We start from the raw sequence: 230,686 nt of genomic DNA on the forward strand, positions 1-230,686 counted from the left end.
GCGAGATGTTCAACCAGCGGGGCCGGCGGCCATACGCCTCGTTGAACTTCATCACCGCCCACGACGGTTTCACCCTCAACGACCTGGTCTCGTACAACGACAAGCACAACGAAGCCAACGACGAGGACAATCAGGACGGCAGCAACAACAACCTGTCCTGGAACCACGGCGTCGAAGGCCCGACTGACGATCCCGAGATCAATGAACTGCGTCAGCGCCAGATGCGTAATTTCTTCGCCACGTTGCTGCTGTCCCAGGGCACACCGATGCTGGTGGCCGGCGACGAATTCGCCCGCACCCAGGAAGGCAACAACAACGCCTATTGCCAGGACAGCGAGATCGGTTGGGTCAACTGGGACCTGAGCGAGGACGGCAAGGCGCTGCTCAAGTTCGTCAAACGCCTGATCAAGCTGCGCCTGGCCTACCCGATCCTGCGCCGCGGGCGTTTTCTGGTGGGCAATTACAACGAAGACATCGGAGTCAAGGACGTCACCTGGCTGGCGCCGGATGGCAGCGAGATGACCATCGAACAATGGGAAGAAGCCCATGGCCGCTGTCTGGGCATGCTGCTTGACGGCCGCGCCCAGGAAACCGGGATCCGCCGCAAGGGCGGCGACGCGACCCTGCTGCTGGTGGTCAACGCTCACCATGACGTGGTCAACTTCCTGCTCCCGGAAGTACCCGATGGCAGTTTCTGGACCTGCATGATCGACACCAACCAACCCTCCATTCGCGGTCAGGAACGCTTCGAGTTCGGCCACGAGTACTCGGTCACCGGGCGTTCGCTGCTGCTGTTCGAATTGCAGCGTGAGGACGACGAGTGAAATGGACCTCCAGGGTTTTCTGCATCGCCAGTCGCCGGACTACGCTGACACTCAAGCGCTAGGCCGGTGCCTGCGGGCGCTGGTGGAGGCGGGTCTCGATCAGCTGCCTCTGCCCGGCAGTGGCCGGACCCTGGAGCGGTTTCAGGCGCTGGCCGAGGTCGGCGGGCATGATCTGGGGTTGTGCAAGTTGTACGAGGGCCACACCGATGCGCTGGCGATCATCCAGCAACTCGGTGGTTCGCCAACACCGGGCAGTACGTGGGGCATGTGGGCCGCCGAACCGCCCCAGGCGCGGGTACACGTCAGCTCACACGGCCGCTCGGTTGTACTGAACGGACGCAAGGCCTGGTGTTCGGGGGCGGCGGTGTTGACCCACGGCTTGCTGACGGCCTGGGACGAGCAGGATCGGCAGCAACTGGTGGCGGTGGCGCTGGATCAACCCGGCGTGACCCTCACCGATCAAGGCTGGCACGCCGTCGGCATGGGCGCGACCGGCAGCGTCGACGTGCTGTTCGACGGCGCCCAGGCGCACGTCATCGGCGATCCCGGCAACTACCTGCAACGCCCCGGCTTCTGGCAAGGCGGGATCGGCATTGCCGCTTGTTGGTACGGTGCCGCCCGGGGCATTGCCGAACGTCTGCGCAGTCACTGCGCCCACCGCGAAGAACCCCATGCCCTCGCCCACCTCGGGGCCGTCGACAGCGCATTGCAGGCCGCTGCCGAGGTGCTGCGCGGCAGTGCCCTGAGCATCGACGCCGCACCCCTGGACGACGCCGAACTGCTGGCCCGTCGCGTGCGGGCGGTGGTCGAACACAGTGCCGAGCAGGTCATCCGGCATGTCGGACACGCCCTGGGTGCCGGCCCCTATTGCAAGGATCGCCAATTCGCCCGGCTAATCGCCGACCTGCCGGTGTTCCTGCGTCAAAGCCACGCCGAACGAGACCTTGCCGCGCTGGGACGACAGGTCATCAACGGAACATGGAGCTTATGAAAACCAATCCAATCGTCGGCCAGGGTACGCCCCTGCACCTGTGGCAAACGTCCAGCCACCTGGCGCAGCTACCGGTGATCGACATCCTGACGCTGGTACCGCAAGGGTCCCGGGCCGTCATCGTCGCCCCCCATCCGGACGATGAAGTGCTGGGTTGTGGCGGCTTCCTGCAACTGCTGGCCGCGGCGAATCGTGCGCTGCAGTTGATCTCGGTCACCGATGGCAGCGCCAGCCACCCGGGGTCCGAGCGCTGGCCGGTGGAACGGCTGAGCGCGGTCCGCCCGCAGGAGTCCGCCGAAGCCCTGCGCCGCCTCGGCCTGCCGCTGCACAGTCTGAAATGGTTGCGCGGCGGGTTCGCCGACAGTCGGGTAGCGGCGCGAGAAGCCGAGTTGAGCGCGTTCATCGAACGCCACCTGTGCCCCAACGATGTGGTGTTTACCACCTGGCGTGAAGACGGTCATTGCGACCACGAGGCCGTGGGTCGTGCCAGCGCTGAGGCGGCCCGACGCGTCGGGGCAACCCTGCACGAACTGCCCGTCTGGACCTGGCATTGGGCAACCCCCGATGACAGTGGCGTGCCCTGGCACCGGGCGCGGAAAGTCTTGCTCACGCCGCATCAGGTGGCGCGCAAGCGGCATGCCGTGCACGCCTTCGCCAGCCAGTTGGAAGGCGACCCGCACATCGGCTTGCCGCCGGTCCTGGCCCCCTATGTGCTGGATCGATTGCTGCAACCGTTCGAAGTGGTGTTTCTATGAGCGTCGAGGATCGCTACTTCGACGGCTTGTTTGCGGGTAATGACGATCCCTGGGCGTTCCGTGATCGTTGGTACGAACAGCGCAAACGTGCCATCACCCTGGCCGCGCTGCCCCGGCCACGTTATCGCGCCATTTTTGAGCCGGGGTGCGCCAATGGGGAACTGAGTGCCGACCTGGCCACCCGCTGCGACCGCCTGTTGTGTTGCGACACCGCAGCCGCCGCGGTGACACTGGCCCGCACGCGTCTGAGCCTGTTCGAGCATGCCGAAGTCCGTCAGAGCCGCTTGCCAGGCGATTGGCCGAACGAACAGTTCGACCTGATCGTGCTCAGCGAAGTTGGCTACTACCTGGACGCCGCAGACCTCAAGCACCTGATCGAGCGCGCCGCACAATCGCTGACCGCCGACGGCCAACTCCTGGCCTGTCACTGGCGCCCGCCGATCGATGGCTGCCCGCTCAATGCCCGACACGTCCATGACCTGCTCCACGAGCATTTGCACTTGCCGCGCCTGGTCCTGCATCAGGAGGCCGATTTCCTGTTGGAACTGTGGAGCCGCGAACCCCGTTCGGTAGCGGCTCTGGAAGGCTTGCGATGAGTGATGCCTGATCCGACGTAAAGATCAAAAGATCGCAGGCTTCGCCAGCTCCTACATTGACCGTGGTGATTGCAGATATTTGGGCATTCCCGGCGCCTCGTAGGAGCTGCCGCAGGCTGCGATCTTTTGATCTTCAGCACGTATTGCGCGATACCTGGCGAGAAAAATGATTCACCAACGGATCAGGAAGATAAAAACGTACCAGATGGGACATCGACGCGACGTATCGCCTGTCATGAGCAATACTCTGCTTTCGGCAATCCAGGATTTGGAGCGCTGCACATTGCAACCAGACAAGGATGTAGCCCCGATGAAACCTGTTTCCATCAATGAAAGCAGCCAGCCCGCACAGATCTGGAACAGCGCCCCTCAGCTGGACACCATCCCCGTCATCAACACCGAAACCCTGGTTCCCGCCGGCGCGCGTGCCGTGGTGATCGCGGCACATCCCGGCGATGAAGTCGTGACCTGCGGCGGCTTGCTGCAGTTGCTCAGCGCCCTGGGACATCCCCTGCAATTGATTTCGATGAGCGGCGGTAGCGCCAGCCATCCGGGGTCGCAGCAATGGTCGGAGAAACGCTTGAGTGTGTTTCGCCCCCAGGAAAGCGTCGAAGCCTTGCGCCGGCTGGGGCTACCGATGCACAGCCTGAAGTGGATTCGCGGCGGCTTCACCGACAACGCCCTGGCCGGACGGGAGCTTCAATTGACTCAATTCATCGCCCGTTACTTGCGGCCCGGTGATGTGGTGTTCAGCACCTGGGGCGAGGACGGCAATGATGACCATGGGGCGGTTGGCCGGGCCAGTGCCAAGGCTGCCGCGATGGTCGGTGCGACATTTCATGAAGTACCGCTGCGGGCCTGGCACAGGCCTACCCGCGATCGCGCAATGATTCCCTGGCACCGCGCGCGCAAGATCCGTCTCGACACCTGGACCGTCGCGCGCAAAAGCCACGCCACTCATGCTTACGCCAGCCAGCTCGACGGTGAACCGGCCATCGGCCTCGCCCCGCTGCTGCCTCGCGTACTGCTGGAGCGGATTCGCTTGCCCTATGAAATCGTCTTCGTCTAACCCAACCCCAATCCAACTGTGGGAGCGAGCTTGCTCGCGAAGGCGGCGGTACATTCAATATTGATGTGCCTGACAGACCGCATTCGCGAGCAAGCTCGCTCCTACAGGATTTGGCGCTTACCACAATCCATCTGTACTCCGGTGATCCCTGTAGGAGCTGGCTTGCCAGCGAAGGGGCCCTTGAAGCCTTGCATCGCCCATGACGACGCCTTCGCTACGGTGCGGCGATCCGACAAGCCGGCTCCTACAGGTGTACGCGTACGGCGTAGGAGCTGCCGCAGGCTGCGATCTTTTATCGATTTACGGCATGAAATTGATTCCGCGACGAATCCCGCTGAACTGCCCGCCCCCGCATCAGTCGCATGCATAAGCAGCCCTGAATCAGAGGAGTGAACGTGAGCAGCGATTTCAAGCCGCAGGCCGTCGAATCCACGCCGTTGGACACGCCACCGGTGGTTCATCGGCTGAGAATACTCACCGTCAACACCCACAAAGGTTTTACCGCGCTCAACCGACGCTTCATTCTCCCGGAACTGCGCGAAGCGGTGCGCAGCACCTCGGCGGACCTGGTATTCCTGCAGGAAGTCGTCGGCGAACACGGGCGTCATTCCTCTCGGTTCAACAATTGGCCGCAAACCTCGCAACACGAGTTCCTGGCCGACAGCATGTGGAGCGACTTCGCCTACGGCCGTAATGCGGTCTACCCCGACGGCCACCACGGCAATGCCCTGCTGTCGAAATACCCGATCCGCGAATACCGCAACCTCGACGTCTCGATCACCGGCCCCGAACGCCGCGGCCTGCTGCATTGTGTGCTGGATGTGCCGGGGCACGCCGAGGTCCACGCGATTTGCGTGCACCTGAGCCTGCTGGAAAGTCATCGCCAGTTGCAGCTCCAACTATTGTGCCAGCTGCTCGAATCCCTGCCTGACGAGGCCCCTGTCATCATCGCCGGCGACTTCAACGACTGGCAGCTCCAGGGCAATGCTGCCCTCGTGCGCCGCGACTACCTGCATGAAGCCTTCGAACGCCATCATGGCCGGCCTGCGAAAACATATCCGGCGCGGTTCCCGCTGCTGCGCCTGGACCGGATTTACCTGCGCAACGCCAGCAGTCATGACCCGCGGATATTGGGCACCAGGCCGTGGACACACCTGTCGGATCACTTGCCGTTGGCGGTCGAAGTACACCTCTGAAGCCCCGCATTTAGCTGGCCTACCTGTTATTTGTGACAGTAGTCGCACTGTCAATCCAGGGCAGCATCACGCCGTTCACCGCTGGCCAGCGTGCAACCTTGAGCAACGCCGGGGTGATCGACCTGAGCAGCGGCAATACCCGCACCAGCGACACCTTGACGGTTCAGGGCAATTACGCGGGCAACGGTGGTCAGTTATTTTTACAAAGTGTGCTGGGTGACGACAATTCCGCGAGCGACAAACTGGTGATCAACGACGGGACATTGACGGGCAATACCCTGATTTCCGTCACTAATCTTGGCGGCGCAGGAGCCCTGACCCGTCAGAACGGCATCCAGTTGGTGCAGGCCCAGGGCACGGCCATCAGCACCAACGATGCCTTCGCACTCAAGAGCGCGGTTTCGGCCGGCGCTTTCGACTACCGCCTGTTCAAAGGGGGCATTACCGCCGGGACTGAAAACAGTTGGTTCCTGCGTTCGGCCGTTGTCGCGCCAGCGGTGACCACCCTTCCCAACCCTGATCCGGGCTTGCCGCCGATTACGGTTCCGGTGGTTGCCACACTGGTAGCGGCTCCCGCCCCGTTCGGTGGCCCCGAGCTGCCAGCGTTGCCAGCCGCTGTGCCAGGTACCGCGCCGATTGCCCTTTACCGTCCGGAAGTCCCGACCTGGTCCGTGCTGCCGCCGGCTGCCGCACAATTGAGCCTGGCGGCTTTAGGCACATTCCATGATCGCCAGGATGACGGTATTTCACAGGTGTCGTTCGACTCCGACAGCGCCTGGACCGGACGCCTCGGGGCGCGGCTCAAGGGTCGCTACTCAGTCGGCGGCCAGCCACTGGAACCTTACCTGCGCGCCAACCTGTGGCACACCTTCTCCGGCACCGACAGGGTCACGTTTGACCACGCCGATCAAATCGAGACGCAGCAGAAATCCACACAGGCTGACGTCGGCGTCGGGCTGATCCTCAGCCTGGCCCCGTCGGTCAGCGTCTATGCCAGTGCCGATTACAGCAGCAACATCGACAGCACCCAGCAGCGTGCCATGTCTGGCAATGCGGGTCTCAGGGTTAGCTGGTAGCGTTGCGCCGGGTTTACAGTTCGCGCTTTTTTGACGATCTGACGAACAAACAAGAGGTTAGAGAAGCGCCATAATTCAGTCACTTATAGCCCCTAAAAATACCAGTACCACTCATCGGCCAATTTCTTGACGCAATGTCAAGGGTCTTCTTAGCTACACCTTACTACCCCCGGAACCATACCAGGGGCAAGCCTTCAGGCACCCGCGACAACGGGCGGCCAGAGGTTTGCCCAACCCATTCGGTCGCCCCTCATTCGGGGTAGGAGAGAGACGCCAAAGCGAGATAAGGCATGCTATTGCAAGGAAGACCGCCATGAAAAAGTCACTCAGCCCACAAGAGATCAAATTCACGTTTTGCACGGTCTCGAGTTCTCTCCTGCTGTGCTCGGCCATGGGGGTCCACGCCTCGCCCGAGGATGAAAAAACCGCCTGGTATGACCAGGAGGTCCAGAGGCTGACCTTGCCCCCCCTCGCTGCAGCCGATGCTGGCCGCTTCAATGCCAATCCTGACTTGCGCAGTTCCCACCTCACCGTTGAAGACGCCGCGCCGTTGGCCTGGGATCAGCTTTACGGGCAGGCATCGCGGCAGGCACAAACCGACTATCTGGCCCAGGGCTATTCCATCCCGGACGCCAACACCCTCAAAGGCCCGGCGATCCTCACCCTGCAAAATGGCAGTGGCCATACCCAGCGGGTCGGACTGATCGGCGGCACGAGTCAGTTCCAGGGCAATAGCAACGGCTTGCTGACCAGTCGCGCCCTTGCCGACCCCCACACCGAAACCCTCAACCTGCAAGGCGAGAGCCTCGGCGCCTATTGGAGCCTGACCGGCCCCCAAGGCTGGCACGTGGACTTGAGCGCCAGTGGCGGCCGGGTCAGCGGTTACAGCCGTGACGGCCAGGGCGCCCGGCAAGCGGCCGAAGGCAGCGCGGTGACGCTGTCGGTGGAAGGTGGTTTCCCGATCGGCCTGAGCGAAAACTGGGTGGTTGAACCCCAGGCGCAATTGATCAATCAACGGATCACCCTGGACACCCCGAACCAGGACTCAAGAGATCCGTCGTCCAGCGACCTGACGTCGTGGAGCGGTCGGGTCGGGGCAAAGTTGAAAGGCAGTTACGACATCAATGGCCTGCCCGTCGAACCTTACGTGCGGACCAACTTGTGGCACACGGTGTACACCGGCAATACGCTGACGCTTGATCAAGTCGACAAGATCAGCAGCAGCCGCTATTCATCGTCCGTCGAAGTGGGGTTGGGTCTGGTGGCCAGAGTGACGCCTGCGGTGAGCCTGTACGTCAGCGCCGATTACAGCAGTGATGTGGATGACAATGATTTGAATGGGTTGATTGGGAGTCTTGGGGTGCGGATGCGGTGGTGATAGTTGATTTCAAGAAGTGTGTTGCCTGGTCTGGCCCTGTGGCGAGGGGGCTTGTCGGGACGCCGCATCGCCCCGTTGGGTCGCGAAGCGGCCCCAAAAAAGGGGACTGCTGCGCAGTCCAACGGGGCGATGCGGCGTTCCGACAAGCCCCCTCACCACAGGGTGTTAGATCAACCTTCCGGGCGCAACATCAACACCGCCAACGGCGGCAGATTCAACACCAGCGACAGCGCCTGCCCATGGCTTGGCTCATCCTCGGTAAATGCCCCGCCGCTATTGCCATAGTTGGAGCCGGCATAAGTCGCCGAATCGCTGTTGATCACCTCGGTCCAGCGCCCGGCAAACGGCACGCCAATGCGATAAGCCTCGCGCGGCACCGGCGTGAAGTTGGCCACTACCAGCACCGGCCGCCCGTCCTTGCTCCAGCGCATGAACGCGTAGACGCTGTTGACCGCGTCATCACCGATCAACCACTGGAAACCCTGCGGCGCGTCGTCCTGCTCGTGCAGTGCCGGCTCTTCGCGGTACAGCCGATTGAGATCGCCGACCAGTTTCTGCACGCCCTTGTGTTCCGAATACTGCAGCAGGTACCAATCGAGTTGCTGGTCGTGGTTCCACTCCCGCCACTGGCCGAACTCGCAGCCCATGAACAGCAGCTTCTTGCCCGGATGCCCCCACATGAAACTCAGGTACGCCCGCAAGTTGGCGAATTTCTGCCAGCGATCGCCCGGCATCTTGTCGATCAGCGAATGCTTGCCGTGCACCACTTCATCGTGGGAGATCGGCAGGATGAAGCGCTCGGACCACGCATACACCAGGCCGAAACTCAGTTCGTTGTGGTGATGGGCGCGGTACACCGGATCCTGCTGGATGTAATGCAGCGAATCGTGCATCCAGCCCATGTTCCACTTGTAGTCAAAGCCCAGGCCACCCTGTTGCGTGCTCTGACTGACACCGGGCCACGCGGTGGACTCTTCGGCGATCACCAGTGCGCCGGGGGCTTCGAGGTCCACCACATCATTGAGATGACGCAGGAAGTCGATGGCTTCGAGGTTCTCCCGGCCGCCATGCCGGTTCGGTACCCACTCGCCGGCCTTGCGCGAGTAGTCGCGATACAGCATTGAGGCCACGGCATCGACCCGCAGGCCATCGACGTGGAAATGCTTGAGCCAGTGCAGCGCCGACGCCAACATATAGCCGTGCACTTCGGTGCGGCCCAGATTGTAGATCAGCGTGTCCCAATCCTGGTGGAAGCCTTCCTGCGGATTGCCGTATTCGTACAGCGCGGTGCCGTCGAACTGTGCCAGGCCGTGGGTATCGGTAGGAAAATGCGCCGGCACCCAATCGAGGATCACGCCGATTTCAGCCTGGTGACAGGCGTTGACGAAGGCCGCGAAATCGTCCGGCGATCCATAGCGGGCACTCGGGGCGAATTGCGAGAGCAATTGATAACCCCATGAACCGCCGAACGGATGTTCCATGATCGGCATCAATTCGATGTGGGTAAAGCCCAGTTCCTTGACGTACGGAATCAAGCGCTCGGCCATTTCATGCCAGGTGTACTGGCGGGCTACTTCTCCCAGGTCATCCAGCTCGCACTGCCAGGACCCGACATGCAGTTCGTAGATCGACAGCGGCGCGCTCGGCCGATGACGGTCGCCGCGCGACAGCATCCAATCCTGGTCCTGCCAGTCGACGTTCAGCGGTGAAGCGACTTTCGACGCGGTGTCCGGCGGCAGCGAGGTGGCCAGGGCCATCGGGTCGGCCTTGAGTGGCAGAATGCCGTGGCTGCCGAGGATTTCGTATTTGTAGGCCTCCCCCGCCTGCATGCGCGGGATGAAAACTTCCCAGACGCCGGTGGGATGGCGCAGACGCATGGGATGGCGGCGACCGTCCCAGTTGTTGAAGTCACCGACCACCGACACCCGCCGGGCGTTCGGTGCCCATACGGCAAAGCGCACGCCGTCGACACCGTCGACTGTCTTCAGTTGCGCACCGAGGCAAGCACTGAGATCGCGATGGTTGCCCTCGGCGAACAGGTACAAGTCCATCTCGCCGAGCAACGGGCCAAAGCTGTAAGGGTCTTCGGACAGTTGTTCGCCACCGGCCCAGCGGGTGCGCAGCAGATAAGGCTGGCTCCTGTCGAAGTGCCCGACGAACAGCCCCGGTGTCTGGGTCGGTTCAAGGTTGCCGAGCTCCTCCCCGGAATCCTTGGCCACTACCTGTACGCTCAAGGCGTCCGGCAGATAGGCCCGAATGAATTGCCCGCCGGCGCCATCGCCGTGGGGGCCGAGAATTGCAAAAGGGTCCTGATGCTCGGCACGTACCAGAGCATCGATATCCCGTGCCTTGGGCAGCAACGCTTCTTTAGCGTGACCCTGATCCCTGTTCGAGAAACTCATGACTACTCTCCATCAAAATCGGAAAAGGGTTTAAGCCCACTCAATAGCCCATACAAACCGTGCAGTGGCACGGGCAACCATGTGGGGCGATTTTCAGCCTCGTACGCCACCTCATAAGCCGCCTTCTCCAGACCGAACAACGCCAGCGCGGCGTCCTCGCCTTCCGGATCTTGCCACGCATGAGCAAGACTAGCTGCAGCCAGCCGATAAGCGTCGATAAATGCTTGTCGTGCTTCACTTAAATAGCGTTCGGCGACGCGCTGGCGAGCGGCCTGGGCCAGGTCGGTGTTGTCGACGTTGTGCACGTTGATCGTCATCGCGGCAGCGTAGTCGAAGGAACGCAACACTCCACTCACATCTTTATAAGGACTGTGCTTGCCACGTCGTTCGTGCAGCGGCCGCGCCGGCTCGCCTTCGAAGTCGATCAGGTAGGCGTCACCCTTGATCACCAGCACTTGCCCGAGATGCAAGTCGCCATGGACGCGGATCCGCAGGCCACCGGCGGCCTTTTTGCCCAATTCCTGGACGTGGCTGAGGACGGCTTTTTTGTTGTCCAGTAAACGGCTGACCAGGGTTTTGTCCGCTGAGTTCAGTTCGCCTTGATGTTGCTTGAGCAACTTGAAGGCGTTTTCCAGCTGCGCCGCCACATCCTTGGCCGAGGCCAGCGCCTCTTTCTGGGTGGTGACGTGCGGCGCGAAGTCCGGGTTGTCGGTCGGTGCCGCCAGCACCTGGTGCATTTCCCCCAGACGCTGGCCGAGCATGCCGGCGAAGTCCCTCAGCTCGCCGAGAGCGTTGTAGTGCTGTTCCTGCTCGGACATGGCGTCGGCCAGTTCATCGCGCAATGCCCGTTCCAGGTTGTTCTGGGTCCATTCCCAGGCATCCCCCTGATTGCTCAGGTACCCCTGGGCAATCATCAACAGATTGTCCTCGCCCGCCGCATCGCGGCGAATCACCGAGCCCAGCAGCGGCGAAATATTGGCGAAGCCGGCCTCGGTCAGGTACGCGCTCATTTCCAGTTCCGGGTGCACGCCCGAGGCGACTTTACGGATCAGCTTGAGCACCATGCTGCTGCCGACCACCACCGAGCTGTTGGACTGCTCGGCGGACAGGTAACGCACCTCCGGCTCAGCCGCGAGCCCCAGCTTGTCCAGTTCGTCGGTGGCTTCGAACCGGATCTCGCCGCCATCCGACGGCAACAGGGTGTTGTTCTGCATGCCCTGCACCACCGTGCGGATGAAGTTTTCCAGGGCGAACGCATCGGTGATCAAGCCGACCTGCGGCCCGCGTCGCACCCGCGACAGCGCCAGTTGCTGCGGCAAGGCGGGGCCGACCTGATCATCGGCAATGAAGCCGAACGGCAATTGGTAACGGCTGGTCTGGCCGCCGCTGGTGACTTCGATTTCACTGAGCAGCACCGGATGCTGCGCGTCGCCGAAGCGCACGCCATAGGCCAGGTGGACCTTGTCGATGGCCGCGTCCTTGCCCGCGAACCAGCGGCGGTTTTGCAACCAGTTGGGCAAGATGCCCTGCTCCAGCGTGCCGCGTGACGGCGCTTCGAGCAGTTCTTCCATGCGTTTCTTCAATACCAGGGTCGTGAAGTCCGGAAGGCTTTGCGCCGGTTCTACGTGCCAACTGGGCATTTGATTCTCCGCTGCGAGTCCAAACCAGTAAAAACCGTATGGCGCCAGGGTCAGCAGGAAATTCAACTGGCCGATCGGCGGGAAGGCGTTACCGCCCAGCATCTCCACCGGCACCATGCCAGCGTAGGCGGACAGGTCCAGCTCCGCCGCTTGCGCACTGCGCGAGACGTTGGCGACGCACAGGATGATTTCGTACTTGCCGTCCGGCCCGCTGTATTCACGGGTATACGCGAGGATCCGGCGGTTGCTCGGTGAGAGCATTTTCAGGGTGCCGCGCCCGAAGGCCTTGGACTGCTTGCGCACGGCGAGCATGCGCCGCGTCCAGTTCAACAGCGAGTGCGGGTCGCCGGCCTGGGTTTCGACGTTGACCGACAGGTAGCCGTATTGCGGGTCCATGATCGGTGGCAGCACCAGGCTCGCCGGGTCGGCGCGGGAGAAACCGCCGTTACGGTCGATCGACCATTGCATCGGCGTGCGCACACCGTCGCGGTCGCCGAGGTAGATGTTATCGCCCATGCCGATTTCATCGCCGTAATACAGGGTCGGCGTGCCGGGCATCGACAGCAGCAGGCTGTTGAGCAACTCCACGCGGCGGCGGTCGCGCTCCATCAACGGCGCCAGGCGGCGGCGGATGCCCAGGTTGATCCGCGCCCGCCGGTCGGCCGCGTAGTAATTCCACAGGTAGTCGCGCTCCTTGTCGGTGACCATTTCCAGCGTCAGCTCATCATGGTTGCGCAGGAAAATCGCCCACTGGCAGTTGGCCGGAATTTCCGGGGTCTGGCGCAGGATGTCAGTGATCGGGAAACGGTCTTCCTGGGCCAGCGCCATGTACATGCGCGGCATCAACGGGAAGTGGAACGCCATGTGGCACTCATCGCCATTCAGGCCTTTGGCGTCGGTGTCGCCGAAGTACAGCTGGGTATCTTCCGGCCATTGGTTGGCCTCGGCCAGGAGCATGCGGTCCGGGTAGTTGGCGTCGATTTCGGCACGGATCTGCTTGAGGACGTCGTGGGTCTCGGGCAGGTTTTCGTTGTTGGTGCCGTCACGTTCGATCAGGTACGGAATCGCATCCAGACGCAAGCCATCGATACCCATGTCCAGCCAGTAGCGCATCACCGACAACACGGCTTTCATGACTTGCGGGTTGTCGAAGTTCAGGTCCGGCTGGTGCGAATAGAAGCGGTGCCAGAAATACTGGCCGGCCACCGGATCCCAGGTCCAGTTGGACTTCTCGGTGTCGAGAAAGATGATGCGGGTGCCGTCGTATTTGTGATCGTCATCGGACCAGACGTAGAAATCCCGTGCCGCCGAACCTTTCTTGGCCTTGCGTGCGCGCTGGAACCAGGCGTGCTGATCCGAGGTGTGGTTGATGACCAGCTCGGTAATCACCCGCAGGCCGCGTTTGTGGGCCTCGGAAATGAAACGCTTGGCATCGGCCATGGTGCCGTAATCGGAATGCACGCCACGGTATTCGGCGATGTCGTAGCCGTCGTCGCGCCGTGGCGATGGGTAGAAGGGCAACAGCCAGACGGTATTGACGCCGAGGTCGGCAATGTAATCGAGTTTGGCGATAAGACCGGGAAAGTCGCCGATCCCGTCATTGTTGGAGTCGAAAAACGATTTGACGTGAACCTGGTAGATCACCGCGTCCTTGTACCAGAGCGGGTCCTTGATAAAGGTGGCTGCCTTGGGTTTCTTCGCCATTTGAAACTCCTGTTGAATTCAATAAAGCCACTTAGGCGCAACACCCCCACATCCCTCAAATCTGGCGAACCCTCTGTAGGAGCTGCCGCAGGCTGCGATCTTTTGATCTTGTTTTTCGACGGCAAGATCAAAAGATCGCAGCCTGCGGCAGCTCCTACAGAGGGTTATTCACCCGCCACAAAAAATGTGTTCGTCACGGGGACGCGGGTTTATTCAAGAGACGGTAAATCGCCAGATGCCGAACGGCAGATGCGCCGGGTCGATTCGCATGAACTGGTACTTGCCGTGCCAGGTCCAGCGATGGCCGCTCATCAGGTCTTCGCCCTGGCTGCTGGCGTCGTCGGGTAATCCCATCTCCCACAGCGGTAATTCGAAGTTCGCTTCCTGGACGTTGTGCGGATCCAGGCTGACCGCCACCAGAATGAAATTGCTGCCGTCGGCACTGCGCTTGCCGAAGTACAGGATGTTGTCATTCCAGGCGTTGTAGACCTTCAGCCCCAGGTGCGTCTGCAGGGCCGGGTTCTGCCGGCGAATCCGGTTGAGCTGGGCGATCTCGGCAATGATATTGCCCGGTGCGGTGAAGTCCCGCGGGCGGATTTCATACTTCTCGGAATTGAGGTATTCCTCCTTGCCCGGCACGGGTGCCGCTTCACAGAGTTCGAACCCTGAATACATGCCCCACAGACCGGAGCCCATGGTCGCCAGTGCCGCGCGAATCAGAAAACCGGCGCGCCCGCTTTCATGCAGGAACGCCGGGTTGATGTCCGGTGTGTTGACAAAGAAGTTCGGCCGGTAGCACTCGCGCCACGGCGACTCGTTCAGTTCGGTGAAATAGGTCGCCAGCTCGGCCTTGGTGTTACGCCAGGTGAAGTAGGTGTAGCTCTGGGTGTAACCGACCTTGCCCAGTCGCGCCATCATCGCCGGGGTGGTAAAGGCCTCGGCGAGGAAGATCACTTCCGGGTGCAACGCTCGCACATCGGCGATCAGCCATTGCCAGAATGGCAACGGCTTGGTGTGGGGGTTATCGACGCGAAAAATCTTCACGCCCTCCTCGACCCATCCGACCACGATGTCGCGCAAAGCCAACCAGAGACTGGGAATCGCATCGGTGGCGTAGAAGTCGACGTTGACAATATCCTGGTATTTCTTCGGCGGGTTTTCGGCATATTTGATCGTGCCGTCCGGCCGCCAGTTGAACCAGCCCGGGTGCTGTTGGAGCCACGGATGGTCCTGGGAACACTGGATGGCGAAATCGAGGGCGATTTCCAGCCCATGCTCGGCCGCAGCCGCGACCAGCCGGCGGAAGTCTTCGCGGGTGCCCAGTTCCGAGTGAATCGCCTCATGCCCGCCCTCTTCGCTGCCGATGGCATAGGGGCTGCCGGGATCGTTCGGCCCGGCGGTCAGGGAGTTGTTGGGGCCTTTGCGGTAACTGCGGCCGATCGGGTGGATCGGCGGAAAATACAGCACGTCGAAGCCCATGTCCTGGATCATCGGCAGCCGGGAGTGCACATCGTTGAAGGTGCCGTGGCGGGCAGGGTCATCGGTGATCGAGCGTGGAAACAATTCATACCAACTGGCGAACTGCGCCAGTTGTCGCTCGACGTCCAGCGGATACTCGGGGCTGAGACTCAGATAGGCGCGGTGATCGGCCTGGGCCATCAACTCGGCACTACGCTGGTGCATGAACAACGCGACCTGCTCGGTTTCGAGCAGCCCGGACAATTCATGGTGCAGTGCCGCCAGGTCTTCGCTCAACTGACCTTCCGCACGCTCCGCGGCTTGCTGGACCTGATTGCGGCCTTCCTGCAACTCGAGACTGACGGGCACGCCCGCCAGGTGCTTTTTCTCCAGCTCGTAGCGGAAGCTGGCGAACTGATCGATCCAGGCTTCGATACAAAAGACGTAACGGCCCTGCTCCACCACATGGAACTGGCCCCGCCAGCCATTATTGCCCAGGCTGGCCATGACCTCGGTCTGCCAGATCTCGTCGCCATCGGCGCGCCAGCGCACCCGTACGGCCAGTTGATCGTGGCCATCGGCAAACACTTTACTGGTCACCACCACGTCCTGCCCCGCCACGGCTTTGACGGCAAACTGCCCGCCATCGAGGGTCGGCATGGTGTTTTCGATCGCGATGCGCGGCAGCAGCAAAGCCTGCGACAGCGGCATATGCGGGTTGTAGTTGAGCTCTGTCGGTTTTTCAGCAGTCATCGAGCATCTCTCCTTTACGCCCCATGGACGCTCTTGTGCTTGGTCGCCATTCGCGCAAGGCCGTCGGCCCCGGAATGAACTCACTTAGGTTCCGAGCGACAGGCGCGGGTAAAAGTTCACGGGGATTTGCCTGAGTCTTCGAGGGAATCAATTCCGTTATGCGACGGTCAACCTACTTAAGCACGTCCTACGCCATGTGCCACAAGGAGGCTGCAAAGATGGTTATTCCCGTCCCGGCTAAAACACCCGACCCGAACATCGATAACCCCACCATACCGCCAACCGAACCGCAACCGGTGCCTGAAGAAGAGCCGCCGGGCACGACCCCGCCGCCGCGGGAAGATCCACCGGAGACAATGCCGCCGGTGATCGTCAATCCATGAACAAAGATCCAATGTAGGAGCTGCCGAAGGCTGCGATCTTTTGATCTGGATCTTGATCTTCAACGATGTCTGGCGCGACAAAGATCAAGATCAAAAGATCGCAGCCTTCGGCAGCTCCTACAGGTGATTGTGATCCTTCTCGAAGAGCTTAACGATTTTCGGCATCACCCCCAGAACCAGCAAGGCCAGCAACGTGCTGAGCACCGCCGTTGCCTCGCGCCCCAACCCGGCTGAAACGCCGATGGCCGCGGTCATCCACAAGCCGGCGGCGGTGGTCAGGCCTTTGACGTGGCCTTCGTCGCCCTCCTGGTTCTTCAGGATGGTCCCGGCCCCGAGAAAACCGATCCCGGCGATCACGCCCTGGACCACCCGGCTCATCGCGTCGGCCTGGGAGCCGGACATCTGCGGCACCAACACAAACAGCGCCGCCCCCAGCGCCACCAGCATGTGGGTGCGCACCCCGGCGGCCTTGCCCTTTTGTTCGCGTTCAAAACCGAGAATCCCGCCCAACAGCGCGGCCATCAACATGCGCACGGTGATGCGTGTCAGCTGGGATGCGTCCGTGATGTCGGCGAACTCCGCTTGCAGTGTCACCCAAACCTCATGCCACCAGGCGTTCATGCGCAGTCCTTGTAATGATTGAGTTGCTCGATAGAGGATGGACCGCGGCGACCATTAATCGGTTGCACAGAACGATGTCCGTCCATGACGTCCTAACAGTTTAGAACCCGCCGAAAAAAGGACACCCAACATGACGGTACGCATCGAAAACCAGACCTGCTTCTTTACAACCGAGAACGGCGAAGAAATTCGGCTGTGTCCCGACGTCACCATCATTACTGACCCTGTCAAGGCCATGTCCGCGGTGGACATCAATGGTCAGCACATCTACATCACCGAGGCAGAAGCCGATGCATTGACCGTAGCAGGTGCCGTGGACGGTCGCAGGCATTTGAAGGCCACCGACAGTGATTCGGTGATTTGACCGATTCGCATCAACAACGCCTCCCGGCGCCTGCTACAGGCGTCGGCATCGCGCTGTTTCCGATGCTTAACGTTGTCGCAGGCAGCGGGTTCCAGCCCATCTGATCCGCTTTTTATTGCAATATCTGAGTCTGTTATGCAAACAGATCGCCGCGCATAGTGCTCACGCCTGATGGAGGCTGATGAGCGACAGACCATGAGCGATAGAATCCCCGTCCGAACCCTGGAAAGCGCACCCCTGGTACAAAGCTACGAGGTACAAAGCTACGAGCCTTCGCGTCCACAGATGAAGGCCAAGTCCAGCGACAACCTGATCCACACCCGCAGCTTCACCGGCCTGTTCCGCACATTGCGCATGAGCGGCGCCGGGTTTCTGTTCTTGCTGTTTTTCGGCACCGTGTGGTTGAACTGGGGCGGTCGCCAGGCGGTGCTCTGGGATCTTTCCGAAAGCAAATTCCACATCTTCGGCGCGACCTTCTGGCCGCAGGATTTCATCCTGCTCTCGGCACTGCTGATCATCGCCGCGTTCGGCCTATTTGCGATCACCGTGTTCGCCGGACGTGTCTGGTGCGGCTACACCTGCCCCCAGAGCTCCTGGACGTGGATCTTCATGTGGTGCGAGAAGATCACCGAGGGCGAACGCAACCAGCGCATCAAGCTGCAAGCCGCGCCCTGGGGCCTGAACAAACTGATCCGGCGCTCGATCAAGCACACCTTGTGGCTGGCCATCAGCCTGCTGACCGGCCTGACCTTTGTCGGCTACTTCACGCCGATCCGGCCGCTGGCCGAAGAATTGCTGACCTTGCAAATGGGCGGCGTCAGCCTGTTCTGGGTGGTGTTTTTCACCGGCGCCACTTACATCAACGCCGGCTGGCTGCGTGAGGCGGTGTGCATGCACATGTGCCCGTATGCCCGGTTCCAGAGCGTGATGTTCGACAAAGACACCCTGACCATTTCCTATGACGTCGCCCGTGGCGAACACCGGGGCCCGCGCAAACGCGATGTGGCACCGGCTGCGGTCGGACTCGGCGATTGCATCGACTGCCAACTCTGCGTGCAGGTCTGCCCCACCGGCATCGACATCCGCGACGGTTTGCAGATGGAGTGCATCGGTTGCGCCGCGTGCATCGACGCCTGCGATTCGATCATGGACAAGATGGGCTATGCCCGGGGGCTGATCAGCTATACCTCGGAGCATGAGTTGCAGGGTGGCAAGACCCGGCTGCTGCGGCCACGGCTGATCGGTTATACCGCGGTGCTGCTGGTGATGATCGGCGCCCTCGCCCTGGCGCTGGTGGAACGGCCGATGGTCTCGCTGGATGTGAGCAAGGACCGGGGGCTGTTTCGCGAGAACAGTCAGGGCCAGATCGAGAACATCTATAGCCTGAAGGTCATCAACAAGACCCAGCAACGGCAGGACTACCGGTTGACCCTGGTCGATGGCGACGGCTTCCAGCTCCAGGGCAAGACCGAACTGAGCCTCGCGCCTGGCGAGATCGTCGATGTGCCGGTGTCGGTGGCGATGACGAGCGAACGGCCGGCCAGCGGGTCGCAGAGCATCAGCTTCAAGATTGTCGATCGTGACGAGCCCGATATTTATAGCGTGGCCAAGAGCCGGTTTGTTGCGCCGATGAACCGTTGAGCCTTTAAGATGCAGAGCAAAAGGCAATTTCAGCTGCGCTCGTTTCTCAATGAATGACACCTCTCCAGGCACCCGATGAAACGCTACGAAAAATTCGCCGATGACATTGCTGAACTGATCCGCTCCGGCGTCCTTGGTCCCGGTCAGCGTGTACCTTCGGTGCGCTACGCCAGCCAGACCTACGGCGTCAGCCCGTCCACGGTGTTCCAGGCCTATTACCTGCTCGAACGTCGCGGGCTGATCCGCGCCCGGCCGCGTTCTGGCTACTTCGTCAACGCCCATGCACCGAGTCCGTTTTCCGAGCCGGTGATCAGCAGTCAGGTCAACGAATCCACCGAAGTCGACGTCAGCGAACTGGTGTTCTCGGTCCTCGACTCGATCAAGGACCCCAACACCGTGCCCTTCGGCTCGGCCTTCCCCAGCCCTGCCCTGTTCCCGTTGCAACGGCTGTCGCGCTCCCTGGCCAGTGCCGCCCGGGACATGGACCCGCGCATGGTGGTGACCGACATGTCGCCGGGCAACCCGCAACTGCGGCGACAAATCGCCCTGCGCTACATGGTCGGCGGGTTGATGCTGCCCATTGAAGAGCTGCTGATCACCAACGGCGCGCTGGAAGCCCTGAACCTGTGCCTGCAAGCCGTCACCGAACCTGGCGACCTGGTGGCCATTGAAGCGCCTGCGTTCTACGCCTGCCTGCAAGTGCTGGAACGCTTGAAGCTCAAGGCCGTGGAAATCCCCGTGCACCCGCGCGACGGCATCGACCTTGGCGTGCTCGCGCAAACTCTGGAGCGCCACCCGATCAAGGCATGTTGGTGCATGACCAGTTTTCAAAACCCCATGGGCGCGACCATGCCCGAAGCCAAAAAACGCGAACTGGTGGAGTTGTTGCGCAGCCATCAAGTGCCGCTGATCGAAGACGACGTCTACGCCGAGCTCTATTACGGTCAACAGGCGCCGAAACCAGCCAAGGCCTTCGACACAGAGGGGCTGGTGATGCACTGCGGTTCATTCGCCAAGAGCCTGGCCCCCGGCTACCGCATCGGCTGGGTCGCTGCCGGGCGTTTTGCGCAAAAGATCGAACGGCTGAAACTCATGACCTCGCTCTGCGCCTCGATGCCGGCCCAGGCGGCCATTGCCGATTACCTGCAGCATGGCGGTTACGACCGGCACTTGCGCAAACTGCGTTACGCGCTGGAAGAGCAGCAGAGCGCGATGCTGGCGGCCATCGCTCGCTATTTCCCGGCGCAGACACGGGTCAGTCAGCCGGCAGGCGGGTACTTTTTGTGGCTGGAATTGCCGGCGCAGATGGATTCGTTGAAGTTGTTTCAGATGGCCTTGGCGCAGGGGATCAGCATTGCGCCGGGGCCGATCTTTTCACCGACCCAGCGCTTCAGGAATTGTATCCGGTTGAATTATGGCAGCCCGTGGGATGAAGCTGCGGAGAAGGCAATGGAGACCTTAGGCAGGATTGTCAGGTCCTTTTAAAAGCAAAAGATCGCAGCCTTCGGCAGCTCCCACAGGTGGACGCAAAACCCCTGTAGGAGCTGGCTTGCCAGCGAAAGCGTCCGTTCATGCGATAAAGGTATCGACTGATCCACCGCCTTCGCTGGCAAGCCAGCTCCTACAGGGTTTTGCGTTCCCCTGGGAGCTGCCGAAGGCTGCGATCTTTTGATCTTCAGCTGTTACCGGCCACCACCCAGATCAACGAAAGTCCCCGTCGCATACGACGCCTTATCCGACAACAACCAGACAATCGCCTCCGCCACTTCATCCGGCCGCCCACCCCGCGCCATGGGGATCGCCGATTCCAGCTTGCTGACCCGGTCCGGATCGCCGCTCAGCGCATGAAAGTCGGTATAGATGAATCCCGGTCGCACGGCGTTGACACGAATACCTTCGCCCGCCACTTCCTTCGACAGGCCGATGGTGAAGCTGTCCAGCGCGCCTTTCGACGCCGCGTAGTCCACGTACTCGTTGGGTGAGCCCAGGCGCGAGGCGACCGAGGACACGTTGACGATGCTGCCGCCCTGCCCGCCGTGCCTGGGCGACATGCGCAGGAGCGCATGCTTGGCGCAGAGGATCGGCGCCAGGACGTTGGTCTTGAGGGTCTTGAGGATGCGAAATTCGGACATTTCCTCGACCCGGGACTTGTGCCCGACGGTGCCTGCGTTGTTGACCAGGGCCGTGACCCTGCCCAGTTCGCTGTCCACCCGCTGGAACAGGGCGATCACCTCGTCTTCGATGCTGACGTCGGCGCGTACCGCGATGGCTTGCGCGCCAAGGGCGCGGACTTGCTCGAGCACCGTCTGTGCGGCTTCTTCGTCGGACTGATAGTTGATGCAGATCCGATAGCCCTGTCCGGCGGCCAACAAGGCGGTGGCGGCGCCGATACCGCGGCTGCCGCCGGTGATGACGATGACTTTATCCATGCTGGCTTTCCCCCGTTTCAAGCGTAAGCAGTCGGAGCAAAGAATAACCGTCATTGCCGGGTTTTGCATGGGAGTGTTTCCAAACCCTGTGGCTGGCTGAGGATACTTCTGTGGCGAGGGAGCTTGTGTGGCGAGGGAGCTTGCTCCCGCTGGGTCGCGAAGCGGCCCCAAAAGCTTTGCGACTGCTGCGCAGCCGAGCGGGAGCAAGCTCCCTCGCCACACCAGACCCTCACCACAAAAGCAGCCTGTTCTCTTAGGGTGGATCAACCGACTGCCAATTGCTCCCCACGAAGAATATCCGCCATGAAGCACGCCGCCGGCAGCGGATGGCCGAGCAGATACCCTTGCAACGAGTCGCAGCCGAGTTTTGTCAGGAAGTCCTGTTGCACCCCGGTTTCCACGCCTTCGGCGACGATCCGCAGACCCAATGCCTGGCCAAGGGCGACGATGGCTGAAACGATGGCGGCGTCGTCGCTGTCGTGCTCCAGATCGCGGACGAACCCCCGGTCGATCTTCAGCTCATTGGCGGGCAGGCGCTTGAGGTACATCAAGCTCGAATAGCCGGTGCCAAAGTCATCGATGGACAGGTCGACGCCCATTTCCGACAATTCCTGAAGCACCGTCATGCTGACATCGGCGTCGTTCATGGCGGTGGTCTCGGTGATTTCCAGGGTCAGGCTGTTGGCCGGCAAATGGTGCGTGGCCAGGGCTTTGGCCACGCTCTGCACCAGCCCGACGTGGCAGAACTGCAAGGCCGAGAGATTCACCGCGATGCGCCAATCGGTGTAACCGAGCAGAAACCACTCGCGCATCTGCCGGCAAGCTTCATTGAGCACCCAGTCGCCGATCGGAATGATCAACCCGGTTTTCTCCGCAAGATCGATGAACTTGTCCGGCAGCAGCATGCCCTGGGTCGGGTGCTCCCAGCGCAACAGCGCTTCGGCGCCGACCGGATGGCCATGGACGGCGTCGAACTTGGGCTGGTAATGGAGACTGAACTGCTGCTGCTCCAGTGCATTGCGCAAGTCTTGCAGCAGTTGCAGTTGTTTGCGGGCGTTGCTGTTCATCGATACATCGAAAAAACTGTAGCCGTTTTTCCCGGTGCCCTTGGCGTGATACATCGCCGCGTCGGCGTTCATCAGCAACTCTTCAGCGGTGCAGCCGTTACCCGGATAAACCGCGATACCGACACTGGCGGAGATCTGCAGGTCATGTTCGGCGACCTGGAACGAGCGCGCAATCAATCCGACCTGGCGGGCTGCCAGGTCCAAGGCGTCATTCTCCTCGCCCAGTTGCACCAGCAGCACGAACTCATCGCCACCGATCCGCGCCAGGGTGTCCTGACTGCGCAATTCCCCGCGTAGCCGCAGGCTGACCGCTCGCAGCAACTGATCGCCCATGTGATGACCAAAGGCATCGTTGACCGGTTTGAAGCCGTCCAGATCGATGAACATCAACGCAAAACAACCGCCCTGCTCCTGCACCTTCGACATCGCCTGATCGATGCGGTCAGCCAGCAACACCCGATTCGGCAGGCCGGTCAGGGTGTCATGCAGGGCCAATTGGGTCAGTTCGCGATTGGCTTCGGTCAGCGAGTGGGCAAGGCTGGCAGTGCGCGCCTCCATGCGTGCATCGAGCACCGACGTCAGCAAGGCAATGGTCAAAATGGCCAGGGTGGTGATCAGCACCAGGTTGTCCAGGCCCTTGCCGTTCAAGCCGTCGATGGCCGCGCCACAGAAACTGCCGTCGGCGAAGCGCGCCGCGGCCATGGCGGTGTAGTGCATGCCGACGATGGCGATCCCCATGATGACCGCGGCACCGCCACGGATCAGGCTCACATAGGACTGTGCTGGCGCAGGCGGAACGCGATCCATAACGCGGCGCCCGACGCGCCCACCGCAATGAGCAGCGATGCGCCGAACAGTGTCGGGTCGTAATCGATACCCGGTTGCATGCGCATCGCGGCCATGCCGGTGTAATGCATGGCACTGATGCCGGCGCCCATGATCAACGCACCGAACGCCAGTTGCCAGGTGGGCAACTGTGGCTGACTGACCAGCCACAAGGCAAAACCGCAGGACAGGATCCCGATCAGCAGTGACAGCAAGGTCAAGGTGACGTCGTAACCGAGGCCGATCGGCAGTTTGAACGCGAGCATGCCGATGAAATGCATCGACCACACGCCTACGCCCATGGCAAAGGCGCCGCCCGCGGTCCATAAATGCACGGCGCGACCCTTGGCCGTGGCGATGCGTTCGGTGAGGTCGAGTGCGGTGTAGGAAGCGAGAATCGCTACACAGAGCGAGATGATAACCAGTGTGGGGGAATAGCTACCGAGCATGGGCCTTCTCGCGACCGCCCCTTCGTACTGCTTCCGTTCTCGAGGGGGCAAATCCGGCGATTGTACTCAATGCACAACAGAACGCACTGACAAAATTAGCAAAAGGCCATCAAGCCGATGAAACGCTTGTTTGAAGTGCCTCCGAGAACGGCGCGCCCCCCGTAGGAGCTGCCGCAGGCTGCGATCTTTTGATCTTTCCAACAGACGACCACATTGCGCCTACGGGTTGTCGCTCACCTGCAGCGCGCCATCCCATCCGCCACCCAGAGCAGCGATCAGCTGAACGCTGGCAATCAACCGACTCTGCAATAAATTCAGTACGTTGCGCTCGTTACTTAATGCCGTTGCTTGCACCACCACCACGTCGAGATAAGCAATCACCCCGGCCTTGTACTGATTCTGGGTCAGGCGCAGCGATTCACGCGCCGCGTCCAGTGCTTCCTGGCGGACACCCGCTTCGTTTTCCAGGACCTTGAGTTGAACCAGGTAGTTTTCCACCTCACGAAAACCATCGAGCACGGTCTGGCGGTATTTGGCCACGGTTTCGTCGTAGGCGGCCTCGCTGCGGTCGACTTCCGCCGAGCGCTGACCGCCGTCGAACAAGGTCATCGCCAGTTGCGGTCCGACCGACCAGAAGCGGTTAGGCACGCTTAACCAGTTATTGGAGGTACTGCTGCTGTAACCTCCGTTCAGGCTCAGCGTCAGGTCCGGATAATAAGCCGCCTTGGCCACGCCGATGTTGGCATTGGCCGCCATCACCGAACGCTCCGCGGCGGCAATGTCCGGGCGGCGTTCCAGCAATTGCGAAGGCAGGGTCAGCGGCACCTGCGGCAAGGCTGGGATGTCTTGGGTCTCGGCCAGGCTGAACTGCGCCGGCGCCAGCCCGATCAGTACCGCAATGGCGTTCTCGAACTGGGCACGCTGCCAGATCAGGTCAACCATCTCGGCTTCGGTACTCTTGAGCTGAGTGGTGGCCTGAGCCACCGCGTCCTTGCCGGAAACCCCGGCACGGTATTGGTTTTCGGTCATTGTCAGCGAGCGTCGATAGGCTTCGACCGTCGCTTCAAGCAGGCGTTTTTGCTCATCGATCACCCGCAATTGCAGGTAGTTCTGCACCAGTTCCGATTGCTGGCTCAGGCGCATCGCCGCCAGATCGGCAAAACTCGCCTCGGCGTTGGCCGTGTCGGCTTCAAGGCCCCGGCGCAGTTTACCCCAGACGTCAGCCTCCCAACTGACCCCGGCCTGGGCGGTGTAAGTGTCACGGATACCACTGGAGGTACTGGTCAGGCTCGAGCTGCTGCTGCCGGTGCCCTGGCTGGAACGGTCTTTGCCGACAGTCAGGTCCACGGTGGGGAAAAACGCTCCACGGGCACTGCGTACCAAGGCCTGGGCCTGACGGTATTGGGCTTCGGACTGGGCGACGGTCTGGTTGGTGCTGTTGAGTTGCTCGATCAAGCCATTGAGCTGCCGATCGCCATACAACTCCCACCAGGCGCCGCGGGCCAGGGAATCACTCGGATTGGCCTGGCGCCAGCCGGCCGCTGCCTTGTATTGCACCGGCGCAGCGGCTGGCGGGCGCTGGTAATCCGGGCCGATGGCGCAGGCACTGAGCAGCGCCACGCACAGCGACAGGCTGAGTAAACGCGAACCTCGGGCCGTGACCACGGGTGCAGCCAGGTTAAACAGCGAACGGTCAGTCATAGCGGAGTTTCCAGAGCAGCATCGGTACGCACCCCACGCCAGTGATTGAAGCGATGGCGCAGTTTGTCGAGATAGAGGTAAACCACCGGGGTGGTATAGAGGGTCAGCACCTGGCTGAAGATCAACCCGCCGATGATGGTCAGGCCCAGCGGCTGACGCATTTCCGCCCCTTCGGCGCGGCTCAGCAGCAATGGCAACGCGCCCAGGATGGCGGCCAGCGTGGTCATCAGAATCGGCCGCAAACGTTGCAGGCAGGCACTGCGGATCGATTCCAGCGGTTCCAGGCCCTGATGCCGTTCGAGCTGCAAGGCCAGGTCGATCATCAGAATGGCGTTTTTCTTCACCACGCCAATCAGCAAAAACAGGCCGAGCAACGAGATCAGGCTGAACTCGCCGCCCAGCGCGTAGATGGACAGCAGCGCGCCCACCCCGGCCGACGGCAAGGTCGAGAGAATGGTCAGCGGATGGATGTAGCTTTCATACAGCACGCCCAACACCAGGTACACCGCCACCAGCGCCCCGAGAATCATCCACGGCTGGCTCTTCTGGGTGGCGGCAAACGCATCGGCGGTGCCGGACATTTTCGCGATCACGGCTTCAGGCAAGCCGACCTTGGCAATCGCCCGCTCGATGGCGGCCGTGCCCTGCTCCACCGTCACGCCTTCGGCCATGTCGAAGGAAACACTCTCGGAGGCGAACTGGCCTTCGTGGCTGACCCGATCGTCTTCCAGGCTGTTTTCATAATGAGCGATGGTCGACAACGGAATCCGCGCGCCGTCGGCGGTGATCACCTGGACCTGATTGAGGGTGATCGGATCCTGGGCGTATTTGGGGTTGACCTCCATCACGACCTGATACTGGTTGAGGCTGTCGTAAATCGTCGAAATCTGCCGCTGGCTGTAGGCGTTGTTGAGCACCGAGGTGACCATGTTCATGTCCACGCCCAGGCGTTTGGCCTGATCGCGATCGACAATCAGCGTGACCTGTTGGGCGCCACGACCTTCACGGGCGTCGATCGCCGTCAGTTCCGGCAATGCCTTGAGCGCGGCCACGACTTTGGGGTACCACTCGCGCAACTCTCCCAGATCGCCGCTTTGCAGGATGTAGGAATATTGCGACGTGGTCTGTTCGCGGCCACCGCCGAACTGCAGGTCCTGGTCGGCCATCAGCATCAGCTGCGCACCGGGGACCTTGGGCATTTCCTTGCGCAGGCGTTCAATGACTTTCTGCGCGGACAGGTTACGTTCCTTGATCGGCTTCAGGCGTACCAGCATGAAGGCGTTGTTGGTGCCGTTGGTGCCGCCGATGAAGCCGGCGACGCTTTCCACCGCCGGATCCTTGAGCACTGCACGCCGGAAAATTTCCATTTTCGGCTGCATCACGCTGAACGACAGACCGTCGTCACCGCGCACGAAACCGATCAGCTGACCGGTGTCCTGCTGAGGCATAAATGTTTTTGGAACAACGACATACAGCGCAATGTTAACGCCAACTGTCACAAACAGACTGAGCAGCGTCAGAAGGCGGTGACGCAGCACCCAGTCGAGACTGGTGGCGTATTTGCCCACCATCCAGGCGTTGGCCCGCTGGCTCCAGCGCTGCAGACGGTTTTCCTGACCCGGGGTGTGCGGCTTGAGCCAGCGGGCGCAGAGCATCGGCGTCAGCGTCAGCGAGACCAGCAGCGACACCACGATGGACGCCGCCAGGGTGATGGAAAATTCGCGAAACAGGCTTTCGACGATCCCGCCCATGAACAGGATCGACAGAAACACCGCCACCAGCGAGACGTTCATCGACAGCAAGGTGAAACCGACTTCCTGGGCCCCAAGATACGCCGCCTTCATCGGCGGCACGCCTTTGTCGATGTGCCGGGAAATGTTCTCCAGCACCACGATGGCGTCGTCCACCACCAGTCCCGTGGCCAGGATCAGCGCCATCAGCGACAGGTTGTTCAGCGAGAAGCCGTAGAGGTACATCACCGCAAAGGTGCCGACCAGCGACACCGGTACGGCCAGGGTCGGAATCAACGAAGCACGGAAGTTACCCAGAAACAGGAATACCACCAGGATCACCAGCGCCACGGCAATCAACAGGGTCATTTCCGCTTCGTGCAGGGTCGCCTTGATCACCGGCGAACGGTCCATCGCCAGGTTCAGCTTGACGCTGGCCGGCAGTACCGCTTGCAACGCCGGCAACTGGGCCTTGATCTCGTTGACCGTCTCGATGATGTTGGCGCCGGCCTGGCGGTTGATCACCAGCAAGACCGCCGCGTCGTCGTTGAAGAAACCGCTGTTGTAGCGGTCCTCGACGCCATCGCTGACCTTGGCCACATCCTTCAGGCGCAGGGCCGCGCCATCCGCGTAGTGGATGATCAGCGACTCGTAGTCCTTGGCTTTCTCCAGTTGATCGTTGGCCTGCACCTGCCATAACCGCTGACCGTCTTCGACCGAACCCTTGGGGCGGCGCACGTTGGCATTGGCGATGGTGTTGCGCACATCGTCCAGGGCCACGCCGTACTGGTTCAGCGCCTGGGGCTCGAGTTCGATCCGCACCGCCGGCAAGGAGCTGCCGCCGATCTGCACTTCGCCAACGCCCTGCACCTGGGACAGGCTCTGGGACAGGATGGTCGAGGCCAAGTCGTAGAGCTGGCCTTTTTCCAGCACGTCCGAGGTCAATGACAACACCATGATCGGCGCCTGGGACGGGTTGACCTTCTTATAGGTCGGCATGCTGCGCATCCCGCTGGGCAGCAGGTTGCGTGAGGCGTTGATCGCCGCCTGCACTTCCCGCGCCGCGCCGTTGATATCGCGGTCGAGGTCAAATTGCAGGATCACCCGGGTCGAGCCCTGGCTGGAACGGCTGCTCATGGTGTTCACACCGGCAATCGCACCAAAGGAGCGCTCCAGCGGTGTGGCCACGGTCGAGGCCATCACCTCCGGGCTCGCGCCGGGCAGGCTGGCCTGGACCACGATCACCGGGAAGTCCATTTGCGGCAGCGGCGACACGGGCAACAGGCCGAAGCTCACCCCGCCCAGCAGCATGATTGCCAGGCTCAGCAACAGGGTCGCGACCGGGCGCTTGATGAAAGGTCCGGAGAGGTTCATGGCTGCTCAACCACTTCCACGGACTCGGACTTGCGCCCCCAACGACGACCAAGGCGGTCGAAGTACAGGTAGATCACCGGGGTGGTGAACAGTGTCAGCACCTGACTCACCAGCAAACCGCCGACCATCACCAGGCCCAACGGCTGGCGCAACTCAGCGCCGGAACCGGTGGCCAGCATCAAAGGCACCGCGCCAAACAACGCGGCCAGGGTGGTCATCAGGATCGGCCGGAAGCGCAGCAGCGCCGCCTGATAGATCGCCGTCTCCGGGTCCAGGCCCTGATTGCGTTCAGCGTCGAGGGCGAAGTCGATCATCATGATCGCGTTCTTTTTCACGATACCGATCAGCAGGATGATGCCGATGATCGCGATCATCCCCAGGTCGTTGCCGCTCAACAGCAGCGCCAGCAAGGCGCCGACCGCCGCCGAGGGCAAGGTCGAGAGGATGGTGATCGGATGGATATAGCTCTCGTACAGCACGCCGAGCACGATGTACATGGTCACCACCGCCGCCAGGATCAGCAGCAAGGTGCTCGACAACGAAGCCTGGAACGCCTCGGCCGCACCCTGGAACTGGGTCTGCACGCCGATCGGCATGCCGATGTCCTGCTGCACCTGTTCGATGATCTCCACCGCATGCCCCAGCGCCACACCCGGTGCCAGGTTGAACGACATCATCACCGCCGGGAACTGGCCGATGTGGGTGATCGCCAGTTGCGCCTGGCGCTCTTCGGTGTGTGCCAGGCTGGACAGGCGCACTTGCCCGCCATCGGTGGTCTTGACGTGAATCTGGTTCAGCGCGTCCGGACCGATCTTCTCACCGGCCTGCGATTGCAGGACCACGCGGTACTGACTGGCCTGGGTGTAAATGGTGGAAATCTGCCGCTGGCCAAAGGCGTCGTACAGCGCGTCGGTGATATTCGACACGGATACCCCGACCCGCGACGCCGCGTCACGATCGATCACCAGGTAGACCTGCAAGCCTTTGTCCTGCAAATCGCTGGCGACGTCGGTCAGCTCCGGCCGTTGGGCCAGGGCTTCCACCAGGCGGCCACTCCACAGGCTCAGCAGTTCCGAGTCTGGCGATGACATGCTGAATTGGTACTGGGTGCGGCTGACCCGGTCTTCGATGGTCAAATCCTGCACCGGCTGCATGAACAGGCGAATGCCGGTCAGTTTGTCCAGCTCCGGCTGCAAACGGCCAATCACTTCGGTCGCGCTCAGGTCACGGTTGCCGTGGGACTTGAGGTTGATCAGCAGCCGGCCGCTGTTGAGCGTCGAATTATCGCCGTCGACACCAATGTAGGACGACAGGCTCTCCACCGCCGGATCGGCGAGAATCACCTTGGCCAGTTCCTGCTGCCGCTCGCTCATGGCCGCAAAGGAAATCGACTGCGGCGCCTCTGAAATACCCTGGATCACCCCGGTGTCCTGCACCGGAAAGAAGCCCTTGGGCACCACCATGTACAGGAACACGGTCAGCGCCAGGGTGCCGATGGCCACCAGCAACGTCAGCGGTTGATGCTTGAGAACCCACTTTAACTTGCGCCCGTAAGCCGCGATCATCCAATCAATTGTTGCGCCGCTGGCGCGGTAGAAACGGCCCTGTTCTTCCTCCTTGGGTTCACGCTTGAGCAGCCGCGCGCACATCATCGGCGTCAAGGTCAGGGACACCACCAGCGAGATGAGGATGGCCACCGCCAGAGTGATCGCAAATTCGCGGAACAGGCGGCCCACCACGTCTGCCATGAACAACAGCGGAATCAGCACCGCGATCAGCGACAGGGTCAGGGACACCAGGGTGAAACCGATCTGTTTGGCGCCCTTGAGCGCCGCATTCAGCGGGCTGTCGCCCTCTTCGATGTAGCGGGAAATGTTCTCCAGCATCACGATCGCATCGTCCACCACAAAACCGGTGGCGATGGTCAGGGCCATCAGGGTCAGGTTGTTGACCGAGAAACCGGCGAGGTACATCACGCCGAAGGTACCGATCAGCGACAGCGGCACGGCCACCGACGGAATGATCGTGGCGCTGGCGCGGCGCAGGAACAGGAAGGTCACCATCACCACCAGGGCAATGGCGATCAGCAACTCGTGCTGCACGTCGGTGACGGAGGCGCGGATGGTCTGGGTGCGGTCGGTGAGCACCACCACATCGAGACCGGCCGGCAAGTTGTCGGTGATGCTCGGCAGCAAGGCCTTGATCCGGTCGACCACTTCGATGACGTTGGCGCCGGGCTGGCGCTGGATGTTCAGCAATACCGCCTGGTTTTCATTGGCCCAGGCCGCCAGTCGTTCGTTCTCGGCGCCGTCGACGATCTCTGCCACGTCCTTGAGCCGCAGCGGTGCGCCGTTGGCGTAAGCCAGGATCAGGTTGGCGTAATCCTTGGGCGAGGTCAGCTGGTCGTTGGCATCGAGCATCGACACCCGGGTCGGGCCGTCGAAGTTGCCCTTGGGCTGGTTGACGTTGGAGGCGCCGATCAGGGTCCGCACGTCGGACAGGTTCAGGCCGTTGGCCGCCAGGGCCTCGGGGTTGACCTTGATCCGTACCGCCTGACGCTGGCCACCGGCGATGCTGACCATGCCGACGCCGCTGATCTGGGCGATTTTCTGCGCCATGCGGGTGTCGACCAGATCGTTGAGCTTGGGCAACAGCATGGTCTTGGACGTGATGGCCAGGGTCAACACCGGGGTGTCCGCCGGGTTGACCTTGTTGTACACCGGTGGCGCCGGCAAGTCCGTGGGCAGCAGATTGGTCGCGGCATTGATCGCCGCCTGCACCTGCTGTTCGGCGACGTCCATGTTGATGTCGAGACTGAACCGCAGGGTCAGCACCGAAGCGCCGCCGGAACTGGTCGAGGCCATCTGGGTCAGGCCGGGCATCTGCCCGAACTGACGCTCCAGTGGCGCGGTCACGGCGCTGGTCATGACATCCGGGCTGGCGCCGGGGTACAGCGTCATGACGCGAATGGTCGGGTAATCGACCTGGGGCAAGGCCGACACCGGCAGCAATCGATAAGCGATCACACCCGCCAGAATAATCGCCAGCATACTCAGGGTCGTGGCGACCGGGCGAAGGATGAACAGCCGGGAGATGTTCATGCGCCGCCCTTTTTCGCCTTGTCGGTGGTCGCGGGCTCAGCCGAGGTCGCCGCCGATTTGCCTTGCAGGTGCTCGGTCGGGGTAGTCGGTACATCCTTGCTGTCGTTGACCACTTCCACTTCGCTGCCTTCTTTCAAGCGGTCGGTGCCTTCCAGCACCACCCGATCACCGGCGGCCAGGCCCTCGGTGATGACGGTGTTGTCACCGTCACTGGCGCCGACTTTCAGCTGACGGATCGTGACCTTCTTGTCGCCGTCCATCGCGTAAACGAAGGTGCCGTTGGTGCCGAACTGAATGGCCGCCGAGGGTGCGAGCACGACGTCTTTGAGCGTGTCGGCCAGCAGGTGGACGTTGACGAACTGATTGGGGAATAGCGCCTGATCACGGTTCTCGTAGCGGGCCTTGAATTTCAGGGTGCCAGTGGTGACATCGATCTGGTTATCGAGGCTCTGCAACACACCGGTGGCCTGCAGTTTGGTGTCGCCACGGTCCCAGGCTTCGGCAGGCAGCTTGGCGCCGGTGCGATAGCGAGCCAGCACCACGTCGAGGCTGTTTTCCGGCAAGGTGAAGGCCACGCTGATCGGCTGGGTCTGGGTGATGATCGCCAGCGCCGTGGTGTCATTGGCGGCGACCAGGTTGCCGACGTCCAGCTGACGCAGGCCCACGCGGCCGGTGATCGGTGCGCGGATCCGGGTGAATTCGAGATTGAGCTTGGCGTCGTTGACCGCCGCCTGGTTGGTCTTGACCGTGCCCTTATACTGCCCCACCAGCGCTTCGGCGGTGTCCAGGGTCTGCTTGGCGATACTGTCCTCGCGATACAGGCCGCGGTAGCGTTCAACGTCGACCTGGGCATTCTTCAATTGCGCCTGATTCTGCAGCAAGGTGCCTTCGGCCTGCAGCAGGGCGTTCTGGTAGGGCCGCGGGTCGATCTCGGCCAGCAGATCGCCCGCCTTGACCATCTGCCCTTCTTCGAACGCAATCTTGATCAATTCGCCGCCGACCCGGCTGCGCACATTGATGGTGTTCTGCGCCGTCACGGTGCCCAACGCCTTGTAGTACAGCGGGAAGTCGCCCTTCACCGCCGGCGCCACCCGCACCGGTACCGGGCCGGCCGCGCCACCGAAACCCGGACGCATCCCCCCGGACCGACCGGTGTGCCCGGCCACGGCTTTTTGCCCCGCGCCTTCTTTTGGCGCAGCCCCGCCGGGCCAGAATTTCCAGCACAGGACGGCGATGACCAACAGCACAAGCAGGCCGAACAGCCAGCGACGGGGATTACGGGAAGCGGAGGATTGCATTGAATGATCAACCATTGGGCGCGTGGGCTTTTTCTACGGGAGGCTGAACGATAAGCACTGGAGGGCGTTTAGCAAAGCGCCTTTACCGGCAATTTACCTTTGGCTTACGTATCAGGAGGTTTGTCTAAGGCACTGAAGCGCAAATGAAAACGGCCTGGACAGAGGGGGCGTTCTCACTGAATTTCCCCGCCGCGCCGGGTCTGCTGTTGTGCAGGGCAAGGCGCGAGAAGCGTGGTTTGGTCATTCCAAATAAGCTTCGAGCAACGCAGCCCTGCACAACAGCAGGCCCGGCCCTTCGGGTTGTGCCTTAAAGCGGGCCAGGCTGCGTTGCAGGCCTTGGAAAGGGAACAACCATTCCCAGCGGCCTGCGCCTTGCCTGGCCCGCTTTAAGGCGACAACGCGGCGGGGAAATTCAGTGAGAACGCCCCCTAGGCCGTTATTAATTGTAAACGTTTGCTTATTTCAGAACAGCAAGGGCCGCGTCGTAGTTCGGTTCTTGAGCGATTTCCTTGACCAGTTCGCTGTACAGAACGTTGTCGTTTTCGTCCAGGACCACCACGGCACGGGCGGTCAGGCCTTTGAGCGGACCATCGGCAATGGCTACGCCGTAGTTCTCGATGAACTCGGCACCGCGCAGGGTCGACAGGTTCTGCACGTTGTCCAGGCCTTCGGCGCCGCAGAAACGGGCCTGGGCGAATGGCAGGTCAGCGGAGATGCACAGCACCACGGTGTTGGCGACGTCGCTGGCCTGGGCGTTGAACTTGCGAACCGACGTGGCGCAGGTCGGGGTGTCGACGCTTGGGAAGATGTTCAATACTTTGCGCTTGCCGGCGAAGCTTGCCAGGGTCACGTCGGACAGATTGCCGGCCACCAGGGAAAAGGCTGGCGCCTTGGAACCGGCTTGTGGCAGTTGGCCGTTGACTTGAACCGGGTTGCCTTTAAGAGTGACTTGAGCCATGAACGGAGTCCTTCTGATGGTTGTTGTGGAGATTTTTGACGAGGCCGAAGTTAACCACGAAATGGCCTGACGACCTATGCTCAGATACAAATTGTCATTCAGTACCCTGCAAAACTGGATACAAAAACCCGCGTTTCATCTGCTCACACCGCAAATCCCTGATCGCAGCCTGCGGCTGCTCCAGGTTTGCGCCAGACTTCAATTCCGAACACTTCCGCGATCGGTAGGAGCTGGCTTGCCAGCGAAGGCGTCGTTTCAGCGATTACTATGTCGACTGACCCACCGCTTTCGCTGGCAAGCCAGCTCCTACAGGGGCTCGGGTGTCAGGAAGATTTGCCGTGATCTTTCGTGCGCCGCGTTGTCGATTCAGGACAGGGTCATTCGACTAGCAGTGAGTCACTCAAATCCAGCGGAGACAAGACCATGCGATTCATGATTTTTGTGAAAGCCAGCCCGGATTCCGAAGCCGGTATCCTGCCCAGCGAAGAACTGATGACCGCGATGGGCAATTTCAACGAGGAACTGGCCAAGGCCGGCATCCTCATCGACTGCGACGGCCTGCAGCCCAGCAGCAAAGGCGCCCGTGTGCGCTTCTCGGGTGACCAGCGCACGGTGATCGACGGCCCGTTTGCCGAAACCAACCAGCTGATCGCCGGCTATTGGTTGTGGCAGGTGAAGTCGAAACAGGAAGCGATCGACTGGGTCAAGCGCTGCCCCAACCCGATGCCCGGTACCGACGCCGAGATCGAAATCCGCCAGGTGTATGAGGCGGAAGATTTCGGTGACGAATTCACCTCGAAACTGCGCGAGCAGGAAGAACGACTGCGTGAGCAGATGAAGAAACCCTGACTCATTGAGCCTGAATGGGTGTCAAACGGTAGCGCGATCACGCCCGGGCCTTTGCAGTTGGCGATGGACGTGATCGAACGCTTCGTACTCCACCGGTTGAACCGGATGCTCACTGTCGACTTGTGAATATGACGTACAGCGGGTCAAGCTCTGATTCGGCGGGAAAGACGACGATATAATCGTCAATCCGCAGGTCTTTCCCTTCGCCCGCGAGGGGTTCGAGGGTGGGTACTGACGGGGATTGGACAAACCCCAGGCGAGGCGATGCCGTTGGTGCGGCGGGAACACTTCTTTGGAGAGTGACCGGATCAGACCAACGAACGGTGATCGGTGCGCTGCCGTCAGCGGTGAAACTGTAAGCGTTGAGTTGCTCGTCATATTGCGCCACTCTGACCCTTACCCGGGAGGTCGGTGGGTTTCGCGGCGACGGCGTAATGTAAACCTGTTCCAGCTCCTTGATCTCGCGCAAGCCCTTGAACATCGTTCCGGGTTTACTGGGTACGATAGATGTGCCCATTCTAAGAAGAACATCGACCTCGCCCCCGTCTGCCGCCAGCGTCTGCCAATCCTGCCCCTCCAGCGGCTGCAACTCGGACAAGGGAACGCTGAGACCGAAAATTTTCGTATCCGCGCGGCTGGAAAATTCGAATTGCAATACACCTGCACATTGGTTCTCGTCACTCAACTCGCCTGACGTATTGCGCCAGGTAAATTCTGCGACAGCCGAACGAATGGTTTTTTGCAGGTCAACTTGTTGAGAAAGCTGCAACGCCGATGGTTCGCCTTCCAGTAGAACGGCGGGGCGTTTATTGGCAACGGCCAGTAACGCAGTCATCAAGTGAGCGGTTTTCGAAGACCCGGCGCCGGCCTGGGTACGAGAACGAAGCAATTGCTCCTGCGCCCCTGCCAATAATGGTTCGGCCTGGTCATGAAGCGCACGATGCCGCTGGGCAACGGTGGCCGATAGCGCAATGTAACGGTCGTGCGTGGCATTGATCTGTTGTGCGATGTCCTGCCACTGCGCTTGCTCTGACCGCGCAAATTTCAGGTCGCTCTGAGCACTTTTTTTAGCGAATTCAATGCGCATTTTATGGAATTCCAATTTTCTGACGGCCATCAAGGTTTCATGCTGAGCAAGCTCCAGGGCACGTATGCTCGCTTCCTGTTCAGAAATGGCCAGCGGAGCGCTCTGTCGACTGCGCGAATGCTGGATATCCCGCTCAAAAACGCCGAATGCCATTTCCACGGCTTGTTCTGAACCGGCCACGTTCGCGGCAATTTTTTGCACCTCCATCAGGCTGCGGGCGACAGGGCTCGCCGGTAACAATGGACGCGGGGCGGAGACAGCCTCGTTCTGGAATGCTGCAAGGCCTTGTTGTTCATGCCAGTTTCTGACGTTATGCACGACCAGCTCCGCGCTGTTCCTGATGACACTATCGTCGGCGTAAAACAGCAAGTCTGCGCCTTGGGGATGACCGACGATCCGGTCAAAATGATTGATTAGCCGGTCATGGTCCTGCCTGGGTAAATCGACGGCCCAGATCCTCTCGACCAGCGCCTGAAATTCCGACGCGGTGTATTCCTTGAGTGTTGCTTTAAGTTCCATCTTTTGTTCTTCCTTTTGACACTTGGGGGAACTGCCGAAGACAATGGCACCTGCTCGGTTAAGAGCGGGTGCCGTTAAATCGATAGAGGGGCAAATTATTCTGGTTTGAAACCAGGTTTTTTATTAGCTGCACGCCAGTCTTTAACAACTCTTAGCACATCCTCCGGCGTACTTACGCACCCTTCCTTAGGGTAAAAAATGACGTCAGAGCGATCTGAATGCTCAGTCACTAACTCGAAATGCCTCACGCCCTTCGCGATGAGGTCGTCAAATTCATCAGCGGATAAGTCGTCTCTCTCTTCATAAAGACTTCGTAAGAATTGTAAGAATTCGGCTTCTGTGTAGTCTTCAAGTTTCTCTTTGAAAATCATCATTAATTTCCTTTTCCATGAAGATTAATATGCCGTCTCGCAGTCATTATTACCAAATTATCCATATCGTAAACTGCTCCCCCTTGAGCAACTTCTTCTATGTGATGGATTTCATGTTTAATGCGCCCCCCATTTCTCTCATCTTTTGGTGCATAAGGAGCCTTGCCCCTTTTCATCAAGTGCAAATCGATAGGCGTAAATTGAGACTTGAGGTCCGGATCTGCCGCAACCGCCTTCCAGAACGCACGCCTAAACCCATGAAAATTACGAAACTCCTGCAATCTCAACTGATCTGCAATATGCGAAGGAATTGGTGCCCCCACTCCCCGCGCAGCCTCACCCAACCATATCCCTGAAACCGCTTGCCCCACCCCGGTCGCGACACCTGGATCGTCCCGTCGATCACGAAACAAAGCATCCGGCGAAGGCAGCTCCATATCCCCCGGAAACCCGGGAATTCTCGCACCAATCTCCCCTTCGTCAACAGCCGGAAACGTCTCGTTTTCCGGTAGGACCGGGATGGCCGGGTTGCCGGGATTAACCACCGGTAAGGTCGGCGTGATGGGCAATGTCGTCGAGCCGAGATCTTCGCTGCCCGGCGGCACCAAAGGTTTCCAGCTAGTGGCTGGTGGTATTGGCCAAGGAACAACTGCTGGCGCGATCCCGAGCCAGCCCTCAGCACTATTCGGCGTCTTGATACTGATGTTGTCGAGGTTGAAAGGATCAGACCAGAATTCTGACCGTTCCTGATAGCGCAGTTCGAACTCACGGTGTTCACCGACCCACGTGCTTTTCGGCGCGTAGGGTGCGAAGCCTTGTTCGATGCGTTTTTTGTTCACTTCATCAAATGCGGAGGCAAGCAGATGATGCTCTCCAAGCGTTTGCCACATGGCTTTGTCGAAGGCTTCGAACGACTTGAATTCCCGACCTCGAAACTGATCGCCGATTTGAGCGGGAATGGCTGCCCCCTGCGTCTGGGGGGCCGAACGCCACCAGTCAGTAGTTGGCGGTTGTCCGGTGCCGGTGACGACGCCCGCCCCCATCGGCGGCAAACCGAAGGACAGGTAGGTCGGTGGCAGGCCAGGCACGCAGACGATGCAGTCCTGAATGCGTAAATCGACACCTGACGGGATGTCCAGAACCTCGAACGGGGTAACAGCCAATCGAGACGGGTTCGTCATGGCGGGCTGAAGCGTGGAATCAGGCGTGATCAGCAAGTGCCGGGGCGGCGCCCCAGGGATCTCGGCGGTGTAGAGCCCGGAGAGGGGATCGAGTACTGCATTGACGACTGGAACCCGAGAATCGATGTCACCCCCGGTACTGACGGCGATGATCGCAGTACCTTCCGGTATGGCAACGGTTTTGAGCCGGTACTCCACCTCTGCAGATCCGCCCGCGTCAGCGATCGTTTGCAGCTCTTGACGGTCGTACAGCCCCAGTACTTGAGCCGGCACGACAGCGTGGAACAAGCGCCTGCGTTGTTCCGGAGTCAACTCGCCATTGCCCAGGGTGGGTGAGTACACCATCGCCGTGACGAAAACCGGGCCTGTCCTTGCTGCAATGCGAAGGACATCGGTGAGCGTATCGGCGGCCGCCTGAACTGCTTTCTCCAGCGCTGCGGCGACCTCTTGTGCAACCTGTATGGCTTCCTGGGACAGGATCATCCCGCCATGGGCAAGCGCAGTGACAGGGACTGTCAGCGTGTTGACCTGCCTGACCCGCTCTATGCGCGAATCTGCATCGGCCTGCTGCTTGAAGCGAATGCGCGCATCGCGTTGCTCGGCAGCCTGTCGCTGACGCTCCCAGCCGGCTTCTCTTTCGCGCCAGGCGATGGTCTGTTCGGCATGGTGCCTGGACAAGGCATTGGATTTTTCCGTCAGCGCATTGATTTGTGCCGACAACAAACTCGCCTCATGGGCGGCGTTATAGGCGTTTTCCCAAATCTGATGACCAGTACCGAATGCCTCGCCGAACTGGTCCAGGCGCGCCAGGTAATCACTCGCTGAGCGAACGAGCGCATTGTGACCATCGAACGCAAGGGCGGTCGCGTTCTTTGCGTTGAGTTCTGAAGTTTTACGAGCGATCAGCCCGTCAATTTCGTTTTTCTCTTTGGTGATGAGATACAGCTGCCAGCGTTCGGTCGAATCGTTGTTGGGTGCGCGATTAGCCGCCAAAATTTCCTGTTGAAGCGATGACTCCAGTTGCGCGACCTTGGCAGAGAAGCTTTGGTCGACAGCAGTCCTGAAGTTGTGATGCCGCTGCATCCACGACTCGAGCACTTGCTGTCGCGCCTGCGCACGGACGAGTTCCTGCGCTTGTGCCGCGGCGGCCGCTGCCTGAATTCGCTGTTGTTCCTGGGCTTGCAGGTACTCTTGTTTGACTCGCCTCCTGGCTTCTCTTGTGCTTTGACTGGGGCCGCTGAATGCCCCGGACGCGCCTACGCGGTTACCTCCAGAGCCGCCGCCCCCTGAGCCGCCACCGCCACCCGAAGCCGGCGGGCCGGATCTGATGACGACATCTCCTGTTGATCCATCGTTGAGTGTTTGTTGTGCCATACAGTCTCTCCTTGTCTGTAGGGCGCAGCATGTCGATGGAGTAATGCTCAGGTGCGGTACATATATATAGGTCGAATTTATTTATAGGATCAATGCGTTACCAGCGGTCAAGAGAGCTGCCATTGTTCCAGGCAGCGACAATGAGCCCCTCATCACAGGTGCTTTAAAGCCTGCCTGCTGTGCTCATCCAAAGAAGAAGTTTGTCGTGTCAGCGCCCAACTTTCTTATCCGCATTAACTTTTTAGTACACTAATATTTGTTGAAATCTTGTACACAAACCCAAGGATTTAACCCCCCACAACTGGATAACCCCCGTTTAGCTGCTAACTTTTACAGACGCGTCCTACAGGCTTGATTGGAAAAAAATACGCGTCAAAGGCCGCCAAGTGCCGAGTCGTCCGCTGAGCCACCAGGGAACCGGGGGAATCATGTCGAAAAATTCAGGAGCGAACGCCTTGTTGTTGGCGGCCTCGCTGGCGTCAGCCTTTTGTGCACACGCCGACAACGCTGACACCGCCAATAAAAGCAACAACCCGCTGAACCTCGCGCCGGGGATGAACCTGCAGGACTACTACACCCCGAGATACTACGACTCCAATATCCATAGCAACGACCTGCTGGTGCGCGGCACGCTGCCGATTGCGCCCAACGATTTCATCGGCGTCCCGCAGTTGCTACGCGCCACTGCGCCGATCAGCACCCGCCCCGATCCCAACGGCGGCTACAGCACCGGTGAAGGTGATCTGAACCTGTTCGACATCTTCCTGCTCAAGACCGAGGGTGTGCAGCTGGGTATCGGGCCGATGATCACCGCGCCCAGTGCCGACCAGGACGAACTCGGCACGGGTAAATGGCAGGCCGGTCTGGCCGCCGTCGCAATCGATTCATCGCCCCGCGGCTTGCTCGGGGCGCTGGTGCAATACCAGAGCTCCTTTGCCGGCGACAGCGACCGCGAGCATGTTGAGTCGGCCACTCTGCAACCGTTCATCATTCACAACCTGAACAAGGGCTGGTACCTGCGTTCCACCGGCACCTGGACCTTCGACCTCAAGAACGACACCCATTACATCCCTGTCGGGTTCGGCGCCGGCAAAGTCTGGAAGTCCGGGCCCAATATCCTCAACGCCTTCATCGAACCGCAGTGGACCGTAGAGCACAAGGGCGACGGCTTGCCACAGTTCACGCTATTCGCCGGACTCAACGTCACCTTCGGCAAATGAGGATTTATCTATGCACGGTGTAATTCGCGCAGCCAGCTACAGCCTGATGACGATGTTTGTCAGCTGCGGCGTCGGTGCCCAGGATCCTGGCACCCAGTCTTCGACCGGTTTCACCGCCACTCCGGAAGAAGCCCGGGGCATTGGGCATTGCCAAGGAAGCTTAGGCCCGCGCCTGCAAGACCTGTTGCGCGCTTGTTACAGCCGTGAACCGACCGAAGATCAGGCGCAGCGCCGACTCAGGCAATCCTTGGCTACGCTGCAAAGTCAGGCCAAACACAACAACGAATCAGCCGCACCCGCACTGCGACCACTTAATCCCGTTCACGAGAAGGATTCCCCATGACGAACCCGCTATCGATCCGCCAAGGCTACGGGCTGCTGCTCCTACTCACCCTGGCGCTGAGCCTGCCGGCGCTCGCCCAGACCGGCGAGCCACTGCCCTCGTGGAACGACGGCCCGGCGAAGACCAACATCATCGAGTTCGTCCGGACGGTGACCGATCAAGGCAGCAAGGACTTCGTCAAACCCGCCGATCGCATCGCCGTGTTCGATAACGACGGCACCCTGTGGAGCGAACAACCGGCGTACTTCGAATTGCTGTTCGCCTTCGACGAAGTCAAGCGCACCGCACCGCAGCATCCGGAATGGAAAACCACCCAGCCGTTCAAGGCCGTGCTGGAAAACGATCACAAGGCCCTGGGTGAGTCGGGCATGGACGGCATTCTGAAGATTTTCGGCGCGACCCACACCGGCATGACCACCGAGGCGTTCGATGACTACGCCAAGACTTGGCTGGCCCGGGCCCGCCATCCGAAAACCGGCAAGCCTTACACCGAGATGATCTACCAGCCGATGCTGGAAATGCTCGACTACCTGCGCAGCCAGGACTTCAAGACCTACATCGTCTCCGGTGGCGATACCGCGTTCATGCGTGCCTTCGCCGAGAAGGTCTACGGCATCCCGCCGGAACAAGTCATCGGCACCACCTTCGTCACGGCGTACCAGCTCAAGGATGGCCAGCCGTCGATTGTGCGCACGCCCAGACTGGCCCACAACGATGACGGGCCGGGCAAACCGGAAAGCATCGACGCGGTCATCGGGCGCCGACCGATCCTGGCGTTCGGCAATTCCGACGGCGACCTGCAAATGTTGCAGTGGACGGCCGCCGGGCCAGGCAAACGCCTCATGGGCCTGGTGCACCACACCGACGCCAAACGCGAATGGGCCTATGACCGCAACTCGGATATCGGCCGTCTGGACAAGGCCCTGGACGAAGCCAATACACGTGGCTGGACGATCGTCGACATGGCGTCCGAATGGCGCCGGGTCTATCCGTTCGAGGCCGCCACACCCGAGCAAGTGCAGTAAAAAGCGTTACGCAGGACCGCAAAGAACGTTTGTCGCACCACGCGACCCAGCGCAAAAGGAGCAAGTCAGATGACTCGCATACGCAAGTGGCTACCGGAACTCGCCCTGGTGGCGGCCTCGGTCCTGGCGATTTCGATTCATCACCGGCCAGACGCCGCTGCGGACCGGCCTGTCGAAAGTCGGCATACCGGGCGCGCCGGTCGGCCTGCAAAAACGCGACATCACCATCGCCCAGGCGCTCAAGTCCCAGGGCTACACCACCGGCCAGTTCGGCAAGAACCATCTGGGTGATCGCCGCTGCGCAAGCGTTCATCGAGAAACAGGCGAAGGCCGACAAACCGTTCTTCGTCTGGATGAACACCACCCGTATGCACGTGTTCACCCACGTGCGCGATTCGATGAAGGGCCAGAGCGGCATGCCCGGCAATGAATACGCGGACGGCATGCTCGAGCACGACGGTGACGTCGGCAAACTGCTGAAAACCCTCGACGACCTGAAAATCGCCGACAACACCATCGTCGTCTACACCACCGACAACGGCCCGAACCAGTTCTCCTGGCCGGATGCGGCCACCACGCCGTTCCGTAACGAGAAGAACTCCAACTGGGAAGGCGCTTATCGGGTACCGGCGATCATTCGTTGGCCGGGCAAGATCAAGGCCGGTGAAGTCTCCAACGAGATGTTCTCGGGCATGGACTGGTTCCCGACCCTGCTCGCGGCGGCTGGAGATGCCGAAGTGAAGGACAAGCTGCTCAAAGGCTGGGCGCCAACCTCGGGCGGCAACAACTTCAAAGTGCACCTGGACGGTTTCAATCAGCTGCCTTATCTGACCGGCCAACAGCCTAAAGGCGAGCGTAAGGAGTTCTACTACTTCAACGACGACGACGGCGTGCTGGTGTCCATGCGTTTCTACAACTGGAAAGTGGTGTTCTGCGAACAACGGGAACCGGGTGGTTTCAGGGTCTGGAGCGAACCGTTCGTGTGCCTGCGGGTGCCGAAAATCCTCAATCTGCGGATGGATCCGTATGAACGGGCGGACGTGGTTTCCGATCAGTTTTACGACTGGAATACCAAAAACGTCTACCTGGCGGCTGTAGCGGTCGGCAAGTCTGCGGCGTTCCTGCAGACGTTCGTCGAGTATCCGCCGAGCCAGAAACCGGCCAGCTTCAGCATTGACCAGATCCGTGCGGCGGTAGACAAGAAAATCGAAAAAAAAATGAAAGCTGCACAGTAAGACCGCATGACCGCCGCTCGCCCTCATTGGCGAGCGGCCCCTTTTCCAGATGACAGCACGTACCCTCCTGTAGGAGCTGGCTTGCCAGCGAAAGCAGTATTTCAGGCGACATCTACCTTGACCGGAAGACCGCCTTCGCTGGCAAGCCAGCTCCTACAGGGGGTTGTGTTGAATTCGAAATTTGTACAAGGCAATAGTCCATGTCCTCACGTGTCGCCAGCAAATCGTCGGCCATCCCCGCCTCTCACGCCAAAGCCCCGGCGCTGCTGATCCCTGCCCTGCTGCTGTTCGTCTCCGGTGCCGCGGCGCTGGTGTACCAGGTGTTGTGGATCAAACAACTGTCGTTGGTGGTCGGTGTCGAGGTCTACGCCATCACCACCGGGATCAGCGCGTTTTTTGCCGGTCTGGCATTGGGCGGCTGGCTGTTTGGCCGTTGGGCGGATCGCTTGTCGAAGCCGGTTCTGCTCTATGCAGGGCTGGAAGTGCTGGTCGCGGTGCTAGGTGTCGGCGCGACGTTCGCCATGAGCCTGGCGGCCAGTCCGTTTGCCTGGCTGGAACAACAGGTCGGCCTGCTGGCCTGGGCGTTGCCGTTTGCTTTGATCGGGATTCCGGCGCTGCTGATGGGCGGCACCCTGCCGGTGCTGGTGCGCTCGTTGGCGGCCGACCCGCAGCAATTGGGCAAGGCCGGCGGGCAGCTCTATGCGGCGAACACTGCCGGGGCCATTGCCGGCACCCTGCTGGCCGCGTTCGTGCTGATCGCGACCCTCGGCGTGCGCGGCAGTGCCTTGGCGGCGGCGATGCTGAACTTGCTGGCCGCCGTCGGTGCCCTGTGGTTCCAACGCCAGCGTTCGGTGCCGCTCCAGGCACCGGCAAAGCACCCTTCCAGCACCGCGCCGGACCGTCTGGCCTTGTGGTTGTATTCGATCGCCGGCGGCGTGGCCCTGGGTTACGAAGTGGTCTGGTCGCAATCCATCGTGCAGTTCATGAGCACCCGCACCTACGCGTTCGCCGTTGTGCTGGCGACTTACCTCACCGGGCTGTTTCTGGGCAGCGCCCTGCTGGCCCGTCGGGTCGATCGCCTGCGCGATCCCTGGGGGGTGTTCGGTTTGCTGATTGCCGGTGCCGGGCTGGTCGCCTTGCTGGAAATCGCCCTGCTCGGACGGTGGCTGGTGGTTGCCCAAAGCCTGGCCGAAAGTTGGGTGCTGTCGCTGGGCGCGGGCGAACTGCCGGGCATGAGCGCCCGGTTTGCAGTCACGGCGATGAGCATGGTTTTTGTGCCAACGCTGATGCTCGGAGCCGCTTTCCCCTTGGCCCTGCGCTTGAGTGTCGGTCGCGAGCGGATCGGTCGGGATGTCGGCGCGGTGGTAGCGTTCAACACCCTGGGCGGGATTATCGGGGTCATGCTCTGCGGGTTTGTGAGTTTCACGAAATGCTGCTGGTGGGTTCGATGGAGCCGATCGAACTGGATGTGCTGAAAATCAGCGCACGCTTGCAGCAGGACAGCGTGCGCAGCACCTTACAGGACGTAGGCATTGGTTCGGCGGCTGCCTTGCTCGCCACCTGGGTGACCGATCGCGCGGGCCTTGAACGCTTCGCCGCAGACGCGCTGCCCGTCACTGACGATCAACCCCGGATCGAGTATGCGCCGTGGGTACGGAGCAAGGAGATCACTCGCGTGCTGCCGGCGCTTCTGGACCTGCGTCAGCCGCCCGTGCTGGTGAATGCGGACGCGGGCTTCCATGAGCGCATGAACGCGCACCAGCAGCGGCTGATGCAGTTTTATCGGGCGAGCCTGCATGCCTATGATGGCGACCGGGATGCCTGGGCCAGGGATATTCGCGAGGTGATGCGCGGGGATGGGGGGAATCCGTATTTCCGGTGGTTTGTCGGGGAGTGATTCTGAGTCTGGGAGACCGCTATCGCGGGAAAGCCCGCTCCCACAGGGTGTTGTGTAGTGTCCAAATGTTGTGAACGACACCAAACCCTGTGGGAGCGGGCTTGCCCGCGATGGGGCCCTCAGCCTCAATAAATTACTTGGACTTGAGCTTCAGATAAGACTGATGCAAATCCGAAGCCCAACCATCGATCACACCTTTCACATCATCGGCCTTCATCACCTGCGACTCGTTTTCCAGCGGTTTGCCGGTGCCTTTGCGCACCACCTGGGCCAGGACCTTGTTGTTTGCGCCGTCAAGGAACACCGCTTCCGTGGCCAGGTCGGTTTCCTGATCGCGAATGCCACTGGCCGTGCTCACCGCCGCGGCCAGCAGGGCAATCGGGATCACTTCATAAGGCTTCAGGCCTTCGGTCTTGCTGCTGACGGCGGTAATCGCTGCACGCACGACGAGCACACCGGGGCCAGGGCCAGCCGCCAGCGGCAGGGATTTACCCACTTCACGCTTGAGCGCCTGATCGTAATAGCCGGTGATACCGTTCAGAGTGCCCTGAGGGATCTTCGCGGTCGGTTGGGGCTTGGGGTAGAGCTGGGTCGGTTCAATGTAGACGCTGGTGTACTTGTTGATGTCGAGCTTGGGATCGACCCAGCGCATCACGGTAGCACCCGAGGGTGACTGGGCTTCCTTGAGCTGACTGTAATCCTTGAGAAACCCCGAATACTGGTCCGGTTCCACGACTTTACTGGAGCAGCCCACCATTGCGATCGAGGCAATGCACAGAGTGCTCATCATTAATGCAAGCTTCATGCTGTAACTCCTGTAAGCGGTTCGGCAAGGGTACGAACAAGGGTCTTACAGGTATAGCCAATGCAGCGCCTTTTGCTGTGAAAATCACCCTGTTCAGCCCTAACAGCCACCGGATCACAGCCGTCATTTGACAGAAGCCGGCCATCCGGCAAAGCTGCATCGAGCTGTAACGCGCGCCTGACGGCAAACGCACCTGGACTATGGACGTCGCAATGCCGAAACATAAAAATAAAGCGCCTGTACCGAACCCTGATTCAGCACCGACCCTGATCGCCCGTTATCTGTTTCCCGTCACCCTCGGTATATTGCTGATGGTCGTCGCGGGCATCGGCTGGTTTTTGTTCAGCAGCCAACCGGCCCCCGTGACTTATGCCCCGGCCAGCACGCCCGTGGCCGCGCCGGTCAAGCCGCAACCGGTGGCCGTGGTGCCGGCACAAATGGTCGATGAACAACAGTGCCAGGGCTGCCACAGTGAACAGGTCAAGGACTGGCAGGGCTCCCATCATCAGTTGGCGATGCAGCCGGCCAATGCCGAGACCCTGCTGGGTGACTTCAATAACGTCACGTTCAAGGCAGAAAAAGAAACGACCCGTTTCTCCCGTAAAAACGATGAATTCTGGGTCAATACACCCGGCATCGATGGCAAGAATGCCGACTTCAAGGTGGCCTACACCTTCGGTGTCGCACCGTTGCAGCAATACCTGATCGAGGTCGGCGAAGGTCGCCTGCAAGCCCTCGGCGTTGCCTGGGATACCGGGAAACAGCGCTGGTTTCACCTCTACCCCGGCCAGGGCGTGAATTTCAAGAATCCGCTGCACTGGAGCAAACCGAGCCAGAACGCCAACTTCATGTGCGTCGAATGCCACACTACCGGTTTCAAGCGCAATTTCGATCCGGTCAAAAACACCTTCGACAGTCACTGGAACAGCCTCGGTGTCGGCTGTCAGGCCTGTCACGGTCCAGCCTCCAATCACCTGGAATGGACCGCAAAAAAAGGCGGCCTGATCGATGCGGGGTTTGCCGTCGATCTCAAGGACAAGGACGCCACCGTCGAGATCGAAACCTGTGCCCGCTGCCACGCCCGCCGTGCGCCACTGGACGACGGCTTCACCGTCGGCAAGCGCCTGATGGACGATTACCTGCCGAGCACCCTGACCCGCGAGTTGTATGCCCTGGATGGCAAGATCAAGGACGAGGTGTTCGAGCATGGGTCCTTCGCCCAGAGCAAAATGTTCGACAAGGGCGTGCGCTGCAGCAACTGCCACAACCCCCACAGCACCCAACTCAAGGCACCGGGCAACGGTGTGTGCCTGCAATGCCATAACAGCGCCGGCAACACCTCGGTGGCAGGCGTCGACGGCAAGGGCCTGCAGGCGAAGAACTACGATTCAATCGACCACACCCGCCACACTGTCGGCCAGCCCGGCTCACAGTGCGTGGATTGCCACATGCCCGGCAAGTTCTACATGGGCAATGACTTTCGCCATGACCACAGCTTCAGCATTCCCGACCCTGTGCGAGCAAACACACTCGGCACCCCGGACGCCTGCCTGACCTGTCACCAGGGCAAGGCCGGTGACAAGGTCACCGAACAGTTCAAGCGCTGGAACAGTCCCACCCCTGCCCAGGCTCCGCGCTATGACGAGAGCCTGTGGCTGATCCGCAACGGCCGGCCCGGCGCGGCGCAAGCCTTGTACGAGCAGCTGCAACGCAGCCATCTGCCGGCGATCCAGCGGGCGACCTTGCTGGCCGAATTGCCGCTTTACCCCAGCGAGCAGGCGTTGAATCTCGCCACCAGAGACTTGAGCAACCCGGCGCCGCAAGTGCGCGAAAGCGCCGTGCGGGCGATCAGTGCGTTCCTGCCGCCGGCGGAGCGTGCGTCGCGACTGACGCCATTGCTGGGCGATCCGGTGAAGGCCGTGCGAATCGCCGCGGCCCGGGACTTGCTCAGTGCTGCCCAAACGGGTTTGGGCAGCGCCCAGGCCAACTGGAATGCGGCCATCACCGAGTACGAAGACGTGCAGAAAAGCCTGGCCGAACGCGCCGAAGCCAACCTCAACCTGGCCATGCTCTATCAGGCCAGCGGACGCGGCGGCGAAGTAGAAGCGCTGCTGCGCACAGCCCTCAAGCGCGATCCGGACTTCTACCCGGCGCTGGTGACCCTGGTGCAATGGCTGGAAGTTGGCGGACGCGGTCAAGAAGCTCAAGCGCTACTGGCACAGAGCCTCAAAGAGCATCCGGAAGCCGCCATGCTGCAACATACTCAAGGTTTGGCGCTGATTCGTGCAGGTAAATCCGACCAAGCCATGCCGGCCCTGCATAAAGCCGCGCAACTGGAGCCACAAAACGCCCAATATGGCTATGTCCTCGCCGTGGCGTTGCATGACAGCGGCAAGGTCGATGAAGCCTGCCAGGCGCTGGAAAGACTGTTGAAAGAACAGCCGGCCAACCGCAATGCACGACTGTCGCTGATCCAGTACTACCTGGAGAACGGGCAGGAGCCGAAGGCGCAGGTGTTATTGCAGGGCTGGAAGAAGATGAACATGGGCGATCCGGCGTTGAAGTGATTTTCGGTGCAAGGGCAACTCAAAAGATCGCAGCCTGCGGCAGCTCCTACAAGAGTTGCGTACATCCGCGTCATTATGGCTATACGCGGTCAATGTAGGAGCTGCCGCAGGCTGCGATCTTGAAGCCCTTATCGTCGCCTGAACAACGGCCGAGGCTCAATTACCGACCGGCCATACAACACGCTCATCCCCGCCAATCCCTTCAACGCATCTTCAGCGGATTTGTCTTCACGCACCGCAAAGCTGTCAAAACCACACTGACGCATATGGCTGAGCTGGTCGCGCAATACATCACCCACCGCGCGTAACTCACCTGCCCAGCCCAACCGCATCCGTAGCAGGTACGCCTGGCTGTAGCCGCGACCATCACGAAAGCTCGGGAAGTCCACGGCAATCAGCGGCAGATGGTCGAGCCACGGCTTGAGGCACTCCACTTCGTCGTCCGGGCCCAACCACACGCCGTGCCGTTGCGGTTCCTCCAGCCAGCTCGCCAACGGCACAATCACCGGGCCGGCGGGCCATCCGGTATCGACGCTCCTGACCAGCGTCCACGGATCGTCAGCGACAATCCGCGCCACACCGTCTTCCAGTCGCAGCAGATTGTTCATGCCGAGACCTCCAGCAGCTTCGGGTAAACCTCTTCCTTGAACGGCTCCAGGCCGATGCGCTGCAAGGTATCGACAAACAACTCTTCGCTCTCGCGGTAACGCACGAAGGTGGCAATGATCCGCTCGATCACTCCGGGCACTTCGGCGGCGCTGAAGGACGGGCCGATGACTTTGCCCAACGCGCTGTGCTTGCCCTGTGAGCCGCCAAGGGTGATCTGGTACCACTCGCTGCCGTTTTTATCGACCCCGAGAATGCCGATGTTGCCGATATGGTGGTGGCCGCAGGCATTCATGCAGCCGGAGATGTTGAGGCTGATGTCACCCAGGTCGTGCAGATAGTCCAGGTCTTCGAAACGTCCCTGAATCGCCTGGGCAATGGGGATCGACTTGGCATTGGCCAGCGCGCAGAAGTCGCCGCCAGGGCAGGCAATGATATCGGTCAGCAAGCCGATATTGGCGCTGCCCAGGCCTTGTTCGCAGGCCAGGCGCCAGAGGGCGAACAGCTCGGTTTTCGCCACGTCGGGCAGGACAATGTTCTGCTCATGGGCGATGCGGATTTCAGCAAAACCGAAATGCTCGGACCACGCCGCAACAGCGTCCATCTGCTCGCCGGTCACATCACCGGGCGGTGCAGCGATGCCCGGTTTGGTCGACAACACTACACTGGCATAACCCGGCACCTTATGCGGCTGGACATTGCGCGCCACCCAACGGGCAAACGCCGGATTCTCTGCCAGACGCGTGCCGAACTCCAGGTCGGTATCGGACAGTGAGCGATAATCGGGGGCCACGAAGGCACTGGCGACACGCTCATATTCGACCTCGGTCAATTGCGCCGGACCGTCCTTGAGGTACTGCCACTCCTCTTCGACTTCCCTGGCAAAGGCCTCGATCCCCAGCGCCTTGACCAGAATCTTGATCCGCGCCTTGTACTTGTTGTCGCGCCGGCCGTGTCGATTGTAGACGCGCAGCACGGCCTCAACGTAGGACAGCAGGTGCTGCCACGGCAACCCTTCGCGAATCTGCAGCCCAAGGATCGGCGTACGCCCCAAACCGCCGCCGACAATCACCCGCAGCAGCATTTGACCGTCGGCGCCGGGGTAAAGATACAGGCCGATGTCGTGCATCATGATCGCGGCGCGGTCCTGCTGCGCCGAGCAGATGGCGATCTTGAACTTGCGCGGCAGAAACAGGAATTCCGGGTTGATGGTCGACCATTGCCGCAGGATTTCCGCCAGCGGCCGAGGGTCGATCAACTCGTCTGCGGCGACCCCGGCGAAGGCTTCGGTGGTGATGTTGCGTACGCAGTTGCCCGAGGTCTGGATCGCGTGCATCTCTACCTGGGCCAGACGTTCGAGGATGTCCGGGACCTGGGCCAGTTCGATCCAGTTGAATTGCATGTTCTGCCGGGTCGTGAAATGGCCATAATTGCGATCGTAATCCCGGGCGATGCTGGCCAGCGTGCGCATCTGCTGCGCGCTCAAGGTGCCATAGGGAATGGCCACGCGCAGCATGTAGGCGTGCTTTTGCAGGTACAAACCGTTCTGCAGGCGCAACGGCAAAAACTCCTCTTCGCTCAACTCGCCCGCCATGAAGCGTTCGACCTGGTCGCGAAATTGCGCAACCCGCTCAAAGACCAGCGCCCGGTCATAGTCGTCGTACTGATACATGTGGCTACCTCATCAGGATGGTTCGGGCTGTCAGTCAAAGCACAGAACCTGTGGGAGCGGGCTTGCCCGCGATTGCGGTAAGTCAGGCGCCATCAATGTTGACTGTGATGCCGCCATCGCGGACAAGCCCGCTCCCACAGGGAGTGCGCCGGGAGTCGAGCTCTGTGGCTCGTTTTCAAGGTAGCGACTATGGATCTGCGGCGCAGCACGTTACAGATTCACCTGAAGGCAAAAAAACCATATCAGTGCGCGCTGGATTGCTGCGGGCATGGCACCTGATCTGATCCGCATAAATGTCGTTTCCCTGAGCCTGTTTTGTTTCCGGCAGGGTTTCTACAGTGCATGACCTGCCAGACCGGGTGGCCTGGCACTACTTTGCAACCGTGGAAGCATTGACCATGAGCACAGCAACAATCGGACAGGCCTACAACTACAAGGTCGTGCGCCAATTCGTCGTGGCGACCATCGTCTGGGGCGTCGTGGGGATGGCGATGGGCGTGTGGATCGCCTCGCAACTGGTATGGCCCGAAATGAATCTCGACCTGCCATGGACCACCTTCGGCCGCTTGCGCCCGCTGCACACCAGCCTGGTGATTTTCGGCTTTGCCGGCAGCGCGCAATTTGCCGCCAGTTACTACGCGGTGCAACGCACCTGCCAGGTACGACTCTATTCGGACAGACTCGCCGCCTTCACCTTCTGGGGTTGGCAATCGGTGATCGTGGTGATGCTGGTCACGTTGCCGCTGGGCTACACCACCACTAAGGAATACGCCGAGATCGAGTTCTCCGGCGCGGTGTGGATGACGGTGGTCTGGGTCGCCTACGCCATCGTGTTCTTCACCACCGTGGTGCAGCGCAAGACCAAACATATCTATGTCGGCAACTGGTTCTTCGGTGCGTTCATCGTGGTGATCGCGATGCTGCACGTGGTCAATCACCTGGCGATTCCGGTGGACTGGTTCAAGTCCTATCCGGTGTATTCCGGGGCGACCGACGCCATGGTCCAATGGTGGTACGGCCACAACGCCGTGGGCTTTTTCCTGACCACGGGCTTCCTCGGGATGATGTATTACTTCGTGCCAAAGCAGGTCGGGCGGCCGGTGTATTCCTATCGGTTGTCGATCGTGCATTTCTGGGCGTTGATCACCCTGTACATCTGGGCCGGCCCGCACCATTTGCACTACACCGCGCTGCCAGACTGGGCGCAGTCGCTGGGCATGGCCATGTCGCTGATCCTGCTGGCACCGAGCTGGGGCGGCATGATCAATGGCATGATGACGCTATCGGGGGCCTGGCATAAGTTGCGCACCGACCCGATTCTGCGCTTTCTGGTGTTGTCCCTGGCCTTCTACGGCATGTCGACCTTCGAAGGGCCGATGATGGCGATCAAGACCGTCAACGCCCTCTCCCACTACACCGACTGGACCATCGGCCACGTCCATGCCGGCGCCCTCGGTTGGGTGGCGATGATCACCTTCGGCTCGATGTATCACATGATCCCGAAGGTTTTCGGCCGCGAGCAGATGTACAGCACGCCGCTGATCAACCTGCACTTCTGGCTGGCGACCATCGGCACGGTGCTGTACATCGCGTCGATGTGGGTCAACGGCATCACCCAGGGTCTGATGTGGCGCGCAATCAATGACGACGGCACGCTGACCTACTCCTTCGTCGAAGCCCTGCAGGCCAGCCATCCGGGGTTTGTAGTGCGCTTTGCCGGCGGGGTGTTCTTCCTCGGCGGGATGTTGCTGATGGCTTACAACACCTGGCGCACGGTGCGGGTGTCGGGCATGGCGATGGCCGAGCGTGAAGCGCGTATTGCCTGAGGCGAGGGCTTGAGATGATCCTGATCGTGTTGAATATAGTCGGGGTGATGGGGCTTTGGTTGGCGGTTGAATGCTGCCTGAAGCACCACACCGCCCAGAGTCTGGAGGATGCGAGCCTGATTCCGTTTGCCGATGATCCGGAGGTGGCGCGGCGGGTGGAATTGGCGACGGGGAAGACGGTGAAGGCGGTGGCGCCGGAGGAGGTGAAATCCGGGTGGGGAAACATGGATATCTGATGTCCCCCGATCTTTGTGGGAGCGGGCTTGCCCGCGATAGCGGAATGTCAGCCAACGAATGTGTTGAATGTTCCGCCGCTATCGCGGGCAAGCCCGCTCCCACAGGGTTATGTGTAAGCCTCAGAGATTCAACCGCGATCGCGCGGGATCAGGCTCTGCAACTGCTGCGCCAGGAAGTTTGCATCGAAGGCAAAGGTGTCCGGGTCTTTCAGGCCGTTGGTCTTGCGCCACTGCCAACTGCTGGACGGCGGCAGGCACACCAGCGAAATGCTGCCATACCGCGCGGCGGTCAGGCCCATCACCGCCAGGGAAATCTGGCCACCGGCGCCCATCACATCCGGCACGAACTCCACCGGTTTGCCGGCAATCACGATGCTCAGTTTTTCGGTCTTGAAGGTCGAGGTCTCGAGCGGAACGCTGGGCCCCGATGCGACATAGGACTCGCGGCTCACTTCCAGCAGGTTCGGCGCCTTGACCGGTTCCAGCCACTGCTGAATCTGATCGAACAGCTCACTAATGCGCGTCGCCCACACGGCCGATTGCGACTCAAACAGTTGTTTCTTGTGCGCTTCGCTTTCTGCGTAGTGGCGAAGCATCTCACCCAGTTGCTGTACGTCGTCCATTGCGGTGTTCCTTTGATTGAAGCAGTGCTGCGGACTTTGAGCATGGCAGATGCGCGCTGGCGACGTACGACTAAAAGCGTGAGCGGTACTGGCTGGGGTACGGCGAGCCCCTGCACGACACCACCGAACTGCATGCGCAGGCGGCGGTGACGTTCGCTTCCGGGGAGTGACTTAACCGGCCTTGGGCGGGCGTCGCAGGCGCGCCATGCTCAAGGTATCCACCCATACGCCGTCACGCACGGCGTAGTCGCGAAACAGGCCTTCGGTTTCGAAGCCGAACTTGCGATACAGCCCGATGGCAGCTTCGTTGTCGGCGTAGACCGAAAGCTCCAGCCGGTGCAGGTTCATCCAGTTGTCGGCGGTGTCCAGCGCCGCCGCCAGCAATGTCGAACCGACGCCTTTGCCCTGCCACGCCACCGCAACACACATGCCGAGGTTACCGGCATGGCTGCGACGAATCCGTGAAAACTGCTCCAGGCCAATGTTGCCGATGACCATTCCCTGATGCAGCGCCACCAGCTGTAAATGTCGTTCGTTGCCCGGATCCAGGCGTTGGCGCCAGACCTCGGTGGACTGAAACGGCATTTGCAGCACCTGACGGGTAATGGCCGGGTCGTTGTAGAGCGCGGTAATGCCGTCGATGTGGGATTCGTTGAAGCGTTCGAGAGAAATGACAGAGTCACTGGCGCTCATGGGTGATTCATCCTTGATACAGACATGGCCGTCTACTCTATAACGCATTCTTCCGGTATGGCGAGAACCATGTAGGAGCAAGCTTGCTCGCGATGGACGTCAACGATAACGCACGGCATCTGACAGCACGCGTCGCCCCTGCGTTTTTCGTCGGAACGCCGCCCGGAGCAAGCTCGCTCCTACAGTTGCAAGCGCGTTCAGCCTTCGAACCACTCCCGCCGCTCTTCGAAGGTGTTGTGGATCAACTCGACGATCATCTGCACGCCCGCCTCATCCCGGGAATCGGCATTGACCGCCATCCACACCTGCCGCTGCATCGGTTGGCTGAACAATCCCGGCAATGCCACCAGCCCCCGGTCGAACCGGCTCATGTAGTGCGGCAGCAGGCCAATGCATGCGCTGCAGCGGATCATCTCCAGCATCAGTTCATAGGAATGCAACTGCACCACCCCCGCCAGACGCTGATCCACCACACTGTTCCATGGCCGAAAATGCTCGACCTGACGATCATGTTGCCACTGCACCAGCATGAAATCGGCCAGGTCATCCAGGCTGTCCGGCCGGGCTGCAACCCGCGAGTAGCGCTTGGCAATGTGCGGCAGGTAATCGAGCCGCGCCAGCCCTTGGGGTTCGCTGGTGACAAAACTCGGACCTGGCAGCGGCGAATCGGTACCAGCCAGCCAAACTACCACGTCGGCACTGATGGCCTGCAGGGACAGTTCGCTGTCCAGGGAGATGATGTCCAGGCGCACACTGGCGTTGCGGCGCAACAGCGAGACCAGGTCGCGGCCGAGAATGTCGTGCAGGATGGTTTCGCTGACGGCCAGGCGTATCAACGGCTGTTCAATCACCGGCAAGTCGCGTTCATGGGCCAAGGCGATCAATTGCGCCTGCAGCTGCAAACCGTCACGACTGAGGGCAAGACCATTATCGCTATGGTTGAACAATGAACACTGCAGTTGCGTTTCAAGTTGCGCCAATTGTTTGCGCAGCAGGGTCGCCTTGATGTTGAGGCTGCGAGCCGCCTGCATGAAACAGCTGCACCGGGCAATGACCCGGAACGCCTGCGCGAGCTCCGGATCGAGCCCCGCCGCCAGCGTGCGCCAGGGCGCGGTTTTGTCTACAGGCGCGCGATAATCGGCCACATGTTGACGGCCTGGGGTTTCCATAAAGGGCATCGTTGACTCCTTGTCGATCCGCTTGTCAGAAGCCTCTCATCCTGAGCATCTTTCATGAATCTGGTGTGACAATTGCCTCACTCGCTTGGGGTTTGCCGAAAGCTCACCGCCAGGCGATTCCAGCTGTTGATGGTGCTGACGGCGAGGGTCAGGTCAACCATTTCGCTTTCGTTGAACTGCTCCCGGGCCTGGGCGTAGACATCGTCGGGCACATGGCTTTCGGAGAGCAAGGTCACCGCTTCGGTCCAGGCCAGCGCCGCGCGTTCCCGGGCGTTGAAGAAGCCGCTGTCGCGCCAGACCACGATCGAGTACAACCGGCGATCGGTCTCGCCCAGGCGCCGGGCATCCACCGAGTGCATGTCGGTGCAGAAGGCGCAGCCATTGAGCTGCGAGGCGCGGATCTTGATCAGGTGCAGCAAGGCCGGCTCGATGCTGAGGTTACTGGTCAAGGCCTCCATGGCAATCATCGCTTTCATCGCCTTGGGCGAGGCGCTGTAGTAATCCAGGCGGGGGTTCATGACGTGTCTCGAGGATCGATGGGTACGCTTCACGTTAGGCGTTGTTGCACAGAGGTTACAGAGCCAATTGTGCGAAATACCCGTGGACCACCCAGGCACCAGACCAATCGGAGGTTTTTCGCCCACGCAACTACTGCGCAGCAGCTCATGCGGGTAATCTGGCGCGACGCACACGCGCCTCAACCGCTGCAGGAGCCTCGCCGGTATGGAACTTCATGTTGTCATCAACGGCCGCAAGGACCTGGCAGGCCAGTTGTACCAGCAACTGCGCAGTGCCATCGAATCCGGCCGCCTGGCAGCCGGGATGCAGCTTCCGCCCAGCAGGTTGCTGGCGCAACAGCTGGGCATTTCGCGCAAGACCATTTCGGACACCTACGCCCAGCTGACCTACGACAATTTTCTGACCGGGGTGATCGGCAAAGGCACCTACGTCAATGCCCGAGCGGCGAAAATCACCCATAAACAGAGCCATTCGGAACTGGCCGGTTTTGATGTCATCGAGACCTGGCGCAACCTGCCGGTGTTTCTGCGCCATCCGACCCTGGAAGGCTCGTTGCGCTACGACTTCATCGGCGGCGCCACCAGCAAGGGCCAGTTTCCCCAGGACGATTGGCGGCGCTGCACCTCGCACGCCTTGCGCCAGATCGCCGGCTCCAAGGGCTTTTACAGCTTGCCCGAGGGCTTGCCGGCGCTGCGCAATGCGATTGCGCGGCACATTGCGTTTTCTCGCGGGGTCAACTGCCAGGATGAGGATGTGGTGGTGTGCAACGGTGCGCAACAGGCATTGGACCTGATTTCCCGGGTGCTGACGAGTCCGGGCAGTGTGGTGGCCATGGAAGACCCCGGGTACCCGCCGGCGCGCTTGCTGTTCGGTTCCCACGGCGCCAGCGTGATCGGGGTGCCGGTGGATGCCGAAGGCCTGCAGGTCGACAAGATTCCCGATGGCACACGGCTGATTTACGTCACCCCATCCCACCAGTTTCCCCTGGGCATGCCCATGAGCCAGGACCGTCGGGTGGCGCTGCTGGAACGGGCCTACGCCTTGGGCGCGATCATTATCGAGGACGATTACGACAGCGAGTTTCGCTACGAAGGCCGTCCCACCGACTCCTTGCAAAGCATGGATGAACGCGGGATCGTCGCTTATGTCGGGACCTTTTCCAAAACCTTGTTGCCGGAGTTGCGATTGGGTTATGCGATTCTGCCGCCGGCCATTCTTGAAGCGGTGATTCGCGCCAAGCAACTCACCGATCTGCACACCTCCACCCTGCCCCAATGGGCACTGGCCAAGTTCATCGCCGAAGGCTGCCTGCTCAAGCACATCCGGCGCTGCCATACGATCTATGCCGGGCGCCGCGAACGAATACTCGCGCGCATGGCCGGCGACCTTGCACCCTGGCTTGAGGCCGTACCGACCACGGCCGGCTTCCACATGGTGGTTATGTGCAAAGTGCCTATCGATATTCCATTAGTGATCGAGTTGGCGAAAAAGGTCGAAGTCGGCCTTTACGCCATCGACAGCTTTTTCTACCAGCAAGCGCCACGGGCCGGGTTTTTCCTGGGTTTTGGCGCCATCGAAACCCTGGACATCGACATCGCCCTGGACCGTTTTCGGGACATTTTGCAGCAGGTCGCCTGACGATTGGTCTGGGTTTTTATCCGGCGATTGGCTATTGGTGGTCCGGGGGGCCAGGCCTATCCTGAATGGGCGTTATCCCTCAATGAGCAGGATTCGTCCGGCCCGATTCAGGAGTGTGAGCAATGTCCAACGAAGTGATCAATACCGTGAAGGTGCAGGCTGCGGCCGGCCGTTCGGAAGAACTCGGCAGGCAACTGCAAAAGATCGTCGAAACCCTGCGCGAACAACCGGGCTGCGACGCCTATATGGTCGACCGCTGCCCCGAGGACGACACCCGCTGGACAGTCAGCGCCCGCTGGCAATCGGAAGCCGCCATGCAGATGCATTTCAACTGCCCTGAAGTACAAGGCTTTATCGGTCTGATCGACAGCCGACTGGCCAACGCCGTCGACTTCAACAGTTTCCCAATCGTTTAGAAAGTTAGATCGCAGTCTCCGACCACTGCTAGCGGGCAATGGGTACCCCGGTAGGAGCTGCCGAAGGCTGCGATCTTTTGATCTTTAACGGTATCCATTGGTCCCCTTGTCTTCCAGTAAATTGGCCGTTTGAATGGCCTGACTTACGCATTACCGTGGTCCCTGACGACTAACCACCACAGGTGATGAACCATGAAAGCTTTGCGTTTCTGTGCTGCCTCTCTCGCTGCTTTGGCGCTGACCGTGTCAGCCTCTGCATTCGCCCATGAATCCGCAGATCCCTCGGAAAAAGTCACGGTGTTGCAGGACCAGCTGCTAAAAAACGTGCCGGGCAAAAAGGCGATGATGATTGAAGTCGACTACAAGCCCGGCCAATCATCAATCGCTCACAAGCACGAGGGTACGGCGATGGCCTACGTTCTTTCCGGCACCATCACTTCTCAGGTGAAGGGAGAAAAGGCGATCACTTACAAGGCGGGCGAATACTGGTATGAGGCAGCCGGGTCGGAACATCTGGTGTCGAAAAATGCCAGCGCCACCCAGCCTGCCAAACTGCTGGTATTCATGGTGTTGTCCCCGGAAGAAAAGGTGTTGATCCCCTTGGAAAACTGATGACTGCGACATCAGGCATAAATAAACAGGCTGAACTTAAGGATTCGGGCCTGTTTATTTCCCGGGGTAATTAATCGGTTTCTTTTAAACCAAACAAAACTATTGGCCACCTGACAAGCGCACCTATTGGCTATTTCATTCGGCAAAGACAGGTTTAGTCTGGGATTACCGCCGCCCCAAAGCGGCCACTAACACCTTCTACCCAAGTTATTTCACTGGAGAAACACCATGAAACTTGCGCTTGCCAGTACCTTGACGATGACGGTTCTTTTGACAGGCTGTTCGGTTCCCACTGCGCCGAAGGCCGTTTCTTCCCTCGACGGTCTGTTCACCGAACCGGTCGGTCGCAGCAGTGCCACGAGCGTCGCCAGTGGCCGCAACGTGTCTCTGGGCATTGTCTACAGTTCCAACACCCAGGCCAACCGCGCCTACCTTCAACATTACCAGACCAACGCCGGCACAGGTTTCGGTCAGAGTCTGCTGGTGCAGTCGATTCACGATGCCTATGTGGCCACCTCAAAACCGGATCTGGCCGTGGACTGGGTCAAGGCCTCCTTGCAACGTCAGTTCGGTACGGTGACGGTGTATCCGGACCTGCAAAGCCTCAGGGCGGCGAAACCGGATGTGGTCGCGATTGTCGATACCCGCAGTCAATTGATGACGTCGCGCAGTTCGGACATCGAGGCGGATGTCCGAGCGATGTTCTATGATTCCAACTTCAACTACATCGGCACTGCGCAGGGGTATGACGCTAAAGCGTTGAGTCCGTTATGGGCGGATTATAAACGCAGCGAAGAGATTGTTGCGGACATTAATGAACAGCAGAATGTACAAGTTCGGGCGCTGCAGAAGTTTGACCAGTCGCTCAGTAATTTATTGGCCGGGCCGGCAGATAAAGTGTCGATGGTTGATAATAAAACAGGCTGGAAGTTGTATTGAGGCAAATGGCCCCATCGCTGGCAAGCCAGCTCCTACAGGGTTTGTGTTGTCGCAGATAATGTGATCGACGCAAACCCTGTAGGAGCTGGCTTGCCAGCGAAGAGGCCCGCCCAAACACCAAAAAATTCAGGCATAAAAAAACCCCGCATCTCTCAATGCGGGGCTTTTTCATTCAACAGCCTGAATCAGGCAGCCGGCTCCAGCACGGTGTTGGCAGGAGCAGGAGCAGCGGCGGGTACCACCGCTTGCCCGCTCAACGCCAGGTCCAGCAGTTCGCGGTTGGCCACCGCGTACATGGCGTAGTCCGTGCCGCTGGCGGCACGCAGTTCCACCAGCATGGCGCGCCAGCGTTCGATCATGCCCTCGTGCTGCTCCATCCACAGTTCCAGGCGTGTTTCCACGTCCTGGGTGCCGTCGCCCTGTTGCAGGACCGAGATGGTGATTGCACGTTGCTGCCAGTCGACGTCATCCCGGAACGCTTCACGGGCCAGGGCCTGCCAGTTGTTTTCAACCGGCAGGGCGCTGATCTGCTGCAGGTACCAGGTGATGTCCAGCGCGCTGCCCACGGCGAAGTACGCCTTGGCGACGTCGGCGGCATTCTGGCCCGTCACGTCGGACGCTTCGATGATCGGCAGCAAGGTGTAAAGGTGCGTGGTGCCTGCAACCATGCGCGCCAGCAACTCAGGTACGCCAGCCGCGACGTAGGCCTGATAACGGGTCTGCCAACCTTCGCGGGTCGGACCTTCCAGCAGTTCGTCGAGCTTGAGGCCCAGCGCCGCCAGGTGCGGACCGAAGTGCGCGACGTCACGGGCAGCGTTCTGCTCGTTGCGACGGCTGCGCAGGAACCAGCGCGTAGCGCGACGGCCCAGGCGCATCAGCTCATCCATCAGCTCCAGTTGCACGTCGGCCGAGACCTGGTAATCCAGGGCCTCTATCTGCCGGAACCAGTGCGGGAGGTGGAAGATATCCCGAACTATTACATAAGCACCCGCTACGTTCGCCGGGCTCATGCCGGTCGACTCCTTGAGGCGCTGCACGAAGGTGATGCCCATGTGGTTCACCAGATCGTTGGCGATCTGGGTGCTGACGATTTCGCGCTTCAGACGGTGACGGCGCATGGCGGCGGAGAACTTGCTCACCAGGCTTGGCGGGAAAGCGGTTTCCATGTCGCGCGTCAGGTAGTCGTCGTCCGGCACCTGGGAATTGAGCAGCGCTTCCTTGAGGTCGATCTTGCTGTAGGAGATCAGCACCGACAGCTCGGCACGGGTCAGGCCGTGGCCTTCGGCGAGGCGCTCGTTGATCGCCTCTTCACCCGGCAGGAACTCGATGGCGCGATCCAGCTTGCCGCGGCCTTCCAGGTCGTTCATCAGACGCTTGTATTCGGCAATCCGCCCAAAGGCACGACGGGCCGCCAGAGACAATGCCTGAGTCTGCTTGTAGTTGTTGCCGAGCACCAGGTTGCCGACTTCGTCGGTCATGCTGCCGAGCAACTGGTTACGTTGCTTCTCGGTCATGTCACCGGCGTGCACGACTTCGTTGAGCAGGATCTTGATGTTCACTTCGTGGTCGGAGCAGTCCACGCCACCGGCGTTGTCGATGAAGTCGGTGTTGGAACCGCCGCCATTGAGGCCGAATTCGACACGACCCAGTTGAGTCATGCCGAGGTTACCGCCCTCGCCCACCACTTTGCAGCGCAGTTCGTTGCCGTTCACGCGCAGTGCATCGTTGGCCTTGTCGCCGACATCGGCGTGGCTTTCGCTGCTGGCCTTGACGTAGGTACCGATGCCGCCGTTCCACAACAGGTCTACCGGTGCCTTGAGCAAGGCATTGAGCAGCTCGGTCGGGGTCAGCTTGTCGGCTTGGATGTCGAAGCGCTCTTTCATCTGCGGGGAAATCGCGATGCTTTTCGCGCTACGGGAGAAGATCCCGCCGCCTTCGGACATGATGCTGGTGTCGTAGTCCGACCAGGCCGAGCGCGGCAGGTCGAACAGGCGCTGACGCTCGGCGAAGCTGTTGGCAGGCTCCGGGTTCGGGTCGATGAAGATGTGCAGGTGGTTGAACGCGGCGACCAGTTGCAGCTTGTCGGACATCAACAAACCGTTGCCGAACACGTCACCGGCCATGTCGCCGACGCCCACTACGGTGATGCTGTCTTCCTGGACATTGATGCCGCGCTCGCGGAAGTGGCGTTGTACGCCGACCCACGCGCCCTTGGCGGTGATGCCCATTTTCTTGTGGTCGTAACCGGCCGAACCACCGGAGGCAAAGGCATCACCCAGCCAGAAGCCGTAGTCGATGGCAATGCCGTTGGCGATGTCGGAGAAGGTCGCAGTGCCTTTGTCCGCGGCAACGACCAGGTACGGGTCATCGTCGTCATGACGCACGACGTTGACCGGCGGCACTAGGGCGCCGTCCTTGAGGTTGTCGGTGATGTCCAACAGGCCCGAGATGAAGATGCGGTAGCAGGCGATGCCCTCGGCCGCGATCTCGTCACGGCTGCCGCCCAGTGGCAGACGACGCGGCAGGAAGCCGCCCTTCGCGCCTACTGGCACGATGACCGAGTTCTTCACTTGCTGGGCTTTGACCAGGCCCAGGACTTCGGTGCGGTAGTCTTCTTCACGGTCGGACCAGCGCAGGCCACCGCGAGCGACGTTGCCGAAGCGCAGGTGCACGCCTTCGACGCGTGGCGAGTAAACGAAGATTTCGAACTTCGGTACCGGCTTGGGCAGCTCCGGAATCTGGTGCGGGTTGAACTTGAAGCTGAAGTACGACTTGTTCTGGCCCCGGGCATCGGTCTGGTAGAAGTTGGTCCGCAGGGTGGCCTTGATCAGGTCCAGGTAGCGACGCAGGATGCGGTCTTCGTTCAGCACCTGGACGTCGTCCAGCGCGGTCAGAATCGCGTGTTCCAGTCGTTGCTGCTTGTCTTCCAGGTCGTCGGTACCGAGCTTGCGCGCCAGGTAGAAACGGGTCTTGAACAACCGGGTCAACTCGCGAGCGATGTCGGTGTGGTTGGTCAGGGTGCTGGCGATGTAGCCCAGGTCGAAGCCCAGGCGGATCTGCTTCATGTAACGGGCGTAGGCCCGCAGCAGCGCCACATCGCGCCACGGTAGACCCGCGGTCAGTACCAGGCGGTTGAAGGCATCGTTCTCGGCATCGCCACGCACGATGTGGACGAACGCGTCCTGCAGGGTGTCGTTGAGCTGCTGGATGTCGAGTTCCAGGCCTTCGGCGGCGGTGAACGCGAAGTCGTGAATCCAGAACTCGCGGCCATTGTTGTGACGCAGGCGATACGGGAACTCACCCAGCACGCGCAGGCCGAGGTTTTCCAGGATCGGCAACACGTCCGACAGCGCCAGCGGCGTATCAGCGTGATACAGCTTGCAGTGCAGCATGCGCTGACCGGACACCTGGGCCAGCGGCTGGTAGAAGCTCATCACCAGCGGATTTTTTTCGCTCAGGCTCAGCAGGTGCTGCATGTCGACCACCGCCGAGTGGGCAGCGAAACGCTCGCGGTAACCGGCGGGGAAGCCTTTCGGGAAGTCGGCCAGCACGTTGGTGCCGTGGGCTTCGCCGAAGCTTTCAACCACCAGGCTGGCGTAGTCGTCCTGCCAGCTGCGGCAGGCTTGCACCACTTCTTTTTCCAGCCGGACCGGGTCGATGTCCAGGCGGTTCTTCGGATCGACGCGCAGAATCAACTGCACACGGGCAAGTACGGACTCGGAGAAGAAGGTCCAGAACTCGCAATCCGAGGCTTTCAGGCGATCCATCAGCACTTGCTGGATCTTCTGCCGCACTTCGGTGGAGTAGATGTCACGTGGCACGTAGGCCAGGCAGTAGCAGAAACGGCCGTAGGGGTCTTTGCGCAGGAATACGCGAATCTTGTTGCGCTCCTGGATCTGCACGATCGACATCACGGTGTTGAACAGCTCGTCCACCGGAGTCTGGAACAGATCGTCGCGCGGTAGCACTTCGACCACCTGCGCCAGTTCCTTGCCCAGGTGAGCCTTGGCCTGGAAGCCGGAGCGGCGTTCGATTTCCTCGACCTTGCGGCGGATGTACGGGATGACCCGCACGCTCTCGCCATACACCGACGAGGTGTACAGGCCCATGAAACGGCATTCCTTGATGACCTTGCCGTCGGCGTCGATTTCACGGATCGACACATAGTCCGGGTAAGCCGGGCGGTGCACGCGGCTTGGGTGCGCGGCCTTGGCGAACGACAGCAGCGTCGGTTCGCGCAGGTAGTTCACGGCGTAGTCTTCGATGCGCAAGTCATCGTAGGTCAGGCCGGTACGCAGCAGCTTGGTCAGGCCGAGGAACGAATCCTGGTCATAGACGATGTGGCCGCCGTCGGCTTCATCGCGCACCACGAATTCTTCGTAGCCGAGGAAGGTGAAGTGGTTGCCCACCAGCCATTCCAGGAAACTTTTGATTTCGGCTTTTTCTTCAGGGTCGACAGCGTACTGGCTGCTGTCCAGACCGCTCAGGATTTCCTGGACCTTGGCTTTCATCGGCTCGAAATCGGCAACCGCGACGCGGACTTCACCGAGAACCTGTTCCAGCTCTTTGCTCAGGACATTCAGTTCGGCCGTGTTGGCACAGCGGTCGATTTCCAGGTACATCAGGGACTCTTGCAGGATCCCTTCGCCCTGGGTGCCCTTGGGCAGGACTTCCAGCAACTCGCCCTTGCTGCCGCGACGCACGCTCAGCACGGTGGTTTGCAAGGTATGGATGCTATAGCCGCGGCGGTTCAGCTCGGTACGCACCGAGTCGACCAGGAACGGCAGGTCATGGTGCAGCACTTCGACCGCGGTGTGGGTCGACTGCCAGCCGTGGCGTTCGTAGTCCGGGTTGTAGACGCGCACTTGCGGATGCGCGTGATCGAAGCGCTCAAGCAGGCGCCATGCGGAAAGGGTGCAGCCGGCGAGGTCGGACAACCGACGCTGGGTCAGCTCGTCCAGGGAAATGATGCCGAAGAATTGTTCAGCGAACAGCGCCACTTGTGGCAGTGCCTGTTCACTGATGTGCTGCGCCAGTGCCGCTTGCAGTTGGTGCTGGAAGTCGGCTTTGCTGGCTGCGGTGAAGAACGCCATCTGTGGTACTCCGCTTGGGCTTGTTATTGATGGAAGCGTCGCGTGCAAAACCCCTTTCGGGGCGATCCGTCACCCTGTTCCTGATTCTCGGGCAGAGGAAACAGGGGGACAGGTGGGTGAAGCTGGACGAGACACTCGGGTCACATTCACCTTCCATGAATGGGCATCTGCAAAAGCGACTGGGCTGGGTGCAGCGCAATGTCTTTACAGGTATCCATTCGATGCGCAGCTTAACCACTGCGGCAAGGCCCGTGCTTGCGGCGCTGCGACATATTCGGTCATCGGTACGTAGCTCAAGGCATGCGCAACGAACAACACTAGCATTCGCACAGAAAAATGACGGTTTTCCGTGCGGTTTTATGGGACATGCGTACCAGAAATGACCAGTTACACTCTGGCCGTTCACGACAAGGCCGCAGACACTCGGATAAGCAGACGCTTGGAGAGGGAAGAGAATCTAACCGACCGCTTCGGAAGCGGTGGCGAACGATGCAGTGTCTTACGACGATGAACTGATCACGCTTGCTGGCGGGTTCACTGATCCCTCAGGGTTCCCCGCCAGTTCAAGATTTCGGCATAGGCAACAACACAAATCCGCCAATTACCTTGTCATGGGCAATCAACCCCTGGCTGCCACTCTTTACCAAACTCAGCTGAATGGAGATCCGGTTGCTTATTGAGGTTGTGGAAGTTCTGTTTGTATTTCTTCCCCTTGTACGCCACCTCTTCTGCGTAGACTGCATAAACCTTGCCGGCATCCCACACCGGGATATCGCCACACTTCCCTGCCTCGACAGGCGCTTTGATAGTCACATGCTCCGCCAGATTAATGGTATGAGTGCCATCGGAAACATCTACGGAAAGGAGGCCTGTGGTATCGGCAGTGACGGTTGGCGCTGTGAACAACATCGACTGCGCACTTCCTGTCGGCGGCACAAATCCGGTGGCGGTCCAACGATAGGTCAGTGGTTTGTTTGAGGGAGACTGCGCATAGACATGGGCGCTAAACGTCTCGCCCGACGCTACTTCCTCTGGCAAGGCAAGCCGTCCTGTAGGGGGTTTGTCGGCTCCGTCCGCCAGCATTTTTTTGATAGCGGCATCCATATCGGGCTGAACCCCGATTTCTGTCCGATTGCCATTGATCGGGGGGTAGCCCGTTTCGACGAGGAGTGCACGGAGTGCTTTCGGTGGAATATTGCCCAGGCCGTTGGCACGGGCCACGCCTTGCATGGAGGCAAGCACCCCCGCAATGATCGGGTTGGCTGACGACGTACCGCTAAACGTATGGGTATAGCCTGTAGTTGGGTTGCTCGCACTCCAGGTTGTAGTGGTGACATTACCCCCCCAGCCAAATAGATCGACACGACTTCCATATTCTGAAAAACCAGCTCTGAGGCCGGTCATCGGATCAACAGCACCCGCATAAACTGCACCCGTATCGAAAAGAGCACGATCAAAATAACCTTTGAAAAAAGGATGATCCAAATTGATATTGCCATTTGCAGCAGCCAACACTGTATGCACACCCTTCTCTTGAACAAGGTAAGAAATAATGTCGCGTACTGGCCTATTATATTCCAGGGGCATATAACAATTTGTTGTGCACCCCACCTCCTCAAAAGGCGTGTAATTATAGTGCACACCCAATTGCACCACATCTCCCTCATGCAACATTTCCGCCAACTGAAGCAGTCTATCCGTGCCCCATTGCAGATAGCCTAACCTGGCGGACGACGCTATACCGGTAGTACCAAAACCATTTTCCCTTGAAACAATAACGCCTGCGCTGGCAGTATCATGGGAGCCGGTTATGGCCCCGACGGTAATTTCCAGGTAGGGTTTTGGCAAATCAACATGATCATATGACCAGTGATCTACTTCGGCAGAGACGACCTCTATCTCTTGGCCCTTGCCCCCCGAGATTTTCCAGGCTTCAACTGCATTCACACCACCGATCTTATAGGGCGGCACCGCCGCTTGGCCTTGCAGATAATTTTGTTGTCCCGTGTAATCAGGAATATCCTTGCTCGCTACTTTTCCAATAGGCTCGCCATTATCTCCATGCATCCCATCTACACGGGGTTCAAATTGAGCTTCTTCGACCAATGGATTCTGTTTTAATTGTTGAATCAATGACTCTGCCTGCGTCGCCGTCATCGCGCGAGTATCAACTATAAAGTAACGATTCAAACGATGCCTTTGCAGCGCCTGCTGCTCAGCCTTGGTTCGCGTTTCGAAAGCAGGCACCAACGGCCTCATGTTTGGCACAAGGGCTTTTAGCGCCTTTAACGATTGACGAGTATACGGGATACTTTTCTGGCTATCGGAAATGGAAACCTCCTCTTTCAGCAAAAAAATCAGATGCGAGTAATCAGGCGTAGCGGCACTCACAAAAAAAGGCAACGAAGCCATCCAGAAAAGTAGGAAATTTATCCATTTACCCATCGACTTCATACTGACATCCCCTTGGTCAACACTTTCGGCATTATCGAATACACCCACCCGCAACAACTCTGGCTCTAGCAAAAAACACGATCAACACCAAGTTGCCAGCATTAGAGTTAATGCGTTAAACCAAAGCATGGCTACTGTCAGAAATTACAGTACCGACGACTGGTCGAGCGTTCCTGCAGTTTGTAGTCAGACGAGTTTTTTTGGATAACCTGCCCTTTAATTCATCTGACCGTTATCGCTGTAACAGCACAGAACGACCCTGTGGTCGAGCAGAAAACTTCAAAGGCTGGCAGAATCGCCTTTTGTTGTGATCACAACGCTCGTCGAGCCAGGATTTTCCCATGCAAATGACCACCCCCCTCTTGATCGTCAACCCCTGCGATGACGAAGAAGACAACATGGCAATGCTGTGCTGCCACAGCGAACAGGGCGATATGTTCCTGATGACCCGTTACCCCGACGAAGACGAGCTGGAAATCACCCTCGACGGTGAACCTTCGACCCTGGACGGGGTGAAAGTCACCCTCAGCCCTACCCGCCTGCTGATCGAAATTGCGGCGGCGGATGCCGATGCGTTGAATGGGGATGATTCGCTGGAGATCATTCACAGCACTGAGGCGGGGGATCTGGCGGAAGTGGAAGAAACCTTGCAGAACATTCTCAAGGGAACCGGGACCTATATCAGCGAACTTTGAGGGTGTTCAGGCGGGCCCCATCGCGGGCGAGCCCGCTCCCACAGGGTCTTGGGCGTTCACATTATCTGAATACGCCGAAGAACCCTGTGGGAGCGGGCTTGCCCGCGATGAGGCCGCCACACACTCCACTCCAACCCCCGCCCCGCAAAACTACAACGGTTTCGCCCATCATTTCCCCCCTTTAAGCAAAATGCCGTTAGTCGCCACCCCCCACGATGCTTTAAAGTAACGCCCCCAGCCCTGGCGTTACCGGAACGTCTGCGGTCACCCTTTCCAGGAACAGTCATCGATGGAACATCGTGAAGCGCTGCTAGCGCTGCGAACCTTTCTTTCAACGCAGATTCTCGGCCAGGAAAAACTCATCGAGCGCTTGCTCATCGCCCTGCTCGCCGACGGCCACATGCTGGTCGAGGGCGCACCAGGCCTGGCCAAGACCAAGGCCATCAAAGAACTCGCCGAAGGCATCGAAGCCCAGTTCCACCGCATCCAGTTCACCCCCGACCTGTTGCCCGCCGACATCACCGGCACGGAAATCTATCGCCCGGAAACCGGCAGTTTCGTGTTCCAGCAAGGTCCGATCTTCCACAACCTGGTGCTGGCGGACGAAATCAACCGGGCGCCGGCCAAGGTCCAGTCGGCGCTGCTCGAAGCCATGGGCGAGCGCCAGGTCAGTGTCGGGCGCAGCACCTATGAGTTGTCGCCGTTGTTCCTGGTGATGGCCACGCAAAACCCGATCGAGCAGGAAGGCACCTACCCGCTGCCCGAAGCGCAGCTGGACCGTTTCCTGATGCACGTGAAAATCGGTTTTCCTGACGCTGCCGTCGAACGCCGCATCCTGCAGCAAGCCCGTGGCGAAGCCTTGAACGGTGAAACCAAGCCCGAGCGACGGGTCAGCCAGCAGGCGATCTTCGCCGCACGCAAGGAGATTCTCGGCCTGTACATGGCCGACGCCGTGGAGGAATACCTGGTGCAACTGGTCATGGCCACGCGCACCCCGGCCAAGTTCGACCCGGAGATGGCCGAATGGATCGCCTATGGCGCCAGTCCTCGCGGCTCGATTGCCCTGGACCGTTGCGCCCGGGCCCACGCCTGGCTGGCCGGGCGTGACTTCGTCAGCCCCGAAGACATTCAAGCCGTGCTGTTCGACGTATTGCGCCACCGCATTATTCTTTCCTTCGAAGCCGAAGCCGCCGGTATCGACCAGGACCGGGTGGTCCAGCGGATCCTCGACGTCGTAGCCGTCGCTTGACCCCGATGACTACCCCCCTGCCGTCCGAACCGGGCATCCGTGTCAGCCTCGCCGAGCTGATCGAAATGCGCCATCGCGTGCGTGAAGTGCAACTGTTCTCAACGCCGAGCCAGCGCAGCCCGCTGATCGGCCTGCACCATTCGAAACTGCGTGGCCGTGGCGTGGATTTCGACCAGGTGCGGGTCTATCAGGCCGGCGACGACGTGCGCAGCATCGATTGGCGCGTCACCGCCCGCACTCAGGAACCGCACACCAAGCTGTTCCACGAAGAACGCGAGCGCCCGATTTTCATCATGGTCGAGCAAAGCTGCCGGCTGTTTTTCGGTTCGGGGCTGATGTTCAAATCGGTCCTCGCCGCCCAGGCCGCCAGTCTGATCGGCTGGGCGGCGCTGGGCCATAACGACCGGGTCGGCGGCCTGGTGTTCGGCGACAAAGAGCATTACGAGATCAAGCCACGGCGCAGCAAGCAGAGCCTGCTGCAGTTGCTCAACCGCCTGGTGCGGGTCAATCAGTCGTTGCACACCGAAACCGAGCCGGACCGTGACGCGTTCAACATTGCCCTGCGCCGTGCCCGGGAAGTCCTGCGTCCCGGCAGCCTGGTGATCGTGATCTGCGACGAACGCGCCCTGACCGAGGGCGCCGAACAGCAGCTGAGCCTGTTGTCGCGCCATTGCGACCTGTTGTTGCTGCCGGTGTCCGATCCGCTGGATCATGCCCTGCCCGCCGCCGGGCTGCTGCGCTTCGCGGAACGGGGGGCGCAACTGGAACTCGACACCCTCAATTTCGACCTGCGCCAGACTTACCGCGCCCAGGCCGAGGCACGCGTCGCTCGCTGGGAACTGCTGGCGCAGAAACTGCGGGTGCTGCTGATGCCGTTGAGCACGCAGAGCGAGATGGTCGAACAACTGCGCGAGTACCTGAACCCAGAACGTCCGGGGAAAAGCCGATGAGCAGCCTCGAGCAACTGCAACCGCTGATTTCGCCGCCACCGATCGAATTCTGGCCACCGGCGCCGGGCTGGTGGTTATTGCTGCTGTTACTGCCTGTGCTCGGTTTCGGCATGTGGCAATTACGACGCTTGCTTCCCGACAACCGCCCCGTCGTGCGCGCCGAACAACCGCTGGACCCGGTGCGCATCGCGGCCCTGGCCGAGCTCGCGCTGATGCCCAAGCCTTACGACGGCGCACCGGCCGGTGCCTGGCTGCAGCAACTCAACGGTTTGCTCAAGCGCCTGTGCCGCAACCACTACCCGTACAGCCAGAGCCACACCCTGAACGGGCGCAAATGGCTGGCCTTTCTCGACAACCGCTGCCCGGCTGCCGGCCTGACCCGCTGGATGGTGCTGGTCGAAGGCGCCTACAAACCTGAATGCAAACTCGACGACAAGGCCATCGCCGGCCTGACTCAAGCGGTCGATACCTGGATTCGCAAGCATGTTTGAATTCGCCTGGCCGTGGATGTTCGCCCTGCTGCCACTGCCCTGGCTGTTGCGCGTGGTGCTGCCGGTGGCGGACAGTGGCGAGCCGGCGCTCAAGGTCAGCTTCCTCAGTGACCTCGAAGGCCTGGCCCGGCGCCGCGCCCGAGCCAACCTGCCGGCCTGGCGCCAACAAGCGCCGTTCATTCTGCTGTGGTTGTTGTTGCTGATCGCCGCGGCCCGCCCGCAATGGCTCGGCGAGCCGCTGCCGATTGCCGCCAGCGGCCGCGACCTGCTGGTCGCGGTGGACGTGTCCGGCTCCATGGACTTTCCCGACATGCGCTGGCAGGACGACGAGGTCAGCCGCCTGACATTGGTCCAGCAGTTACTCGGCGACTTCCTCGAAGGTCGCGAAGGCGATCGGGTCGGCCTGATCCTGTTTGGCAGCCAGGCTTACCTGCAAGCACCGCTGACCTTTGACCGGCGCACCGTGCGGGTCTGGCTCGACGAAGCGCGAATCGGCATCGCCGGCAAGAACACCGCGATCGGCGATGCCATTGGCCTGGCCCTGAAGCGGCTGCGCATGCGCCCGGCGCAGAGTCGCGTGCTGATTCTGGTCACCGACGGCGCCAATAACGGCGGCGAAATCAACCCGCTGACGGCGGCGCGGCTGGCGGCACTCGAAGGGGTGAAAATCTACCCCATCGGCATCGGTGCCGATCCGGAGGACAGTGGCACACTCGGTTTTCTCGGGATCAACCCGAGCCTGGACCTCGACGAGCCGTCCTTGAAAGCCATCGCCAAAGCCACCGGCGGCCAATACTTCCGCGCGCGCGATGGCAAGGAGCTGCAGGCGATCAAGGACATGCTCGACACACTCGAGCCGGTGACGCAACAACCCACCCAGGCGCGTCCGGCCCAGGCCTTGTATCACTGGCCGCTGGCAATGGCATTGCTGCTGAGCATGTTGCTGGTGGTCCGCGAGCTCTGGCCGGACAACCCCTTGCAGCGCCTGTTTACCAAGGATCTGTTCTTGCAATCGCAACTGCCCGACTGGCGCCGGCGCCTCAACCGCCTGCGCCTGCGGAGGCGCCGATGAGTGCGCTCTGGCCCTTCTGGTTCCGCCCCTGGTGGCTGCTGCTGTTGCCGCTGCTCGGCTGGCTGCTGTGGCAACTCTGGCACCGACAGAAACGTGCGGGGCGCTGGCAGATGATTCTGCCGCCGGCCTTCCATGCGACATTGCTCAGTGGTGGCAGCGGTCGCAACAGCAAACTGCCATGGGTCGCCCTGGGCGTGGCGTGGGTGCTGACCATCCTGGCATTGCTGGGACCGGGTTGGGAACGTGTCGAGCAACCCAGTCAGAAGCCGGCCGATCCGCTGGTGGTGATCCTGGAACTGACCCCGGAAATGCTCGCCACCGACGTCACGCCAAACCGCCTGGAACAGGCACGGCGCAAGCTGTTCGACCTGCTGCAAAACCGCAGCGATGCCCAGACCGCCATCGTCGTCTACGCCGGCAGCGCCCACACCCTGGTGCCCCTGTCGGATGACCTGTCCACCAGCCGCAATCTGCTGGAAGCGCTCAAGCCGTCGCTGATGCCCCAGGCCGGCCATCGCGCCGACCTGGCGGTGGCCAAGGCCCTTGCCCTGCTGAATCAGGCTGCTCTCGGCGAGGGGCGGATCCTGCTCATCGGTTCGACCCTGACCGAACAGGAACGTCAAGGGATCCGTCAGGCACTGGAGGGCAAATCGACGCAATTGCTGATGCTCGGCATCGGCACCGCCGAAGGGGCGCCGATCACGCAAGAGGACGGCAGTTTCCTCAAGGATGCCCAGGGCGCGATTCTGGTGCCGTATCTGGACGAACCCGGCCTCAAAGCCTTCGCCAGTGCACTGGACGGGCGCTATCGCCATGCGCGTCTGGACGATGCCGACCTGCGTGCGCTGGGCCTGCTCGACGGCCCGCGCGCACTGATCAATGACGGCCAGACCGTGCGCCTCGACGCCTGGGCCGATCAGGGTTACTGGCTATTATTGCCGCTGTTGCTGCTGGCAGCCTGCGCCGGTCGCCGCGGCTGGCTGTTCTGTTTGCCGCTGCTGTTGCTGCTGCCGCAACCCGGCTACGCCTTCGACTTCGAAGACCTGTGGCTGCGGCCGGATCAACAGGGTATGCACTTGCTCAACCAGAAGCGCCCGGCCGAGGCCGCACAGCATTTCGCCGACTTGCAATGGCAGGGCGTGGCGCTGTACGAGGCCGGCGACTACAGTGGCGCCGCTCAGCGGTTCGCCGCAGGCAACGACGCCCACGCCCACTACAATCGTGGCAACGCCCTGGCCAGGAGCGGTGAGCTGGAAGCAGCGCTGGACGCTTACGAACAGGCGCTCGAACGTCAGCCGGATTTACGCCCGGCGTTGACCAACAAGGCGCTGGTGGAAAATCTGATCAAGCAGAAAAACACCCCGCCGCCGGTCAAGCCGGAGCAAAACCCGGGCGACGAAAACCAGGCCAGCCAGCAACAACCACCGCCCGGCGCGGCCACTCGATCGTCGGGCAACGGCGAACCGCAAACCGACGCCCAACAGGCCGCGGAAGATGCCGGGCAGCCGTCGGCGACGCCGCCAAAACCGGGTACCAACGATGTCCCCGGCAGTGAGCTGGGGGATGAACAACACACCAGGCCGCCCCTGCGCCCGGCCACTGACAGCATCGATGGCGAACAGCGCCAGGCGTTGGAGCAATGGCTGCGCAAGATCCCGGATAACCCGGGTGAATTGCTCAGGCGCAAATTCTGGTACGAACAGCAACAACATCAGGATCAGGGAAAAACTCGATGACCCGCTTCACCCTCTCCATGCTCGCGCTGCCGCCTGCCCTGTTGTTCTGCACCGTTCAGGCCCAGGCCGCGGAGCTGGTCGCCAGTGTGGATCGCAGTCGCCTGAACTCCGGCGAGACGGTCGAACTGACCCTGGAAACCACTGACATGACGCAGTTCGGCAAGCCTGACCTGACGCCGCTGGAGCCACAGTTCGACGTCCGCGGCACCCGTCAGGTCAACCAGTTGACCACCCTTGACGGCGACAACCGTGCGACCACCCGGTGGATCATCACCCTGCTGCCTCGGCAGACCGGCAGCGTGGAGATTGCGTCGCTGCAACTGGGCGAGGTGCAGAGCCAGCCGATCACCCTGCAAGTGGTCCAGAGCGAGACCCAGGACAGCCGCCAAAAACTGGCCCCGGTGTTCATCGACGCCAGCCTCGATCAAAACAGCGTGTACGTTCAGGCCCAGGCGATCCTGACCCTGCGGATCTACCATTCGGTTTCGCTGTACGACGACAGCAGCCTGCCGCCCTTGCAGATCGCCGATGTGCGCATCGAGCAACTGGGCGAGTCGCGCACCTATGAGAAAGACATCAATGGCCTGCGCCACGGCGTGATCGAAATGCGCTACGCGATCTACCCGCAACACAGTGGTGCATTGATCATTCCGGCGCAGATCTTCAATGCCGCCCTGGTGGACGCCACCTCCCAGGTACCGAAATCCGGCAAGCTGATGCGCGTCAGCTCCTCCGAGGTCATGCTGGCGGTCAAGGCCAAACCGGACGCTTACCCGGCCGATGTGCCCTGGCTGCCGGCTCGAAGCCTGAGCCTGAGCGAAAGCTGGAACCCGCAACCGGATCACGCGCAGGTGGGCGATTCCCTGACCCGCCGCCTGACCGTGAAAGCCGAGGGCCTGGCCAGTTCGCAATTGCCGCCGTTGCCCGCCACCGATGTCAACGGCTTGCGGCGCTACCCGGATCAACCGGTGCTGGGCAACCAGAACAGCGAGCGCGGCCTGATCGGCAGTCGCGAAGACCGCGAAGCCCTGGTGCCGACTCGCAGCGGCGCCATCGAGTTGCCTGCGGTGGAAGTGACCTGGTGGAACACCTTCGAGGATCACCTGGAACACAGCAGCCTGCCGGCCCAGGCCCTGCAAGTGGCGAACAATCCGAGCCTGGTCGACACCCCGGCCGGCACAGCACCCATCATTTCCGCCGTCGACAGCCAAACACTCTGGCGCTGGAAACTCAGCACCCTGCTCCTCGCCTGCAGCACTGTGCTGGGTTTCGGCCTGTGGTGGCGCGCCCGCTGGCAGCCGGCGATCCTGCGTGTCGCGCAGACCGGCCCGAGCCCGCGCACCGTGCTTGACGACCTCAAGCGCGCCTGTCAGGCCAATGACACCCACGCCACGCGCCAGGCCCTCGACGCCTGGGCGCGGCAACAACCGGAAACCCTGGCCGACATGGCCGCCCGCTTCGTACCGCTGTCCGACGCCCTCGACGGGCTGAACGGCGCGCTCTACAGCGAAACCGGCCAGCATTGGCAAGGTGAGGATCTGTGGCGGGCAATCAAGGCGATCCCGATTGCCGATCGGGTGCATGATCCGGTGGGCGACAGCGGGTTGCCGCCGCTTTATCCAAAATAAGATCAAACGATCGCAGCCTGCGGCAACTCCTGCATTGAAATACGCTTCAGGGCAGGAGCCGTCGCAGGCTGCGATCTTTGTTGCGATGGGTCAGTGCGAAGCAAACACCATCAACGCTCCAGCCATCAGGTCAAGATTTCTTCTTTTTCCCTTCTTCCTGCCAGAGCGTCACGCTTGATTCCTGCCCCGGCGCCCAATCGGTTGTGTACGAAGTGTGCGCTTGAATGCAGGACCAGTTCTTGTCGACGTAGCTCACAAGCTCGCCTCTTTCATAACGTGTATCGAGCTTCCATTCCTTATGCTCACCCTCACCCTGCGTATCAGCGCTCAGTTCATTGCTCGACGATGACAGCTTGCCGTTAAGGTCACGCGCCTTCACAACATAGCGGTATCGGGTAGAGGGCGTGAGGCCGGTATCCTCGTAAGCCGTCTGATTGGCGCTTACGGATTTGATTTCAATGCCGTCACGGTAGATCAGATAATTCACAATCGGCGCCGAGCCGATGGATGCCTCCCACATCAGGCTGATACTTCGCGCTGTCTGGCCCATGCTGTGCAGGTTGGTCGGTGCGGTAGGCCCCTCGCCACCCTCTGGCAACGTGTGCACTTGAACTGGCCGGCTTGGCGCCGAGGCATTGTCGCGATCATCGATGGCGCAGATGGTGTAGTTGTACTTGGTCTCTGGCTTCACGCTGTTATCGGGCCACGTGAGAAGCGGCGCATCAACATCAACCAACAGGGTCCCGTCACGCATAATACGGTAGGACGCAATAGGGCGTGGACCCGTTGCCGCATTCCATTTCAGTGTCACCTACTTGTCAGTGACGTTCTCAGCGGTGAGCCCGGTCGGCGTTTCGGGACGTTCACCTCCTCCGTCAGATGGCAAAAATTTCAGATCCACAACCTGATAGAACGCCATCGAAGTGTTGGCCACTTCCCAAGCAGCCAACATCACGTGGTAACCCTCACGCTTGGGCAGCGGGACCGGATGTGTGGTCGGTTTAGGGGGTAGCATTTCCTCCTCATGAGTCCAATGCGGTTGCAGATTGATTTGCACCGTGTAAAACGGCTCTGCTTCGAACTGGTCGCGTGTCAGGACCTTTTCAGGATCCCAACCCTCTTTCGTCAGGAAATAATTCCAGCGCCGGGTAGCGTGTCTGGCGCTGTAATCCCACGAAACATCCAGTGTTTCACCGCTGCGCACATCGTGTTTTATCCAGTGGCTACCTGGCGCATCCAGCTGTGCGCCGGTGAGTTGATTGGCACTGGCAATTTTGCCGTCAGGCGGTGGTGCGGCATTTAATTCGTCGTCTTTGGCGAAAGCATCTTTAAGCCCCGCCAAACGTTGCGGAAAGAACTTTCCGGACTCGCGTTGATTCAAAGCCCCTTCATCGAGCCTGCCCGCATCCCATTCAAACCACGCCCTGGACGCCGGGGAAAAGATATGACCATAACGTGGAGTGTTGTCTCTACTGATAATGTTTGATTGACGCTGCGACATGATGTTTCTCCATTTTGAGTGAGCCGTTAATTCCTGCGCTGATAGGGCGAAGCTCAGGAATTATTAAGCAACAGACTCGTCGCCACGGATACTGTCAAAACTGTCAGTTCGAATGACCGTACGTAGGTTTTCCCAACTACTCATGCTCACGGTCAAGGCCAAGCCGAACACCTGCCCGGCCGATGCGACCTCACACTACTTGTCAAAGCGTTCAACATCCCCGGTCTTTTGCCTTTAAACTCTCACCCCTTTCGCCGTCATCATTTTCCTGGCGGCCATTACCTTATTCCTACGGAGTTCGCCTTGCGTCTGTTTCACACCTCCGACTGGCACCTCGGGCAGAACCTGCACGGCCAGGACCGTGATTTCGAGCACGGTTGTTTCCTCGACTGGCTGCTGCGCCAGCTCAAGCAAGACCTGCCCGATGTGCTGTTGATCGCCGGCGATATCTTTGACACGGTCAATCCGCCGGTCAAAGCCCAGGAACGCCTTTACGATTTCATCGTCAGCGCCCACGAGCAGCAGCCCAAGCTGACCATCGTGATGATCGCCGGCAACCACGATTCCGGCTCGCGCATTGAACTGCCCGCGCCGTTGATGCGTCGTTTGCGCACGCATGCCCTCGGTCGGGTGCTGTGGCTGGACGACGGTCAACTCGACGCCGAGCGGCTGCTGTTGCCATTACCGGATGCCAAGGGCAAGACCGTCGCCTGGTGCCTGGCGCTGCCGTTCCTGCGCCCGGCCGAAGTCACCGGCGCGCATCTGGGCGACAACTACCTGCGCGGGATCGGCCAGGTTCACGAATGGCTGATCGAAGCCGCCAATGCCAAGCGCAAACGGGGTCAGGCGCTGATCGCCATCAGTCACGCACACATGGCCGGCGGTTCGGTGTCGGAAGACTCCGAACGCAGCCTGATCATCGGCAATGCCGAAGCACTGCCCGCCAGCCTGTTCGGGCCGAGCATCAGCTACGTCGCCCTCGGGCATTTGCACAAGCCGCAGAAGGTCAATGCGCAAGAGCGCATCCGCTATAGCGGTTCACCCATTCCGCTGTCGTTTTCCGAGATCGGTTATCAGCATCAGATTCTCGACGTCATACTCGACGGCGAAACCCTGGTCAGCGTCGAACCGAAGCTGATTCCCCGCGCGGTGAATCTGCAGCGCATCGGACCGGCGCCGTTGGCCGACATTCTGCTGCAACTGGCCGACCTGCCAAACATCGACCTGCTGGCCGACATTCATCGCCAGCCTTGGCTGGAAGTCCGGGTGCGCCTGGATGAGCCGCAACCCGATCTGCGCCATCAAGTCGAAAGCGCCCTGCAAGGCAAAGCCGTGCGCCTGGTGCGCATCGCCGCGGAATACGCCGGCAACGGCAGCCGCGATGGCGTCGATGACGGCACGACGCTGGTCGAACTGGACCAGCTCACGCCCCAGGAATTGTTCAGCCGAGCGTGGCAGGACAGCTATGGCAGCGAGGTCGATGAGCAAACGCTGAAGGACTTTGCAGAGTTATTGCAGGACGTGCAGATGGAGAGCGAACAACCATGAAGATCCTTGCGATCCGCCTGAAGAACCTCGCCTCGCTGGCCGGTCCGTTTGAGATCGACTTCACCGCTGAACCGCTGGCCAGCGCCGGTCTGTTCGCGATTACCGGCCCCACCGGCGCGGGTAAAAGCACCCTGCTCGATGCCTTGTGCCTGGCGTTGTTCGGCGCTGTGCCGCGCTTGAGCAATGCACAGACGTCGGCCAAGGCACCGGACGCCGATGGCGAAATCGGCACCGGCGACCCGCGCACCTTGCTGCGTCGCGGCACCGGTGAAGGTTATGCCGAAGTGGATTTCGTCGGCATTGACGGCCGCCGTTACCGTGCACGCTGGGAAGCCAATCGCGCTCGGGAAAAGGCCGGCGGCAAACTGCAAGCCAGTCGCCAAAGCTTGCGCGATATCGATCAGGATCAACTGCTGGCCAGCCAGAAAGTCGAATTCAAAATCCAGCTTGAATCGGTGCTGGGCCTGAATTTCGAGCAGTTCACCCGGGCGGTGCTGCTCGCCCAAAGCGAGTTCAGTGCCTTCCTCAAAGCGAACGACAACGAACGCAGCGAGCTCCTGGAGAAGCTCACCGACACCGCGCTGTACACCCGTCTCGGTCGCCGCGCCTTCGACAAAACCAAGGAAGCCCGGGAAACCCACAAGCTGCTGCAGGACCAGGCCACCGGGGTCACGCCGCTGTCGCCGCAAGCCCGGACGGAGCTGGATGAGCGTTTCAACCAGGCGCAACAGCAACTCAAGACGCAACAGGCGCAGCTCAAACAGCTTGAATTGCAACACACCTGGCTCAAGGACCTGCGCCAGTTGCAGGACGCGCAACACAGCGCCACCGAGCAACTGACCAGCGCCCGACAGCATTGGGACAGTCTGGCTGGCGAACGTCTGACATTGACCCGGCTGGAGCAACTGGCGCCGCAACGGCACCAGTTCGCGCGCAAGGCCGAGCTTACCGCCCAGCTCACGCCGCTGGCCGTGCAGATCGAGCAGTCCACCCGCCAGCAAGCCGAGCTGAGCGAACGGCAAGCGCAACTCGAACTCAGCGTTGCGGCTGCGCAGACCGCGCTGATCGAAGCCCAACGCCAGCACAGCGCCTGTGCGCCGCTGCTGCGCCAGGCGTTTGAAGAGCAAAGCACCCTCGCCCGCCTGAACAGGGAAGCCGCTCAGAGTGCAGACCTCAAGCAACAGGCACAACTGGCCTGCACTCAAGGACAGCAAAAGATCCAGGGCTTGCTTGAGCAACAACAGCAAGTGGCCGCACGTCTGCAGCGAATCGCCGCGGAGCTTGAACAAAGCCGCCATCTGGCACCGCTCAGCGAGGCCTGGAACGCCTATCGCGACCGTCTGCAGCAGCTGATGCTGGTGGGCAATCGCCTGAACACGGGCCAGGCCGAATTGGCCGCCCTGGAACAGGGCGCCACCCGCGCCGCCGAAGAACTGGCGGCGCAAAAGCAGCATCTGGAAGTGCTGTACAAAGAAGCCGGTGCCGAACCGGAAGCCGTGGCGGAACAGATCCAGCTGCTGGGCAACCTGCTGCAGGACAACCGCAAGCAATTGCGCGCATTTGAAGAGCTGACACGACTGTGGGCCAGCCAGCAGGAACTCGACAAGCGTGCCGCCGAACTGCAACAGCGCCAGTCAACCGCGCAGCAAGAACGTGATCGCCTGACCCAGGACGGCGTGAACACCAAAAACCAATTGACGGTCGCCGAACAGACCCTGACCGTCACCCGCGAACTGCTGGAGCGCCAGCGTCTGGCCCGCAGTGCCAGCGTCGAAGAGTTGCGCGAGCAGCTGCAGGATGATCAGCCTTGCCCGGTGTGCGGCAGCCCTGATCATCCTTACCATCAGCCTGAAGCCCTGCTGCAAAGTCTCGGCCGGCACGATGAAAGCGAACAGGCCAACGCCCAGAAGGCGGTCGACCTGCTCAAGGAAAAACTGACCGACCTGCGCGCTGAAGTCGGCGGCCTGATTGCTCAGCAAAGGGAATTTCTGCAACAGCAGGAGCACCTCACCGCGCAGCAACAGAGCCTGGCGCCAAGCCTCGAAGCGCATCCGCTCTCAACGCAGTTGCTGGCTCAGGACGCGCTCAAGCGCGACGCCTGGCTGACTCAGCAAAACAGTCAGCTGAACCAAAGCATCAGTCAGGACGAACAGCGCCAATCCGCCCTGCTCACCCTGCAACAGGATGCCGCACGCCTGCAACAGCAGTTGCGCAGCGCCGAAGCGGCGAGCCAGCAGGCGACCCAGCTCCTGAGTCATCAGCAACAGGCGCTGAGCAGTGATCGCCAGCGTATGGACGAAGAGCTGACCGCGTTCAGTACCCTGCTCCCGGCCGAAACGCTGCAAGCCTTGCGCAACGAACCCGCTGCCACCTTCATGCAGCTCGACCAACAGATCGCCCAGCGCCTGGCACAACTCGATCAGCAGCGTGACGAACTCAGCGAACAGCAACTGCGCCAGCAAACGCTGGAAAAAGAGCAAGATCGCCAACTGACCCGCGTCCAGCAGCTGGAAGCCGCGCAGCGACAATTCACGGTCATCACAGAGCAGCAACAGACTTGCCAGCAGCAACTGGCGCAATTGCTCGGCCAGCATACGAGCGCCGAGCAGTGGCAACAGCAACTCGACCAGGCCGTGGAACAGGCGCGCACGGGCGAAGCCACGGCCAGTCAGGAACTGCAAAGCGTGCGCACGGGCCTGGTGCAACTGGCCGCCGAGCTCAAGGCGCAGCAGCAACGCCTGCTCGCGCTGGAGACCGAAGATCGGGATTTGCGCGGCAAAATCGAAGACTGGCGCGCCTTGCATCCGGAACTGGATGATGGCGGCCTGGAAAACCTGCTGAGCGTCGACGACCAGCAGGTCAAGACGCTGCGCCAGCAATTACAACACAGCGAAAAAGCCGTCGAGCAGGCCAAAGTGCTGCTGCAGGAGCGCGATCAGCGGCTGCTCGATCATCAGGCGCAGCACAACGGCAATCTCGACGCAGAGCAGCTGGCCACGGCGCTTGCCGAATTGCAAAGCCTGGCGGCCGCCAGCGAACACCAGTGCGCCGAACTGCGTGCCGAACAGGCCGAGGATCAACGCCGGCAGAACGCCAATCAGGCCCTGGCGCAGCAGATCGCCGACGCGTACACCGAATATCAGCGCTGGGCCCGCTTGAATGCACTGATCGGCTCGGCCACCGGTGATACCTTCCGCAAGATCGCGCAGGCCTACAACCTCGACCTGCTGGTGCATCACGCCAACGTTCAATTGCGCCAGCTGGTGCGGCGCTATCGCCTGAAACGCGGCGGCAGCATGTTGGGATTGCTGGTGATGGACACCGAGATGGGCGACGAACTGCGTTCGGTGCATTCGTTGTCCGGCGGCGAGACGTTCCTGGTCTCGCTGGCACTGGCATTGGGCCTGGCATCGATGGCCTCGAGCACGCTGAAAATCGAATCGCTGTTCATCGATGAAGGCTTCGGCAGTCTCGACCCGGAATCCCTGCAACTGGCCATGGACGCCCTCGACGGCTTGCAGGCCCAGGGACGCAAGGTCGCGGTGATTTCCCACGTCCAGGAAATGCATGAGCGCATTCCGGTGCAGATTCAGGTCCGCCGCCAGGGCAACGGCCTGAGCACCCTGGAGGTAAAATGAATACCCTGTATTCGTTCCGCCGCTGCCCCTACGCCATGCGGGCGCGCATGGCCCTGCGCTATTGCGCGGTTGCCGTGGACATTGTCGAGGTCAGCCTGAAGGCCAAACCCGCCCAGATGCTCGCATTGTCGAGCAAAGGCACGGTGCCGGTGCTGAGCGCTGGCGGTCAGGTGATCGATGAAAGTCTGGAGATCATGCGTTGGGCCCTGGCACAGAACGATCCGCAGGACTGGTTGCTCAAGGATGATCCTGTTGGGCAGCAGTGCATCGCCGAGCTGATCGAAGCGAACGATCAGGTGTTCAAGCTGCATCTGAATCGCTACAAATACGCCGAGCGTTATCCCGAGCACCCGATGGCGTTTTATCGCGCCGAGGGAGAAGTATTTCTACGCCGGCTCGATGAGTTGCTGGAGGGGCGCGATTATTTGCTGGCAGCGCATCCGAGTCTGGCGGATGTGGCGCTGATGCCGTTCGTGCGGCAATTCGCCCATGTCGATCGCGAGTGGTTCGCACAGACGCCCTATCGGCGTTTGCAGGCCTGGTTGCAGCGGTTTCTGGAATCGGAGTTGTTCACTGGCGTGATGCAAAAATAACCGCTTCTGTAGGAGCCGGCTTGCCGGCGAATGCGTCTGCAAGGGCGCTGCAAGGCTTGAGGCCGCCTTCGCTGGCAAGCCAGCTCCTACAGGGGGTGGGGGGTGTCTGGACATTCAGGCCAATACCGAGCACATCTCAATCACCGAGCAATCCACGTGAAAGGGTCCGAAAAACCCGCCCTGGCGCTTGATCGGCGGATTGCCAGCCAGCAGTCCCAAGGCCTTCGCGGTCTCGATGTTGCGAGCAAGATTGTGATTGGCTTCGATGGCCCGCGCCACCGACCCCGCCGAACCCTGGCCGATCCCCAGCAAGGAAGCGCCATTGGTCATGAACGCCAGGAAGGCGATGACCCCAAGTCTGTAGCCTTTCATGCTCCGGCGATCCCCGCGATCAGCGCCTGATCGACCGTCGCATGTTGCGCACGGTGTTCAAACTGGATGCCGGGATGAGCGACTTGAATCGGCGCTTCAAGGGTTTGACGCGACTGAGGCGAAAGGCTGAACACCAGGACCATGGCCAGGTAAAGACCGATCGCCACATAGACGCCGCGTTTGGCAGAAGTGAGGATTGCGCTGGCCATGATGGTTCTCCGCAGACATGTTTCGATGCCCACAGAATCGATCAAAAAAGCCGTGATAACCATTCAGGGTTATCCATAGTAAACATCAGCTTCGTTGATCATTAAGCCTGTCTATTTCGGTCTTCGATAAAAGCTATCAAGCGCGCGCGTGCAGCTTCCAGCGCTTCTTCATGGGCTGGGCCGGCGCAAGAATGGTGGATTGAAAATGGAAAATGCTGCTGCCGTAAACGCGTTATGCAGGAGCGACATCACTTCATGGCCTCTCGACGTGGGCGGTCGATTGGCAAGTGACTTCGCTCCTGCATAAAGTGTGCAGGGCTGGAGGTTCAGTGTTGGCTTTTGTGATCCAGGGCGGCGTAGAAATTGGCGCTCTGTTGCAGGTATTTCTGGGTGTAGCTCTGGGCGTGGGATTTTTTGTCGCTGATTTCAATGTTGGCGCTGGCTGGCAGCGCCACGGTGGCTGAGATAGCGGATGCGGCGATCACAGAGAAGAGATTGAAGTTCATGGCGGTAGTCCTCGAAGTCAGTTGGCTTGCTTGCCCGGTGGGGCCGTGGAGCAAACTTAACCTTCGAGGTTGGCGCCTTGAAATCTTTTGTAGCAGTAGCAGATATCAGCGTCATTAATACAAGGATGCAGGCCCCATCAACCGGGGCCTGCGGCCTATTGACGCACCAGAAACTTTAGGTCGCTCGGGGCATCCATCGGCAGTTTCTGTACGGTTTTGCCCAGCAGACCAGTCTTGGCATCGCGCTCGACGACGACAATCTGGTTGCTCTTCTGGTTGGCGATCAACAGGAACTTGCCGCTCGGATCGAGGCTGAACTCGCGCGGATGATCGCCTTCCACCGAGCGGCGCTGCAGCTCCTTGAGGTGGCCGGTCGCAGGGTCAATGGCGAACACCAGCAACTGATTGGCAGTGCCACGGTTGCTGACGTAGAGGAACTTGCCATCGGCCGAGGCATGTAGCGCCGCCGCTGCCTTGTCCGACACTGGCTGGCCCGCCGCCAGGTCGACCATTTGCGTCTGTTCCAGCTGACCGTCCCGGTAATCGAACACCGCCACCTGCGCGCTCATTTCCATGGTCAACCACGCATGTTTGCCATCAGCGCTGAATAGCAGGTGCCGTGGCCCGCTGCCGGGTGGCAACTGGACCGAGGCCGGTTTGGCCGCGGTCAATGGCAGGTCCGGATTGGCCTTGGGGTCGAAGCGATAGACAAAAATCCGGTCCGCCCCCAGGTCATTGGAAAACACGTAGCGGCCGTCTGGGGATGAGACAGCCGAATGCACATGGGCCGACATCTGCCGCTCGGGATTGACCCGGCTGGAAGGGTGACTGCTCATTTGCACCACGGGCTGGAGCTTGCCGTCGGCATCCACCGGCAACACCGCCAGGGTGCCGCCCGGATCTTCGGCCACCGAATAATTGCTGACCAGCAGGTGACTGGCTTCAACGGTGAGGCTCGAGTGCGTCGGCTCGTTGCCCAGGCTCTGCACCTGATTGATCAGGCTCAGCTCATGGGTCTTGGGATCGATCGCATAACTGCTGACGCGTCCTACCGGATCCGTCTGCCCCGGACCGTTTTCGTTGACCACGAACAATCGGCGTTGATCCCTGGACAGGGTCAGCCAGGACGGGTTTTCGCTGTTGACCACTTGCAGGGGTTTGTTGTCGATCTGCCCGGTGGAACTGTCGAACTTCAGGCGATAAATCCCTTGGCTCTGGCCAGCGGTGTAAGAACCGACCAGCAACTGATACTCATCAGCCGTCGCCGTCTGAACGCCCATCGCGCCAACGCTGCCGGCGATCAACAGCGGCCAGAGATTACGCATTTTCATGCTTTTCGTCCTCGTCGTCACCACCACCGAACGCATCCATCAGTACCAGCCGATGCTCGCCGGAATCACCGGTGATGAGCCAGCTTTGCAGAGTGGGATCGAAGGTCGCAGCGTTGATCTGGGCCATGCTGAACGCCCAGCGCTTTGCCGCTCGGCCGTCCATGCATTCGATGTGCAGGTTGTCGTCTTCATCGAGGGAGAAATCAAAGGCGTGCAGCCCGTCGATTTCCAGCATGTCGCAGTGTTCGAGGGCGTTGAGCAAGGTGTCGGTTACGGCAGTCATGGCAGTCGATCTTTGAATGGGAAAGACGCAATGATAGCTCAATGTGGGGGCGGCTCAGTGCCGCTCACAAAACTCCCCCACAACGCCGCCCCCCTGTAGGAGCTGGCTTGCCAGCGAAAGCGGTGGGTCAGTCGACATATTTATCACTGAACGGACGCCTTCGCTGGCAAGCCAGCTCCTACAGGGGTTTTGTACTGGGCACAGTATTCGTGCACGGCAGCGATACCTGTGGGAGCGAGCCTGCTCGCGAAGACGGTGGCACATTCAGCATCCATGTGACTGATACACCGCTTTCGCTGGCAAGCCAGCTCTTACAGGGGTTGTGTTTAGCCGTTAGAGGGTGTCGCGGGTTGGTTGGCCGTCCACCAGGCGCTGGATGCCCAGCGGATTGGCATTCTGCAACGCCGCCGGCAGCAAACTGTCCGGGTAGTTCTGGAAACACACCGGCCGCAGGAAGCGATCGATCGCCAAGGTACCCACCGACGTTCCGCGCGCATCGGACGTCGCCGGATACGGCCCGCCATGGACCATCGAATCGCAGACCTCCACACCGGTCGGATAACCGTTGAGCAGGATCCGCCCGACTTTCTGCTCCAGCAACGCCGTCAGCTCGCCGAACTGCGTGAAGTCCTCCGGTTCGCCAATGATGGTCGCCGTCAGTTGCCCATGCAGCCCGTTCAACGCGGCACTCAGTTGCGCCTGATCCGCGACTTCGACGAACACCGTGGTCGGCCCGAACACTTCCTCCTGCAGCACTTCATCGCCATCGAGCAACAGGCTGACCTGCGCCTTGAACAGTTGCGGCTGCGCCTGATTCCCCGCCTGCGGGCTGCCGGCCAGGTGTTCGATGCCGGGATGCGCGAGGAGTTTTTGCAGGCCCTTGCCATAACTGTTCAAGGTGCCGGCGTTGAGCATGGTCTGCGCCGGCTGATCGGCCATCAACCCCGCCACCTGCTGCACGAAGGTGCTGAACTGCGGCGAACGAATCCCGATCACCAGACCCGGATTGGTGCAGAACTGCCCGCAACCCTGTACCACCGAAGCGCTCAGGTCTCGGGCCATGCTTTCAGCGCGCGCGGCCAGGGCCTGGGGCAGCACGATCACCGGGTTGATGCTCGACATTTCGGCAAACACCGGGATCGGCTGGGGACGGGCCGCGGCCATGTCGCACAACGCCCGGCCGCCCTTGAGCGAGCCGGTGAAGCCGACCGCCTGGATCGCCGGATGCTTGACCAGCGCTTCGCCGACCCCGGCGCCGTAGATCATGTTGAACACGCCCGCCGGCATCGCGGTTTTTTCCGCGGCGCGCAGGATCGCATCGGCGACCCGTTCGGCCGTGGCCATGTGCCCGCTGTGGGCCTTGAACACCACCGGGCAACCGGCGGCCAATGCCGAAGCGGTGTCACCGCCGGCCGTGGAAAAGGCCAGGGGGAAATTGCTCGCGCCAAACACCGCTACCGGTCCGAGGCCGATGCGGTACTGGCGCAGATCGGGACGCGGCAACGGCTTGCGTTCCGGCAAGCCCTGATCGATCCGGGCACCGTAGAAATCACCGCGACGCAGCACCTTGGCGAACAAGCGCATCTGGCCGCTGGTGCGACCGCGTTCGCCTTGAATGCGCCCGGCGGGCAACGCGGTTTCGCGGCAGACCAGGGCAACGAACTCATCGCCCAGCGCATCGAGTTCATCGGCGATGGCGTCGAGAAACTGTGCCCGGCGCTCGGCACTCAGGCTGCGATAGGCCGGGAAAGCGGCGGCGGCAGCCTTGGCGGCGGCGTCGACTTCTTCCAGGGTGGCCTGGTGGAAATCGTGGGGCAAGGCTTCGCCGGTGCTGGCGTCGACGCTGTTGACGATGACAGTGCCGGCAGCGCTGCGCTGGCCGCCGATGTAGTTGTGACCAAGAATCCGGGTCATGTAACTCTCCTTAAAGGGTGCCGACGGTGCCGGGCTCGAACGCCGCTTCGACGGGTTTGATGCCGTTGATCAACGGCGCGCCGAACTCGGCCTGGCTGATCTCGAATACGTCACCCGGTCGGGTGCGAATGCCGTCGGCGAAAGACAGGGTCGCGGTGCCGAAGAAGTGAATGTGCACATCCCCCGGACGCAGGAACTGGCCGTATTTGAAATGGTGGTACTCGAGGTTCTCCAGGCTGTGGCACATGTTGGCTTCGCCGCTGAGAAACTCGTCCTGCCACAGCACCTCGCCGTCGCGCAGGATGCGGCTGGTGCCTGCCAGATGTTGAGGCAGTTCACCGACCCGAAGCTCCGGGCCATAACTGCAACTGCGCAACTTTGAATGGGCCAGGTACAGGTAATTCTTGCGCTCCATCACGTGATCGGAGAATTCGTTGCCGACGGCAAAACCCAGGCGCCAGGGTTTGCCGTCCTGGCCGATGACGTACAGGCCACTGAGTTCAGGTTCTTCACCGGCATCCTCGGCAAAGGGTGGCAGCGCAAATGGTTGGCCCGGACGCACGACAATACTGCCGTCGCCCTTGTAGAACCATTCCGGTTGCACACCGGCCTGCCCCGCCGCTGGTTTACCGCCCTCCACGCCCCATTTGAAGATGCGCAGGGTGTCGGTCATCGCGGCTTCATCGCCGGCCTGCTGATGCATCTTGTCCCGCGCCGAGGCACTGCCCAGATGGGTCAACCCGGTGCCGCTGATCAGCATGTGCGCCGGGTCCGGGTGATCCAGCGGCGGCAGGATACGCAACTTCGCCAGCAGCTCGGCATAGTCATGGCTGATGCCCAGGCCCAGGGTTTTCACCTGCTGTTCGAGATTGACGCCGGCCTCGATCGCCGCCAAAGCCAGATCACGCACCGTGCGCGCATCGTGTACCTCGCGCACCAGACCGTCCTCGACCACGCCGACCCGGCGCTCACCGTTACTCAATTCGAACTGAACCAAACGCATGGTTTTTCTCCTGTAAACAAAACTTCAATACAACGCAAATCCCTGTAGGAGCTGGCTTGCCAGCGAAGGCGGCCTGACATTCAACATTGATGTCGACTGACCCACCGTTTTCGCTGGCAAGCCAGATCCTACAGGTCCGTGTGGGTGGGTCAGGTACGGCTCGCCCCCCGGGCACTGGCCGCAAACCGGTCAGCCGGCAACACATGCTTGCGCTCCAGCACGCGATAGACCACGCCGGTCAGGATCAGGCCGAACACCATCACACCGGACAGGAAGTACAACCCAGACGCGAGATTCCCGGTGTATTCCTTCAGCGCACCGATCACGAACGGCCCGATGTAGCCACCCAGGTTACCGACCGAATTGATCAAGGCGATCCCGGCCGCCGCACTGGCGCCGGCAAAGAAACGACCCGGCAACGTCCAGAACACCGCCGTGCAGGAAAACAGCGCGAATGCCACCAGGCACAGCGCGGCCAGTTGCAGTACCGGTACCGTCAGCCAGGCGCTGAGGAACAGACCGATGGCGCCCAACACGTAAAGCACGGCCAGGTGACCATAGCGATCATTCAAGCGATCGGAACTGCGCGGAATGATCAGCAAACCGATGATCCCGAAGATGTAGGGCACCGACGACACGAAGCCAGTCACCAGATCGGTGCCGCCGAATTGCTTGATCAAGGTCGGCAGCCACAAACCCAAGCCATAGATGCTCAGGGTCACCGGCAGATAAAACAGCGCCAGCAGCAACACGCGTTTGTCCTTGAGCGCATGCAGCGGATTGCCGTGGCGGGTCTGGCCGTACTCCTCAAGATCCTTTTTCAGCTCGCCAGTCAGCCAGTCCTTCTCGGCCTGATCCATCCATTTCACTTGCTTGGGGCCATCGGGCAGCCAACGCAGCACGGGCCAGGTCAACAGGATCGCCGGCGTGCCGATGACGATGAACAGCCACTGCCAGCCGTGCAGACCCAGGATGCCGTCCATGCCGAGCAAGCCGCCGGATACCGGGCCGGTGATCAACATGGCGATGGGTTGGGACAGGATGAACAACCCGAGGATCTTGCCGCGATGGCGAACCGGAAACCATTGGGTGATGTAGTAGAGAACGCCCGGAAAGAACCCGGCTTCGGCCGCGCCGAGCAGGAAACGCATCACATAGAAGCTGTGCGGCCCCTGGACGAAGGCCATGCCGATGGTGATGGCGCCCCAGGTGATCATGATTCGCGCAAACCAGCGTCGTGCGCCGAAACGCTCGAGCATCAGGTTGCTGGGGATTTCCAGCAGGAAGTAACCAATGAAGAACAGCCCGGCACCCAGACCGTAGGCGGCATCACCGATGCCGAGATCGGCGCCCATGTGCAGCTTGGCGAAACCTACGGCGGAGCGATCCACATAGGCGATCAGGTACAGCAGGATCAGGAAGGGAATCAGTTTCAGTGTGATGCGACGAATAAGCCGCAGTTCCTGGCTCATGAGATCGGTCTCCGATTGTTGTTGTTATAGAACCTCGGGGGACGCCTCTCGCGGAAAACCGCCAGGGCCATCCCTCCGTTGAAAGCGACTATATAGTAATACTATTTAACCAACAACACTTCCAAACAGGCGAATTTGAGCTTATGTTAGGCGTCACCTGCAACATTATAGTCATACAATAAGAGAATCGATCATGTCTGATAAGCAACCCACCCTGCGCTCCGCCCAATGGTTTGGCACCGCCGACAAGAACGGCTTCATGTACCGCAGCTGGATGAAGAATCAGGGCATCGCCGACCACCAGTTCCACGGCAAGCCGATCATCGGCATCTGCAACACCTGGTCGGAACTGACCCCGTGCAACGCGCACTTCCGCCAGATTGCGGAGCACGTCAAGCGCGGGGTGATCGAGGCCGGGGGCTTCCCGGTGGAATTTCCGGTGTTCTCCAACGGTGAATCGAACCTGCGTCCCACCGCCATGCTCACCCGCAACCTGGCGAGCATGGATGTCGAGGAAGCGATTCGCGGCAACCCGATCGATGGCGTAGTGCTGCTGACCGGTTGCGACAAGACCACCCCGGCACTGCTGATGGGCGCGGCCAGTTGCGACGTGCCGGCGATCGTCGTCACGGGCGGGCCGATGCTCAATGGCAAGCACAAGGGTCAGGACATTGGCTCGGGCACTGTGGTCTGGCAGCTCAGCGAGCAGGTGAAAGCCGGCACCATCACCATTGACGATTTCCTCGCGGCCGAGGGCGGCATGTCTCGCTCGGCGGGCACTTGCAACACCATGGGCACGGCCTCGACCATGGCTTGCATGGCGGAAGCGCTGGGCACTTCCCTGCCCCACAACGCGGCGATTCCGGCCGTCGATGCCCGTCGTTATGTGCTGGCGCACATGTCCGGCATGCGCGCGGTGGAGATGGTGCGCGAAGATTTGAGACTGTCGAAGATCCTGACCAGGGAAGCGTTCGAAAACGCCATTCGCGTGAACGCGGCCATCGGCGGTTCGACCAATGCGGTGATCCACCTGAAGGCGATTGCCGGGCGCATCGGCGTAGAACTGGATCTGGATGACTGGACGCGCATCGGTCGCGGCGTGCCGACCATTGTCGACCTGCAACCTTCCGGACGTTTCCTGATGGAAGAGTTCTACTACGCCGGTGGTCTGCCTGCCGTACTGCGCCGCCTCGGTGAAGCCAACCTGATACCCAACCCGAACGCGTTGACCGTCAATGGCAAAACCCTCGGCGAGAACACCAGGGACGCGCCGATCTACGGCCAGGACGAAGTGATCCGCACCCTCGACAATCCGATCCGCGCCGACGGCGGCATCTGTGTGTTGCGCGGCAACCTGGCGCCACTGGGTGCGGTGCTCAAACCGTCCGCCGCCAGCGCCGAACTGATGCAACATCGTGGCCGTGCGGTGGTGTTCGAGAACTTCGACATGTACAAGGCGCGGATCAACGATCCGGAACTGGACGTCGATGCCAACTCGATTCTGGTGATGAAAAACTGTGGGCCGAAGGGTTATCCGGGCATGGCCGAAGTCGGCAACATGGGCTTGCCGGCCAAGTTGCTGGCTCAGGGGGTGACCGACATGGTGCGTATTTCCGATGCGCGCATGAGCGGCACGGCGTACGGCACCGTAGTCTTGCATGTGGCCCCGGAAGCGGCGGCCGGTGGACCTTTGGCAACGGTGAAGGAAGGTGACTGGATCGAGCTCGATTGCGCCAACGGCCGTCTGCACCTGGACATCCCGGACGCCGAGCTGGCAGCGCGCATGGCCGATCTGCAACCGCCGCAGCAATTGATCGTGGGCGGTTATCGTCAGCTGTACATTGACCATGTGCTGCAGGCGGACCAGGGTTGCGATTTCGACTTCCTGGTCGGTTGCCGCGGATCCGAAGTCCCGCGCCACTCTCACTAACCCCATTGCCCCCCTGTAGGAGCTGGCTTGCCAGCGAAGGGGCCATCACATTCAACACATAATGTGTTGGCTGTCAGATCGCCTTCGCTGGCAAGCCAGCTCCTACAGGGGATGGTGTGTCAGTCACAGTGATGTCGACTGTCACACCAGCGCGAGCAAGCTTGCTCCTACAGCGACCGTCCGCGCCACGCCTGTTATCATGCGCCGCACCTCCATCGCTCAGGATCGCGCCGTTCCCCATGGATTACCGCAAACCCTCCGACCGCAAAAGCATGCACTCGCGCATCGTCCAGGAACTGGGCATGCAGATCGTCTCGGGACGCTTCCAGCCAGACGACAAACTGCCCGCCGAAGCCCTGTTGTGCGAAGAGTACGCCGTCAGCCGGCCGGTGCTGCGCGAAGCCACCCGGGTGTTGGTCGCCAAGGGCCTGGTGTATTCCCGGCCGCGAGTCGGCACGGTGGTCAAGCCGCGCAAGGAATGGCACATGCTCGACCCGGACGTGCTGCACTGGTTGATGCAAAGCAGTCCGCAAAATCAATTCTTCGATCTGCTGACCAGTGTGCGCAGCATCATCGAGCCGGCCGCCGCCGCCCTCGCTGCGCAGCACGCCACGGACGAAGACATCGCCGCCATCGGCGAAGCCTACCAACGCATGGAAACCGCACCGACTCCCGAAGCCTTGTTGCAACCGGACCTGGACTTCCACAGCCGAATCGCCGACGCAACGCACAACGATTTACTGGCGAACCTGTGCAACATGCTCTCGGTAGCCATTGCCGAAGCGTTGAAGCACTCCAATCAACGCCCCAATCTGCATGAGTTGGCGCTGCCGCGGCACAAGGCGATCCTCACCGCGATCGAGAATCGTGATGCGCTGGGCGCGCGGCATGCGACATTGGTGCAGCTGGATGATGCGCGCAGTGCGCTGAATGTGGTGCTGGGCACAGATCCCTCATAATCACCATTTGAACCCTGTGGGATTGGTACAAATTCGAGATGTAAAAAAGCCGCAACCCTGGTTGCGGCTTTTTATTTTCAGCTACCGATCAGTGAGCAAACAGCGAATTGCCCTTCTGCCCCGCCAGCTTTTCCGGCTTGATCAGGAACCGCGCCAGCGCTGGCAGCAGCCACAGCGCACCGAACATGTTCCACAGCAGCATGAAGGTCAGCATCAGGCCCATGTCGGCCTGGAACTTGATCGCCGAGAAGATCCAGGTGCACACGCCGATCGCCAGGCACAGGCCGGTGAACAACACGGCTTTACCGGTGGATTTCAGCGTCTGGTAGTACGCCTCTTGCAACGGCAAGCCGGCACGCAGGAAGCTTTCCAGGCGGCTGTAGATATAGATGCCGTAGTCCACGCCAATCCCCACTCCCAGTGCCACCACCGGCAAGGTTGCCACCTTCACGCCGATGCCCATGAACGCCATCAGCGCGTTGCCAAGTACCGAGGTCAGGACCAGCGGTAGCACGATGCACAAGGTCGCCGCCCAGGAACGGAAGGTGATCATGCACATGGTCGCGACGCAGATGTACACCAGAATCAGGATGGTCAGCTCGGATTCCTTGATCACCTCGTTGGTGGCCGCCTCGATCCCGGCGTTACCGGCCGCGAGGATGAATTCCAGGCCGTCCTTGTTATTCTCCTTGGCGAACTCCTGCACCGCATGCACCGCGCGGTCCAGTGTTTCAGCCTTGTGGTCGTTGAGGAACACCAGCACTGGCGCCAGCGAGCAACTGTTGTTGTACAGGCCATCTGCACGTGCGATGGAGTTGTTCAACACATCCGGGTTACGCGACAGGGTTTCCCATTTCAGGTTGCCCTCGTTCATCCCTTTGATCATCTGCTTGGACACGGTCACCAGCGAGATCGCCGACTGCACGCCCTCGGTGTTCTGCATCTTCCACATCAGCTCGTCGATCGGCGCCATGGCCTCGTAACGCGAGCAGCCTTCGGACTTGGTCTTGACCATCACCACCAATACGTCGGAGCTGGTGGAGTAGTTGCTGATGATGAAGTTGTTGTCCTGGTTGTAGCGCGAGTCCGGACGCAGTTCCGGCGCACCTTGGTCGAGGTCACCGATTTTCAGGTTCTGGCTGTACCAGAGGCCACCACCGAAGGCGATCAGTGCCAGGGCAATGGAGACCGGGGCGACTTTCGGGCTGGCAAAGTTCGACAGCAGGCGCCAGAACGGGTGTTCGCGATGCGCGTCTTTCTTGCTGCGTTCGACCGCGCGTTTGCTGATGCCGACGTAGGAAATCGCCACCGGCAGCAGGATCAGGTTAGTGAAGACAATCACCGCGACGCCGATGGACGCGCCGATCGCCAGTTCACGGATCACCCCTATATCGATGATCAGCAGCGTGATGAAACCCACCGCATCCGCAAGGATCGCAATCATCCCCGGCAGGAACAGTTGGCGGAAGGTACGGCGCGCCGCAGTCAGGGCGTTGTCCGCTTCGCTGGACTGCAAGGCGATACCGTTGATCTTCTGCACGCCGTGGGAAATACCGATGGCGAAGATCAGGAACGGCACCAGCATCGAGTACGGGTCCAGCCCGAAGCCGAAGAAGTGCATCAGGCCGAGCTGCCAGACCACGGCCACCAGCGTCGTACTCAACACCGCCACGGTGCTGCGCATGCAGTTGGTGAACCAGTAGAGCAGGATCAGGGTGATGACGAAGGCCACGCCGAAGAACATCACCACCATGACCAGGCCATCGATCAGGTCGCCGACTTTCTTGGCAAAACCGACGATGTGGATCTGCACGTTGGGGTTCTGGGCTTCGAACTTGTCGCGGATCTTTTCTTCCAGCTCGTGGGAGAACTTGCGGTAATCCAGTGCCAGCAGCGTGCCCTGGTCCTGCGGGTCCGGGTAGGACTCCAGCAGCGGGATGTCGACGATGCTCGACTTGAAGTCGTTGGCCACCAGGCGCCCGACCTGCCCGGACTTGAGCACGTTGTTGCGCAGCAGGTCGAGGCTTTGCTGGGAACCGTTGTAGCTCTGGGGAATCACTTCACCACCGGCGAAACCCTCCTCCGTCACTTCGGTCCAGCGCACGCTCGGACTCCACAGCGACTTGAGGCCGGAACGGTCGACGCCGGAGATGTAGAACACCTCGTCGTTGATCTGACGCAGGGTCTCCATGTACTCCTTGGAGAAGATGTCGCCATCGGTGGCTTCCACCGAGATCCGCACGGTGTTGCCCAGGTTTGCCAGATCGTTGCGGTGCTCCATCATCTTTTGAATGAACGGATGATCGAGCGGGATCATTTTTTCGAAACTGGTGGACGGCCGGATCAGCGTCGCCTGCCAGAACAGGAACACACTGACCAGCAGGCAGATGAAGATCACTGCCGGGCGGTTGTTGAAAATCAGGCGCTCGAGAAACGTCGCCTTGTCTTGATGATGACTGCTCAAGGATGTCATAGACCCGCCTTCTTATTATGTGCCCGGCTCATTTGGACGACCCGTTTTTGCCATTCTCTGCGCCGGCGCCGGTTGGCGAGGTGACGCGAACGCCGCCCTGTCCTGCCAGAATCAGATTGCCGTTGCCCGCCGCAGTGACTGCCGAAACGGAAATGCGATCCGGGCGATTGAACACGCTGAAGGTTTCGCCGTTGTCGTTGCTGCGGATCACCGAACCGCCATTGCCGACGATCACGATGGAACCGTCGTCGAGCAGCGTGGCGCCGGACAGGCCGAACTCGAGCGCGCCGCGAGCAGCCTGCAACTCGACCTGTTCCCAGGTGCTGCCGAAATCCGTGGAGCGATACAGATTGCCCCGCAACCCGTAGGCCAGCAGGGTGTTGGCCTGAGCGGTGCCGATCACACCGAACAACGAGCCTTCATAGGGGCCTTCAAGTTTCTCCCAGGTCTGGCCACCATCGGCAGAGCGGAACATGCTGCCCTGCTCGCCGACGATGAACAGCCCGGCATCCTTGACCGCTGCGATGGCGTTGAGGTGGAACTGGTCTTCGTTGTCCAGGCGGTCGCTGACGTCTTCCCAATGCTGGCCACCGTCGGTGGTTGCCATCAAGGCACCGTAGGCACCCACGGCAAAGCCGCTGTCGACGTCCTTGAACCAGACATCGAGCAGCGGCGATTCGCGTTTGAGGTCTTCGAATTGTTTGGTCCAGGTGACGCCGCCATCTTCGCTGGCGAGGATCTGCGCGTCATGACCAACGGCCCAGCCGTGTTTGTCGTCGACGAAAAATACCGAGGTCAGCAGTTGCCGGGTGGGCACCTTGGCCTGGGTCCAGGTCGCACCCTGGTCATCGGAATACAGGATATGCCCGCGATCCCCGACCACCACCAGTCGAGAGCCTGCGTGCACGACGTCGAGCATCAGGCTTTTGCTGGCCTTGGCGGATTCAACGGAATAAACCACATCGGACGCTGGCGCCGCAGCGGCCAGCACGGGTGCCGACAGCACGGCACAGCCCAACAGCGAGAGCGCTGTAGCCAGCAACGCGAATTTGCGCAGTGCCGGCGGGCGGCAGATACCCACACCCATGACAGGCTCACTCATAGACCTTCCCCCATTATTATTGTTAGGTCGTTCAACCTTTCTGGGCGCCGCAAGGGGTGCATCGGGATTGCCTGTTCTGGAGCATAGTCCTGAAACCCGCAATCCAGAGCCCCTTCGGAAGCTGGCTTATCCTATCGGGGTTTGGAAAGGTCTGACAATCGACGCCACGTTATGTTTTGTTAACCAGGGGGGTATGGGGGGAGGATGAATGATGGGGTATCAGGTGGGGTGATTGGGGATTGGCCCGGTTTTGGGGCATGACATCGATCACCTGTAGGAGCTGGCTTGCCAGCGAAGGCGTCCGTTCAGTGATAGATATATCGACTGACCCACCGCTTTCGCTGGCAAGCCAGCTCCTACAGGTGTCCGGTGAACACCTGCGGGAGATCAGCCGGAATCAGGCCAGGCTTTTGCTGACCACTTCAAACACATCGCTGGACAATTGACCCGAAGCACGAATCCGCTCCAGCTCACCTTTCATCAACGCCTGGCGCGCAGCGTCGTATTTGCGCCAGCGCGTCAGCGGCGCCAATTGCCGGGAGGCGATCTGCGGGTTGAACCCATCCAGTTCGATCACCAGATCCGTCAGGAACCGGTACCCGGAACCGTCCGCCGCATGGAAGTTGATCAGGTTCTGCCCGGCAAACGCGCCGACCAGTGCCCGTACCTTGTTCGGGTTCTTGATGTTGAACGCAGGATGCTGCATCAACTGGCGAACCCGCTCCAGACCGCCCGGCAAGGTACTGCCGGCCTGAACGCTGAACCACTGATCCATGACCAGCGGATTGTCCTTGAAGTGCTCGGCAAAACTGGCCAGGGCCGCCGCCTTCTGCTCCTCGAACGGCGAATTCACCAGCACCGCCAACGCGGTCAGGCGCTCGGTCATGTTGTCGCTGGTCTCGAACTGCTCGAGCGTCGCTGCCAACACTTCCGGCTTGCCGCTGAGCATCAGGTACGACAGCGCAATGTTCTGCAACGCGCGACGCGCGAAGTGCTCGGCCTCGGCGACATAAGGGGTTTGCTTGGAGAGATCGCGATTAGCCTGATAACGCAGCCACAAGGCCTCGAACAAACCTTCAGCCAATTGTTTGCGAGCAAACTCGCGAGCGATGTGGATGGCGTCGACGTCAGCCACTTCGCTGATCTCGGTCAAATACGCTTCGCCCGGCAGCGAGAGCATTTCCGCGACCATCGCCTGGTCCAGCGTCCTGTCCGACAGCACCGTGCGCAAGGCAGCAATCAAACGCTGGTCGAGCACCAGCTTCTCGCCCTTCTGATGATCGGCGATCAGCTCCTGCAAGACCTGAACCGACAATTGCTGACCGGCATCCCAGCGATTGAAGCCGTCGCTGTCATGCTGCATCAAAAACATCAGCTGGTCGCGGTCGTACGGGAAGCTCAGCTTCACCGGGGCCGAGAAGCCGCGCAGCAACGAAGGCAGTGGTTTTTCAGCGATGTCGATGAAGGTGAACGTCTGCTCGGCCTCGGTCACCGACAGCACGCGCGAGGTCGCGCCAGCCGTGGCTTCACCGTGCAGACGCAGGGCAATCTCACCGCCCTTGCTGTCCAGCAGGCCCAGTTCGACCGGAATCACGAACGGCAGTTTTTCAACCTTGTCCGGGGTTTGCGGGCAGCTCTGACGGAAGGTCAGGCTGTAGGTTTTCGCTGCTGCGTCGTAGGACTCGCTCACCGCCAACCGCGGTGTGCCGGCCTGGCTGTACCAGCGCTTGAACTGGGTCAGGTCGACCCCGTTGGCGTCTTCCATCGCCTTGATGAAGTCGTCGCAGGTCACCGCCTGGCCGTCATGGCGTTCGAAGTACAGGTCGCTGCCTTTGCGGAAACCTTCGGCCCCGAGCAAGGTGTGGATCATGCCGACCACTTCCGAACCCTTTTCGTACACGGTCAGGGTGTAGAAGTTGGAAATTTCGATGAAGGCGTCCGGGCGTACAGCGTGGGCCATCGGGCCGGCGTCTTCGGCGAACTGGTGGGTCCGCAGGTAAGCCACGTCCTGAATGCGCTTGACCGTCGCCGAGTTCATGTCGGCGGAGAAACCCGAATCACGGAACACGGTGAAGCCTTCCTTCAGCGACAGCTGGAACCAGTCGCGGCAGGTCACACGGTTACCCGACCAGTTATGGAAGTATTCGTGGGCAACGATCGCCTCGACACGCTGGTGCGCAGCGTCGGTCGCTGTTTCGGCGCGGGCCAGCACGGCGCTGGAGTTGAAGATGTTGAGGCCCTTGTTCTCCATGGCGCCCATGTTGAAATCATTGACCGCGACGATCATGAAGATGTCCAGGTCGTACTCGCGACCGTAGACCTCTTCGTCCCAGCGCATAGACTTCTTCAGGCTGTTCATGGCGTGCTGGCACTTGTCGATGTTTTCCGGCTCGACATAGATACGCAGCGCCACGGAGCGCTCGGTCATGGTGGTGAAGGTGTCTTCGACGCACCACAGATCACCGGCCACCAGCGCGAACAGATAAGCCGGCTTCTTGAACGGGTCTTCCCAGGTCGCCCAGTGCCGACCGTCTTCGCCGGGCCCCGAGGCAATCGGGTTGCCGTTGGACAGCAGCACCGGATAGCTGTGCTGCTCGGCGACCACCGTGGTGGTGAACTTGCTCATTACGTCCGGGCGGTCGAGGTAATAAGTGATCTTGCGAAAGCCTTCGGCCTCGCACTGGGTGCAGAACATCGTGCCGGACTTGTACAGGCCTTCCAGCGCGGTGTTGGTTTCCGGATGGATCCTGACGCTGGTGTCGACCGTGAAGGTGGTGCTGGTCGGCTGCAGGGTCAGGTGCTGCTCTGTTAACTGATAGTCGGTCAGCTGGTAATCAGCGTCGCCCAACTCGCGATCGGCCAGCGTCACCGACAGCAGTTCGAGCTGCTGGCCGTCCAGCACCAGCGGCGGCAAGCCCGGGCCGCGTTCAGGATTGCGGCGCATCACCAGTTGCGCATGGACCAGGCTGTGGTCCTCGAACAACTCGAAGGTCAGGTGCGTCTCGTCGATCAGGTACTCGGGGGCCTGATAGTCCTTCAGGTAGATCATCTTCGGTTGTTCGGTGCGCATGCTGGAGTCCTTACTGATGCACGGCGAGCTGATAGGCCGTGTACTTGCGAATATTGATCACGCCGGTGTCGAAAATCAGGTATTGGCCCTTGATCCCCAACAGCGTGCCTTCGGCAATCGGGTTCTTGTCCAGGTTGAAGCTGACAATCTTCACCGGGTATTGCTCGATCGGATAGCGGATTTCGAGCGGTTCGACATCGGCAATGGTCTGGATTGCCTGCAGGCCGAATCGTTCCTGCAAACCTTGCAAACCGTCGGCACAGCTTTCAAACAGCTGATCGCGAACCTGGGCCAGGTCGACCGACATCGCGTCGCCCTTGAGTAAAGCACGCCAGTTGGTCTTGTCCGCCACCTGGCTGCGAAACAGGTCTTCGACGAAGCCCGACTGCTGACGGGTCGAGACGCGCATGATCGGCAAGGCCTGGCTGGCACCCTGATCGATCCAGCGAGTCGGCAACTGGGTCGCGCGGGTAATGCCGACCTTCACCCCCGACGAGTTGGACAGGTACACGATGTGATCGGTCATGCAGAACTGCTCGCCCCACGCCGGCTCCCGGCAGGTGCCGGCGTCGTAGTGGCAACGCTCCGGGCTCATGATGCACAGGTCGCACTGCGCCAGTTTGGTCATGCACGGGTAGCAGTAACCCTGGCTGAAACTGGTTTTGGTCTTGCGTCCGCAATGGGAGCAAAAGATCGCCCCCAGGTATTCCAGGCGCACCGTGGTGCCGATCAAGGGATTGACCGGTACCTCGAGGTCGTCCAGACGAAACGCGTATTGCACGTTCGGCCCGTCCAGGCGCGCCGACATTTTGCTGATTGCACCGCGGCCGATCTCGATCAATGGACGGCATCCGACTTGAACAGGATATTGGGTACGGTGATCGACTTGGAGCTGCATTCCTGCACGCCCATGTAACCGGTGCGCTGGTCCTCGGGCAGGTTCTGGATCTCCCAGGCGATCATCGCTTGCAGCGACAGTTCGCGCTGTTCGGCGGTGAGTTTGCCACCGTCGGACCATTTGCCGATTTCCACCGCCAGTTTCAGGCTCTGGTAGATATCGGGGGTAATGTTGTTGATCATTTCGTTAAAAGAGGACATCAGGTCTCCACGCTCTTTAATACATAACTTATTTAGATGGCCAGTTTACGGCGGTTGTACAAACCACCCAACAGACCGGTGAAGCATCCGATGAGTAACCCGCTGACGTGGGCCGCGTTGGCGATGTCACCGAAGCCGATCATCGAGACCAGCCCGGACAGACAGAGCAGCAGCCACACCAGCATCATCACCAGCACGCCACGCGGCAGGCGATAGGCCGGGTTCGGCGACAGGATCTGGAAAATCCAGCAGTGCCCCAGCAGGCCGTACAGCACCCCGGACAACCCGCCAAACAAGCTCGGGCCGCTGAAAATGAACTGGGTATAGTTGGACACCAGGCTGAACAGCAAGGTCAGGCCGAGCAGGTTGATACTGCCCTGGCGCGACTCGATGCGCCGCCCCAGCTCCCAGTACCACATGCCGTTCATGGCCAGGTGCAGGATGCCGAAATGAATCAGCATCGGCGTCACCAGGCGCCACCACTGCCCCGCCGCCAGACTGTCGGCCAACGGCACGAAATGGAGGTAGTCGCCGACGATGCGGAAATCGAGAAAGGTCAGCCAGCGCATCGTCGCGAAGTTTTCGCCCAACAGCGTCACCGCGCCGACCAGCAGGCTCAACACCAGTACCAGTGCCGTCGCCTTGGCATAGCGCAGTTGCTCGACAAAACCGGGGCGGCGGGTGGTCGGCGCCACGGGGATGTCCAGCTGTTGCCCGGGGTCGCCCGCCGGAAAACGTTCGTATAACGAACGCACGTCTTCACTGATGTTCGCCGGCACCCACAGCACCTGTTCGCCCGCCTCTTCACTGACCCGATGCGGCACTTGCATGCGCTGCAGCAACTTGACGAAGCCACTCAGATCCACCGCCAGGGGCAGGCGCAATACCGCAACGGTACTCATTGCAGCACCTCCGGCCGCTCGACATCGACCCAGACGAATTTATGCGGGTCGAGACGGGTTTCCTGATCCAGGCGATAGGCCACCAGTTTGCCGTAGAGCACTGCGCTGTAGTCCAGGCAGGCCAGGTTCGGCCGGATCGGTGCCGGTTTGCCGTTGCGCCAGTAATGACCGACGAACAGCAGAGGTTCATCGCCGCCATAGCGCAGCAAGGTGTCTTTCTCGGTGGCCGACAAGGGCGTTTGCGCCACGGGCTCTGGCAGTGCATCAGGCTGGAACACAATGTCTCCGTAGGTTTGCGGATCGTCTTCCCAGAACTTGGTGCGAAAGAACGAACGCGTCAGGCCATCGCCGCTGGTCATGGTCAGCCCATGGGGCAAACGCATGTCGGTGCCGCGCAGCAAACGATCGAACACGGTGCAGGCAAAGCTGCCGGGCACCGCCGAGGCCTGGAGGAAATGCTCATCGACGCAACCGTCGGGGAACAGTGCCCGCAACGGTTCGATCAGGCCGGCGTCCCAGCAGGCATGCACGACCCGGAAGCGCCCGGCATCGATGAACAGGGGCAGTTCATAGAACCATTGCAGGAAGTCGTGCCAGTCGGCCGGATGGTTTTCGAACTGGGTCAGGGTTTCGTTGAGCAGACGGGCATGGCGCGGCGTGTGCTCACGGACGAATTGCTGGCCGCTGCCCGGAAGTGCCGGGGTGCTCCAGCCCAGCGCGTTGAATTCATGGTTGCCCATGATGCACAGCGCCTGGCCGGCCTCGACCATGTCGTGGACGATGTGCAGCGCCTCGCGAATCCGCGGGCCGCGGTCGATGATGTCGCCGACGAACACCGCCATGCGCGACGGATGCCGCCAGACGCCGCCTTGTTTTTTATAACCGAGTCGGTCGAGCAAGTGCTCCAGGGTCAGAGCGCAACCGTGCACGTCACCGATCAGGTCGTAGCTTCGCGCGGGATCGAACATCAGTCGCCTCCACCCCCCAACCGACTGCCCCAGCCGAGTTTGGTCCGGCACACCTCATAGTAGTTGTGGTCGAGCGGATGAATCAGCCGCAACTTCTGCGCCTTCTTGCTGACGGTAATGGTGTCGCCGGGCGCGCAGGTGAAATGGTTCTGCCCGTCACAGGAGACTTGCGGGTAGATCTGCATATCCTTGGACACGACGATTTTCAGCTCACTGTTGCCATCGACCACAATGGGCCGGCCCGACAAGGTATGGGGGTACATCGGCACAATCACAATAGCGTCGAGCTTGGGGTGCATGATCGGGCCACCAGCAGAGAGCGCATAAGCGGTCGAGCCGGTGGGCGTGGCGACGATCAGGCCGTCGGCCTTCTGGCTGCAGACGAACTGGCCGTCGATGTACAGCTCGAACTCGATCATCCGCGTCGATTTGCCAGGGTGCAGCACCACGTCGTTCAGCGCGTCGCCCTGGCCAATGGCCTCGGCGTGACGCCGGACTTCGGCCTGCAGCAGGAAGCGGTTTTCCACCAGGTAGTGGCCGTCCAGCACTTCGGCGACTTTCACTTCCAGTTCATCGGGGCGAATATCGGTCAGGAAACCCAGGCTGCCGCGGTTGATGCCCAGCACCGGAATATTGTGTCGGGCCAACGCCCGAGCAGCACCCAACAGGCTGCCGTCACCACCGACCACAATCACCATGTCACAGACTTCGCCGAGCATCTTGCGTGACGAGGTTTGCAGGCCATGGCCGGGCAAGACTTCGGCAATGGTGTCTTCGAGGATCACGTGCAGGTGACGATCGAGCAGAAACCGTTTCAGTCGGCGGACGGTATCCAGCACCTGCGAACTGCCCAGGCGACCGATGATGCCGATATTGCGAAATTGCTCCATGGGTTTCCTGCGAGTCCGGCGAAAAACACGATTATGGGCGAAAGCGCGGGATAGACAAAATCCTTTCAGCCACAACGGTGTACTCACGATTGAGGCTATGCTCGCAAGATGATCCTATTTCCCGATTTGTTGCAGTTACCCCATCAGTTGCGCCACCCCGAAGTGCGCGACCTGGCCTGGGTCATTCTCGCGCCACCGATGCTCGACGTCACCCCGTGGCCGCAGCGCCACCCGCTGGCCGGCAGTGACTGGGTGCAGGCGCCGCAACGGCTGGAGCTGTGGCTGCGGCAGCTCGATCGCGACAGTTATGACTTGCTGCACTGGTTGGCCCAGGCCAGGACCCGGCGCCTGGGTTTGTATTACGAACGCCTGTGGCAGTACGCAGTGCGCCACGCACCGGGCATCGAACTGATTGCCGCGAACATGCCGATCCGCCGCGAGGGTCACACCCTGGGTGAGCTGGACATGTTGCTGCGCGATCGCGACGGCGTGCACCACCTGGAACTGGCGATCAAACTCTACCTCGGCCCGCAGAACGGCGACGGCCACGACACGGCGCAGTGGCTCGGCCCGGGCTGCCACGATCGGCTGGACCGCAAACTCGCCCACCTCAGCCAGCACCAATTGCCGATTTCCGCCCGCCCGGAGAGCCGTGAGGTGCTGGCGGCGCTGGATATCCGGCAGTTCAGCGCGCATCTGTGGCTGGGCGGTTATTTGCTGTATCCCTGGCCGGGACAGTCCACACCACCGGACGGCGCACATCCGCAGCATTTGCGTGGCAGCTGGTTGCATCAAAAGGACTGGGCGGACTTTGTCGTGCAGCGTCCGTTCGGCCGCTGGCAACCCCTGCCCCGCCACGCCTGGCTGGCGCCGGCGCATTATCCGGTGGAGCAGACCTGGAGCACTGAACAGCTGGAGGCGTGGTTGAGTGAGCTGGAGCCACTGGCCCCGGCGCAGTTGCTGGTGCGACTGGTAGAGAACGGCAATGGGGACTGGGAGGAAGCGGAGCGGTTGTTTCTGGTGGCGGATCTTTGGCCAAATGTGCCGGGCAATGGTTAAGTGTTGTGGTGTCCGGGCTGGCCCCATCGCGGGCAAGCCCGCTCCCACAGGATTTATGTCGAATGCAGATTTGGCGAACGACACAAAAACCTGTGGGAGCGGGCTTGCCCGCGATGGGGCCGCCGCGGTCTAGACGGACAACCGCAACGCCAACGCCGCCAACGTCGCCAACAACACCGGCACCGTCAACACAGTCCCGACCTTGAAGTAATACCCCCAACCAATCCGGATGTTCTTGCGCTGCAGCACATGCAGCCACAACAACGTCGCCAGACTGCCGATCGGCGTGATCTTCGGCCCCAGATCACTGCCGATGACGTTGGCGTAGATCATCGCCTCCTTCACCACCCCCGTTGCCTGGCTGGCATCGATCGACAGCAACCCGATCAGCACCGTCGGCAAATTATTCATCATCGACGACAGCAGCGCCGTCAGCACCCCGGTACCCATGGCCGCGCCCCAAATGCCGTAACCGGCAAAGCCGTCCAGCCAGCCGGCCAGATACCCGGTGAGCCCGGCATTGCGCAGGCCATAGACCACCAGGTACATGCCCAGTGAGAAAATCACGATCTGCCACGGTGCTTCTTTCATCACCTTGCGCGTGGAAATTTTGTGACCACGGGCAGCAATGGCCAGTAGCAGCGCCGCACACACCGCCGAGATGGCACTGATTGGAATGCCCAGCGGTTCCAGGGCAAAGCAGCCGAGCAACAGAATCGCCAAGACCGCCCAGCCGGCAACAAACGTCGCCTTGTCATGGATCGCGGACTCAGGAGACTCGAGCTGCTCGGGGTCGTAAGCCTTGGGAATGTCGCGCCGGAAGAACCACATCAACATCGCCAGGGTCGCCGCGACGCTTACCAGATTGACCGGAATCATCACCGCCGCATACCGGTTGAAGCCTATATTGAAGAAATCCGCGGAAACGATGTTCACCAGGTTCGACACCACCAGCGGCAAGCTCGCGGTGTCGGCGATGAAACCGGCGCCCATGACGAACGCCAGGGTCGCCGCCGGGGAAAAGCGCAGGGCCAACAGCATGGAAATCACGATGGGCGTGAGGATCAGCGCTGCGCCGTCATTGGCAAACAATGCCGACACCAGCGCACCAAGCAGCACCATGTAAGCAAACAACTTGCGTCCACTGCCCCGCCCCCAGCGCGCCACATGCAGCGCCGCCCAGGCAAAGAACCCCGCTTCGTCCAGCAACAGACTGATAATGATCAGCGCGACAAAGGTGCCGGTGGCATTCCAGATGATCTGCCACACAATCGGGATATCGCCCAAGTGCACCACGCCGAAGATCAACGCCAGCACTGCGCCGAATACCGCACTCCAGCCGACGCCGAGGCCTTTGGGTTGCCAGATCACCAGGGTGATGGTCAGCAGGAAAATCAACGACGCAATGAGCATGCACAGCAGCCTTGTACATTTGGCTTCACAATTTCTTGTGCTGCTCGACCCATTTTCCGTAGGCATTGATGAATTTCTGCAGGAACGGCTTGACCGTCTCGGACAGCTTGCCCGCCTCGTCGAACGCCGAACCGGCGCCGCTCAGGTAGGCTTCCGGCTGCTGCATGCAGGGTACATCGAGGAACACCATGGACTGGCGCAGGTGATGGTTGGCACCAAAACCGCCCACCGCGCCCGGTGAAACGCTGATCACCGCCCCTGGCTTGCCGCCCCAGGCGCTCTGGCCATAGGGGCGCGAACCGACGTCGATTGCATTCTTCAATGGCGCCGGCACCGAACGGTTGTATTCGGGGGTCACAAACAGCAATGCGTCGGATGAGCTCACTTGTTGTCGGAAAGTGCTGTAGGCTGCCGGCGGTGAAGCGCCATCGATGTCTTCGTTGTAGAGTGGCAGGTCGCCGATTTCGATGATGTTCAGCTTGAGATTCGCCGGCGCGAGATCGGCCAGGGCCAGCGCGACCTTGCGATTGATCGATTCCTTTCTCAAGCTGCCGACCAGTACGGCGATCGTGTAGACATTGCTCATGGAAGATTCTCGACTGTCCGATAGAAAGAGCTAGTAGTTATAGATGACGATTCAAGCAGTGGGCGACTAAAACACCGCCCCTGACTATTTTTTTCCAGCAGGAAAACTTACTTCGCCCAACCAAGGTCTACAGACCCGCAAATTGCGTGATTTATCTCCAGAGGTTCTAAGCAGATGGCAGCAGTACTCGTCGGTCAGTTCCATGCAAGAGACGCGGAAGGCCGCGTTTATCTAGTGCATGAGTTCCAGGACTCCACCCCGTCGGCAGACGGTCTTACCGGCTCGGTGCCTGTCACCACCTATAAGCTGGCCATTGGCGATCGAATGAAAAAACTCGATGACAACCGGTTTCAGCTGATTCAATCGGACGTCACTATTACGCGCGAACCTGACACTTATGTCGGCCAGCCGCCGGAAACCACCGTTGCCTCATAACCTGCCGTTATGAGCGGAAGTCATATGCGCGCACTTGGGTTAGGATTCAGTCACTGACTCCCTCACCTGCCGAACATGGACTTCACGCATGCGTTTACGTCATATCGAAGTGATCCAGGCGCTGCTGCAGACCGGTCACCTGGGCACCGCCGCCGAATGGCTGCAGTTGCCGGTGGCCGAGGTTGAACGCATTCTGCGCGAGGCCGAGGATCAGTTGGGTTTCATGCTGTTTTCCAGCGTGCGTGGACGCCTGCAAGCCACGCGCGAGGCGCGGGCGTTGCAGGTTGAAATCGCCCACGTCTATGACGCGCTCGAGCCGGTCCAGCGCCTGGCCAGCAGCCTCAAGCACTATCAAGCCCCGCCCCTGCGTATCATCTGCACCCCTCCCCTGGCGCAACAGCTGCTGCCGCAGAGCATCGCGACCTTGCGCAAGCGTCTGCCCGACGCGCCTTGCAGCCTGCTGAGCCAACCCACCCGCGAGATCGTCAGAAGCCTGCTGCTGCGCGAAAGCGATCTGGGCCTGAGCCTGCACGACCCCGATCACGCCGACATCCATTGCCAGGTGATTGCCCAGGGCAAACTTCAACTGCTCGCCCCCCATGGCTGGCTGCAACCGAAACAGAAGTACATCTCGCTGCAAGACCTGGCGGGACAATCGATGGTGGGACTGGAAGGTCATGATCCGTTGAGCCCGGCGTTCGACCACAAACTGCACGGGTTACGCCCGGCCCCGGTGGTCCATACCCGGGTGCAGACTCATCAGATGATGCGCAGCATGGTCGAGGCCGGCGAAGGCCTGGCGATCGTCGACCCGTTTACCGCGCTCGGGGCCAGATCGACCGGGCTCGACGTTTGCCCACTGGCGCCCGCGGTGTCGATCAGCCTCTATGCCCTGACCCTTAAAAACGGCGAGCCCTCGCTGGCCGTTCAGGCACTACTGGACATCGTCACGGAACAAGCCGCGGCGATGCTGGCCAGCTAAACGGGTTTTCCAGCGGGTTATCGAACAATCGATACCAGAACAGCGCCACTTCGGCGGTGTTCGGGTCAATGCCGCGATAGCGCAGATGATCGATCCCGCCCACCACGAAGCCGCAGCGCTCATAGAGCCGACAGGCACCCAGGTTATTGTTCTGGGTTTCGAGCATGATGCCCGGCAGTTTTTTCTTGCGACTCCAGAACTGCGCCACGTCCAGCAGCGCCTTGGCCACGCCATGTCGGCGGGCCGGCGCGTGCACCGCCAACTCATCGATATGGGCAAAGCCGTTCCAATTGGTGCTCACCACCAGGTGACCCACCGGTTCGTCATCGAGATAAGCCATGAAAATCTCGCTGTCGGTGGCCTCGCGGAAACTGCTGAACTCCTCCGGATCGATGCCGTAACACTTGCGGTAAGGCGTGATGGCCGTCACCGGCCAGCGCTCCACCGGTTCGCCGATGCGTGCGGCGCCATAGGCCGCGACTTCAAAACTGAAATCACTGCCCCAGATATAAGCGGCGAAACCATCGTCGGCAACGCGCACCGACAGCCCTGGGTATTGCGGATTCATGACCGGTTGCATACTGGGAAAGGTCCTCATTCCTTGATGCAATCGACGGTGTAATACCGTCCATTGCCCTCGTCTTCGTGTTGCAAGCCGTGCACATCGACGACAAATCCCGGGAAGCTGCTGTCGAATGTACGGGCAAACGCCAGGTAATCGATGATCGAGCGCGTCGACCCGGTAAAACGTTCGCCGGGCATGATCAACGGAATCCCCGGTGGGTACGGCACCAGCATCACCGCGGCGATCCGCCCGTCCAGGTCGTCGATCGACACCGCTTCAACGTCGCCACGCACCAACTGATCATAGGCGTCGGATGGCTTCATGGCGATTTCCGGCAGCACGGTGTACATGCGCTTGAGGTGTTTGGCCGTGGCGTTGCTGCGGTAGCAGGCGTGCAATTGATCGCACAGGTCGCGCAGCCCCATGCCCTGATAGCGCGTGACATGCGCTTGCGCCACGCAGGGCAGGCAACTGGCGAGGCTGACGTTGGCATCGTAGCTGCGCTTGAATTCCAGCAGCTCGGTCAGCAGCGTGCTCCATTTGCCCTTGGTGATGCCCATGGAAAACAGCACCAGGAAGGAATACAGCCCGGTCTTCTCGACCACCAAGCCACGCTCCCAGAGGAATTTGCTGACCACCGCCGCCGGAATCCCGCGCTCGCTAAGCGCTCCGCCTGCGGTCAGGCCTGGCATCACCAGGGTGACCTTGATCGGATCGAGCAACACGTAGTCATCGGTCACGCCGCCAAAACCGTGCCATTCGGCCTCGGGTTGCAGCAACCAGTCTTCGGTGACGACACGGTCGATGCCTTCCACCGACGGTGGCTGCCAGATGGAGAACCACCAGTCATCCGCGGCAATGTGTTGCCGCAGATTGGCCAGGGCCCGTCGAAAACTCAGGGCCTCGTCGAACATTTCCTGCAACAGCGAACGTCCCGCCGGGCCCTCCATCATGGCCGATGCCACGTCCAGGGACGCGATGATGCTGTACTGCGGCGAGGTGGAGATGTGCATCATGAACGCTTCATTGAAGCGATCCCGGTCCAGTTGCCGCGCGCCGCCGTCCTGGACGTGAATCATCGAGGCCTGGCTGAACGCTGCCAACAGCTTGTGGGTGGAGTGGGTGGTGAACACCAGCGGGCTGTCTTCACTGCGGGAAGTGCCCATGCCGTAACGTCCGGCGAAAAACTCATGGAATGCCGCATAAGCGTACCAGGCCTCGTCGAAGTGCAAGACCTCGACGCTGTTGCCCAGGTTCTGCTTGATCAGCTCGGCGTTGTAACAGAGGCCGTCATAGGTGGAGTTGGTGATCACCGCGAGTTTGACCTTGGGCGCCCGGCCCTTGGTCAGCGGGCTGGCGTCGATCTTGGCCTGGATCGATTCGCGGCTGAATTCGCTCAAGGGAATCGGGCCGATGATCCCCAGTTCGTTGCGCTCCGGGCACAGGTACAGCGGGATCGCTCCGGTCATGATGATCGAATGCAGCACCGATTTGTGACAGTTGCGGTCCACCAGCACCAGGTCATCCCGGGCGACCATCGAATGCCAGACGATCTTGTTGGCGGTCGAGGTGCCGTTGATGACGAAGAAGGTGTGATCGGCGCCGAAGTTGCGGGCGGCACGGGCCTCCGCTTCTGCCAGGGGACCGGTGTGGTCGAGCAGCGAACCCAGTTCCGGCACCGACACCGACAAATCCGAACGCAGGGTGTTTTCTCCGAAGAACTGGTGGAACGCCTGCCCGACCGGACTCTTGTGATACGCCACGCCACCGCCATGACCGGGCGTGTGCCAGGAATAGTTGGAGTCGGCGGTGTGTTGCACCAGGGCTTTGAAGAATGGTGGCAGCAGGCCATCAAGGTATTTGCGCGCGGCGCGGGCCACCTGTCGGGCGAGGAACGGCACGGTGTCTTCGAACAGGTACAGAATGCCGCGCAATTGATTGAGTTCAGCCATGGCGTCGGCCGGGGCGTTTTCCAGTGTCACCTGTTCGCCGAGGGCGAAGATCGGCAGATCCGGCGCTCGCACCCGCGCCAGGCCGATCAGCTCGGCCATGTTATGCAGCAGGTGCGAGTGTGTGCTGGCGTCTTCGGCGGCAATCAGCATGCAGGAGAGGCCGTGGTGGGTCGAGGCGACCAGACGCCCCTCGGTGTAATTGACCGCCGAAACAATGCTGAAGCCTTCCTGTTCCAGCTCCCGGGCGATGCCACGCACACGGTCACCGGCGACGGTGTCGGCCTTGATGTCGCGGTGGACAATCAGGACCGGGAATTTCAAATCTTTATACATGGGGCTCAGTGTCCTGAGGCGGCGGGCCGTGGCCTGCCAATTAGCTCAGGGTAGAGGGTTGATGCGGTTGTGGCGAGCGCGGATGCACTGAAATGGGTCATTGGGCGGCTATACGCTTGATCAAGATCAAGAGATCGCAGCCTCGTTTCACTCGACAGCTCCTACAACGGAATGCATACCCCTGTAGGAGCTGTCGAGTGAAACGAGGCTGCGATCTTTCCGGGCCTACCCCTACCCCTACCCCTACCCCTACCCCTACGCCTACCCCTACGCCTGAGCCTCGGCCAGTTGCTGCCACAACGACGGCGCTCCAGCGGACTTGGCGATGGCTTCGAGGCGGGCGATGTGTTGGGCCAGGTCATCTTCGCTGGCGCGAATGACGCGCGTCGGTTGACGGTCGACCGGCAAGCGGCGGATTTCAGTGGCCGAGTTGTCTGCGCCTTCACCGGAACCGTTGCCATCGGAAGCGTTACCGGCCAGGGACAGGCTGGTCTGGCCGCCGGTCATGGTCAGGTAGACGTCGGCAAGGATCTCGGAGTCGAGCAAGGCGCCGTGGAGTTCACGGCCGGAGTTATCGACGCCGTAGCGTTTGCACAAGGCATCGAGACTGTTGCGCTGCCCGGGGTGACGCTCCCGGGCCATCATCAGGGTGTCGAGGATCGAGCAGTGTTGTGTGATGTCCGCGCGATCGTGCTGGCCCATCAGGGCGAATTCGTTGTTGATGAAGCCAACGTCGAACGCCGCGTTATGGATGATCAGCTGCGCGCCCTTGATGAACTCGAAGAATTCATCGGCGACTTCGGTGAAACGCGGCTTGCCCACCAGGAATTCGTTGGTGATGCCGTGGACGCCGATGGCGCCTTCGTCACTTTCGCGATCCGGTTGCAGGTAAACGTGGAAATGCCGGCCCGTCAAGCGCCGACCAATCAACTCGACACAACCGATTTCGATAATCCGGTGGCCATCGGTCACCGGCATGCCGGTGGTTTCGGTATCGAGTACAACGGATCTGGTGGCCATCAGTGCTCAGCTCTCAACGGGTCGTTCTTACAAAAGCGGCGATGTTAACACGCTCGCGGGATCGGGCGCGCCACGCCAAGTGATGCAAACGCCGTGGATTTTCAGCAAGATCGCGTCATCGTTCATCGCGAGCAAGCTCGCTCCCACAGGGGATTTGCGCCCGATAGAGATCCAATGTGGGAGCGAGCTTGCTCGCGATGGCCGCGACGCGGTGTATTGGCAGAAACTGAATCAGGCCTGCTTGTACCCACGCACTTCATCCACCCCACGGTTGGCCAGTTGGTCGGCCCGTTCGTTGCCATGGTGGCCGATGTGCCCGCGCACCCATTTCCAGGTGACGTTGTGCCGGTTGACCTGCTCATCCAGCAGCTTCCACAGATCGGCATTTTTTACCGGTTCCTTCGCCGCGGTCTTCCAGCCGCGCTTCTTCCAGTTGTCCATCCACTCGTTGATGCCTTTCATCACGTACTGGGAGTCGGTGACCAGCAGCACGTCGCAGGAACGCTTGAGTTCCTCCAGGCCGCGGATCGCGCCCATCAGCTCCATGCGATTGTTGGTGGTGTTGGCTTCGCCGCCCCAGAGTTCTTTTTCAATGCCCTTGCACACCAGCAATGCGCCCCAGCCGCCAGGGCCGGGATTGCCTTTGCAGGCGCCATCGGTGAAGAGTTCTACGCTATCGCTCATGCCAATCTATCCAGAAAAATGCGGTTGGCCCGTCGATCCTTGACCGACGATGCCCGAGGCCGGGATGCACCCGGCCGGGAATATGAATGTGTATTACGGTTCGATGCGGCGACGGTTGACCTTGGCCATCGGCAACGGAATCAGCTTGCCCATCGGCTCGCGCCGCTCCTGACGCAGCGGCCGCAGGCCCACCACGATCTTGCGCGCGACGAGTAGATAGAAGCCGCCACCGGACAGTTGCCAGTCACCGGCCTTGCGCTCCCAACCGGCCAGGCGGGCCTGCCAGGCGGGGGACGCCAGCGGCGGACGATAGCATCCGAAGCGGCGTTTCTCCAGCGCAAAGCCCAGCAGGTTCAGCCAGTCCCCGACCCTGGACGGGGAAATGCAGCGCGCCTTGCGCAAGCCATCGTGGGCGAATACATGGCGCAAGCCCCAGGTGCTCCAGGGGTTGATCCCGACGATCAACAGATGACCGCCGGGGCGCACGCTGCTGGCCGCTTCGCGCAGCAAACCGTGGGGCGACAGGCAGAAATCCAGCCCGTGTTGCAGCACCACCACATCGGCGGCGTGCTCGCTCAGCGGCCAGGCCTGCTCCTCACAGACGATCTCGACGCCCGGCAATGGCGCGCCGAGCCGCACATTGCGCTGCACCTGCGGCGCCGACGGCGGTGTCTGGGCCGATGGACCGTAATGCACCAGGTAGCCGCCGAAGAAGCGCCCCAGCTCGTCTTCGAGCATGCGGCGCTCTTCGTCCAGCAGAAATTGCCCGATCGGGCCGGACAGCCATTCACGGGCCGCGCTGATCAACGTCAGCCACTCAGGATCGGCCTGTGCGAACGCTTTATCGGTCATTGCATTTCTCCAACGCGCCAGGAAGTTCTAAGATGCGCCATTGTTTTCTGCTTGGCGAATCCGACGATGATACAGATCAGTGCCCTGCCCGCCTTCACCGACAACTACATCTGGTTGTTACAAGACCACCCCACCCGGCGCTGCGCAGTCGTCGATCCGGGCGATGCCGGGCCGGTCCAGGCCTGGCTCGAGACGAATCCGGAATGGGTACTGAGCGATATTCTGATCACTCACCATCATCATGACCATGTCGGCGGCGTCGAACAGCTGAAAAAAGCGACAAACGCCACCGTCTACGGCCCGGCCGGTGAAAACATCCCGGCGCGGGACATCGCCCTCAAGGACGGCGACCGCTTCAGCGTGCTGGGCTGTGACTTCGAGGTCATCGCAATCCCTGGCCATACGCTGGGGCACATAGCCCTTTATCACCAGGGTCTGCTGTTTAGCGGTGACACCCTGTTCGCCGCCGGATGCGGGCGCCTGTTCGAAGGCACGCCAGAGCAAATGCACAGCTCGCTGACACGCCTCGCGGCCCTTCCCGACGATACGAGGGTCTACTGCGGTCATGAATACACCCAGAGCAATCTGCGCTTCGCCCTCGCGGTCGAACCGGGCAACCCGGCTATCGCCGAACGGCTGGCCACCGTCACCGGGCAACGGGAAGCCGGGATCATCACCCTGCCTTCGACACTGGCCCTGGAAAAGCTCACCAACCCGTTTCTACGTACTGGAGAAACATCCGTTAAAGAAAAAGTGGACGAACGGAACGGAACCCAAGACCGGGCTCCGAGTGCGGTCTTTGCTGCTCTTCGGGCTTGGAAAGATAAGTTCTAAGCCGTGTGGCCGATGGTACAAAAATTCTGAATGGTTGACCTAGGGGGGTACGCTTTCTAGAATCGCCCGACATTTTTGCCCGGAACTTACTTCCAGCCAATGTCGTCATCCATTCGTAAAGCCATCAATACAGACGCATTGACCCGCCTGGCTCAAGCCATCGCGGTGGCTGTGTCCGCCACCCTGGCGGGCTGTTCCAGCCATGTGCCGCAGACCGACGCGACACACGTTCCGAACCTTGCCGCGCGAGTCAAGCCAAAACCTGTGCTGCTTAGCGTGAAACCGACCCCGGAAATACCCCAGGATGTCTGGGAGCGCATGCGCCAGGGCTTCCAGCTGCAGGACACCGTCGGCGTCAACCCGCGCATCGAGCAACAGCGCCTGTGGTTCGCCAGCAATCCGTCATTCCTGGAAAACGCCGGCGATCGCGGCAGCCTGTACATCCATTACATCGTCGAACGCCTCGAAGAACGCAACATGCCGCTGGAGCTGGCGCTGCTGCCAGTGATTGAAAGCGCCTACAACCCGATGGCCTATTCCCGGGCCAACGCGGTGGGTCTGTGGCAATTCATCCCTTCCACCGGCCGCTACTTCAACCTGCGCCAGACCCGCTTCTACGATGGCCGGCGCGATATCACCGCCTCGACCACGGCGGCGATGGATTACCTGACCCGCCTGCATGACATGTTCAACGGTGACTGGTTGCTGGCCCTGGCGGCCTACAACGCCGGCGAAGGTACAGTCAGCCGGGCCATCGAGCGCAATGAAAAGCTGGGCCTGCCGACCGATTACTGGAACCTGCCACTGCCGGCCGAAACCCAGGCCTACGTGCCGAAGCTGCTGGCGCTGTCGCAAGTGGTGCTGGCACCGGACGCCTACGGCGTGAACCTCAACCCGATCGCCAACGAACCCTACTTCCAGGTCGTCGAGATCAACCAGCGCATGGACCTGTCCAAGGTTGCCGCGGTGGCCAACATCGACGAAGACGAACTGTTCCAGCTCAACCCGGCGTTCAAACAGCGCACCACCATCGATGGTCCCCAGCATTTGCTGGTGCCGACGTCCAAGGCGCAACTGCTGACCACCAGCCTGTCGACCATGCGGCCTGACGAGTTGATCAGCAAGAAGCCGCTGAAGCCGGTCTTCGAGGGTGCCAACAGCCCCGCCATTGCCGGCGTCAAGCGTTCCTACCGGGTCAAGCGCGGCGACAACCTGGGCACCATCGCCAAGGCCAATAAGGTCGACGTCAAGGACCTGCAGCGCTGGAACAACCTGACCGGCAAGAATCTCAAGGCCGGTCAGACCCTGGTCATGCAGGACACCACCAAGCGCAGCGCCGGGCGCGTCAACACCGTGGTCGCGGCCACCAGCAAGAAGCAGCAGACCCAGTACAAGGTCAAGCAAGGCGATTCGCTGTACATGGTGGCCAAGCGTTTCAATGTTGAAATGCAGCACCTCAAGCGCTGGAATCCCCGGATTGGCCAGGCGCTGAAGCCGGGACAGATGTTGACGGTGGCTTCGCCGCGTTAAAAATGGTGTGAAGCCGAAAAGATCGTCCGAACGCGGCCCGAACCTTCGGCAGCTCCTACATTCAGGCGTACATCCGATCAATCTCGGGTGTACTCGATCGATGTAGGAGCTGCCGCAGGCTGCGATCTTTTTTTATGCCCCTACACTGCTTTCGAACCCCGTCTTTTTCCTGCCCAGACAAGCTGTTACTGTACGGCCCACAAAGCCCAAGCCGCCTGGATCGGATCTCTGACTTGAAGCGTCCCCTCCTCCTGTTCCTGATCAGCCTGGCCTTGAGCTCCCCCGCAAGCGCGACGATCAGCGAAAGCCATGGTTATGCGCAATTCGGCACGCTCAAGTACCCGGCCAGATTTACCCACTTCGACTGGGTCAACCCGCAAGCGCCCAAGGGCGGTACCTTGCGGGTGATGGCGTTTGGCACCTTCGATACGCTCAACCCCTATACCTTCAAAGGTTCAAGCCCGGTTTCTACCGCCAATTTCCTGCAGTACGGCATCAACGAGCTCAATGAACCCTTGATGGTCGGCACCGGCCAGTACGCACCGTCCGGCGACGAGCCAACGTCCAGTTATGGCCTGATCGCCCAATCGGTGGAGTACAGCGAGGACCGCAGCTGGGTGGTGTTCAACCTGCGCCCGCAAGCGCAGTTCCACGATGGCTCGCCGATTACCGCCTACGACGTGGCGTTTTCCTACCGCTTGCTGCTCAAGGAAGGCCACCCGCAATACCGCACCAATCTTCAGGAAGTGTCGCGGGTCGACATCCTCAACCCGCATCGGATCCGCTTCGTCTTCAAGCGCGCCAGTAATCCCTTGCTGATCTTGCGCCTGGGCGAGTTGCCGGTGCTGCCGCAGCACTACTGGAAAGGTCGCGACTTCAAGGCCACCACCTTCGAACCGCCCCTGGGCAGCGGACCGTATCGCATTACTTCAGTAACGCCGGGGCGGCAGATCGTGTTCGAACGGGTCAAGGATTACTGGGGCAAGGACCTGCCGGTCAATCGCGGCAAGTACAACGTCGACCGCATGGAAGTGGAGTTCTACCGTGACAGCGACGTTGCGTTTGAAGCCTTCAAGGCCGGCGAGTTCGACATCTACATCGAACACCAGGCGAAGAACTGGGAAAACGGCTACAACTTCCCGGCGGTGCGCCGCGGCGACGTGATCAAGGCGCAGATTGCGCACCAGATCCCGACCCAGACCCAGGGCCTGTTCATGAACAGCCGGCGCCCGACCTTCTCCGACGCCAGGGTCCGTGAAGCCCTGGGGATGATGTTCGACTTCGAGTGGACCAACCGCACGCTGTTCAGCGGCGCCTACAAGCGCGCGCTGAGCTACTACCCCAACAGCGAATTCTCGGCCACGGGCCTGCCGGTCGGACATGAATGGCTGATGCTCAAGCCGTATCGCGAGCAACTGCCCCCCAGACTGCTCACCGAACCGTTCAGCCTGCCGCGGACCCAAGGCCGCGGCATTCCCCGGGAAACCCTGCGCAAGGCCCTGGGCCTGCTGGCCGAGGCCGGCTGGAAGCTCAATGGCCAGCGCGTCCAGAACGCCGCCGGGCAACCGTTGCGCCTGGAGATCCTGCTCGTCAACCCGAACCTGGAACGCATCCTTCAGCCGTACGTGGAAAACCTCGCCAGCATCGGCATCGACGCCCGGCTGCGCACGGTCGATCGCGCCCAGTACAAACAGCGCCTCGATCAGTTCGATTTCGACATGATCCTGATGACCCTCAACCAGACCCTCAGCCCGGGCCTGGAGCAATGGCAGTACTTCCATTCCAGCCAGGTCGGGGTCAAGGGCAGCAAAAACTACGCGGGCATCGCCAACCCGGTGGTCGACCACTTGCTTGAACAGTTGCTCGCCGCAAAGACCCGCGACGAACAGGTCGCCGCCGGCAAGGCGCTGGACCGCGTGCTGCTGTGGCAGCACTACATCATTCCCAACTGGTACCTCAATTATCACCGCCTGGCCTACCGTAACCGGTTCGCCTTTGTCGCCACGCCGCCCTATACCCTGGGCCTGAGTGCGTGGTGGCTGAAATCTTCGGAGAAGGATCGATGAAACCCGTCCGTGCCCTGCTGTTGCACGCCAGCGCCCTGTTGTTCGCCGGGCTGGCCTGCGCCGCCCCGCAACATGCCCTGACCTTGTACAACGAGCCGCCGAAATACCCGGCCGACTTCCAGCATTTCGATTATGTGAACCCCGATGCACCCAAGGGCGGGATTTTCCGCCAGGCCGGGTTCGGCGGCTTCGACAGCCTCAACCCGTTCATCGGCAAGGGGGTACCGGCCGACGACATCGGCATGATCTACGACACCCTGGCCAGGCAGGGCCTGGACGAACCGTTCACCGAGTACGGGCTGGTCGCCGGCAAGATCGAGAAAGCCCCGGACAACAGCTGGGTGCGCTTTTACCTGCGCCCCGAAGCGCGCTTCCACGACGGCCATCCGATCCGTGCCGAAGACGTGGTGTTCAGCTTCGAGACCCTGACCAGGGACGGCGCTCCGCTCTATCGCGGTTACTACAGCGACGTCGCCGAAGTGATCGCCGAAGACCCGCTCAAGGTGCTGTTCAAGTTCAAGCACAACAACAACCGTGAACTGCCGCTGATCCTCGGCCAGTTGCCGGTGCTGCCCAAGCATTGGTGGGCCAGCCGCGACTTCAACAAGGGCAACCTGGAACTGCCGCTGGGCAGCGGTCCGTACAAGGTCGGCGAAGTGAAGGCCGGGCGCTCGGTGCGCTATGAGCGGGTCAAGGATTACTGGGGCAAGGACCTGCCGGTGAACCGCGGGTTCTACAACTTCGACGTCATGACCACCGACTATTACCGCGACAACACCGTGGCCCTGGAAGCACTCAAGGCCGGGCAGTTCGATTACTGGCTGGAGATGGCCGCGAAGAACTGGGCCAACGCCTACAACATCCCGGCCGTCACCGAGGGCAGGTTGATCAAGGAACAGATCCCCAACGGCAACCCCACCGGCATGCAAGGCTTTGTGTTCAACCTGCGTCGCCCGGTGTTCCAGGACCTGCGCGTGCGCCAGGCCCTGACCCTGCTGCTGGACTTCGAGTGGACCAACAAGCAACTGTTCAACGGTGCCTACGCGCGCACCCGCAGTTATTTCGAGAATTCGGAAATGGCCGCCAGCGGCTTGCCGGACGCCGAACAGCTGGCGATTCTCGACCCGTTCCGCGGCAAGATCCCCGAGCAGGTCTTCAGCGAGGCGTTCCAGAATCCGGTCACCGATGGCAGCGGCATGATCCGTGCCCAGCAACGCAAGGCCTATCAACTGTTGCAAGAGGCCGGCTGGCGCATCGTCGACGACAAGATGGTCGACGCCACCGGCAAACCGGTGACCCTCGAATTCCTGCTGGCCCAGACCGAATTCGAACGGGTGCTGCTGCCGTTCAAGCGCAACCTGAGCGACCTGGGCATCGACCTAGTGATCCGCCGGGTCGACGTCTCGCAGTACATCAACCGTGTGCGTTCCCGGGACTTCGACATGATTGTCGGCAGCTTCCCGCAGTCCAACTCACCGGGCAACGAACAGCGCGAGTTCTGGATGGCCGCCGCGGCCGACAAACCCGGCAGTCGCAACTCCATGGGCCTGAAAGACCCGGTGGTCGACCAGTTGGTCGAGCAACTGATCAACGCTGACTCGCGGCAAAGCCTGGTGGCCCACGCCCGGGCACTGGACCGGGTGCTGCAATGGGGTTACTACGTGATCCCCAACTGGCACATCAAGACCTCGCGCGTGGCCTACTGGAACCACATCGGCCACCCGGACATCTCACCCAAGTACGACATCGGCATCACCACCTGGTGGGTCAAGCCCGACGCGAAACCTGCGGTAGAAGTCGAAACCAAACTGCAAGCCGACCCTGCGGGCACGGAGTAATCAGATGCTGGCGTATATTTTTCGGCGACTGCTGCTGATCATCCCGACCTTGCTCGGCATTTTGCTGATCAACTTCGTGATCATCCAGGCCGCCCCCGGCGGGCCGGTGGAACAAATGATCGCCAAGCTCGAAGGCTTCGAGGGCGCCACCAGCCGCATCGCCGGTGGTGGTGCCGAAGTTTCGGTGGCCGGTTCGGCCTATCGTGGCGCGCAAGGCCTGGACCCGGCGCTGGTCAAGGAAATCGAGCACATGTACGGCTTCGACAAATCGGCGCCGGAACGCTTGTGGATCATGATCAAGAACTACGCCACCCTGGATTTCGGCGACAGCTTCTTCCGCGACGCCAAGGTCATCGACCTGATCAAGGAGAAGATGCCGGTGTCGATCTCCCTCGGGTTGTGGAGCACGCTGATCATGTACCTGGTGTCGATCCCCCTGGGGATCGCCAAGGCCACGCGCCACGGCAGCCACTTCGACGTCTGGACCAGCTCGTTGATCATCGTCGGCTACGCGATCCCGGCGTTCCTGTTCGCGATACTGCTGATCGTGCTGTTCGCCGGAGGCAGCTACCTGGACTGGTTCCCGCTACGCGGGCTGACCTCGAACAATTTCGACGAGTTGAGCATGGGCGGCAAGATTCTCGACTACTTCTGGCACCTGGCCTTGCCGGTGACCGCACTGGTGATCGGCAACTTCGCGACCATGACCCTGCTGACCAAAAACAGCTTCCTCGACGAAATCAACAAACAGTACGTGGTCACCGCCAAGGCCAAGGGCCTGACCAACCACCGCGTGCTCTATGGCCACGTGTTCCGCAACGCCATGCTGCTGGTGATCGCCGGGTTCCCGTCGGCGTTCATCGGCATCTTCTTCACCGGTTCGTTGCTGGTGGAAGTGATCTTCTCCCTCGACGGCCTCGGGCTGATGAGTTTTGAAGCGGCGATCAATCGCGACTACCCGGTGGTCTTCGGCACGCTGTTCATCTTCACCCTGCTGGGGCTGGTGGTGAAGCTGATCGGAGACCTCACCTACACCTTCGTCGATCCGCGCATCGACTTCGAAAGCCGGGAGCATTGAGATGAACCTGTCCCCGCTCAATCGCCGACGTTTCGAACTGTTCAAGGCCAACAAGCGTGGCTGGTGGTCGCTGTGGCTGTTTCTGCTGCTGTTCGGCCTGAGCCTCGGCGCCGAACTGATCGCCAACGACAAACCACTGGTGGTGCACTACGACAACGGCTGGTACTTCCCGGCGCTCAAACGCTACCCGGAAACCGCCTTCGGCGGCGAATTCCCGCTGGAAGCCAACTACAAGAGCCCGTACATCCGCGAACTGCTCAAGGCCAAGGACGCCTGGGTGCTGTGGGCGCCGATCCCCTACAGCTACCAGAGCATCAACTACGACCTGAAAGTCCCGGCCCCCGCGCCGCCCTCGACCGACAACCTGCTGGGCACCGATGACCAGGGCCGCGACGTGTTGGCCCGGGTGATCTACGGCTTCCGGATTTCGGTGCTGTTTGCCCTGTCCCTGACCATTCTCAGCTCGATCATCGGTGTCATCGCCGGGGCCTTGCAGGGCTTCTACGGCGGTTGGGTCGACCTGGCCGGGCAGCGCTTCCTCGAGATCTGGTCCGGGTTGCCGGTGCTGTACCTGCTGATCATTCTCGCCAGTTTCGTCCAGCCGAACTTCTGGTGGCTGCTGGGGATCATGCTGCTGTTCTCGTGGATGAGCCTGGTGGACGTGGTGCGCGCCGAGTTCCTGCGCGGGCGCAATCTTGAATACGTGCGCGCGGCCCGGGCCCTGGGGATGCAGAATGGTGCGATCATGTTCCGCCACATCCTGCCCAACGCCATGGTCTCGACCATGACCTTCATGCCGTTCATCCTGACCGGCGCCATCGGCACCCTGACCGCCCTCGACTTCCTGGGCTTCGGTTTGCCGCCGGGCGCACCGTCCCTGGGTGAACTGGTGGCCCAGGGCAAATCCAACCTGCAGGCGCCGTGGCTGGGCATGAGCGCGTTTGCGGTGCTGGCGTTGATGTTGAGTTTGCTGGTGTTCATCGGCGAGTCCGCTCGCGATGCCTTCGACCCGAGGAAGTGAAATGAATCAGGACAATCTGATCGAAGTGCGCGACCTGGCCGTCGAATTCGTCGTCGGCGAACGCGTCCAGCGGGTGGTCGAAGGCGTGAGCTTCGACATCAAGCGCGGCGAAACCCTGGCCTTGGTGGGCGAAAGCGGCTCAGGCAAATCGGTGACCGCGCACTCGATCCTGCGCCTGCTGCCCTACCCGCTCGCCCGGCATCCGTCCGGCACCATCGAGTATTCCGGGCAAAACCTGCTGAGCCTGAAAGAGAAAACCATTCGCCACATCCGCGGCAACCGGATCGCAATGATCTTCCAGGAACCGATGACCTCGCTCAATCCGCTGCACTCGATCGAGAAGCAGATCAATGAGGTGCTGAGCATTCACAAAGGCCTGATCGGCAAAGTCGCGACCAAACGCACTTTGGAACTGCTGGAGATGGTTGGCATCCCTGAACCGGAAAAGCGTCTCAAGGCCCTGCCCCACGAATTATCCGGCGGCCAGCGCCAACGGGTGATGATCGCCATGGCCCTGGCCAACGAACCGGAACTGCTGATCGCCGACGAACCGACCACCGCGCTGGACGTGACGGTTCAACTGAAAATCCTCGAATTGCTCAAGGAACTGCAGGCCCGATTGGGCATGGCGCTGCTGTTGATCAGTCACGATTTGAACCTTGTGCGAAGAATTGCGCATCGCGTATGTGTCATGCAGCGCGGTTGCATCGTCGAACAGGCATCGTGTGAAGAGTTGTTCCGCGCGCCGCAGCATCCGTACACTCGGGAACTGCTGGCAGCGGAGCCCGGCGGGAAGCCGGCGAGCAATGTCATCGGCCCGCCTTTGTTGCAAGTCGAGGACCTGAAAGTCTGGTTCCCGATCAAGAAAGGCTTGCTGAAAAAGACCGTGGATCACATCAAGGCGGTGGACGGAATCAACTTCAGCCTGCCCCAGGGCCAGACCCTGGGGATCGTGGGAGAAAGCGGTTCCGGCAAATCGACGCTCGGTCTGGCGATTTTGCGATTGATCGGCAGCAAAGGCACCATCCGTTTTGAAGGCAAGCAGCTAGACTGCCTGACGCAGCAACAGGTTCGACCGCTGCGTCGGGAGATGCAGGTGGTATTCCAGGACCCGTTCGGCAGCCTGAGTCCACGGATGTGCGTGAGCCAGATCGTCGGCGAAGGCCTGCGAATCCACAAGATGGGCACCGAGGCGGAACAGGAACTGGCGATTATTGCGGCACTCAAGGAGGTAGGCCTGGACCCGGAAACCCGGAACCGCTACCCCCACGAATTTTCCGGTGGGCAACGGCAGAGAATCGCCATTGCCCGGGCATTAGTGCTAAAACCGGCGTTGATTCTGCTGGACGAGCCGACTTCGGCCCTCGACCGGACAGTGCAACGCCAAGTGGTGGAGCTGCTGCGTTCACTGCAAACCAAGTACAACCTGACGTATCTGTTTATCAGCCATGACCTGGCTGTCGTCAAAGCGCTGAGCCACCAGCTGATGGTGGTCAAGCAGGGCCAAGTGGTCGAACAGGGAGACGCGCAAAGTATTTTTGCCGCTCCCAAACATCCGTATACACAGCAGTTGCTGGAAGCCGCTTTCCTGGCACCAGCCACTGCGCAATAACCTGAAAAGAGAGGAGCAACACATGGGTTTTCTCGCCGGTAAGCGCGTACTGATCGTCGGTGTCGCCAGCAAGCTGTCCATCGCATCCGGCATCGCTGCCGCCATGCATCGCGAGGGCGCTGAGCTTGCCTTCACTTATCAGAACGACAAACTCAAGGGTCGTGTCGAAGAGTTCGCCCAGAGCTGGGGTTCCAACCCGGACCTGTGCTTCCCGTGCGACGTGGCCAGCGATGAAGAAATCGCTAAGGTTTTCGTTGAGCTGGGCAAGAAGTGGGACGGCCTGGACTGCATCGTGCACTCCGTCGGCTTCGCCCCGGGCGACCAACTGGACGGCGACTTCACCGAAGCCACCACCCGTGAAGGTTTCCGCATCGCTCACGACATCAGCGCCTACAGCTTCGTGGCCCTGGCCAAGGCCGGTCGCGAAATAATGAAAGGCCGCAACGGCAGCCTGCTGACCCTGTCGTACCTGGGCGCCGAGCGCACCATGCCGAACTACAACGTAATGGGCATGGCCAAGGCTTCGCTGGAAGCTGGCGTGCGTTACCTGGCCGGCTCCCTGGGCCCGGACGGCACCCGCGTCAACTGCGTATCGGCTGGCCCGATCCGCACCCTCGCGGCTTCTGGCATCAAGAACTTCCGCAAGATGCTGGCCGCCAACGAAGCGCAAACCCCGCTGCGTCGCAACGTCACCATCGACGAAGTCGGCAACGCCGGTGCCTTCCTGTGCTCGGACCTGGCGTCCGGCATCAGCGGCGAAATCATGTACGTGGACGGTGGTTTCAACACCACGGCCATGGGTAGCCTCGAAGAGTAATCTTCAGCTGACCCCATAAAAAACCCGCCTCTTCAGGCGGGTTTTTTTATGTACAGTTTCAAGGCTGATGCTGTCCCTGTGGGAGCGGGCTTGCCCGCGATGGCGGCGTGTCAGGCAACATCTTTGCTGAATGGAAACCGCCATCGCGGGCAAGCCCGCTCCCACAGGGTTACCAGGTGCTTGGACAACGCACACAAAGCTGACGAATCGCGAAGTGGCCGGACCGGACAGTAGTGCAACATCTACCTACCGGCGCAACGCCCTTTCGGCCTCAGCCAGCAGTTCCTCGACGCCATGGTGAAGAGTGGCATCAAACTCGATCTGCCCGATACTGAAACGAATGTCATAACCGCGACGCACCGTAGCATTGCGCTCGTCGAGCATTTCTTCGAGACGCGCCTTGATCGGTGCGATGTCCACCCAGCCCGAGCCGGTCAACAACGCGACAAATTCATCGTCACCGAGTCGACCAATCACGTCGTTTTCGCGAAACGCGATGCGCAGCACATCCGCGAAGGTTTTCAGGGCGTCGTCACCCTCGGCACGGCCATACAGATAATTGATATGTTTGAAGTCATCGAGATCGAAAAACAGCAGGGTCGCTGGCCGTCCCAACTGCTGGCAGGCGTCCAGTCCCAATTGGGCAAGCGCCGTGAAACCGTGACGATTGGAGAGCAGCGTCAGCTCATCCATGCTCGACATCTGCAAGCCCATCAGTTCCTGCTCGGCCTTGCGGGCCAGGTCACGCAGTAATTCGCGCACCTGCAGAGGTGTACGCAAGGGGTCTGCGCAAGCACTGTGTTTGACCGGTTTGCCTGGGATCAGCATTACTCACTCCATTGGCGGGTATGTTCTTTAGAGTCGTCCATACCCGGATTGACTCCCTGTTAACGGACCACCGGTCAACTGCCCTCTACCGGACACGGCCCTCCCGCGTCTGCCCAGAGCTTGAACTGGGCAACGAAAATGTCATGCGGCACCGGCACAGGCGCGCGCCCTACTCCCGGATTCCAGCCCCAGAGCACCAGTTTGTCGTCGCTGACATGCTTGATCAGCGCGGCAAAATCGCGATCGCCATTGCTGGAGCGGTCCTTGATCATCGCGCACAACTTGTCCGCCGGCAGACCGATCCAGGCCATTTTGTGTGCCGCCGGCGGCAGACTCCAGTGCGGCGCCCCCGGCGGCGTATTAGCGCCGTAACTGGCCGGTGGGTTGCTTTCGGCGTGGCAAGTGGCGCATGGCAAGCCCGCAGCGCCCTTGCCGTCCATGCCCCGCACGACGTTCATTGCGTGGGGAATCCCGGCGTCGAACTGCAACGGCGAATCGCCGGGGATATGGCAGTTCTGGCAGCGTGGGCTCTGGAAGACCTTTTGCACGGAGTCGAACGCCTTAATGGCCTCCTTATCGTCAGCGAACAGGTCCTCGGCGTAAGCGATCAGACCGATCAACACCACCGCACCAAGCATCAGATGTCGTTTCATCTCACACCCCCGACAATTGCAGCGGCAGCTCGCGCAAGCGTTGGCCGGTCAAGGCGAACACCGCGTTGGCCACCGCCGGCGCCGTGGGCGGCACACCGGCTTCGCCAACACCGCCGGGTTTCTCGCTGCTAGGCACGATATGCACTTCGACCAGCGGCATTTCGTTGAGCCGCAGCACCTGATAGTCGTGGTAATTGGACTGCTCTACCTGCCCGTCCTTGAAGGTCAGTTTGCTGTGCAAGGTAAATCCGAGGCCGAACGTGATCGCCGACTCCATTTGCGCAGCGATGCTCATCGGGTTGACCGCAATGCCGCAATCCACCGCGCACACCACTCGATGCACGCGGATCGCCAGGTTGTCCTGGGATACCTCCGCCACCTGGGCGACGTAGCTGCCAAAAGACTCATGCACCGCGACACCCAGCGCATGGCCATCCGGCAGCGACGCCTCCCAGTTGGCTTTCTCGACGGCCAGGTTCAACACACCCAGATGCCGTGGATGATCCTTGAGCAAGGTTCGCCGATAGTCCAGCGGGTCTTTTTCGGCCGCCTCTGCCAGTTCGTCGATCAGCGACTCCATGACGAACGCGGTATGGGTGTGCCCTACCGAACGTAGCCAGAGCACGCTGATCCCGGTTTTCGGCGAATGCAGTTCAACCTGACGATTAGCCAATCCCTTGAGGTAAGGGCTGTCGGCAAGGCCTTCGACCGAGGTCTTGTCGACGCCGTCCTTGACCATCATCTCCTCGAATGGCGTGCCGGCCATGATCGACTGCCCGACCATCACATGTTTCCAGGCGATCGGCAGGCCGCCGGCATCCAGCCCGATACGTGCCTGATGCAGAAACGCCGAGCGGTAGTAACCACCCCGGATATCATCCTCCCGCGACCACACGGTTTTTACCGGTCCACCCGCTGCCTTGGCGACTTCCACGGCTTCGGCGACAAAATCCGAAGTCGGATTGGCACGGCGGCCGAAACCGCCGCCGAGAAACTCGGTATGAATCTCCACCTGTTCAGGTTTGAGCCCGGTGATCTTGCCGGCAATCATCTGGTCCAGGGTCTGGAACTGGGTGCCGGTCCAGATTTCGCATTTATCGCTGGTGATGTTCACCGTGCAGTTGAGCGGTTCCATCGGCGCGTGGGCCAGATAAGGCACGCTGTATTCGACATCGATGGCTTTCACCGCTTTGCCCAACGTTGCCGTGGCATCCCCGGCCTGGCAAACCGGCGTGCCGGGCGTGGCGGCGAGTTTGCGGAAGCTCTCCAGCAGTTGCTGACTGTCGAGGCCGGCATTCGGCCCCAGGTCCCAGTCGACCTTCAGCGCATCGCGTCCGAGCTTCGCCGCCCAATAATGATCGGCGATCACCGCGACGCCCGTGGGCACCTGCACCACTTTATGCACCCCCGGTATCGCCAGCGCCCCGGCACCTTCGAAGGATTTGACGCTGCCACCGAGCACGGGCGAACGGGCGACCATGGCGGTCATCAAGCCGTCGAACTGCACGTCGATGCCAAACTTGGCCCGGCCGGTGATTTTCTCCGGTGTATCCAGGCGTTTGGTGGGCTTGCCGATGACCTTCCAGTCCTTGGCCTCCTTGAACTTGATCGAGGCCGGGTCCGGCACCGGCAGCTTGCCGGCATCATCAGCCAGCTCGCCGTAGGTGGCGCGTTTGTCGCCGGCAATGACCACGCCCGATTCGGTGCGAATCTCGGAAGGCGCGACGTTGAAGCGCTTGGCGGCCGCGTCGATCAACATCAAACGCGCTGCGGCGCCGGCCTGGCGGTAACGGTCGAATTCCATCCAGGTCGAGGTCGAACCACCGGTAATCTGCATCCCGTAATACTTGGCCAGGCCATAATCGGCTGCCGAGGCCGGTGCGTGTTCGACATGGATTTTCGACCAGTCGGCCTCCAGTTCTTCGGCGATCAACATGGTCAGGCCGGTCCAGATGCCCTGGCCCATTTCCGAGTGGCCGAGCAGCACGGTGACGCTGTTGTCATTGCCGATGCGCAAGAACGCATTGGGCGCGAAAACGTTGCCTTGATTCTCGGCGCCGAGGGCAAAGCGATGGCCGCCGGGGATGACAAACGCTACCACCAGACCGCCGCCCAGCAATGCGCTGCCCTTGAGAAAACCGCGACGCGACAGAGGATTGATACTGTTCATGATTCAGGCTCCCATCCACATGACATCAACCGATTTCTGCGGCGCGTTTCACCGCGGCACGAATTCGTGGGTAGGTGCCACAGCGGCAAATGTTGCCGGAGAGCGCCTGATCGATGTCGCTGTCGGTGGGTTTGGGGATCTTCGCCAGCAAGGCGGCCGCCGACATGATCTGCCCGGACTGGCAATAACCGCACTGGACCACATCGAGTTCGGCCCAGGCTTGTTGCACCGGGTGCGAGCCGTCGGTGGACAGGCCTTCGATGGTCAGAATTTTCTGCCCGTGAGCCACGGCCGTGGCGGGCGTGACGCAGGAGCGCAGCGGCGCACTGTCGACGTGCACGGTGCAGGCACCGCACTGGGCCATGCCGCAACCGAATTTGGTGCCGGTCAGGTGCGCGACATCGCGCAGAACCCAGAGCAGCGGCATGTCCGCCGGAACGTCCAGCTCCTGATCCTTGCCATTGATGTTAAGGGTCAGCATGGCGAATTTCCTCAGACTCACGGTGTTCTGAAGGGACTCTGTGCATGACGCCATCATGTGGGAGCGAGCCTGCTCGCGATGGTCTCAAGGGCAACGCGTTCATTCGGAAAAACGCGTTATCGTTATCGCCCATCGTGCGCAGGCTCGCTCCTACAAGGGTTTGTCGGTCTGCGCGCACCTCGGGTTATCCCTACAGCTAAGCGCAAATTTTCCTGCGGGACAGGTTCATCGACCACCGGTCACTTGATGGCGGTCTTTATGGATGGAATGCGGATGTGGCTGCTAGCGGTATTTGTTGGTGCACATATCCGTTTATGTGGATATGGCTGCTTACGGTCTTTGTTGGTGTACATATCCGTTTCTGCGGTAACGGCCGCTGACGGTTTCGCCCTTACGGCGAGTCACTTGGAAGAGCCCCAAGTAACCAAGGTATTTTTGCCCCGCCATTCGGTGCCTCGCCCAGGCTCGGCATGCCCTCACTCCGGCATTGCTCCGGGGGCCCGCCGCCATCGGCCATCCATGGCCGAGGGCGGCTACCGCGGCATCCTTGCCGCGGTGCCCCTGCGCAACGCCTGCGTTCGGCCTCTGGGAAAGGGGCGGCAGATCTGAAGCCAAAGCCAAAGCAACGGCAACGGCAACGGCAACGGCAACGGCAACGGCAACGGCAACGGCAAAATCAACAGCTTCGCAAGCAGGCTCCCACAGGGATCGGCGTCGCCGCCGATCGGGAGTTCGCTGAAGATCTCCTGTAGGAGCTGGCTTGTCGGATCACCGCACCGCAGCGAAAGCGGCCTATCAATCAACACTTCTATTGAATGTGCCGCCGTCTTCGCCAGCAAGCCGGCTCCTACACGGGGATCGGCGTACAGCTTTTGCTTTTCACCACTCATCAGGCCGAGCGTTAGCTCGCCTGCAGCTTTTGATCTTGATGCACCGCCCCCTCCGAGAGGCCGAGAGGAGGTTCTGCGCAGTGGGCAACCCGGCATGGATGCCGGGTTAGCCGCCCCCGGCCATGGATGGCCGATGGCGGCGGGCCCACGGAGCAGGACCGGAGCGAGGGCATGCCGAGCCTAGGCGAGGCACCGAACGACAGGGGCAAAAGCGCTTGGTTACTTGGCGCTTTTCCAAGTGACCCGCCGTAAGGGCGGAACCGCCAGCGGCCGTTACCGCAGAAACGGATATGCCCCCCATCCCCCATCCCCATACCACAGAACGAAAACACCGGTCCGCCTGCCGCACTTGTCGATCTACGGCACAGCCAGACCACCAGCGGCTGACTACGCTGAAAGTCCCAGCCCGAGCAATCCGTAGAGGAGCACCGTCATGCATCGTGTTCAAAAACTCACGCCCTGCCTGTGGTTTGACGATCAGGCCGAAGAGGCCGCCAAGTTCTATTGCGCGATCTTCGATCATTCGAAAATCAGCGCCATGACCCACTACAGCAAGGCCGGTCGAGAGATCCATGGTCGGCCCGAAGGCTCGGTAATGACGGTCAGCTTCGAACTCGACGGGCAGAGCTTTACCGGGCTCAACGGTGGTCCCGTATTCAAGTTCAACGAGGCGATTTCGTTCCAGGTCAATTGCCACACTCAGGAAGAAGTCGACCACTTCTGGGGGCGTCTGTCGGCGGGTGGCCCCACTGAGGCCCGGCAATGCGGCTGGCTCAAGGACAAATTCGGCGTGTCGTGGCAGATCGTACCGGTGGCCCTGATGGACATGATGAAAGACCCCGACACAACGAAATCACAACGGGCCATGTCGGCGATGTTGCAGATGAAAAAACTCGACATCGCTGCGTTGCAGCGCGCCTTTGACGGCGAGAGCTAATACACTGCGAAACTGATCCGCCGCGGACGTTGACAATGAAACACACCGTTGCCAAAGACACGGACAAGGCCCCGCGCTTCTGGCGTGATGACGCCCTGCCCTTCATCGAAGCCCGCTCCATCGCCGATGGGCGCGAGGTCTGTTACACCCGGCACGCCCATGAGCACTTTTCCATCGGGGCGATCACCGCCGGGTGCAGTACCTATCTCCACGAGCAATCGGCATTTCAGGTCAGTGCCGGCACCGTCGTGCTGATGAATCCCGGCGATGTCCATGCCTGCAATCCCATTGATAATCAGCCCTGGTCGTACTTGATGTTGTACGTCGATACGCCGTGGCTCACCGATCTGCAGCACCAGCTCGGGTTCAGCCACGACCTCGCGTTTCGGCGGTTTTGCGTCACCCATAACCGCGACGCGCAGCTGTTTGCCGGCCTGACGGGCTTGTACGACGTGTTGGTTGACGATCAGCAAGACGTGCTGCGTAAACACAGCGCGGCGGTGGAGTTTTTCACCGAGGTGCAGCTACGGCTCAACCCGGTCGATCCACCGCTGCGCGAGCCCAATTTCAAACTGGAGCGGGCGGCTGATTACATCCGCGACAATTGCACGCAAATGCTCAAGCTCGAAGACATTTGCGAGGCGGCTCAGCTGTCGCCGTCTTATCTGATCCGTGCATTCAAGCAGCATTACGGCATGACGCCCCATGCGTTTCTGGTCAACCGGCGCATCCAGTTCGCCCGGGATCGACTGCGCAGCGGCAAGCTGATCGCCGATGTCGCACTGGAAGCGGGGTTTGCCGATCAGGCGCATTTTCAGCGGGCGTTCAAACAACACCTGGCGGCGACACCGGGGCAGTATCGCGGCTGAAACCCGCACGATCCCCTGTGGCGAGGGAGCTTGTCGGAACGCCGCACCGTCCCGCTCGGCTGCGCAGCAGTCGTAAAACCTGAGAACGCAAAGTGTCTGACAAAATGCGTTTGCAGGTTTGCGGGGCCGCTTCGCAGCCCAACGGGAGCAAGCTCCCTCGCCACAGAGATCTGCGTTAAGACGCCTAAGGCAACACCAGGTAAATGGCACTCACCGTCAGCAACAACGCCATGATCCGGTTGAACAAGCGCATGCCTGCCGGGTTGTTCAGATAACCGCGCAAAAAAGTCCCGGCATAGGCCCAGCAGCCGACGGACAGGTAGCAGATCACCAGGTACACCGCGGCAAACTGCCAGACCAGCCGCGCCTCGCCATCGGCGACAAACGCCCCCATGCCGGCCACGCAGGCCAGCCAGGCTTTCGGGTTTAGCCATTGCATGACGGCGCCGTAGAGCATCGACGGTGCCCGGCCTGACTCCTTCGCTTCGAGCTGCCCCTGGTCGGCAGCCAATTTAAAGGCCATGTACAACAGGAACGCCACGCCGGCCCATTGCACCACCTGCGTCAACGCTGGCCATAGCTGCAACAGCTCATGCAAGCCCAATCCCATCAGAACCAGCAGCAATACAAAGCCCAGCGTTGCACCGGCCACATGTCGCTGACTGGCGCGAAAACCGTAACGCGCCCCCGAACTCAACGCCACGATGTTCACCGGCCCCGGCGTTATCGAAGCCGCCAGGGCAAACGCCGCCATGGAAATAATCAGACTCATCGCACCTTTCTTCCATTCAATTGAACCAGGCCCCAAGGTAGAGAGCGGCTCGATGGCTGTATTGAACAAAACGCCCCTCACCTGTACCGCGACTGGCGTTCACCACTGTACGGGTCAAGCCTTGCACGCCTGTGATAAAAATATCGCTCTTGTTTCAGGAGCCCCGTCATGGACCTCGCCACCCTCTCCCTCTTCCTCCCCGCCTGCTTCGCCCTGAACATGGCACCAGGCCCGAACAACCTGTTGTCGGTCAGTAACTCGACCCGCTATGGCTATCGCACCGCGTGTGTCGCCGGGATCGGCAGGCTGCTGGCGTTTGCCGGGATGATCGCCCTCGCGTCGGCAGGGCTGGCAGTAGTGCTGCAAACCTCGGAGCTGCTGTTCTACGGGATCAAGATCGTCGGCGCGGCCTATCTGTTTTATCTCGCCTGGCAGTTGTGGCGTGCCGATCCCGGGACGCAAGACAGTGTTGCGGGAGCGCCGGTGGGCACGCTGAGATTGGCGCGACAGGAATTTCTGGTGGCGGCCGGCAATCCGAAAGCGATCCTGATCTTCACCGCGTTCCTGCCACAGTTCGTTGACCCGACCCGGGCAATCACCCCGCAATTTGCGCTGTTGGGCGCGTTGTTCCTGGTGCTGGAATGGATTGCGATCGGCGCCTACGCCTATATGGGCCTGCATATGCGCCGCTGGTTTGCCGAGCCACGGGGCAAGCGGATATTCAACCGTTGCTGCGCGGGCTTACTCTCGGCGGCGGCTTCGGTGTTGCTGATGGCACGCCGGGCCTGAACTGTGTAGGAGCTGCCGAAGGCTGCGATCTTTTGATCTTGATATTAAAAGGCAAAATCAAAAGATCGCAGCCTTCGGCAGCTCCTACGAATTCTCTGTCGATTTTCCGGTGGAGGCGCCGGGCGACGCGCCTTATGCTCAGCCCATGAACCTACAAAACGCTGTGCTGCCGCCCCACGCCGAGATGGTTCGCGCCATGCTCGAACGAGACACCGCCTACGAGGGGGTGTTTTTTACTGCGGTCAAGACCACCGGCATCTTCTGTCGCCCCAGTTGCACGGCGCGCAAGCCGAAGCCGGAGAACGTCGAGTTCTTTGCCCATGCCGATGATTGCCTGTCGGCCGGCTACCGCGCCTGCTTGCGTTGCAAACCGCTGGACGCGGCGGCTATCGCTCCGGACTGGGTGCAACAACTGCTCAGGGCGGTGGACGCAGGTCCCGACCTGCGCTGGAGCGACGCGCAGTTGCTCGCAGAAGGCATCGAGCCACTGAAACTGCGGCGCTGGTTCAAGCAGCATTTCGGCATGACCTTCCACGCCTGGCTGCGCACCCGCCGCCTCGGCATGGCCTTGGGCGGTATCAAACAGGGCGACTCCATCGATCACGCCGCATTCGACTCAGGCTATGAATCACTGAGCGGTTTCCGCGATGCGTTTCAAAAGTCCTTCCACATCACGCCCGGCCGCGCCATCAACAGCGAGCCGTTACTGTTCACTCGCCTGACCACGCCCCTGGGGCCGATGATCGCCATGGCCGAACGCCGGGGGCTGGTGTTGCTGGAGTTTCTTGACCGGCCGGCTCTGAACCGGGAAGTCGAAGAGTTGCAGCAGCGCTACGGCTATGCCGTGGCACCGGGGCACAATAGCCATTTGCGCCAGATCGAAGAAGAACTGGCAGCGTATTTCGCCGGCAAACTGACCGTGTTCAACGTGCCGCTGCACCTGCCGGGCAGCGAATTCGCCCGCCGGGTGTGGGCCGAGCTGGCGAAGATCCCTTACGGCCAGACCAGCACCTACGGCACCATCGCCGCGAAGCTGGGCAAGCCTGGCGCGAGCCGCGCCGTGGGCCTGGCGAACGGGCACAACCGCCTTTCGATTGTGATGCCCTGCCACCGGGTGATCGGTGCGGACGGCTCGCTGACCGGCTATGGTGGAGGACAACCGCGCAAGGCGTTTCTGCTCCGGCTGGAAAAAGCCGCGGTGCAGCTCACCGAACACCTTGCGTTCTGATCCACGCCATCATGAACATCACCAGGAAGGACAACCTGACTTCCATGCACGACCCGTACCTGCCCGCCACCGCGTTCCTGGCGTCCATCGACGACGACTGGCGCCGTCACATCGCCGCCATCGGCCCCTGCCTGCATCAGGCCCATGCGGCTCGCGACCCTTATGAGTCGCTGGTGCGGGCGATTGCCTACCAGCAACTGCACGCCCGGGCCGGGGACGCGATTGTCGGTCGATTGCTGGCCTTGTTTCCAGGGGGGGCATTCCCCAGGCCTGAACAGATTGTCGCGACGAACTTCGAGCGGATGCGCAGTTGCGGATTTTCCGCCAGCAAGATCGCGACCATTCAAGGGATTGCTCAAGCGACGCTGGATGGCGTGGTGCCGGACTACGTCACGGCGCTGGCCATGGAGGATGAAGTGTTGATCGAGCGTTTGGTCACCTTGCGCGGGGTCGGGCGCTGGACCGTGGAGATGTTGCTGATCTACAGCCTCGAACGGCCGGATATTTTGCCGGCCGATGACTTTGGCGTGCGTGAGGGCTATCGGCGACTCAAGGGGCTGGAGGTGCAGCCGACGCGTAAGCAGATGATTGAGATTGGACTGGCGTGGAGTCCGTTTCGGACGGTGGCCTCTTGGTATTTGTGGCGGGTGGCTCGGCCCTAGACCGCAGCACCGCATCAACCTGCTCCGCAGCTTGCAACAGATGGCTGTCGTTTCTGAATCCTCCGATGATTTGAAGGCCTGCTGGAAGCGCTCCTGTGTTCCGAACCAGAGGGACATTAATTTGGGGCAATCCAAATGCCATCCAAAACTTGCTGAAATCGGAAGGTCCGGTGGCTTCAAGTCCCAACGGGGCGACGATGCCACAGCTCGCACCCAAAACGGCGTCAAAAGGCTTGAATATTTCTTCCAGAACGATAGCTAACTTTGCTAATCGCTTCTGTGCCGCTGACTCTTGCTCCCAGGTCGTCAGACTGGCGCGCTCGAACATGGCTAACAGTTCTGCGCTCAGTTTGTCCGGTTGCATGTGCAGTTCTTTGGCGAATGATCGAGCGCCCTCGCAATCGTTTATCAGCAGGTGGTCATCAAATACAGCGGCAAATTCCTCGGGCAGCAGCACCTCGCTCACTTGATGCCCTGCCGATCGCAGACTTTCTACAGCGGCCTCCAGTGAAGTGGCCACGTCCTCGTCTATTTGATCCCAACGGGCCGTACGACAAAAGCCGAACGACCGTAAAGGGCGCTCATGGGTGAGCTTGGGAAAACCAGGAATCAACACTTGAGCCATCAGCTCCAGATCACGCACGGAGCGGCCATACCAACCCACCGTATCGAAGCTTGGCGCTAATGGTTTGACCCCTTCAAGAGAAACCAACCCATAGGAAGGCTTGAACGCATAAAGTCCGCAGTAGGATGCGGGTTTAATCAATGATCCGGCCGTCTGTGTCCCCAAAGCGATCGGGAAAAAACCGGCTGCCATCCCTGCTGCCGATCCGGCGCTGGAGCTTCCAGGGGTTCTGTCGAGATCGTGTGGATTGCGGGTGGGCCCGGTATGCATGTAAGCGAATTCGGTGGTATGGGTCTTGCCCATGATGACTGCTCCGGCCTGACGCAGCAGTGAGACGACATGCGCGTCGCGCGATGGGCAGTTGTCATCATAGATCGGAGAGTAAAAACGGGTGGGATGATCCAAGGTGTCATAGTTGTCTTTGATGCCCACTGGAACACCTGCCAGGAGACCCTTCGCTTTACGCTTTGTCATTTGCTCAACTTGCGCGCGCACTCCGTCCGGATCGAACGAAACAAACGCCTTTATGCTCGGCTCTCGCGACGCAACACATTGAAGAAAGTGTTCGGCTACCGACTCTGTACTCACCACATCCGAACGAACCCATTCCGAAATGGCAGTGGCATCAGAATTACTGAAATCGTGCATATCGTTCCTTTTTCATTTCCTGGAGTTGCACCACCATGGACACCTCTCAAGTCGCGTAAACCGATTGCAAATCAGCGAAACCTTTTATCTCGATAGGATTCCCGGCAGGGTCCAGAAAGAACATGGTTGCCTGTTCTCCGGGCTCTCCAGGAAAACGGATGTCCGGTGGGAGAACAAACTTTACTGCGCCTTTGATCAGGCGGTCTTTTAAGGCAATCCAGTCCGCCATCTGCAATATCACACCAAAATGGGGCATCGGCACCTTGTGCGCGCCTACCTCTCCGGTGTTACTCACTGGAAAGGGTTCGCCCAAGTGCAACGATAATTGATGCCCGAAAAAATTGACGTCTACCCATGTATCAGTGCTTCGACCTTCCTCACAACCCAGTAAATCACAGTAGAACTGACGGGAAAGCGCCAAATCGCGGACGTGAAAAGCAAAATGAAAAATCGACTGCATAGGTGGCTCCTGAAAATCACCGGAAGGCGCAAATGACTGGACCGGATGAAGCTTGTGCGGTTTTTATCAAAAGAGATAGCATGTAGTTTTTAATGCCATCGAAAGAATTTGTTATGGACACCCGTTATCTGAAAAGCCTCATCACGGTCGTGGAATGCGGTTCCATAGCACATGCCGCGCGCGTGGAGGGGTTGACGGCAGCAGCGGTCAGTCAGCGAATTCTCGCGCTCGAACGGCAACTCGGCTTCGAACTTCTGTCTCGCGTCGGGCACTCAGCCAAGCCGAGTCAAGCCTGTCTATGTCTATTGCCCAGAGCCAAACGCGTCGTTCGCGAGATTGCGCTACTGGCGGGCGACGCCGACGTGGGGGGGCTTACGGGACCATTGAGAATAGGCGCTATTTCGACCGTCCTGACCGGTCTGCTACCCGGAGCATTGCGGGCCCTGACCGAGCTGGCACCGGGTCTCAAGCCGGTCATTGTGCCGGGAACATCGCGCTCGTTGTATCAAGCACTTCTCTCAGGTGAAGTGGACGCTGCCATATTGGTCGTTCCGCCTTTTGAATTGCCAAAAGCGTTGCATCTGGTATCGCTGCGAAAGGAACCTCTGGTTTTCCTGTCGAAGGAAAAGACCTCGGACAGCATCCTTGCTCAACTGAAAACCCGTCCCTACATTCGATACGATCCAGATTCGTGGGGCGGACGCCATGCCGAGCATTTCTTGGCGGACAATGGCTTGACGCCGACGCCACTGTTGGATCTGGATGCACTGGAGACCATTGCCATGCTCGTCACCGAAGGTCTTGGCGTGAGCCTTGTGCCGTATTGGTCCGGCTTTGAACATTGGGGCCATAAGTGCGCAGTGCACCCGGTAGGCATCGACCGGTATGACAGAGAGATTGCGCTGGTCAGCCATGTCCAGACTGACAGGCCCAACATGATGAGCGTGTTGTGCAAGGTACTTTCAACAGACTAAGGAGGGCCGCTGAGGGTCTAGGGGGCGTTCTCAATTAGTTTCCACACCGCGGCGGGGAAACTAATTGAGAACGCCCCCTAGGCTGTACTGGGTAAGTTCCAGACTCGTCGGAGGATGTCATGCAGCTCGAAGGTTCCTGTCATTGCGGCGCGGTGTCATTCGGTTTGACCAGCGCCCACCCCTACCCCTACCAGCGTTGCTACTGCTCGATCTGCCGCAAGACCCAGGGCGGGGGCGGTTATTCGATCAATATTGCGGGTGACGCCGCCAGCCTGAAAGTGCGTGGCCGCAAACACATCGCGATTTACCACGCACGACTCAAGGAAGAAGGCGCCAAGCGCGCCCACCGCAGCACTGCCGAACGGCATTTCTGCTCCCTTTGCGGCTCCGGCTTGTGGTTGTTCAGCCCCGAATGGCCGGAATTGATCCACCCGTTTGCATCCGTCATCGACACCCCGCTGCCGGTGCCGCCAGAACACACGCACTTGCTCCTCGATTCCAGGGCGCCGTGGGTGGAAGTCGACGTGCGTCCTGGCGATAAGCAGTTCGATGTCTATCCCGAAGAGTCGATCGCCCAGTGGCATGAACGTCTGGGTTTGAGCCGCTGAAGCGAGCCTGCCCTGCTGCAGCGGGAACGGTGAACGCTTTGTCGCACCCTTGCTGGGCGCAGGGAGCTTTACCCGTTTTGTAAAGGACCGAAATCATTCATCCTCCTGCGTTTGCCGTCGAAACTTGCTGCGCAAGGCCGAAGCTTTTACTGTTTGACTCGCACGTACATGCGTTACAAGTACACAGCTCACTCTTTAGTTCACCCTCTAAAATCAACCAAGGAATGGTTATGAACAAGAAACATCTGAATACTTCATTTTTACTAGCTGGAACATTGTTTTTATCGACAGGAGTTTACGCCGTCGATCTCGGTGCAGGCCTTGTCAATGAGTCCGACGCGGTATTACTAAAAAATCAAAACAACAGCCATAGCCGCTGGAATGGCGTTGGGAAAATATTCTGGAACGATGAACCCAGCTGCACCGCGAGCCTGCTCGATACACGCGATGAAAATAACAATGCGGTCGGCCCCGCCTATTTGCTTACAGCAGCACATTGTTTGATCGAAGAATGGGGTTTTGACCAGCCTGTCGAGGAAACCGTAAAATTCAACTACTTCAATGACACATCGAACGCCTACAAAAGCTACAAAATCAATAACACTGTCTGGAAGGACTATAAACATACCGATCTCGCCGTCCTGGAGCTGGACGCTACCTTGTCTACATTACTCGCGGATGGAATTAATCCGCTTCGGATGGCATCCGAATGGCCCAGGGTAACTGCAAATGTGCTTGTGGTCGGTGCTCCAGAGGATCTTCAGGAGTCCGGGCTGCGTTTGGCAGCCTGCGCCCAGGAGCCGACAGGGGCCCCTCTGGTTGAAGACACTCGCGCCTACCTCGCCACCTTGAAAAACCGCTGCAAGGAAATACGCCCCGGCTCTTCAGGAAGCCCTGTGCTTGACCGCAATACCGGCCAGATTCTCAGTGTTTTGACGACGAGTACCTATGGCGCGAAGATTGAAGAAAAATGCTTTGACAATGCGCCCTGTGAAATCAGGCGAGGACAACCGGTGTGGTCCTCCGATACCCACTACAGCGTTCCCGTCGATTATTTATCGGGCTGTTTCAGCAATGGCGTTTTCAGCAACGACTCAAATGCGTGCGCACCTTACACTACGTTCAAGGTGCTCACCTCGTCGTGGCCCACCCAATACATCGCCATGCCTGAGGATATCAACAGTTCGCCCCCTGCTGTACAGGTTGATTTTACATTGAACACCGCCTACTACCGATTCAAAACAGTGCAGGATGTTGCGCTTTGCCAATCTCCTCATGACTACAGCGGCACGTTCGATGCAACCGATGCTTCGCTAAAGGCGCCGATAAGCCGTGAATCCGGCATGCATTATCTTTGCATCATAGGCGTCGAATCTGCAGACCACAGGCCTAGCATCGAGCTGCTGAAAAGCGCCTGGGTTACCCCTGCACAACTGATCGAGAGAACACCAGTGCGGATGCCGGAGCCGACCATTATATTGAGCGCTGACTGGAACTATCACATTAAATGGCAGTATTCAATTCCGATGTATTTTGGCACGCTCTATTACACCAGTCCGGCCAAAGATACAGACTGCAGTGCAATACCGGTCAAAGACTACATTGAAACGTTTGAAACTATTACGTTTACAGCGGAAAAACTTCCTTTGACGCTGTGCAGTCGAAACAAGGATCTAAGCGACCGCTACTCAAGTGCTCGCACTGACCTGCTGGCATTGCCGTGAATGGCTGAGATTGGCCAAGTTCATCTTGAGCAATCCTTGATGTTTGACCCCGCCAGCCTGAGCGCGGCTGACGGGTTTTTTCCATGTAATTCAGTTCACTGCCAAGGGCGTTGGTACGCCACTGTGAAAACGGAATTCCACATCCGGCGATTCAATCAGCTCCTGCTCGGCGGCACGGACCTTGTCGATTACCTGGGCGATGTCCTTGGCGTCCCCGTACTGGTAGGCCAGTTTCAGGTAGCCCTGAAAATGCCGCGCCTCGCTTTTCAGCAGGCCGAAATAGAACGCGCCCAACTCTTCATCCAGATACGGCACCAGCGCCTCGAAACGCTCGCAACTGCGGGCCTCGATAAACGCGCCGACCACCAGGGTATCCACCAGCTTGACCGGTTCGTGGCTGCGCACCACTTTGCGCAACCCCGAGGCGTAACGCCCGGCGGACAGCTGACGCAGCTCGATCTTGCGCTTCTTCATCAGGCGCATGACCTGTTCGTGATGCACCAGCTCTTCCCGGGCCAGGCGCGACATCAGGTTGATCAGGTCGACATGGGAGTGATACTTGGCAATCAGGCTCAATGCCGTGCTGGCGGCCTTGAATTCGCAGTTCTTGTGATCGATCAGCAGGGTTTCCTGATCGGCCAGCGCGGCCTGGATCCAGCCGTCGGGGGTTCGGCAGCCGAGGAACTCGTGAATTTCGGGAAGGATCATGGGGCTCACGGATAAAAGGTTCAAAACGAAGGGCGCCGATTATACCGGCCTGCCGGCAGACCACCAGCCGCGACCGTTGATATGCATCAAGTCCCGAATGCCCGGCCAGCAACTATAGTTGTCCAACGCAGCTTTTTTACCTTCCTGGAGATCCCGAACATGCAAGCCATCCGCAGCATCCTGGTGGTCATCGAACCTGAACACTCGGAAAGCCTGGCGCTCAAACGGGCCAAATTGATTGCCGGCGTGACCCAGGCCCATCTGCACCTGTTGGTCTGTGACCGCAAGCATGACCACAGCGCCATGCTGGGCGTACTCAAGGCCGCCCTGTTGGAGGACGGTTTCAGCGTCACCACCGAGCAGGCGTGGAATGAAAGCCTGCACGAAACCATCGTCGACGTGCAGCAGGCGGAAGGCTGCGGGCTGGTGATCAAACAGCATTACCCCGACAGCCCGTTGAAAAAGGCCCTGCTGACCCCGGCAGACTGGAAACTGCTGCGCTACTGTCCAACCCCGGTGCTGTTGGTCAAGACGTCGAAGCCCTGGACCGGCGGGGTCATTCTGGCGGCGATCGACGTCGGCAATACCGATGGCGAACACCGCACCTTGCACGCCAGCATCGTCGACCACGGTTATGACATCGCCAGCCTGGCCAGAGCCCATTTGCATGTGGTCAGTGCCCATCCATCGCCGATGCTGTCGGCGGCCGACCCGACCTTGCAACTCAGCGAAACCATCGAAGCCCGTTATCGCGAGCAGTGCAAGACCTTTCAGGCCGAGTTCGACATTGATGACGAACACCTGCATATCGCCGAAGGGCCGGCGGATGTGTTGATTCCGTATATGGTGCACAAGCTCGGTGCGTCGGTGACGGTGATCGGCACGGTTGCGCGGTCCGGGTTATCCGGGGCATTGATCGGGAATACGGCGGAAGTGGTGCTGGATGCAGTGGAAAGTGACGTGCTGGTACTGAAGCCGGATACGATCATGGATCACCTGGAGGAGATCGTGACTCAGCATTGATATAGGCAGCGCCAATAAGGACGCCTTCGCGGGCAAGCCACGCTCCCACAGGGTTTGTGTCGATCACAACCATTGTGCACGACACAAACCCTGTGGGAGCGTGGCTTGCCCGCGATGCTTTTAGCCGCCAAAGGCGTCCCTGAGAAAGCCCGGCGCGATATAGCGCTGGTAATGCGCCTCGGAGAGCAAAAAGAACTCCCGATCGATGGCATCACGCAGTTCCGGCAGGTTCCAGTCGCGAAACTCCGGCATCAGCACCATCCCGTAGGCTTCCAGATTGTTGATCACCCGCGCACCACGGGCGATCAGCTGGTAAGCCCAGCAATATTGCGACTGATGCGGCACAAAACGGATCTTGCGTTGCTCCAGCTGCCATCGCAGGCGCTGGGGGTCGAAAATCTCCAGCTTGCTGGCCATCACTTGGGACAGCAACTGCTCAAGCCGCAGCCACACCGCACGTTTTTCTTCCTCGTTGTACCCATTCCAGTTAATCACTTCATGGTGGAAACGCTTGCAGCCACGGCACACCAAATCACCGTAAACAGTGGAGCAAAGGCCGACGCAGGGGGTCTTGATGGTCTGATTGGGCATAGGTAGGAGGACACGGAAAAGCAGAACAGGTGGGCATGTTAGCCCTTTGTCTAACATTCATCACCCCTCAAAAGTCAGACCCTAACTTACCTTTAATTTTTTTTTCCCGTAGAATCAGCCAGCCTTTTAAGGCGCCAATGTCCGTTAGAAGCTGTTTTCAAAGCGTCACGAGCACAGTCGTTCCTTCAGAGCGGTGTTGGCGAAGGGTTTTTCCAGCGGGGAAAAGCCCAACGCCAACCCTCATCAGCTCCCGTTCTGCAGGCGTAAAACTTTGAAAGCAGCTTCTGTAAGGAATTGTCGGTAATTCTGGCTGAGTGGCCCACAACGCCATGAAGCGCATGAGTACGGCAATTTCGGGATGAGCGTCCCGGACACCCAGATGGGACCACTGATGAGGGTAATAACTGTGCTTGAAGCCTACCGCAAACATATCGAAGAGCGTGCAGCACTGGGTATCGTTCCCCAGCCGCTTAACGCCGAACAAACTGCAGGCCTGGTCGAGCTGCTGAAGAATCCCCCGGCTGGCGAAGAAGCTTTCCTCGTTGACCTGATCACCAATCGCGTGCCGCCTGGCGTGGACGAAGCAGCCTATGTAAAGGCCGGCTTCCTGTCTGCTGTGGCCAAAGGCGAAGCCACTTCCCCTCTGATCGACAAGAAACGCGCTGTTGAACTGCTCGGCACCATGCAAGGCGGCTACAACATCGTGACCCTGGTCAACCTGCTGGACGACGCCGAACTGGCGCCAGTAGCGGCCGAAGAACTCAAGCACACCCTGCTGATGTTCGATGCTTTCCACGACGTGGCGGAAAAAGCCAAGAACGGTAACGTTCACGCCAAAGGCGTAGTGCAATCCTGGGCTGACGGCGAGTGGTTCAAGAACCGCCCGGTGCTGGCCGACAAGATCAGCCTGCGGGTGTTCAAGGTCACCGGCGAAACCAACACCGACGACCTGTCCCCTGCCCCGGATGCCTGGTCCCGCCCGGACATCCCGCTGCACGCCCTCGCCATGCTGAAAATGGCCCGTGAAGGTATCGTGCCTGACGCCCAAGGCGTTACCGGTCCGATGAAGCAGATCGAAGAAATGCGCAACGCCGGCTTCCCGATCGCCTACGTCGGTGACGTGGTCGGTACCGGTTCTTCGCGTAAATCGGCGACCAACTCGGTGCTGTGGTTCTTCGGCGACGACGTTCCTTTCGTGCCGAACAAGCGCGCTGGCGGTTTCTGCTTCGGCAGCAAGATCGCTCCAATCTTCTACAACACCATGGAAGATGCCGGCGCACTGCCGATCGAATTCGACGTTACCAACATGAACATGGGCGACGTGATCGACCTGTACCCGCATGCTGGCAAAGTCTGCAAACACGGCACCGACGAAGTCCTGACCACCTTCCAGATGAAGACTCCGGTCCTGTTGGACGAAGTTCGTGCTGGCGGCCGTATCCCGTTGATCATCGGTCGCGGCCTGACCGACAAAGCCCGCGCCGAGCTGGGCCTGGGTCCTACCGACCTGTTCAAGCTGCCTGAAGCACCTGTCGACACTGGCAAGGGCTTCACCCTGGCACAGAAAATGGTCGGCAAGGCGTGCGGCCTGCCAGAAGGCAAAGGCGTTCGTCCAGGTACTTACTGCGAACCGAAGATGACCACCGTCGGCTCCCAGGACACCACTGGTCCTATGACCCGTGACGAACTGAAAGACCTGGCGTGCCTGGGCTTCTCGACCGATCTGGTGATGCAGTCCTTCTGCCACACCGCGGCTTATCCAAAGCCGATCGACGTGACCACCCACCACACCCTGCCTGACTTCATCATGACCCGCGGCGGCGTTTCCCTGCGTCCGGGCGACGGCATCATCCACAGCTGGCTGAACCGCATGCTGCTGCCGGACACCGTCGGTACCGGTGGTGACTCCCACACCCGCTTCCCGATGGGCATCTCGTTCCCGGCCGGTTCCGGTCTGGTCGCGTTCGCCGCTGCCACCGGCGTTATGCCACTGGACATGCCGGAATCGATCCTGGTGCGCTTCAAAGGCAAAATGCAACCGGGCGTCACCCTGCGTGACCTGGTTCACGCCATTCCTTACTTCGCGATTCAGGCTGGCCTGCTGACCGTGGAGAAGAAAGGCAAGAAAAACGCCTTCTCCGGCCGCATCCTGGAAATCGAAGGCCTGGACAACCTGAGCATCGAACAGGCTTTCGAGCTGTCCGACGCCTCGGCTGAACGTTCGGCTGCCGGTTGCACCATCAAGCTGTCGAAAGAGTCGATCACCGAGTACCTGAACTCCAACATCACCCTGCTGCGCTGGATGATCGGCGAAGGCTACGGCGATGCACGTACTCTGGAACGTCGCGCGCAAGCGATGGAAGCCTGGGTTGCCAACCCTGAGTTGATGGTTGCCGATGCTGACGCCGAATACGCTGAAATCATCGAAATCGACCTGGCCGACATCAAGGAGCCTGTGCTCTGCGCGCCGAACGATCCGGACGACGCCCGTCTGCTGTCCAGCGTTGCTGGCGAGAAGATCGACGAAGTGTTCATCGGTTCGTGCATGACCAACATCGGTCACTTCCGCGCTGCCGGCAAGTTGCTGGAACAGGTCAAGGGTCAGCTGCCAACCCGTCTGTGGCTGTCGCCGCCGACCAAGATGGACGCTCACCAGCTGACCGAAGAAGGCTACTACGGCATCTACGGCAAGGCTGGCGCACGCATGGAAATGCCAGGCTGCTCGCTGTGCATGGGTAACCAGGCACGCGTAGAGCCGAATTCGACAGTAGTGTCGACTTCGACCCGTAACTTCCCGAACCGTCTGGGTGACGGCGCGAACGTTTACCTGGCTTCGGCTGAGTTGGCGTCCGTGGCGTCGATCCTGGGTCGCCTGCCGACCGTCGAGGAGTACATGGAGTACGCGGGCAAGATCGACAGCATGGCGGCCGATGTCTACCGCTACCTGTCCTTCGACCAGATCGCCGAGTTCCGTGAGGCTGCTGCGAACGCCAATATCCCGGTTGTTCAAGCCTAACGCTGCAACGCAAAAAAAAAACGCCGCCCATCGTGAGATGAGCGGCGTTTTTTTATGCCTTTTGATACTTGGCGTCCAATACCCGTTTCTGTGGTCACAGTGGCTGGCGCCCCTGGCAGCTGGGCATTATCCCGATCAACTGTAGGAGCTGGCTTGCCAGCGAAGGCGTCCGTTCAGCAATAAATAAGTCGACTGACCCACCGCTTTCGCTGGCAAGCCAGCTCCTACAGTTGATCTGTGTACGGCCTCAATACCCGACACGCCAGCCAAAAAAAAACGGCCAATCCGCATGCGGATCAGCCGTCATTCACTTCATCAGATCAAACAATCCGCAGCGATCATGCACTCAGCGAATAGATCAACGCCGAAATAGCCACCAAACCAACGGCCGTCACAAAGACATTGGAAGCCTGGCCGCGATAACGCGCCATCGCCGGCACCTTGCGGATCGCGTACATCGGCATCAGGAACAGAATCGCTGCGATGACCGGACCGCCGAGGGTTTCGATCATGCCCAGGATGCTCGGGTTCAGCGTGGCAACAATCCAGCAGACCACCAGCATGAACGCCGCCGTCATACGGTCCAGCGTCTTCGGTGCCGGGCGCTTGCCGCTTTTCACGATCAGTCCTTTAAGACCTTCACTGGCGCCAATGTAGTGACCGAGGAACGACTTGGAAATCGCCACGAACGCAATCAACGGCGCCGCAAAGGCGATGGTCGGATTGCTGAAGTGGTTAGCCAGGTAGGACAGGATCGACAGGTTCTGCGCCTTGGCCTCGGCCAGTTGCGCCGGCGACAGCGTCAGCACACAGCTGAACACGAAAAACAGCACCATCACCACCATCAAGCCGTGGGCCCGGGACAGGATCTGCGAGCTGCGCTCCTGGGCGTGATCGCCGTAACGACGTTTCTGGTCCACCGCAAACGCCGAGATGATCGGCGAGTGGTTGAACGAAAACACCATCACCGGAATCGCCAACCACAAGGTGTGCAACAACGCCGAGGGTTCAGGCAGCGTGGACGCGGTGGCCAGGATGCCGCCGTTCCAGTGCGGAATCAGGAACACCGCGAGAAACAGCAGTGCCACGATAAACGGATAGACCATCAGGCTCATGGCCTTGACGATCGCTTGCTCGCCGCAACGCACCACGGCCAGCAGGCCGAGGATCAGCACCAACGACAGTACGGCGCGCGGTGGTGGCATGATGTGCAATTGATGCTCGAGAAAACTGCCCACGGTGTTGGTCAGGGCCACACTGTAGATCAGCAGGATCGGGAAGATCGCAAAGAAGTAGAGCAAAGTGATCAACGCGCCGGCCTTGATCCCGAAGTGCTCTTCCACCACTTCGGTGATGTCCGCGCCTTCGCGTCCGGACAGCACAAAGCGGGTCAGGCCACGGTGTGCGTAAAACGTCATTGGGAACGCCAATACTGCCAGGATCAGCAGCGGCCAGAAGCCGCCCAGACCTGCATTGATCGGCAAAAACAGCGTGCCAGCCCCGATGGCCGTGCCAAACAGGCCCAGCATCCAGGTGGTGTCATGGCGATTCCAGCGGGTAAGGCTTGCTGGTGTCGCCGCTACATAGCGTTCGTCGACGCTATTGGCCTGATCATTCATCCGGTGGGATCTCCGCATTCCGGTCACTTGCTACCCGGTCAGGGCGAGTCGGAAAAACCGACAGGCAGCGCCCTGGCCGAAACAGGGGCGCGATTGTCCGGGATTAATGAACAGAAGCAAAGACTTAGCTGAGGAGTGGTTGTGCCACCCCCTGTAGGAGTGAGCTTGCTCGCGATGACAGCGGCACATTCAACGATGATTTTGCCTGACTCAACGCCATCGCGAGCAAGCTCGCTCCTACATTGGATCGGCAGTCCCCATTTGATAAAGGTCTCCCATCATGTATTTTGAAGTGACCTGCATTCCTCCCGGAATCTTGCCATGCCACTGGTTCGCGTCGATATCAAGAAGCATCAGGATCCAACCCACGCCAAACGCATCGGGCAATTGATCTACGCCGCCATGCACAGCGCCATTGGCGTGCCAGAGAACGATAATTTCCAGATTCTTGCCGAGCACGATGAACAGCATTTCATCTTCGATCCCGGCTACCTGGGTATCAACCGCACCGACAACCTGGTGGTGATTCAAATCACGCTGAGCGAAGGCCGCACCGTCGAACAGAAAAAGCTGCTCTATAAAACCATCGTTGACAGCTTGAATGTCAAACTGGCGGTGCGCCCAGAGGATGTTTTCATTAATCTGGTGGAAGTGAAGAAAGAGAACTGGTCGTTCGGCAACGGCGTTGCCCAGTACGCCCTCTGATCTCGCTCCCGATATAAACAATATTGATCGCCTTGCACTGTCGGCGCGTGGGAAAACACCTACAAACAATATATTTATAAACAAGCACGACAAAGTATTTCTTCGGCGCCGGACAGACTTAATTGTTACAATCAACTACCCGCCATTGAACACCCCTCATTTTCTGCTTATATTTTTCATGCATTGAATCAGGATGATCAATCGCAAGCGACTCTCAAATCTGACAAGGCGCTATCCGCATGCCCAATAATAATATTACTTCCACACTCCTTGCCGTCGCATTGTTGTGCCCTCTCAGTGGCTTTGCGCAACAAGCCCCCGCCACTGCCGATATTCGGGAACTGGCATCCTCTCCTCGGTGGCTGACAACCAAGGTCTATATAGAGGGCGCACCCCAAACGGATGTAAAAGAGAACTATCCTGGGGTGGTCGGCATATCAACGTGGGACCCCGAACGCAATCGCTATGAGTTCTTTTACACCGATACGGGAGAGTCAAAGTACAACCAAGGAGGTGGCGGTTACTTTTTTGTCACCGGCGATCAAAAAACCCACGTTCTAGTGCCCGATGTGGGACCCACCAAAACCGTGGTCAGGCAGTTGGAAACGTTGAACGCCAATGAGTTCACCTATTCACGCGAAGTGCCTCGCGACATGGTGAACAATAACCCTATGGTGCGCATCCATGTCGTGCATGCCCCCTACACCGGAACAGTAGTTACAAAGTCCGCCATCAAGCCAGATACCAATACCAATACCAATACCAATACCAATACCAACTGAAACCAGACGGCCCGCAGGACACTAACGATTCCATTCATTAGGCTGAAGTAGCACTGCCGCCTGAAACAAATCTTGTCACCTAATAACAACATGGAGTTTCACCATGCAAAAAACACTCAGAACATTACTAATATCTACGCTACTGATCTTCTCGGCGTTTTCCGTTGCCAATGCGCAATCCACCACGCCCACCCCTGCAAAAAATGCCGTATCCACGCCAGATAACGCCGTCATGCTGACCGTCTTTTTAAAGCACGATCAGTCACGACCATTGAGCGAACTAAAGGCCCAGCTTGCCAGGCAAGGATTCTATAAGGCCTTTCCACCTGCGGGGGTAGAGGTTGTCAGCTGGAACATCATGATGGGTATCGGACAAGTCGTCACACTGCGCCTTCCGGCCTCCCGCTTGGCAGAAGTAAACCTTGCGCTCGAAAATACGGCGTGGGGAAGTTACAGAACCGAGTTCTATCCCACCTATGATTTCAAAGCGATCGCACTGGCGGAACAAACCAAGGCACAACAAACGCAAACTGCCCAGTGACGCCTGCGGCAGCACACTGTATTTGCGGTGTGCTGCACTGTGACGTCACATCGGCTCCGTGCCCTGAAGCGTGAATTTGCTTCTTTCAGGATGCAGTCCAGACTAAAAAACACCTCCTCCGCGATTGACGACCATTGCCAATCCGCTGGGGAATCAGCACCCTGAAACCACTTTTTCGTGCCCGACACGCCAATGATCACAGGAGCAGAGTAATGCCCGCAACCGTTCTGGTACTGGTTGAAACAATCAATGATTACCTGCCGATTCTCGAACATCAGGGCTTCCACCTGATTCTGGCCCCGACGCCCGTCGAGCGCGCCGCGGCCATCACCCGGCATGGCGGTCAGATCGATGCAGTACTGACCCGCGGTCCCTTAGGACTGTATGCCGATGAAATCGCCGCCCTGCCCAATCTCAAGATCATCTGCGTGATCGGCGCCGGCTACGAACAGGTCGACCTGCAGGCCGCCGCCGACCGGGGCATCACGGTCACCAACGGTGCCGGGGTCAATGCGTCTTCGGTTGCCGACCACGCCATGGCGATGCTGCTGGCGCTGGTGCGCGACATTCCACGCTGCGACGCCGCCGTGCGCCGGGGCGAGTGGCCGAAGATCATGCGTCCTTCCCTGGCCGGCAAACGCCTGGGCATCCTCGGTCTCGGCGCTGTCGGCATGGCCATTGCCAAGCGTGCGGCTCACGGCTTCGACATGACCGTGAGCTACCACAACCGCCAGCATCGCAGCGACGTCCCCTACAGCTTCTGCTCGACGCCGACCGAACTGGCGCGCGCCTCGGACTTTCTGATCGTCGCCACCCCCGGCGGCCTGGGCACCAAACACCTGATCAACAAACACGTGCTCGATGCCTTGGGCCCCAAAGGCTTCATTGTCAACATCGCCCGGGCCAGTGTCATCGTCACCGCGGATCTGATCAGCGCGTTGGAACAGCGACGAATTGCCGGTGCCGCGCTGGATGTCTTCGATGCCGAACCCCGTGTACCGGATGCATTCAAGGCGTTGGCCAACGTGATCCTGACGCCGCACGTTGCCGGTTTGTCGCCTGAGGCAACCCAGGGAACCGTGGAGCTGGTGGGCCGCAATCTGGTGGCATTCTTTTCCTCACAGCCGGTGCTCACCCCTATCGATCTGCCGGCATCCCGGACCCAGGCAGTGCTATAGGCGGTCATTCAAACGGGTGTATCAAAAGCAATGATTGCCCGGCAACACGCTCACCTATAACGGCTGTTCGTGGTTGTGGGTGTCGGGTGTGCGCATTAGATTAGCCAATAGTCTCAGGCCTCCAGAATAAGCAGAAGGGATAAGCATGGCGCTTACTGACCAGTCCACCCGTATCCGCTCCGGCGAAGAACTCGATGCCAGCCTGATCGATCCGTACCTCAAGGCTCATATTCCGGGGCTCAGTGGCCAGCCTGCCATCAGCCAGTTTCCGGGCGGTGCGTCCAACCTCACCTATTTGCTGGAATACCCCGAACAGGAATTCGTCCTGCGTCGGCCGCCCTTTGGCCATAAGGCCAAGTCTGCCCATGACATGGGCCGCGAGTTCCGGATCCTCAATCAGCTCCGGGACGGCTTCCCGTACTGTCCTAAAGCGTACGTGCACTGCACCGATGAATCGGTGATCGGCGCCGAGTTCTATGTGATGGAACGGGTCAAGGGCATCATCCTGCGCGCTGAACTGCCGCCGGAGCTGGGCCTGGATTCGGCAAAGACCGAAGCCCTGTGCAAGAGCTTTATCGACAAGTTCATCGAACTGCATCAGGTCGATTACAAGGCCTGTGGCCTGGGCGACCTCGGCAAACCTGAAGGTTACGTCGCGCGGCAGATCAAAGGCTGGAGCGAGCGCTACGAAAAAGCCCTGACCCCGGACGCGCCGCAGTGGCAAGCGGTCAAGGCCTGGCTCAATGACAAAATGCCGGCCGATCACCCCACGCCGAGCATCGTGCACAACGATTACCGCTTCGATAACGTGATCCTCGACCCGAACAAACCGATGCAGATCATCGGCGTGCTCGATTGGGAACTGACCACCCTCGGTGACCCGTTGATGGACCTGGGCAACACCCTCGCCTACTGGATCGAAGCCGACGACCCGGCACCTGTGCAGTTGATGCGCCGCCAGCCGAGCCACGCCCCGGGCATGCTGACTCGCCGTGAGTTCGTCGATTACTACGGCCAACGCTCAGGCATCCAGATCGACAACTTCGACTTCTACTACACCTACGGCCTGTTCCGCCTGGCCGGCATCGTGCAGCAGATCTACTACCGCTTCTTCCATGGTCAGACCCAGGACAAACGCTTCGCGCAGTTCATTCACATGAACAAACTGCTGGAGCAGATGAGCTTGCAGGTCATCCAGAAATCCAGCCTCTGACTACGCCCCTGGCCCAATAACAAGACTTTTCATAAGGGAATCCCATGTCCAAGACCCAGTTGTTCGACCTCGACGGCAAGATCGCTTTCGTTTCCGGTGCCAGCCGCGGCATTGGTGAAGCCATCGCCAAGTTGCTGGCCCAGCAAGGCGCCCACGTCATCGTTTCGAGCCGCAAACTCGACGGCTGCCAGCACGTGGCCGATGCCATCGTCGCTGCCGGCGGCAAAGCCACCGCCATCGCTTGCCATATCGGTGAAATGGAACAGATCAGCCAGGTCTTCGCCGGCATCAAGGAACAGTTCGGGCGCCTGGACATCCTGGTCAACAACGCCGCGACCAACCCGCAATTCTGCAACGTACTGGACACCGACCTCGGCGCGTTTCAGAAAACCGTGGACGTCAACATCCGCGGCTACTTCTTCATGTCGGTGGAAGCCGGCAAGCTGATGCGCGAAAACGGCGGCGGCAGCATCATCAACGTGGCTTCGATCAACGGTGTCTCGCCGGGGATTTTCCAGGGCATCTACTCGGTGACCAAGGCTGCGGTGATCAACATGACCAAGGTTTTCGCCAAGGAATGCGCGCAGTTCGGCATTCGCTGCAATGCCCTGCTGCCAGGCCTGACTGATACCAAGTTCGCTTCGGCACTGGTAAAGAACGAGGCGATCCTGAACACCGCGTTGCAGCAAATTCCACTCAAGCGTGTGGCGGATCCGAGTGAGATGGCGGGGGCCGTGCTTTACCTGGCCAGCGATGCGTCGAGTTACACCACTGGCGTGTCGCTGAATGTGGATGGCGGTTTCCTGTCCTGACACGGTTCTACAGAAGACCAAAAGGCAGCCTCAGGGCTGCCTTTTTTGTAGGTGCACCGGCTGATCTCATTATTCCCATTCGACGCCGAACCCCTGCAGGAGCTGCCGAAGGCTGCGATCTTTTGATCTTTCGACTTTGGCGTCTTCGAAATCGCCAACAATCAAGATCAAAGGATCGCAGCCTGGGGCAGCTCCTACGCCGAAATTCGCGCACACGGAATATTTATTCCATTTATTGCATTTTGGGTATATTTATTCTATTAATGAACTTCTGAAAACAATTATCCAAAGAGGGTCCCGGCCATGCGCGAACTCGGTATCGGTCTTATCGGCACAGGCTTCATGGGCCGCGCCCATGCCTTGGCGTTTCGCAATGTCAGTGCAGTGTTCGAACTCCCCCTGAAGCTCAAACTCGCCGCCCTGGCCGACGCCGATCCACAGCGTGCCCGCCACTGCGCCGACGCCTGGGGGTTCGAAACCGCCCACAGCGACTGGCAGCAATTGATCGATAATCCCAAGGTCAACCTGATCGCCATCACCACGCCCAACCACCTGCACTACCCCATGGCCATGGCCGCGCTCAGCGCCGGCAAAGCGGTGTACTGCGAAAAGCCGCTGGCGGTCAATCTTGAACAGGCCGATGCCATGCGCCAGGCGGCGAAAGCGGCAGGCGTGGTCACGCGGGTGGGTTACAACTATCAGCACAACCCGATCATCGGCCTGGCGCGGCAACTGATCGAAAACGGCGAGCTGGGGCATATCATCAGTTTCCAGGGGGAGTTCAGCGAAGACTTCATGGCCGATCCCGCATCACCCTGGTCCTGGCGGTGCGACGCCGGGCATGCCGGTGGCGCGCTGGCGGATCTGGGTAGCCACCTGCTGGCCATGGCCCGTTATCTGGTGGGCGATGTCGAGTCGGTATGCGCCGACACCCAGACCGTGCACGGGCAACGTCCCGCCACGCCGGGCAGCCAGGAGCAACGCAGCATCACGGTCGATGATCAGGTCCATGCCCTGCTGCGGTTTGCCAACGGTGCGCGTGGGACATTCAGCAGCAGTTGGCTCAAGCACGGTTACAAGAATCACCTGAGTTTTGAAATCAGCGGCACAAAAGGCACCCTGGCATTCGATCAGGAGCGCTTGAATGAATTGCGCCTCCATCGCGCCGGACAGGACGGTTTCCAACGCTTGCTGGCGGGACCGAATTTGCCGGGTTATGCCGCGTTCAGCCCGGCGGCGGGGCATCAACTGGGCTACAACGAACTCAAGACCCTGGAAGTGCATGACCTGGTGATGGCGCTGGCCGGGTTCGGTCAGGGTGGCACGGATTTCGAGCAGGCGTGGGAAGTCGAACGCCTGGCAACGGCGATTCGCCTCGCGGCGCGAGAGTCGCGCTGGGTCAGGCTGGAAGAGCTCGGATCGACCACTCAGTGAGCGCCCGCCAGCAGCTCAACGCCTGTTGCATACATCTGCGTGATCACTGGTGTAACAGCTCAATGCAGGAGCTGGCGAAGCCTGCGATCTTTTGATGCTGGCGTCTTCAAGAGCGCCAACAATCAAGATCAAAAGATCGCAGCCTGCGGCAGCTCCTATGCCGCTGGCGGTCTACGCCAACTGATCCGCGCTTACTGAGTGATGCAACGGGTCAGGGTGGTGTTTCGGGTCACCTGCCCTTCCGCTCGCATGTCGCCTTGCACATCAACGTTTTCAGTGGTTTGGCAGGTACGCACAGGGGGCGGCGGCGGAGCAAGGGGGGGTGGAGGCGGAGGACTGGCACAACCACCGAGTATCACCGCGCAGAGGGCAAGCGGCAGTGGCGCAAAAACGCGTTTCCCAAGACTTTTCATAGGTTGACCCGCGATAAGTGATGTACACAGTGGTGTGACAACAAAACAACGCTGGAAAGTCCACGGGCCGGCAACAGAAAGGCAGGATTACGACGTTTCGGGAAGATGCAGGGTATTGCTCTCAAGTTCATACCGCAGCTCTTCAACCAAAGCTGCCACGGCCTCCGGTGATCTGAGGCTCGTCACATTCAGTCCACTGACCACCAGGTCCACCTGCCCGGAGACCGGGTGATACAGCTTCACAGTCACCGAGTTATCACCCGACACGCTGCACTCACAAGCGCGAGGAGAAAACTGCTGCTCCAGTTGCGCGCGCAATTGCGCCAGATAAATCATTGCGATTCACCCCTGGCCCGGTTGATTGCCCCGTCGACCGAAACTGTCTTGAATTGGCGAAGCATGTGGCTGTTCCTTGAGCTGTTCCGAAGGGGACGCGATAGCGGTCCAAAGATCTCTATCGCACCCTTACAGACTAAGCACTGCGGCACCTCGCCAGAACATCCATTTGCATCTCAAGGTATAGTGCATTTGCACCTTCGCGCTAGCCTTTGACCCGCCACTGACCCGAGAACAACCCACGCTCGCGGGCCCAGACAATCGCCTCGCTGCGACTGTGCACATCGAGTTTGGAATACACCGTCGACACGTGATTGCGCACGGTATTAGGCGCCAGTTTCAGCCGCGCGGCGATTTCCTTGTCGGCCAGGCCTTCGCAGATCAGGCCGAGCACATCGCGCTCCCGGGCAGTCAGGTCAGTGAAGGACACGCTGGGTACCTTCGGTGAGTTGACATGCTTCACGTTGGCGAGTTTTTCGATCAGCGTGCGGCTGAACCACGAGGCGTCTTTCATGACCTCCTCAATGGCCGACACCAACTCCAGCTCCGTGCGTTTGCGCTCGGTGATATCCATCAACACCAACAAGTAGCATGGGTTGTCCTGGATGTTCACGGTGTCGGCGGAGACTGCGCAGTCGATCTCCCCGGCGTCTTTTTTACGCATACGTACGTCGATCCGGTCCAGGCTTCCGGCTTTCTCCAACGCCGCGAACAACTTCGTACGAGCGCCTTTGTCATGGATGAAATCGATCGCCGCGAGGGTCTTGCCGAGCACCTCTTCGCTGGGGTACGCGAAGGTGTCCAGAAAGGCTTCATTGACGTCCATCACCACCTGATCGCCGGCGTTACACACCAGGATCGGCACCGGAGTCAAGCGAAAGGCCTTGGCAAAACGTTCCTCACTCTGGCGCAGAGCGACTTCGGCCTTGTGCCGAGGCTCCATGTCCACGAAGGAAAACAGCATGCAGGCCTCGTCGTTGAGCTCCAGGGGTTGGCCGGCGACGATGACCTGTCTGCTGCCCCCTTCGGGCAATTGCAACTCGGCCTGCATCTGCGGAATGGTGGCCCCTTCGCGCAACCGTTGCTTGGCCAGGTCTTTGTTCTCGGCCCCCTCCAGCACATCCAATTCATAGGTTGAACAACCGATCACCTGATCACGGGAGTAACCGGTCATTTCCAGGAATCCGGAATTGACCTTGATGTAGCGCAAATCGCTGAGGCGACAGATCACCGCCGGGGCGGGATTGGCGTTAAAAGTCTTTTCGAATCGCTGCTCGGCACTGGCCCATTCGGTGACGTCGTCCATGATCAGCACCAGCGACTCCGGTTCACCGGCGCTGTCGGTCAGCACCATGCTGCGCACGTTGTGGACCCAGGTACGCTCTTCGTCCCCTGCGGGCATCACCTCGACCAACACATCACTGAACGTTTCGCCCCGAGCCACGCGACTGATCGGGTAATTGTCCGCCGGGACCGGGTGATTATTGCGATAGCGCAAGGTAAAGCGCCGGGCATATTCCCTGGCATTGGCGCCCAGATCATCGATCCGACTGACACCGTGCATGGCCAGCGCGGCCTCGTTGGCCCAAAGAATGGTCTGGTCGAGCTCCAGCAGAATCACCCCGTCGGACAGCCCCGCGATGATCTGCTGCAACTGGCGGCGATTGGTTTCGGTGGTCAGGACGTCCTGGCTCATTGCATCTCCACGGGTGTGGGGGCGCGTTTACGCGCTGCCCTGTGAAGATTACGACCGCTGGCGTTGATGTTCGTGCAGAAGGTGATCACCGAATAAACATGAAAGACCGCATCCGCGTGATCACTGGTGTACCTGCTCAATGTAGGAGCTGCCGCAGGCTGCGATCTTTTGCTGTTCAGGCCGCCAATTTTCCAGACGCGATGGCCGCCGAAGCTGCCAGCATCGCCCGCAACAGCACCGCACACCCGGCCGCCAGGTCATCCGGCGCGGCGTTCTCGATTTCATTGTGGCTGATGCCGCCTTCGCACGGTACGAAGATCATCCCGGCCGGACCAAGCTCAGCGAGGAAGATTGCGTCGTGCCCTGCCCCGCTGACGATGTCCATGTGCGACAGGCCCAGCCCTTGGGCGGCGCCGCGCACCGCTTCGACACAACCCTTGTCGAAGTACAACGGCGGAAAATCGGCAGTGGGCGTCAGTTCACAGGTCAGGCCGTGGGCCTCGCAGGTGGTTTCAATCACCTCGCGGACTTCGGCGATCATCGAATCCAGGCGCGCCGGTTCCAGATGACGGAAGTCCAGGGTCATGCGCACTTCACCGGGAATGACGTTGCGTGAGCCGGGGTAGGCTTGCAGGCAGCCGACAGTGCCGCAGGCATGGGGTTGGTGGCCCAGGGCGGCACGGTTGACGGCGCCGACGATGATCGCGGCGCCAACCAGGGCATCCTTGCGCAAGTGCATCGGGGTCGGGCCGGCGTGGGCTTCGACGCCGCGCAGTTTCAGGTCGAACCATTTCTGTCCGAGGGCGCCCATGACGACACCTATGGTCTTGTGTTCGTCTTCGAGGATCGGACCTTGCTCGATGTGCGCTTCGAAATAGGCCCCTACCGCGTGACCGCTGACCTTGCGCGGGCCGGCGTAGCCGATGGCGTTCAATGCGTCGCCGACGGTGATGCCTTCGGCGTCGACCTTGGCCAGGGTCTCTTCGAGGGTGAATTTTTCCGCGAACACGCCGGAGCCCATCATGCAGGGCGCGAAGCGCGAGCCTTCTTCGTTGGTCCAGACCACCACTTCCAGCGGTGCTTCGGTTTCCACACCCAGGTCGTTGAGGGTGCGCAGGACTTCGACGCCAGCCAGCACACCGAAGCAGCCATCGAACTTGCCGCCGGTGGGCTGGGTGTCGATATGGCTGCCGGTCATGACCGGTGGCAAGTCCGGATTGCGCCCGGGGCGGCGGGCGAAGATGTTGCCGACGGCGTCGATGCTGACGGTGCACCCGGCCTCCTCGCACCACCGCACGAAAATATCCCGGGCCTGGCGGTCGAGGTCGGTCAGGGCCAGGCGACAGACACCGCCCTTGACCGTGGCGCCGAGTTTTGCAAGCTCCATGAGTGACTGCCACAGGCGGTCGCGGTTGATGTGCTGATGGGTGGACTGCAGAACGTCTACGGCTGCGTTCATGATGATTTCCTCAGGCAGTTCTTATGGATTTCTTCAGGCATTTGCTGTGTGTATTTGCGGCCGTCATCGCGGGCAAGCCCGCTCCCACAGGGATTCATGTCGTACACAAATGTTGTGTACACCCGAACAATTGTGGGAGCGGGCTCGCCCGCGATGAGGCCAGTGCTCACACCGCAGATTTCACTGCAGTCGGACTCGGCCGCATCGCACTCAACCCGTAATAAATCACCCCGCCCAGGGCCGACCCGGTAAACCAGCCATAGCTGTAGAACCAGCTGAACGCATCACTCCCGAGCGACAACAACGTCAACACCACCGGCACACCGAAGGCGATAAACCCGAACCAGTTCCACGCCGGGTAAACGTCATCGCGATACAGCCCGGCCAGATCCAGTTGCTGCTTCTTGATCAGGAAATAGTCCACCACCATGATCCCGGCGATCGGCCCCAACAAACTGGAGTAACCCAGCAACCAGTTGGAATAGACCGTTTCCAGGCTCAGATCGGAAACAATCAGCCCCAGCTTTTTCAGCAGTTCATGCCCCATCAGCACCAGCCCGACCAGCCCGGTGAGCATCACCGCCTTGGTCCGGTTGATGACCTTGGGCGCAATGTTCTGGAAGTCGTTGGTCGGCGAAACGATGTTGGCCGCCGTGTTGGTCGACAGCGTGGCGATGATGATCAGCGCCATGGCCAGCGCAACCCACACCGGGCTCTGGATATGGCCGATCAGAGTGACCGGATCGGAGACGGTGACGCCCACCAGTTTCACGGAGGCGGCCGTCATCACCACGCCGAGGGAGGCGAACAGGAACATGGTCAGGGGCAAGCCGATGATCTGCCCGACAATCTGGTCTTTCTGGCTTTTCGCATAGCGACTGAAGTCTGGGATGTTCAGGGACAAGGTGGCCCAGAACCCGACCATCGCGGTCAGGCCGGCGGCGAAGTAACTGACCACACTCGCCCCTTCCGGACGCTTGGGCGGGATCGCCAGCAACTCGGTCATCGACACATTCGGCATCGCCCACACCAGCAGCCCCACACCCACCAGCACCAACAGCGGCGCCGACAGGGTTTCCAGCCATTTGATCGATTCGGCGCCACGAATCACCACCCACAGGTTCAGCACCCAGAACACCATGAAGCCGATGACTTCTCCGGTACCGCCCAGTGACTTCCAGCCCTCGAATACCGAACCCAGAAACAGGTGGATCGCCAGCCCGCCGAACATCGTCTGGATGCCGAACCAGCCGCAGGCCACCAACGCGCGGATCAGGCACGGAATGTTGGAGCCGAGAATGCCGAAGGACGAACGCAGCAACACCGGAAACGGAATACCGTATTTAGTGCCGGGGAAGGCGTTCAGCGTCAGCGGGATCAGGACGATGATGTTGGCAAACAGAATCGCCAGCAGCGCCTCGCCCACGCTCAGGCCGAAGTAGGCGGTCAGTACCCCGCCGAGGGTGTAGGTCGGCACGCAGATCGCCATGCCGACCCACAAGGCGGTGATGTGCCATTTGTTCCAGGTTCGCTCGCGCACTTTGGTCGGTGCCATGTCGTGGTTGTAACGGGGACTGTCGAGGACATCGCTGCCGGCTTCGAGCTCGAACAAGCCGTCGCGCTCGGTCACTTGCGATCTGATCTGTTGCATGGCCGCTCCACTGTTCTTTGAATTATTTTTTGCTCATCAGGGCTGATGGCTTCAATAACCGTGCCGGGCACCCCGTCTGCGCATCGGGCAGTTCCATAGAAACTTTGCAAACAACTGATGTACATCAGTTTTGATTATCAGAATATGAATCCCCGTTTACTTGTCATGCCTCTTCGGCTGACGATCTGACAAGTCGTCCAAACAGCCGGGACTCAATCTGGTGCAGCTGTTTTTTTTCAAGGTTGCGCATCAACCATAGACCATCCTTCAAGCGGCTGATTTCACATAGAAATCTCGTTCATTTTCAGAACCTGTCAAGTGCGTCAAAATGGTGAGGTGCCTCACCATTTTAGTGAATTTGTTATTTTATCTTTCAATATCAACATGTTAAAAAATATATAAGCTTATAAAAATATTCTTGCCCAATCCCCAAACTGCAGCTAGCGTCTATTCCTGACAGCACTGACAGGAATACGCCTGTTTGTGTCCGCGTCTATAAAACATTTAGAACCGGCACCAGTCGGTCATTGCCTGCGAGGAACTCGGAATGTCTCTGTTGATCCGTGGCGCCACCCTTATTACCCATGATGAAAGTTATCGGGCCGACGTCTATTGCGCCGACGGCGTGATCAAGGCCATCGGTGACAATCTGGATGTACCGGCGGGCGCCGAAGTGCTCGACGGCAGCGGCCAATACCTGATGCCCGGCGGCATCGACCCGCACACGCACATGCAACTGCCCTTCATGGGCACCGTGGCCAGTGAAGATTTTTTCAGCGGCACCGCAGCGGGACTTGCCGGCGGTACCACGTCGATCATCGATTTCGTGATTCCCAATCCGCAGCAATCGCTGATGGAAGCGTTTCATCAGTGGCGCGGCTGGGCCGAGAAATCGGCAGCGGATTACGGCTTCCATGTCGCCATCACCTGGTGGAGCGAGCAGGTTCGCGAGGAAATGGCCGAACTGGTCAGCCAGCATGGCGTCAACAGCTTCAAGCATTTCATGGCCTACAAGAACGCAATCATGGCCGCCGACGACACCCTGGTGGCGAGTTTCGAACGCTGCCTGGAGCTGGGTGCAGTGCCGACCGTGCACGCGGAGAACGGCGAGCTGGTCTATCACCTGCAACGCAAGTTGATGGCCCAGGGCATGACCGGCCCTGAAGCGCATCCGCTGTCGCGTCCTTCGCAGGTTGAAGGTGAAGCGGCGAGCCGGGCGATCCGTATCGCCGAAACCCTGGGCACACCCTTGTACCTGGTGCATGTCTCGACCAAGGAGGCTCTCGACGAAATCACCTACGCCCGCAGCAAGGGCCAGCAAGTCTACGGTGAGGTGCTGGCCGGGCATCTGCTGCTGGACGACAGCGTCTACCAACACCCGGACTGGCAGACTGCTGCCGGTTACGTGATGAGCCCGCCCTTCCGTCCTCGCGGTCATCAGGAAGCGCTTTGGCACGGCTTGCAATCGGGCAACCTGCACACCACCGCCACCGACCACTGCTGTTTCTGCGCCGAGCAAAAAGCCGCCGGCCGTGACGATTTCAGCAAGATCCCCAACGGCACCGCCGGGATCGAAGACCGCATGGCGGTGCTCTGGGACGAAGGGGTGAACACCGGCCGCTTGTCGATGCAGCACTTCGTGGCCCTCACCTCCACCAACACCGCGAAGATCTTCAACCTCTACCCGCGCAAGGGTGCGATTCGCGTTGGTGCCGATGCCGATCTGGTGCTGTGGGACCCGCAGGGTACGCGGACGATTTCGGCGAAGACGCATCACCAGCAGGTCGACTTCAACATCTTCGAAGGCAAGACTGTGCGGGGCGTACCGAGCCACACCATCAGCCAGGGCCGGGTGGTCTGGGCCGATGGCGACTTGCGGGCCGAGCGTGGTGCCGGACGGTATGTCGAACGGCCGGCGTATCCGGCGGTGTTTGAGTTGCTGAGCAAGCGGGCCGAGTTGAATCAGCCGACTGCGGTTAAACGCTGAGAGCGGCCTTCGGCCTATCGCGGGCAAGCCCGGCTCCCACAGGGATCTTCAGCGTTCACAAAACCCTGTGGGAGCGGGCTTGCCCGCGATGAGGCCAGTGCAAGCAACAAAAAAACCAATGCCCATCAGAGGCAACACCTCAAATAACCGTGAGGCCAATACCGTGATCAAGACCCTGAACCACCTCCCGCATCCCCCTGAGAATGCGGCCGCCCTCGCCGGCCATTTCACCGATCTGGCGCCGCCACTCAACGATCGCCAGGCCCATCTGGAAGCCTCGCGCTGCCTGTATTGCTACGACGCGCCCTGCGTGAATGCCTGTCCGAGCGACATCGACATTCCCTCGTTCATCCGCAACATCCACCAGGAAAACGTGCAGGGCGCTGCGCAGAAGATTCTCTCGGCCAATATCCTCGGTGGCAGTTGCGCGCGGGTGTGCCCGACGGAGATCCTCTGCCAGCAAGCCTGTGTGCGCAACAACGCCCACGAATGCGCGCCGGTGCTGATCGGCCTGTTGCAACGTTACGCAGTGGACAACGCCCACTTCAGCGAGCATCCATTCCAGCGCGCCGCCGCCACTGGCAAGCGCATCGCCGTGGTCGGTGCCGGTCCTGCCGGGTTGTCCTGCGCTCACCGCAGCGCCATGCACGGGCATGACGTGGTGATATTCGAGGCGCGGGAAAAAGCTGGCGGCCTCAATGAATACGGGATCGCCAAGTACAAGCTGGTGGACGATTACGCGCAGAAGGAGCTGGAATTTCTGCTGCAGATCGGTGGCATCGACATCCGCCACGGCCAAAAGCTTGGCGAGAACCTGACCCTCAGCGAGCTGCATCAACAATTCGATGCCGTATTCCTTGGCCTCGGTCTCGCGGCCAGCAAGCAACTGGGCCTGCCCCACGAAGATGCACCGGGCTTGCTCGCCGCCACCGACTACATCCGCGAACTGCGCCAGGCCGATGACCTGACTCAACTGCCGCTGGCGGACCATTGCATCGTGCTCGGTGCCGGCAACACCGCCATCGACATGGCCGTGCAAATGGCCCGTCTCGGCGCTCGCGACGTCAATCTGGTGTATCGCCGCGGTGTCGCGGACATGGGGGCCACCGGCCACGAACAGGACATCGCCAAGGCCAATCAGGTACGTCTGCTGACCTGGGCCCAACCCGAGGAAGTATTGCTTGACCATCAAGGCCAGGTGCGCGGCATGCGCTTCGCCCGCACTCACCTGGTGGAAGGTCGCCTGCAAACTACCGGGGAAACCTTCGACCTGGCCGCCGACGCCATTTTCAAAGCCATCGGCCAGGCCTTCGACGCCGACGCCCTCGCCGATCCGCTGGCCCGTGAACTCAAGCGCCAGGGCGAGCGAATCCTGGTCGACGAACAGCTGCGCACCAGCATCCCCGGGGTGTATGCCGGCGGCGATTGCACCAGCCTCGATCAGGACCTCACCGTGCAGGCCGTGCAGCACGGCAAACTGGCTGCCGAAGCCATCAACGCCCAACTCATGCTCAACGTGGAGGCTGCGTAAATGGCCGATCTCTCGATTGTCTTTGCCGGCATCAAAGCCCCCAACCCGTTCTGGCTGGCGTCCGCGCCCCCAACCGACAAAGCCTACAACGTGGTCCGCGCCTTCGAGGCGGGCTGGGGTGGCGTGGTCTGGAAAACCCTGGGAGAAGACCCGGCGGCGGTCAACGTGTCGTCGCGTTATTCCGCACACTTCGGGCCCAACCGTGAAGTGATGGGCTTCAACAACATCGAGCTGATCACCGATCGCTCGCTGGAAATCAACCTGCGGGAAATCACCCAGGTCAAGAAAGACTGGCCGGACCGCGCGCTGATCGTCTCGCTGATGGTGCCCTGTGTCGAAGAGTCGTGGAAATTCATCCTGCCGCTGGTGGAAGCCACCGGCGCCGACGGCATCGAGCTGAACTTCGGCTGCCCTCACGGCATGCCGGAGCGAGGCATGGGCGCGGCGGTCGGCCAGGTGCCGGAGTATGTCGAGCAGGTCACCCGCTGGTGCAAGACTTATTGCTCGCTGCCGGTGATCGTCAAGCTCACGCCGAACATCACCGACATCCGCGTCGCCGCCCGTGCCGCCCATCGTGGCGGTGCCGATGCGGTGTCGCTGATCAACACCATCAACTCGATCACCAGCGTCAACCTGGAACGCATGGTCGCCAATCCTGCGGTCGGCAGTCAGAGCACCCACGGCGGTTATTGCGGGTCTGCGGTCAAGCCGATCGCGTTGAACATGGTCGCCGAAATCGCCCGGGATCCGCAGACCCAGGGGCTGCCGATCTGCGGCATCGGCGGGATTGGCAGCTGGCGCGACGCGGCGGAATTCATCGCCCTGGGCAGCGGCGCGGTGCAGGTGTGCACGGCGGCGATGCTGCATGGATTTCGGATAGTCGACGAGATGAAGGATGGCCTGTCACGCTGGATGGACAGTCAGGGTTATGCCAGCGTCACCGATTTTTCGGGGCGTGCGGTGAGCAACACCACGGACTGGAAGTACCTCGACATCAACTATCAGGTGATCGCGAAGATTGACCAGGAAGCCTGCATCGGCTGCGGTCGCTGCCACATCGCCTGCGAAGACACCTCGCACCAGGCGGTGGCCAGCCTCAAGCAGGCAGACGGCACGCATAAATATGAAGTGATCGATGAGGAGTGCGTGGGCTGCAACCTGTGCCAGATCACCTGTCCGGTGCAGGACTGCATCGAGATGGTGCCGATGGAGAATGGCAAGCCGTTTCTGGATTGGAATCATGATCCGAGGAATCCCTATCACGTATCCTCCTGACATCAGCGGCGCCTGAACTGACGCCATCGCGGGCAAGCCCGCTCCCACAGAGTTTTATGTCGTACACAAATCTCGTGTACACCAGCGAACCCTGTGGGAGCGGGCTTGCCCGCGAAGAGGCCGGCAGCCACACCGAAATCCTCAAGGCTCCAACCCAATCCCGCGCAAGATCACACTGGTCACCGTCTGCAGCGCCCGCTCGAACTGCATGTCCGACAACGGCTGATGATCATTGAGAATATTCACCTGATGATCAAAGTCAGCATAATGCTGGGTCGAGGCCCAGATCATGTACAGCAGGCTCGAAGGCTCCACCGGCAGGATGCGTTTATCCTCCACCCACTGGCGGATTTTCGCTTCTTTCATCTTGGCCCAGTCATACAGGCTCGCGTCCAGTTTCTCACCCAGGGTCGGGGCGCCGTGGATGATTTCGTTGGCCCAGACTTTGGAGCCGTAAGGCCGGCTGCGGGAGTGGTTCATCTTGGCGCGGATGTAGCTGCTGAGGACCACCCGTGGGTCGTCGAACATCTCGAAGCAAAGGGCGTCCTGTTTCCAGACTTCGAGCAGATCGAACAGCACGGCGCTGTACAGCTCGCTCTTGGTGCTGAAGTAGTAATGCAGGTTGGAGCGCGGCAGTTGCACCTCGGCGGCGATGTCGGCCATGGCGGTGCTGCCGAAGCCTTTTTCGGCGAAGACCTTTTCGGCCCCCAGCAGAATTTTCTCGACGTTACTGCGGCGGATCTCGATCTTGTGATTGCCCATGAGGGCTCCCTGACACCAGCGTTGCTCAAGACTAGCATCCGCTCTACTTCGGGGCGACAGGGGAAAACGAATCTTCCTGCGCCCGGTTTCATGCTCATGCAGGTAAACTGCCCGCCTCTTCGAACCTGCCTCTGAGGTATCCACGATGCTGCTCAAGAACGCCCTGACCACCGCCGCCCTCCTCGGCTCACTGTTCGCCGCCTCATCGGTGTTGGCCCATGCCCATTTGAAAAGCCAGGCCCCGGCCGCCGACAGCACCGTCAGCGCACCGGCGGAACTGCGCCTGGTGTTTTCCGAAGGCATCGAAGCGACCTTCACCAAAGTTACCCTCAGCAAGGACGGCGCCGACATTTCGCTGAAAAGCCTGGCCACCGAAGGCAGCGATAAAAAGACCCTGGTCGTGACCCCGGCGGCGCCTTTGGCGGCCGGGGCGTACAAAGTCGAGTGGCATGCGGTGTCGGTCGATACCCACAAAAGCGAAGGCGCCTACAGCTTCAAGGTTGGCCAGTAATTCATGACGAGTGCGATGGTGCTGTGCCGTTTCCTGCATTTCACCGTGATGTTGATGCTGTTCGGGGCCTGGATCTTCAAGCCTTTGCTGTTGGGCCGTGAAACTGCGCTGGATCGGCCTCTGGCGCGGGCGAGCCGGTGGCTTGCCGGGGTGGGGTTGCTCAGCGGCGTCAGCTGGTTGCTGCTGATCACCGCCAGCATGGCCGGCTCCTGGGCGGCGGCATTCGATCCGTCGACCCTGGGGCTGGTGTTGGGCAAGACGTTTTTCGGCCAGGTCTGGCGCTGGCATTTGCTGCTCAATCTGCTGTTGCTGGCGTTGCTGCTGACGCCGCTGCACGGCAACCTGCCCTGGCGGATAGTCTTGAGCAGCCTGTTGCTGGCGACATTGGCCCCGGTTGGCCATGGCGCCATGCTCGACGGCAATGAAGGCCGGTTGCTGATCCTCAATCAGATCATTCACCTGACCTGCGTCGGCGCCTGGCTCGGTGGTTTGATGGTGTTGGTGATGATCCTCCTGCGACCAGACACACACTCCGTCAAAGCGATATTGCACCGCTTCAGCGGTGTCGGTTTCGCCTTGGTCGCCGGGTTGCTGATCACGGGGCTGATCAATGTCCGGGTATTGACCGGGGCGTTCTGGCCGACGCCATTGTTGAGTGGATTTGCCTTGATTCTGTTGATCAAGGTGCTGCTGGTGGGCGCGATGCTGGGGTTGGCGCTGTTCAATCGGTTGCGGATCCGGGATTGCGAGCGGCGCATGACGGCGTTGCGGGCCAGTGTGGTGCTGGAGTGGTTGCTGGGGATTGGGGCGGTGGCGGCGGTTTCGCTATTGGGAACCATGCCGCCCATGATCGCTGGCTGAAAATCCGCTAAAAGATCGCAGCCTTCGGCAGCTCCGCTCGGTATGGGACGTCGTGAGGCTGCGATGTTGCCGCAGGCACCACAAGATCAAAGTCAAAAGATCGCAGCCTGCGGCAGCTCCTACAGGGACCGTATTCCAGCGCTGGTGACGTGTGCACCGAAAATCCAATGTAGATACCGTCTTGAACCTCACTGAGCAAGCCCAAGTTTCGGGTCATATGGTTGGCCCGACTTGAGCACGCCGTAAACGAAATGCAGCAGCTTGCGCAACGCCTATTTCAATCGCAACTTCACCAACCCGGCCAACGCCCAGGGCAAGCGAGCTGCCGAAGCTGATGCACCGCACGGTGCGCACGATTTCGATCGTGATGATCTGATCGGCTTCGCCGCCAGCTTTGGCTACATCATGACCCTGATGCAGATTCCGTCGAAGATCACCACGATGTTCCTGACCCTGTCGGACAACCGCTATGTGATCCTGATGTGCATCAACGTCATGCTGCTGTTGCTCGGCACGGTGATGGACATGGCGCCGCTGATCCTGATCCTGATCCTGACACCGATCCTGATGCCGGTGATTCTGGGCATTGGCGTGGACCCGGTGCAGTTCGGCATGATCATGCTGGTGAACCTGGGGATTGGCTTGATCACGCCGCCGGTGGGTGCGGTGCTGTTTGTGGGGTCGGCGGTGGGCAAAGTCAGTATCGAAAAAACCGTGAAGGCGCTGCTGCCGTTCTATGGCGTGCTGTTCCTGGTGCTGATGGCCGTGACCTATATTCCTGCGCTGTCGCTGTGGTTGCCGCATTGGGTGTTGTAAAAGCTTGAGTATGTCCGTGCCCAATGAAGTTTCTTCTGCGGGGCACGGCCCTTTGTGGCGAGGGGGCTTGCCCCCGTTCGGCTGCGAAGCAGTCGTGAGTCCAGCCAACTCGGTTCGTCAGTAAGGTCGCCGGGGCCGCTTTGCGGCCAACGGGGGCAAGCCCCCTCGCCACAGGGATCTGTGCAGGCCTCTAAATCATTTACTTAGCAGGTCAACATGTCTGCAGTATCGCGAGCTCGGCTAACCCAGCATCTGACTCAGCACTGCGCGCAACTTGCCGGGTTTCACCGGTTTGTTCAGCAGCGGTGCCTCGAGCTTTTGCAAGGCACTGCGGCACTGGTCGGTGCGGTCCGCGGTGATGATGACCGCTGGAATCGCCTGGCCGAAATGCTCGCGCAAATGCCGGACCACCTCACAGCCCACCACCCCGTGATCGAGGTGATAGTCGGCCAGGATCAGTTCCGGCGCCTGGCCCTGCAAGGCCGTCAGCGCAGACGCTTGATCGGTGGCGATCACCACTTCGCAGCCCCACTGCCCGAGTAGCGCGCTCATGCTTTCAAGGATGCTCACTTCATTATCCAGCACCAGCAAACGCCGCCCTGGCAAGGGGTTGCCCGTGCCCGGCAGAGGCACGGCCTGACTGATCGGCAATGGGACCTCGTGGGAAATCGGCACGTCGATGCTGAACATCGAGCCGCGCCCCGGCCGCGAATGCACCTGAATCCTGTAGTCGAGAATCTTGGCAATGCGTTCGACAATCGCCAGCCCCAGGCCGACACCCTTGCGGTCGGCGGCGCGGCCGACGTCCAGCTGGTTGAACTCGAGGAAGATCGAATCCAGCCGGTCCGCGGCAATCCCGCGTCCAGTGTCCCAGACCTCCAGGCGCAGCATTGCACCGCGCCGCCTGGCGCCCAGCAGGATGCTGCCGGCGTCGGTGTAACGGCAAGCGTTGCTGAGAAAGTTGCGCAGGATCCGCGTCATCAGGCGCAAGTCGGTGCTGATGGCGTAGTCGCCCATATGCACACGCAATTCCAACCCGGCGGCTTCGGCCACCGAGCGAAATTCAGACACCAGCGGTCCGAGCAACTCGTCGAGGCGATACAGCGCAACGTCCGGTTTGACCGCGGCCTGATCGAGCCGGGAAATGTCGAGCAGATCGGTGAGCAGATCTTCGGCCCCTTCCAGGGCCTGGTGAGTACGTTCCACCAGCACCTGCTCGACCTCGGGCAGTTTGCGCTCGCGCAAGGTCGAGATCAGCAAGCGCGCGGCGTTGAGCGGTTGCAGCAGGTCATGACTGGCGGCGGCGAGGTATTTGTCCTTGCTGCGATTGGCGGCCTCGGCGGCGTCCCGGGCATCGCGCAGGGCTTCGGCGATCTGTTTGCGCTGGGTGATCTGCTGCTGCAGGTTGCGGTTGGCTTCGAGCAATTCGTCGGTGCGCGCCGTGACCCGCTGCTCCAGTTGGTCATTGAGCTGTTGCAGGCGCTGCTGGGCGAGTTTGCGTTCAGTGATATCGGCGACAAAACCTTCGACCAACCCTTCCTGATCGGGTTTGAGCAACAGGTTCATCAACACGTCCAGGCTGCTGCCGTCCTTGCGCCGCAACTGGGTTTCGTAGCCATGCAGGCTGCCTTGGTGCCTGAGGATTTCGCCGATGTTTTCCAGCTCCCGCGCCCCGCCGACAAACAGGTTGCTGGCCAGGTCCGCCAGCGAGAACAGCACCTCCTGCGGATCCTGATAGCCGAGCATCCGCGCCAGCGCCGGGTTGGCGGCGCGCATGCCTTCGAGCAGGCTGGCCTGGAAGATCCCGTGCACCGCATTTTCGAACAACCACTTGTAGCGATTGCGCTCGGCTTCCAGCTCGTCCAGGCGCGCGGCCAGTTCCGGGTAATGACTCTTGCGCGCCGAATGGCTGCCTAATCCGAGCAGGCCGGCCAGCGCCCGTTGTTGCTCGTCAGAGGGCTTCGCCATAGACGACCTCGACATCACGCTGGCTGGACTCGCGCGGGTTGGTGAGGATGCACGGGTCGTGCATGGCGTGCTGCGAGAGGAACGGAATGTCCGCCATGCTGACCCCGTGCAAACCGAGGGTTTCATGGAAGCCGATCGCATGCTTGAGGGCGATCAGGTGCTCCACCAGGCGCCCGCAGATCTGCCGGTGATTGAGGCCCCGGCAGTCAATGCCGAAGGTCTCGGCGATCACCTTGAAGCGGTCAGGCGCCGAGTTGTAGTTGAAGGCCACCACGTGTTCCACCAGAACCGCGTTGCACAGGCCGTGTGGCAGGTCGAGAAAGCCACCGAGGCTATGGGACATCGCATGCACGGCGCCGAGGATCGCGTTGGAGAACGCCAACCCGGCCTGCATGCTGCCGAGCATGATCTTCTCGCGCAGGGCAATGTCGTTGGGGTTGGCGATCATCTGCACCAGGTTGCCGTTGATCAGGCGCATGGCTTCCAGCGCATGGGGATCGGTCAAGGGTCCGTGACCGGTCGAGACAAAGGCTTCGATGGCATGCACCAGGGCGTCGATGCCGGTACAGGCCGACAGGAACGGGTCCATGCTCAGGGTGGTTTCCGGGTCGATCAGCGACACATCAGGCACCACGGCCTTGCTGACGATGGAGAATTTCATCCGTTCTTGCTGATTGGAGATGATCACGAACTGCGAGACGTCCGCCGAAGTACCGGCGGTGGTCGGAATCAGGATCAGCGGCGGGCTGGGCACGCGGATGGTGTCCACGCCCTCGAACTCGAGGATGCTGCGCCCGTGGGCGACGACGATGCCGATGCCCTTGCCGCAATCCATCGGACTGCCGCCACCGACGGCGACTATCACATCGCAGTGGTTTTCCCGGTACAGCTCGGCGCCGAGCATGACCTCTTCGACCCGCGGGTTGGGCGACACGTCGCTGTACAGGAAGTAATCGATGCCCTGGGCTTGCAGGCTGGCCTCGACATCGGCCACCCATCCGGCGGCAATCACCCCGGGATCGCTGACCACCAGCACCTTGCGGGCACCGAAGGTCTTGGCGTAGTTGCCGACGTTGTGCCGGCAACCGGCACCAAAGATGATTTCAGGCGAAACGAACTTACGCAGCTGGCTGAGACTCTGGCTCATTGGAAGCCTGTTTTTTATTGTTTTGGAAGGTAAAGCCACACTAACGCATCCGGCTGCGAATGCAATCAGACCAAAGGAGCGCCACTTGGGTTGTACCCGGGTTTTGTAATCACTGGTAATCCCTGTGGGAGCGGGCTTGCCCGCGATGAGGCCCGCACATTCAATATCGATGTCGACTGTTAGACCGCTATCGCGGGCAAGCCCGCTCCCACAGGGTTCTGTGTTGGATGTACCTATTTGTTTATCCGCGGTAGATCAGTCGTGAAGCCTTCTCGTTACGCAACGTCAGGTGTTCCATGCCCTGCCCCGGCGCGTCGGCCTCCTCCCGGGCCTTGAGGATCACCCCATGATGCGGCGACTTGCTGCACACCGGGTCGGCATTTGCCGCATCGCCGGTGAGCATGAACGCCTGGCAGCGGCAACCGCCCAGGTCCTTGTGCTTTTCATCGCAGGAGCGGCACGGTTCCTTCATCCAGTCATCGCCGCGAAAGCGGTTGAAACCGAAGGAGTCGGTCCAGATGTGCTCGATACTGTGCTCGCGCACGTTGGGAAACTGCACCGGCAACTGCCGCGCGCTGTGGCAAGGCAACGCGGTGCCGTCCGGGGTGATGTCGAGAAACAGGTTGGCCCAGCCGTTCATGCACGTCTTGGGGCGTTCTTCGTAGTAATCCGGGGTGACGAAGATCAGCTTGCACGGATGGCCCTGGGCCTCAAGACGCTCGCGGTACTCGTTAGTGATGCGCTCGGCACGCTGCAGTTGTTCGCGGGTCGGTAGCAGGCCGACGCGGTTGAGCTCGGCCCAACCGTAGAACTGACAGGTGGCCAGCTCGACGAAATCCGCCTCCAGTTCCAGGCACAGGTCGATGATCTTCGCGATCTGGTCGATGTTGTGCCGATGGGTGACGAAGTTCAGCACCATCGGGTAGCCCTGGGCTTTCACCGCCCGGGCCATGGCCAGTTTCTGGGCGAACGCCTTGCGTGAGCCGGCGAGCATGTTGTTTACCGCTTCATCGGCGGCCTGGAAGCTGATCTGGATATGGTCGAGCCCGGCGACCTTGAACTCGCGGACTTTCTGCTCGGTCAGGCCGATGCCCGAGGTAATGAGGTTGGTGTAGTAACCCATGTCCCGCGCGGCCTTGATCAATTCGGCCAGGTCTTGGCGCACCAGCGGCTCACCACCGGAAAACCCCAATTGCGCCGCGCCCATGTCCCGGGCTTCGCGAAACACGCGAATCCATTCTTCGGTGCTCAGTTCTTCACCTGATTTGGCAAAGTCCAGCGGGTTGGAGCAATACGGGCATTGCAAGGGGCAACGATAGGTCAACTCCGCGAGCAACCACAGCGGCGGTCCCGCAGGCGTATCATTCGATCCAGAATTGCGCATGGGCCACCTCCAGGAATGCCAGAACATCCTCGTCAATCCCCGGCACACCGGGGAAATTCACCGACAGCAGGTCAATGATCGCCGCGACGCTGCGCCGGCCGTCCAGCAGGTCGAGGATCTGCCCGGCGCTGGTGTTGAGCTTGATCATGCCTTCGGGGTACAGCAGCACATGGCAGTCCTGGCGCGGTTCCCATTGCAGGCGAAAACCCTGGCGCAGGGACGGTACCTGCCCGCGCTTGATCAGGCTCACAGGGCTATCCCCCGGTGCCAGACTCTCTCGGTCGTCACCGTGTGAAACGGCGGGCGTTCCAGCTCGTAGGCCATGCTCATGGCGTCGAGCATGCTCCATAGCACGTCGAGCTTGAACTGCAGAATCTCCAGCATGCGTTGCTGGGCCTCAAAGGTCACGTAGTGCGCCAGGGTGATGCGCAAGCCATGCTCGACATCACGCCGCGCCTGGCTCAGGCGAGTACGGAAATAGTCATAGCCGGCCGGGTCGATCCATGGGTAATGGGTCGGCCAGGCGTCGAGGCGGGATTGGTGGATCTGTGGCGCGAACAGTTCGGTCAACGAACTGCTGGCCGCTTCCTGCCAGCAGGCGCGGCGGGCGAAGTTGACGTAGGCGTCGACGGCGAAGCGCACGCCCGGCAGCACCAGCTCTTGGGAAAGTATTTGTTGGCGATCCAGGCCCACGGCTTCGCCCAGGCGTAGCCAGGCTTCGATGCCGCCTTCACTGCCGGGGACGCCGTCGTGGTCGAGAATCCGTTGCAGCCATTCGCGGCGGACCTCGCGATCCGGGCAGTTGGCGAGGATCGCGGCATCCTTGAGCGGGATGTTCACCTGGTAATAGAAACGATTGGCGACCCAGCCCTGGATCTGCTCGCGGCTGGCGCGGCCGGCGTACATGGCTTGGTGGAAGGGGTGGTGGATGTGGTAGAAGGCGCCTTTGGCGCGCAGGGCCTGTTCGAATTCGGCGGGGGTCAGCGGGGTGTCGGTCATTGCGGTTCTCCGGGGAACAACCGTTAAGGTCTGAGGTGTCTGGTCTGGCCCCTTCGCGGGCAAGCCCGCTCCCACAGGGTTTTGTGTACACCGCCGATCCTTGTGGGAGCGGGCTTGCCCGCGAAGAGGCCATCAGCTACAGCACAAATACTCATGCCGTCATAAGCCACCTCTATCCCCCCGCCGCTCCAGCTATGCCCGCTCGGCCGAGGCAGGCCCGGCCAACGCCACGGCTGGCCGGGCGGGCAATCAGCGGTTGGCGAAATACATCGTCACTTCGAAGCCAATGCGCAGATCGGTAAACGCGGGTTTAGTCCACATGGGTCAATCCTCTTCTTGTGCCGGACGATTCCGGTAAAGCCATTAATGCACGGGGTGCGGGGCGATCGAATGCTACTTTCGAACGAGGTGGCGGCGTGCGTTGGTAGGGGGTGGGGCGCGATCTTCACAAACACACAAAACCCATGTGGGAGCGAGCTTGCTCGCGATGAGGCCGGTACATTCAACATTGATGTTGACTGTCACGCCGCCATCGCGAGCAAGCTCGCTCCCACAGGTTCTTTAGGGCTTTTCAGGGTTCTTGCGGGGTTAGAAGAATCCCAGCGGATTGATGTCATAGCTCACCAGCAGGTTTTTGGTCTGCTGATAATGGTCGAGCATCATCTTGTGATTTTCACGACCGACACCGGACTTCTTGTAGCCACCAAACGCCGCATGCGCCGGGTACAGGTGGTAGCAGTTGGTCCACACCCGACCGGCCTTGATCGCGCGGCCCATGCGGTAGGCGCGGTTGATGTCGCGGGTCCACAGGCCGGCACCGAGGCCGAACTCGCTGTCGTTGGCGATGGCCAGGGCTTCGGCTTCGTCCTTGAAGGTGGTGATACCCACCACCGGGCCGAAGATTTCTTCCTGGAACACGCGCATCTTGTTGTGGCCCTTGAGCAGGGTCGGCTGGATGTAATAACCCGTCGACAAGTCACCCTCAAGACGCTCGGCCGCGCCGCCGGTGAGCAGTTCGGCACCCTCCTCCTGAGCGATCTTCAGGTAGGAGAGGATCTTGTCGTATTGCTGCTCGGACGCCTGGGCGCCGACCATGGTCTCGGTGTCCAGCGGGTTGCCGCGCTTGATTTTGACGATCTTTTTCATCACCACTTTCATGAAGTCGTCGTAGATCGATTCCTGCACCAGTGCTCGTGATGGACAGGTGCAGACTTCGCCCTGGTTGAAGAACGCCAGCACCAGGCCTTCGGCGGCCTTCTCGATGAACTGTGGCTCGGCTTGCATGATGTCTTCGAAGAAGATGTTCGGCGACTTGCCGCCCAGCTCCACGGTGGACGGAATGATGTTCTCGGCCGCGCATTTCATGATGTGCGCGCCGATCGGAGTGGAACCGGTGAAGGCGATCTTGGCGATGCGCTTGCTGGTGGCCAGCGCTTCACCGGCTTCGCGACCGAAACCCTGGACGATGTTCAGCACGCCGGCCGGCAGTAAGTCGGCAATCAGCTCGGCGAAGACCATGATCGACAGCGGGGTCTGCTCGGCGGGTTTGAGTACCACGCAGTTACCGGCGGCCAGGGCCGGGGCGAGTTTCCACGCGGCCATCAGCAGCGGGAAGTTCCACGGAATGATCTGTCCGACCACGCCCAATGGCTCGTGGAAGTGATAGGCGGTGGTCAGTTCGTTGATCTCGGCGGCGCCGCCTTCCTGGGCGCGGATGCAGCCGGCGAAGTAGCGGAAATGGTCGGCAGCCAGCGGCACGTCGGCGTTGAGGGTTTCGCGCACGGCCTTGCCGTTGTCCCAGGTTTCGGTGACGGCGAGGATTTCCAGATTCTGTTCGATGCGGTCGGCGATTTTCAGCAGCACCAGGGAGCGGTCCTGCGCCGAGGTCTTGCCCCAGGCGTCGGCGGCAGCGTGGGCGGCGTCGAGGGCTTTGTCGATGTCGGCGGCGCTGGAGCGAGGGAATTCGGCGATCACTTCACCGGTGACCGGCGAAGAGTTGGTGAAGTACTCACCGTTGACCGGCGCAACGAATTCACCGCCGATGAAGTTGCCGTAGCGCGCCTTGAACGTCACGACGGCGCCTGGTGTTCCGGGTTGTGCGTAGATCATGGTGGGCCTCTGTCTGGGTCGATGCCTGTTGGGCAAACAAGCGATAAAGCGATAGTAGAGAGCCCCGCGTGCCAGACGAATGCGTCGTTGGCAGGGGGATTCTCGTCATTTGGTCGTAGGTTTGCGCACATTTTTAGTGTGCATACCTCCCTGTGGGAGCGGGCTTGCCCGCGATGAGGTCGGCACATTCAACATCTTTGTTGGCTGACAGTCCGCTATCGCGGGCAAGCCCGCTCCCACAGGGTGATGCGGTGGGGGCAGAGTCAGTGCTTGGCCACCACCAGGTCTTTGGGCAGCTTGAAGGTCCAGAGCATACCGCCCTGGTTGAAGTCCTTGATGCGCTTGGCCACTTCGCCGCCCCACAGCGGTACCGCGCCACCCCAACCGGAGAGGACCGAGACGTACTGTTCGCCGTCCATTTCCCAAGTGACAGGGGAGCCGAGCACGCCGGAACCGGTCTGGAATTCCCAGACTTTCTCACCGGTTTTGGCGTTGAACGCCTGCAGGAAACCTTCCGGCGTGCCGGTGAACACCAGGTTGCCCTTGGTGGTCAGCACCCCGCCCCACAGCGGCGCGTAGTTCTTGTGGCGCCAGACTTCCTTGCCGGTTTTCGGGTCGATGGCGCGCAGCACGCCGATGTAGTCTTCATTCAATGGCTTGATGGTGAAACCGGCACCGAGGAACGCCGCGCCTTTCTTGTAGGCGATGCCTTCGTTCCAGATGTCCATGCCCCACTCGTTGGACGGCACGTAGAACAGCCCGGTGTCCTTGTTGTAGGCCATCGGCATCCAGTTTTTCGCGCCGAGGAACGCCGGGGCGACGAATACCGAACTGCCTTTGGCTTCAGTGCCGGGCGCGCCTGGGCGGCTGGCTTCGTTGTAGATCGGCCGGCCCTCTTTATCCAGGCCGGTGGCCCAGGTGATCTTGTCCACGAACGGGAAGCCGCGGATGAATTTGCCGTTGGTACGGTCCAGCACGTAGAAGAAACCGTTACGGTCGGCAGTAGCGGCGGCCTTGATCTCTTTGCCGCCTTCGGTGTAGTTGAACGACACCAGCTCATTCACGCCGTCATAGTCCCAGCCATCGTGGGGCGTGCTCTGGAAGTGCCACTTGATGGTGCCGTCGTCCGGGTTGAGCGCCAGGCGCGACGAGGAGTAAAGGTTGTCGCCAGGACGCAGGTGCGAGTTCCACGGCGCCGGGTTGCCGGTGCCGAACAGCAGCAGATTGGTTTCCGGGTCGTAGTAGCCGCCGAGCCAGGGCGCGGCACCGCCGGTTTTCCACAGATCGCCGGGCCAGGTCTTGCCCGCTTCGCCACCGGAGATGCCATTTTCTATGGCCTTGCCGTCCTTGTAGACGTAACCCATGTGGCCTTCGACAGTCGGACGTGTCCACAGCAGATCGCCGTTTTTCGGGTCGTAGGCTTCGATCTTGCCGACCACGCCGAACTCGCCACCGGCCACGCCGGTAATCAGCTTGCCGTTGATCACCATGGGTGCGGCGCTGATGGAGTAGCCTTCTTTGTGATCGGCGACCTTCTTGCTCCAGACCACCTTGCCGGTGTCCTTGTTCAGCGCCACCAGCTTGGCGTCGAGGGTGCCGAAGAACACCAGGTCGCCGTACAGCGCGACGCCACGGTTGATCACGTCGCAGCACGGCCGGATGTCATCGGGCAGGCGCGCATCGTATTGCCAGAGTTTCTTGCCGGTGCGCGCATCCACCGCGAACACCCGCGAATAGGAGCCGGTCATGTACATCACGCCGTCCTTGATCAACGGCTGTGCCTGCTGACCGCGTTGCTTTTCGCCACCGAAGGAGAACGCCCAGACGGGTCGCAGGTCCTTCACGTTGCTGACGTTGAGGGTGTCGAGCGGACTGTAGCGCTGACCCTGGACGCCCAGACCGTTGGTCACGATCTGCTCAGGGTTCTTGGGGTCCTGAAGGATTTCCTGATCGGTGACGCCAGCCAGGGCACTGCCGGACAACAGCATGGCACTGAGCAACAGGCTCAAGACGAAGGGTTGGCGACGTAAGGGTTGGGTCATGACGGCTGCCTCTGCGGTTTTTGTTATACCCGGGAAATTTTCCCGGTCTGGTGCAGATTCTTGGGCGCCGCCGCCCTGACAACAATTGCCCGCAGTGCCTAGATTGCTAATCCCTTAGTACCGGGTCGGAGGAGATGGACACCGGATTTTGCGATCAACACTGGCCAACTGTAGGAGCGAGCTTGCTCGCGAAAAACGTGAGAGCGCCGCGTTCATCCAGGCAGTCCCCGTCATCGTTAACGTCCTTCGCGAGCAAGCTCGCTCCTACAGTTGATGTGTGTTGTTCATTTGTATGCGGTGGAATCCACTCGCGTCATCTGTGAGCGTTCGTAACGCGGATACAGATGGCTGACGCTGCGGATCAGCTCGTAGCGGCTCAGATTGATCCCGGCAAACCGTTCGGGGATGGGGCTGCGGATCATCTCGGCCATGTCGCTACCGTTGGCGGCGCCGTCGCGCATCAGTTGATCGAGCCAGGTGAGGTAATCGTGCATTTGCGCGAAAGGCCGTTGATCGCTGGCCACCGGGCCATGCCCCGGCACGATCAGCGTCCAGGGCAAGCCTTGCAGGGTCGCAATGTCCGCCAGCCATACCGCCAGCCCCGGACTGTTGGGCGTGGTCAGCGCCCGTTGGTAAAACACCAGATCCCCGGCAAACAGCACGCCGGTTTTCCGGTCGAGAATAGCCAGATCCGCGCCGGTGTGCCCACCCAGGCTCAGCAGGCGCAAATCGTGATTCCCAAAACTCGATATGCCAGGGGTCAACGTCTGTGTGGGCAACACCACCTCGGTGCCGCGCATCCAGTCGCCCACCAGTCGATACAGGTTCTCGGCCATCGCATCGCCCTGCTGCTGCAACAGCTCGCTGGTGCCGGCCAACGCGCCGATCGGCACGTGGCTGAAAGCCTGGTTGCCCAGTACATGGTCCGGGTGATGATGGGTCAGCAGCACCTGGATCACCGGTTTATCGGTGATCGCGGCAATGGCCTTGCGCATCGCCTCGCCGTAACGCTTCGATGGCCCGGTGTCGATCACCACCACCCCGGGCTCGGTGACGATGAACGCGGTGTTGACGATGTTGCCGCCGTTGGCCTTGGCGAAGTTGTCGGTACTGCCTTCGAGCAGCCAGGTGTCTTCGGCAATCTGCCGCGGCTTGAGTGAGTAGTCGAGGTCGGCCAGGGCCGGCAGGCTCAGGCTGATGAACAACAGCAGCATCCAGCGCATGACGCGCTCCTTGGGGTCAGGGTATGGCCGCATCGAATTGATTGCCGCTGTTGTCGCGCAGCAACAGGCGCGTCTGCCCTGCCCCTTCGATATCAAAAGCCAGGTTGGGGTTTTCGCTGACGGCGGGAAACAGCTCAAGACGGGCCAGCAACTGGTCATTCTGGTCGCGCAGTTCGGCCTGGTTGATGAAGAACTCCGGGATGCCGCTGACCATGCCGTTGTCCATCGGGTGCGCCACCTGCAGGCGCACCCGACTGAACTCGCCACGGGGATAACGACCGCCCAGCACTTCGCCGATGTGGTCCTCCCAGCCCGGTTGGGTGCGCACCACGCTCGGTGCCGTGCAACCGCCGCCTGCCGCATCGATCAGGGTCGAGCCGACATGCCACAGCCCATCACGGGTCAGCACCGCCGCGCGCAACGGTGTGGCCTGCTCGATACGGATGCGCAGCGACAGCCACGGCAGCACCCGGTCCAGCGGTTGGAAATCGACGATTTTCGGCAAGGGATTGAGTTCGGCCCAGGCGAGGATTTTCACCACCTCGCCCTTGAAGGCCCGGGCGTCGATTTCCAGCGGCACTTGCCGGGCGTCTTCGGCGAACGGCGGCGCGAGCAGCTTGACTCGCTCATCGAACACGAATGGCGCATCACCGAGCATCTGCTGGTGATAGAAGGCCCACATCACCGAGGGCACCGGGTCCTTGCCCGGCTCGATGTCCACCGCGTGCGCGGCCATCGGCAGCCAGCAGGCCAGCAGACAACTCGCTCGCCAGTTCACTGTTGATACATCTCGGGCACGTCATAGCGCAGGCCGTAATGGCCATAAATGGCTTTGACCGAGCCGTCGCGAATCAACGCCTCCAGCGCGTCCTCCACGGCATAGGCCAACTGACGGTTGCTTTCGTGCACAGCCATGCCGATCTCCCAGAGCTGCTTGCCCATGTTCGGGTAGGCGTTTTCCGCCAGCGCCACCTGCGGGTCCGCCGCCTGCTGAACTTGCCAGTCGATCTCGCCGCGCATGGCCATCACCGCATCGACTTCACCGGCCTTCATGGCCGCGAACGCCTGTGGCACGCCGGGATAGTGGTGAGTCTTGCCGGCGAGCATGCCGTTGAACACCGAAGTCAGGTAAAACGACGGCACGCTATCGACCTCGACGCCGATCGGGTGGTGCTCGAACACCGCGACGCTGCCGACCTTGTCCACGCGGCGGCGGTCGAAGGCGACTTGCCATTGTTCGTTCTGGTACGGCCCGAACATCACCACATGGCCGTTTTCCAGTTCGCCTAGTTCGTTGCGTTTACGGGCGTAGTCCTGGTCATACGGCACACGCATCATCAGGTCGGCCAGTTGCAGGTCGTGCAACTGACTGGCCCGCCAGATGTAGTCGCGCAGGTCGTCGTCGAGCTTCTCGCCGGCCGGCGCCCAGATCAATGCCAGGCGCACGCCAAGCGCCTTGGCCAAGGCCTGGGCGAGTTCGACGTCGACGCCCCGAGGCTGACCGGCGTCTTCGAAACTGTAGGGAGCAAAGTCCTTATAGACCGCCACTTTCAGCTCCCTGGCAGCGATCATTTCGTCATAGGTGCGGACCTGCGCCTGCGCCACCTGGCAGCACAACAATACGGCGCTGATCAACACAGCGAGCAGGCGCATGGGTTATTCCTCGACGTGAACGCTATCCAGGTAAGTGCGCACCGCCCACAAGGCTTCCTGGCTCAGGTAGTCGGCCATCTTCGGCATGTACACTCGGCCATCGCGCACGGCGCCGTGACGGACCCGTTCGACGAACCATTCATCACCGGCGTCGCCGACATCGAGCATACGCAGGTCGGGAGCGATGCCGCCGGACTTGGCTTCCAGGCCATGACAGGCCGCGCAGTTCTGGTTGTAGGCCGAGGAGCCGATTTCCACTGCCTTGTCGTGTTCCGGGGAGGTGCGATAGGGGTTCACCGCCGCCCAGCCGTCGCCATCGACCTGCACGCCGGCGTCCTTGATCGGGGTCAGGCCCTGGGTGGCGACGGCCTGGGGCACGACGTTGCCGTGGGCCCAGACGGAACCTGCGCTGATAAAGCCGGCCAGCAGTCCGGCAACGAGCAAGGCGTTGCGTTTTGTTGTCATTGTTATGCCCTCGAGATTGCACGCAAAACCTCTTTGATGAGGCTATGGCACCCATCTTAAGAACGGCTTCGCGCCAGCCCCATGCTGCTTTGGTGTCCGCCACCCGGTACCTTGGTAGTAGGGCTTGTGGCGCACACCCAAATCAGGTGCCCCATGGGAAGTTTTCCCGGCAACGGCGGGACTTTTTCCGTATCCGGCGACACACCGGGCGCACCACCCTGTGCAGGCCAAAACCTCCACTGGGAACTGCAACCATGACAATAAGATCGCTACCCGCCCTTTCCCCTTTGACGCTCGCCGTGCAGGCTTTTCTGTTGGTCGGCAGCCTGTCGCTGAGTCCCGCCAGCTACGCCGCAACCGCCCCTGCCGTCCCGACCCGCAACGTCAGCTGGGAAGACATTGCCAACGATCACCTGACCACCAAGGACGTGCTGCAATACGGCATGGGCACCAACGCCCAGCGCTGGAGCCCGCTGGCCCAGGTCAACGACAAGAACGTGTTCAAGCTGACCCCGGCCTGGTCCTACTCGTTCGGCGATGAGAAGCAGCGCGGCCAGGAATCCCAGGCCATCGTCAGCGACGGCGTGGTGTACGTCACCGGTTCCTATTCCCGGGTATTTGCCCTGGACGCCAAGACCGGCAAGCGTCTGTGGACCTACAACCATCGCCTGCCGGACAACATTCGTCCGTGCTGCGATGTGGTCAATCGCGGTGCCGCCATCTATGGCGACAAGATTTATTTCGGCACCCTCGACGCGCGGCTGGTCGCCCCGTCGGCGTGACCGTCGGCTATGGCGGCGCGGTGCCGTTGTGGGGCGGCGACATGGCCGAGCTGACCAAGCCGGTGGCTCAGGGTGGGTCGTTCTGGGTGTTCAAGATCCCGAGCTGGGATCAGCAGACGGTGAAACGCTGATACCCCCTTCGCCAGCAAGCCGGCTCCTACAGATTTGCGACCCCCTGTAGGAGCCAGGCTTGCCGGCGAACGGGACGCCGCGGTGTATCTGTCGCACCGCGTTAGCGTTCTTCGCGGCGGTGCGGCGGTCCGACAAGCCTCGCTCCTACAGCGAAACCGCCCTCCCACACGACGAGAACCCGCCATGAAATACCTGCCTCTTTTTCTGTTGTTGACCGCCTTCCCGGTTTTCGCCAACGACGGCGAAGACACTCCGCTGATCATCAACGGCTGCACCATCGCCGGCCACAGCCAATGTCCCGGCGCCAATCTCAAAGGTGCCAACCTGAGCAATCAGGACCTGCGCAACATGAACCTCAGTGGCGCCGACCTGCGCGGTGCCGACCTGCGTCACGCCCGCCTCGACCTTGCGAACCTGGAAAAAGCCCAACTCCAGGGCGCCAACCTGACCCGTGCCAGCCTGCAACAAAGCAACCTGCGCCTGGCCGATTTCAGCGGTGCGACGCTGATGGCGATTCAAGGCTGGGGGATGTTTGCCCAGGGTGCGCAATTCCAGGACGCCAACCTCAGTGGCGCTTACCTGCAATTCGCCCGTCTCTCCGGCGCCAAAATGCACAACGCCGATTTGCGGGCTGCGGATCTGGAAATGACCTGGTTGAGCAAGGCCGATCTCAAGGGCGCCAACCTCGGCGATGCCAACCTGCAGGAAGCGAAGTTCGGTGAGAGCAATCTGGAGCAGGCCAACCTCAGCGGTTCGCGGCAGCATTATGCGAATTTTCAGGATGCGAATATGGAGGGGTGTATGGGGTGTCCAACCAGCTGGAACAAGTAACTCGCTCTAACGGTTGACGGATAACCCTGTGGGAGCGAGCTTGCTCGCGATGAGGCCTGTAAATTCAACAATGATGGTGGCTGTTACATCGCCATCGCGAGCAAGCTCGCTCCCACAGGGTCTTGCGGTGATTTGAACTAACTCGCCACCCGCACCACCCCCATATCAATCCCCAGATGTACCAGTTCGGCATGGGAGGTCACCTGCAATTTGCTCTTGAGCAAGGTCAGGTGATTGGAAACAGTCTTGCTGCTGATGCTCAACTGCTCGGCAATCACCCGCGCCGGAGTACCCTTGGCGAGCATCACGAAAATCTCCAGCTCGCGCTGGGTCATGCTCTGCAACCGCGGATCACTGGCGTCCTGTTGCGGATGACATGCCAGTTGGGTGGCCAGGGGCTGTTCGATATAGGCATGGCCCGCCAGGATGCGTCGCACGGCCTCGATCAGCACTTCGGGCGCCGAACTTTTGGTCAGGTAACCCGAAGCCCCCGCATCCAGCGCCTGACGCACCAGCGGCAACTCATCGTGCATGCTGAAAAACAGCACCCGCAACTGCGGCAAGCGCTGGCGCAGGCGCCGGGTGGTCTCCAGGCCACTGATCCCCGGCAGGCCAAAATCCATGATCACCAGGTTCGGCACAGCTTCATGAACCCGCGTCAGCGCCTCTTCACCCGTGGCCGCCTCACGTACTTCCATCGCTGGCAGCGCCGCCCGCAACAGACTGGCATAGCCCTGACGGACCACCGCATGGTCATCGACCAGCAGAATATTCATGACGCCTCCAAAGGCATGCTCAAGGCCAGTGCCCAACCGGCACCGGGATGGCTGATGATCCGCAGCTCGCCGCCCAGGCTGCGGGCGCGCTCGAACATCGAATACAAACCGACGCCCGGCCGCTGGGGCTGTTGTGCGCCGCGACCATTGTCGCGAATCAGCAAGCGCAAGTGCCCGCCGCGATGGTGCAGGCGCACCCGCACCTGGCTGGCGCCGGCGTGACGGGCGATGTTGGTCAACGCTTCCTGCAACAAACGGTAGAGATGCGTTTTGTTCGGTGCGGACAAAGGCGGTAACTGCGCACTGACCAACAATTGGCACTCAATCCCTTGCCGCCCCTGCCATTGCTCCACCAGCAAGCCGAACGCTTCGGCCAGTGGCAGGTGCTGCAACACCACCGGATAAAGGTCGTGCACCAGCGCGCGAAAGCCCTGTTGCAGGTGTTCGCAGTTGTGCTCAAGCTCGCGCACCGTGCGTTCCACCACCACGGGTTGATCCGCCACCAGCCGCAACAGACAGGCCTGGGCGCGAATGCCGGCCAGGTATTGACCCAGGTCATCGTGCAGGGTTTGCGCCAGATGAGTGCGTTCCTGCTCCTGTACCGCCAGCAACGTCCGGGTCAGTCGAGTGTTGTCGACACGAGCCTGCTCCAGCGCCTGGGTCATGCGATTGAAATGCAGCGCCAGTTGCTGCGCCTCGGGCATGCCTTCGGCGCGCAAACGCACGTTCAGTTGGCCTGCGGACACCTGCTGCAACGCCCGCAGCAAGTCGTCGAGCAGCCCCATACCCCGGCGCACGGCCCAGCGAATGGTCAAAAGACTCAACAACAATGCCAGCCCACACAGGCTCAACAGTTGTTGCAGCGAGTCCCAGACTTCATCGATTTCATCCCGTGGATCGACCCCGATCTGCACCCGCCGCCCATCCTGCAGGTCCAGCACCCGCGGACTGTGGCGAGCCTCGGCGAACAACAGACGTCCAAGCCAGGCATCAAGTCCATCCTGCGCCGGCAACCGTGCCTGTTCGCCGTGTTCCAGCCAATGCACCCGCACATGACGCAAGCTGCCGGTCAGCCTCGGCTGCAGGCTGGCGGGATCGCGCTCGGCGGTTTCGCTCAAGTATTCAACCACCGCTTCGGCCGATTGCAGCTCACGCTCCACGTCCGCCAGCGCCTGGTGCACCAGCAAGCCCATGCACGCCAGGGTCACCAGGGCGAAAAATCCGCACACCCACAGGTTGATCCGCCACAGGGCCGACACGCCTAGGGGGCGTTCTCAATTAGTTTCCACACCGCGCCGGGCCTGCTGTTGTGCAGGGCAAGGCGCGAGAAGCGTGGTTTGGTCATTCCAAATAAGCTTCGAGCAACGCAGCCCTGCACAACAGCAGGCCCGGCCCTTCGGGTTGTGCCTTAAAGCGGGCCAGGCTGCGTTGCAGGCCTTGGAAAGGGAACAACCATTCCCAGCGGCCTGCGCCTTGCCTGGCCCGCTTTAAGGCGACAACGCGGTGGGGAAACTAATTGAGAACGCCCCCTAGCGCCCCGGCGTCGCGGGCAACACCGGCAACGGTGCCGGGCGCGGGCCGTGAAACTTGTCGACACCGATCAGGGTGAGAGTCAGCAGCAACGGCAGGAGCAGCGCTTTGAGAACTCGCATGATCGATCGCCTCCAGAGTGATGGCCGTTGTGCCCATGCTAAAACCGCGCCGCCCGGGGCGAGTTACTACCTTGGTACTGGCTGACTGGTACTTTCTGCATATTTCATCCCTGTCCCAGGGTTCCTATGCTGGTGCTACCTGTAAAGGAGTGCCCTATGCGCCTGCTTGCCCCGTACGCCCTGATCTACCTGCTGGCGATTGCCTGCGCAGCCGGGCTGGCCACGCAAAGCCAGGCCGCGGACGCGTCGTTGCAGGTGCAGATCGGATACCTGGGCTATCGCCCCGACCCGGGCCCGTTGCTGTCGAACATCATTCCCGAGCCGGTTGACGCCGGGCTGCGTGGCGCCGAACTGGCGATCACCGACAGCAACAGCACCGGGCGTTTTCTCAACCACGGCTACACCCTGGTCAGCATCAACGCCGACAGCCCCGAAGCCTTGCTCGATGCGGCGAAAGCCCAACATGAGCAAGGCCTGCGGCTGTTCGTGGTGAACGCGCCGGCCGCCAGCCTGCGCCAACTCAGCGCCGCCCTGCCCGATAGCCTGCTGTTCAACGCCGGCAGTCCTGACGACCGTTTGCGCACCACCGACTGCCTGCCCAACGTGCTGCACAGCCTGCCGAGCCGGGCGATGCTCGCCGACGCCCTGGCGCAATTTCTGGTGGTGCGCAAATGGCAGCGGGCGCTGCTGATCGTCGGCCCGACCGCGGACGATCAAGCCTATGCCGCGGCCCTGCGGCGCGGCGCCAAGCGCTTCGGCCTGCAACTGGTGGCGGAGAAAGCCTGGAGCTTCGATAACGATCAGCGCCGCAGCGCCCAGGCCGACATGCCGCTGTTCACCCAGACTGCCGAGTACGACGTGGTGCTGGTGGCCGATGAGCGCGGTGATTTCGGCGAATACGTGCCGTACCAGACCTGGTACCCGCGACCGGTGGCCGGTACCCAGGGCCTGACCCCGGTGGGCTGGCACAAGACCGTGGAAACCTACGGTGCCGCACAGTTGCAGAAACGCTTCGAAGCCCTGGCCGGACGCTGGATGAACGATCGCGATTTCGCCGCCTGGATTGCCGTGCGCAGCATTGCCAGCGCGGTGAGCAAATTGCGCCAGGTCGATCCGATGGCGATCCGGACGCTTGAGATCAGCGATCAGTTGCCGCTGGACGGTTTCAAGGGGCGCAAGCTCAGTTATCGCCCATGGAACGGCCAGTTGCGCCAGCCAATTCCCATCGTGCAACCCCGGGCGCTGGTCAGCACGTCGCCGCAAGACGGTTTCCTGCACCCCTTCAACGAAATGGACAGCCTTGGGTATGACAAGCCCGAGGTCAGCTGCCGCTTTCCCTGATTCGACTTTCCACAAAAACCACAACAACAAGGAATCCGCCATGCGCCGCACCCTGCTCTGCCGCTCCCTAGTTTCATGGGCCCTGCTGCTCGCCGCCGGGCACGCCGCTGCCAGCACCGCCTGGGTGTCCAACGAAAAGGACAACAGCCTGAGCCTGATTGACCTGCAGACCCTGCAAGTCACCGACACCCTGCCCGTCGGCCAACGCCCGCGCGGCCTGCTGCTGTCCCACGACTACACGCTGCTGTACATCTGCGCCAGCGACTCGGACCGGGTCCAGGTGATGGACGTCGCCACGCGCAAGATCATCAAGGAACTGCCGTCCGGCAAGGACCCCGAACAGTTCGCCCTGCACCCGAACAATCGCTGGCTGTATGTCTCCAATGAAGACGACGCGCTGGTGACGGTGATCGACACCGAAACCTCCAAGGTGCTGAGCCAGATCAGCGTCGGCGTCGAACCCGAAGGCATGGCCGTCAGCCCCGACGGCAAGTGGGCGGTGAACACCAGCGAAACCACCAACATGCTGCACTGGATCGACACCGCGACCCAGACATTGGCGGACAGCACCCTGGTGGATCAGCGTCCGCGGTTCGTCGAGTTCACGCCGGATGGCTCCAGACTCTGGGCCTCGGCGGAGATCGGCGGCACGGTGACGATTCTCGATGTTGCCAGCCGCCAGGTCCTCAAGACACTGACCTTCAAGATCAAGGGTGTGCACCCGGATAAAGTGCAACCGGTGGGGATCAAGCTCAGCGCTGACGGCAAGTACGGTTTCGTCGCGCTCGGCCCGGCCAATCATGTCGCGGTGATCGACGCCAAGACCTTCGAGATTCTCGATTATCTGTTGGTCGGGAGACGGGTCTGGCAGATGGCGTTTACCCCGGATCAAAAGCAACTGTTGGCCACCAATGGCGTCAGCGGCGATGTGTCGGTGATCGATGTCGACAGCCTCAAGGTGGTCAAATCGGTCAAGGTCGGCCGTTATCCGTGGGGCGTGGTGGTGACCCCATGAGCGCCCTGGAAGTCAGCGACCTGAGCTTCGCCTACGGGGCGCGGGAAGCATTGCGCCAAGTGAGTTTCAACCTGGCACCGGGGCGTTTCGCGGCGTTGCTGGGGCCGAACGGCGCGGGCAAATCGACGCTTATCGCCCTGCTCACCCGGCTCTATGATGTGCAGCGCGGTGACATCCGGGTTGGCGGTTGTTCGTTGCGCAACGCGCCGCGGCCGGCACTCAAGCAATTGGGCGTGGTGTTTCAGCAAAGCACGCTGGATCTTGATCTCAGCGTCGAACAGAACCTGCGTTATCACGCCGCGCTGCATGGGATGTCGCGGCGCCAGACCGGCTTGCGGGTCGACGCCGAACTGGCCCGGCAGACCCTCACCGAACGCCGTCGCGAGCGGGTGCGCGAACTCAATGGCGGCCATCGTCGCCGGGTGGAAATCGCCCGGGCCTTGCTGCATGAGCCACGCCTGTTATTGCTCGACGAGGCCAGTGTCGGCCTCGACCCGGCCAGCCGCCTGGCCCTTAACCAACACATCCGCAGCCTGTGCCGCGAGCGAAATATCAGTGTGCTCTGGACCACCCATTTACTCGATGAAGTGCAAGCCAGCGATGACTTGCTGATTCTCCATCAGGGTCGGCTGGTGGCCAGCGGACAGGCCGATGTCCTGAGCCTGGAACATGGTGGCGACCTTGGGTCGGCCTTCGCTCGACTGACCACCCCTGGAGTCACCGGATGAACGCTTACTGGCAGTGTTTCAGCGGCATCGTGCTGCGCGAATGGCTGCGTTTTGTCCTCCAGCGCACGCGGTTTCTCAGTGCCCTGGTGCGGCCGTTGCTGTGGCTGCTGGTGTTCGCTGCCGGCTTTCGCGCGGCACTTGGCATCGCGATCATTGAGCCCTACGACACCTACATTCCCTATGAGGTCTACATCCTCCCCGGTCTCGCCTGCATGATCCTGCTGTTCAATGGTATGCAGGGATCACTGTCGATGGTCTACGACCGGGAAATGGGGAGCATGCGCGTGCTGTTGACCAGCCCCCTGCCCCGGACCTTCCTGCTGTGCAGCAAGCTGTTGGCCACTTCGTTGATTTCGTTGATGCAGGTGTATGCCTTTCTGACGATTGCCTGGGTGTACGGCGTGCAGCCGCCGGCCATGGGGCTATTGATCGCCTTGCCGGCGCTGTTGCTGGTGGCGTTGATGCTCAGCGCGCTGGGTTTGCTGCTGTCCAATGCGATCCGCCAGCTGGAGAACTTTGCCGGGGTGATGAACTTCGTGATCTTCCCGCTGTTTTTCCTGTCGTCGGCGCTGTATCCGCTGTGGAAGATGCGCGAGTCCAGCGAGTGGTTGTACTGGTTGTGCGCGTTGAACCCCTTTACCCATGCGGTGGAGCTGGTGCGGTTTGCATTGTATGAGCGCTTCAATCCGCTGGCGCTGGCGGTGTGCGTGGGGCTGACGCTGGTGTTCGCGCTGCTCGCCGTGCTCACCTTCAACCCGCAACACGCCGCCCTGCGCAAATCCAGCTAACCACACAGAACCCCTGTAGGAGCTGGCTTGCCAGCGAAGACGGTGTGTCAGCCAACAAAGATGTTGAATGTTAAGCCGCCTTCGCTGGCAAGCCAGCTCCTACAGGGGGGGTTGTGTTGAACACGCGAGCAAAATTACTACTTTAGTACCGGTTTACCTGTCTATCGTCGCATTCCAATCGCACCGCGACTGGCATGTAATGGGTTCATAACTATAAGGATTGAACCCCATGCCGCGTGCCCGACGTGTTCTGCTGCGCCCTTCTCTCGCTGTATTGTCGCTGAGCCTGTTACTGGGCGTCGCCCAGGCCGACACCCCGCTGTTCTCCGCCGACGGCTATCGCATCGGTCTCTACCGCAGTCCGACCCCGAATCAACTGCCGGGCGCGTCCATCATCGATACGCCCGCCCTGCAAACCCTGCTCAGCCAAACGCCGCGTCCGCTGCTGATCGACGTTTACCGCCGCCAATGGCTGCAAGGCCGTTTCATCGAAGATCAGCCGCACGAGAACCTGCCGGGCAGCCATTGGCTGGCCAATACCGGTGACGGTGATCTGCCACTCGCCTGGCAGGACTATTTTGCGCGTAACCTGAACACATTGACCGCCGGTGACCTTGCGCGACCGCTGGTCTTCTACTGCCGGTCCGATTGCTGGCTGAGCTGGAACGCGGTCAAGCGCGCCGCCGCCATGGGCTATAAGACATTGTATTGGTACCGCGACGGCCTGGACGCCTGGCAAGCGGCGAACCTGCCGGTGATGCCGGCCCAGCCCGAACCCTTTCCCTGATCTTTACGCTTGCGTGTTGTTGCCACACCATAATCAAAATAATGAGGTGAAAGGCTATGTACAAAATTCTGATTGCCGACGATCACCCGCTGTTTCGCGAAGCCATTCATAACGTCATCAGCGATGGTTTCCCGGGCAGCGAGGTGATGGAAACCGCCGACCTCGACAGCGCCCTGGCGCTGACCCAGGACCACGACGACCTGGACCTGATCCTGCTCGACCTGAACATGCCCGGCATGCACGGGCTCAACGGCCTGATCAACCTGCGCAACGAGGCGCCGACCATTCCGGTGGTGATCGTCTCCGCCGAGCAGGACAAACAGATCGTGCTGCAGGCCATCACCTATGGCGCGGTGGGGTTCATCACCAAGTCCTCGCCACGGGTACAGATGACCGAGGCCATCCAGCAGATCCTCAACGGCAACGTCTACCTGCCGCCGGACATCATCCGCACGCAGAAAAGCGGCACCCATCGCCGGATGAACGATACCCCGAGCTTTCCGCCGGAACTGCTCCAGGCCCTGACCCGCAAGCAGTTGCTGGTCCTGGAGCGCATGACCAAGGGTGAGTCGAACAAGCAGATCGCCTACACCCTGGAAATCGCCGAAACCACAGTCAAGGCGCATGTCTCGGCGATTCTGCGCAAACTCAATGTGCACAATCGGGTGCAGGCGATTTTGAGTGCCGGGGATATTGATTTCGGGTCTTACCTGCGGCGTTGATTCTGGCGGCAACTGTTAGACCGAGTCGCCCCCATCGCGGGCAAGCCCGCTCCCACAGGTTGATCTTTTTGTCACAAATTTTGTGTCCACTGAAGATCCCCTGTAGGAGCTGGCTTGCCAGCGAAAGCGGTCTGTCAGTCAACCCCTCTACTGAATGTGCCGCCGTCTTCGCCAGCAAGCCGGCTCCTACACGGGATCGGTGTCATCCACCGATTTGGCGAGAGGCCAGCGAACACACCACAACACTCAAGGCCGGATCAGCAAATGACTCATCGCCGTCTTGAGCTTCATCGGCCGCACCGGCTTGTGCATCAGGGTATGCCCCAGTTCACGGATCTGCTGCTTGAGTTCGTTGCTGTAGTTGGCGGTGATCATCATCGCCGGAATGGCTGAAGCACGCCGGGCATTGATCCGGGCCACGGCATCGACACCGTTCTTGTCGTCATCCAGGTGATAGTCGGCAATCAGCAAATCCGCTTCGGCATGATAGTTGTCCACCTGCCGCGCCAGATCCTGTTCCGACAGCGCCGTCACCACCAGACACCCCCACCCTTCCAGCAAGGTGCGCATCCCGGCGCAAATCGCCGCGTCGTTATCCAGCACCCACACCCGAGCCCCGCGCAAACGCTCCAGCATCGGCTCGCTCATCACCAGGCTCGGCAGCGCCTTGGGGGCCGTGGCGCTCAACGGCACTTCCACGGAGAACATCGAGCCCCTGCCCGGCCACGAACGCACGTGAATCCGGTGCCCGAGAATCCCGGCAATCTTCTCGACGATTGCCAACCCCAGGCCCAAGCCGCGATCCTGGTCCGGACGCTGCACATCACCGCGCTTGAACTCCTGAAAAATTTCCTCCAGTCGATTTTCAGCAATGCCCATGCCGCTGTCCCAGACCTGGATCGACAGCCGTTGATGATGACGCCGGCAACCGAGCACCACCCGACCACTGTAGGTGTAGCGAATGGCATTGCTCAGCAGATTGCGCAGGATCCGCGCCAGCAGTTGGATGTCGCTGCGCACCAGCGCCGAACACCCAATGAAATGCAGCTCCAGGCCTTCACTGCGCGCCACCTGGGTGTACTCGGCCGCGAGGTTTTCCAGCAGCTCGCTCAGGGCGAACGGCGCAATGTCGGCCTTGATCACCCCGGCATCCAGCTTGGAAATGTCCACCAGGGTACCCAGCAGGTTTTCCACATCTTCCAGGGAATTGCTGACATTGCGCACCAGCACCGCGTTGGCCACCGGTTCGCGGCGTTCCAGCAGCGCACTGGTAAACAGCCGGGCGGCATTCAACGGTTGCAACAGGTCGTGGCTGACGGCGGCCAGAAACTTGGTCTTCGACAGGTTGGCCTGTTCGGCGTCGAGTTTGGCCTCGCGCAGGCGTGATTCCACCCGCCGACGCTCGTCGATTTCCCGTAGCAACTGATCATTGAGGGTGGTCAATTCCGCCGTGCGTTCGCGCACCCGCAGCTCAAGGTTCTGATAAGCCTGGTGCAAGGCCTCGGCGGTGCGCCGGCGTTCGGTGATGTCGCGGATCAGCACGAAGATCCCCACCACTTCGCCGCTGGCCAGGCGATTGGGCACGTAGGAGCGCAGCATGTAGCGCTCCTGATTATTGATGTTGATTTCGGCAAATTCGAAGGTCACGCTCTCACCGGCCAGCGCCCGGGCCACGTAGGCTTCCAGGCGCTGGTAATGCTGCTCGCTGTGCACTTCGCGCAGGCTCTGGCCGAGCATCACGCCCCGGGGCCAGCAGTACCACTCTTCGTAGACCTTATTGGTGAACTCATACACCAGGTCGGCATTGAGGTAAGCGATCAACGCCGGTACATGGTCGGTGATCAGGCGGATCCAGCGCTCGCTTTCACTGAGGGCCTCGGCATGCTGGTAGCGCTCGGTGATGTCGGTGAAGGTGTTGACGAAGCCACCGGTGGGCAACGGATGGGTGCGGATTTCCAGGACCCGGCCATCATCAAGGCGCTGCTCGCATTCCTGCACCGGCCGCCCGTTGCCATCGCGACTGGCCGGGGTCAGCAGGTTCAGCTCGCTGTCGGCGATCACTTCGGCGAACGGTCGATGGGCCGCCACCGGGGCCAGGCCGCTCAATTCCAGGAAACGTCGGTTCCACAGCTCGAGGATGCCCTCGGCGTTGACCATGGCCACGCCCTGGGACAGGTTGTCGACCGCCCGTTGCAGCAAATGGGATTTCTGCGCCACGGCTTGTTCGCGGCGCACGGTCTCGCTGAGTTTGACGTCGGTAATGTCGGTGAACAGGATCACCCGTCCGCCTTCCTGGGTCGGCCGTTCGCTGACTTGCAGCCAGCGACCGTCCTGCAGGCGATAGAGCAGGTTCTCGTCGGCATGCCCCCGGGGTTCTTCGGTGAACAGCCCGGTGGCGGACATCAGCCGCTTGACCTCGGCCAGGCGCATGCCGGCGTTGATCCGCACCCGGCTGTTGCCCCAGAACGCCTTGAAGCGGCTGTTGAACAGGACGATCCGCTGCTTGGCATCGAACAGCACGAAGGCGTCGGAAATACTTTCGATGGCATCGATCAGATGCTGATGCGCAGTTTCCGCCCGCAGGCGCGCTTCGCTGAGCAAGTGATTGCCCGACTTGAGTTCGGCCATGGCCTGGTTCAAGGCGTCGGTGCGCTCGCGCACCTGTTCGGCCAGCACCACCGAATGCTGGAACGCCGCGTACGGGTCGTTGCCGCGGGTGATGCCGGACTCGATGCGCTCGATCAGCGCACTGTTGATCCGCTGCAGTTTGTGATTGTCGTGACGCAGGCTGGCGAGTTCGGCCTGCAGGTCAGCGCTGTCCAGGGGACCGGCCTCGGGCAATGGCAACCCCGGTGAAGGTCTGGTTGATGTGCATGCCATTGAACTGTTCTCCGTAGGTGTTGAAACCCATCACCCGCTGGTCACGCAAAAAGCCGCCGATCTGCTCCAGGTGCCCGCCGTCTTCCAGCTCCAGGCGCCTGAGAAAACAGTCGCAGCCGATGGTCAGCAACAGCTCGCCAAGGCGCTCCTGCAAGCCCTCGAACAGGTGTTGCAGATTGGGCAGCATCGGGCCCGGGGTCATGACCGTGAGGACGATGCCGTTTTCCACCGCGCAGTAGAAACTCAGGCTCAGGTCCGGATGCACCTGCTGGATCGCCCGCACGTAATACTGATCGTTGATTCGCACCGCCAACGGGTGCGCGGCGAAAATCCGGTGATCGAGTTCGGCCACCGGCACGCCGATGTGCCTGGCGTACTCCTCGGCGGCGGGTTCGGCGTTGAGCTCGAAGACCCGGCGTGAGCCGCTGTCGGCCCCGGTGACCACCAGTTTTTCCGCCCGGGGCAGGATGTGGTGGGTAGTGAAGACCTCGAAATCGAGCCAAGTGTTGACCAGCACCACCACCGCCGCGCCGCTGTGAAACTCGCCATTGAAATAGACGTGGGTGTGGGTCAGGTAGTTGTCATCACCGGCCGAACCGCCGAAATGCGGGATGTCTCCCAACGCCGCGCTCAAGGCGGCGAGGACCATTTCTTCGCGGCTGGACAGGCCATCGAGCAAGGTCAGGGCAAAGCTGTTGCCCTTGATCGGCGCCAGGGTGTTGCTGCGACAGCCACTGACCAGGCGCTCGACCATCTGCTGGGCGTCGATCAGGCTGAAGCGCTCCATCTCGCAGATCAGTTCGGCGTCGATGGAAAAATGCCGATGATCGAAGCCCACCGCGGTCACGCAATTGCGACCGTAGCCCACGGGGGTGATTTCCCCGGCGCTGGTGCAGCCCACCAGGCGAATGCCGCCGAAGCTTTGTTGCAAGGCCTGGCCCAGCGCCTGCAAGTCGTACTCGGCGGAGCAGAAGAACAGCACGAAGCCCAGGTGTGGATGCAACAACTGCCGCGCCAGCTCCTGGGCCACCTGCTGGGCATCAGTGGCCTGGGACATCGCGCTGACCACGCCTTCATTCTCGACCTGCTGCATCGTCGCCTCCCGCAGGTGCGCATGTATGAGGGATGAGTGTACGAAGGCTGTGGGGGGCGACCTATGCTACTTGGGTAGCGGTCTGGCGGTCCGATGGGATGAGAGAAGTGTCAAATCTACAAAACACCACACATCCCCTGTAGGAGCTGGCTTGCCAGCGAAGGCGGTGTGTCAGTCGATAAATAAATTGGCTGATATACCGCCCCCTTGTAGGAGCTGGCTTGTCGGATCGCCGCACCGCAGCGAAGGCGGCTTAACATTCAACATCTTTGTTGACTGACACACCGTCTTCGCTGGCAAGCCAGCTCCTACAGGAGATCTGCTTGATCCGGTTCCGGCGTTACCAGGTCAACACCGCCCCCACCGCAAAGGTGTCGGTGTCTTCATTCTGCGCACTGGTGTCATGGCCATTGATTTCGAACTGGTTGTACTCGGCCACCAATTTGAGGTTGTCATTGACGTCATGGAACAGCGCAACGCCGCGAGTCTCGTAATCCGCCCCGCTGCCCACCACGCCGTTGCCGTCGTCCTGGGTCTTGCCATACGACAAGGCCAGGCGATTCTTGCCCAGTTTGTAGGAGCCTTGCAGCAAGTAGCCGTCGCTGTCGACATTGCGCAGGGTCGGCTCGCCAGCGTTGTTAGTGAAGAACGGGTTGATGCCTTTGGCCTGGAAGCCGGACCCGGTCAGCGACAAGCCGCCCATTTTCGCCTGCACGCCATAGCCGACGCCTTTGGAGGTGATCGATTCGACGCTGGAATCGGTGTTGTCCGAAGTCTGGTAGCTGCCGTTGACCCAGCTGTAGATCTTGGCCCCGGCGAGGTCGAACTGATAGGTGATCTCGCTCTCGGTGCGCGGATTCTCCTGGTACGCCTTGCCCGTCGGGCTGCTGTCGTTGGTGTCGACCGGGTCCATGATCCCCACCGCTACCCGCAGGCCGTCCATCACCGGCGTGCGATAGGTGATCTGTGAAGTGGGGAACGGATACGGATAACCGGTGCCGATGTTGCCGAACGACACCCCGCCCCCGTCCACCAATCCCAGGGTATCGCTGACCTGGCCATAACCGGCGAGCAACTCATCGAGCAAAATGTTGGAACGGGCAAACAGGCCGAAGTCCTTGCCGATCAGCACTTCGCCCCATTGCGGGTTGGCCACCGTGCCGTAGAACTGCCGCACATCGATGGCGGTGTCGGTGCCGTTGGTTTCGCTGTCGTTGATGGTGACCCAGAACGAGGCACGGGCGCCGAGCTTGAGGTCATCGACCTGCTTGCCCATGTTGAAACCCAGGTAGTTGGGCAGAAAGCCCATCTTGACCCGCGACTGCCGACGGTCGTACTGCTCGCCGGCACGGTCGACATCGCTGTTGACGTAGAAGGCGTTGATGTAGCCATCGGTGGAAAACGTGGTCTGGTCGTTGTCGTACAGCATGATCTCGGCCTCGGCCATGGCACTCAATCCGAGGGTCGACAGGCTGGCGAAAAAGGCAGGCAAGTAACGATGCTTGAAGTTCTTATTGTTGTGCATGGCGCGCTCCGCAACGGGGGACTTGATGTCGGAGGCGATTATCGAAAGCGGACCGGCGGCGGCATACGCTGCCTTGGCGCTGGTTTTCAGCTGCTTTGGAGTGGCGGATAGAGCGCGGCAAAATCGATGTAAGACCGCCCGTGGGCAAGGCTCGCCACTTAGGGCGTACGCCTGTGGAACCGACTGGCATCCACAGGAACCGGTACCCGCTAGGCGCCTGCTCTGAACAGCATGTAGGCGGCGACCACCACGCAGATGCTGGCGAAGCCGATCTGCAAGACCCGGGCCGGAACGCGCGCGCAAAGCTTGCGGCCAATGACCATGCCGACGATGCTCGCGACAATGAACACCACGCCCACACCGTCGATGCGCACCCCGGCGTGAAACGCGCCGATGACGCCGATTGCCGAGATCAGGCTGATCACCATCAGGGAGGTGGCGACGATCCCGCGCATCTGCACGTCGGTCAGTTGCTTGAAGGCCGGGACGATCAGGAAACCGCCGCCCACCCCGAGCAGCCCGGAGACGACCCCGGTCACCGCACCGAGTGCCGCCAGGGTCGCGGTGCATTTGGCGGTCCAGGAAAAGCGCCCGGTCTGCTGATCGAGCATGCAGTTCTTCTGGCCCCAGTTGGCGTGGCCATGGTCGCTCGGCCCTGGCTCCCGGCGCTCACGGCGCAGCATGCGCCAGGCGACCATGACCATCAGTAGGCTGAACAGGATCATCAGGATTTTTTCCGGCAACTGATGGGCGAGGAAGATGCCCACCGGCGAAAAAATCGCCCCCAGCAAGGCGATCAACAAGGCCGCGCGATAGCGCACCAGCCCGTGACGCAACCCATCGATGGCCCCGACCGCCGCCGCACTGCCTACCGCAAACAGCGCGACCGGTGCCGCCTGGGTCATGGTCAGACCCAACCCCAGCACCAGGGCCGGCACCGCAAGAATCCCGCCACCGGCGCCGGTCAATCCAAGGACCAGGCCCATCACCACGCCAAAAAAACCTGCCAGCAACATAAAACACTCATGATCCGCGAAAAAAAGCCGGGAACGCCCGGTATCGATTGAGTGACAGGATAGAGCCCGTACAGGTTTTTTCATTAATAGAATTAATACGGGGGTGGTCAACCCAGGGAAAATGAAACTACCCTCATGACCTGTCCCAAAGAAAAAACCACCATGCCTGCATTGATTGAAGCCTTCCTCGACCCCGCCTCATCGACCTACAGCTACGTCATCCACGACGCCGACGGCGGTCAATGCGCGATCGTCGATCCGGTGCTCGACTACGACCCTGCCGCCGGGCGCACCACGACGACCCAGGCTGACCGGCTTATCGCCTTCGTCCGCCAGCATCACTTGCAGGTGCAATGGCTGCTGGAAACCCACGCCCACGCCGATCATCTGTCCGCCGCGCCTTATCTGCGTCGGCAACTGGGCGGCAAGATTGCGATCGGGCAGTCCATCGGCAAGGTTCAGGATGTGTTCAAGACCTTGTTCAACCTGGAAGCGGAATTTGCCGTCGACGGTTCGCAGTTCGATCACCTGTTCGCGCCGGACGAGTCATTCATGATCGGCAATCTCAAGGCCACGGCCCTGCATGTGCCCGGCCACACGCCGGCGGACATGGCCTATCTGATCGATGGCGAGCAGATTCTGGTGGGCGACACACTGTTCATGCCGGACGTGGGCACCGCGCGTTGCGACTTTCCCGGGGGCAATGCCAGCCAGATGTTCGCTTCGATCCAGAAATTGCTGGCCTTCCCCGCCAGCGTGAGCCTTTACGTCTGCCACGATTACCCCACCGAGGGCCGCGGCCCCCGGTGCGTGACGACGGTGGGCGAACAACGCAAAAGCAATATCCACGTCCACGACGGCATCGATGAAGCCGCGTTCGTCGCCATGCGCAACCGGCGCGATGCCGGGTTGGGCATGCCGACGCTGTTGCTGCCGGCGGTTCAGGTGAATGTGCGGGCGGGGAATTTGCCGCCGGCGGAGGGCAATGGCGTGACGTACCTGAAAATCCCCCTGAACAAACTCTGACCCTGTGTAGGAGCCGGCTTGCCGGCGAAGGCGTCTGCATGGGCAGTGCAAGGCTTGAGGCCGCCTTCGCTGGCAAGCCAGCTCCTACAGGGTTGCGGTGTTACATAAACCGGCGGTTTACAGGTCAATTGCCGAGGGTCAGACCGTTGGCCGGCAACGGCAGCGCCGTCTTGTAGCGCACCTGCTTGAGCGCAAAGCTCGACCGGATATTTGCCACCCCCGGCACCTTGGTCAAAAAGTCCATCATGAAGCGCTCCAGCGACTGAATGGTCGGCACCAGCACCCGGATCAGGTAGTCCGGGTCGCCGGCCATCAGATAACACTCCATGACTTCCGGGCGATCCGAGATCGCCTCTTCGAAATGCTGCAGTGCCTCCTCCACCTGTTTCTCCAGGCTGACATGAATGAACACATTCACGTGCAGCCCCAAGAGATCGGCATCCAGCAGGGTGACCTGTTCGCGAATCAGCCCCAGTTCCTCCATAGCCTTGACCCGGTTGAAACAGGGTGTCGGCGACAGGTTGACCGAGCGTGCAAGGTCGGCGTTGGTGATCCGCGCGTTCTCCTGCAGGCTGTTCAAAATGCCGATATCGGTACGGTCCAGTTTGCGCATGAGACAAAAACACCTGTGATTTTATGCTTATGCAGAATATTTATCCTCAAATGGCTTCCAACGCAACGAAACACAGAGAAATATTCTCCTGGGTCCGGCCTATGATTGTTGTAGGACAAGAATTCTCCGACAGAAGAATGACTGTCAGCTCACTACAAAAAATTCACAAGATCGAGCGTAGAAGCCATGAACCAAGCGTACGAACCGCTGCGCCTGCACGTACCGGAACCTTCGGGCCGTCCAGGGTGCAAAACCGACTTCTCCTACCTGCGTCTGACCGACGCCGGCCTGGCGCGCAAACCCCCCATCGATATTGAACCCGCCGAAACTGCCGACCTGGCCAAGGGCCTGATCCGGGTGCTCGACGACCAGGGCAATGCCCTCGGCGAGTGGGCCGAAGGCGTGCCGGTGGAGATCCTGCGTAAAGGCATGCGCGCCATGCTCAAGACGCGGATCTATGACAACCGCATGGTGGTCGCCCAGCGTCAGAAAAAAATGTCGTTCTACATGCAAAGCCTCGGCGAAGAGGCCATCGGCAGCGGCCAGGCCCTGGCCTTGAACATCGACGACATGTGCTTCCCGACCTACCGCCAGCAAAGCATCCTGATGGCACGGGACGTGCCGCTGGTGGACCTGATCTGCCAGCTGCTGTCCAACGAGCGCGATCCGCTCAAGGGCCGTCAATTGCCGATCATGTACTCGGTCAAGGACGCCGGTTTCTTCACCATTTCCGGCAACCTCGCCACCCAGTTCATACAAGGCGTGGGCTGGGGCATGGCCTCGGCGATCAAGGGCGACACCAAAATCGCCTCGGCCTGGATCGGCGACGGCGCCACCGCAGAATCGGACTTCCACACCGCCCTCACCTTTGCCCACGTCTACCGCGCGCCGGTGATCCTCAACGTGGTCAACAACCAGTGGGCGATTTCCACGTTCCAGGCGATTGCCGGTGGTGAAGCCACTACGTTCGCCGGTCGTGGCGTCGGCTGCGGCATTGCCTCCCTGCGGGTCGATGGCAACGATTTCGTCGCGGTCTACGCGGCTTCTGCCTGGGCTGCCGAACGCGCCCGACGCAACCTGGGACCGACCATGATCGAATGGGTCACCTACCGCGCCGGCCCGCACTCCACCTCCGATGATCCGTCCAAATACCGGCCTGCCGACGACTGGAGCTACTTCCCGTTGGGCGACCCGATTGCGCGCCTGAAGCAGCACCTGGTGAAAATCGGCCAGTGGTCCGAAGAGGAACACGTCGCCGTCAGCGCCGAACTGGAAGCCGAAGTGATCGCCGCACAGAAACAGGCCGAGCAGTACGGCACCCTCGCCGGCGGCCAGATTCCGAGCGCCGCGACCATGTTCGAAGACGTCTATAAAGAGATGCCGGAGCACTTGAAGCGCCAGCGTCAAGAGTTGGGGATCTGACATGAACGATCACAACACCCATATCGAGCTGGAAACCGCCATGACTACCACCACCATGACCATGATCCAGGCCCTGCGCTCGGCCATGGATGTGATGCTTGAGCGTGACGATAACGTCGTGGTGTTCGGCCAGGACGTAGGCTACTTCGGCGGCGTGTTCCGTTGCACCGAAGGCCTGCAGACCAAGTACGGCGCCTCCCGGGTGTTCGACGCGCCGATCTCCGAAAGCGGCATCGTCGGCGTCGCCGTGGGCATGGGCGCCTACGGTTTGCGGCCGGTGGCCGAAATCCAGTTCGCCGACTACGTTTACCCGGCGTCGGACCAGATCATTTCCGAAGCCGCCCGCCTGCGCTATCGCTCGGCCGGCGAGTTCACCGCGCCGATGACCCTGCGCATGCCGTGCGGCGGCGGCATCTACGGCGGCCAGACCCACAGCCAGAGCATCGAGGCCATGTTCACCCAGGTCTGCGGCCTGCGCACGGTCATGCCGTCCAACCCTTACGACGCCAAGGGCCTGCTGATCGCCTCCATCGAAAACGATGACCCGGTGATCTTCCTTGAGCCAAAGCGCCTGTACAACGGCCCGTTCGACGGTCACCACGATCGCCCGGTGACCCCGTGGGCGAAACACCCGGCCGCCCAGGTACCGGACGGTTACTACACTGTACCGCTGGACGTGGCTGCCATCACCCGTCCGGGCAAGGCGGTAACCATCCTGACCTACGGCACCACCGTCTACGTCTCGCAAGTCGCCGCCGAAGAAACCGGCATCGACGCGGAAGTCATCGACCTGCGCAGCCTGTGGCCGCTGGACCTGGACACCATCGTCAAGTCGGTGAAGAAAACCGGCCGCTGCGTCGTCGTTCACGAAGCGACCCGCACCTGCGGTTTCGGTGCCGAACTGGTGGCCCTGGTGCAGGAGCACTGCTTCCACTACCTGGAAGCGCCGATCGAGCGCGTCACCGGATGGGACACCCCCTACCCGCACGCGCAAGAGTGGGCGTATTTCCCAGGTCCGTCCCGAGTGGGCGCGGCGTTGAAACGGGTCATGGAGGTCTGAATGGGCACGCACGTTATTAAAATGCCGGACATTGGCGAAGGCATTGCAGAAGTTGAATTGTCGGTGTGGCACGTCAAGGTCGGCGACATGGTCGTCGAAGATCAGGTGTTGGCGGACGTGATGACCGACAAGGCGATGGTCGACATCCCTTCGCCGGTGCACGGCAAAGTCATCGCCCTCGGTGGCGTGCCGGGCGAAGTCATGGCGGTCGGCAGCATCCTGATCAGCATTGAAGTCGAAGGCGCGGGCAACGTTAAAGAGTCGGCCCAGCCGGCGGCCGCTGCCGTGCAAGAAGCACCGGTTGCAGCGCCGAAAGCTGCACCGGTGGTTGAGAGCAAACCGGTTGCGGCACCGCGTCCAGCCGCCGTCTGCCAGGGCCCGATGGTTGCCCGTGAGGCCGATGAGCGCCCGCTGGCCTCCCCAGCCGTGCGCAAACATGCACTGGACCTGGGCATCCAGCTGCGTCTGGTGCGGGGCACCGGCCCTGCCGGTCGCGTGTTGCACGAAGACCTCGAGACCTATCTGGCCCAAGGTCAGCAACCGCAGTCATCCGCGACTGCCGCGTACGCCCAGCGTAACGACGAAGAACAGATCCCGGTGATCGGCATGCGCCGCAAGATCGCCCAGCGCATGCAGGACGCCACCCAGCGTGCTGCCCATTTCAGCTATGTCGAGGAAATCGACGTCACCGCCGTGGAAGAACTGCGCGCACACCTGAACGAAAAACACGGTGCGACCCGCGGCAAACTGACCTTGCTGCCATTCCTGGTCCGCGCCCTGGTCGTCGCCCTGCGCGATTTCCCGCAGATCAATGCTCGTTACGACGACGAAGCCCAAGTCATCACCCGCCTCGGCGCGGTGCACGTCGGCATCGCCACCCAGGCCGACATCGGCTTGATGGTGCCGGTGGTGCGTCACGCCGAAGCGCGCAGCCTGTGGGACAGCGCCACGGAAATCTCCCGCCTGGCCACGGCAGCACGCACGGGCAAGGCCAGCCGCGACGAGCTGTCCGGCTCAAGCATCACCCTGACCAGCCTCGGCGCGTTGGGCGGCATCGTCAGCACCCCGGTGCTGAACCTGCCGGAAGTGGCGATCGTCGGCGTGAACAAAATCGTCGAACGGCCGATGGTGGTCAAAGGCCAGATCGTGATTCGCAAGATGATGAACCTCTCCAGCTCCTTCGATCACCGCGTGGTCGACGGCATGGACGCGGCACAATTCATCCAGGCCATTCGTGGCTTGCTCGAACAACCCGCCACGCTGTTCGTGGAATAAGTATTTGTGGAGCAAGGCATGCAAACTCTGAACACCACGCTGCTGATCGTCGGCGGCGGCCCTGGCGGTTATGTGACGGCGATTCGTGCCGGTCAGCTGGGCATCTCGACCATTCTGGTGGAAGGCGCTTCGTTGGGCGGAACCTGCCTGAACATCGGCTGCATTCCGTCCAAGGCGCTGATCCATGTCGCCGAGCAGTTTCACCAGACGCAGCACCACAGCCAGCATTCGGCGCTGGGCATCAACGTATCGGCGCCGACCTTGGACATCGGCAAGAGTGTCGAGTGGAAGGACGGCATTGTTGATCGCCTGACCACTGGCGTTTCGGCGCTGCTTAAAAAGAACAAAATCCAGGTTATTCAAGGCTTTGCGAAGGTAATCGACGGTAAAACCGTAGAAGTCGGCGATACGCGCATTCAGTGCGAGCACCTGGTGCTGGCCACCGGATCAAACAGCGTGAACCTGCCGATGCTGCCGATTGGCGGGCCGATCATCTCCTCCACCGAAGCCCTGGCGCCGACGTCCGTGCCAAAACGACTGGTCGTGGTCGGTGGCGGTTACATTGGTCTGGAGCTGGGAATCGCCTATCGCAAGCTCGGCGCTGAAGTCAGTGTGGTCGAAGCTCAGGACCGCATCCTGCCGGCCTACGATGCCGAGCTGACGCAGCCAGTGCATGATGAACTGAAAAGACTCGGAGTTAGGCTTTACTTGAAACATAGCGTTCAAGGCTTTGATTCTGTTAACAATACACTGCAAGTTCTTGAGCCAGGCGGCGACACCCTGAACCTGGAGACCGATCAGGTATTGGTGGCCGTCGGGCGCAAACCCAACACCCAGGGCTGGAACCTCGAAGCGCTGAATCTGGACATGAGCGGGTCGGCGATCAAGATCGATAACCGCTGCCAGACCAGCATGCGCAACGTGTACGCCATCGGCGACCTGAGTGGCGAGCCGATGCTGGCCCATCGGGCCATGGCCCAGGGCGAGATGGTGGCCGAGCTGATCAGCGGTAAATCCCGCGAGTTCAACCCGACGGCTATCGCTGCGGTGTGTTTCACCGACCCGGAGCTGGTGGTGGTCGGCAAGACACCGGACGAGGCCAAGGCTGCGGGGCTGGACTGCATTGTGTCGAGCTTCCCGTTTGCGGCCAATGGCCGGGCGATGACCCTGGAGTCGAAAAGCGGCTTCGTGCGGGTCGTGGCGCGGCGTGACAATCATGTGATTGTCGGTTGGCAAGCGGTCGGGGTGGGTGTTTCGGAGTTGTCGACGGCGTTTGGCCAGAGCCTGGAAATGGGCGCACGGCTGGAAGACATCGCCGGGACGATCCATGCGCATCCGACGCTCGGCGAAGCAGTGCAGGAAGCGGCGTTGCGGGCCCTCGGCCACGCACTGCACCTATAAACCGGACCTGTAGGAGCGAGGCTTGCCCGCGAACAAGACACCACGGTGTATCTGAACCACAGCGTTATCGTTGTTCGCGGGCAAGCCTCGCTCCTACAAAGGATCGCATTCCGGGCTGCGAAAACGGCCCGGAATGAAGTATTGTTGTCCCCATCCAGAAAAACGTCAGAAGCCTTGAACCGTTTCGGCGGTTGTTAAGCGATAGAGGGTGTCATGGGTAACGAAAGCATCAATTGGGACAAGCTGGGTTTTGACTACATCAAGACAGACAAGCGCTATTTGTCGCACTGGCGTAATGGCGAGTGGGACGCAGGCACCCTGACCGAAGACAACGTGCTGCACATCAGCGAAGGCTCCACTGCCCTTCACTATGGCCAGCAATGCTTCGAAGGCCTGAAAGCCTATCGGTGCAAGGACGGCTCGATCAACCTGTTCCGCCCGGACCAGAACGCCGCGCGCATGCAGCGCAGTTGCGCGCGCCTGCTGATGCCGCAGGTGTCCACCGAGCAGTTCATCGAAGCCTGCAAGGACGTGGTCCGCGCCAACGAGCGTTTCATCCCGCCTTACGGCACCGGCGGCGCGCTGTACCTGCGTCCGTTCGTGATCGGCGTGGGTGACAACATCGGCGTGCGTACCGCCCCCGAGTTCATCTTCTCGATCTTCTGCATCCCGGTCGGCGCCTACTTCAAGGGCGGCCTGACCCCGCACAACTTCCTGATCTCCAGCTACGACCGCGCCGCGCCACAAGGCACCGGTGCGGCCAAGGTCGGTGGCAACTACGCCGCCAGCCTGATGCCGGGCTCCCAGGCCAAGAAGGCGCATTTTGCCGACTGCATCTACCTGGACCCGATGACCCACACCAAAATCGAGGAAGTCGGTTCGGCCAACTTCTTCGGGATCACCCATGACAACAAGTTCGTGACCCCGAACTCGCCATCGGTATTGCCGGGCATCACCCGTCTGTCTTTGATTGAGCTGGCCAGGACGCGTCTGGGCCTGGAAGTGATCGAAGGCGACGTGTTCATCGACAAGCTGTCCGACTTCAAGGAAGCCGGCGCCTGCGGTACTGCCGCGGTGATCACGCCGATCGGCGGCATCAGCTACAACGACAAGCTGCACGTGTTCCACAGCGAAACCGACGTCGGCCCGATCACCCAGAAGCTCTACAAGGAGCTGACGGGCGTGCAGACCGGCGACGTCGAGGCGCCGGCCGGCTGGATCGTCAAGGTTTGATCTGACGCCGCAGTGCCTTTGCGCAAAAAAAGCCCGGCCATCGTTTTGATGGCCGGGCTTTTTTATGGTTGTGAAGCGAAGATCAAAAGATCGCAGCCTGCGGCAGCTCCTACACAATCCGGGTACACCGGATAATTCACAGATGCCCACGGTCAATGTAGGAGCTGCCGCAGGCTGCGATCTTTTGACGTTGTTCTTGTGTCTCGACCGTCAACAGGGATCAGACAGGCATCGGCAACCACAACCTGAACCGCGCCCCGCCCAGCGGCGATGCCTCGACGGTCAGCGTGCCACCCTGAGCCTCCAGCGCCCGGCGACTGATCGCCAACCCCAGGCCAAACCCGCCCGTGGCGCGGTCCCGGCTGCGGTCCAGGCGATAGAAAGGTTCGAAAATCCGCTCACGTTGATCATCGGGAATGCCGATGCCATCGTCGTCGACCCAGATCTCACACCCCTTCGAGCCTACCTGAACGCCGATCTGAATGCGTTTTTCGCAGTAGCGCATGGCGTTGCGCAGCAGGTTCTGAAGGGCGCGGGCGGTCAGGCGCGGGTCGAGGCTGAAGCGCTCGAGCTGGCCGTGGAGCAGCACGTCGATGACGATGTCGGGGGATTCCAGTTCTTCGTCGACACTGCCGAGGATGCTGTCGATGAACTCATCCAGCGAGACCTCGACCTGCTCGGGCAGCCGCGCCGGGTTTTGCAGGCGGCTGTAGGACAGCAACTCCAGCACCAGCTCATCGAGTTCACGGATGTGTGCCACCAGCCCTTGCAGGCGCTCGCGGCTGGCGGCCGGCAAGTCATCCGACAGCGCCAGGGCCAGGCCGAAATCCAGGCGCGTCAGGGGCGTGCGCAATTCGTGGGAGACGGCATTGAGCAAGTCCCGCTGCTGGTTGAGCAGGTTCTCGATGTCGCCGGCCATGGTGTCGAACACGTTGGCCAGGCTGCCGATGTTGGAGCTGGGGGCGATTCGTGTGCGCTCGCTCAACTGACCCTTGCCGAAGCGTTCCGCCGTGCCCTTGAGGCGTTCCAGGTCGCGCCAGTGCGGGCGCAGCCACAGCAACAGACAGGCCAGCATGGTCGCGCCGATCAGCACGTTGATGCTCCAGTACAGCCAACTGACGTCCGTCGGGTCCGGCGGCACCACCATTTGCACCACCGTGCGCTCGTTCAGCGGCGACGCCGCCAGGGTGCGCCAGCCCCAGTCGCCAATGCGCACGATGTTCTCGCCACGCTGCAGACGTTGCCGTTCATCGAGGGTGAAATCGGCATCGTCATTGCCGCTCAACACGATGTGCAGCGGCTGGAATTCTTTATCCATCTCGGCCGCCAAGGTCGGCCATTGCGCCGGGGGCACGGAATGAAACTGTTTGACGATGAGGGTCTGCAGGCCTCGGGAATAGTCGAGGTTGTACGTCAGAAAACGTTCATGAAAGACCTTGATCACCAGGTCCGGCACCAGGTAGATCGCCGCGCTGAACGAGACGATGGTCACCAGGTACAGGCGAAACAGGATTCTGAACATCGGCTCAGCATTCCCACTCGGAACGGCTGAACAGGTAGCCCTTGCCCCAGACGGTCTTGATCTTGCGCGCCTCGCCGGCGCAATCGCCGAACTTGCGCCGCAACTTGGAAATTGCCACGTCCACCGAGCGATCGGTGCCGTTGAACTCGATGCCGCGCAGGCGTTGCAGGATCTGGTCGCGGCTGAGCACTTCGCCAGCATGCCGGGCCAGCACCACCAGCAGGTTGTATTCGCCGCTGGACAGTTCGACCGGTTGCGCCCGCCAGGTCACGGTGCGTTCGGACAAGTCGATGCACAGGTTGCCGACGAGAATGCGGTCGTTGGCGGCCTGCGGTTCGCCGAGGCTGCTGCGCCGCAGCAAGGTCCGGACCCGGGCCAGCAGCACCCGCGGCTCGCAGGGTTTGGTGACGTAGTCGTCGGCGCCCATTTCCAGGCCCAGCACCTGGTCGTGGCTGTCATCGCGGGCGGTGAGCATCAGGATCGGCAGCGTGGCCGAATCGGCGCGCAGCAAACGACAGACTTGCAGGCCGTCCAGCCCCGGCAGCATCAGGTCGAGGATCACCAGGTCCGGGGGATCGACCCGCGCCCGTTCGCGCACAAGGTCGCCGCGGCCGATCACGCTGACGCAATAGCCGTTGCGTTCCAGGTAGCTGGCAATCAGTTCGGCGAGGGCGGTGTCGTCTTCGACCAGGAGGATGTTGGGCATGGGGTGTTTCCAGAAAGTGCTGTAGCGACCATTAGCTCGCTTTCGCTGGCAAGCCAGCTCCTACAAGGATCAGCGCGATTTCAGAATTGACGCAGGACCCTGTAGGAGCTGGCTTGCCAGCGAACGAGCGCGAAGCGGTCGCCAAGGATATACGCCCTCACCCACCCCCGTGCAAAACCCTTACACAATTTCACACAGCACCTACAAAGCTTCACCGCTACCCTCGTCGCCTCCCCGTAGGATGCCGGGGTCATTATTGGGGTTATTACATGTCAAACAACCTGCTTGCCAAGCTCAGCCTGATTGCACTGGCGTTGACGCTGAGCGCTTGCGACAAGGCCTCGACTGCCGAAGAGCAGGCGCCACTGGCCACGGTTCGCATCGAAACCCTCTCGACCCGGCCGCTGTCGATCAGCAGCGAGCTGAGCGGGCGCATTGCCGCGCCGCGGATCGCCGAAGTCCGCGCCCGGGTGGCCGGCGTGGTCTTGCAACGGACCTTCCGTGAAGGCAGCGACGTGAAACAGGGCGATGTGCTGTTTCGCATCGACCCGGCACCGTTCAAGGCTGACCTGGACAGCGCCGAGGCCGCACTGCGCAAGGCCGAGGCCAATGCCTTCCAGGCGCGCTTGCAGGAGCAGCGTTACGCCCAGTTGATCGAAGGCAATGCGATCAGCGGCCAGGACTATGACAACGCCCGGGCGGCCGTACGCCAGACCGCAGCCGACGTCGCCGCCAACCAGGCCGCGGTGCAGCGGGCGAAACTGAACCTGGGCTACGCCACCGTCACCGCGCCGATTTCCGGGCGCATCGGCCGCGCGCTGGTGACTGAAGGCGCCCTGGTCGGGCAGAACGAAACCACGCCACTGGCCTTGATCCAGCAGCTGAACCCGATTCACGCCGACCTCACCCAGTCGACCCGCGAACTCAACGAGCTGCGCCGCGCCTTCCGCTCCGGGCAGTTGCAGCAGGTCGGCCAGGGCCAGGCCAAGGCCACGCTGATCCAGGACGACGGCAGCCTCTATCCGTTGCCGGGCAAGTTGCTGTTCACCGACATCACGGTCGACCCGGGCACCGGCCAGATCATTCTGCGCAGCGAGTTCCCCAACCCGGACCTTGACCTGTTGCCCGGCAGTTTCGTTCGCGTGCGCCTGGAGCAAGCGGTCAACCAACAGGGGATCAGCGTGCCGCAACGGGCCATCCAGCGTGACAGCGCCGGCATCGCCCAGGTGCTGTTGCTCGACGCCGAACAACGGGTCGGCCAACAGCCGGTGGAACTGGGTCCCGTGCAGAACGATCGCTGGATCGTCACCGGTGGCCTCAAGGCCGGCGACCGCATCGTCGTCGAAGGCCTGCAACACGCCAAGCCAGGCGAGAAAGTACAGATCGACGACTCCCCTCTTCCCCTTGCCCAGGCTACTGGTCAGTAAGCAGGACGCTTTTTATGCCGCAGTTCTTTATCGATCGCCCGGTGTTCGCCTGGGTAGTCGCCCTGTTTATCCTGCTGGCCGGCGCCTTGGCCATTCCGCAGTTGCCGGTGGCGCAGTATCCCGATGTCGCGCCGCCACAGATCGAAATCTATGCCGTGTACCCGGGCGCTTCGGCGCAGACCGTGGACGAGAGCGTGGTCAGCCTGATCGAGGAAGAGCTCAACGGCGCCGATCATCTGCTGTATTTCGAATCGCAAAGCAGCCTTGGCAGCGCGACGATAAAGGCCACTTTTCAGCCGGGCACCAACCCGGAGATGGCCCAGGTCGATGTGCAGAACCGCCTGAAAGTCATCGAGTCGCGCCTGCCGCAAGCGGTGAACCAGCAGGGTTTGCAGGTGGAGAAAGTCTCCGCCGGTTTCCTGCTGCTGATCACCCTGACGTCCAGTGACGGCAAGCTCGACGACGTGGCGCTCAGCGATTACCTGGCGCGCAACGTGATGAACGAGATCAAGCGCCTGGACGGGGTCGGCAAGGCCCAGCTGTACGGCGCGGAACGGGCGATGCGCATCTGGATCGACCCGCGCAAACTCATCGGATTCAACCTGACCCCGGCCGACGTCAACGCCGCCATCGTCGCGCAGAACGCTCAGATTTCAGCTGGCAGCATCGGCGACTTGCCGACCCGCAGCACCCAGGAAATCACCGCGACCATTCTGGTCAAAGGTCAGTTGTCGACACCGGAAGAGTTCGCCGACATCGTGCTCAAGGCCAACCCCGACGGTTCCACCGTGCGCATCGGCGATGTGGCGCGGGTCGAGATCGGCAGTCAGGAATACCAGTTCGGCACCCGCCTGAACGGCAAGCCATCGACCGCGGTCGGCGTGCAATTGTCCCCCGGCGCCAATGCCCTGAGCACCGCGACCCTGGTGCGGGCGAAGATGGATGAACTGGCGCGCTACTTCCCGGCCAACGTGGAATACAAGATCCCGTATGACACCTCGCCCTTCGTCAAAGTCTCGATCACCAAGGTGGTCTACACCCTCGTCGAGGCGATGGTGCTGGTGTTCGCGGTGATGTTCCTGTTCCTGCAAAACATCCGCTACACGCTGATTCCGACCCTGGTGGTGCCGGTGGCGCTGATGGGCACCTTCGCAACCATGCTGGCCCTGGGCTTCTCGATCAACGTGCTGACCATGTTCGGCATGGTCCTGGCCATCGGCATCCTGGTGGACGATGCGATTGTGGTGGTGGAGAACGTCGAGCGGATCATGGTCAGCGAAGGCCTGTCGCCCAAGGAGGCGACGCGCAAGGCGATGCAGCAGATCACCGGGGCGATCATCGGCATCACCCTGGTGCTGGTGGCGGTGTTCATTCCCATGGCATTCATGCAGGGCTCGGTCGGGGTGATCTACCGGCAGTTCTCGTTGTCGATGGCCACCTCGATCCTGTTCTCCGCGTTGCTCGCCCTGACGTTGACCCCGGCGCTGTGCGCGACCTTGCTCAAGCCGATCGCCAAGGGCGAGCATCATGAGAAACGCGGGTTCTTTGGCTGGTTCAACCGCCGCTTCGAGCAACTGACCGTGCGCTATCAGGGCTGGGTCGCCTACGCGTTGAAGCGCACCGGCCGCTACCTGTTGATCTACGGCGTGCTGTTGATCGGCCTGGGTATTTGCTTCAGTCGCCTGCCCTCCTCGTTCCTGCCGGTGGAAGACCAGGGATATACCATCACCGACGTGCAACTGCCGCCGGGTGCGAGCAAGAACCGCACGGTGCAGGTGGTCGAACAGATCGAAGCGCACAACGCCACTGAACCCGGGGTTGGCGACAGCACGGTGATTCTCGGTTTCAGCTTTTCCGGCAGCGGCCAGAACGCGGCGCTGGCGTTTACCACGCTCAAGGACTGGTCCGATCGCGGCAGCGACGATTCGGCCAGTTCGATTGCCGACCGCGCCAATATCGCCCTGAGCCAGATCAAGGACGCGGTGGCCTTCGCCGTGCTGCCGCCGCCGGTGGACGGCCTCGGCACGTCCAGTGGTTTCGAGTTCCGCCTGCAGGATCGCGGCGGCCTCGGCCATGCCACGCTGATGCAGGCGCGCACCGAGTTGCTCGAGGCCGCCGAGAACAGCCCGATCCTGATGAACGTGCGCGAAAGCGCGCTGGCCGAAGCGCCGCAGGTGCAGCTTGAAGTCGACCGCAAACAGGCCAATGCGCTGGGGGTGTCCTTCGCCGACATCGGCAGCGTGCTGTCCACCGCGGTCGGTTCGGCCTACATCAACGACTTCCCCAATCAGGGGCGGATGCAGCGGGTGGTGGTCCAGGCCGAAGGCGATCAGCGCAGTCAGGTCGCCGATCTGTTGAACATGCATGTGCGCAACAGCGCTGGAAACATGGTGCCGCTGTCGGCCTTCGTCCAGGCCAAATGGACACAAGGGCCTGCGCAATTGACTCGCTACAACGGCTACCCGGCGATCAGCATTTCCGGCGAACCGACACCGGGCCACAGTACGGGCGAGGCCATGGCGGAAATCGAACGGCTGGTGGCGCTTGGCCCGGCGGGACTGGGCCAGGAATGGACCGGATTGTCGCTGCAGGAACGCCTGTCCGGCAGCCAGGCGCCGATTCTGCTCGGGCTGTCGTTGCTGATCGTGTTCCTGTGCCTGGCGGCGTTGTATGAAAGCTGGTCGATCCCGACCTCAGTGTTGCTGGTGGTGCCGCTGGGCGTACTCGGTGCGGTATTGGCCGTGACCTTGCGCGGGATGCCCAACGACGTGTTCTTCAAGGTCGGGCTGATCACCATCATCGGTCTGTCGGCGAAGAATGCGATCCTGATCATCGAATTCGCCAAGAGCCTGTACGACGAAGGCCACGACCTGATCGACGCCACGCTGCAAGCGGCGCGGTTGCGGTTGCGGCCGATTGTCATGACGTCCCTGGCCTTCATTCTCGGTGTGGTGCCGCTGGCGATTGCCACGGGCGCCAGTTCGGCGAGCCAGCAAGCCATCGGCACCGGGGTGATCGGCGGGATGATCACCGCGACCCTGGCGGTGCTGTTTGTGCCGGTGTTTTTTGTGGTGGTGATGAAGCTGGTGCGCAAGCGGCACAAGACCCTGTAACCCACAACACCCCCCCCTGTAGGAGCTGTCGAGTGAAACGAGGCTGCGATCTTTTGATGTTGTTTTTAAAGATCAAGATCAAAAGATCGCAGCCTCGTTTCACTCGACAGCTCCTACACAGCTCCTACACAGCGCATTACACAGCACATACACAGCACATACACAGCACATTACACAGCGCAGACATGGCGCACACATGGCGCCTGCGCAAAGCGCAGTGGCGTGCGCTATGGTGCAGGTACGCACCGTCTTAGTGAGTCCACATGCCCTTCCTCGCCCGCACCCACCCGCGCCTGTCCGCCGCCGCCACGCTCGGCATCGCGGTGGGTATCCTGGCTCCGGCCGATTCGATCATCAGCAAAATCCTCTTCGGCTGGAATGCCGGTGTCTGGACTTATCTGGTGCTGATGTTCTGGCTCACCGTGCGCGCCAAGGCGCCGGACGTGAAACGCATCGCCGAGATCGAAGATGAAAACGCCGGGCTGGTGCTGTTCGTCGTGTGCATCGCCGCGATTGCCAGCCTGGCGACCATCGCTTTCGAGCTGGCCGGCAGCAGGGACCTGGAAACCACCCGCAAGCTGCTGCACTACGGCTTCACCGCGCTGACCGTGATTGGCTCCTGGCTGCTGATCGGGGTAATCTTCAGCGTGCACTACGCACGACTGTTCTACACCTGGGACGGCAAGGACCCGGCGCTGCGTTTTGCCGAAGGTTTGACGACCCCCGATTACTGGGACTTCCTGTACTTCTCGTTCACCATCGGCGTGGCGGTGCAGACTTCGGATGTCGGGGTGGCGACCCGGGAGTTGCGCAAGATCGTGCTGGCACAGTCGCTGGTCGGCTTTGTGTTCAATACGGCCATTCTCGGCTTCTCGATCAACATCGCGGCAGGCCTGTTCAACTGATCCGTGCACAAACGTTCTAGTCGCCACCCTCGACCCAGGCGTTCAATAGCTCGGCAACCCGTCCCGCAGGTGCAGCATGACCACTCATAACTGGATCGACCTGGCCCAGGACGCCGACACCGGCATCGAGACGCTGCGCGCGCATTTCAGGGGCCACGCCTACGACCCGCATTGGCATGACAGTTATCTGGTGGGCGTTACCGAGCAAGGGGTTCAGCAGTTCAACTGCCGGCGGGCGAAACATCAAAGCACGCCGGGCAAGGTGTTTCTGCTCGAGCCTGGCGATATCCATGACGGCGAAGCACCGACCGAGGATGGCTTCACCTATCGCATGCTGTACCTCGATCCGCAGTGGTTGCAGCGTGAACTCAGTGCGATGTTCGACAACGCTCCCGAAAACAGTCAATTGAGTTTCGCCAATACCCTGGCCACTGACGTGAGTCTGGCCCGCGCCACAGGTCTGGCATTTCAGGCCCTGCATCAGGGTGAGCTGAAGATCGTGCGCCAGACCGCACTCGATGGGTTGCTCGAACGCCTAACTGGCCATCTGCACTGGCGGGCTCGTTATGGCGAGGATCCACGTCTGCCGTTAGTGGCGAAGAAGGCGCGGGAGTATCTGCACGCCAACGCTCGATACGACATCGGCCTCGACCAACTGGCCACCGCAACGGGCGTTGATCGCTTCCGCCTGACCCGCGCGTTCAAGGCGGCTTTTGGTATCGCGCCCCACGCCTATCTGGTGCAATTGCGCCTGGCTACGGCTCGTCGAATGCTGGCCCGAGGTGAGCAACCGGCTACGGTGGCCATGGAGCTGGGGTTTGCCGATCAGAGCCATCTGGGCCGTTGGTTCGTGCGCGCCTACGGCCTGACGCCCGCACTGTATCGCAAGCGCTGCTCAAATCTTCCAGACAGATAACCCGGCAATGGTGAAGATCGCATTCAATGATTTTCACTGGAGTTGCCTGCGATGTTGTCTTCTTTCCCGACCTTTTTGCCCTTCCTTTTATTTGCGTTCGTGGCCTCGATCACCCCCGGCCCGACCAATATCCTGGTGTTGAGCAACAGTGCCCGATATGGATTGGCGGCTGCGGTGCCGATCATCTTCGGCGCCTGTGCCAGCGCTGCGACCATTGTGCTGCTGGTCGGCGCCGGGGCCGGTTCGTCGTTGACCGCGCTGCCCATCGTGCAATCCACGATGCAGTGGGCAGGCGTGGCCTGGCTGAGTTACCTGGCATGGCAGATATTCAGCGCCCAAGCGTCAGGCCTCAAAACCAATGACAGCGACGCTCGCCTCGGATGGGTGGGGGCCGCCAGTCTGCAGTTGATCAACCCGAAAACCTGGATGATGGCGCTGGCCGTTGTCAGCGTGTTTGCTGGAAGTGGCGAGCAACGCCTGGGCCATGTGGTGTATTTGTCCCTGGCTTTTTTCCTGATATCCCTGCCGTGCCTCGGCGTCTGGGCATTGCTCGGCGCGGGCTCCACGGGCTGGTTGCGCTCACCACGGGCGATGCAAGGTTTCAACCGCTGCATGGCTCTGCTACTGCTGGGATCGGCCTGGTTGAGTGTGTTGACCTGACCGCCACCCGTCGGCATTTTTTGTGCCTCGATCAATCAGGCACTTGACGGCGGATTCGTTTCTGGTGTCTCCTGAAACCGGTTTCAGTGCCAGCACGCAAACCTATAAATCCAATAAAAGGTTTCAGACCGTGAACGATTTTTCCGCCGCCCAGCGCAGCCGCGTGACCATGCTCGACGTGGCTGAACATGCCAAGGTCTCCAAGGCCAGCGTCTCGCGGTTCATCGGCGAAGACCGCGCCCTGCTCTCCGATGCGATCGCACTGCGCATCGAGCAGGCGATTGCCGAATTGGGCTACCGCCCGAACCAGATGGCCCGTGGGCTGAAACGTGGGCGCACCCGCCTGATCGGCATGTTGGTGGCCGATATCCGCAACCCATATTCGATTGCCGTGATGCACGGGGTGGAAACTGCCTGCCGTCAACATGGCTACAGCCTGGTGGTGTGCAACACCGACCGCGATGACGAGCAGGAACGCCAGCACCTGGCCCTGCTGCGCTCCTACAACATCGAAGGCTTGATCGTGAACACCCTGGGTCACCATCGCGATGAATTGCGCGAGCTGCATCGGGAAATGCCGCTGGTGCTGGTAGACCGTAAAGTCGAGCAACTCGAGAGCGATCTGGTCGGGCTGGACAACCCGGCGGCGGTCGAAATGGCCCTCGCCCACCTTGAAGATCGCGGCTATCGCGACGTGCTGCTGGTCACCGAACCGTTCGACGGCACCAGTTCGCGAATCGAGCGGGTCAGCAGCTTCAAGGCGCAGATTGCCCGGCGTCCGGCCCTTCGCGGCACGCTTATCGAAACCGGCAGTGAACTGACGGCGCAGCTGAAAACTTTTCTCGATAACCCTGGCCCCGGGCCGAAAGCACTGTTCTGCGCGAACGGTATTGCGGCGCTGGCCAGCACTCATTCACTGCGCGAATTGCAGTGCAACCTGTTCGAGGCTGTTGGCCTGATCGCCCTCGATGACCTGGATTGGTACCCGCTGGTGGGCAGCGGCATCACCGCCCTCGCCCAGCCAACGGCGCAGATCGGCGCCAGTGCGTTCGAGTGTTTGCTCAAGCGGTTGCGCGGGGATGACGGGCCGGTGCGGACCGTGGATTTTTCGGCGCGGTTGATTGTGCGGGGGTCCACCAGTGGGCATTTGGGTTGATTGTTCCGGCCCCATCGCGGGCAAGCCCGCTCCCACAGGGTTTTGTGACATACATGGATGTTGTTTACACCACAGATTCCTGTGGGAGCGGGCTTGCCCGCGATGAGGCCCCAAGGTTCACCACAACACTTCACCCCTATTCTTTTGAACAAAAATGAAACCGGTTTCAGAGGTATATAACAATGAATAAACCACCCGTCTCCATCAGCCTCTCCAGCTACGGCGCCGACCTGGTGCGCCAACGTGGCCAAGGCAGCTTCATCGACATCCTGGCCGCCGCCGGCGCTACACGCATCGAATGGCGCGAAGAACTGTTGACCGTCGAAGACCCGATGCAGCTGGCCGATGCCACCCGGGCCCAAGGCCTCGAAAGCGTGTACTCCTCGCCGATGGAACTGTGGCTGGCGGGCCAGTCCAAACCCAATCCCGAACTGATCACCACCCTGCAACGCGCACAGGCCTTTGGCGCAAAATGGCTGAAGGTGTCCCTGGGCTATTTCACTGATAACAGCGACCTGCAGACCTTGGCTCACGTCTTGGGCAAAAGCGCCGTGCAGTTGTTTGTGGAAAACGATCAAACCCTGCACGGCGGCCGAATCGAACCATTCCAGCGATTTTTCGCTGAAGTCGAGCAACATAAGCTGCCAATCAAGATGACGTTCGATATCGGCAACTGGCACTGGCAAGACCAGTCGGCCGCCAATGCCGCGCGGCTGCTCGGGCGCCACGTCGGCTATGTGCACTGCAAGGCGGTTAGCCGCCGGGCAGATGGCAAGCTGGTCGCCATACCGCCTTGCGCCAGTGACCTGCATGTGTGGGAACAACTGCTGCGGCACATGGCCCCACGCGTGATGCGGGCGGCAGAATATCCGCTGCAAGGCGAGGATTTGCTGCAACTCACCACCGAGCACGTCGCGACGCTCGCCCGCCTCGGCCAACCACGCCTGGAGCGTGCTCATGTCTGAATTCGATATCCTGTCGTTTGGCGAAACCATGGCGATGTTCGTTGCCGAGCAGAACGGTGAACTGGCCGAGGTCGGTCATTTCCACAGACGCATCGCCGGCGCCGACAGCAACGTCGCCATCGGGTTGTCGCGACTGGGGTTCAAGGTAGCGTGGCTGAGCCGCATCGGTGCCGATTCCCTGGGTCGCTTCGTCATCGACACCCTGGAGAAAGAAGGCCTGGACTGCAGCAAGGTCGCCACCGATAGCGCGCACCCGACCGGTTTTCAGCTCAAGTCTCGCACCGACGACGGCGGTGATCCGGTGGTCGAGTATTTCCGCCGCGGTTCGGCGGCGAGTCACCTGTCGCCGCAGTCTATCGTGCCCGAGTTGCTCAAGGCCCGGCACCTGCACGCCACCGGCATTCCCCCGGCGTTGTCCGACAGCGCCCGGGAAATGTCCTTTGAATTGATGACCCGCATGCGCGACGCCGGACGCAGCGTGTCCTTCGACCCGAACCTGCGCCCGAGCCTGTGGCCCAGCACGCAACAGATGATCAGCGAAATCAATCGCCTCGCCGCCCTCGCCCATTGGGTGCTGCCGGGCTTGAGCGAAGGCCGGCTGCTGACCGGTTTCGAAGACCCGGCCGACATCGCGGCGTTTTACCTCGACCAGGGCGCCGAAGCCGTGGCGATCAAGCTGGGGCCGCACGGAGCGTATTACCGCACCCGTCTGGATCAGGGCTTTGTCGCAGGCGTGCCGGTGGCGACCGTGGTCGATACGGTCGGTGCCGGCGACGGGTTCGCCGTCGGCATGATCAGCGCCCTCCTGGAAAACCACAGCTTTGCCGACGCCGTGAAGCGCGCCAACTGGATTGGCAGCCGGGCGGTGCAGAGTCGGGGGGATATGGAGGGGCTGCCTACTCGGTCCGAAATGTCCGTCGAATTCGAGTCCGCCATCGCGAGCAAGCTCGCTCCCACACTGGATCGGCGGCGCAAACAAAATGGGTAATCGACACAAATCCCTGTGGGAGCGAGCTTGCTCGCGAAGAGGCCCGCCCAGTCACTGAAGATTTAACCCGTTACCTGCTGCGACAAAAACAACAAGCTCAGGAGCACCACCATGAAAACCGCAACCCTCGCCGCCCGCCGCTGGTGGTACATCATGCCCATTGTGTTCATCACCTACAGCCTGGCGTATCTGGACCGCGCCAACTACGGCTTCGCCGCCGCCTCCGGCATGGCCGCCGACCTGATGATCACACCGGGCCTGTCATCGATGCTCGGCGCGCTGTTCTTCCTCGGCTACTTTTTCTTCCAGGTGCCCGGTGCGATCTACGCACAAAAGCACAGCGTGAAGAAGCTGATCTTCGTCAGCCTGATCCTCTGGGGCGGCCTGGCGACCTTGACCGGGATAGTCTCCAACGCCTACTGGCTGATCGTCATCCGCTTCATGCTCGGCGTGGTCGAAGCCGCGGTGATGCCGGCGATGCTGGTGTACCTGTGCCATTGGTTCACCCGTGCCGAACGCTCGCGCGCCAATACCTTCCTGATCCTCGGCAACCCGGTGACCATGCTCTGGATGTCAGTGGTGTCGGGCTATCTGGTGCAGCATTACAGCTGGCGCTGGATGTTCATCATCGAAGGCTTGCCGGCGGTGCTCTGGGCATTTATCTGGTGGCGTCTGGCCGATGATCGTCCGGCCCAGGCCAAGTGGCTGACCGACCAGGAAAAACAGGATCTGGAAAGCGCCCTGGCCGCCGAACAGGTGGGCATCAAGGCAGTGAAGAACTACGCCGAAGCCTTCCGCTCGCCAAAAGTGATCATCCTCGCCCTGCAGTTTTTCTGCTGGAGCATCGGCGTCTACGGCTTCGTGCTCTGGCTGCCGTCGATCCTCAAGGCCGGTGCGCAAATGGACATGATCGAAGCCGGCTGGCTCTCGGCGTTGCCGTACCTGGCCGCCGTGATCGGCATGCTGCTGGTGTCCTGGGGCTCGGACAAACTGCAAAAACGTAAACGCTTCGTCTGGCCACCGCTGCTGATCGCTTCGATTGCGTTTTACGGCTCCTACGCCCTGGGCGCCGAACACTTCTGGTGGTCCTACACCCTGCTGGTGATCGCCGGCGCCTGCATGTACGCGCCTTACGGGCCGTTTTTTGCCATCGTCCCGGAAATCCTTCCCGCCAACGTCGCCGGTGGCGCCATGGCACTGATCAACAGCATGGGTGCCCTCGGTTCGTTCGGCGGTTCCTATCTGGTCGGTTACCTGAACAGCTCCACCGGTTCGCCTGGCGCGTCGTACCTGTTGATGAGCGGTGCGTTGATGCTGTCGGTGGTGCTGACGATTTTCCTCAAGCCCGGCGCCAGTGACCGGGAGCGGCCCGGGGTCGCGCTGACACGCCGTACCGCGGCCCATTCCTGAATTGAGATTGAGATGACCACCATGAAAAAGCAGGTTGTTATTTACAAGAAACTGTCACCGCTGCTGATGGCGCGTCTGCGCGAGCAGGTCGAAGTGACTTTGATCGAAAGCCTCGACACCGAAGGCCTGGCCCGGTTGCGTGAAGCCCTGCCCCGGGCTCACGGCTTGCTCGGTGCCAGCCTCAAACTGGATGCCGGGCTGCTGGATCTGGCGCCCCATCTGCAAGCCATCGCCAGCGTTTCAGTCGGCGTCGACAACTACGACATCGAGTACCTGACCGAACGGCGGATCCTGCTCAGCAACACCCCGGATGTGCTTACCGAAACCACCGCCGACACCGGTTTCGCGCTGATCCTGGCGACTGCCCGGCGTTTGGTGGAACTGGCCAACGTGGTTCGCGCCGGCGAGTGGACGCGTAATGTTGGCCCTGCACAGTTCGGCACCGACGTGCACGGCAAAACCCTGGGCATCATCGGCATGGGGCGGATCGGCGAGGCGCTGGCTCAGCGTGGGCATTTCGGTTTTGGCATGCCGATCATCTATCACAGCCACTCGCCGAAACCGGCGGTGGAGCAGCGATTCGATGCACAATACCGCAGCTTGCCGGCGCTGTTGCAGCAGGCGGATTTCGTGTGCCTGACGTTGCCGCTGACGGCTGAAACCGAGGGGCTGATTGGCGCTGAAGAGTTTGCGCTGATGGGGCCTGAGACGATCTTCATCAACATTTCCCGGGGCAAGGTGGTGGATGAAGCAGCCATGGTCGAGGCGCTACGCGCGGGTCAGATCCGCGCGGCCGGGCTGGATGTGTTCGAGCGCGAGCCGTTGAATCCCGACTCGCCGTTGTTAGAATTGAACAATGTGGTGGCGACGCCGCATATTGGCTCGGCGACCCATGAGACGCGAGAGGCCATGGCCCGGTGTGCGGTGGATAATCTACTGGCGGCGCTGGCGGGGGAGCGGCCGAAGAATCTGGTGAATACCCGGGCGTGGAAGGCTTGAGGCATTTCGTGTCTGTTTGATAGCCTTCGCGGGCAAGCCCGCTCCCACAGTGATTGCATCGAACACAGATATTGTGTCCGCCGTAGATCCCTGTGGGAGCGGGCTTGCCCGCGAAGAGGCCAGCAAACCCGGCACACATCCATCAGGCCCGCCGAGCCTCCAGCAGATCCGCCGCACACAGCGCTATCCGCCGACAAGCATCCGCCAGCTTCAGCCGATCCACCACCAACCCGATCCGGATATGCCCCGCCGCACTCGGCCCGAACGCCTCCCCGGCCAGCACCGACACGCCGTACCCCTCCAGCAGCCGCTCGGCGAAGCCCTGGGCGCATAACCCGGTCTGGCGCACATCGACCATCACGAACATACCGCCATCGGGGCGGATCGGCCGCAGCCCCGGACACTCGCTCAGGCTCGCGCACACCAGGTCGCGACGCCGGCGATACTCATCGCGCATCAGCGCCACCTCTGGCAAGTCCCTATCCAGCGCCAATTGCGCCGCGTTCTGAATGAAATCCGGAATGCCGAACAGCATGCACAGCGATAGGTGCTCCAAGTGATCGGCCAAGGGTTTCGGCCCGATCACCCAGCCCACCCGCCAACCGCTCATGGCGTGGGATTTGGACAGGCTGTTGATCGTCGCCGTACGCTCGGCCATGCCCGGCAGGCTGGCCGGGCTGATGTGCTCGCCCTCGTACAACAGTTCGCTGTAGACCTCGTCGCTGATCAACCACAGGTCATGACGAACGCAGAGCGCTGCCAGTTGCTGCCAGATCGGCAGCGATAAACTGGCGCCAGAAGGATTGTTCGGGCTGTTGAGCACAATCGCCCGGGTTTTAGCCGTAATCCGGGCTGCGACATCCGCCGGGTCTACCCTGAAGCCATTCTCGGGACGCACCGCCACCGGCACCACTGTCGCGCCGATGGCACCGAACACGCCTTCATAGGTCACGTACATCGGTTCCGCGACGATAACCTCGTCGCCCGGATCAAGCAGGCACTGCGCCACCGAATACACCGCGCACTGGGCGCCGGGCAACACGATCACATGATCGGCCTCCACCGCGTGACCACTTCGCTGGCGATGACGACGGGCGATGCTGTCGCGCAAGCCTCGACTGCCGCGTACCTGGGAATAATGGGTATCGCCGGCCAACAGGCTGTCGATGGCAGCTTGAACGATGGGTAAAGGGGTATCGAAATCCGGATCGCCGACTGACAACAGCAGTACATCGACGCCCTGCTCGCGCAATTCCAGCGCGCGGTTATGAATTTGCCAGGCCGCGGCGCCTTCACCGGCGATGCGTTGGGTCAAGCCTGAATAGCGCATGTAGTTCTCCAGTCGCGCGAAATCCTGATTCAACCCTATATCAAATCACCAAACGCGCCACCCTAGCAGCTCATTCGGCGGTGCAGCCATCAGTTAAGCGATTACCTAGGATTTTTATCCATGGCTGGGCGATGGCCGAACCGGGCTTTTTCCAGCGGCATCGCTTGCACTATGAATTCCTGCTGCCCTGCTTAAAAAACTTGGCAAATCAAGAAGTTGATTTCCAAAGCTGCGGCCGACGGAATGAAAGGAAAACTCCTACATGCGGAATCGCATCGGCTGACAGCTCTTTCCTCAAAGCCCATTTAAAGTCCGCACCTGTAATTTGTGACAGGTTCCAAGACGAGCTAATCGCGCTATAACGAAACCGTGCCTACAGCCCTACCACAAGGGTCTGCAGGACGGCCGCGCGAACCATGCCTGTGTGAAGTAGGACGATTCTGCCGCGCCCACGCCGTCAATGATGATGAATGGGAGATTCGATTATGTACCGCTCCACGACCACTTCAGTCCGCTCATCAGCTGCCCAGGTGAGCTTCCAGCCACCAGAGTGCAAGCTCCCCCCGGCGATCAAGCTTACCGCCAGGGAAAAGGAGGTCTTGCAATGGAGCGCCATTGGAAAGTCGTCCTGGGAAATCGCCCAGATTGTCGACTGCACCGAGGCCGGAGTGAATTACCACTTTTGTAACATCCGCCGAAAATTCGGCGTGAGATCGCGCTGGATCGCCATGGTCATGGCGCTGGAGCAAGGCTTGATCCAATCGCCTTGAACCAGGCCCTCTGCAGCGGTCAGCGTTACATGACCCCTGTCGAGATATTTTATGCATCTGGAACAGACCACACGATTTAGCCCCACCCGCGAAAAAGCCTGTGACGAAATGCCGGTATCGCACAGGCAACAACCGGACAAAACGCTGCGCATCATCCTGGCTGACGACCACCCCGTGGTGCTGCTGGGGGCTGAAATGGCCCTCGGCAACACATTCTCCATTGTTGCCCGAGCCCACGACGCCGATGAGTTGATCGATCATCTGCATTGCACACCCTGCGATCTGTTGATCAGCGATTACTCGATGCCCTACGGGCGCTTGCCGGATGGTCTGGCATTGATGGGTTATCTGAAACGCCATTTCGGGCACATACCGCTGATCGTGATGACCATGCTGCGCAACCCTTCCCTGCTGCAGGCGCTGCTGAATGCGGGCGTTCGTGGTTTGTTCGATAAACGCAGCCCCTTAAGCGAGTTGAAACAAGCGGCATACACCGTGGCAAGAGGGCGTCGATATTTGTGTCCTGCCTTCGCCAGAGTTCTGGATGCCCAGGTGTTGCCCTCCCCAGGTACCGACGAGCCTTTGGTCCGCCTTTCCGAGCGCGAGTTGGAGGTGGTGCGGTTGTTCGTTCAGGGGCTGTCAGGACGACAGATTGCAGCGCAACTGAACCGCAGCGAGAAAACCATCAGCCGACAAAAACGTACCGCCATGGACAAGTTGGGACTTGGCCATGACGGTGGGTTGGTGGAGTTTGCGCGGGTGAGCGGGTTGAGATAACAAAAGCCCTGGAGGGATGAAATGTACTGACGAAGCCTATGGGCTTGTCACTGGATCCGAGTCAGCATAATTCCCTGCTGCATCATAGGCCCGCACCTTGATCGTCCAGGGCAAAACCACGTCTTCAGTCATGAAGGCGTGCGCGCGCCCCGGGACGTGATCCACCGTACCTAGTGGTGAATTGTTTCGATAAACTTCATAGTAGGTGACGCGAATGTTATCGGTGGAAGCTTCCCACGACATATAGGTTTTGCCACCAAAATGCGTCGCATAGAGTTTGGTGGGTTTGGACGGTGGCGACGCGTCCATGTAGACCGTCAACGGGTCAGAGTCGGCAAAGTTCCCGGCGGCATCCAGTGCGCGCACCTTGAAAACATAGGAGCTGCCCTCGACCAGGCCGGTGACGTTATAGCGGGTGCTGGTAACTGTGGTTATTGGTGTTGTATCGCGGAAAATCTGATACCCGGCGATCCCGATGTTATCAGTTGATTCAACCCACTCCAGAAGAACAGAGTTGTTCGTGATAGAGAGGGTTCTGAGGTTGGTGGGTTTGGAGGGTGCTGTCAAATCGACAGAGACCAGCAGTGGGTCCGAGTCAGCATAGTTTCCGCCGGCATCCAGCGCGCGCACCTTGAAAACATAGGATCTACCCTCGACCAGGCCAGTGGCGTTATAGCGGGTACTGGTAACTGTGGTTATTGGGGTAGTGTCACGGAAGATCTGATACCCGGTAACTCCGACGTTATCCGTTGCTGCAACCCACTCCAGAAAAGCAGAGTTGTTCGTGAGAGCGGTGACTCTGAGGTTGGTGGGTTTGGAGGGACGTGTAAGATCAGTAGAAACAAGCAGTGACTCTGAGTCGGCAAAATTTCCGGCGGCATCCAGCGCGCGCACCTTGAACGTATAGGTTACATCTTGGGCCAAACCAGAAGCGATATAGCTTTTGCTAATAACTGTGGTTATTGGGGTAGCGTCGCGGAAGATCTGATACCCGGTAATCCCGACGTTATCAGTTGATCCATCCCACTGCAGATAGGCAGAATCGCCAATGATAGAGGTGGCTCTGAAGTTGGTGGGTCTGGAGGGGTCTATCGTATCCTTCAGGGTGATGGGCAGAGGGTCTGAGTCGGCATGGTTTCCGGCGGCATCCATTGCGCGCACGATGAACGTATAGGTTGTACCTTGGGCCAGGTCTGCGGCGAGATAACTGGTTTCATCAATCGTGGGTCCAGGCGTACCGTTTCGGAAGATCTGGTACCCGATGACACCGACGTTATCAATTGATTCATCCCACTCCAGAAAGGCCGAATCGTCAGTGACAGAGGTGGCTCTGAAGTGGGTGGGCCTGGAGGGGGGGGTAATATCTTTTGTAGTGACGAGCAGCGGGGCTGATTCGACCTGGTTCCCGGCAAAATCCGCCGCGCGTACTATGAACGTATAAGTAACACCCTCGTTCAGATCGGCGACAACAGCGACGTTCTCGGTAATTGTCTGGTTCCAGCTGCCATTACAATATAGGTCAAAGTAATCTGCATTGGCTGAATCCCATTGCAGGGTTACAGAGGATCCTGCGTCATTGGTGACCCGAAAGTTGCTCGGTTTGGTGGGGGCTGTGGGCTTGCTGTTAACCACGGATGCCATCAGGGAGCGGTTGTCTGAGCCGTCGACGGCGCGCACTTCGAATTTTTCGTCCAGTTGAAGGTTGGCAACCGGGTATTCAGTGACCAGGCACAGGATCCAGGCGCCGCCATTACGACGGACCTCGTAGCCCACCACGCCTACGTTGTCTTTAGAAGCGCTCCAAGTCAGCATTGCGTTACTCGGCGTCGTTGCCTTGATTTTAAGTTCTTGCGGTCGTGTAGGAGGCACACGGTCCCGTGTCACTACGCTGATCGATACAGGCACCGCCGGGCTACCCTGAGATCGTCGGGCCTGCACGTGGAACAGGTACGGGACGTCGGGTATCAAGCCCGTTGCAGTGTACTCGAGTCCGCGCGTTTGAAAGGGTTCGAGCCCTGGACCGGTAATTGCATAATCGAGCAGATAAGTGGTGTCCAAGGGAGCATCCCAGGCCAGCAATGCCTGATCGAAAGTTTGCCCCGGGCTGCGAAGATTTCGCACCTGTTTGATATCCAGACTGATCGCGTCAACGGTTGAAGAATCCATATCCGATTTCTCTCTTGAGTCCTGGCCTCTGTCTTGACGTGGCGAACTTATCGCCACACCATCGTCGGTCATTATTGATAGTTCTGACGGCAAGCGCCACTAACAGAACTGTTAGTGGCGTCTTGCATGTTTTTGTGAGTTGCTCACCGATAATCCGGGTACGCTTTGGACTTCGCTCTATCTGTTATTGGTCGTAGCCAAATCTATCTTTACCAGTGTTTAGATCAAACACTGTTTTCTTCGCAGCTCCATGTATTTCCCGCTTTCAGGTGCTACTCCCCCTTTCTTAAAATATTTCTCCCTATCAAACACATTCATATTACGAAATTGTTTATCCGTAACTTGCGGGGGTGCCTTTTGGACCGTGGTAACAGGTTGAGCCTTTGGAGCCTCTTTTACCCGAGGTACGGCTGGGTCTCTAGGCGTAGAAATAGCTTTCGGATCCAAGTATGCCCCACGACTCGAACCAGGTGTAGGCGGGGCAACACGTGATGGTCGAGCCGGCACGCCACTTGAGCCAGCAGAACCCAACGGACCAGCACTGGTCTTTGTCGATACGCTTGGCGCAGATGCCACCGATTTCCCGGTGTATTGTAAAAACCCACGACTTTCAAGAATATCGGCGGTACCCGATGCTGCCAGACTGGACACTCCGCGAGAGCTTGAACCAATGGCTTGCGAAGTACGCAATACCGCATCATCGCCGGTATTCATAAGCATCCCCAATAACACTGCCCATTTAAAATGCCCCAATGGATCCGTATAATTAATCGGATCACCCATCGTGTACGAATACGCATTCAACCCACCGTCCCCAAACGGACTCCAACTGTCCGGACTATGAAACCGCATCAACACCGGATTTGACACCCGATAACCATTCCCTAACATATACCAGCCGGTTTGCACTTCGCGCCGTTCGCCGTTGTAACCCAGATGACTGCTCAACGCCGCTTCATTCGCACGATGGCCGTACGCTGAATACACCGCTTCATTACGACCATCCTGGCTCAATTCACACAACACGGTGTTCGTTTGATCATTGGCCAGCATCAGGACTTTGGGACAACACCTGCCTGGAGCTCGGCGAGCGCAATTGTATTTCCACCAGGCCGGATTTATGCACTACGCGAAAGACGTCGCCGCCGTCGTTGAAGAAATGAAAGCTGTCGAGTTTTTTCTCACCGATGGCCGGTTCCAGGCCGCTGCCGGTGACCTTGAAGGTTTCGCCCGTGCTCAGCGAGAGGATGCGGTTGACGGTGTCGTATTGTGACAGCTGCAGATCCCAGCCCAGGCCCAGACCGCTGTCGGTGCGGTTAAGGGGGCTGAAGCGCAGCTGCAGTGGGACGTCGGGACCGCACAGGTCATTGGCCTTGAGGGCGGGCAGGCTGATGGTGCAGGTGTATTGCCCGGTCCGCGGGTCGGTGCCGGTTTCGACGTAACTGAGAAAGTTGAAGGCATTGGAGTGTAATGAAGTTGACGCGGTCATGGTGTTCTCCTTAATAAGTATAAGCACACAGGCTCAATTCAATTGATATGTGCCGCGAGATAGTTAAGTCAATATTTGGTTGCCATCAAACTGTTACGATTGCCTGGTGTTTTGAAGTTGATTCTTACACGATGGCGATTGCCGTTGACATCATGGATGATCAAGTTCAAACCGGATGTATAGTCAGGCTCACAACCCAAATCGAAAGGCCAATATTCGCAACGGTGCAGGCTGATCAGAAATTGTCCTGGAGGGCATTCCTTGCCCCGTGCAACTTCTTTTTCCGGCCTTATCGACTCTGGCATTCGCGCATACAACAGAGGGTCGAAGTTGAGAACACTGCTTCGAGCAAAGGCATAACCGGTAAAACTGCAAACATCTTCATCGTACTGTCGACTTTCCCATTGGACCATACTCTTTGCGGCTTCGAATTCGACGTGTTTAATTGGAATCTGAACGTCGTTCAACGCCAGCTGCAACAGGTAATAATCACCACGAAAGACTTGATAGTCAACATCAGTAGGCTGTTTCCCCCCCCGATCAAAATCATACTCGGCCTTAAGGTGCAGCCAAGGCACGGTGATATCCAATGGAAATGGAAGATGGGCGCCAACCGATGTGCGGGCAAGGGCGTTAAGCCCCCATTGGATGATAATTCCATCATCAGCCAACCAGTTGTCATATTCTTTAATACGAACTGTCGTTGGAAAGGCTGCATCGGCGCGATCAATCAACAAATCATCCTTTGCCAATGGAACCTCGGGGGATTTCAAAGCGTCGGGCAAATCTCCCAATGCAACTTGCACTTTTGCAGGGAACGGCATATCACTGCGGTTGCCCGCCTTATCGAACAGAAAATACACAATATATTGATACCTCGAACTAAGTTCATATATCAACCCCTTGGGAATCAATATTAAACGGTCGTCTGGAAGTGCGCCCAAATATGCCAGTTCAGCAGGGTCCGGTTCTTCTGTCGGTGGCACATCAAACAATGCCACAGCGAGGGTGACAAAGGCTTTTTTGTCCTCAATGAAGTCTGGAATTTCGCAGATTAATCCGCCATCACGCTCCAGAATCTCCGTAGTGACCAAGGGGGCAGAAACAATGATAGGATCTGGCACCCCCGGTCTTATTGGCCCGGTTCGATCAATGGTGACAGGGGCTGGATCAGAATCAGCCTCAGTAGGCGTGTTCCAGGGTTTCACGCGATAACGAAACTCAAACTTGCCTTCAAAGTTGTCGAATATATGGAGAGGAATTGTTCGGTCCAACGGGAATTTAGTGTCAGGGAGTGTGCCCGAATCCGGGACAACTTCGTTGGCGAACGACTGAAATTTGGTTTCTGGCAAAGTCACAGGGCGCCAGTCCAGATAGAGAGTATCTTTGAAAAACGCATCGTCCGGGCGATTCGGCCATAGCGGAATCGTAACCTCCAATGGCGCGCGAATTTTGCTGATGGGCATCAACCCGTCGGCATCATCGTCAATTTTTCCCACAATGGTGGGTGCGGTAAACGCCAGCCCTTCACCCGTCCTGGCCAGCTGTTTGCGATAGTTGATCCGGACCAGTTCGGCGGCCTGCCGTTTGTTAGAGTCTGCCATGTCCTTAGCTCCAAAATCGTTGGGGTTCAACCATGAATAGACTCATGGCTTTTTTGAACTTTTTGGCAGTGCGATTCATGGCTCAGACGCTGCGAAAAAACGCCCTGACGTTCTGCCCGGCCGAAGTGACCTGAGCGGATTAAGCACTTTTTTTTTCAGTGTCGATACTGTCAGAGTTGACAGGTGGCGATGCATACAGCGGTGGTTGGCAGGCGCGGACTATTGCGCGATCTCTGGGAGCAGGGAGCTACGCTGGCCGGCATCGCGGCTGATACTTTTTAGAGCCGCTGTGCGTAATTTTTGTGGCGGGCGAGCTTCTTCCCGCCATATTGCGCGCTATGAGTTGAAGAGATGAGTCAGGCGTCGCGCGCGCCCATCCGCCAGACCCGCGCGATATCGCTCGCCCGCTCCCGCAACAAGCGCGGCGCCTCGGCACAGGCCTGGGCCAATGTCATCGGCCCGCTCGCCAGGGCGAACGCGGCATCGATGCCATGGGCATACAGTTGCTGATACCCCTCGCCCAGCGTGCCGGCGATGACGATCACCGGCACGCCCTGCTGCCTGGCGATCCGCGCAACGCCCAATGGCGTTTTTCCACGTAGAGTCTGCGCATCGAAGCGCCCCTCGCCGGTGATCACCAGATCGGCGTTTTTGACCGCTTCGGCCAGGCCGACCAGTTCGGCAACCACTTCAACCCCAGCTTGGAATTGCGCCCCCAGAAACGCCTTGGCGGCAAACCCCAAGCCGCCTGCCGCACCGCTGCCGGGCTCGTCGCGCACCTCTGTTTTCAGGGCTTGGGCACACAGCCCGGCGAAGTGCCCGAGCGCGCGATCCAGTTGTTCGACCTGTTCGGGCGAGGCACCTTTTTGCGGGCCGAAAATCGCTGAGGCGCCGTGGGGGCCGCACAGTGGATTGTCGACGTCGGCGGCGATGTCGAAGCGCACTTCGGCCAGACGAGGATCGATGCCAGTCATGTCAATGCGGGCCAGTTGAGCGAGCGCCAAACCGCCTGGTTCCAACGCCTTGTCATGTGCGTCGAGCAATGTCACGCCCAACGCCTGCATCGCTCCCGCGCCGCCATCGTTGGTGGCGCTGCCGCCAATCGCCAGGATCACCCGTTGCGCTCCGGCATCCAGTGCAGCGCGGATCAATTGCCCCGTGCCAAAGGTGCTGCTGGTACACGCGTCGCGCTGATCGACCGGCACCAACTGCAGCCCGCTGGCTTCGGCCATTTCGATGATTGCGGTGTGGCTGTGAGGCAACCAGCCCCAGGCGGCATTGACCGTTGCGCCCAGCGGACCGCGGACCTCGATCCGGCGAAGTTCGCCATTGCAAGCAGCCAGAACCGATTCAATCGTCCCCTCCCCGCCGTCGGCCATCGGGCATTTGACCAGCTGAGCATCAGGCCAGACATCTGCCAGGCCCAGAGCAATGGCGTCGGCCACGCCTTGGGCGCTGAGGCTGTCTTTGAACGAATCGGGGGCGATGACGATTTTCATGGGTGTTCTCCAGTTTCAATGCCCTCATGCTGCCAGTTGGCATCAACAATGACGCCAGTCCGCTGCACAAGCGGCACGGGGGATTATTGTTCATTTTCACAAACCAGTGCCTCCATGTAGGAGCGAGCTTGCTCGCGATGGACTTGAAGCTGACGAGATCCATCGGGAATACGCGTTATCGTTCACGTCCATCGCGAGCAAGCTCGCTCCCACAGGGGACTGCGTCGCTCACGGCTTCGCGTCGGTGTCGGGAAGAAGCTGCACACCGAGGTACAACGCGAGCATGCCGTCCAGGCGCAAGGGGTCGACGCCGCTGAGTTCGGCGATGCGTTCCATTCTGTAGCGCAGGCTGTTGCGGTGGATGCCCAGTGCATCGGCACAGGCCTGGCTCTGGCCGTCGTGATCGCACCAGCTGCGCAAGGTCGCCAGCAGTTGGCCGTTGCCGTCCTTGGCGATGACTTGGTGCAACGGTTTGAGCAACTCGTCCAGCGCGTCGTCGTTGCGATGGCGCCAAAGCATCACCGGCAGTCGATAGCGGTTCAACGTCAGCACACGGGTTCGGGGCACTACATCGCGCCCGTAGGCCAGCAAGTCTGCGACCTGCCGATTGCAACGACGCAAACCCGACAACCCATCGCCCTGCCCGCCCACTGCAATGCGCAGGATGTTCCAGCCGAGGCCGTCGAGCTTTTCCAGCAGCCGCTGGTTCTCGACTGTCTGGCAGGCCGGTCGGCACCACAGCAACGAAGACTTGGCCAAGCTCATGCACCAACTGTCCGGGTAGCGCGAGCTGAGCCAGGCGCTGAGCGCTTCGACGGTTTGCCCCGGACCCTGTTCCATAGCCAACTCGAACAGACAGGGTACCCGGTTCATCTGTGGCTTGAGCCCCAGTTGCTGTGCTTCGTCGATCAGTCGCGGCGAATCCCCGGCCTCGCTGAGCAGCAACGCCAGCAGGTCATCGCAACGCTGGCGTCGCCATTGCGGATCGGCTTGTTGATTGCGCTGAGCCACCAGCATCTCGGCGGTCATGCGCACCAGTTCGGCATAGGTACGCAGTTGCTCGGGGTCGCCGGTGATACCGAGTACGCCAATCAGGCGCTGGTCGAGCAACAGCGGCAGGTTGATACCCGGCTGCACGCCCTTGAGGTGCATCGCGGTCTGGGCGTCGATCTCCACGACTCGAGCATTGGCCAGTACCAATTGCGCGCCTTCATGGCGAGTGTTGACCCGCTCCGGTTCGCCGCTGCCGAGAATCAGTCCCTGGCTGTCCATGACGTTGACGTTGTACGGCAGGATACCCATCGCCCGGTCGACGATGTCCTGGGCCAGATCGTGATCGAGTTCAAACATGGTGGGGTCCTTGAAAGCGGGATAGCGAACAACGTTACCCTCGCTTCGCAAAAAATCATAATAAAGAGAGAGACCACATCCTCCTGTGAGAGCGTGGCTTGCCCGCGATTGCGTAGTGTCAGGCGCGTTGATGTCGACAGATACTCCGCCATCGCGGGCAAGCCACGCTCCCACAGTAGATCGATATTGCCCGCGATTCTTGTGGTCGACGCAGCCCCCCCTGTGGGAGCGAGACCGGCTTGCCGGCGAAGGCGTGATGACAGTTGACACGATGTCGACTGGAACACCGCTTTCGCCGGCAAGCCGGTCTCGCTCCCACAGTTTGATCCGGGGTGCTCGAAAATTGCATTTGCCCCCGGTACTTTTTCTGGTGTTTGATTGAGCCTTTCCCACTGGTAAAAGGATTTCTTCATGAGCTACCGCACGCTGGGTCATTCGGGCCTGCAGGTGTCGACCCTGACCCTGGGCACCATGATGTTCGGCGAACAGACCAGCACCGAGGACTCCCTGCGGATCATCGACAAGGCCTGGGACCAGGGCATCAATTTCATCGACACCGCCGACGTCTACACCAACGGTCGCTCCGAAGAAATCGTCGGCGAAGCCATCGCCAGCCACCGTCAGGAATGGGTGCTCGCGACCAAGGTCGGATTCGGTCCGGTGGACGGCGTGCCAAACCGCAGCGGCCTCAGCCGCAAGCATCTGTTCAACGGCATCGACGCCAGCCTGACGCGCCTGGGCACCGATTATCTCGACATCTATTACCTGCACCGCGAGGATCACAACACGCCGCTGGAGGTCACGGTGTCGGCCATCGGCGACCTGATTCGCCAGGGCAAGATCCGCTACTGGGGTGTGTCGAACTACCGCGGCTGGCGCATCGCCGAGGTGATTCGCGTCGCCGACACACTGGGCGTCGACCGGCCGGTGATCAGTCAGCCGCTGTACAACATCGTCAACCGCCAGGCCGAAACCGAGCAGATTACCGCAGCGCACACTTATGGCCTGGGCGTGGTGCCTTACAGCCCGTTGGCCCGCGGAGTGCTCAGCGGCAAGTACGCGCCGGAGGTGAAGCCCGACGCCAACAGCCGCGCAGGACGTGCAGACAAACGCATTCTGGAGACCGAATGGCGGGTTGAATCCCTGCGTATCGCCCAGAAGATCCAGGCGTACACCCAGGGCCGCGGGGTGGGTATTGTCGAGTTTGCGATTGCCTGGGTGTTGAACAACAGCGCGGTGACTTCGGCGATTGTCGGCCCGCGGACCGAGGAACAATGGGATGCCTACACTAAAGCGCAGGCGGTGAAGATCACGGCTGAGGATGAAGCGTTTATCGATTCGCTGGTGACGCCGGGGCATGCGTCGACACCGGGGTTCAATGATGTGAGCCACTTCGTGTCCGGCCGTAAACCCCTGCCCTTGTAGGAGCGAGCTTGCTCCGGGCGGCGTTCCGACGATCAACAAGAGAGCGCCGCGGGGTGTCAGGTTTCCAGCGTTATCGCTGACGATCATCGTCGGAACGCCGCCCGGAGCAAGCTCGCTCCTACAAGGGGTTTGGTGTCGATCATCCAACGATGCTCAAACTCAGATCCCTTGTAGGAGCTGGCTTGCCAGCGATAGCGGTGGGCCAGTTTGCGTCTCTGGCACAGACAGACCGCTTTCGCTGGCAAGCCAGCTCCTACAGGGTTTGGTGTCGATCATCCAACTATGCTTCAACTCAGATCGAGTGTGGGAGCTGGCTTGCCAGCGATAGCGGTGGGCCAGTTTGCATCTCTGGCACAGACAAACCGCGTTCGCTGCGGTGCGGCGTTCCGACAAGCCAGCTCCTACAGGGTTTGGTGTCGATCATCCAACTATGCTTCAACTCAGATCCAGTAGTGTTGATTGATCGGTCAATATTCGGCTTGAAAACCACGTATCCTCTGCGCCCCGTTTCACGTTCAACTTCGCGAGGGCAGTTTGTCTAAAGGTATCGCTTTATCGGTCTCGGCCTCGGTGCTGTTTGCCGTCATGTATTACTTCACCTCGCTGCTCTCCCCCCTGAGCGGTGTGGAAATCTTCGGCTGGCGCATGCTGCTGACCCTGCCCTGCATGACCGTGTTCATGGTGGTCTCCGGCGAATGGAAACGGGTGATCGCCCTGTTCCGGCGCCTGGTCGGCCAACCCAGACTGCTTGCCGGCATGGCCCTCTCCGCAACGCTGCTCGGCCTGCAACTCTGGCTGTTCATGTGGGCTCCGCTCAATGGCTATAGCCTCGACGTGTCCCTGGGCTACTTCCTGTTGCCGCTGTCCATGGTCCTGACCGGGCGTTTCGCCTATGGCGAGCGCTTGTCCTACCTGCAAAAGGTCGCGGTGTTTTTTGCTTCCCTCGGCGTGCTCAACGAGCTGTATCAGCTCGGCGGTTTTTCCTGGGCGACCTTGCTGGTCGTCATCGGTTATCCGCTGTACTTCATCCTGCGCAAGCGGCTGGCGACCGACAACCTCGGCGGTTTGTGGATGGACATGGCCTTGATGCTGCCGGTGGCGCTGTGGTTCGTTCAAAGCGGCGAACAAGGCTTCGGCGTGTTCGAGCAGCATCCATGGCTGT

185 protein-coding genes and 7 pseudogenes (2 of these 192 cut by a window edge) are annotated in these 230,686 nt (G+C 60.6%); 100 read left to right on the forward strand and 92 right to left on the reverse strand.

The features are described from left to right. The 8 genes and pseudogenes from glgX to ACA062_RS16750 form a co-directional block, all read left to right on the forward strand. On the forward strand, window positions 1–824 hold the final stretch of the coding sequence (glgX, locus tag ACA062_RS16715; protein ID WP_497452093.1) for a glycogen debranching protein GlgX. Its footprint begins 1,339 nt before the window's first position; the window shows 824 of its 2,163 coding nt (coding positions 1,340–2,163); its start codon lies off the left edge, out of view; its stop codon occupies window positions 822–824. Between the two features lies 1 nt (window position 825). Beyond that, window positions 826–1,815 carry an acyl-CoA dehydrogenase family protein gene (locus ACA062_RS16720; protein ID WP_497452094.1) on the forward strand — a complete coding sequence of 330 codons (990 nt, stop codon included), beginning with the start codon at window positions 826–828 and terminating at the stop codon, window positions 1,813–1,815. Beyond that, a complete protein-coding gene (locus ACA062_RS16725; protein WP_497452095.1) occupies window positions 1,812–2,570 on the forward strand; it encodes a PIG-L deacetylase family protein in 759 nt (252 codons plus the stop codon). Before ACA062_RS16720 ends, ACA062_RS16725 begins: the two co-directional genes overlap by 4 nt. Continuing rightward, a complete protein-coding gene (locus tag ACA062_RS16730; protein WP_497452096.1) occupies window positions 2,567–3,166 on the forward strand; it encodes an SAM-dependent methyltransferase in 600 nt (199 codons plus the stop codon). The genes ACA062_RS16725 and ACA062_RS16730 overlap by 4 nt, the downstream gene beginning before the upstream one ends. A 310-nt stretch (window positions 3,167–3,476) precedes the next feature. Then, the gene (locus tag ACA062_RS16735; protein ID WP_497452097.1) at window positions 3,477–4,235 is read left to right on the forward strand and encodes a PIG-L deacetylase family protein; all 759 of its coding nucleotides are present in this window, start codon (window positions 3,477–3,479) and stop codon (window positions 4,233–4,235) included. A 395-nt stretch (window positions 4,236–4,630) separates the two neighbouring features. Next, complete coding sequence (locus tag ACA062_RS16740; RefSeq protein ID WP_497452098.1) at window positions 4,631–5,431, forward strand: endonuclease/exonuclease/phosphatase family protein; 801 nt, start codon at window positions 4,631–4,633, stop codon at window positions 5,429–5,431. Between the two features lie 50 nt (window positions 5,432–5,481). Continuing rightward, window positions 5,482–6,507, forward strand: a pseudogene (locus ACA062_RS16745) (autotransporter outer membrane beta-barrel domain-containing protein); the annotation flags it as partial. Between the two features lie 313 nt (window positions 6,508–6,820). Beyond that, window positions 6,821–7,885 carry an autotransporter domain-containing protein gene (locus tag ACA062_RS16750; RefSeq protein ID WP_497452099.1) on the forward strand — a complete coding sequence of 355 codons (1,065 nt, stop codon included), beginning with the start codon at window positions 6,821–6,823 and terminating at the stop codon, window positions 7,883–7,885. A gap of 170 nt (window positions 7,886–8,055) precedes the next feature. Here ACA062_RS16750 and glgB read toward each other — a convergent pair whose 3' ends face one another. From glgB to ACA062_RS16765, 3 genes are all read right to left on the reverse strand, one after another. Continuing rightward, window positions 8,056–10,287, reverse strand: coding sequence for a 1,4-alpha-glucan branching protein GlgB (gene glgB, locus ACA062_RS16755; protein WP_497452100.1), 2,232 nt, complete (start codon window positions 10,285–10,287; stop codon window positions 8,056–8,058). 2 nt (window positions 10,288–10,289) lie between these two features. Beyond that, entirely contained in the window at window positions 10,290–13,631 is a 3,342-nt protein-coding gene (gene treS / locus ACA062_RS16760) for a maltose alpha-D-glucosyltransferase (protein WP_497452101.1), read from the reverse strand. A gap of 213 nt (window positions 13,632–13,844) precedes the next feature. Continuing rightward, the gene (locus ACA062_RS16765) at window positions 13,845–15,842 is read right to left on the reverse strand and encodes an alpha-1,4-glucan--maltose-1-phosphate maltosyltransferase (protein WP_497452102.1); all 1,998 of its coding nucleotides are present in this window, start codon (window positions 15,840–15,842) and stop codon (window positions 13,845–13,847) included. A 218-nt stretch (window positions 15,843–16,060) separates the two neighbouring features. On the opposite strand from ACA062_RS16765, the gene ACA062_RS16770 reads away from it, so the two are divergent. Then, window positions 16,061–16,225, forward strand: a complete 165-nt coding sequence (locus tag ACA062_RS16770; protein ID WP_497452103.1) for a hypothetical protein — start codon at window positions 16,061–16,063, stop codon at window positions 16,223–16,225. A 117-nt stretch (window positions 16,226–16,342) separates the two neighbouring features. On the opposite strand, the gene ACA062_RS16775 is transcribed toward ACA062_RS16770, so the two are convergent. Continuing rightward, complete coding sequence (locus tag ACA062_RS16775; RefSeq protein ID WP_497452104.1) at window positions 16,343–16,846, reverse strand: MgtC/SapB family protein; 504 nt, start codon at window positions 16,844–16,846, stop codon at window positions 16,343–16,345. Between the two features lie 130 nt (window positions 16,847–16,976). On the opposite strand from ACA062_RS16775, the gene ACA062_RS16780 reads away from it, so the two are divergent. The 3 genes from ACA062_RS16780 (at window position 16,977) to mapR (ending at window position 20,336) form a co-directional block, all read left to right on the forward strand. Further along, the gene (locus ACA062_RS16780; protein WP_497452105.1) at window positions 16,977–17,210 is read left to right on the forward strand and encodes a DUF3203 family protein; all 234 of its coding nucleotides are present in this window, start codon (window positions 16,977–16,979) and stop codon (window positions 17,208–17,210) included. A gap of 195 nt (window positions 17,211–17,405) precedes the next feature. After that, on the forward strand, window positions 17,406–18,851 hold the full coding sequence (gene ccoG / locus ACA062_RS16785) for a cytochrome c oxidase accessory protein CcoG (RefSeq protein ID WP_497452106.1): 1,446 nt from the start codon (window positions 17,406–17,408) through the stop codon (window positions 18,849–18,851). A 75-nt stretch (window positions 18,852–18,926) separates the two neighbouring features. After that, window positions 18,927–20,336 carry a GntR family transcriptional regulator MpaR gene (gene mapR / locus ACA062_RS16790; protein WP_497452107.1) on the forward strand — a complete coding sequence of 470 codons (1,410 nt, stop codon included), beginning with the start codon at window positions 18,927–18,929 and terminating at the stop codon, window positions 20,334–20,336. Window positions 20,337–20,533: 197 nt separating this feature from the next. On the opposite strand, the gene ACA062_RS16795 is transcribed toward mapR, so the two are convergent. The 7 genes and pseudogenes from ACA062_RS16795 to tpx all read right to left on the reverse strand — a co-directional run bounded on the left by ACA062_RS16795 (window position 20,534) and on the right by tpx (window position 33,783). Beyond that, window positions 20,534–21,280, reverse strand: coding sequence for an SDR family oxidoreductase (locus tag ACA062_RS16795; RefSeq protein ID WP_497452108.1), 747 nt, complete (start codon window positions 21,278–21,280; stop codon window positions 20,534–20,536). A gap of 263 nt (window positions 21,281–21,543) precedes the next feature. Continuing rightward, window positions 21,544–23,621: pseudogene (locus ACA062_RS16800) on the reverse strand (EAL domain-containing protein). Between the two features lie 219 nt (window positions 23,622–23,840). After that, window positions 23,841–25,322, reverse strand: coding sequence for an efflux transporter outer membrane subunit (locus ACA062_RS16805; protein ID WP_497452109.1), 1,482 nt, complete (start codon window positions 25,320–25,322; stop codon window positions 23,841–23,843). After that, entirely contained in the window at window positions 25,319–28,426 is a 3,108-nt protein-coding gene (locus ACA062_RS16810; RefSeq protein ID WP_497452110.1) for an efflux RND transporter permease subunit, read from the reverse strand. Before ACA062_RS16810 ends, ACA062_RS16805 begins: the two co-directional genes overlap by 4 nt. Next, window positions 28,423–31,527: an MdtB/MuxB family multidrug efflux RND transporter permease subunit gene (locus tag ACA062_RS16815; protein ID WP_497452111.1), complete on the reverse strand. Its 3,105-nt coding sequence runs from the start codon at window positions 31,525–31,527 to the stop codon at window positions 28,423–28,425. Before ACA062_RS16815 ends, ACA062_RS16810 begins: the two co-directional genes overlap by 4 nt. Then, window positions 31,524–32,840: an MdtA/MuxA family multidrug efflux RND transporter periplasmic adaptor subunit gene (locus ACA062_RS16820; protein ID WP_497452112.1), complete on the reverse strand. Its 1,317-nt coding sequence runs from the start codon at window positions 32,838–32,840 to the stop codon at window positions 31,524–31,526. The genes ACA062_RS16815 and ACA062_RS16820 overlap by 4 nt, the downstream gene beginning before the upstream one ends. 442 nt (window positions 32,841–33,282) lie before the next feature. Further along, window positions 33,283–33,783, reverse strand: a complete 501-nt coding sequence (gene tpx, locus ACA062_RS16825; protein ID WP_150786809.1) for a thiol peroxidase — start codon at window positions 33,781–33,783, stop codon at window positions 33,283–33,285. Window positions 33,784–34,206: 423 nt separating this feature from the next. Between tpx and ACA062_RS16830 the strand changes: the two genes are divergently transcribed. Next, window positions 34,207–34,632, forward strand: a complete 426-nt coding sequence (locus ACA062_RS16830; protein ID WP_497452113.1) for a YciI family protein — start codon at window positions 34,207–34,209, stop codon at window positions 34,630–34,632. A gap of 109 nt (window positions 34,633–34,741) precedes the next feature. Here the strand turns inward: ACA062_RS16830 and ACA062_RS16835 are convergent, their stop codons facing one another. The 3 genes from ACA062_RS16835 to ACA062_RS16845 all read right to left on the reverse strand — a co-directional run bounded on the left by ACA062_RS16835 (window position 34,742) and on the right by ACA062_RS16845 (window position 39,164). After that, window positions 34,742–36,238, reverse strand: a complete 1,497-nt coding sequence (locus ACA062_RS16835; protein ID WP_497452114.1) for an S-type pyocin domain-containing protein — start codon at window positions 36,236–36,238, stop codon at window positions 34,742–34,744. A 95-nt stretch (window positions 36,239–36,333) separates the two neighbouring features. Next, window positions 36,334–36,609, reverse strand: a complete 276-nt coding sequence (locus ACA062_RS16840) for a bacteriocin immunity protein (protein WP_497457436.1) — start codon at window positions 36,607–36,609, stop codon at window positions 36,334–36,336. A gap of 2 nt (window positions 36,610–36,611) precedes the next feature. Next, on the reverse strand, window positions 36,612–39,164 hold the full coding sequence (locus tag ACA062_RS16845) for a pyocin-S2/colicin E7-DNase domain-containing protein (RefSeq protein WP_497452115.1): 2,553 nt from the start codon (window positions 39,162–39,164) through the stop codon (window positions 36,612–36,614). 428 nt (window positions 39,165–39,592) lie between these two features. Between ACA062_RS16845 and ACA062_RS16850 the strand changes: the two genes are divergently transcribed. The 5 genes and pseudogenes from ACA062_RS16850 (at window position 39,593) to ACA062_RS16870 (ending at window position 44,884) form a co-directional block, all read left to right on the forward strand. Further along, window positions 39,593–40,384 carry a hypothetical protein gene (locus ACA062_RS16850; RefSeq protein ID WP_497452116.1) on the forward strand — a complete coding sequence of 264 codons (792 nt, stop codon included), beginning with the start codon at window positions 39,593–39,595 and terminating at the stop codon, window positions 40,382–40,384. Window positions 40,385–40,394: 10 nt separating this feature from the next. Continuing rightward, complete coding sequence (locus tag ACA062_RS16855) at window positions 40,395–40,727, forward strand: hypothetical protein (RefSeq protein ID WP_497452117.1); 333 nt, start codon at window positions 40,395–40,397, stop codon at window positions 40,725–40,727. Further along, a complete protein-coding gene (locus ACA062_RS16860) occupies window positions 40,724–41,752 on the forward strand; it encodes an HAD family hydrolase (RefSeq protein WP_497452118.1) in 1,029 nt (342 codons plus the stop codon). Before ACA062_RS16855 ends, ACA062_RS16860 begins: the two co-directional genes overlap by 4 nt. Before the next feature lie 127 nt (window positions 41,753–41,879). After that, a pseudogene (locus ACA062_RS16865) lies at window positions 41,880–42,987 on the forward strand (sulfatase-like hydrolase/transferase); the annotation flags it as partial. A gap of 200 nt (window positions 42,988–43,187) precedes the next feature. After that, a pseudogene (locus ACA062_RS16870) lies at window positions 43,188–44,884 on the forward strand (fused MFS/spermidine synthase). Between the two features lie 133 nt (window positions 44,885–45,017). Here ACA062_RS16870 and ACA062_RS16875 read toward each other — a convergent pair. Next, the gene (locus ACA062_RS16875) at window positions 45,018–45,689 is read right to left on the reverse strand and encodes a DUF3313 domain-containing protein (RefSeq protein ID WP_497452119.1); all 672 of its coding nucleotides are present in this window, start codon (window positions 45,687–45,689) and stop codon (window positions 45,018–45,020) included. A 212-nt stretch (window positions 45,690–45,901) separates the two neighbouring features. On the opposite strand from ACA062_RS16875, the gene ACA062_RS16880 reads away from it, so the two are divergent. Continuing rightward, window positions 45,902–48,256 (forward strand): tetratricopeptide repeat protein, encoded by a 2,355-nt coding sequence (locus ACA062_RS16880; RefSeq protein WP_497452120.1) that lies wholly within the window; start codon window positions 45,902–45,904, stop codon window positions 48,254–48,256. Between the two features lie 128 nt (window positions 48,257–48,384). Here the strand turns inward: ACA062_RS16880 and ACA062_RS16885 are convergent, their stop codons facing one another. Together ACA062_RS16885 and nirA are read right to left on the reverse strand one after the other, a co-directional pair. Continuing rightward, the gene (locus ACA062_RS16885) at window positions 48,385–48,864 is read right to left on the reverse strand and encodes a DUF934 domain-containing protein (protein ID WP_497452121.1); all 480 of its coding nucleotides are present in this window, start codon (window positions 48,862–48,864) and stop codon (window positions 48,385–48,387) included. Further along, on the reverse strand, window positions 48,861–50,534 hold the full coding sequence (gene nirA / locus ACA062_RS16890; protein WP_497452122.1) for a nitrite reductase NirA: 1,674 nt from the start codon (window positions 50,532–50,534) through the stop codon (window positions 48,861–48,863). Before nirA ends, ACA062_RS16885 begins: the two co-directional genes overlap by 4 nt. Window positions 50,535–50,932: 398 nt before the next feature. On the opposite strand from nirA, the gene ccoN reads away from it, so the two are divergent. Continuing rightward, window positions 50,933–52,360, forward strand: a complete 1,428-nt coding sequence (gene ccoN / locus ACA062_RS16895; protein ID WP_497452123.1) for a cytochrome-c oxidase, cbb3-type subunit I — start codon at window positions 50,933–50,935, stop codon at window positions 52,358–52,360. A 14-nt stretch (window positions 52,361–52,374) separates the two neighbouring features. Then, window positions 52,375–52,596, forward strand: a complete 222-nt coding sequence (locus ACA062_RS16900; RefSeq protein WP_497452124.1) for a cbb3-type cytochrome c oxidase subunit 3 — start codon at window positions 52,375–52,377, stop codon at window positions 52,594–52,596. Between the two features lie 128 nt (window positions 52,597–52,724). Here ACA062_RS16900 and ACA062_RS16905 read toward each other — a convergent pair whose 3' ends face one another. The 4 genes from ACA062_RS16905 to ACA062_RS16920 form a co-directional block, all read right to left on the reverse strand. Then, window positions 52,725–53,219 carry a hypothetical protein gene (locus tag ACA062_RS16905; RefSeq protein WP_497452125.1) on the reverse strand — a complete coding sequence of 165 codons (495 nt, stop codon included), beginning with the start codon at window positions 53,217–53,219 and terminating at the stop codon, window positions 52,725–52,727. A gap of 171 nt (window positions 53,220–53,390) precedes the next feature. After that, complete coding sequence (locus ACA062_RS16910) at window positions 53,391–53,912, reverse strand: GNAT family N-acetyltransferase (protein ID WP_497452126.1); 522 nt, start codon at window positions 53,910–53,912, stop codon at window positions 53,391–53,393. A gap of 197 nt (window positions 53,913–54,109) precedes the next feature. Continuing rightward, complete coding sequence (locus tag ACA062_RS16915) at window positions 54,110–55,090, reverse strand: LysR substrate-binding domain-containing protein (RefSeq protein WP_497452127.1); 981 nt, start codon at window positions 55,088–55,090, stop codon at window positions 54,110–54,112. A 77-nt stretch (window positions 55,091–55,167) separates the two neighbouring features. After that, a complete protein-coding gene (locus tag ACA062_RS16920; RefSeq protein ID WP_497452128.1) occupies window positions 55,168–55,608 on the reverse strand; it encodes a carboxymuconolactone decarboxylase family protein in 441 nt (146 codons plus the stop codon). A gap of 205 nt (window positions 55,609–55,813) precedes the next feature. Between ACA062_RS16920 and pdxR the strand changes: the two genes are divergently transcribed. From pdxR to ACA062_RS16940, 4 genes are all read left to right on the forward strand, one after another. Next, entirely contained in the window at window positions 55,814–57,247 is a 1,434-nt protein-coding gene (gene pdxR / locus ACA062_RS16925) for a MocR-like pyridoxine biosynthesis transcription factor PdxR (RefSeq protein ID WP_497452129.1), read from the forward strand. Between the two features lie 122 nt (window positions 57,248–57,369). Beyond that, window positions 57,370–57,663: an antibiotic biosynthesis monooxygenase family protein gene (locus ACA062_RS16930; RefSeq protein WP_497452130.1), complete on the forward strand. Its 294-nt coding sequence runs from the start codon at window positions 57,370–57,372 to the stop codon at window positions 57,661–57,663. 192 nt (window positions 57,664–57,855) lie between these two features. Then, window positions 57,856–58,275, forward strand: coding sequence for a cupin domain-containing protein (locus ACA062_RS16935; protein WP_497452131.1), 420 nt, complete (start codon window positions 57,856–57,858; stop codon window positions 58,273–58,275). A 228-nt stretch (window positions 58,276–58,503) separates the two neighbouring features. Then, window positions 58,504–59,214 (forward strand): ATPase, encoded by a 711-nt coding sequence (locus tag ACA062_RS16940; RefSeq protein ID WP_497452132.1) that lies wholly within the window; start codon window positions 58,504–58,506, stop codon window positions 59,212–59,214. 185 nt (window positions 59,215–59,399) lie between these two features. Here ACA062_RS16940 and ACA062_RS16945 read toward each other — a convergent pair whose 3' ends face one another. Then, window positions 59,400–64,307, reverse strand: a complete 4,908-nt coding sequence (locus ACA062_RS16945) for an NAD-glutamate dehydrogenase (protein ID WP_497452133.1) — start codon at window positions 64,305–64,307, stop codon at window positions 59,400–59,402. 609 nt (window positions 64,308–64,916) lie between these two features. Continuing rightward, window positions 64,917–66,761: a S8 family serine peptidase gene (locus tag ACA062_RS16950; RefSeq protein ID WP_497452134.1), complete on the reverse strand. Its 1,845-nt coding sequence runs from the start codon at window positions 66,759–66,761 to the stop codon at window positions 64,917–64,919. A 341-nt stretch (window positions 66,762–67,102) separates the two neighbouring features. Here ACA062_RS16950 and ACA062_RS16955 point away from each other — a divergent pair, with 341 nt between their 5' ends. The 7 genes from ACA062_RS16955 to ACA062_RS16985 all read left to right on the forward strand — a co-directional run bounded on the left by ACA062_RS16955 (window position 67,103) and on the right by ACA062_RS16985 (window position 74,582). Further along, on the forward strand, window positions 67,103–67,456 hold the full coding sequence (locus tag ACA062_RS16955) for a hypothetical protein (RefSeq protein ID WP_497452135.1): 354 nt from the start codon (window positions 67,103–67,105) through the stop codon (window positions 67,454–67,456). A 289-nt stretch (window positions 67,457–67,745) separates the two neighbouring features. Next, window positions 67,746–68,705 carry an AAA family ATPase gene (locus tag ACA062_RS16960; protein ID WP_008150800.1) on the forward strand — a complete coding sequence of 320 codons (960 nt, stop codon included), beginning with the start codon at window positions 67,746–67,748 and terminating at the stop codon, window positions 68,703–68,705. Between the two features lie 5 nt (window positions 68,706–68,710). Beyond that, complete coding sequence (locus ACA062_RS16965) at window positions 68,711–69,655, forward strand: DUF58 domain-containing protein (protein ID WP_497452136.1); 945 nt, start codon at window positions 68,711–68,713, stop codon at window positions 69,653–69,655. Then, on the forward strand, window positions 69,652–70,146 hold the full coding sequence (locus ACA062_RS16970) for a DUF4381 domain-containing protein (protein ID WP_138966836.1): 495 nt from the start codon (window positions 69,652–69,654) through the stop codon (window positions 70,144–70,146). The genes ACA062_RS16965 and ACA062_RS16970 overlap by 4 nt, the downstream gene beginning before the upstream one ends. Beyond that, window positions 70,139–71,218: a vWA domain-containing protein gene (locus ACA062_RS16975; RefSeq protein WP_497452137.1), complete on the forward strand. Its 1,080-nt coding sequence runs from the start codon at window positions 70,139–70,141 to the stop codon at window positions 71,216–71,218. The genes ACA062_RS16970 and ACA062_RS16975 overlap by 8 nt, the downstream gene beginning before the upstream one ends. Beyond that, the gene (locus ACA062_RS16980; RefSeq protein WP_497452138.1) at window positions 71,215–72,954 is read left to right on the forward strand and encodes a VWA domain-containing protein; all 1,740 of its coding nucleotides are present in this window, start codon (window positions 71,215–71,217) and stop codon (window positions 72,952–72,954) included. Before ACA062_RS16975 ends, ACA062_RS16980 begins: the two co-directional genes overlap by 4 nt. Continuing rightward, window positions 72,951–74,582 carry a BatD family protein gene (locus tag ACA062_RS16985; protein ID WP_497452139.1) on the forward strand — a complete coding sequence of 544 codons (1,632 nt, stop codon included), beginning with the start codon at window positions 72,951–72,953 and terminating at the stop codon, window positions 74,580–74,582. The genes ACA062_RS16980 and ACA062_RS16985 overlap by 4 nt, the downstream gene beginning before the upstream one ends. Window positions 74,583–74,712: 130 nt before the next feature. On the opposite strand, the gene ACA062_RS16990 is transcribed toward ACA062_RS16985, so the two are convergent. Next, window positions 74,713–75,393, reverse strand: coding sequence for a fibronectin type III domain-containing protein (locus tag ACA062_RS16990; RefSeq protein ID WP_497452140.1), 681 nt, complete (start codon window positions 75,391–75,393; stop codon window positions 74,713–74,715). Next, on the reverse strand, window positions 75,394–76,083 hold the full coding sequence (locus ACA062_RS16995; RefSeq protein ID WP_497452141.1) for a lytic polysaccharide monooxygenase auxiliary activity family 9 protein: 690 nt from the start codon (window positions 76,081–76,083) through the stop codon (window positions 75,394–75,396). Between the two features lie 303 nt (window positions 76,084–76,386). Here ACA062_RS16995 and ACA062_RS17000 point away from each other — a divergent pair, with 303 nt between their 5' ends. The 3 genes from ACA062_RS17000 to ACA062_RS17010 are packed head-to-tail and all read left to right on the forward strand — an operon-like array spanning window position 76,387 to window position 81,862. Beyond that, window positions 76,387–77,631, forward strand: a complete 1,245-nt coding sequence (locus ACA062_RS17000; protein ID WP_497452142.1) for an exonuclease SbcCD subunit D C-terminal domain-containing protein — start codon at window positions 76,387–76,389, stop codon at window positions 77,629–77,631. Continuing rightward, the gene (locus ACA062_RS17005; protein WP_497452143.1) at window positions 77,628–81,269 is read left to right on the forward strand and encodes an SbcC/MukB-like Walker B domain-containing protein; all 3,642 of its coding nucleotides are present in this window, start codon (window positions 77,628–77,630) and stop codon (window positions 81,267–81,269) included. The genes ACA062_RS17000 and ACA062_RS17005 overlap by 4 nt, the downstream gene beginning before the upstream one ends. Beyond that, window positions 81,266–81,862: a glutathione S-transferase gene (locus tag ACA062_RS17010; RefSeq protein ID WP_497452144.1), complete on the forward strand. Its 597-nt coding sequence runs from the start codon at window positions 81,266–81,268 to the stop codon at window positions 81,860–81,862. Before ACA062_RS17005 ends, ACA062_RS17010 begins: the two co-directional genes overlap by 4 nt. A gap of 114 nt (window positions 81,863–81,976) precedes the next feature. On the opposite strand, the gene ACA062_RS17015 is transcribed toward ACA062_RS17010, so the two are convergent. The 8 genes from ACA062_RS17015 to ACA062_RS17050 all read right to left on the reverse strand — a co-directional run bounded on the left by ACA062_RS17015 (window position 81,977) and on the right by ACA062_RS17050 (window position 88,952). Then, complete coding sequence (locus ACA062_RS17015; protein WP_497452145.1) at window positions 81,977–82,234, reverse strand: hypothetical protein; 258 nt, start codon at window positions 82,232–82,234, stop codon at window positions 81,977–81,979. Next, the gene (locus tag ACA062_RS17020) at window positions 82,231–82,443 is read right to left on the reverse strand and encodes a hypothetical protein (RefSeq protein ID WP_497452146.1); all 213 of its coding nucleotides are present in this window, start codon (window positions 82,441–82,443) and stop codon (window positions 82,231–82,233) included. The genes ACA062_RS17015 and ACA062_RS17020 overlap by 4 nt, the downstream gene beginning before the upstream one ends. A gap of 326 nt (window positions 82,444–82,769) precedes the next feature. After that, on the reverse strand, window positions 82,770–82,949 hold the full coding sequence (locus ACA062_RS17025) for a hypothetical protein (protein WP_497452147.1): 180 nt from the start codon (window positions 82,947–82,949) through the stop codon (window positions 82,770–82,772). 155 nt (window positions 82,950–83,104) lie between these two features. Continuing rightward, window positions 83,105–84,274 (reverse strand): lactonase family protein, encoded by a 1,170-nt coding sequence (locus ACA062_RS17030; RefSeq protein WP_497457437.1) that lies wholly within the window; start codon window positions 84,272–84,274, stop codon window positions 83,105–83,107. Further along, the gene (locus tag ACA062_RS17035; RefSeq protein ID WP_497452148.1) at window positions 84,267–84,563 is read right to left on the reverse strand and encodes a DUF5629 family protein; all 297 of its coding nucleotides are present in this window, start codon (window positions 84,561–84,563) and stop codon (window positions 84,267–84,269) included. Before ACA062_RS17035 ends, ACA062_RS17030 begins: the two co-directional genes overlap by 8 nt. 333 nt (window positions 84,564–84,896) lie before the next feature. Continuing rightward, window positions 84,897–86,477 carry an aldehyde dehydrogenase (NADP(+)) gene (locus ACA062_RS17040; protein ID WP_497452149.1) on the reverse strand — a complete coding sequence of 527 codons (1,581 nt, stop codon included), beginning with the start codon at window positions 86,475–86,477 and terminating at the stop codon, window positions 84,897–84,899. Window positions 86,478–86,487: 10 nt separating this feature from the next. Further along, on the reverse strand, window positions 86,488–87,480 hold the full coding sequence (araD1, locus tag ACA062_RS17045) for an AraD1 family protein (protein WP_497452150.1): 993 nt from the start codon (window positions 87,478–87,480) through the stop codon (window positions 86,488–86,490). Between the two features lie 149 nt (window positions 87,481–87,629). Continuing rightward, a complete protein-coding gene (locus ACA062_RS17050) occupies window positions 87,630–88,952 on the reverse strand; it encodes an MFS transporter (protein WP_497452151.1) in 1,323 nt (440 codons plus the stop codon). A gap of 193 nt (window positions 88,953–89,145) precedes the next feature. On the opposite strand from ACA062_RS17050, the gene ACA062_RS17055 reads away from it, so the two are divergent. Beyond that, the gene (locus tag ACA062_RS17055) at window positions 89,146–90,882 is read left to right on the forward strand and encodes an IlvD/Edd family dehydratase (protein ID WP_497452152.1); all 1,737 of its coding nucleotides are present in this window, start codon (window positions 89,146–89,148) and stop codon (window positions 90,880–90,882) included. 239 nt (window positions 90,883–91,121) lie between these two features. Beyond that, window positions 91,122–91,841 (forward strand): FadR/GntR family transcriptional regulator, encoded by a 720-nt coding sequence (locus tag ACA062_RS17060; RefSeq protein WP_497452153.1) that lies wholly within the window; start codon window positions 91,122–91,124, stop codon window positions 91,839–91,841. Window positions 91,842–91,929: 88 nt separating this feature from the next. Here the strand turns inward: ACA062_RS17060 and ACA062_RS17065 are convergent, their stop codons facing one another. The 8 genes from ACA062_RS17065 to ACA062_RS17100 form a co-directional block, all read right to left on the reverse strand. Then, a complete protein-coding gene (locus ACA062_RS17065; RefSeq protein WP_497452154.1) occupies window positions 91,930–94,314 on the reverse strand; it encodes an efflux RND transporter permease subunit in 2,385 nt (794 codons plus the stop codon). A 28-nt stretch (window positions 94,315–94,342) separates the two neighbouring features. Further along, window positions 94,343–95,416, reverse strand: coding sequence for a WD40/YVTN/BNR-like repeat-containing protein (locus tag ACA062_RS17070; protein WP_497452155.1), 1,074 nt, complete (start codon window positions 95,414–95,416; stop codon window positions 94,343–94,345). 397 nt (window positions 95,417–95,813) lie between these two features. Beyond that, window positions 95,814–98,486, reverse strand: a complete 2,673-nt coding sequence (pepN, locus tag ACA062_RS17075; protein WP_497452156.1) for an aminopeptidase N — start codon at window positions 98,484–98,486, stop codon at window positions 95,814–95,816. 10 nt (window positions 98,487–98,496) lie between these two features. Beyond that, complete coding sequence (locus tag ACA062_RS17080; protein WP_497452157.1) at window positions 98,497–99,327, reverse strand: DUF2797 domain-containing protein; 831 nt, start codon at window positions 99,325–99,327, stop codon at window positions 98,497–98,499. Beyond that, window positions 99,324–99,584, reverse strand: coding sequence for a YeaC family protein (locus ACA062_RS17085; RefSeq protein ID WP_497452158.1), 261 nt, complete (start codon window positions 99,582–99,584; stop codon window positions 99,324–99,326). Before ACA062_RS17085 ends, ACA062_RS17080 begins: the two co-directional genes overlap by 4 nt. A gap of 32 nt (window positions 99,585–99,616) precedes the next feature. Further along, the gene (locus tag ACA062_RS17090) at window positions 99,617–100,486 is read right to left on the reverse strand and encodes a rhomboid family intramembrane serine protease (protein ID WP_497452159.1); all 870 of its coding nucleotides are present in this window, start codon (window positions 100,484–100,486) and stop codon (window positions 99,617–99,619) included. Further along, window positions 100,483–101,457: a metallophosphoesterase gene (locus tag ACA062_RS17095; protein ID WP_497457438.1), complete on the reverse strand. Its 975-nt coding sequence runs from the start codon at window positions 101,455–101,457 to the stop codon at window positions 100,483–100,485. The genes ACA062_RS17090 and ACA062_RS17095 overlap by 4 nt, the downstream gene beginning before the upstream one ends. Further along, window positions 101,454–102,344, reverse strand: coding sequence for an NAD(+) kinase (locus ACA062_RS17100; RefSeq protein ID WP_162436772.1), 891 nt, complete (start codon window positions 102,342–102,344; stop codon window positions 101,454–101,456). The genes ACA062_RS17095 and ACA062_RS17100 overlap by 4 nt, the downstream gene beginning before the upstream one ends. Before the next feature lie 108 nt (window positions 102,345–102,452). Between ACA062_RS17100 and ACA062_RS17105 the strand changes: the two genes are divergently transcribed. Then, complete coding sequence (locus ACA062_RS17105) at window positions 102,453–103,403, forward strand: DUF1853 family protein (RefSeq protein WP_497452160.1); 951 nt, start codon at window positions 102,453–102,455, stop codon at window positions 103,401–103,403. Window positions 103,404–103,532: 129 nt separating this feature from the next. On the opposite strand, the gene ACA062_RS17110 is transcribed toward ACA062_RS17105, so the two are convergent. Both ACA062_RS17110 and ACA062_RS17115 read right to left on the reverse strand, forming a co-directional pair. Then, window positions 103,533–104,816: an arsenic transporter gene (locus tag ACA062_RS17110; protein WP_497452161.1), complete on the reverse strand. Its 1,284-nt coding sequence runs from the start codon at window positions 104,814–104,816 to the stop codon at window positions 103,533–103,535. Window positions 104,817–104,841: 25 nt separating this feature from the next. Next, window positions 104,842–105,402: an NADPH-dependent FMN reductase gene (locus ACA062_RS17115; protein WP_150767660.1), complete on the reverse strand. Its 561-nt coding sequence runs from the start codon at window positions 105,400–105,402 to the stop codon at window positions 104,842–104,844. Window positions 105,403–105,576: 174 nt separating this feature from the next. Here ACA062_RS17115 and ACA062_RS17120 point away from each other — a divergent pair, with 174 nt between their 5' ends. Beyond that, a complete protein-coding gene (locus ACA062_RS17120; protein WP_497452162.1) occupies window positions 105,577–105,837 on the forward strand; it encodes a hypothetical protein in 261 nt (86 codons plus the stop codon). Window positions 105,838–105,925: 88 nt separating this feature from the next. Beyond that, complete coding sequence (locus ACA062_RS17125; protein WP_497452163.1) at window positions 105,926–106,819, forward strand: LysR family transcriptional regulator; 894 nt, start codon at window positions 105,926–105,928, stop codon at window positions 106,817–106,819. Here the strand turns inward: ACA062_RS17125 and ACA062_RS17130 are convergent. The 5 genes from ACA062_RS17130 to ACA062_RS17150 all read right to left on the reverse strand — a co-directional run bounded on the left by ACA062_RS17130 (window position 106,785) and on the right by ACA062_RS17150 (window position 112,225). Further along, window positions 106,785–107,399, reverse strand: a complete 615-nt coding sequence (locus tag ACA062_RS17130) for a GNAT family N-acetyltransferase (protein WP_497452164.1) — start codon at window positions 107,397–107,399, stop codon at window positions 106,785–106,787. The genes ACA062_RS17125 and ACA062_RS17130 overlap by 35 nt on opposite strands. Before the next feature lie 14 nt (window positions 107,400–107,413). After that, the gene (locus ACA062_RS17135; RefSeq protein WP_497452165.1) at window positions 107,414–109,669 is read right to left on the reverse strand and encodes an Orn/Lys/Arg family decarboxylase; all 2,256 of its coding nucleotides are present in this window, start codon (window positions 109,667–109,669) and stop codon (window positions 107,414–107,416) included. Window positions 109,670–109,936: 267 nt separating this feature from the next. After that, the gene (dnaQ, locus tag ACA062_RS17140; RefSeq protein WP_497452166.1) at window positions 109,937–110,689 is read right to left on the reverse strand and encodes a DNA polymerase III subunit epsilon; all 753 of its coding nucleotides are present in this window, start codon (window positions 110,687–110,689) and stop codon (window positions 109,937–109,939) included. Between the two features lie 231 nt (window positions 110,690–110,920). Then, a complete protein-coding gene (rnhA, locus tag ACA062_RS17145) occupies window positions 110,921–111,373 on the reverse strand; it encodes a ribonuclease HI (RefSeq protein WP_008152099.1) in 453 nt (150 codons plus the stop codon). 93 nt (window positions 111,374–111,466) lie between these two features. After that, the gene (locus ACA062_RS17150; RefSeq protein ID WP_128871086.1) at window positions 111,467–112,225 is read right to left on the reverse strand and encodes a class I SAM-dependent methyltransferase; all 759 of its coding nucleotides are present in this window, start codon (window positions 112,223–112,225) and stop codon (window positions 111,467–111,469) included. A gap of 66 nt (window positions 112,226–112,291) precedes the next feature. On the opposite strand from ACA062_RS17150, the gene gloB reads away from it, so the two are divergent. From gloB to fabI, 8 genes are all read left to right on the forward strand, one after another. Then, on the forward strand, window positions 112,292–113,059 hold the full coding sequence (gene gloB, locus ACA062_RS17155; RefSeq protein WP_497452167.1) for a hydroxyacylglutathione hydrolase: 768 nt from the start codon (window positions 112,292–112,294) through the stop codon (window positions 113,057–113,059). A 99-nt stretch (window positions 113,060–113,158) separates the two neighbouring features. Beyond that, window positions 113,159–114,589 carry a transglycosylase SLT domain-containing protein gene (locus ACA062_RS17160; RefSeq protein ID WP_497452168.1) on the forward strand — a complete coding sequence of 477 codons (1,431 nt, stop codon included), beginning with the start codon at window positions 113,159–113,161 and terminating at the stop codon, window positions 114,587–114,589. Between the two features lie 233 nt (window positions 114,590–114,822). Then, window positions 114,823–116,655: an extracellular solute-binding protein gene (locus ACA062_RS17165; RefSeq protein WP_497452169.1), complete on the forward strand. Its 1,833-nt coding sequence runs from the start codon at window positions 114,823–114,825 to the stop codon at window positions 116,653–116,655. After that, a complete protein-coding gene (locus ACA062_RS17170) occupies window positions 116,652–118,493 on the forward strand; it encodes an extracellular solute-binding protein (RefSeq protein ID WP_497452170.1) in 1,842 nt (613 codons plus the stop codon). The genes ACA062_RS17165 and ACA062_RS17170 overlap by 4 nt, the downstream gene beginning before the upstream one ends. Before the next feature lie 4 nt (window positions 118,494–118,497). Continuing rightward, complete coding sequence (locus ACA062_RS17175; protein ID WP_064677970.1) at window positions 118,498–119,571, forward strand: microcin C ABC transporter permease YejB; 1,074 nt, start codon at window positions 118,498–118,500, stop codon at window positions 119,569–119,571. A 1-nt stretch (window position 119,572) separates the two neighbouring features. Beyond that, complete coding sequence (locus tag ACA062_RS17180) at window positions 119,573–120,592, forward strand: ABC transporter permease (RefSeq protein ID WP_128871082.1); 1,020 nt, start codon at window positions 119,573–119,575, stop codon at window positions 120,590–120,592. A 1-nt stretch (window position 120,593) separates the two neighbouring features. Beyond that, entirely contained in the window at window positions 120,594–122,204 is a 1,611-nt protein-coding gene (locus ACA062_RS17185) for an ABC transporter ATP-binding protein (RefSeq protein ID WP_497452171.1), read from the forward strand. Window positions 122,205–122,226: 22 nt separating this feature from the next. Beyond that, the gene (fabI, locus tag ACA062_RS17190) at window positions 122,227–123,021 is read left to right on the forward strand and encodes an enoyl-ACP reductase FabI (protein ID WP_497452172.1); all 795 of its coding nucleotides are present in this window, start codon (window positions 122,227–122,229) and stop codon (window positions 123,019–123,021) included. 246 nt (window positions 123,022–123,267) lie between these two features. On the opposite strand, the gene ACA062_RS17195 is transcribed toward fabI, so the two are convergent. The 4 genes from ACA062_RS17195 to ACA062_RS17210 form a co-directional block, all read right to left on the reverse strand. After that, complete coding sequence (locus ACA062_RS17195; protein ID WP_497452173.1) at window positions 123,268–123,849, reverse strand: GGDEF domain-containing protein; 582 nt, start codon at window positions 123,847–123,849, stop codon at window positions 123,268–123,270. 74 nt (window positions 123,850–123,923) lie between these two features. Beyond that, window positions 123,924–124,502, reverse strand: coding sequence for a hypothetical protein (locus ACA062_RS17200; RefSeq protein ID WP_497452174.1), 579 nt, complete (start codon window positions 124,500–124,502; stop codon window positions 123,924–123,926). Window position 124,503: 1 nt separating this feature from the next. Beyond that, a complete protein-coding gene (locus tag ACA062_RS17205) occupies window positions 124,504–126,672 on the reverse strand; it encodes a xanthine dehydrogenase family protein molybdopterin-binding subunit (protein WP_497452175.1) in 2,169 nt (722 codons plus the stop codon). Between the two features lie 25 nt (window positions 126,673–126,697). Beyond that, complete coding sequence (locus tag ACA062_RS17210) at window positions 126,698–127,153, reverse strand: (2Fe-2S)-binding protein (protein WP_497452176.1); 456 nt, start codon at window positions 127,151–127,153, stop codon at window positions 126,698–126,700. A 1,323-nt stretch (window positions 127,154–128,476) separates the two neighbouring features. Between ACA062_RS17210 and ACA062_RS17215 the strand changes: the two genes are divergently transcribed. Together ACA062_RS17215 and ACA062_RS17220 are read left to right on the forward strand one after the other, a co-directional pair. Then, window positions 128,477–128,980 (forward strand): VOC family protein, encoded by a 504-nt coding sequence (locus ACA062_RS17215; RefSeq protein ID WP_497452177.1) that lies wholly within the window; start codon window positions 128,477–128,479, stop codon window positions 128,978–128,980. Window positions 128,981–129,015: 35 nt separating this feature from the next. Then, on the forward strand, window positions 129,016–129,849 hold the full coding sequence (locus tag ACA062_RS17220) for an AraC family ligand binding domain-containing protein (protein ID WP_497452178.1): 834 nt from the start codon (window positions 129,016–129,018) through the stop codon (window positions 129,847–129,849). Window positions 129,850–130,033: 184 nt separating this feature from the next. Here the strand turns inward: ACA062_RS17220 and ACA062_RS17225 are convergent, their stop codons facing one another. Continuing rightward, on the reverse strand, window positions 130,034–130,621 hold the full coding sequence (locus ACA062_RS17225; protein ID WP_497452179.1) for a LysE family translocator: 588 nt from the start codon (window positions 130,619–130,621) through the stop codon (window positions 130,034–130,036). 168 nt (window positions 130,622–130,789) lie between these two features. On the opposite strand from ACA062_RS17225, the gene ACA062_RS17230 reads away from it, so the two are divergent. The 3 genes from ACA062_RS17230 to ACA062_RS17240 all read left to right on the forward strand — a co-directional run bounded on the left by ACA062_RS17230 (window position 130,790) and on the right by ACA062_RS17240 (window position 133,300). Continuing rightward, on the forward strand, window positions 130,790–131,410 hold the full coding sequence (locus tag ACA062_RS17230; protein WP_497452180.1) for a LysE family translocator: 621 nt from the start codon (window positions 130,790–130,792) through the stop codon (window positions 131,408–131,410). Between the two features lie 145 nt (window positions 131,411–131,555). After that, on the forward strand, window positions 131,556–132,638 hold the full coding sequence (locus ACA062_RS17235; protein WP_497452181.1) for a bifunctional transcriptional activator/DNA repair enzyme AdaA: 1,083 nt from the start codon (window positions 131,556–131,558) through the stop codon (window positions 132,636–132,638). Window positions 132,639–132,682: 44 nt separating this feature from the next. After that, a complete protein-coding gene (locus ACA062_RS17240; protein ID WP_497457439.1) occupies window positions 132,683–133,300 on the forward strand; it encodes a DNA-3-methyladenine glycosylase family protein in 618 nt (205 codons plus the stop codon). Here the strand turns inward: ACA062_RS17240 and ACA062_RS17245 are convergent. Together ACA062_RS17245 and ACA062_RS17250 are read right to left on the reverse strand one after the other, a co-directional pair. Further along, a complete protein-coding gene (locus tag ACA062_RS17245; protein ID WP_497452182.1) occupies window positions 133,188–134,573 on the reverse strand; it encodes an amidase in 1,386 nt (461 codons plus the stop codon). The two genes, ACA062_RS17240 and ACA062_RS17245, sit on opposite strands and share 113 nt — an antisense overlap. 46 nt (window positions 134,574–134,619) lie before the next feature. Then, window positions 134,620–135,033, reverse strand: coding sequence for a VOC family protein (locus ACA062_RS17250; protein ID WP_497452183.1), 414 nt, complete (start codon window positions 135,031–135,033; stop codon window positions 134,620–134,622). A 113-nt stretch (window positions 135,034–135,146) separates the two neighbouring features. On the opposite strand from ACA062_RS17250, the gene ACA062_RS17255 reads away from it, so the two are divergent. The 3 genes from ACA062_RS17255 to ACA062_RS17265 all read left to right on the forward strand — a co-directional run bounded on the left by ACA062_RS17255 (window position 135,147) and on the right by ACA062_RS17265 (window position 138,339). Further along, on the forward strand, window positions 135,147–136,007 hold the full coding sequence (locus tag ACA062_RS17255) for a LysR substrate-binding domain-containing protein (RefSeq protein WP_497452184.1): 861 nt from the start codon (window positions 135,147–135,149) through the stop codon (window positions 136,005–136,007). A gap of 119 nt (window positions 136,008–136,126) precedes the next feature. Beyond that, the gene (locus tag ACA062_RS17260; RefSeq protein ID WP_497452185.1) at window positions 136,127–136,615 is read left to right on the forward strand and encodes a GFA family protein; all 489 of its coding nucleotides are present in this window, start codon (window positions 136,127–136,129) and stop codon (window positions 136,613–136,615) included. A 230-nt stretch (window positions 136,616–136,845) separates the two neighbouring features. Continuing rightward, window positions 136,846–138,339: a trypsin-like serine peptidase gene (locus ACA062_RS17265; RefSeq protein ID WP_497452186.1), complete on the forward strand. Its 1,494-nt coding sequence runs from the start codon at window positions 136,846–136,848 to the stop codon at window positions 138,337–138,339. A gap of 90 nt (window positions 138,340–138,429) precedes the next feature. Here the strand turns inward: ACA062_RS17265 and ACA062_RS17270 are convergent, their stop codons facing one another. After that, entirely contained in the window at window positions 138,430–139,047 is a 618-nt protein-coding gene (locus tag ACA062_RS17270) for a MiaE family protein (RefSeq protein WP_497452187.1), read from the reverse strand. A gap of 159 nt (window positions 139,048–139,206) precedes the next feature. Between ACA062_RS17270 and uspL the strand changes: the two genes are divergently transcribed. Continuing rightward, window positions 139,207–140,070 carry a universal stress protein UspL gene (gene uspL / locus ACA062_RS17275; protein ID WP_497452188.1) on the forward strand — a complete coding sequence of 288 codons (864 nt, stop codon included), beginning with the start codon at window positions 139,207–139,209 and terminating at the stop codon, window positions 140,068–140,070. Between the two features lie 120 nt (window positions 140,071–140,190). Here uspL and ACA062_RS17280 read toward each other — a convergent pair whose 3' ends face one another. Continuing rightward, window positions 140,191–140,661, reverse strand: a complete 471-nt coding sequence (locus ACA062_RS17280) for a DUF1289 domain-containing protein (protein ID WP_128871074.1) — start codon at window positions 140,659–140,661, stop codon at window positions 140,191–140,193. A gap of 406 nt (window positions 140,662–141,067) precedes the next feature. On the opposite strand from ACA062_RS17280, the gene acnB reads away from it, so the two are divergent. Continuing rightward, on the forward strand, window positions 141,068–143,677 hold the full coding sequence (gene acnB / locus ACA062_RS17285) for a bifunctional aconitate hydratase 2/2-methylisocitrate dehydratase (RefSeq protein WP_497457440.1): 2,610 nt from the start codon (window positions 141,068–141,070) through the stop codon (window positions 143,675–143,677). Between the two features lie 338 nt (window positions 143,678–144,015). Here acnB and ACA062_RS17290 read toward each other — a convergent pair whose 3' ends face one another. After that, window positions 144,016–145,296, reverse strand: a complete 1,281-nt coding sequence (locus ACA062_RS17290; protein ID WP_497452189.1) for a serine/threonine transporter — start codon at window positions 145,294–145,296, stop codon at window positions 144,016–144,018. A gap of 321 nt (window positions 145,297–145,617) precedes the next feature. Here ACA062_RS17290 and ACA062_RS17295 point away from each other — a divergent pair, with 321 nt between their 5' ends. From ACA062_RS17295 to ACA062_RS17325, 7 genes are all read left to right on the forward strand, one after another. After that, a complete protein-coding gene (locus ACA062_RS17295) occupies window positions 145,618–146,001 on the forward strand; it encodes a tautomerase family protein (RefSeq protein ID WP_497452190.1) in 384 nt (127 codons plus the stop codon). Between the two features lie 239 nt (window positions 146,002–146,240). Beyond that, window positions 146,241–146,783 carry a DUF4822 domain-containing protein gene (locus tag ACA062_RS17300; RefSeq protein WP_497452191.1) on the forward strand — a complete coding sequence of 181 codons (543 nt, stop codon included), beginning with the start codon at window positions 146,241–146,243 and terminating at the stop codon, window positions 146,781–146,783. A 103-nt stretch (window positions 146,784–146,886) separates the two neighbouring features. Beyond that, window positions 146,887–147,324 (forward strand): hypothetical protein, encoded by a 438-nt coding sequence (locus ACA062_RS17305; protein WP_497452192.1) that lies wholly within the window; start codon window positions 146,887–146,889, stop codon window positions 147,322–147,324. Window positions 147,325–147,536: 212 nt separating this feature from the next. Continuing rightward, entirely contained in the window at window positions 147,537–148,502 is a 966-nt protein-coding gene (locus tag ACA062_RS17310; RefSeq protein ID WP_497452193.1) for a 2-hydroxyacid dehydrogenase, read from the forward strand. 145 nt (window positions 148,503–148,647) lie between these two features. Continuing rightward, window positions 148,648–149,715, forward strand: a complete 1,068-nt coding sequence (locus ACA062_RS17315) for a phosphotransferase family protein (protein ID WP_497452194.1) — start codon at window positions 148,648–148,650, stop codon at window positions 149,713–149,715. Window positions 149,716–149,759: 44 nt separating this feature from the next. Continuing rightward, window positions 149,760–150,527, forward strand: coding sequence for an SDR family oxidoreductase (locus tag ACA062_RS17320; protein ID WP_497452195.1), 768 nt, complete (start codon window positions 149,760–149,762; stop codon window positions 150,525–150,527). Window positions 150,528–150,830: 303 nt separating this feature from the next. Beyond that, window positions 150,831–151,961, forward strand: a complete 1,131-nt coding sequence (locus tag ACA062_RS17325) for a Gfo/Idh/MocA family protein (protein ID WP_497452196.1) — start codon at window positions 150,831–150,833, stop codon at window positions 151,959–151,961. A gap of 500 nt (window positions 151,962–152,461) precedes the next feature. Here the strand turns inward: ACA062_RS17325 and ACA062_RS17330 are convergent, their stop codons facing one another. The 4 genes from ACA062_RS17330 to ACA062_RS17345 form a co-directional block, all read right to left on the reverse strand. Next, complete coding sequence (locus tag ACA062_RS17330) at window positions 152,462–152,710, reverse strand: DUF1652 domain-containing protein (protein WP_497452197.1); 249 nt, start codon at window positions 152,708–152,710, stop codon at window positions 152,462–152,464. A gap of 205 nt (window positions 152,711–152,915) precedes the next feature. Continuing rightward, entirely contained in the window at window positions 152,916–154,406 is a 1,491-nt protein-coding gene (locus ACA062_RS17335; RefSeq protein WP_497452198.1) for a PAS domain S-box protein, read from the reverse strand. 175 nt (window positions 154,407–154,581) lie between these two features. Beyond that, on the reverse strand, window positions 154,582–155,865 hold the full coding sequence (locus ACA062_RS17340; RefSeq protein WP_497452199.1) for a Zn-dependent hydrolase: 1,284 nt from the start codon (window positions 155,863–155,865) through the stop codon (window positions 154,582–154,584). Window positions 155,866–156,031: 166 nt separating this feature from the next. Further along, complete coding sequence (locus ACA062_RS17345) at window positions 156,032–157,516, reverse strand: NCS1 family nucleobase:cation symporter-1 (RefSeq protein WP_497452200.1); 1,485 nt, start codon at window positions 157,514–157,516, stop codon at window positions 156,032–156,034. A gap of 547 nt (window positions 157,517–158,063) precedes the next feature. Here ACA062_RS17345 and hydA point away from each other — a divergent pair. The 3 genes from hydA (at window position 158,064) to preA (ending at window position 162,309) form a co-directional block, all read left to right on the forward strand. Next, the gene (gene hydA / locus ACA062_RS17350; RefSeq protein WP_497452201.1) at window positions 158,064–159,503 is read left to right on the forward strand and encodes a dihydropyrimidinase; all 1,440 of its coding nucleotides are present in this window, start codon (window positions 158,064–158,066) and stop codon (window positions 159,501–159,503) included. 163 nt (window positions 159,504–159,666) lie between these two features. After that, window positions 159,667–161,034 carry an NAD(P)-dependent oxidoreductase gene (locus ACA062_RS17355; RefSeq protein WP_497457441.1) on the forward strand — a complete coding sequence of 456 codons (1,368 nt, stop codon included), beginning with the start codon at window positions 159,667–159,669 and terminating at the stop codon, window positions 161,032–161,034. Next, window positions 161,035–162,309: an NAD-dependent dihydropyrimidine dehydrogenase subunit PreA gene (preA, locus tag ACA062_RS17360; protein WP_497452202.1), complete on the forward strand. Its 1,275-nt coding sequence runs from the start codon at window positions 161,035–161,037 to the stop codon at window positions 162,307–162,309. It begins immediately after the preceding gene. Between the two features lie 141 nt (window positions 162,310–162,450). On the opposite strand, the gene ACA062_RS17365 is transcribed toward preA, so the two are convergent. Further along, window positions 162,451–163,071, reverse strand: a complete 621-nt coding sequence (locus ACA062_RS17365) for a TetR/AcrR family transcriptional regulator (RefSeq protein ID WP_497452203.1) — start codon at window positions 163,069–163,071, stop codon at window positions 162,451–162,453. Window positions 163,072–163,216: 145 nt separating this feature from the next. Here ACA062_RS17365 and copC point away from each other — a divergent pair, with 145 nt between their 5' ends. The 3 genes and pseudogenes from copC to ACA062_RS17380 all read left to right on the forward strand — a co-directional run. Next, on the forward strand, window positions 163,217–163,582 hold the full coding sequence (copC, locus tag ACA062_RS17370; protein WP_497452204.1) for a copper homeostasis periplasmic binding protein CopC: 366 nt from the start codon (window positions 163,217–163,219) through the stop codon (window positions 163,580–163,582). Between the two features lie 3 nt (window positions 163,583–163,585). Next, window positions 163,586–164,443, forward strand: coding sequence for a copper homeostasis membrane protein CopD (gene copD, locus ACA062_RS17375; RefSeq protein ID WP_497452205.1), 858 nt, complete (start codon window positions 163,586–163,588; stop codon window positions 164,441–164,443). Between the two features lie 319 nt (window positions 164,444–164,762). Then, window positions 164,763–165,259: pseudogene (locus tag ACA062_RS17380) on the forward strand (TRAP transporter large permease subunit); the annotation flags it as partial. Between the two features lie 240 nt (window positions 165,260–165,499). Here ACA062_RS17380 and ACA062_RS17385 read toward each other — a convergent pair. From ACA062_RS17385 to pedF, 12 genes are all read right to left on the reverse strand, one after another. Next, complete coding sequence (locus ACA062_RS17385) at window positions 165,500–167,227, reverse strand: hybrid sensor histidine kinase/response regulator (RefSeq protein ID WP_497452206.1); 1,728 nt, start codon at window positions 167,225–167,227, stop codon at window positions 165,500–165,502. Beyond that, window positions 167,211–168,374 (reverse strand): alcohol dehydrogenase-like regulatory protein ErcA, encoded by a 1,164-nt coding sequence (ercA, locus tag ACA062_RS17390; RefSeq protein ID WP_497452207.1) that lies wholly within the window; start codon window positions 168,372–168,374, stop codon window positions 167,211–167,213. The genes ACA062_RS17385 and ercA overlap by 17 nt, the downstream gene beginning before the upstream one ends. Before the next feature lie 241 nt (window positions 168,375–168,615). After that, entirely contained in the window at window positions 168,616–169,758 is a 1,143-nt protein-coding gene (gene pqqE, locus ACA062_RS17395) for a pyrroloquinoline quinone biosynthesis protein PqqE (RefSeq protein ID WP_497452208.1), read from the reverse strand. Then, window positions 169,736–170,008 carry a pyrroloquinoline quinone biosynthesis peptide chaperone PqqD gene (pqqD, locus tag ACA062_RS17400; protein WP_497452209.1) on the reverse strand — a complete coding sequence of 91 codons (273 nt, stop codon included), beginning with the start codon at window positions 170,006–170,008 and terminating at the stop codon, window positions 169,736–169,738. The genes pqqE and pqqD overlap by 23 nt, the downstream gene beginning before the upstream one ends. Beyond that, on the reverse strand, window positions 170,005–170,757 hold the full coding sequence (gene pqqC / locus ACA062_RS17405) for a pyrroloquinoline-quinone synthase PqqC (RefSeq protein ID WP_497452210.1): 753 nt from the start codon (window positions 170,755–170,757) through the stop codon (window positions 170,005–170,007). Before pqqC ends, pqqD begins: the two co-directional genes overlap by 4 nt. A gap of 249 nt (window positions 170,758–171,006) precedes the next feature. Then, complete coding sequence (gene pqqA / locus ACA062_RS17410) at window positions 171,007–171,078, reverse strand: pyrroloquinoline quinone precursor peptide PqqA (protein ID WP_003253598.1); 72 nt, start codon at window positions 171,076–171,078, stop codon at window positions 171,007–171,009. 267 nt (window positions 171,079–171,345) lie between these two features. Continuing rightward, the gene (exaC, locus tag ACA062_RS17415; RefSeq protein WP_497452211.1) at window positions 171,346–172,866 is read right to left on the reverse strand and encodes an acetaldehyde dehydrogenase ExaC; all 1,521 of its coding nucleotides are present in this window, start codon (window positions 172,864–172,866) and stop codon (window positions 171,346–171,348) included. A gap of 263 nt (window positions 172,867–173,129) precedes the next feature. Further along, on the reverse strand, window positions 173,130–174,908 hold the full coding sequence (locus ACA062_RS17420; RefSeq protein ID WP_497452212.1) for a PQQ-dependent methanol/ethanol family dehydrogenase: 1,779 nt from the start codon (window positions 174,906–174,908) through the stop codon (window positions 173,130–173,132). Between the two features lie 284 nt (window positions 174,909–175,192). After that, the gene (locus ACA062_RS17425; protein ID WP_497452213.1) at window positions 175,193–176,131 is read right to left on the reverse strand and encodes a quinoprotein relay system zinc metallohydrolase 1; all 939 of its coding nucleotides are present in this window, start codon (window positions 176,129–176,131) and stop codon (window positions 175,193–175,195) included. Between the two features lie 16 nt (window positions 176,132–176,147). Further along, window positions 176,148–176,909 (reverse strand): quinoprotein dehydrogenase-associated SoxYZ-like carrier, encoded by a 762-nt coding sequence (locus ACA062_RS17430; protein WP_497452214.1) that lies wholly within the window; start codon window positions 176,907–176,909, stop codon window positions 176,148–176,150. Further along, window positions 176,906–177,784 (reverse strand): substrate-binding periplasmic protein, encoded by an 879-nt coding sequence (locus ACA062_RS17435; protein ID WP_497452215.1) that lies wholly within the window; start codon window positions 177,782–177,784, stop codon window positions 176,906–176,908. Before ACA062_RS17435 ends, ACA062_RS17430 begins: the two co-directional genes overlap by 4 nt. A gap of 3 nt (window positions 177,785–177,787) precedes the next feature. Beyond that, window positions 177,788–178,249 carry a cytochrome c-550 PedF gene (gene pedF / locus ACA062_RS17440; protein ID WP_497452216.1) on the reverse strand — a complete coding sequence of 154 codons (462 nt, stop codon included), beginning with the start codon at window positions 178,247–178,249 and terminating at the stop codon, window positions 177,788–177,790. A gap of 254 nt (window positions 178,250–178,503) precedes the next feature. On the opposite strand from pedF, the pseudogene ACA062_RS17445 reads away from it, so the two are divergent. The 3 genes and pseudogenes from ACA062_RS17445 to ACA062_RS17455 form a co-directional block, all read left to right on the forward strand. Continuing rightward, window positions 178,504–179,019: pseudogene (locus ACA062_RS17445) on the forward strand (outer membrane protein assembly factor BamB family protein); the annotation flags it as partial. An 8-nt stretch (window positions 179,020–179,027) separates the two neighbouring features. Continuing rightward, window positions 179,028–179,162 carry a hypothetical protein gene (locus ACA062_RS17450; protein WP_497452217.1) on the forward strand — a complete coding sequence of 45 codons (135 nt, stop codon included), beginning with the start codon at window positions 179,028–179,030 and terminating at the stop codon, window positions 179,160–179,162. Window positions 179,163–179,346: 184 nt separating this feature from the next. Further along, window positions 179,347–179,994 (forward strand): pentapeptide repeat-containing protein, encoded by a 648-nt coding sequence (locus tag ACA062_RS17455; protein WP_497452218.1) that lies wholly within the window; start codon window positions 179,347–179,349, stop codon window positions 179,992–179,994. Window positions 179,995–180,131: 137 nt separating this feature from the next. Here the strand turns inward: ACA062_RS17455 and ACA062_RS17460 are convergent, their stop codons facing one another. The 3 genes from ACA062_RS17460 to ACA062_RS17470 form a co-directional block, all read right to left on the reverse strand. Then, entirely contained in the window at window positions 180,132–180,770 is a 639-nt protein-coding gene (locus ACA062_RS17460) for a response regulator (protein WP_497452219.1), read from the reverse strand. Beyond that, window positions 180,767–182,029, reverse strand: coding sequence for a sensor histidine kinase (locus ACA062_RS17465; protein WP_497452220.1), 1,263 nt, complete (start codon window positions 182,027–182,029; stop codon window positions 180,767–180,769). Before ACA062_RS17465 ends, ACA062_RS17460 begins: the two co-directional genes overlap by 4 nt. 270 nt (window positions 182,030–182,299) lie before the next feature. Continuing rightward, window positions 182,300–182,422 (reverse strand): hypothetical protein, encoded by a 123-nt coding sequence (locus tag ACA062_RS17470; protein ID WP_497452221.1) that lies wholly within the window; start codon window positions 182,420–182,422, stop codon window positions 182,300–182,302. 156 nt (window positions 182,423–182,578) lie between these two features. Between ACA062_RS17470 and ACA062_RS17475 the strand changes: the two genes are divergently transcribed. The 6 genes from ACA062_RS17475 (at window position 182,579) to ACA062_RS17500 (ending at window position 187,803) form a co-directional block, all read left to right on the forward strand. Beyond that, window positions 182,579–183,763, forward strand: coding sequence for an ABC transporter substrate-binding protein (locus ACA062_RS17475; RefSeq protein WP_497452222.1), 1,185 nt, complete (start codon window positions 182,579–182,581; stop codon window positions 183,761–183,763). Window positions 183,764–183,803: 40 nt separating this feature from the next. After that, a complete protein-coding gene (locus ACA062_RS17480) occupies window positions 183,804–184,778 on the forward strand; it encodes a YVTN family beta-propeller repeat protein (protein WP_497452223.1) in 975 nt (324 codons plus the stop codon). Further along, window positions 184,775–185,506 (forward strand): ABC transporter ATP-binding protein, encoded by a 732-nt coding sequence (locus ACA062_RS17485; RefSeq protein ID WP_497452224.1) that lies wholly within the window; start codon window positions 184,775–184,777, stop codon window positions 185,504–185,506. The genes ACA062_RS17480 and ACA062_RS17485 overlap by 4 nt, the downstream gene beginning before the upstream one ends. Beyond that, a complete protein-coding gene (locus ACA062_RS17490) occupies window positions 185,503–186,294 on the forward strand; it encodes an ABC transporter permease (RefSeq protein ID WP_497452225.1) in 792 nt (263 codons plus the stop codon). Before ACA062_RS17485 ends, ACA062_RS17490 begins: the two co-directional genes overlap by 4 nt. 229 nt (window positions 186,295–186,523) lie before the next feature. Continuing rightward, the gene (locus ACA062_RS17495) at window positions 186,524–187,081 is read left to right on the forward strand and encodes a PQQ-dependent catabolism-associated CXXCW motif protein (protein WP_497452226.1); all 558 of its coding nucleotides are present in this window, start codon (window positions 186,524–186,526) and stop codon (window positions 187,079–187,081) included. Window positions 187,082–187,137: 56 nt separating this feature from the next. Next, window positions 187,138–187,803, forward strand: coding sequence for a response regulator transcription factor (locus ACA062_RS17500; protein ID WP_084320911.1), 666 nt, complete (start codon window positions 187,138–187,140; stop codon window positions 187,801–187,803). A gap of 246 nt (window positions 187,804–188,049) precedes the next feature. Here ACA062_RS17500 and nahK read toward each other — a convergent pair whose 3' ends face one another. From nahK to ACA062_RS17520, 4 genes are all read right to left on the reverse strand, one after another. After that, window positions 188,050–190,644, reverse strand: coding sequence for a hybrid sensor histidine kinase/response regulator NahK/ErcS' (gene nahK / locus ACA062_RS17505; RefSeq protein WP_497457442.1), 2,595 nt, complete (start codon window positions 190,642–190,644; stop codon window positions 188,050–188,052). Further along, a complete protein-coding gene (gene nosP / locus ACA062_RS17510) occupies window positions 190,613–191,776 on the reverse strand; it encodes a nitric oxide-sensing protein NosP (RefSeq protein WP_497452227.1) in 1,164 nt (387 codons plus the stop codon). The genes nahK and nosP overlap by 32 nt, the downstream gene beginning before the upstream one ends. Before the next feature lie 340 nt (window positions 191,777–192,116). Continuing rightward, the gene (locus ACA062_RS17515; protein WP_497452228.1) at window positions 192,117–193,301 is read right to left on the reverse strand and encodes a porin; all 1,185 of its coding nucleotides are present in this window, start codon (window positions 193,299–193,301) and stop codon (window positions 192,117–192,119) included. Between the two features lie 209 nt (window positions 193,302–193,510). After that, entirely contained in the window at window positions 193,511–194,317 is an 807-nt protein-coding gene (locus ACA062_RS17520) for a sulfite exporter TauE/SafE family protein (RefSeq protein ID WP_497452229.1), read from the reverse strand. Between the two features lie 162 nt (window positions 194,318–194,479). Between ACA062_RS17520 and ACA062_RS17525 the strand changes: the two genes are divergently transcribed. Then, window positions 194,480–195,343, forward strand: coding sequence for an MBL fold metallo-hydrolase (locus ACA062_RS17525; protein WP_497452230.1), 864 nt, complete (start codon window positions 194,480–194,482; stop codon window positions 195,341–195,343). A 124-nt stretch (window positions 195,344–195,467) separates the two neighbouring features. Here ACA062_RS17525 and bkdR read toward each other — a convergent pair whose 3' ends face one another. Then, a complete protein-coding gene (gene bkdR / locus ACA062_RS17530) occupies window positions 195,468–195,956 on the reverse strand; it encodes a Bkd operon transcriptional regulator BkdR (RefSeq protein WP_007915088.1) in 489 nt (162 codons plus the stop codon). Between the two features lie 186 nt (window positions 195,957–196,142). Here bkdR and ACA062_RS17535 point away from each other — a divergent pair, with 186 nt between their 5' ends. The 5 genes from ACA062_RS17535 to ACA062_RS17555 all read left to right on the forward strand — a co-directional run bounded on the left by ACA062_RS17535 (window position 196,143) and on the right by ACA062_RS17555 (window position 202,347). Further along, window positions 196,143–197,378 (forward strand): 3-methyl-2-oxobutanoate dehydrogenase (2-methylpropanoyl-transferring) subunit alpha, encoded by a 1,236-nt coding sequence (locus ACA062_RS17535; protein WP_497452231.1) that lies wholly within the window; start codon window positions 196,143–196,145, stop codon window positions 197,376–197,378. 1 nt (window position 197,379) lies between these two features. Then, entirely contained in the window at window positions 197,380–198,438 is a 1,059-nt protein-coding gene (locus ACA062_RS17540) for an alpha-ketoacid dehydrogenase subunit beta (RefSeq protein ID WP_497452232.1), read from the forward strand. Continuing rightward, window positions 198,439–199,713, forward strand: a complete 1,275-nt coding sequence (locus ACA062_RS17545) for a dihydrolipoamide acetyltransferase family protein (protein WP_497452233.1) — start codon at window positions 198,439–198,441, stop codon at window positions 199,711–199,713. A gap of 18 nt (window positions 199,714–199,731) precedes the next feature. Next, window positions 199,732–201,114, forward strand: a complete 1,383-nt coding sequence (gene lpdA / locus ACA062_RS17550) for a dihydrolipoyl dehydrogenase (protein WP_497452234.1) — start codon at window positions 199,732–199,734, stop codon at window positions 201,112–201,114. A 213-nt stretch (window positions 201,115–201,327) separates the two neighbouring features. After that, window positions 201,328–202,347 carry a branched-chain amino acid aminotransferase gene (locus ACA062_RS17555; RefSeq protein WP_497452235.1) on the forward strand — a complete coding sequence of 340 codons (1,020 nt, stop codon included), beginning with the start codon at window positions 201,328–201,330 and terminating at the stop codon, window positions 202,345–202,347. Window positions 202,348–202,567: 220 nt separating this feature from the next. On the opposite strand, the gene ACA062_RS17560 is transcribed toward ACA062_RS17555, so the two are convergent. Continuing rightward, on the reverse strand, window positions 202,568–203,869 hold the full coding sequence (locus ACA062_RS17560) for an ATP-binding protein (protein ID WP_497452236.1): 1,302 nt from the start codon (window positions 203,867–203,869) through the stop codon (window positions 202,568–202,570). Window positions 203,870–203,873: 4 nt separating this feature from the next. Next, window positions 203,874–204,575 carry a response regulator gene (locus ACA062_RS17565; RefSeq protein WP_497452237.1) on the reverse strand — a complete coding sequence of 234 codons (702 nt, stop codon included), beginning with the start codon at window positions 204,573–204,575 and terminating at the stop codon, window positions 203,874–203,876. Window positions 204,576–204,844: 269 nt separating this feature from the next. On the opposite strand from ACA062_RS17565, the gene ACA062_RS17570 reads away from it, so the two are divergent. The 10 genes from ACA062_RS17570 (at window position 204,845) to ACA062_RS17615 (ending at window position 217,114) form a co-directional block, all read left to right on the forward strand. After that, entirely contained in the window at window positions 204,845–206,002 is a 1,158-nt protein-coding gene (locus tag ACA062_RS17570) for an efflux RND transporter periplasmic adaptor subunit (protein ID WP_497452238.1), read from the forward strand. Window positions 206,003–206,016: 14 nt separating this feature from the next. Continuing rightward, on the forward strand, window positions 206,017–209,115 hold the full coding sequence (locus tag ACA062_RS17575; RefSeq protein ID WP_497452239.1) for a multidrug efflux RND transporter permease subunit: 3,099 nt from the start codon (window positions 206,017–206,019) through the stop codon (window positions 209,113–209,115). Between the two features lie 263 nt (window positions 209,116–209,378). Continuing rightward, window positions 209,379–210,020, forward strand: a complete 642-nt coding sequence (locus ACA062_RS17580; RefSeq protein ID WP_497452240.1) for a DUF1345 domain-containing protein — start codon at window positions 209,379–209,381, stop codon at window positions 210,018–210,020. Window positions 210,021–210,096: 76 nt separating this feature from the next. Beyond that, entirely contained in the window at window positions 210,097–210,936 is an 840-nt protein-coding gene (locus ACA062_RS17585) for an AraC family ligand binding domain-containing protein (protein ID WP_497452241.1), read from the forward strand. A 51-nt stretch (window positions 210,937–210,987) separates the two neighbouring features. Next, on the forward strand, window positions 210,988–211,596 hold the full coding sequence (locus tag ACA062_RS17590; RefSeq protein WP_497452242.1) for a LysE family translocator: 609 nt from the start codon (window positions 210,988–210,990) through the stop codon (window positions 211,594–211,596). A 130-nt stretch (window positions 211,597–211,726) separates the two neighbouring features. Then, entirely contained in the window at window positions 211,727–212,752 is a 1,026-nt protein-coding gene (locus tag ACA062_RS17595; RefSeq protein ID WP_497452243.1) for a LacI family DNA-binding transcriptional regulator, read from the forward strand. Window positions 212,753–212,934: 182 nt separating this feature from the next. Next, window positions 212,935–213,717, forward strand: coding sequence for a sugar phosphate isomerase/epimerase family protein (locus ACA062_RS17600; protein ID WP_497452244.1), 783 nt, complete (start codon window positions 212,935–212,937; stop codon window positions 213,715–213,717). Further along, window positions 213,710–214,705 (forward strand): sugar kinase, encoded by a 996-nt coding sequence (locus ACA062_RS17605; RefSeq protein WP_497452245.1) that lies wholly within the window; start codon window positions 213,710–213,712, stop codon window positions 214,703–214,705. The genes ACA062_RS17600 and ACA062_RS17605 overlap by 8 nt, the downstream gene beginning before the upstream one ends. A 111-nt stretch (window positions 214,706–214,816) precedes the next feature. Next, a complete protein-coding gene (locus tag ACA062_RS17610; protein WP_497452246.1) occupies window positions 214,817–216,115 on the forward strand; it encodes an MFS transporter in 1,299 nt (432 codons plus the stop codon). Between the two features lie 21 nt (window positions 216,116–216,136). After that, a complete protein-coding gene (locus tag ACA062_RS17615; protein WP_497457443.1) occupies window positions 216,137–217,114 on the forward strand; it encodes a 2-hydroxyacid dehydrogenase in 978 nt (325 codons plus the stop codon). Window positions 217,115–217,256: 142 nt separating this feature from the next. Here ACA062_RS17615 and ACA062_RS17620 read toward each other — a convergent pair whose 3' ends face one another. Continuing rightward, window positions 217,257–218,444 (reverse strand): pyridoxal phosphate-dependent aminotransferase, encoded by a 1,188-nt coding sequence (locus ACA062_RS17620; protein ID WP_497452247.1) that lies wholly within the window; start codon window positions 218,442–218,444, stop codon window positions 217,257–217,259. A gap of 485 nt (window positions 218,445–218,929) precedes the next feature. Here ACA062_RS17620 and ACA062_RS17625 point away from each other — a divergent pair, with 485 nt between their 5' ends. Further along, on the forward strand, window positions 218,930–219,214 hold the full coding sequence (locus tag ACA062_RS17625) for a helix-turn-helix transcriptional regulator (RefSeq protein WP_497452248.1): 285 nt from the start codon (window positions 218,930–218,932) through the stop codon (window positions 219,212–219,214). A 51-nt stretch (window positions 219,215–219,265) separates the two neighbouring features. Further along, window positions 219,266–219,991 carry a response regulator gene (locus ACA062_RS17630; protein WP_497452249.1) on the forward strand — a complete coding sequence of 242 codons (726 nt, stop codon included), beginning with the start codon at window positions 219,266–219,268 and terminating at the stop codon, window positions 219,989–219,991. Window positions 219,992–220,027: 36 nt separating this feature from the next. Here the strand turns inward: ACA062_RS17630 and ACA062_RS17635 are convergent, their stop codons facing one another. The 6 genes and pseudogenes from ACA062_RS17635 to ACA062_RS17660 form a co-directional block, all read right to left on the reverse strand. Then, on the reverse strand, window positions 220,028–222,157 hold the full coding sequence (locus ACA062_RS17635; RefSeq protein ID WP_497452250.1) for a fibronectin type III domain-containing protein: 2,130 nt from the start codon (window positions 222,155–222,157) through the stop codon (window positions 220,028–220,030). A 219-nt stretch (window positions 222,158–222,376) separates the two neighbouring features. Next, window positions 222,377–223,210, reverse strand: a complete 834-nt coding sequence (locus ACA062_RS17640) for an RHS repeat-associated core domain-containing protein (RefSeq protein WP_497452251.1) — start codon at window positions 223,208–223,210, stop codon at window positions 222,377–222,379. Between the two features lie 16 nt (window positions 223,211–223,226). Continuing rightward, window positions 223,227–223,646, reverse strand: a pseudogene (locus ACA062_RS17645) (hypothetical protein); the annotation flags it as partial. Window positions 223,647–223,714: 68 nt separating this feature from the next. Then, a complete protein-coding gene (locus ACA062_RS17650; protein WP_497452252.1) occupies window positions 223,715–225,250 on the reverse strand; it encodes a hypothetical protein in 1,536 nt (511 codons plus the stop codon). Window positions 225,251–225,606: 356 nt separating this feature from the next. Further along, complete coding sequence (locus ACA062_RS17655) at window positions 225,607–226,749, reverse strand: glycerate kinase (protein ID WP_497452253.1); 1,143 nt, start codon at window positions 226,747–226,749, stop codon at window positions 225,607–225,609. Window positions 226,750–226,977: 228 nt separating this feature from the next. After that, window positions 226,978–228,099 (reverse strand): sugar diacid recognition domain-containing protein, encoded by a 1,122-nt coding sequence (locus ACA062_RS17660; protein ID WP_497452254.1) that lies wholly within the window; start codon window positions 228,097–228,099, stop codon window positions 226,978–226,980. Between the two features lie 411 nt (window positions 228,100–228,510). Between ACA062_RS17660 and ACA062_RS17665 the strand changes: the two genes are divergently transcribed. Both ACA062_RS17665 and rarD read left to right on the forward strand, forming a co-directional pair. Beyond that, entirely contained in the window at window positions 228,511–229,524 is a 1,014-nt protein-coding gene (locus ACA062_RS17665; RefSeq protein WP_497452255.1) for an aldo/keto reductase, read from the forward strand. Between the two features lie 534 nt (window positions 229,525–230,058). Beyond that, window positions 230,059–230,686: the 5' portion of an EamA family transporter RarD gene (gene rarD / locus ACA062_RS17670; RefSeq protein WP_497452256.1), read on the forward strand. Its footprint extends 254 nt past the window's final position; only the first 628 of its 882 coding nucleotides appear in the window; it begins with the start codon at window positions 230,059–230,061; its stop codon lies beyond the right edge, outside the window.

This window comes from Pseudomonas sp. LBUM1679 (assembly GCF_059695565.1).

What these genes read in the sequence shown, in the direction of transcription:
- ACA062_RS16720 (WP_497452094.1), top strand. Translation starts at nt 826, where the DNA reads ATGGACCTCCAGGGTTTTCTGCATCGCCAGTCGCCGGACTACGCTGAC.
- ACA062_RS16725 (WP_497452095.1), top strand. Translation starts at nt 1,812, where the DNA reads ATGAAAACCAATCCAATCGTCGGCCAGGGTACGCCCCTGCACCTGTGG.
- ACA062_RS16730 (WP_497452096.1), top strand. Translation starts at nt 2,567, where the DNA reads ATGAGCGTCGAGGATCGCTACTTCGACGGCTTGTTTGCGGGTAATGAC.
- ACA062_RS16735 (WP_497452097.1), top strand. Translation starts at nt 3,477, where the DNA reads ATGAAACCTGTTTCCATCAATGAAAGCAGCCAGCCCGCACAGATCTGG.
- ACA062_RS16750 (WP_497452099.1), top strand. Translation starts at nt 6,821, where the DNA reads ATGAAAAAGTCACTCAGCCCACAAGAGATCAAATTCACGTTTTGCACG.
- glgB (WP_497452100.1), bottom strand. Translation starts at nt 10,287, where the DNA reads ATGAGTTTCTCGAACAGGGATCAGGGTCACGCTAAAGAAGCGTTGCTG.
- treS (WP_497452101.1), bottom strand. Translation starts at nt 13,631, where the DNA reads ATGGCGAAGAAACCCAAGGCAGCCACCTTTATCAAGGACCCGCTCTGG.
- ACA062_RS16765 (WP_497452102.1), bottom strand. Translation starts at nt 15,842, where the DNA reads ATGACTGCTGAAAAACCGACAGAGCTCAACTACAACCCGCATATGCCG.
- ACA062_RS16770 (WP_497452103.1), top strand. Translation starts at nt 16,061, where the DNA reads ATGGTTATTCCCGTCCCGGCTAAAACACCCGACCCGAACATCGATAAC.
- ACA062_RS16775 (WP_497452104.1), bottom strand. Translation starts at nt 16,846, where the DNA reads ATGAACGCCTGGTGGCATGAGGTTTGGGTGACACTGCAAGCGGAGTTC.
- ACA062_RS16780 (WP_497452105.1), top strand. Translation starts at nt 16,977, where the DNA reads ATGACGGTACGCATCGAAAACCAGACCTGCTTCTTTACAACCGAGAAC.
- ccoG (WP_497452106.1), top strand. Translation starts at nt 17,406, where the DNA reads ATGAGCGATAGAATCCCCGTCCGAACCCTGGAAAGCGCACCCCTGGTA.
- mapR (WP_497452107.1), top strand. Translation starts at nt 18,927, where the DNA reads ATGAAACGCTACGAAAAATTCGCCGATGACATTGCTGAACTGATCCGC.
- ACA062_RS16795 (WP_497452108.1), bottom strand. Translation starts at nt 21,280, where the DNA reads ATGGATAAAGTCATCGTCATCACCGGCGGCAGCCGCGGTATCGGCGCC.
- ACA062_RS16805 (WP_497452109.1), bottom strand. Translation starts at nt 25,322, where the DNA reads ATGACTGACCGTTCGCTGTTTAACCTGGCTGCACCCGTGGTCACGGCC.
- ACA062_RS16810 (WP_497452110.1), bottom strand. Translation starts at nt 28,426, where the DNA reads ATGAACCTCTCCGGACCTTTCATCAAGCGCCCGGTCGCGACCCTGTTG.
- ACA062_RS16815 (WP_497452111.1), bottom strand. Translation starts at nt 31,527, where the DNA reads ATGAACATCTCCCGGCTGTTCATCCTTCGCCCGGTCGCCACGACCCTG.
- ACA062_RS16820 (WP_497452112.1), bottom strand. Translation starts at nt 32,840, where the DNA reads ATGGTTGATCATTCAATGCAATCCTCCGCTTCCCGTAATCCCCGTCGC.
- tpx (WP_150786809.1), bottom strand. Translation starts at nt 33,783, where the DNA reads ATGGCTCAAGTCACTCTTAAAGGCAACCCGGTTCAAGTCAACGGCCAA.
- ACA062_RS16830 (WP_497452113.1), top strand. Translation starts at nt 34,207, where the DNA reads ATGCGATTCATGATTTTTGTGAAAGCCAGCCCGGATTCCGAAGCCGGT.
- ACA062_RS16835 (WP_497452114.1), bottom strand. Translation starts at nt 36,238, where the DNA reads ATGGAACTTAAAGCAACACTCAAGGAATACACCGCGTCGGAATTTCAG.
- ACA062_RS16840 (WP_497457436.1), bottom strand. Translation starts at nt 36,609, where the DNA reads ATGATTTTCAAAGAGAAACTTGAAGACTACACAGAAGCCGAATTCTTA.
- ACA062_RS16845 (WP_497452115.1), bottom strand. Translation starts at nt 39,164, where the DNA reads ATGGCACAACAAACACTCAACGATGGATCAACAGGAGATGTCGTCATC.
- ACA062_RS16850 (WP_497452116.1), top strand. Translation starts at nt 39,593, where the DNA reads ATGTCGAAAAATTCAGGAGCGAACGCCTTGTTGTTGGCGGCCTCGCTG.
- ACA062_RS16855 (WP_497452117.1), top strand. Translation starts at nt 40,395, where the DNA reads ATGCACGGTGTAATTCGCGCAGCCAGCTACAGCCTGATGACGATGTTT.
- ACA062_RS16860 (WP_497452118.1), top strand. Translation starts at nt 40,724, where the DNA reads ATGACGAACCCGCTATCGATCCGCCAAGGCTACGGGCTGCTGCTCCTA.
- ACA062_RS16875 (WP_497452119.1), bottom strand. Translation starts at nt 45,689, where the DNA reads ATGAAGCTTGCATTAATGATGAGCACTCTGTGCATTGCCTCGATCGCA.
- ACA062_RS16880 (WP_497452120.1), top strand. Translation starts at nt 45,902, where the DNA reads ATGCCGAAACATAAAAATAAAGCGCCTGTACCGAACCCTGATTCAGCA.
- ACA062_RS16885 (WP_497452121.1), bottom strand. Translation starts at nt 48,864, where the DNA reads ATGAACAATCTGCTGCGACTGGAAGACGGTGTGGCGCGGATTGTCGCT.
- nirA (WP_497452122.1), bottom strand. Translation starts at nt 50,534, where the DNA reads ATGTATCAGTACGACGACTATGACCGGGCGCTGGTCTTTGAGCGGGTT.
- ccoN (WP_497452123.1), top strand. Translation starts at nt 50,933, where the DNA reads ATGAGCACAGCAACAATCGGACAGGCCTACAACTACAAGGTCGTGCGC.
- ACA062_RS16900 (WP_497452124.1), top strand. Translation starts at nt 52,375, where the DNA reads ATGATCCTGATCGTGTTGAATATAGTCGGGGTGATGGGGCTTTGGTTG.
- ACA062_RS16905 (WP_497452125.1), bottom strand. Translation starts at nt 53,219, where the DNA reads ATGGACGACGTACAGCAACTGGGTGAGATGCTTCGCCACTACGCAGAA.
- ACA062_RS16910 (WP_497452126.1), bottom strand. Translation starts at nt 53,912, where the DNA reads ATGAGCGCCAGTGACTCTGTCATTTCTCTCGAACGCTTCAACGAATCC.
- ACA062_RS16915 (WP_497452127.1), bottom strand. Translation starts at nt 55,090, where the DNA reads ATGCCCTTTATGGAAACCCCAGGCCGTCAACATGTGGCCGATTATCGC.
- ACA062_RS16920 (WP_497452128.1), bottom strand. Translation starts at nt 55,608, where the DNA reads ATGAACCCCCGCCTGGATTACTACAGCGCCTCGCCCAAGGCGATGAAA.
- pdxR (WP_497452129.1), top strand. Translation starts at nt 55,814, where the DNA reads ATGGAACTTCATGTTGTCATCAACGGCCGCAAGGACCTGGCAGGCCAG.
- ACA062_RS16930 (WP_497452130.1), top strand. Translation starts at nt 57,370, where the DNA reads ATGTCCAACGAAGTGATCAATACCGTGAAGGTGCAGGCTGCGGCCGGC.
- ACA062_RS16935 (WP_497452131.1), top strand. Translation starts at nt 57,856, where the DNA reads ATGAAAGCTTTGCGTTTCTGTGCTGCCTCTCTCGCTGCTTTGGCGCTG.
- ACA062_RS16940 (WP_497452132.1), top strand. Translation starts at nt 58,504, where the DNA reads ATGAAACTTGCGCTTGCCAGTACCTTGACGATGACGGTTCTTTTGACA.
- ACA062_RS16945 (WP_497452133.1), bottom strand. Translation starts at nt 64,307, where the DNA reads ATGGCGTTCTTCACCGCAGCCAGCAAAGCCGACTTCCAGCACCAACTG.
- ACA062_RS16950 (WP_497452134.1), bottom strand. Translation starts at nt 66,761, where the DNA reads ATGAAGTCGATGGGTAAATGGATAAATTTCCTACTTTTCTGGATGGCT.
- ACA062_RS16955 (WP_497452135.1), top strand. Translation starts at nt 67,103, where the DNA reads ATGCAAATGACCACCCCCCTCTTGATCGTCAACCCCTGCGATGACGAA.
- ACA062_RS16960 (WP_008150800.1), top strand. Translation starts at nt 67,746, where the DNA reads ATGGAACATCGTGAAGCGCTGCTAGCGCTGCGAACCTTTCTTTCAACG.
- ACA062_RS16965 (WP_497452136.1), top strand. Translation starts at nt 68,711, where the DNA reads ATGACTACCCCCCTGCCGTCCGAACCGGGCATCCGTGTCAGCCTCGCC.
- ACA062_RS16970 (WP_138966836.1), top strand. Translation starts at nt 69,652, where the DNA reads ATGAGCAGCCTCGAGCAACTGCAACCGCTGATTTCGCCGCCACCGATC.
- ACA062_RS16975 (WP_497452137.1), top strand. Translation starts at nt 70,139, where the DNA reads ATGTTTGAATTCGCCTGGCCGTGGATGTTCGCCCTGCTGCCACTGCCC.
- ACA062_RS16980 (WP_497452138.1), top strand. Translation starts at nt 71,215, where the DNA reads ATGAGTGCGCTCTGGCCCTTCTGGTTCCGCCCCTGGTGGCTGCTGCTG.
- ACA062_RS16985 (WP_497452139.1), top strand. Translation starts at nt 72,951, where the DNA reads ATGACCCGCTTCACCCTCTCCATGCTCGCGCTGCCGCCTGCCCTGTTG.
- ACA062_RS16995 (WP_497452141.1), bottom strand. Translation starts at nt 76,083, where the DNA reads ATGTCGCAGCGTCAATCAAACATTATCAGTAGAGACAACACTCCACGT.
- ACA062_RS17005 (WP_497452143.1), top strand. Translation starts at nt 77,628, where the DNA reads ATGAAGATCCTTGCGATCCGCCTGAAGAACCTCGCCTCGCTGGCCGGT.
- ACA062_RS17010 (WP_497452144.1), top strand. Translation starts at nt 81,266, where the DNA reads ATGAATACCCTGTATTCGTTCCGCCGCTGCCCCTACGCCATGCGGGCG.
- ACA062_RS17015 (WP_497452145.1), bottom strand. Translation starts at nt 82,234, where the DNA reads ATGAAAGGCTACAGACTTGGGGTCATCGCCTTCCTGGCGTTCATGACC.
- ACA062_RS17020 (WP_497452146.1), bottom strand. Translation starts at nt 82,443, where the DNA reads ATGGCCAGCGCAATCCTCACTTCTGCCAAACGCGGCGTCTATGTGGCG.
- ACA062_RS17025 (WP_497452147.1), bottom strand. Translation starts at nt 82,949, where the DNA reads ATGAACTTCAATCTCTTCTCTGTGATCGCCGCATCCGCTATCTCAGCC.
- ACA062_RS17030 (WP_497457437.1), bottom strand. Translation starts at nt 84,274, where the DNA reads ATGCGTAATCTCTGGCCGCTGTTGATCGCCGGCAGCGTTGGCGCGATG.
- ACA062_RS17035 (WP_497452148.1), bottom strand. Translation starts at nt 84,563, where the DNA reads ATGACTGCCGTAACCGACACCTTGCTCAACGCCCTCGAACACTGCGAC.
- ACA062_RS17040 (WP_497452149.1), bottom strand. Translation starts at nt 86,477, where the DNA reads ATGACCCGGATTCTTGGTCACAACTACATCGGCGGCCAGCGCAGCGCT.
- araD1 (WP_497452150.1), bottom strand. Translation starts at nt 87,480, where the DNA reads ATGCGTTTGGTTCAGTTCGAATTGAGTAACGGTGAGCGCCGGGTCGGC.
- ACA062_RS17050 (WP_497452151.1), bottom strand. Translation starts at nt 88,952, where the DNA reads ATGAGCCAGGAACTGCGGCTTATTCGTCGCATCACACTGAAACTGATT.
- ACA062_RS17055 (WP_497452152.1), top strand. Translation starts at nt 89,146, where the DNA reads ATGTCTGATAAGCAACCCACCCTGCGCTCCGCCCAATGGTTTGGCACC.
- ACA062_RS17060 (WP_497452153.1), top strand. Translation starts at nt 91,122, where the DNA reads ATGGATTACCGCAAACCCTCCGACCGCAAAAGCATGCACTCGCGCATC.
- ACA062_RS17065 (WP_497452154.1), bottom strand. Translation starts at nt 94,314, where the DNA reads ATGACATCCTTGAGCAGTCATCATCAAGACAAGGCGACGTTTCTCGAG.
- ACA062_RS17070 (WP_497452155.1), bottom strand. Translation starts at nt 95,416, where the DNA reads ATGAGTGAGCCTGTCATGGGTGTGGGTATCTGCCGCCCGCCGGCACTG.
- pepN (WP_497452156.1), bottom strand. Translation starts at nt 98,486, where the DNA reads ATGCGCACCGAACAACCGAAGATGATCTACCTGAAGGACTATCAGGCC.
- ACA062_RS17085 (WP_497452158.1), bottom strand. Translation starts at nt 99,584, where the DNA reads ATGTCCTCTTTTAACGAAATGATCAACAACATTACCCCCGATATCTAC.
- ACA062_RS17090 (WP_497452159.1), bottom strand. Translation starts at nt 100,486, where the DNA reads ATGAGTACCGTTGCGGTATTGCGCCTGCCCCTGGCGGTGGATCTGAGT.
- ACA062_RS17100 (WP_162436772.1), bottom strand. Translation starts at nt 102,344, where the DNA reads ATGGAGCAATTTCGCAATATCGGCATCATCGGTCGCCTGGGCAGTTCG.
- ACA062_RS17105 (WP_497452160.1), top strand. Translation starts at nt 102,453, where the DNA reads ATGATCCTATTTCCCGATTTGTTGCAGTTACCCCATCAGTTGCGCCAC.
- ACA062_RS17110 (WP_497452161.1), bottom strand. Translation starts at nt 104,816, where the DNA reads ATGCTCATTGCGTCGTTGATTTTCCTGCTGACCATCACCCTGGTGATC.
- ACA062_RS17115 (WP_150767660.1), bottom strand. Translation starts at nt 105,402, where the DNA reads ATGAGCAATGTCTACACGATCGCCGTACTGGTCGGCAGCTTGAGAAAG.
- ACA062_RS17120 (WP_497452162.1), top strand. Translation starts at nt 105,577, where the DNA reads ATGGCAGCAGTACTCGTCGGTCAGTTCCATGCAAGAGACGCGGAAGGC.
- ACA062_RS17125 (WP_497452163.1), top strand. Translation starts at nt 105,926, where the DNA reads ATGCGTTTACGTCATATCGAAGTGATCCAGGCGCTGCTGCAGACCGGT.
- ACA062_RS17130 (WP_497452164.1), bottom strand. Translation starts at nt 107,399, where the DNA reads ATGCAACCGGTCATGAATCCGCAATACCCAGGGCTGTCGGTGCGCGTT.
- ACA062_RS17135 (WP_497452165.1), bottom strand. Translation starts at nt 109,669, where the DNA reads ATGTATAAAGATTTGAAATTCCCGGTCCTGATTGTCCACCGCGACATC.
- dnaQ (WP_497452166.1), bottom strand. Translation starts at nt 110,689, where the DNA reads ATGGCCACCAGATCCGTTGTACTCGATACCGAAACCACCGGCATGCCG.
- rnhA (WP_008152099.1), bottom strand. Translation starts at nt 111,373, where the DNA reads ATGAGCGATAGCGTAGAACTCTTCACCGATGGCGCCTGCAAAGGCAAT.
- ACA062_RS17150 (WP_128871086.1), bottom strand. Translation starts at nt 112,225, where the DNA reads ATGACCGATAAAGCGTTCGCACAGGCCGATCCTGAGTGGCTGACGTTG.
- gloB (WP_497452167.1), top strand. Translation starts at nt 112,292, where the DNA reads ATGATACAGATCAGTGCCCTGCCCGCCTTCACCGACAACTACATCTGG.
- ACA062_RS17160 (WP_497452168.1), top strand. Translation starts at nt 113,159, where the DNA reads ATGTCGTCATCCATTCGTAAAGCCATCAATACAGACGCATTGACCCGC.
- ACA062_RS17170 (WP_497452170.1), top strand. Translation starts at nt 116,652, where the DNA reads ATGAAACCCGTCCGTGCCCTGCTGTTGCACGCCAGCGCCCTGTTGTTC.
- ACA062_RS17175 (WP_064677970.1), top strand. Translation starts at nt 118,498, where the DNA reads ATGCTGGCGTATATTTTTCGGCGACTGCTGCTGATCATCCCGACCTTG.
- ACA062_RS17180 (WP_128871082.1), top strand. Translation starts at nt 119,573, where the DNA reads ATGAACCTGTCCCCGCTCAATCGCCGACGTTTCGAACTGTTCAAGGCC.
- ACA062_RS17185 (WP_497452171.1), top strand. Translation starts at nt 120,594, where the DNA reads ATGAATCAGGACAATCTGATCGAAGTGCGCGACCTGGCCGTCGAATTC.
- fabI (WP_497452172.1), top strand. Translation starts at nt 122,227, where the DNA reads ATGGGTTTTCTCGCCGGTAAGCGCGTACTGATCGTCGGTGTCGCCAGC.
- ACA062_RS17195 (WP_497452173.1), bottom strand. Translation starts at nt 123,849, where the DNA reads ATGCTGATCCCAGGCAAACCGGTCAAACACAGTGCTTGCGCAGACCCC.
- ACA062_RS17200 (WP_497452174.1), bottom strand. Translation starts at nt 124,502, where the DNA reads ATGAAACGACATCTGATGCTTGGTGCGGTGGTGTTGATCGGTCTGATC.
- ACA062_RS17205 (WP_497452175.1), bottom strand. Translation starts at nt 126,672, where the DNA reads ATGAACAGTATCAATCCTCTGTCGCGTCGCGGTTTTCTCAAGGGCAGC.
- ACA062_RS17210 (WP_497452176.1), bottom strand. Translation starts at nt 127,153, where the DNA reads ATGCTGACCCTTAACATCAATGGCAAGGATCAGGAGCTGGACGTTCCG.
- ACA062_RS17215 (WP_497452177.1), top strand. Translation starts at nt 128,477, where the DNA reads ATGCATCGTGTTCAAAAACTCACGCCCTGCCTGTGGTTTGACGATCAG.
- ACA062_RS17220 (WP_497452178.1), top strand. Translation starts at nt 129,016, where the DNA reads ATGAAACACACCGTTGCCAAAGACACGGACAAGGCCCCGCGCTTCTGG.
- ACA062_RS17225 (WP_497452179.1), bottom strand. Translation starts at nt 130,621, where the DNA reads ATGAGTCTGATTATTTCCATGGCGGCGTTTGCCCTGGCGGCTTCGATA.
- ACA062_RS17230 (WP_497452180.1), top strand. Translation starts at nt 130,790, where the DNA reads ATGGACCTCGCCACCCTCTCCCTCTTCCTCCCCGCCTGCTTCGCCCTG.
- ACA062_RS17235 (WP_497452181.1), top strand. Translation starts at nt 131,556, where the DNA reads ATGAACCTACAAAACGCTGTGCTGCCGCCCCACGCCGAGATGGTTCGC.
- ACA062_RS17240 (WP_497457439.1), top strand. Translation starts at nt 132,683, where the DNA reads ATGCACGACCCGTACCTGCCCGCCACCGCGTTCCTGGCGTCCATCGAC.
- ACA062_RS17245 (WP_497452182.1), bottom strand. Translation starts at nt 134,573, where the DNA reads ATGCACGATTTCAGTAATTCTGATGCCACTGCCATTTCGGAATGGGTT.
- ACA062_RS17250 (WP_497452183.1), bottom strand. Translation starts at nt 135,033, where the DNA reads ATGCAGTCGATTTTTCATTTTGCTTTTCACGTCCGCGATTTGGCGCTT.
- ACA062_RS17255 (WP_497452184.1), top strand. Translation starts at nt 135,147, where the DNA reads ATGGACACCCGTTATCTGAAAAGCCTCATCACGGTCGTGGAATGCGGT.
- ACA062_RS17260 (WP_497452185.1), top strand. Translation starts at nt 136,127, where the DNA reads ATGCAGCTCGAAGGTTCCTGTCATTGCGGCGCGGTGTCATTCGGTTTG.
- ACA062_RS17265 (WP_497452186.1), top strand. Translation starts at nt 136,846, where the DNA reads ATGAACAAGAAACATCTGAATACTTCATTTTTACTAGCTGGAACATTG.
- ACA062_RS17270 (WP_497452187.1), bottom strand. Translation starts at nt 139,047, where the DNA reads ATGATCCTTCCCGAAATTCACGAGTTCCTCGGCTGCCGAACCCCCGAC.
- uspL (WP_497452188.1), top strand. Translation starts at nt 139,207, where the DNA reads ATGCAAGCCATCCGCAGCATCCTGGTGGTCATCGAACCTGAACACTCG.
- ACA062_RS17280 (WP_128871074.1), bottom strand. Translation starts at nt 140,661, where the DNA reads ATGCCCAATCAGACCATCAAGACCCCCTGCGTCGGCCTTTGCTCCACT.
- ACA062_RS17290 (WP_497452189.1), bottom strand. Translation starts at nt 145,296, where the DNA reads ATGAATGATCAGGCCAATAGCGTCGACGAACGCTATGTAGCGGCGACA.
- ACA062_RS17295 (WP_497452190.1), top strand. Translation starts at nt 145,618, where the DNA reads ATGCCACTGGTTCGCGTCGATATCAAGAAGCATCAGGATCCAACCCAC.
- ACA062_RS17300 (WP_497452191.1), top strand. Translation starts at nt 146,241, where the DNA reads ATGCCCAATAATAATATTACTTCCACACTCCTTGCCGTCGCATTGTTG.
- ACA062_RS17305 (WP_497452192.1), top strand. Translation starts at nt 146,887, where the DNA reads ATGCAAAAAACACTCAGAACATTACTAATATCTACGCTACTGATCTTC.
- ACA062_RS17310 (WP_497452193.1), top strand. Translation starts at nt 147,537, where the DNA reads ATGCCCGCAACCGTTCTGGTACTGGTTGAAACAATCAATGATTACCTG.
- ACA062_RS17315 (WP_497452194.1), top strand. Translation starts at nt 148,648, where the DNA reads ATGGCGCTTACTGACCAGTCCACCCGTATCCGCTCCGGCGAAGAACTC.
- ACA062_RS17320 (WP_497452195.1), top strand. Translation starts at nt 149,760, where the DNA reads ATGTCCAAGACCCAGTTGTTCGACCTCGACGGCAAGATCGCTTTCGTT.
- ACA062_RS17325 (WP_497452196.1), top strand. Translation starts at nt 150,831, where the DNA reads ATGCGCGAACTCGGTATCGGTCTTATCGGCACAGGCTTCATGGGCCGC.
- ACA062_RS17330 (WP_497452197.1), bottom strand. Translation starts at nt 152,710, where the DNA reads ATGATTTATCTGGCGCAATTGCGCGCGCAACTGGAGCAGCAGTTTTCT.
- ACA062_RS17335 (WP_497452198.1), bottom strand. Translation starts at nt 154,406, where the DNA reads ATGAGCCAGGACGTCCTGACCACCGAAACCAATCGCCGCCAGTTGCAG.
- ACA062_RS17340 (WP_497452199.1), bottom strand. Translation starts at nt 155,865, where the DNA reads ATGAACGCAGCCGTAGACGTTCTGCAGTCCACCCATCAGCACATCAAC.
- ACA062_RS17345 (WP_497452200.1), bottom strand. Translation starts at nt 157,516, where the DNA reads ATGCAACAGATCAGATCGCAAGTGACCGAGCGCGACGGCTTGTTCGAG.
- hydA (WP_497452201.1), top strand. Translation starts at nt 158,064, where the DNA reads ATGTCTCTGTTGATCCGTGGCGCCACCCTTATTACCCATGATGAAAGT.
- preA (WP_497452202.1), top strand. Translation starts at nt 161,035, where the DNA reads ATGGCCGATCTCTCGATTGTCTTTGCCGGCATCAAAGCCCCCAACCCG.
- ACA062_RS17365 (WP_497452203.1), bottom strand. Translation starts at nt 163,071, where the DNA reads ATGGGCAATCACAAGATCGAGATCCGCCGCAGTAACGTCGAGAAAATT.
- copC (WP_497452204.1), top strand. Translation starts at nt 163,217, where the DNA reads ATGCTGCTCAAGAACGCCCTGACCACCGCCGCCCTCCTCGGCTCACTG.
- copD (WP_497452205.1), top strand. Translation starts at nt 163,586, where the DNA reads ATGACGAGTGCGATGGTGCTGTGCCGTTTCCTGCATTTCACCGTGATG.
- ACA062_RS17385 (WP_497452206.1), bottom strand. Translation starts at nt 167,227, where the DNA reads ATGGCGAAGCCCTCTGACGAGCAACAACGGGCGCTGGCCGGCCTGCTC.
- ercA (WP_497452207.1), bottom strand. Translation starts at nt 168,374, where the DNA reads ATGAGCCAGAGTCTCAGCCAGCTGCGTAAGTTCGTTTCGCCTGAAATC.
- pqqE (WP_497452208.1), bottom strand. Translation starts at nt 169,758, where the DNA reads ATGCGCAATTCTGGATCGAATGATACGCCTGCGGGACCGCCGCTGTGG.
- pqqC (WP_497452210.1), bottom strand. Translation starts at nt 170,757, where the DNA reads ATGACCGACACCCCGCTGACCCCCGCCGAATTCGAACAGGCCCTGCGC.
- exaC (WP_497452211.1), bottom strand. Translation starts at nt 172,866, where the DNA reads ATGATCTACGCACAACCCGGAACACCAGGCGCCGTCGTGACGTTCAAG.
- ACA062_RS17420 (WP_497452212.1), bottom strand. Translation starts at nt 174,908, where the DNA reads ATGACCCAACCCTTACGTCGCCAACCCTTCGTCTTGAGCCTGTTGCTC.
- ACA062_RS17425 (WP_497452213.1), bottom strand. Translation starts at nt 176,131, where the DNA reads ATGCGCTGGATGCTGCTGTTGTTCATCAGCCTGAGCCTGCCGGCCCTG.
- ACA062_RS17435 (WP_497452215.1), bottom strand. Translation starts at nt 177,784, where the DNA reads ATGCGCCTGCTCGCTGTGTTGATCAGCGCCGTATTGTTGTGCTGCCAG.
- pedF (WP_497452216.1), bottom strand. Translation starts at nt 178,249, where the DNA reads ATGACAACAAAACGCAACGCCTTGCTCGTTGCCGGACTGCTGGCCGGC.
- ACA062_RS17455 (WP_497452218.1), top strand. Translation starts at nt 179,347, where the DNA reads ATGAAATACCTGCCTCTTTTTCTGTTGTTGACCGCCTTCCCGGTTTTC.
- ACA062_RS17460 (WP_497452219.1), bottom strand. Translation starts at nt 180,770, where the DNA reads ATGAATATTCTGCTGGTCGATGACCATGCGGTGGTCCGTCAGGGCTAT.
- ACA062_RS17470 (WP_497452221.1), bottom strand. Translation starts at nt 182,422, where the DNA reads ATGCGAGTTCTCAAAGCGCTGCTCCTGCCGTTGCTGCTGACTCTCACC.
- ACA062_RS17475 (WP_497452222.1), top strand. Translation starts at nt 182,579, where the DNA reads ATGCGCCTGCTTGCCCCGTACGCCCTGATCTACCTGCTGGCGATTGCC.
- ACA062_RS17480 (WP_497452223.1), top strand. Translation starts at nt 183,804, where the DNA reads ATGCGCCGCACCCTGCTCTGCCGCTCCCTAGTTTCATGGGCCCTGCTG.
- ACA062_RS17485 (WP_497452224.1), top strand. Translation starts at nt 184,775, where the DNA reads ATGAGCGCCCTGGAAGTCAGCGACCTGAGCTTCGCCTACGGGGCGCGG.
- ACA062_RS17490 (WP_497452225.1), top strand. Translation starts at nt 185,503, where the DNA reads ATGAACGCTTACTGGCAGTGTTTCAGCGGCATCGTGCTGCGCGAATGG.
- ACA062_RS17495 (WP_497452226.1), top strand. Translation starts at nt 186,524, where the DNA reads ATGCCGCGTGCCCGACGTGTTCTGCTGCGCCCTTCTCTCGCTGTATTG.
- ACA062_RS17500 (WP_084320911.1), top strand. Translation starts at nt 187,138, where the DNA reads ATGTACAAAATTCTGATTGCCGACGATCACCCGCTGTTTCGCGAAGCC.
- nosP (WP_497452227.1), bottom strand. Translation starts at nt 191,776, where the DNA reads ATGCAGCAGGTCGAGAATGAAGGCGTGGTCAGCGCGATGTCCCAGGCC.
- ACA062_RS17515 (WP_497452228.1), bottom strand. Translation starts at nt 193,301, where the DNA reads ATGCACAACAATAAGAACTTCAAGCATCGTTACTTGCCTGCCTTTTTC.
- ACA062_RS17520 (WP_497452229.1), bottom strand. Translation starts at nt 194,317, where the DNA reads ATGTTGCTGGCAGGTTTTTTTGGCGTGGTGATGGGCCTGGTCCTTGGA.
- ACA062_RS17525 (WP_497452230.1), top strand. Translation starts at nt 194,480, where the DNA reads ATGCCTGCATTGATTGAAGCCTTCCTCGACCCCGCCTCATCGACCTAC.
- bkdR (WP_007915088.1), bottom strand. Translation starts at nt 195,956, where the DNA reads ATGCGCAAACTGGACCGTACCGATATCGGCATTTTGAACAGCCTGCAG.
- ACA062_RS17535 (WP_497452231.1), top strand. Translation starts at nt 196,143, where the DNA reads ATGAACCAAGCGTACGAACCGCTGCGCCTGCACGTACCGGAACCTTCG.
- ACA062_RS17540 (WP_497452232.1), top strand. Translation starts at nt 197,380, where the DNA reads ATGAACGATCACAACACCCATATCGAGCTGGAAACCGCCATGACTACC.
- ACA062_RS17545 (WP_497452233.1), top strand. Translation starts at nt 198,439, where the DNA reads ATGGGCACGCACGTTATTAAAATGCCGGACATTGGCGAAGGCATTGCA.
- lpdA (WP_497452234.1), top strand. Translation starts at nt 199,732, where the DNA reads ATGCAAACTCTGAACACCACGCTGCTGATCGTCGGCGGCGGCCCTGGC.
- ACA062_RS17555 (WP_497452235.1), top strand. Translation starts at nt 201,328, where the DNA reads ATGGGTAACGAAAGCATCAATTGGGACAAGCTGGGTTTTGACTACATC.
- ACA062_RS17560 (WP_497452236.1), bottom strand. Translation starts at nt 203,869, where the DNA reads ATGTTCAGAATCCTGTTTCGCCTGTACCTGGTGACCATCGTCTCGTTC.
- ACA062_RS17565 (WP_497452237.1), bottom strand. Translation starts at nt 204,575, where the DNA reads ATGCCCAACATCCTCCTGGTCGAAGACGACACCGCCCTCGCCGAACTG.
- ACA062_RS17570 (WP_497452238.1), top strand. Translation starts at nt 204,845, where the DNA reads ATGTCAAACAACCTGCTTGCCAAGCTCAGCCTGATTGCACTGGCGTTG.
- ACA062_RS17575 (WP_497452239.1), top strand. Translation starts at nt 206,017, where the DNA reads ATGCCGCAGTTCTTTATCGATCGCCCGGTGTTCGCCTGGGTAGTCGCC.
- ACA062_RS17580 (WP_497452240.1), top strand. Translation starts at nt 209,379, where the DNA reads ATGCCCTTCCTCGCCCGCACCCACCCGCGCCTGTCCGCCGCCGCCACG.
- ACA062_RS17585 (WP_497452241.1), top strand. Translation starts at nt 210,097, where the DNA reads ATGACCACTCATAACTGGATCGACCTGGCCCAGGACGCCGACACCGGC.
- ACA062_RS17590 (WP_497452242.1), top strand. Translation starts at nt 210,988, where the DNA reads ATGTTGTCTTCTTTCCCGACCTTTTTGCCCTTCCTTTTATTTGCGTTC.
- ACA062_RS17600 (WP_497452244.1), top strand. Translation starts at nt 212,935, where the DNA reads ATGAATAAACCACCCGTCTCCATCAGCCTCTCCAGCTACGGCGCCGAC.
- ACA062_RS17605 (WP_497452245.1), top strand. Translation starts at nt 213,710, where the DNA reads ATGTCTGAATTCGATATCCTGTCGTTTGGCGAAACCATGGCGATGTTC.
- ACA062_RS17610 (WP_497452246.1), top strand. Translation starts at nt 214,817, where the DNA reads ATGAAAACCGCAACCCTCGCCGCCCGCCGCTGGTGGTACATCATGCCC.
- ACA062_RS17615 (WP_497457443.1), top strand. Translation starts at nt 216,137, where the DNA reads ATGAAAAAGCAGGTTGTTATTTACAAGAAACTGTCACCGCTGCTGATG.
- ACA062_RS17620 (WP_497452247.1), bottom strand. Translation starts at nt 218,444, where the DNA reads ATGCGCTATTCAGGCTTGACCCAACGCATCGCCGGTGAAGGCGCCGCG.
- ACA062_RS17625 (WP_497452248.1), top strand. Translation starts at nt 218,930, where the DNA reads ATGTACCGCTCCACGACCACTTCAGTCCGCTCATCAGCTGCCCAGGTG.
- ACA062_RS17630 (WP_497452249.1), top strand. Translation starts at nt 219,266, where the DNA reads ATGCATCTGGAACAGACCACACGATTTAGCCCCACCCGCGAAAAAGCC.
- ACA062_RS17635 (WP_497452250.1), bottom strand. Translation starts at nt 222,157, where the DNA reads ATGGATTCTTCAACCGTTGACGCGATCAGTCTGGATATCAAACAGGTG.
- ACA062_RS17640 (WP_497452251.1), bottom strand. Translation starts at nt 223,210, where the DNA reads ATGCTGGCCAATGATCAAACGAACACCGTGTTGTGTGAATTGAGCCAG.
- ACA062_RS17650 (WP_497452252.1), bottom strand. Translation starts at nt 225,250, where the DNA reads ATGGCAGACTCTAACAAACGGCAGGCCGCCGAACTGGTCCGGATCAAC.
- ACA062_RS17655 (WP_497452253.1), bottom strand. Translation starts at nt 226,749, where the DNA reads ATGAAAATCGTCATCGCCCCCGATTCGTTCAAAGACAGCCTCAGCGCC.
- ACA062_RS17660 (WP_497452254.1), bottom strand. Translation starts at nt 228,099, where the DNA reads ATGTTTGAACTCGATCACGATCTGGCCCAGGACATCGTCGACCGGGCG.
- ACA062_RS17665 (WP_497452255.1), top strand. Translation starts at nt 228,511, where the DNA reads ATGAGCTACCGCACGCTGGGTCATTCGGGCCTGCAGGTGTCGACCCTG.